Raw genomic sequence first — 230,686 nt, 5'->3', positions numbered from 1 at the left:
GAAGAGGAACTGCTGCGCGAGCACGGGATCGATCCCGAGGACCCGCGCCTGGACCACGAGATCCGCAGGCTTCGCGCCGGCGCGACCAAGTCCCAGCCCTACGGGGCCCCCGGCGACCCGATCCTCAAGCAGTCGGCGTTCCACACCGCGGTGCAGGCGGCACTCGGCGTCCTGATCGTGGGCGCGCTGGGCTGGACGGTGTTCCTGGTCCGCGATGTCGTGCTCATCCTCGTCGTGGCGCTCTTTCTCGCCATCGGGCTGTCGCCCGCGGTCGAGTACCTGCGTCATCACGGCTTCGGCCCGGTGCTCGCACCTGCGACGGTGATCATCGGCGTGCTGCTGCTCATCGCCACCACACTCATCGCGGGGCTCCCGCCGCTGGTGAACCAGGGCACCGCGCTGCGCGAACAGGTGCCGCAGTACCTGCGCGAAGGCGTCGAACGCAACGCCGTGCTCCGCGACATCGACGCGCGGGTCGGGTTGCTGGAGCGCGTCGAGGATGTCACGGACGAGACCAGCGGTGCCGCGGTGCTCGAGGAGCAGCCACCGGCGCGGGTCCTCGGGCTGGCGATGGGCGTCGCGAAGGCCGTCTTCGGCGTGGTCACGGCGCTGGTGCTGACCTTGTACTTCCTGGCCGCCTACCGGGGCATCAAGTCGGCTGCGTACCGCCTGGTGCCCAACTCGCGCCGGGCGCGGGTCACGCTGTTGACCGACGAGATCCTCGACCGCATCGGTCGATACGTCCTCGGCAACCTCGCGACGTCGGCGGTGGCGGGCGTCGCCGCGACCGTCGTGCTGTGGTGGCTGGATGTGCCCTACCCGATCGCGCTGGGACTGTTCGTCGCGCTCATGGACGTCGTGCCACTGGTCGGCGCGACCATCGGCGCCGTCGTGTCGTCGGCGATGGCCTTCACAGTGTCAGCCGGCGCGGGCGTCGCCGCGATCGCCTTCTTCATCATCTACCAGCAGTTCGAGAACTTCGTGCTGGTGCCCAAGGTCATGCGGCACGCCATCGACGTGTCGCCCGCCGCGACGATCGTGGCCATCCTGATCGGTGGAGCTCTGCTCGGCGTCGTCGGCGCGCTACTGGCCGTGCCCACGGCGGCGGCCATCCAGTTGGTGTTCACCGAAGTCGTCCTGCCACGGCAGCAGGCCGCCTGAGCGGCGGCGGTCGCTGCCGATCGGTCGGCGTGCTGGTAGGACTCGTGACGTCGACCATCCTCACCGGACGGAGCGGTTGTGTGTGGGATCGTGGTGACCCATGACGTGTCGGACCAGCAGGTGGAGGGCGCGCCGCCTTCCGCACACGCTGCCGAACCGGGTGGCGTCGGAGGCGGCGACGACGGCGAGGCGACGCGGATGCTCGAGCGCATCAGCCATCGCGGGCCGGACGGCAGCGGCAGCCGTCGCGTCGGACCCACGTGGCTGGGCCACCGGCGGCTCGCGATCATCGATGTCGAGGGCGGCACCCAGCCGCTGATCGACGAACGCGGCAACGTGCTGGTCGGCAACGGCGAGATCTACAACCACGCCGCGCTCCGGGCCGAGCTCGGTCCCGACCGGTTCGCCACGTCGTCGGACAACGAGACCGCGCTGCGGGCCGTCGTGGCGTGGGGTCCCCAGGCCATCGACCGCCTCCGCGGGATGTTCGCGTTCGCGGTTGCCGCCGAGGACGGCACCCTGCTGGCGGCGCGCGACCCGTTGGGCATCAAGCCGCTGTACTGGGCGCGCGAGGAGGGGCGCACGATCTTCGCATCGGAGCTGCGGGCCTTCCCCGAGGAGGTCCGGCCGCTGATCGAGGCGTTCCCGCCGGGGCACTGGTGGACGCGCAGCGACGGCCTGCACCCGTTCGCCGACCTGTCGGCGAGAGGGCGCCCGTTCGAGACGCGTGACGAGGCCCGCGACGCGATCCGCGATGTCGTCATCCGGGCGGTCGAGGACCGGATGATGGCCGACGTCGAGGTGGGCGTGCTGCTGTCGGGTGGCCTGGACTCATCGATCGTGGCGGCGGTCGCGGCGCGCGACGCCGCCCGGCGGGGCATGCGCCTCCAGTCGTTCGCCGTCGGCGTCGAGGGCAGCCCCGACCTTGAGGCCGCCCGCGTCGTGGCCGAGGCGCTCGATCTCGACCACCACGAGCGCATCTACACGGCCGAGGAGGCATACAACGTGCTCGACGACGCGGTCCGGGTCATCGAGCACTTCGACCCCGCCCTGGTGCGCAGCGCGGTACCCAACCACCTCGTGGCCGAGCTCGCCGCCCGGCACGTCAAGGTGGTGCTCACGGGGGAGGGCGCCGACGAGCTGTTCGCCGGCTACGACTACCTTCGGGACGTGCAGCCGGAGGACCTCGAAGCAGAACTGCTCCGCAGCGTCCGCGGTCTGCACAACCTCAACCTGCAGCGTGCCGACCGGACGTCGATGGCCCACGGGCTGGAGGCGCGCGTGCCGTTCCTGGATCTCGACGTGATCGCAGTCGCGGCCCGCGTCCCGGTCACCTGGAAGCTGCCCGGTGAACACGGTCAGGAGAAGCGCCTGCTCCGCGAGGCCTTCGCGGAGTGGTTGCCCGATGACATCCTCTGGCGCCGCAAGGCCCAGTTCGGCGATGGCAGCGGCGCCGCCGACGCGCTCGGCGCCGCCATCTCGGCACGCCTCGACGACGCCGACGCGGACGAGCAGGCGGCCCGACACGAGGGCCTGCCGACGCCGCGGTCAGCGGAGGAGGCCGTCTACCAGCGCATGTTCGCCCGCCACCTCGGTGGGATCCGCGCCGACAAGGTGCTCGGCATGTCACCCCACACCTGAGCCAGCGATCCGAATCGGACACAGGGGACACCGCCAGCGGTGTCCCCTGTGTCCGTTGCACGTCGCTCGGGGCGGTGCCCGCCCGCGGCCAGAACCAGCGCCCTACAGGCGGGGCGCGACCTGCGTCATGACCTCGTCGAGCATGTCGAGGTCATCGGGTGTCTGGTGCTGCAGCAGCACGCCCGTCACGCCGGCCGCCGCGAGCCGTCCGAGGTGGTCCGCGGCCTGCTCGGGCCCGCCGAGGATCCATGTCCCACGCAGCTCGTCGAGCCAGCTGTCGAGATCGCCCGAGCCGACGACGGCGTGCACACGGTCGGCGCGGGCGCGGAACGCATCGTGGTCGGCGCCCACGACACAGCCCGTCATCAACGTCAGGGGCAGCGTGTCCGGGTCGCGACCCTCGCGTTCGCAGGCCTCGTCCATCGCGACCCGCATCCCGCGGCAGTCGTCCGGGGACTGGTAGACGGTGTTGAGCTCGTCGGCGTAGCGTGCGGCGAGCGTGGGCGTCTTGCGTCGCCCGGTGCCGCCGACGATCACGCGGGGCCGCGGCTCGGGGACCGCGTGGAACCGTGCGCCGTCGATCGTGACGAACTCACCGTTGAAGCTGAACGGTTCGCGCGCGGGATCCCACAGGCCGCGCAGCACCTGCATGTGCTCGTCGAGCCGGCGGAACCGCGTGGCGATGTCCTCGAACGGGAAGCCGTGCTGGTGGTGTTCGGGTTCGTGCCAGCCGGTCCCCATGCCCACGTGGACGCGGGGCGCCCCGTCGAGCGTGCCGGCCATCTCAGCGACGGTGGCGACGACCTTCGCCAGGTTGCCGACCGGGCGGAACGTCGCCGGTGTGACCATCGTGCCGAGTGTGATCCGGGAGGTCTCGCGTGCCAGACCGGCCAGCGTCGCCCAGGCATCGGTCGTGGATGCGTCGGCCGGGGCACCGATCGGCGTGTAGTGGTCGCTGCGATACATGCCGGCCATCCCGACAGCGTCGGCGCGCTGTGCGACCGCCAGGATCTGGGCATAGGTCATGCCCTGCTGGGGCTCGATCATGACGGACAGGCGCATCGCTGTGCTCCTCGGGTGCCGATGGCGGGGCGGGTGGCGGGTGCCTCGTGTGGCGGATCGCGCGTCAGCCCTGGATGCGGGTGTCGCGCCCCTCCCATTCGCGCTCGCGCAGCTCGAACTTCTGCACCTTGCCGGTCGACGTGCGCGGGAGCTCGTCCACGAACGCGACCGCGTCCGGCGCCTTGTACCGCGCGATGCGCTGCCTGACGTGCTCGATCAGCTGCGCCTCGTCGACGTCTGCGCCGTCTGCCAGCACCACGAACGCCTTCGGGCGCTCCCCCCACTGGTCGTCGGGCACGCCGATCACGGCGACGTCGGCCACCGCGTCGTGGCTCTCCAGCGCCTGCTCCACCTCCACCGTCGAGATGTTCTCGCCTCCGGACACGACCACGTCCTTGGCCCGATCCTTCAGCTCGACATAGCCGTCGGAGTGCATGACCCCCAGGTCGCCCGAGTGGAACCACCCACCCCGGAACGCCTCGTCGGTGGCCTCCTCGTCGTCGAAGTAACCGGCCATGACGTTGTTGCCGGTCATCACGATCTCGCCCATGGTCTGACCGTCAGCCGGGGCGTCCTCCATGTCGTCGTTGACGACGCGCATCCGCTCGGCGGTGACCATGCCGACGCCCTGGCGTGCCAGCAACGTCGCGCGCTCGTCGACGTCGAGGTCGCCCCAGTCCGGCTGGTACTCACACACCGAGTAGGGGCCGTAGGTCTCGGTCAGGCCGTACACGTGGATGATCCGTGCGTTGATCTCCTCGAGCTTGGCGATGACGGTGGGACTCGGTGGGGCACCCGCGGTCGTCACGATCAGCTGCCGGTCCAGCGGGTGCGCCTGCTCCGTGTTGGCGATGGTGTTCAGCACGGTCGGCGCGCCGTTGAGGTGGGTGACGCCCTCGGCCTCCAGCAGGTCCCAGATCCGGTCGCCCCGGACAGCGCGCAGGCACACGTGCCGCCCGCCGATCGCTGTGACGCCCCACGTCGTGCACCACCCGTTGCAGTGGAACATCGGCAGCGTCCACAGGTAGACCGAGTCGGGCGAGTGCTCGGAGTGCAGCACCTCACCGAGCGCGTTGAGGTAGGCGCCACGATGGGTGTACATCACACCCTTGGGTCGGCCGGTGGTGCCGGAGGTGTAGTTGATGGAGATGGTCGCCAGCTCGTCGTCGACCGTCCACGGCAGCGGATCGTCGGCGCCCCGGTCCCGCAGCACGTCGTACGTCGGTCCGGCGACCTCGTCGGAGGGCACCGCGTCAGACTCCGGGTCGATGACCGTGACGATCTCGTCGACCGTCGCCAGATCGTCCGCGATCGGCGTGACGGCGTCGTGCAGTTCGGCGTCGACGACGAGAAGCTTCGCCCCCGAGTGGTCGCAGATGTAGCGGACCTCGTCGGCCGACAGACGCGTGTTGATCGCCACGAGCACGGCGCCGGCCAGCGGCACCGCGAAGTGGGCGATCAGCATCTCCGGTGTGTTCAGGCAGAGGTACGCGACCCGATCGCCGGGTGCGATGCCCGAGGCGCGCAGCGCATGTGCGACGCGCGTCGCCTCGTCCGCGAACGCCCCGTAGGTCGTGCGGCGGTCGCCATGGACGATGGCGACCTTGTCGCCGTGGACCTCCGCGGCGCGTTCGAGGAACCGCAGCGGGGTCAGCGGGGACGGTGCGACACGGGTCATGGCTCCTCCTGACGGGCCGCGCGGGTGCCCTCGACCTGCGGTGGCGGCCGCCCACGGCGATCCTCGCCAGTGACGGAGCGGCTGGCAAGGCGTGGTCGCCCGTCGACCATGGGCCCGGCCACGGTCGACGTCGAGGCCGTCCGTACCGGCCGCCGGCTCGCGGTCAGCGGGCCCGACCCGATGATCGGCAGCACCGATACGCGTCCTCAGCGGTGGTGGTCCGAGCCGAACGTCGATGGTTCGAGCCGGGCAGCCATGGTAGGAACGACCTCGCAGCGGCGGGTGTTCCCATGGCACGCCGCAGACGACCGGAGCACACATGGAGGTCCCGACCCGCAACCGCCAATGGCGCCTCGCGCACCGGCCCGACGGTCGCTTCGCCGACGACGACGTCGAGCTGTCCGACGGTGACGTGCCGAGCCCGGCCGAGGGCGAGGCGCTCGTGCGGGTGGACTACCTCTCGATGGATCCGACGATCCGCGGCTGGATGTCCCACGACACGTACCTGCCGAAGATCCCGGTGGGTGGGGTCGTGCGCGGACTCGGCGTCGGTACGGTCGTCGCGTCCCGTAGTGAGCGCTATCCCGAGGGCGCGATGGTCACCGGCATGACGGGCTGGCAGGAGCTCGCCATCGCCGACGGTGGACGCCGCAGCATGCAGGTGCTGCCCGACGGCACGGATCCGCTGGACGCCGTCGGGTTGTTCGGGCCGACCGGCCTGGCCGCCTACTTCGGACTGCTCGACGTCGGCCGCCCACAGCCGGGTGACACCGTGTTGGTCAGTGGCGCGGCCGGCGCCACCGGGTCCGTCGCCGGCCAGATCGCCAAGGTGCACGGCTGCCGGGTCGTCGGCACCGCGGGTGGGCCGGACAAGTGCCGGACCGTGGTGGACGACTACGGGTTCGACGCGTGCATCGACTATCGGGGTGACTCGCTGGGCGACCGCGTAGCCGAGGAGTGCCCCGACGGCATCGACGTGTTCTTCGACAACGTCGGCGGCGATGTACTCGAGGCGGCACTGCGCAACCTGGCGATCGGGGCGCGCATCGTCGTGTGCGGGGCGATCTCGCGGTACGACGGGGCACCGCCACGTGGTCCGCGCAACTACACGCAGCTGATCATGCGTAGGGCCCGCATGGAGGGCTTCCTCGTGTTCGATCACGCCGAGCGCTACCCCGAGGCGATGGCCGACCTCGGTCGCTGGGCCGCCGAGGGCGCGATCACCCACCACGTCGACGTCGTCGACGGCTTCGAGAACGTCCCGACAGCCTTCGCGCGTCTGTTCACGGGTGACAAGATCGGCAAGAACGCCGTGCGCCTGTAGATCCGTTGCCGATGTGGCGGTCGGGTCGTCAGCGCCCGAGCCGCGGGGTCAGCTTGGGGTCCGGCGGCTCGTCGTCACCGGGCTGATCGGCGCCGATCTTCGACCGCTCCTCGACGACGTGCTCGATCTGCGGCTCGAAGATCGCCTGCACGTGCTGCAGGGCGTTGGCCGCCGTACTGCGCTTCGGCTTGACGCGGCGCCAGTAGATCCAGCCGCGCGCCTCGGCGGCGAGCGCGACACGGTCGAGGACGACGGCGGCCGCGACCACGGCGATCGCCGTCAGCACCCACGTCATCGTGCCTCCCATCGCCGCAGCAGCGTGACCGCGGCGGCACGGCCATCGTGGCACGTCGTCGGCCGGCACGTCCACCCGGTCGCCGAAGACGGTCCGAACCTTCGATTCTCAGCTGGTTCACAGCTGGAACTCAGCGCCGTGCCATCCGCGACGCCGACAGTGGCCTCAACGTCGCCGACGACCGGTGGCGCGCCACTGCGGCACCGTGCCCGGTGGCTCGACGAAAGGATCTGCCATGGACACCCTCCGACGTTCGCGAGGCTGGCTGCTGATGCTCGGCGCTGTGGCGCTGGTGGCGGCCGTGCTGGCCGTGCCGGCACTCGCACAGGACGACGGGTCCCCCTCGTCGTCCGAGACCGCGACGGAAGCCGAGGACCCGATGGACTCCGAGCGCTTCGAGGCGCGGACCGTCTTCGCCGAGGCGCTGGCCGCCGAGCTCGACCTACCGGTCGACGACGTGTCCGCGGCGCTCGACGCGGCCCGCGAGCAGATGGCGCAGCAGCATGAGGAGCGCCACAGCGCGGCCCTGCAGGAGCGGTTGGACGATGCCGTGGCGGCGGGTGAGCTCACGCAGGACCAGGCGGATGCCATCGCGGACGCCGCGGAGGCGGGCGTGCTGCGCCGCGGTGGTCACGGACCGCGAGCGTTCGGGCACGGCCGGCCGGGCTGGTTCGGTGGCGACCGCACCCCGTCCGGTGACGGTGTGACCGACGACGCCACAGGGGCGCAGACCTAGGCACGGATGACGTCGGCCCGGCGTCCCATGGCAGGACCGCGGTATGTCGGCAGGGCACCACCGTGCCAGCCTGTCGGCAGTGCCGCGCGAGCAGTCGTGACGGCACAGGCACTGCCGATGATGTCGTCGACGACGGCCAGGATCGCTGACGCCGGAGGCTCCGGCGACCGGTGGTCAGACCTGCTGATCGTCCTCGAGCCGGCCGGTCAGCGCCGCGAACTCCGCCCACGCGCCACGGTCGAGCAACTGCGCCTGCTCGGGCCACCCGGCGGGATCGTGCATCCGGTAGCGCGGACCCGCCGCGTCGAGGATCTCCCGCAGTCTGTCGACGTCGGCCGCCGCGAGGTCGCCCCACGTCACGATCCCGCCCTCGTTGAGGACCTGTTCGATCTTGGGGCCGATGCCCTCGATGATCTTCAGGTCGTCCTCGGCGAGGGGCTCACCGACGATGGTCGACCCGTCGGCGAGTGCCGGGGGATCGGTCGCTGCAACGTCCTCGGAGGGGCGGTCGATGGTCGACGGCGTCTGCGTCGGCGGTGGCGTCGACGATGCGGCGGGCGGCTCCCATGGCACCGGGTGGTCGCCCCGCCGCGTCGAGCGGTACACGAGCCACCCCACCGCTGCGCCACCGAGGAGGACGAGCAGAGGCCACACGCGCCGCGACTCATCGTGCTGCTCGGCGTCCTCGAGCAGCGAGGCCCACATGGCGGTCAACCTGCGCCGCACGACCGCCCCCACCACGACGAACAGCACGCGGCGGACGGGACGTGATCGCAGCGCCCGCGACACCCAGGTCCACATCGAGGTCCCCCGATCGAGTCGGCGACGATGGCGATCCGGCGATCACCGTTCGCCGCACCATAGCCGATGCACGGGAGTGCGAATGCCGCCGCAGACGGTCGATCGTCCCGGTGCCACCATCGACGAGCTCGGCCCGCGTTCCGGCGGGTCGCGCTCGATCAGGCCACCTCCGGGGGTGTGACCCACGGGCCGACCGGTCGACGGCGATGTCCACCGAACGGTGGACGACACGCACGCGGCCAGCAGGGAACACTCGACCCACCACCGGAACGACTTGACCGCTGCCCGCGCTCGGCGTGTCGCCGTCCGGCCGGGGTGGTATGTTTACAGTGACAAGATTGGTGGAGACAGGAGACCCGATGGCTGCCGCGGACGGACACGTGCGCGCCTCGGATGCCGAGCGCGACCGGGTCATCGAGGTGCTGCACCGGCACGCGGCCGACGGCCGCCTGACGATGACCGAGTTCGAGGAACGGGTCGGCGAGGCGTACGCCGCCGTCACGCGTGCGGACCTCGAGCCGGTGCTGCGGGATCTACCGGCGCTGCCGACCCTTGCCAGCCCGCCGAGCGGTCCGCGCCGTCCCCGGCGACGCCTGTCGGACGCGGTCGATGGCCGGATGATCGGCGTCGCCGTCGTCATGGCGACGCTGGTCGTCCTGGCGGTCACGGACGCGTGGTGGATGTGGTGGATCGTCTTCCCGCTGATGGGGATCTTCGGCAAGCACCGCTCCGGCGGCGGCTGGTGCTCGGGCGGCCGACACACGCGCGACGACGCCGGACGGGCGCACGGGCGCACGGGCCACGACGCGGACCGCGAGACCATCACGGTCTGACCGTGACCGTGCCGACGGGTGGCGGTCGGTGCGTTGACGGCATGACCACGGTCGTGCCACGCTCGCCGGCATGACCGACGAACCACGGGGCGCACGCGCCCGGCAGCAGCAGATCTTCCTCGACGGTGTCCGCGGCACGCCGCCGGCCGTTCCGGTGTCGCCGGACCGTCTGGCCGCGGCCGCCCGGCGGACGATGTCCGACCGGGCGTGGGCGTACGTGTCCGGCGGCGCGGGGCTCGAGTCGACCATGGCGGCCAACCGTGCCGCATTCGATCGCTGGCGCATCGTGCCGCGGGTGCTCGTCGATACGACCGATCGGGATCTCGGGGTCACGTTGTTCGGCCGCCGGCTGCCGTCGCCGCTGCTCCTGTCGCCGATCGGCGTGCTCGAGATGGCCCATGCCGAGGCCGACGTCGCGGTCGCCCGGGCCGCGTCGACCACCGGCGTGCCGATGATCTTCTCGAGCCAGGCGTCCCGGTCGATGGAGGAGTGCGCCGCCGTGATGGGTCACGCGCCGCGTTGGTTCCAGCTGTACTGGAGTCAGTCGACCGAGCTCGCCCTGTCGTTCGTCCGACGCGCCGAGGCGATCGGTTGCGACGCGCTGGTCCTGACGCTCGACACGACGTCACTGGGCTGGCGCCCGCGCGATCTGGACCTGGGTTACCTGCCGTTCCTGCGCGGCAAGGGGCTGGCGCAGTACACCAGCGACCCGGTGTTCACGCGGCAGGTCGCCGACGACGTCGACACGTTCGAGCGCGACAGCGGCAGCGTGACGCCCGCGGCGATCGCCACCCTGGTCCAGATGGCGCGTGCTCACCCGGGACGCCTGCGCGACAACCTCACATCCAACGCCCCGGTGGCGGCGGTACGACGGTTCATCCGCACCTTCTCCAAGGCGTCGCTGAACTGGGACGACGTGGCGTTCCTGCGCGAGCACACCGATCTCCCGCTGCTGCTCAAGGGCATCGAGCATCCCGACGACGCGCGCCGCGCGCGCGACGCCGGCGCCGACGGGGTCGTCGTGTCCAACCACGGGGGGCGCCAGGTCGACGGCGCGGTCGGCGCCCTGGACGCGCTGCCCGGCGTCGCGGATGCGGTCGGCAACGACCTCACGATCCTGTTCGACAGCGGGATCCGCGGCGGCGCGGACGTGTTCAAGGCGCTCGCACTCGGTGCCGACGCGGTGTGCCTTGGTCGTCCCTACGTGTACGGGCTGGCCGTCGCCGGTGCCCGCGGCGTGGCGGAGGTCATCGCGAACGTCCTGTCCGACCTCGAGCTCACGATGTCACTGTCGGGCTGCGCGAGCGTCGACGACCTCACCGCCGACCGCCTCGTCGAGGCGCCGCGGATCGGCTGACGTCCGGACGTCGCCTCCGCGATGTCAGCGACGCTCCCGGCGCCCTGACGACATGGAGTGACGGGCCAGCACGCCCCGCTCAGCCGATGTGTGCGGGCACGTCGACCCACGCGCCGTCGATGCGGTGCGAGCGGACGACCGCGTCCACGAACTGGACGCCCCGGGCACCGTCGTCGACCGTCGGCAGGTCCGGCGCCGCGGCGCGGGGGTCCGATCCCGCACGACGGGCTGTGATGGCCGACCACGCGTCGTCGTAGACCGTGCCGAACGCCGCCGCGAACCCCTCGGGATGGCCCGCCCACATCCGCGACGCCCGTGCCGCGGAGGGCAGCATCTCGGGTGATCCGCGGGCAATCGTGCGGTGGGGACCTTCGAGCGGCCGTACGGTCAGCTCGTTCGGCCACTCCTGCGACCACTCCAGCCCTCCTCGCTCCGCGAAGACCCGCAGGCGCAGCCCGTGCAACTGTCCGGCGGCGGCCATGGTCACCCACAACAGCCCGGGGACCTCGCCGGGGAAGCGCAGCATGACGTGCGCGTTGTCGTCGGCCGTACGTCCCGGCACCAGTGTCGAGAGGTCCGCGGCGACGCGCTGCACACGCAGGCCTGTCACGAACTCGGCGAGGTGCTGCGCGTGCGTGCCGAGGTCGGCAACGACGCTGGACGCTCCGGCGCTGGCGGGATCGGTCCGCCACGACGCCTGCCGGTGGCCCTCGGCCTCCAGCAGGGTCGCGGCCCAGCCCGATGCGAACTCCACCTGCACCAGCCGCACCGCGCCGAGTTCTCCACTGGCCAGCAGGTCCCGGGCGTGGCGGACCATGACATAGCCCGTGTAGTTGTAGGTCACCGCGAACACCAGCCCGGTGTCGCGCTGCCGACGCACCAGGTCGAGTGCGTCATCCACCGACGTCGTCAACGGCTTATCGCAGAGGACGTCGATGCCCTGATCGAGGAACGCGGAGGCGACCGCGTGGTGGCTGTCGTTGGGCGTGCAGATCGTGACGGCCTCGATGCCGTCCTCGCGTTCCGCCTCGCGTTCGGCCATTTCCTCCCACGTCCCGTACTGGCGTTCTCTGGCGATGCCCAGTCCCGCCGCGAAGTCGCGGCTGCGACCCGGATCGGTCGCGAACACGCCAGCCACGAGGTCGAACCGGCCGTCGTACCTGCCCGCCCGGCGGTGTGAGTCGCCGATCGTCGATCCCTTGCCGCCGCCGACCATGCCCCAGCGCAGCCGGCGCGCGGACCGCTCGACCTCTTCCTCCGTCATGCGACCTCCTCGGCGTCCCTGCACGCGGCCGTCGGGGTCGACGCCCGAGGTGAAGAATGCCCGCGGGCGCTCGAGCGACACCCTGGGGCCACCAGATGGGCGCGGGCGCGAACTCCACGCACTCGTATCCTCACGCGGCCACCTTGTCGAGGAGCCGGTGTCGTGATGCTGCGTGGCGTGCCGCGTCTAGTCGGCGGTCGGCATGTCGTAGCTGGCGCCCGACGCGTGGTGGACGTGGGGCCAGCGGACAGTGACCTTCTTGCTCTGGGTGTAGAACGTCACGCCCTCGGGCCCATGGACCCCGCTGGCGCCGAACAGCGAGGCCTTCCAGCCGCCGAACGAGTGGTAGGCCATCGGCACCGGGACCGGCACGTTGATGCCGACCATTCCGACGTTGACTCCACGGTGGAATCGCCGGGCCGCCTCGCCGCTGTTGGTGAAGATGGCGGTGCCGTTGCCATAGGGGTTGGCGTTGATCAGCGCGATCGCGTCGTCGACGGTGTCGCTGCGCACGACCGACAGGACCGGCCCGAAGATCTCGTCGGTGTAGACCTCCATGTCGGTCGTGACGTGGTCCAGCACGGTCGGCCCGACCCAGAAGCCCTCCTCGTGGCCCTCGACCACCAGGCCGCGGCCGTCGAGCGTCACCTTCGCGCCGGCCTGCTCGCCCGATTCGATGTAGCCAAGGATCCGCTCCTGCGCCTGCTTGGTGACCACCGGCCCCATCTCGCTGGCCGGGTCACGGCCTGGGCCGACCTTCACCGCTGCGCCCTTGTTGTGTAGCATTTCGTTGAGCGCGTCGCCCGACGAACCGACGGCGACGGCCGCCGAGACCGCCATGCACCGCTCGCCCGCGGAGCCGAACGCCGCCGCGACGAGGTGGTCGCTCGCGAAGTCCAGGTCGGCGTCCGGCAGCACGATGGCGTGGTTCTTCGCGCCACCCAGCGCCTGGACCCGCTTGCCGTGCTCGTTGGCGCGACCGTGGATGTACCTGGCGGTCGGGGTCGATCCGACGAATGACACCGCCGCCACGTCCGAATGCTCGAGCAGGGCGTCGACGGCTTCGTTGTCGCCGTGGACGACATTGAAGACCCCGCCGGGCAGGCCGGCCTCGGCCCACAGCTCGGCCACGCGCTCTGACACCGACGGATCGCGTTCGCTGGGCTTGAGCACGAACGTGTTGCCGCACGCGATCGCGACGGGATGCATCCACATCGGGACCATCATCGGGAAGTTGAAGGGCGTGATGCCCGCACAGACCCCGAGCGGCTCGCGGTAGCTGAACGCGTCGACGTCGGCCGACACCTGATCGGAGTACTCGCCCTTGAGCAGCTGCGGGATGCCGCACGCAAACTCGACGACCTCGAGCCCGCGTTGCACCTCACCCTTGGCGTCCGACAGCACCTTGCCATGCTCGTCGGAGACGATCTCCGTCAGCTCGTCAGTGCGGTCGTTGATCAGCTCGCGGAAGTTGAACAGGATGCTGGTCCGCCGCGACAACGACGTGTGCGACCACTCCTCGAATGCCGCCGCGGCGGCCCCCACGGCGGCGTCGACGTCGGTGGTCGAGGCGAGCACGACCTCCGCCTGCTGCTGGCCCGTCGCGGGATTCCACACGGGCGCGGCTCGGGTCGAGTCGCCGATGGCCGGTTCCCCGTTGATCCAGTGCTTGATGGTCCTCACGTCGTCCGTCCTTGGTCGTCGGTGGAAGTGGCGCTGGGAGTCGTCGATGTCTTCGTCGTCATCGTCGATGATTCGCAGACAGGGGTGCCGCCGCTTGTGTTCCCGTTGCGCCGTGAACGCCTGCACCGGTGAGGCGGCGGTGTCGTGGTTGCACAGGCTGCCGGCCTCATGACCCCGGCGGCCGGAACGGCAGCTCCGAGACCGTCGCCGCCGTGACGCCGTCCGGCATCGTGACGGTCAGGTCCGTGCCTGGTCGCGCGTGCGTGCGGTCGAGCATCGCGATCGCGACGCCGCGCCGCCGGGCGGGTGAGACCGCCGCCGAGGTCACCTCACCGACGCGCTGGCCGCCGACCGTCACGGGCCACGGCATGACACACGGCGGGAGCGCGGTGGCATCCAGCTCCAGGCCCATGATCCTGCGCAGGGCGCCACGGGCGGCGACCTCCTCCAAGGCGGCGCGGGCGAGGAACGTGATGGGCCGGTCGACGTGGCAGTACCGCTCGAAGCGGCACTCGAACGGGTTGTGGGCGCGCGTCATGTCCGCGCCGTACGACAGCAGCCCGCCCTCGATCCGCTCGATCAGGTTGGGGCCGCCGGCGGCGACGTCCAGGTCCTGGCCGGCGTCCCACAGCGCGTCCCACAGCGGGAGCGCGAGGTCGACGCGGTCGACGTAGATCTCGAAGCCGCCCTGCCGGCTCCAGCCGGTGCGGGCCACCATCAGCGGATGACCGGCGAAGGCCACGTGGCTGAAGCGGAAGAAGCGGATGTCGCGGACGACGTCGCCGAGCACGCGGGCCACGAGGTCCTCCGCCTTGGGTCCCTGCACCGCGAGCGGCGCGACCGGCGGCGTGGTGACCGCGGCGTCCAGCCCGAGGCCGTGTGCGAGGCCGGCGACCCACAGGTCGACGTCGGCGTCCGCGATCGACAGCCAGAAGCGGTCGTCGTCCAGGACCGAGATGACCGGGTCGTTGACGACACCCCCGTCAGCGTCGACCAGCGGTGCGTACAGGCAGCGCCCGGGCCGCGCCGTGGACAGATCCCTGGGGGTCAGCAGCTGCACCAGCCGCGCGGCGTCGGGTCCCCGCACCTCGACCTGGCGCTGGCATGACACGTCCCACAGCTGGACGTGCTCGGTCAGGTGCCAGTAGTCCTCGTCCAACGATCGGAACGTCACCGGGAGCAGCGTGTGGTTGTACACGGTGTACGCGCGGACGCCCGCCGCCTCGACCCGCGGCGTGAACGGGGTGATCCGCACCCTCGTGCTCGGGCTCAGCGTCGGCCCCCCGTGCGCGCCTGCGGTCATCGTCGCTCCTGGCCGCCGCTGTCGACGGGGCGGAACGTAGCCGATCACACCGGACGTGACCAGTGCGCCACCGGTACCGGCGCTCCCGGGTCATGATCCCGGTTCGCGCTGCGACAGGTTCGCCAGCTTCGCCGGGTTGCGGAGCACGTCGATGCCCCTGATCCGCCCGTCCGCCGCGTGCAGGATCCACGCGCTGTCGATGGCCCCGTCCGCCCGGTGGACGCAGATGCCGGGCTCGCCGTTGAGCTCGCGCACCGAGAATGTCCAGTCCAACGGCCGCAGCCGCGCCAGCGACAGGATGACCTGGGCGACGCGCTCCGCTCCGTGCTGCGGATGCCGCGCGGCCGACACGACGCCACCTCCGTCGGCGACGAACGTCACGTCGGGAGCCAGCACCGCCATCAGCGCATCGAGGTCGGCGCCGGCCACCGCGTCGACGAATGCCCGCGCCACGTCGTCACGCCGCTGCGCGTCCCGCTCGTACCGGGGACGTCGCTCGGCCAGGTGCGCACGCGCGCGCGACGCGGCCTGCCGCACGGCCGCGGGTGAGCGGTCGAGCATGGAGGCGATCTCGTCGTGGCGGTAGCCGAACACGTCGTGCAGCAGGAACACGGCGCGCTCGACCGGCGACAACTGCTCGAGCACGACCAGGAACGCCAGGTTCAGGGTGTCGGCGGTACCCGCCAGGTCCGCCGGATCCGCGTCGTCGGTGGCCAACGGCTCGGGCAGCCACGGCCCCACGTACGTCTCCCGCCGGCGCTGGGCGGACTTCAGACGGTCCAGGCAGATCCGCGACATGACCGTCGTGAGCCATCCGGCGGGGTTGGCGATCTCCGCCTGATCGGCCCGGGTCCACCGCAGGAACGCCTCCTGCACGGCGTCCTCGGCCTCACCGACCTCGCCGAGCATGCGGTAGGCGATGCCGAACAGCCGTCCCTGGTTGGCAGACACGACGTCATCGGTGGTCATCGGTCTGCTCCGATCGCGGTGTGACGGCGCGGCGCTGCGTCAGATCGTGCCCGCGGGGCCGGCGACCACGCCAGCCAGGTGGGCACGATCACGCCGAGACCGAGCGTCACCACGTTCATGGCGGCATCGAGCGGTGCGAGTCCGTCGAGGTGCAGCGTGTGGTACAGCAGGTGCGGAGCGCCGACCACGAGCGCCGCTGCCGCCGCCAACCGCACGAGCGCGGGCTCGGCGCGGTACGCCGCCACGGCCGCGACCACCGCGAGTCCGAGGTTCAGCGCGCCGACGTCGCGGATCAGATGTTCGTTGAACGGTCCGTCGACGGCGACCCACGCACGTCCGAACGGGAAGTCGCTGTAGAAGGAGCCGGGCGCCAGCAGCGCCCACACACCGACCGTCGCGGCGACGGCCGCGAGCGCGCCCAGTGCGATCCGCCGGCTACGCATGGTCGGGCACCGTCGCGACGCGGTCGAGTACCTGCAGCCACCCCGCACGGCGGTCGAACGTCGGCCGCCACCGCGTGGCGCCGCGCAACCGTCGGTTCGACACGCGCTGCGAACGCATCACCAGCCGCAGTTGCGGGCCGACCGCCAGCCACCCGGGCAGGCCGTGCACCCGCCGGCCGAACACCTCGCGGAGCACGTCCAGGTGTGCCGCGCCGGTCAACGGGTCGTCCTCGACGACGTTGTAGACGCCGGCGGGTGCCTCGAGCGCGGCGACGACCGCCGCCGCGGCATCGTCGACGTGCACCCACGGCCGGTGACCGCCGGCCGGCTCCGGCAGGGCCAGCAGACCGCGGCGCAGCGTCCGGACCAGCAGCGCGATCTGCGCCGAGTCCGCGGCGTAGAACGCACCGAAGCGCAGTGCGATCCCCGTCCCGCCCCCCTCGCCAAATCGGGCGGCGTGGGCCTCGGCGACGGCGCTTGCCGCAGCGAACGACGGTGGATCCAGCGGTGCGCGCTCATCGATCCACTCGGTGCCGCGGTCCGGGTAGACGAAGGCGAGCGCCTCCTGGACGTACCGTGCCGCACCGGTGGCGAGCGCCCCGTCGACCAGGTTGCCGGCCGCCTCGGTCCGCAGCCGGTCGGTCGTGTGCCAGGCCGAGCGCCGAGCCATGCGCGACGGCGGGGGGATCGCCGTGGCGAGGTTCACGACCGCGTCGTGGCCCTCGACGGTGGTCGCGACCGCTGTCGCGTCGAACAGGTCGACCGCGATCGGCTCCGCGCCCTGCGCGCGCAACGATGCGGCGCGGGCCGGCCCGCGCGCGACGGCGGTGACGGTGTGGTGGCGCCCGACGAGTGCCGGAACGACCCGGCGGCCCAGGACGCCGGTCGCGCCGGCGATGAAGATGCGCATGGTGTGCTCCTCGATGTGGGTGTTGGCGTTGCCTGGTGTGACGAGATGCCCGTACAGGATGTGACATCCGGTGCCGGTGGACGGGCGGGCGGTGATGCGGAAGGATCCGGTCGCGTCGCGGGTTGCCCGCGCGCGGCCGGTTCTCCATGGCCGGTGGGACGAAGGGAGCACCATGACGGACACGGCACCGGACGCCTCCGTGGCGGAGACACCACCGACGGGCACGGTGGTGAGCGATCAGATCACCCGGGAGGAGTTGCAGCTCGCGACGCGCAACCACGGCATGCCGCTCGAGGCGATGCGCTACGACATCACGCCCATCGGGCTCCACTACCTGCTCACCCACTACGACATCCCTGTCACCGACGGCGACCGCTGGCGCCTGCGCATCGACGGCGCGGTGAAGCAACCGCTCATGCTGTCACTTGACGACCTGCGTCACCGTGAGACGGTCACGCGCCCGGTAACGATGGAGTGCGCAGGCAACGGGCGCGCGCGGCTGTCGCCCCGCGCGCTGAGCCAGCCGTGGTTGCTGGAGGCGATCGGCACCGGGGAGTGGACCGGCACGCCGTTGTGGCCACTGCTGGAGGAGGCGGGACTGTCGCCCGACGTCGTCGACGTGGTGTTCACCGGCGCGGACCGCGGGGTCGAGGGCGGTGACGAGCAGCACTACCAGCGCAGCCTGACCCCCGCCCAGGCACGCGACGAGGGTCCGCTGCTCGTCCACGGCCTCAACGGCGCACCGCTGCCGCCGCAGCACGGGTTCCCGGTGCGACTGCTGGTGCCCGGTTGGTACGGGATGACAAGCGTCAAATGGCTGTCGCGGATCACCGCGTCGACCGAACCGTTCGGCGGGTACCAGCAGGCCAGCGCGTACCGGTACAAGAGCGACCCGGACGAGGCGGGTGAGCCCGTGACCCGCATGGTCGTGCGGTCGTTGATGGTCCCGCCCGGCATCCCCGACTTCTTCACCCGCGCGCGGTACGTCGCACCCGGCGAGGTGACGCTCGCCGGACGCGCCTGGTCGGGCGCAGGGACGATCACACGGGTCGAGGTCAGCACCGACGACGGCGCGTCCTGGAACGACGCCGAGCTCCACGCCGCCGTCGTCGACCACGCCTGGCAGGCGTGGCGGTTCGCCTGGAACGCCACCGACGGCGACCACGTGCTCGCGTGCAGGGCCACCGACAGCGCGGGCGAGACCCAACCTGACGACCACCGGTGGAACCTCGGCGGCTACGCCGTCAACACCGTGCACCGCGTGCCGGTGACCGTCACCGCGCACCCGCCCGGCGACTGATCGCCCGGCCGCCGCGTGGCGGCCGCGTCCGGTGGGTACGCGGGTGGTCCACGCGGTCAACAGGAGGACTCCGGTGGCGCACCATGACGTGATCGTGCTCGGCGCCGGCTCGGCCGGGGAGAACATCGCTCACGCGCTCGCCGGCGACGGCCGCGAGGTCGCGGTCGTCGAGCGCGCGCTGGTCGGCGGCGAGTGCCCGTTCACGGCGTGCATGCCCAGCAAGGCGATGCTTCGCTCCGGGGAGGTGCGGACGCTGCTGGACCACGTCACCGAGCTCGGGGCGATGATGGACCCGATCACGCCGAGCCGTCCCGACAAGGGATTCGCGCACGCCGCGCAGCGACGTGATGAGCTCGTCGACCACCGAGACGACACGCAGCACGCCGCGGGCCTGCGCGACGCCGGCGTCACGCTGCTGCGCGGCGACGCCCGCGTGAACGGACCCGGCACCGTCACGGTCGACGGGCAGGAGCACACGTGGGACGACCTCGTCATCGCCACCGGCGCACGCGATGTGCGTCCACCGATCGACGGGCTCGACGACGTCGACGCGTGGACCAGCGACGACGCCTGGACCGCCGACGAGCGCCCCGCGTCGCTGCTGATCATCGGTGGTGGACCCGTCGGCTGCGAGATCGCCCAACTGTACGCCCGCTTCGACGTGCCGGTCACCGTGGTCGAGATGACCGACACGCTCGCCAACAGCGAGCCGCCCGAGATCGGCCGGTTCCTGGGCGAGCGACTGGCCGAGGAGGGTGTCACGGTGCGCGCCGGCGTCGAGGTGGAACGCGTGGAATGCCGCGACGGTGGCGTGCGTGCGCAGCTCGACGACGGGTCGACCGTGCACGCGGCGGTGCTGGTGCTGGCCACCGGGGTCGCGCCCCGCCTGGACGACCTCGGCCTCGAGACGCTCGGGCTCGACGTCTCCGACGGCATCCAGATCGATGAGCGGTGCAGGGTCATCGGCGCCGACCACGTGTGGGCGGCCGGCGACGTGACGATGGTCGCGCCGTTCACGCACGTCGCCAACTACCAGGCGCGCGTCGTCGCTGCGAACCTGACCGGTGGACACGCGCGGACCGACCACCGTGCCGTCCCCCGCACGATGTACACCGACCCGCCGGTGGCCGGTGTCGGCCTGACGCCGGCAGAGGCGTCGCAGCGGTTCGCGCACGTGGCGGTCGGCCGGTGCGACCTGGCGGATCTGCCGCGCACCAGCGTCGCGGGTACGCCCGGCGGACGGCTCGTGCTGGTGGCCGACGTCGACGCCCAGGTCCTCGTGGGCGCCAGCGCGATCGGTGACATGGCCGACGCCTGGATCCACGAGGCGGTCCTCGCGATCCGCGCAGGTGTGCCGTTGGCCGTCCTGCGTGACACCATCCACGCCTTCCCGACCTACGCTGAGGCGTACGATGTCGCTCTCGGGGAGCTCGTCGACGGATAGTGACGCAGTGTGAGGTGCGCCGGACCGGCCGGTGGGCCCGTGCGGTGAAAGGTACGTGGCATGTGGAGGTGCGCGCGGTGTGGTGCGCGCAACGATCGCGCGGCGGGGCACTGTGGCCGGTGTGGCATGGCCAGCCCGTTCTCCGACGACGACCGCACACACACGATCGACATCCCGGCCGTCGATCCCGAACCGTCGCGTCCCGCGTCGTCGTCGCTGCCGTGGGCCGTGGTGGCGGTGGCTGTGCTCGCGCTGCTGGCCCTGATCGTCATCGCGGTCGTGACGCTGGTCGCGTGAGGCATCCGCACGCCGGCGCGGGAGGTACGGAGCATGGAACGGGTCGCGATGCCGTGGAGCGCGGTGGTCGAGGCGGCGACGGCGAGCGGGTGGACCACCTACGTCGGGACCGCCGACGCCCATGGACGTCCCCATGTCGCCGTCGTCGCTCCGGGGTTCGCCGACGGCACCGTGTGGTTCGCCACGCGCGCGTCGTCGAAGAAGTGCCGCAACCTCCGCGAGAACTCGGCGGTCGCGTTCCACTGGCCGATCCAGGGATCCGAGGCCGACGGCGAGCTCGCGGCGTGGGGGACCGCGACGGTCCACGACGGTGACGCCGAGCGGCATCGCCTGTGGGACGCGCGTGTGCTGCCGTACGATCTCAGCGGCTTCTTCGGCAGCGCCGAGAACCCGGATCTCGTGTTCGTCGAGGTCACCCTGCACCGCGCCCGCCTGCAGACGCAGCGCGGGACGCGTGTCTGGAGCGCCCAACGCGTCGACATGCCCTGACGTCGGCGTGACGCCAGGCGGACCCGACGCTACGAGACGTCGTCGTCACACCGCCGCTCGGCGGAGATGACCGTCAGCAGCCCACCCAGCAGGCTGACGTTCTTCATGAAGTGGATCAACTGGTTGATCTTGGCGCCCTCGTCGCTCTCCTCCCAGAACTGGTGACCGCCCACCGTCGTCGGGATCAGGTTGCCGACCATCGCCCACGCCGCCAGCTTCGGCTTGATGTTGAACACCAGCATCAGGCCGCCGATCAGGTTGATGGCACCGTGCAACCGCACCATGTTGGCAGGCTCGGGCAGGCCGAGCGCCTCCGCCGGAGCCGTCATCTGCTCGGCGTTCTGGATGGCGTTCGTGCTGCTGAACAGGAAGATCGCCGCGAGCAGGGTCCGGCGGATGAAGCCAAGCATCGTCGATGTCCTTTCACAAGGGAGAGATGTCGCAGATCTTCTCCACCCACCGGCCAGCTACACGCCGTGCCGATGGCCCATCCGGCGTGGTGGACCGTCGCCGCCGGGGTCGGATCAACGGGATTCGCCACGCTGGCGCAGCCGCGCGATGACCTCGGCCTCGCTCATCACGTCGGCGTACTTGGCGTCGAGGTCGAACAGGTTCGCTTCGTGGGGACGTGCGTCGCGGTCTCCGACCGCGTCCCGTACGACCACCGGAGCGAACCCGTGCTGGATCGCGTCGACGGCCGATGCGCGCACACAGCCGCTGGTCGACAGGCCGACGATGACGACGGTGTCGATGCCCAACGCCGTCAACGTCGACGCGAGGGACGTCCCGAAGAATGCGCTGGCGTACTGCTTGGTGACGACGACCTCGCCGTCCCGCGGTCGGGGCGCGTTGGGGAAGTCGGCCAGAGGGGAGCCCGCGTCGAGCACCGCCAGCGCGGGCACCTTGCGGTAGAACATCCCGCCGTCGGTGCCGCCGCGGATGAACTCGACGCGCGTGAAGATCACCGGCACCGACGTGTCGCGTGCGGCGTCCACGACGCGGGCGGCAGAGGCCACCGCGTCCTCGACACCGGCGTAGAGCGGCGACGACGGGTCGAGGTAGGCGCGGATGATGTCCACGACGAGGACGACCGGTCGGCGGCCGAAGCCCAGCCGCCCGGAGAACCCGGCCTGCGCGTAGTCGGCGCCGAGGTCGTCGGGGCGCCCGCTCGCCTGCTCAGCCGTGTTCCGTCACCTCGCCGTCGGCGTCGACCAGTCGGACGGGGACATCCACGGCGCCGGCGAGCGTCGTGAGGGTGTTGCCCCGGACGCGGTCCAGCAGCGAGGGGTTCGACACGTGCGCCGGCAGGTATATGGCGTCGGGCGCATAGCGGTCGACCGCGTCGCGCAGCGCCTTCGCGCCGCGGTCGACGGCGAGACGTGCGGGTGACAGCTCCCACGACGGGCTCAACGCGGCCTCCTCACTCGACCACGGACCGCTGGGATACGGGTTGGTCAGGTAGCTCTCGGTCGTGCGGTCGTACAGGACGACGCCGGCGCCGCTGTCGCGGGCGGCCGCGAGCGCCGCGTCGCGGACGGCGGCGTACCGGGGATCGCTGCCGTCGTCGGTCGCCGCGAGCATCCAGGTGGTCGGGCGTCGGGACGCCAACGACCGGGCGTGCTCGAGGCGCTGGGTCAGGTGATCGATGAGCCCCTCGTCGTCGGTCGTGAAACCCTCCCATGTGCGGCCCTCGTTGTAGGACGGGCCACGACGGAAGTACTTCGGCGGGGACGTCTCGAACCCGACGAACGCCAGTCGCTCGGTGCCGTGCAGGACGAGGAACCACTGGTTGTGCAACGCGTGGCGGTCCCGCGGGACGGCCACCCACTCGACGCGATCGGGACCAGCCTTGGGCTGGCCGACGCCGTACGCGATGACGTCCGCCTGCTTCTGCAGCTCGCGGTACACGTCGGACTCGTCGTCGAGGCGCGCCGCGTCCTGGAAGCCGACGTACAGGACCGCGCCGTCGTCACGCGCCGCCGCCTCGATCTCGCGCGTCGCCAGCAGCATCTCGCGGGCGTCGTTGACGAAGTGGGTGCCGCGCAACGGCCGGTCACCCGCCGCGTCGTGCAGCAGTGCCTGCAGACCGGGGTCTGACGCCTGAGTCGGTCCCATGTTCCCGTCACCTCGTCCGGTGGCGCTCACGTCCATCCTGGCCGTGCCACCACCTCGTCGCTCACCATAGTGGTTCGTCGCCGGCGGCGACCGGGATGCACCAGCGGTGCGTGTCCGGCGTCGTCTAGGTACTCGCGTACGCGCGGTACCGCTCGATCAGCGCCGTCGTGGAGCCGTCATGGGTGGCGTCGGTCCCATCGATGAGCTCGTCGCCGATGACGTCGGCGAGGACCTTGCCCAGCTCGACCCCCCACTGGTCGAAGGAGTTGATCTGCCAGATCGTCCCCTGCGTGAACACCTTGTGCTCGTAGCAGGCGATCAGCTGTCCGAGGGTCGAAGGGGTGAGCTCGGGCAGCAGGATCGTGTTGGTGGGGCGGTTGCCCGCGAAGACGCGGTGCGGTCGCTGCGTGTCGTCCACGCCGTCGGCCGCGACCTCGTCGCCCGTCCTGCCGAACGCCAGGGCCTCGGTCTGCGCGAAGCAGTTGGCCATGAGCAGTTGGTGGTGGTCGCCGACCGCATGCGGCGGGCGCGCCACGCCGATGAAGTCGGCTGGCACAAGCGTCGTTCCCTGGTGGATGAGCTGGTAGAAGGCGTGCTGTCCGTTGGTGCCCGGCTGCCCCCACACGATCGGACCCGTGTCGTGGTCGACGCGGCGCCCCTGGAGATCGACCGACTTGCCGTTGGACTCCATGTCGAGCTGTTGCAGATATGCCGGCAGCAGCGCGAGGTGCTCGCTGTAGGGGAGCACCGCGTGGGTGCTGGCGCCGAGGAAGTTGCGGTACCAGACGCCGAGCAGGCCGAGCAGCGCCGGGACGTTGCGGTCCAGAGGTGCGCTGGCGAAGTGCTCGTCCACGGTGTGGTAGCCGGCGAGCAGCCCGCGGAACCGGTCCGGTCCGATCGCCATCATCAACGACAGGCCGATGGCCGACGGCAACGAGTAGCGCCCGCCTACCCAGTCCCAGAAGCCGAACATGTTGTCGGTGTCGATCCCGAACTCGGCGACCCGGTCCGCGTTGGTCGACACCGCCACGAAGTGGCTGCGCACCGCATCCTCGCTGAAGTGGTTGACCAGCCATGAGCGCGCCGTGGCAGCGTTCGTCAACGTCTCCAGCGTGCCGAACGACTTCGAGCACACGACGAACAGCACGGTCTCGGGATCCAGGCCGGCCAGCGTCTGCGCGATGTCGGCGCCGTCGATGTTGGACACGAAGCGCACGTCGGGCCCGTCCGCCACGTGCCGCAGTGCGGTGTGGGCCATCTTCGGCCCGAGATCCGAGCCGCCGATGCCGATGTTGACGACCGTCCCGACGGGGGCGCCCGTATGGCCGGTCCACCGACCGTCACGCACGGCGTCGCTGAACTCGGCCATCTGGTCGAGCACGGCGTGGACGTCGGCCACGACGTCCTGTCCGTCGACATGGAGCGGCGCGTCGCGTGGCAGACGGAGCGCGGCGTGCAGCACCGCGCGATCCTCGGTGATGTTGAGGTGCTCGCCTCCGCGCATCGCAGCGATGCGTGCCGACAGCCCGGCGCGCTCGCCCAGTGCGATCAGCAGGCGCATCGTCTCGTCGGTCACGAGGTTCTTCGAGTAGTCCACGTACAGGTCGCCGGCCTCGGCGGTCAACCGGGTGCCGCGCGCCGGATCGTCGGAGAACAGGTCGCGCAGGTCGAACTGCGTCGCGCCGGCGTGCGCGGACAGCGCCGCCCACTCGTCGGTCGTCGAAATCGGCTGCACGACAGTCACCTTTCGCCGGGGACGTCCCACCGCGTCCACGCAGATGGACCGTGCGACCGTACACCGCCGTGCCGGTCACCTGACACGTCAGGGTCCGGGGCCGCCGCCGGACGGCTCGCGGGTGTGCCGGCCAGCCAGCCGAGGTGGTCGCTGGGCGGGCCGATCTCGGCCAGTTCGCTGCCGCGGCTCGATCGCGGCAGTCCGGTCTACCGCGAGCCCATGTGGCCGAACTGTGGTGGCTCGGGCGCCGGCAGGCCGGTCTCGTCCCGGCTGCGTCGCCTGAGGTCGTCGACCGTGCCGCCGAAGTCGAAGACGTCGGTGTCGCCCCGCTCGGCGCGCATCTGCCCGCGCAGGTCGGCCGTCGCCGTTTCGTCGACCGCCGGACGACGTCCGCCCGCGGCGTCGTCGGTGAGCACCACGCCGTAGCGGCGCGCGCCCTCGACGGTGACCAGGCCCCGGTCGACCTCCGCGGCGACCAGTTCGGGGTCGCGTTCGAGCGGGTCGCCCCAGCCGCCCCCGCCCCAGGTGATGTAGTGCAGCGCGTCGCCCTCGGCGACCTGGATCCGGTCGCACTTGCTCGGCAGGACCTCGCGGGTGCCGTCGACACGCTCGAGGACCTTGCGCGACCGTCCGCCGGGCAACCCGCCGTTCACGCCCCACGGGTAGGTCAACCAGCGATCGTCGTGGATCGACACCTCGCCCGGCTCCAGGAAGCGGTAGACCATCTCGATGCCGTTGCCCCCGCGGTGCTTGCCCGGACCGCCGGAGTCGGCGACGGTCTCGTAGTGATCTATGCGCAGGGGGAAGTAGGCCTCGAGGAACTCGTTGGGCACGTTGGTGAACGAGGGCCACAGCGAGTGCCCGTCGGGTCCGTCGCCGAACGGCCGGCCGGGGATCCCGCCGAAGCCGATCTGGTACAGCTGGAACCACTCGCCGCGCTTGTCGTAGCCCGAGTACATCAGGTGCGGTGACGACGAGAACCCCGCCGCATTCAGGAACTCCGGCTGGCGCTGACCCAGCAGCGCGCCCAGGACGTCGAAGATCCGACCCAATGCGTGGGTCCGGCACGACAACGCGGCCGGGTACCTCGGCTTGAGCAGCGTGCCCTCGGGGATCCGCACGTCGACCAGCGGGTAGAAGCCGTCGTTCCACAGGATCTGCGGGTCGAAGACCATGATCATGTAGATGCCGAAGAACATCCTGAACATGTTCTCGTTCAGGTAGAAGTTGATCGACCCCTCGGCCTGCGGATCGGTGCCCTCGAAGTCGAGGACGACCTTCTCGCCCTCCCGCCACATCGTGCAGTGGATCTTGTACGGTCCGTAGCCGCGGCCGTCGTCGCACACGTAGTCGGTGAACGACAGCTTCTCGGTGCTGATCGTGGTCTGGATCAGCTGCGCCATCGCCGCCCGGTTGCGTTCGAGCAGCGCGTCCAGGGTCGACAGGTAGACCCCGGGGCCGAACCGCTCGCACAGCTCGACGACCCGACGCCCGGCCGTGCGACACGCGGCCACGATCGCGTTGAGGTCGGAGCGGTTCCACTCCTTCATGCGCACCTGACGCAGGATCAGCTCCAGCGCCTCCTCTGCCAGCTCACCCTGCCGGTACAGCTTCAACGGCGGGATGACGACGCCCTCCTCGAAGATCGAGGTGGCGTCCGTCGGCAGGCTGCCGGGCACCTTGCCGCCCACGTCGGTCATGTGACCGAACATCGCGCCCCAGCCGACCAGCGCGCCGTCGAGGTAGACGGGGATGAGCACGAGCCAGTCGTTGGCGTGGCTGATCGCCGCGTCGCACGAGTACGGGTCGGACAGCAGGAACACGTCGCCGTCCTCGACCGTGCCCTCGTACGTGTCGAGGAATCCGCCGATGAACGACCCGAACTGGCCGACGACCATCCGGCCCTCGCGGTCGGCGATGATCGGGAACTCGTCGTGCTGCTCGCGGATGCCGGGCGACATCGCCGTGCGGAACAGCACGGCGTCCATCTCATAGCGCGCGTTGCGAAGGGCGTTCTCGATGATGTCGATCGTGACGACGTCGACGTCGACGCGGTCGAACCCACGGGGGTTGGCTTCGATGATCTGCGCCATGGCCTAGGCCTCCCTCGTCGCGTCGTCGGCGTGCGTCGCTCCGCCGTCGCCGTCGTCGGGGCGGATCATGATGTTGCCGAAGCGGTCGACCTCGCCGGTGTGTCCCGGCAGGATCAGGGTCGTCGAGTCCATCTCGGTGACGATCGCCGGGCCGGCGATGCGGTTGCCGGCGCGCAAGGCGGTCCGTTCGTACAGGTTCGCCGTGGCGTCCGCGCCGTCGACGTAGACCGTCGTCGTACCTTGCTGCGCGTCCGAGGGGTCGGCGCCGCCCGGGTCGATGTGCTCGGCGTCCACCTTCGCCTCGCCGCTGAGCACCACCGCGCGCAGGTTGACGATCTCGTGGTCGGCATCGAGGGCGAAGGTGAACAGTTGCTCGTGCTCGGTGTCGAACTCCGCGCCGACGCGGTCAAGCGAGAACCCGTCGAGGTCGACCTCGATCGGTAGCTCGAAGCCCTGCCCGTGGTAGCGGACGTCGACCTGGAACCGCGTCGTGGTCCGCTCGTGGCCGTCGCCCTTGTCGTCCCCGCCCGCCGGCGTCGCTGGCGCGACACCTTCACCCAGCGCGGCGGCGGCCTCGGCCTCCAGCTCGCGCAGGATGCCGGTGACTTCGTCGTCGGACGTGTCCGAGAACCTGCGGATGAACGTGCGCGCCGCCTCGTTGCGCAGGCGTGTGGTCGCGTCGCCGTAGGCGCACAGCACCCCGGGCGACGGCGGGATGATCACCGGCCACGAGCCCATCAGGCGGCCCAGCGCGTTGGCGTGCAGCGGGCCCGCGCCACCGAACGCGACGAGTGCGAACTCGCGCGGGTCGTAACCCTGCTGGATCGACACCAGGCGCAGCGCCCCGAACATGTTTTCGTTCACGATGTCGACGACGCCGGCCGCGGCCTGCCGCACGTCGACGCCCAGCGCGTCGGCGACGGTCGACACGGCGGCGGTCGCGGCGTCGACATCGAGCGACATCTCGCCGCCGAGCAGGCTGGGCGGCAGGTAGCCGAGGACCACGTTGGCGTCGGTGACAGTCGGCTGCTCGCCGCCGCGCCCGTATGCCGCCGGTCCGGGGTCGGCGCCCGCCGATTCGGGGCCGACCCGCAGCGCGCCCGTCAGCTCGGGCACATGCGCGATCGACCCGCCGCCCGCACCGACCGTGCGGACGTCGATCGACGACGCGCGCACCTTGAGGTCACCCACCTCGGTCTCGCGTCCGATGCGGGGTCGGCCGTCCTCTACGAGCGCCACGTCCGTCGACGTGCCACCCATGTCGAGCGTCAGCAGGTTGGTGTGGCCCGCGTGCCGCGCGATCCACAGCGCCCCCGCGACACCGCCGGCCGGTCCGCTCATCAGCATGGTCACCGGGGCGCTCGTCGCCGCCTGCGTCGACATCAAACCGCCGTCGGAGCGTAGGATGTGCAACCGGGCGGTCACGCCGCGGTCGGTCAGCTCCTTCTCCAGGTTGCCGATGTAGTACGAGACCCGCGGCTGTACGTACGCATTCGCGACGGTGGTCAACGTGCGCTCGTACTCCCGGATCTCGGGGAGGATCTCGCTGGACAGCGAGATCGGGATGTCGCCCATCACCTCCCGCGCGATCTCGGCGGTGCGCCGCTCGTGGTCGGGGTTGGCGAAGGCGTTGATGAACGAGATCGTCAGGGACTCGATGCCCCGGTCCGCCAGCTCCGCGAGTGCCGCGCCGACGCTGACCTCGTCGAGCGGGGTGACCTCGTTGCCGCGGGCGTCGATGCGACCGTCGACCTCCCGGGTGTGCTCGAGCGCCGCGAGCGGTGCCGGCTTGTTCCAGATGATCCAGCCTGCAAGTCCACCTGGCACGAACGACCGGGCGATGTGCAGCACCTGCCGGTACCCGGTCGTGACCAGCAGGCCGACGGTCGCGCCCTTGCCCTCCAGGACCGCATTGGTCGCCACGGTCGTGCCGTGCATGACGTGCGCCAGGTCGCCGGGCGCCACGCCGAGGTCCGCTGTCAGCTTCTCGATCCCCGTCAGCACGCCCCTCGACGGGTCGTCCGGCGTCGACGGCGTCTTCGCACGGAACGTCGCGCCCGTGTCCTCGTCGATCAGCAACAGGTCGGTGAACGTCCCACCCACGTCCACGCCGAGTCGGTAGGTCACGGTGCGCCTTTCTGCCGGTCAGATGATCTCGTCGGATCGCAGGGCGGTCAGCGTCGCCTGGTCGAGGCCGAGGAGACCGCCGTAGATCTCCGGGTTGTGCTCACCCAGCTCGGGCCCGGCCCACCGCACCGCGCCGGGCGTGTCCGACAGCCTTGGCGCGACGTTCTGCATGCGCAGGTCGTCGAACCGCGGGTGGGGCACCGACACGATGGTGTCGCGGGCGGCGAAGTGCGGATCGTCGAGCATGTCGGCGGCGCGGAAGATGCGGCCCGCGGGCACCCCGTGCGCCTCGAGTTCGGCCAGGAGGCGATCGGCGTCGTGCTGGGCGGTCCACCCGGCGATGAGGCCGTCGAGCTCCTCCTGGTGCTCGCCGCGCGCCGAGTGCGTCGCGTAGCGGGGGTCATCCGCCAGTTCCGGCTGTGCCATCACCTGGGCGAGGCGCACGAAGACGGTGTCCTGGTTGGCGCCGATCAGGATCTGGTCGCCGCCGGCAGTGGGGTAGACGTTGCTCGGCGCGACGTTCGGCAGGATCGACCCGGTCCGCTCCCGCGTGTAGCCGGCGACCGTGTACTCGGGTACCAGTGACTCCATCATCGCCAGCACGGCCTCGTAGATCGCCGAGTCGACGACCTGACCGTGGCCCGTGCGCTCCCGGGCGTGGATGGCGGCCAGCGCGCCGTAGGCCGCGTAGGCGCCGGCCAGCGAGTCGCCGATGGAAATGCCCACGCGGCTGGGCGGGCGGTCGGGCGATCCCACGACGTACCGCAGCCCGCCCATCGCCTCACCGATCGAGCCGTAGCCGGCCCGCGGGGCGTACGGCCCAGTCTGGCCGTAGCCGGTGACGCGCACCATGACCAGGCGCGGGTTGATGGCCGACAGCGCGTCGTAGCCCAGGCCCCACCGCTCGAGGGTGCCGGGGCGGAAGTTCTCGACGAGGACGTCGGACTCGGCGACCAGGCGGCGCACCAGGTCCTGGCCGCGCTCGTCCCGAAGGTTCGCAGTGACCGACTTCTTGTTGCGGGCGAGCACGGGCCACCACAGCGACTGGCCATGGGGCTTCTCGCGGCCCCACTCGCGCATCGGGTCGCCGACGCCAGGTTGCTCGACCTTGATGACCTCGGCGCCGAAGTCGCCGAGCAGCTGTCCGCAGAACGGTCCGGCGAGCAGGACGCCCATCTCGATGACGCGGAGGTCGGCCAACGGTCCGCCCGTCACGGCGTCCGAACCGGTTCCACTCATCGGTGGGCAGGACCTCCCGTCAGCGGCGCGGCGCCGCACGGCACGTGGACCGCACGCTACGGGCCATCGCGATGCCGGACAACCCCCAACCCCACGCCGATGATGGCCGGAGCGGCCAAGCCGATGGCCGATGGCAGCCGGGTGGCGAGCGCCTCGTGGCCGCCGGTGCGGCGACGGCGCGTGTCGTGGTGAACAGCCCGGTGAGGTTGACGTCCAGACTGCGTCCCACCTGCCGATCGACGTTCACCACCGTCCCGACGCCGCGGATGCCGGCGCAGTTCGCGAGCCCGTCGACGCCGTTGGCGGCGCGCCGTCACGTTGATCGTCCTGCCGCTGAACTCGCCATGGCCGCGACCTCGCAGTCTCGGTCCGCCCGCTCTCACCGGTCATGGCACACGCATACGAGCGCCACCCGACGCGCAGGTTCCGCGCCGTCTCCTGCGGCGGCCCGACCGTGGGGCAGCCGGGGCACTCGCACGTTGCTCGACCAGGCGGTCGTGCTCTCTCAGTGCTCGATGTCACTGGGCCCGCAGCAGAAGCTGGCCGCCGTGGCGTTCCATCACCTGCTTGACGGACTCGGCGTGGCCGTGGCTGCACGCCGCCACGAGGACTTGGCCGGGTTCGAGTGGGATGTCGTCGAGTTCCTCACGTTCAGTGAACGACCGTTCCGCGACGGCGTCGCCCAGGAAGCCACCGAGCACCGCCCTCCCAGACCAGTGGGCATGCCGAGTGCGAGGATGCCGCCCAGCCCGACCACGCCGCCTGGACCAGTGCGACCGCGGCGATGGACAGTCCGGCGAGAAGACCAATCACGGCGCCTGCCGCCACGCCGATCTCTGTGTCGCGGATGACATCGGTCTCGGCGTCACGCTCGAATGCGCGGTCGGCTCCGGCTCGGATGGCCAGCCCCAGTCGGTCGCTGCCCAGGCCGAGCTGTCGTAGGTCGTCGACGGCAGCCTGGCTTCTTCGTCCGCGAGCAGTACCTGCACTGGCACCACTGTCACAGGCCGCTTGTTCGACATGGACCGCTCGGGTACCTGGTCCTCGTGGCGGACGGGATCCACAACCTCGGCGGCCTGGCCGTAGGGGCCGCCTTCCTGGTCGACACCCAGGTCGGGCTCGTCACGTGGCAGCTGCGGCGGCCCACGAAGTGCCACAGGAGCTGGGCGACTTCGGGATCCTGGTCCATGCCGGATGGAGCAGGTCGCGGGCGTTGCTGTTCAACTTCGCCTCGGCGCTGACGTTCCTCGTCGGCGGTCTCCTCGCCTATGCGCTGGCGGGCAGGGTCCAGGTCGTCTGGCTGCTGCCCTTCGCTGCAGGCAACTTCCTGTACATCAGCGCGGCGGATCTGATCCCTGAGCTGACCAAGCATCCGGGTGGAGCGCGAAAGGGGTCCTTGACGTTCACGTTCGTGCTCGGCCTCGCTGTGCTGCTGATCGTTGCGTTGATCGTCTAGAGCCACCGAAGGCGAGACTCAGCGGGGTGGGCAGCAGTCGGAGCCCGACGCACCGGCCCGTCGATGTATCAACGAAGTTCCTGGCAGCTCTTTCGATCAGCGCAACCACACGGTAGGGTTGCGCGACCGCCAACCAGGCGGCACCGGCGAGTCGATGTGACCGGGAGGAGGAACGTCATGGCAGCAATCGCTGACCTCTTTGCCGTGCAGGTGGCTGGAGTGCGCCCGCGTTCCGCCCCTGAGCCATCGGCCCGTCCCGACTGATCCCTTCGATCAGTCGATACCTGACAGGCGGTGGCTGCGGCCGCCGCCTACTTCGTCTCCACCGAGATCCCTCGGTACGTGGAGCTGCGTGTGTGCGACGGCCGTCATCGGCCCCTGCGGGCACCACCGACACGATCCGCCGCAACGAGGCGGCGGAGGGGAGACGCAGCATGCATCCCGACACGCACCTGACCCTGTACCGCATGGAGCACGCGGCGCGTGCCCGTGCACGAGACCGGCGTCCTGAACGGCGCCGGGAGCCTGGACCTCGACGATGGCGCCCGAACATGCGCTCCCGCATGCGTGCCCCTCGTCGCCGCGCTGCCGCGCTGTGAGCACGGTGCGCACCACCCAGCGACGCCGGCCGCCCACACCCGGATGGGCGACCGGCGTCGCCGTCGTCGGCGTGGTGCGCGACTCGGCGTACTCCCGGGACGCACATGCGTATGGTGGACGACCAGCGCGGCTGGAGAGTGGCGGCAATGAGGCAGATCGAGATCGTCGAGGTCGGTCCGCGGGACGGCCTGCAGAACACCGACACCATGCTCGACACGGCGACCAAGGTGTCACTGATCGAACGGATGCTCGACGCGGGTGCTCATCGCATCGAGGCGACGAGCTTCGTTCACCCGAAGCACGTCCCCCAGATGGCCGACGCCGAGGACGTGATGGCGGCCGTGCCCCGTGACCGCGGAGCCTCCTACATCGGACTCGTGCTGAACGACCGCGGCCTCGACCGCGCCCTGCAGGCGCAGGTCGACGAGGTCAACGTGGTCGTCGTGGCGACCGAGACGTTCAGCCGCCGCAACCAGGGTGTCGGCGTCGACGACATGCTGGCGTCGTGGGAACGCATCGCCGCGCGCGCCATCACGGCGGGGGTCCGGACCAGCGTCACGCTGTCCGCCTCGTTCGGGTGCCCGTTCGAGGGCGAGGTCGATCCCGGTCGCGTTGCTGCCATCGCGGCCCGTGTCGCCGACAGCGGTCCCGACGAGATCGCACTGGCCGACACCATCGGGGTGGCCGTGCCGCCGCAGGTCACCGACCTGATCGGACGGGTCACCGAGCGGGTGGGCGGGACCGATCTGCGCTGCCACTTCCACAACACGCGCAACACGGGGTTCGCCAACGTCGTGGCGGCGCTGGACGCGGGCGTCGGGGCGCTCGACGCGAGCGTCGGGGGCATCGGCGGGTGCCCGTTCGCGCCCGCGGCCACCGGCAACATCGCCACGGAGGATCTGATCTACCTGCTCGACCGCATGGGCGTGGTCCACGGTCTGCACCTGACCGACGTCAGCGCCGTCGCCGAGTGGGTCGGCGAACAGCTTGGAACCACGGTGCCCGGCCTGCTGTCCCGCGCGGGTCCGTTCCCCGACGCGGCGTGAGCGGCGGCGGCCCGTCCGCCGCTGTCAGCGGTGCACCGGCCACCGGGCCGCATGATGATGCGGGCGTGCCCGCATTCTGGCGTGCGCTGGGCCTGCCGGGCGCGATCGACCTGCACGTCCACTTCATGCCGGAGCGGGTGCTGCGCAAGGTCTGGGCGTTCTTCGACGGCGTCGACGTCCATGGCGCGCCGTGGGCGATCCGCTACCGGGGAGACGAGTCCGCGCGCGTCGCCAGGTTGCGCGCGCTCGGCGTCCGCCGCTTCGGGGCGCTGGCCTACGCGCACCGACCGGGCATGGCCGCGTGGCTCAACGGGTGGCTCGCCGATTTCGCCGCGAAGGTGCCCGACGCGGTGCACTGCGCGACGTTCCACGCCGAGCCGGACGTCGACGCGTACGTCGCTGACGCGCTCGAGGCCGGTGCCCGGCTGTGGAAGGTGCACCTGCAGGTCGGCGGCTTCGACCCGCGCGCGAAGGTGCTGCGACCCGTGTGGCGCCGACTGTCCGACGCGGGCGCACCCGTTGTCGTCCACGCCGGATCCGGTCCTCAGCCGGGTGCCCACACCGGCCCGTCCGTGTTCATCGAGGTGCTCGAGGCGCATCCGGACCTGACCGTCATCGTGGCGCACATGGGTCTGCCCGAGTACGACGCGTTCCTGGACCTGGCAGACCGGTTCGGCGGGGTCCACCTCGACACGACGATGGTGTTCACCAGGTTCATCGAGCGCGTGGCGCCGTTCCCCCCGCGGCTGGTGCCACGGTTGGCCGAGCACGCCGACCGCATCGTGCTCGGCAGCGACTTCCCGAACATCCCGTACAGCTATGCCCACCAGGTCGACGCCCTCGCACGGCTCGGACTCGGCGCGGACTGGCTGCGTGCGGTGTGCTGGCACAACCCGGCGCGGCTGATCGGCTGGTCGCCGTGACCGCGTCACGCCTCGGGCGTGGCGGTCCGACGGCGCGCCGTGCCGTGTCGGCGCACGACGACAAGGATGATCGCACCGGTCAGCAGGAACGGCAGCGCCACGGTCGCCACGACCAGTGCGCCACCCAGCACCGTCACCAGCGCTGCGCGTGCGGTCGCCCAGTACCGAGCGAAGCTCGGCGCAGGGGAGCCGCCCGGCTGGTACGCGCCGCCGGCCTCGAACACCTCGACGGTCAGACGGGAGAAGCTCGTCCGGTCCTCCAGGAACCGCAGCCGGCCCTCGATCCGCTCAATCGTCTGCTGGATGCCCTCGACGCGCTGCTGCACGGCGATGGCGTCCTCGACGTCGTCGGCGCGGTCGAGCAGTGACAGGTAGAAGCGTTCCTGTGCCCGGTTGTGCCGCAGTCGCGCCTCGAGGTCGATGAACTCGCCGGACACGTCCTCCGACGTGATCGATCGCTGCTCGATCTCGCCCACCTGTCCGACCGCGACGAGCAGCGCGTCGAAGTCTTCGGTCGGCACCTTGATCGTCACGGTTCCGGATGTCGAGCCGTCGTCCGCGGTCGTGGCGTCGCTGGCCAGCACCGTGCCACCGAACCGCCCGGCCAGTCCCACGAGTTCGTCGAAGGCGCCGTCGAACGCGCCGGCTCCGACACGCATCCGCAGCGTGCCGTCGCGCACGACCCGCTCCCCGACGGCCGCCAGCGTTGCCGCGGTCACGGCCCCGCCCTCGCCGGCCGCGGCGACGTCGTCGGCACCGTCGCCCTCCTCGGGTGCCGCCATGTCGGCCTCCCCGTCCGCCGCCGCCCGCTGGGGACCGGACTCGTCCGTCTGCGCGCGTTGCCCCCCACCGCCTGCAGCCTCCTCGGCGCCGCCACCGGCGCAGCCGGCGACCACGACCATCATCGCCAGCAGGACCATCACGCCTGTCCGCTTCATCACCACGCTCCTTCCGTCCGGTGTGCTACGACAGCTGTAGGACGTTGCGAGGGGCGGGAAGGTTCCGCGTGCGAACCCGTCTGCGTCAGCTCAGGCGGCCATCCGCCGATCGGCCGCGCTCGAACCACTCGACGGTGGCCCGCAGCTCGTCCGAGAAGTCGGGAACCCGCAGATCGGGGAACAGCCGCCGGAGCGCTGTCGTGTCGGCCTGTGAGTGGCGGACGTCCCCGGCGCGAGGAGGTCCGTGGCGGCGCTCGAGTGGCCGGCCGAGGATCTCCTCGAGCGCATCGGCGATCTCCAGCAGGCTGTGGCGAGTGCCGATGGCCAGGTTCACCGGTGCGCTGTGGGTCACCCGGCGCGCGATCGCGTCGGTCACCACAGCGGTCACGGCCCCGACCGGGACCATGTCACGGGTCTGCTCGCCATCACCGAAGAACTGCAGCGGCTCCCCCGCGACCGCGGCCGACACGAACGCCGGGACGACGGCGGCGTAGGCGTGGCCGACATCCTGCAACGGTCCGAACACGTTGAAGAACCGCAGCACCAGCACGGGCAGATCGAACGCGTTGCCGTACGCCAGCGCGTGGGCCTCGGCGGCCAGCTTGCTCGATGCGTACACGCTGTGCAGGTCGGGTGGCAACGACTCGGCCGCCGGCAACGGCGGGTTCTGGCCGTAGACCGCGGCCGACGACGCCACGATCACGTGCGCGCCGGACCCACGCGCGGCCTCCAGCACCCGGAGCGTGCCCGTGACGTTGACGTCGTGGTAGTCGCTCGGACGGTCCAGTGACTCGGGGACCGACGCGAGCGCAGCGAGGTGCACGACGGCGTCGCAGCCGTCGGCGGTGTCGCGCAACAGGCGGGTGTCCAGCACGGACCCCTTGCGAAGCTCCACGTCGGCGAACCGCTCGAGGCGGGCGGCGTCGCCGGTCGACAGGTCGTCCACGACGACGATCCGGTCGATCCCAGGGGTGCGGGTGAGGCGGGCGACGAGGTTGGCGCCGATGAAGCCGGCGCCACCGGTGACGAGGATCCTCATGCACACTCCTCCTGTCGTGAACGACGCAGACCGTACTCGCTGCCGGGTCCGTCGGACGCGTGCCCGGACCGTGGGGCGTGCCGGGCGTCGGCCCCGCCCGTTTCTCGCCGAACCCACGGGAAACCTGTATGCGGACCTGACGGCTCCCTCGCGCGGAGCTGCGGCAGGAGTCGGGTTTCCCAAGAATTGGCGATTCGGCCGCCGAGCCGGGCACCTAGGGTCCGCCGTGTGAGAGCAACATGGATGCAGGAGGAACGCCCGTGACGCCGACGAACGCCGCCGATGCGGACCGCACCGAAGTCCGTGCCCGTGGTGGAGTGGGCCGCTACGGCATCGACGACGCCCAGACGCGCGTCGAGGTCCGCCTGCGCTACGCCGGCATCCCGTTGACCCGCGTCGCCGGGCGGGTCGCGGGAACGATCGAGGTCCCGACCGACCTGATGTCGGTCAACATCTCGGTGCGCGTCGATGTCGGAGATCTCACCCAGGTCGCCGGCCACCACGCCGCGCGGCCCGGACACGAGATCGAACCCTCCACCGCGCCGGTCGCGACGTTCGAGGCCAGTCGGATGGAGCCGATCCTGGAGTCGTTCGTCACGCACGACGGCGACCGTCCCCTCTGGGCGCTCGTCGGCGACCTGACACTGGGTGGGGTCTCACGGCCGGCCCGCATCGCGGTCGGTGTCGTGCGGACCGTCGATGACGGCGACGCCGTCGTGTTCTCGGGTTCCGCGTCGCTGCGCTGCTCGGACTTCGGGATCCGCCGTCCGGGCCGACTGCTGAGCGACACGTTCCACCTGCGGATCATGGGCATCGCCTACCGCGAGGACGGCTGAGCGGCACGTCGTCCGTCGCCGCGACAGGAGGCTGAGCTGCCACGTCGGGCGCTGCGCGATGCACGGAGTGCGCATCTGACGTTCCTCGCGGTCGCCGACCGGGCAGACAGGCTGCATGGCCACCGACGCATCATCTGTCCGCCGCGTCGCCGGCCGCTACCGGCTGGACCGTCTTGTCGGCCGTGGCGGGTCCGGCGCGGTCTGGCGTGGGTACGACGAGCGTCTCGACCGTGCCGTTGCGGTCAAGGAGATCACCTTCCCCATCGACGCCGACGAGGCAGCGGTCGGGCGGTCGCGCGCACTGCGCGAGGCGCGTGCGGCCGCGCGGCTGGGCGGTGCCGGTGTCGTTGGCATCTACGACATCATCGAGGGCGATGGCACCGTCCACCTCATCATGGAACTGGTCGAGGCGCCGGACCTGGCGACGCTCGTCCGTCGTGCCGGTCCCCTGACGCCGCCGACGGCTGCGCGGCTGGGGCTGCAGGTGCTCGACACGCTGGAGGCGGCGCACCGCGAGGGGATCATCCACCGGGACATCAAGCCCAGCAACGTGCTGATCGACGGTGACCGGCCACGCCTGGCCGACTTCGGGATCGCTCGACTGGGCGACGAGTCGACGCTGACCGCGACGGGTGTGGTGATGGGCACGCCGGCCTACATCGCCCCCGAGCACGCGCGCGGCGACGAGGTCGGCCCGGCGGCCGACCTCTACGGCCTCGGCGCCACCCTGTACTACGCGGTCGAGGGCGTGCCTCCGTTCAGGTCCTCCGGATCGATGGCGACCGTCGTCGCCGCGCTCAACGAGGCACCGCGCGCGCCGGAGCGCGCCGGTGCCCTGGCCGACGTGCTGACCGATCTGCTCGTCAAGGATCCGACCGACCGGCCCGACGCGGCCGCGTTGCGGGGCCGACTGGAACGGGTGGCGGCGCTGGGTGGTGTCCTTCCCGACGAGGACGCAGCGGAACGCACGACTGAGGAGATCGCGTCGGCCCGGGCCGTGGCCGCCGGGGCCGCCGGCGCTGCGGTGGGACCCGGGGTCGACGCCGACACTGACCGCGGCGCCCCCGCGGCGGACGAGGAGGGTACCGCCGCCGGCCAGCGTGGCGCGGCGTCGGCGGGGGTGAGGGTGAGTGGCAGCGAGCCGGTCGATGGGGATCTGCCCGGGTCCACCCGTGACACGGCTGACGACGGTGACCCCGCCGCCCGGCGCGCCGCCGCGGGCGTCGCACGCGCGCCGGACTGGTCACGGGGCCCGGGCCGGTCTGCCCGCCGGTCCCGCTCGGGTCGCCGGCTGCTACCCGTGGCACTCGCGCTGATGCTCGCCGCTGTGATCGCCGCCGCGGGCTGGTGGCTCGTCGATGGCAACGAGCGACGGGACACACCGGCCGCCGCCGGCGTAGCCGCCACACCGAGCGAACGGTCGGAGAGCGCTGCGGCCCCAACCCGCGGTTCCACGGGCACGGGCGGGTCCACGGACGAGTCAGCCGGTGGACCCTCGCCGACACCTACACCTTCGCAGGCGGCTCCCGACCCGCCGCCGGATGCCGATCCGCCCTCGACACCCGCGCCGCAACCGCAGACCGACGGGGTCCTCCCCGCGCTCGATGACGTGCAGGTACCCCCCGACTGGGTGACGTTCGACGGTGGGCGTCAGCCCTACAGCGTCGCCCATCCGCCCGGCTGGCAGGTGATCGAGCGTTCCGCGACGATCACCGATCTGCGCGACCCTGCCACCGGGACCTATCTCCGGCTCGACTGGGTCTCCGAGCGGCGCGACCCAGTCGGGGCCTGGCGCACCGTGGAAGCCGGCCTGCGGTCACGGCAGGACGACTACCAACGGCTCCAGCTCACGCCGACGACCTTCCGGGGAGACCGCGCGGCGCTGTGGGAGTACCGCTACCGGGACGGCGGCACCGAGTTGCACGCGTACAACCTCGGCGTCAACCGGGGCGACTTCGGCTTCGCGCTCAACCTCCAGGCGCGCCAGGACAGGTTCGATCGGGTCGCACGGCAGCTGTGGCCGTACTTCCTCGCCTCCTACCGCTTCCAGGGCGGCTGAAGGCGCCCCGCGCTGCGTCGGTGCCTGTCCGGGCGCGCCGATCCACCCGTCGCGGTCAGTCGATGGTCGGCACGTCCTGGGGCGGCGGTGGCCCCACGTACCGGGCCGACGGGCGGATGATGCGGTTGTCCGCCGCTTGCTCCATCACGTGCGCGCACCACCCCACGGTGCGGCTTGCCGCGAACGTTGCCGTGAACAGCTCGGCCGGCAGGTCCGAGGAGTCCATCACGATCCCGGCGTAGTACTCGACGTTGGCGTACAGCTCGCGCCCCGGCTTCAGCTCGGCGAGGACATCGACCACGATGTCCTCGACGGACGTCGCCAGCTGCGCCTCGTCACCACCGACGCGCTCGGCGACCTCGCGCAGCAGGACCGACCGCGGGTCGCGGGTCTTGTAGACGCGGTGGCCGAACCCCATGATCCGCTCACCGGTCCGGACCTTGCGTCGGACGACCTCGTCGGCACGCTCCACCGAGCCGATCTCGTCCAGCAGGTCCAGCGCACGCGACGGTGCACCGCCGTGCAATGGTCCAGACAGCGCGCCGATCGCGCCCGTGATCGCGGCGCCGAGGTCAGCGCCCGTCGACGTGATGACGCGCGCCGTGAACGTCGAGGCGTTGAAGCCGTGGTCGATGGTCGACAGCAGGTACTGCTCGATCGCGCGCGCGTGGTCGGGCTCGGGCTCCCCCCCGTGCAGCATGTACAGATAGTTGGCCGCGTAGGGCAGATCGGGGTGCGGCGGGACCGGGTCGAGGCCCTTCGCGACGCGGTACAGCGTGGCGATGACGGTCGGGACGACGGCGGTGATGCGCAGCGCCTGTTCGCGCAGCTCCTCGGCGCTGACGTCCATGCTTGGCTGGAAGCCCTCCTCCGCGGCGACGATCGACACCCCGGTGCGCAGCCCGTCGAGCGGGCCGCTGCCGGCCTCGGCGATCGAGCGCAGCAGTGCCACCAACTGCTCCGAGAGCGTGCGCAGAGGGATGACGCGTTCGCGGAACGCCTCGCGCTCCTCGGGCGTTGCGGGCAGCGTACCGAGCAGCATCAGCTGCCACACGTCCTCGAAGGTCCGCTTGCGCGCCAGGTCAGTCGCCGCGTACTGGCGGTAGTGGAAGAAGCCCTCGCGGCCGCGTACGCCGCCCACCTCGGTTTCGGCGACCGTCACGCCGGCCAGGCCCTTGGGGGCGTCGAGCTCGCCCGGGTGGCGTACCTCCTCGACCTTCGCGACGGCCATCAGGTCACGCATCGAGACGACGCCGGCCAGGCTGCCGTCGTCACTGCAGACCGGCAGGTGGCGGAAGCGACCCCTGTTGAGGAGATCGAGCCCTTCGGTGGCCGCCGTGTCCGCCGCCGCGGTGACCGGGTCGGCGGTCATCCAGTCCGAGACGCGCTCCTTGGAGGCGTCCGATCCGGAGGCGGCCAGACGCAACAGATCGCGCTCGGTCAGGATGCCAACGACCTTGTCGTCGGCGACCACGACGATCGATCCGGCTCCGGCATCGTCCATCTGGGCGGCGGCGGTCTGCACCTGCGCCTCCGGTCCTACGGTGAGTGCTGGCTGCTTCATGAGGTCGCCGACGGTCTCTCGCGAGGTCACGGACTGCCTCCTTGTGCTTGACATCTCTAGCAACCGTACCCGCCGGCAGAGTGCCCCGACAGCGCCTTCTCTGGCAACTCTGGCAGAAGTTGCCATGCCACGTCCCCGCTGGCGCGATGGTGACCGCGGAGTTCTCACTCCTCCGGGTCGTGGCTCCAGTCACTGCGCTTGCGGCTGTACGTCGCGTCGAACGTCACAGTACCGTCCGTCGCGTCGATGTCGGTGATCTTCGGCACCGTGACCGCCACCGCCGGATCACCCGCGCGGCCGACGTGCGCCTCGAACCGGGCGGCGAACGTGTCCAGCGTCGACCGCACCAGCAGCGCGGCGCCGACGGGCAGGTAGCAGCGGTTCTGGTCGGTGACGGTGTCGGTCCGCCGGCGGATCTCGGCGATGTCCGCGGACGTGCCCTCACCACGCACCAGCGCATCGAGGCGCTCGAAGATCTCAGCGGTGCCCAACTTGCACGCCAGGCACTGTCCACACGACTCGATCGCGAGGAAGCGTGCCAGCGTCGCGCACACCTGCACGATGTCGCGGCGGGTGTCGTACACGGCGAAGCCACCGCTGCCCAGACCGGTGCCGGCCTCGGCGAACGAATCGAAGTCCAGCGGCAGATCCAGCACGTCGGGTGTGATCACGCTGTTCGAGGTGCCCGCATAGATCGCGAGGACGTCCCGCGCTCCCGCCAGGTCGACCACGAGCGTCCGTGCCGGCGTGCCGAGCGGGAGCTCGTAGACACCAGGACGGTCGACGTCGCCGACGACCGTGAACACCATCGTGCCCGGTGCCTCGGTCGTGCCGACCTCGCGGAACCAGTCGGCGCCGTGCTGCAGGATCGCCGCGACGTGAGACAGCGTCTCCGCGTTGTTGACGACCGTCGGGTTGGGCGCGGTCATCGTGGCGAACAGGCCCGTCTCGTACGGCGGCAGGATGCGCGGCAGCGGCAACTTGCCCTCGATGACCTCGAGCATCGCCGATTCTTCGCCGAACAGGTACTCGTCAGGGCCCGGCACGATCCGGATGCCCTCGGCGCCCGGCCAGTCGGCGTCCATCGCCGCGTCGCGCGCGCTGATCAGGCGCTCGATCTCGTCGGTGAACCGGCGCTTCACCCCGACGTAGGCACTCGTGATCCCGAGGGCGTGCATCGCGATGGCCAGGCCCTCGATGATCGCGAACGGGTTGCGCCGCATCAGCTCGCGGTCCTTGAAGGTCGCCGGTTCACCCTCCGCCGCGTTGCAGACGACGTGGCAGCCGCCGGCGTCGCGCGCCGCGTCCGCCACCGACCGCCACTTCGTCCCGGTCGGGAACCCGGCGCCACCACGCCCGCGCAGGCCGGACGCCCCGATGATCTCGATGACGTCGTCCGGTGGCAGGTCGTTCGCGGTGCGCAGGCCCTCGCCGCCCCCGTCCGCCACGTAGGCGTCCAGCGTGGGGTACGGCGCGTCCGGCAGGACGCGGTCGATCTGCACGTCGGCTCCGGTCACCGCAGGCGGCGCAGCACGTACTGGAGGATCCCGCCCTGCCGGTAGTAGGCGGCCTCCGCCGGTGTGTCGATGCGCACGACCGCGCGGAACTCGTGGTCCGCGGTGCGGACCGTCACCGTGTCGGGGATCTCGTCGCCGTCGGCGAGGCCGACGATGTCGAACACCTCTTCACCGGACAGTCCCAGCGACTCCGGCGTCTCGCCATCCGGGAACTGCAGAGGCAGGATGCCCATGCCGATCAGGTTCGACCGGTGGATGCGCTCGTAGCTGACCGCCATGACCGCCCGCACACCCAGCAGCGAGGGGCCCTTGGCGGCCCAGTCGCGCGACGATCCCGACCCGTACTCGGCACCGGCCAGCACGACCAGCGGCGTGCCCGCGTCGGCATAGCGTTGCGCCGCGGTGTGGATGTCGACCACCTCACCCGTCGGGAGGTGTCGGGTGTAACCGCCCTCGGTGCCGGGGGCCAGCAGGTTGCGCAGCCTGATGTTGGCGAACGTGCCACGCACCATCACCTCGTGGTTGCCCCGTCGGGAGCCGAAGGAGTTGAAGTCGCGGCGCTCGACGCCCTGCTCGCGCAGCCAGCGGCCGGCGGGCCCGTCCCACGCGATCGACCCGGCGGGGGAGATGTGGTCGGTGGTGACGCTGTCGCCCAGCAACGCCAGCGCCCGCGCGCCGGTGATGTCGCGCAGCGGTTCAGGCTCCGCCGGCATGCCATCGAAGAACGTCGGTCGGCGCACGTACGTCGACTCGTCGCTCCAGTCGAACCGGTCGCCGCCGGCCGTCGCCAGCGACCGCCACCGCTCGTCGCCGGCGAACACATCGGCGTAGCGCGATGTGAACATCTCGCGCTGCAGACTGTCGCGCAGCACCTGCGAGACCTCGTCCGCGGTCGGCCAGATGTCGCGCAGGTAGACCGGTTCGCCGTCCGCGCCGGTCCCCAGCGGCTCCTCCAGCAGATCGACCTCCAACGAGCCGGCCAGCGCGTAGGCCACCACCAGCGGTGGCGACGCGAGCCAGTTGAGCTTGCAGTCCGGGTTGATGCGCCCCTCGAAGTTGCGGTTGCCCGACAGCACCGAGCACACCGCCAGGTCGTGCTCGGCGATGGCTGCGGAGATCTCCGGTGCCAGCGGACCCGAGTTGCCGATGCAGGTCGTGCACCCGAAGCCGACGAGGTTGAAGCGCAGCTTCTCGAGGTAGGGCCGGAGCCCGGCGCGCTCGTAGTAGTCCATGACGACCTGCGACCCCGGCGCGAGCGAGGCCTTGACCCACGGCTGCGTGGTCAGCCCGCGCTCGACGGCGTTGCGTGCCAGCAGACCCGCCGCCAGCATCACCTCTGGGTTGCTCGTGTTCGTGCAACTGGTGATCGCCGCGATCACGACCGCTCCGTGATCGAGGGTGAAGGTGCCGTCGGCGGTCGTCACCTCGACGGCGTCGCTGGGCAGGCGACCCGCCGACGGGCGTGACGGCCGCGGCGGCGTCCGGTGGTTGGTGTCGATGGCGATCGGGTCGCTCGCGGGGAACGTCTCGGCGATGGCCTCGTCGGTGGATCCGTCGGCCACGTCGGCGGGCAGCTCCTGGCCGGCCGCGACGTCCGCGTGCGGCACGAAGCGCTGCAGGCTCGTCCGCAGCGCCGCCGGCACGTCGGCCAGCGCCACGCGGTCCTGGGGCCTGGACGGCCCCGCGAGGCTCGGCTGGACGGTCGACAGGTCCAGCTCGACCGTCTCGGAGTACGTCGGTTCGGGGGCGTCCGGCGTCCAGAACAGCCCCTGCGCGCGGGCGTACGCCTCGACCAGCGCGACCTGCTCCGGGTCGCGGCCGGTGAACTCGAGGTACCGGAGCGTCTCGTCGTCGATCGGGAAGATCGCGCACGTCGAGCCGTACTCGGGCGACATGTTGCCGATGGTCGCGCGGTTCGGCAGCGGGACGCGGGCGATGCCGGGACCGTAGAACTCGACGAACTTGCCAACGACACCGTGCTTGCGCAGGAGTTCGGTGACGGTCAGCACCAGATCGGTCGCCGTCGTGCCCTCGGGCAGCTCACCGGTCAGCTTGAACCCGACCACGCGCGGCACCAGCAGTGAGATCGGCAGGCCGAGCATCGCCGCCTCGGCCTCGATGCCGCCGACGCCCCACCCGAGCACGCCCAGGCCGTTGACCATCGGCGTGTGCGAGTCGGTGCCCACCAACGTGTCGGGATACGCGGTCCCGTCGTCGTCGGCGAAGACCACCGAGGCGAGGTACTCGAGGTTGACCTGGTGCACGATGCCCGTGTTCGGCGGCACGATCCGCAGTCGCTCGAAAGCCTGCTGTCCCCAACGCAGGAACTCGTAGCGTTCGCCGTTGCGCTCGAACTCGAGTTCCGCGTTGCGCCGGAACGCATCGGGCACGCCGGCGACCTCGGCGATGATCGAGTGGTCGATCACCAGGTCGGCGGGCAGCCGAGGGTCGACGGCCGCCGGATCGCCACCGAGCGCTTCCATCGCGTCACGCATGGCGGCGATGTCCACGACCGCTGGCACGCCCGTGAAGTCCTGCAGCAGGACGCGCGCCGGAGTGAACAGGATCTCACGGCTCGGCTCGGCCGTCGGGTCCCAGCCCACGAGCGCGGTGACGTCCTCGTCGGTGACGTTCTCGCCGTCGACGTGGCGGACCACGTTCTCGAGCAGGATCCGCATGACGTACGGCAGCTGAGCGACGCGGTCGGGGTCACAGACGGCGTCGAGGCGGTGGATGCGGTAGCTGCGGTCGCCGACCTGCAGCCGATCGGTCGTGTCGGCCATCGGATCATCCTCACTCGGTACCGGTGGACCTGCCATCCTCGCACTGTGCGCCGGTCTGCGTGGGGCCATACGTCCCGGCATGCGCGCCGTCGTGCGGCGACCGCTCCCCGCGCCGGGCCTCAACGGCGCCGCGGCTCGAAGTCGGGCGGGCGCCGCGATCCTGTCGAGCCTCGCGTGCCGCTGTGCGCCCCATCGTTCGTGGAGGGGAGACGCGGTCGCATGATGCGTACGCTGGTGGTGACGTCCCAGTGCGCAACGGCGATCGGACGACACGTGATCTCAGTGGAGCTCGCACGACAGCTGCGTGACGCAGGTCTGGGCTGGGAGCCGGCCAGCGGTGACCAGTTCGTCATCCCCGACCGCGACCTCGACGGTCGGGTGTTCTCGATCAGCGAGATGACCATCGACGTCCGCAACTCGCCGGTGGGACGCCTGATCGCGTTCAACGGCACCGTCGAGTGGGCGTTGGACTCGATCATGCAGCGTGAGGTCATCTGGCTGCCCGGCGAGGGACAGCTGCGTGCGCTGCTCGGTGACCGCTTCATCGCGCTCGAGCGGACGTCGACGGGCGTGAAGTGCGTCGTCGACCTCGACGGTCACCGCATGGAGTACACCGACGCGAACGCGGCCAACGCGTACGGACGTGCGCTGCTCCACGGCATCCTGCACGGCCTCCAGCTCGAGCTCGGCGCCTGAGCGGCGCCACCCGCGTCGCGTCGGCGCCCGGTCGCGCTCCGGCGTCGCTCGCCGGTCCCGCGCGCGAGCGTCGCCCGCGGAGCGGTCAGCGGTCGAGTACCTCGGCGCCCACGCGCGCCCGCAGCAGGTCGACGATCTCGCCGGGCTCGGCGTGGCGGCCGAGGGTCTTCTTGGAGAAGATCAGTTCACCGTCGAGGGTGACCTCGAAGCGTCCACCGCTCGCCGGGACGAGTCGCAGGTCGGCGATCAGCGGCGCCCACCCGTCCAACACCTCCGCCGCCAGACCGACGGCGCGTGCGGTGTAGTTTCAAGGGACGCAGTACTCGATCGCGATCGAGTGCGTGGGATCCAGCATGGCGCAAACCCTAGCTCGATAGGACGCCTGCGCGCGGCGCCTCGGTGCATGCTGTCATGGCGTCGGAGCGACCGCGCCCACCTCGTCCGCGCCGTACTCGCACTGCACGGGACGACACCATTCGGACAGCGATGACACGTGGGGCGGTGTGACTCGTGTCCGGATGGCGGCGTTCGGTCCAGCGACCGGCGCAGCGGCCGTCGGGATGCACGACGAAGTTACCGAGCGGTAGCATCGGATGCTGAACGCGTCACGCACGAGGGGAGCACCTTGGCCGCCACATCCACCTCACCCCGTCGCGTCGCCATCGTCGACGGCGTCCGTACGCCGTTCGCCAGGCGGTCCGGCGAGCTCGCCGAACTGAGCGCGATCGATCTCGGCCGCCATGTCGTGTCCGAGGTGGTCGACCGCAACGACGTCGACCCCGAGTCGGTCGACCAGGTCGTGTTCGGGCAGGTGATCCTCGACCCGAGCACGCCCAACATCGCGCGGGAGGTGGTGCTCGGCACGGGACTGCCGCCGACGGTCGAGGCGTACAGCGTCAGCAAGGCCTGCATCACCAGCTACCAGACCACCGTGAACGTCGCGCAGGCGATCGCGGCCGGCGTCATCGACTGCGGCGTGGCCGGCGGGGCGGAGTCGGCGAGCCACGTGCCGGTTCTGGTGTCACCGGCGCTGCAGGACGCGCTGCGCGCCGCGGCCGACGCACGGTCGCTGCGCGCCAGGGTCCGGGCGTTCGCCGATCTGCGGCCGGCGGACCTGGCGCCCCGCCCGCCGGATCTGACCGAGCCGTCGACGCAGGAGACGATGGGTGAGTCCGCCGAGCGCATGGCCAAGATCAATGGCATCGATCGCACCGGCCAGGATGACTTCGCGCACCGCAGCCACGTGCTGGCCGCGCGGGCCTGGGACGAGGGCAGACTGACCGACGAAGTCGTTCCGGTCGACGTGCCTCCCGCCTATGAGCGGACAGTCGACGTCGACACCACGGTCCGCTTCGACAGCGACCGACGTCGCTATGACGACCTGAAGCCGGTCTTCGACCGCAGGCACGGGTCGTTGACCGCCGGCAACAGCTCACCGCTGACCGACGGTGCCGCCGCGCTGCTGCTGATGAGCGAGGAGCGTGCCCAGGCGGAGGACCGGGAGCCACTCGGGTTCATCCGCAGCTACGCGTTCACCGCGCTCGATCCGTCCGACCAGCTGCTGCTCGGACCGGTCAGCGCCACACCGCTCGCGCTGCAGCGCGCGGGTGTCGCGTTCGACGATCTCGACCTGATCGACCTCCACGAGGCGTTCGCCGCACAGGTGCTGTCGGTCACACGCGCGTTTGCGTCCGCCGAGCTGTGCAAGCGCTACGCGGGGCTCGACGAGCCGATCGGCGAGGTCGACTGGAGCATCGTCAACCCTCTGGGTGGATCGATCGCGCTGGGACACCCGTTCGCCGCGACCGGTGCCCGGCAGATCTCCCAGACGTTGCGCGAGCTGCGTCGCCGCGGCGGCGGCGTCGCGCTGTGCAGCGCCTGTGCCGCGGGCGGCATGGGCGCCGCCATGATCCTGGAGGCGTGAGAGCCGTGACCCAGACCGCCAGCGACCTGGCCACCCTCGAGCGCCACGGCGACGTCGCCGTGCTGCTGCTCGACGTGCCCGGCGCATCCATGAACACGCTGCGCACCGAGTTCATCGCCGACATCGAACAACTGCTCGACGAGGTCGAGGCCGACCCGGACGTGCGTGGGCTGGTGATCGCCAGCGGGAAGCCGGACAGCTTCATCGCCGGCGCCGACCTCGAGATGCTGGCCGGCGCGGACTCGCACGGCGAGCAGCTCTCGCGTGAGGGCCAGCGGGTGTTCGACCGCATCGAGGGGTCGACGACGCCCGTGGTCGCGGCGGTGCACGGCGCCTGCCTGGGTGGTGGCAGCGAGCTCGCGATGGCCTGCCACGGGCGCATCGCCACAAACGACCCGTCCACCCGGTTCGGCCAGCCCGAGGTGCTGATCGGCCTCATCCCCGGTGCCGGCGGTACCCAGCGCCTGCCACGTCTGGTCGGCATCGAACACGCCCTTGACATCATCCTGACCGGCCGCGAGATGTCAGCGTCACGCGCCCGTCGTATCGGCCTGGTCGACGACGTCGTGCACCCGGCGATCCTCATCGACGTCGCGTGTGACCGCGCGCGTGAGCTGGCCGCCGACCGTGCCGCCGATGGGCGCCGGCGTGATCTGATCGCGCGCGTGCGGGGCGCGCTGCTCGAGGACAACCCGGCCGGTCGCGCAGTGCTGTTCCGTCAGGCCGAGGCCGGGGTCCGGGCACGCACGCACGGCAACCTGCCGGCCCCGTTGCGTGCCATCGAGGTGGTGCGCGTGGGCGTGGAGCAGGGGCCGCGTGCGGGGTACGCCGCCGAGGCGCAGGCATTCGGCGAACTGGTCGGCACCACGCAGGCGCACAACCTCATCCGCGTCGCCGACATGCGTCAGCAACTGCGTCGCGAGGCACGCGCTGCCGCCGGATCCGCGGGCGAGGTGGCCAAGGTCGCGATCGTCGGCGCCGGACTGATGGGTGCCGGCATCGCGGCGGTCACCGTCAGCCGTGCCCATCTCCCCGTGCGCCTGAAGGATCTCGACCGCGGCGCGTTGCGGCGTGGTCTGCGGTCGATCCACAGCTACCTGGACCAGCGCGTGGCGCGACGGCGCATCAGCGCGCACGAGCGGGACCGCCTCCTGTCGCTGCTGCACCCCACGACCGACCATCGCGGGTTCGGTCGCGTCGATCTGGTGATCGAGGCCGTCGTCGAGGACCTCGGCGTCAAGCACCGGGTGCTCAAGGAGCTCGCCGAGGTCACCCACCCTGACACCGTCATCGCCACCAACACGTCGTCGATCCCGATCGACCAGATCGCGGACGGGCATCCACGTCCTGAGCTGGTCGTGGGCATGCACTACTTCTCGCCCGTGCCGCGGGTGCCGCTGCTGGAGGTCGTCCAAGGCCCCCGGACCGCTGACTGGGTGACCGCGACCGCGGTCGATGTCGGTCGCCGGCAGGGCATGACGGTCGTCGTCGTCGGCGACGGCCCCGGCTTCTACACGTCACGGATCCTCGGCCCCTACGTCAACGAGGCGGCGCACCTGCTGGCCGACGGCGCGACCGTCGACGCGATCGACGGGGCGCTGGAACGTCAGGGCTTCCCGGTCGGCCCGTTCCGCCTGATCGACGAGGTCGGCATCGACGTCGCGACGAAGATCTCGGCCATCCTGACCGAGGGCCTCGGCGACCGCATGGCTCCCCCGCCGGCCATGGCCGCGGTCGTGGAGGACGATCGACAGGGACGCAAGAACGGGCGCGGCTTCTACACCTACACCGACGACGGCGACGGCGGCTGGGTCCGTGGCGAAGTCGACACCGGCATCTACCGGTTGATCATCCGGTCCACCCGTCCCGTCCCCGAAGCCGACGAGATCGCCGACCGCGCGCTGCTGGCGATGGTCAACGAGGCGCTGTGGACGCTCGGCGACGGGGTGCTGCGTTCGACCCGCGACGGCGACGCGGCCGCGATCTTCGGGCTGGGCTTCCCGCCTCACCTCGGTGGCCCGTTCCGCTACGTCGACGACCGGGGTCCCGCGGTCGTGCTCGAGCGGCTCCGCGCGTTGGCGGAGGCGCACGGCGAGCGGTTCGCGCCGGCGCCCGTGCTGGTCGACGTCGTCGACCGTGGTGCCACGTTCACGCGGGGTGATGGCGAGCGATGAGCGTCGGCGCCGCACGCTCCGGGCCGAGCGCACCATCGTTCGTCAAGCCGTTGTTCCTGGGTGAGATGCACGAGGGGCTCGTGGCGCCCTACCCCAGGATGGACGCCGAAGAGCAGTCACGCGTCGACGCGCTGGTGGCGGACCTGCACGCGTGGGCTGACGAGCACTACGACGCGCGGGCGGTCGAGGAGGCGCGCTGGATCGACGACGACGTACTGGGCGCGCTGGGCGAGATGGGCATGCTCGGCCTGTACGTCGACCGGGAGCTCGGTGGCCTCGGGCTCAGCCAGACGGCGTACTGCCGGATGTTCGAGGCGATCAGCGAGATCGACCCCACCTTGGGCATCGTGCTGGGCGTGCACCAGTCGATCGGCTACAAGGGCATCCACCTGTTCGGCTCCGACGAGCAGAAGCAGCGGTTCCTGCCCGAGCTGGCGAGTGGTCGCCGGCTCGCAGCCTTCGCGTTGACGGAACCGAACGCCGGCTCCGACGCCTACCACCTGGAGTGCACCGCCGAGTTGCAGGCCGACGGCTCGTACGTGTTGAACGGCGACAAGCGCTACATCGGCAACGGCTCGCGCGCCGACGTGCTGACGACGTTCGCCCGCACCCCGTCGGGCGCGCACGTCGCGCTGCTGGTCGAGAGCGACACCGACGGCTTCGAGGTCGGCGAGCGGTACGACACGATGGGACTGCGGGCCAACGACCTGCGTCGCCTGTCGTTCCGTGACGTGCGGGTCCCCAGGGCGAACGTGCTCGGCTCTGAGGGGCAGGGCTTCGCCATCGCGATGGAGATCCTCAACAACGGGCGCATGTCGCTGGGCACGGCGTCGGTGGCCGCGGCACGCAACCTCACCGACATGGCGATCGGCCACGTCACGCAGCGCGAGCAGTTCGGTCGACCACTCGCTGAGTTCGAGCTCGTGCAGGACAAGATCGGCTGGATGGTCGCCTACACCTACGGGCTGGAGGCGATGGCGTACCTGACCACCGGCATGGTCGACCGCGGCCTCGCCGACTACTCGCTCGAGTCGGCGATCGTCAAGGTCGCCGGCACCGACTTCATCTGGGAGGCCGCCAACCGGGCGTTCCAGCTGGCCGGCGGCAAGGCCTACCTGCGCACCGAGCCGTACGAGAAGGTGCTCCGCGACATCCGCATCTTCCCGATCTTCGAGGGCGCGAACGACGTGCTGCGCAGCTTCATCGCGCTCAACGGCATCGAACCGGTCGCGGCGCAGCTGTCGGGGCTGTCGCACCTGAACCTGCGTGACCCCGTCAACGCGGTGGGCGTCGTGGCGGACTACGTCGGCGACATGCTGCGACGGCGGGTCCAACCGCCACGGCTGACCGTCGCGCACGAACGGTTCGACGCGCACGCGCGGGCGGTCAGCGACCAGGTCGAACAGTTGCGGTCGGTGACCGAGAGGCTGCTGCGCCGGCACGGCGAGGCGATCAAGGTGCGGGGCGCCCAGCACAAGCGCCTGACCGCGGCCGTGACCGACATCTACGCGCAGATCGCGACGCTGGCACGGGTCACCGATGTGCTCGCCCGGCCCGAGCAGGGCATGGTCGGCGACGAGCCGTACATCGCGGAGACGTTCTGCGTGCGCGCCGCCGAGCGGGTGCGCCGCCAGTTCGAGCAGATCGAGCAGAACGACGACGAGCGCGCGTTTCGGATCGCCGAGGCGGCCTACGAGCGTGCCCGTTACCACCACAGCGTCTGACCGCGCATGTCCGCGGTGTCACAGCCGCACGGTTACCGCCAGTGGTGGATCAGTCCGTGCGGTGATCCGGCCGTCGGCGAGCGTCACGTCGAGCCGGTGGTCACCCAGGTGGATGCCGGTCAGGCGCAACGTCACGTCGTCGCGCAGCGCCGGGCCGATGGTCACCGTGCCGGCCGGGACGTCGGGATCCAGCCGCAGCATCGTGCGCAGCAGCGACAGCGGCGCCGCGGCGCTCCATGCCTGCGGATCGCACGTCGTGGGGTACGGCACCGGTGTCGGGACCTCATCGCTGTCGTAGCCGCCGAACAGCTCGGGCAGCCGCCAGTCGACGTGCTCGGGGGCGGTGAGCACACCGTCGGCCAGCCGCGCGGCCGCTCCGGTCGCGCCCGCGCGGGCGATGCCGTCGACGACGAGCGCTGTGTCGTGTGGCCAGACCGACCCGCGGTGGTACGACAGCGCGTCGTAGGCGGCCGCGTCCCGACTCACTGTCCGCATACCCCATCCGGCGTCCATGTCGCCGCGCGTCAGCCGGTCGGCCAGGGCACGTGCCATGCCAGCGTTGAGCAGGTCGACCACAGCGCGTGCCCGGCGTTGGACGACGCCACCTCCAGCGGCCGGCCCGAGCCGTCGCGGGCCATGGCGAGCACGCAGCCGGCGGCCGGTCCTGTCGACGACCAGCCAGTGGATCAGCTGCCGCTGGGCGCCTGGTGCGGCGGTGCGTAGCAGGTCGAGCCGGTGGACGGCCACGTCGACCCGCAGGTCGGACAGCAGGCGGCGATCGTGCCGGTGATCACAACCCTCGCCGCGCTGGACACGACCGTGGGCGCCGTCATCGTCAGCGCGACCGACGGCACGATCGCGGCCGACGGCGTGACCGGCCTTCCGGTTCCGTCCGCTCGGTGTTGGGGGTGGTCAAAGGCACGCAGATGGTCTATACCACGACGTGAGGGTTCATCGACGTCGAGGAGATTTGCGTGCCAGCTGTTCGAAATCGAGCGTGGGGCGTCGGGCGGGCAGGTTGCAGGCTCCTGACGCTGGTCGTGCTCGCACTGCTCGCGGCCGCGTGCAGCCTGCCGGCGCCGTCGTCGACCGGTGCGGGACCCGATGACCTGGTGTGGGCCGTCGGTGGCGCGTCCGCCGCACCGGGCGCCGTGAACGACAGGATCGCCAAGCTCTACACCGAGCAGGACCCGTCGCGTCCTGCCGTGCAGCTGGTCCCGCTGCCGGACGAAGCGGACCTGCAGCGCGAGCAGATGGCCTACGAGCTGCAGGCGCAGAGCCCCACGTTCGACGTCCTCGGCCTCGACGTGATCTGGACGGGCGAGTTCGCGGTCAACGGCTGGATCGAGAAGCTCGAGGACCGACGCAGCGACCTCGAGGGTGTGGTGCTCGACTCGGCGCTGGAGTCCGCCCTGCACGAGGAGGAGGTGTGGGCGGCACCGTTCAACACCAATGCCGGCTTCTTGTACTATCGCACCGACCTCGTCGACGAGCCACCCAAGACCTGGGACGAGCTGGCGACGATGGCCAAGGAGATCGGTCAGAAGGAGGGCATCGGCGGGTACGTCGGTCAGGGCTCCCAGTACGAGGGGCTTGTCGTCAACTACCTGGAGCTCGTGTGGGGCGCCGGCGGCGAGCTGGTGAACGAGGATGGCAGCCAGGCCGTGCTGGAGGAGAACGAGGCCGGGCAACGGGCGCTCGAGTTCATGCAGACCGCGCTGGAGGACGGCACCTATGCCCCCGGCTTCAACACCATGCTGGAGGAGGAGGGGCGCAACACCTTCCAGAGCGGCGACGCCGTGTTCATGCGCAACTGGCCGTACGCCTACGCGCTGATGCAGGGTGAGGACGAGGAGAACCCGAGCGCCGTGAAGGGCAAGTTCGACATCGCGCCGCTGCCCACCTTCACGGGGGATGGCACCGTGTCGGCGCTCGGTGGGTTCAACCTCGCGGTCAACGCCTACTCGGAGAAGATTGACCAGGCCAAGGACTTCGTCGTCTGGGCCGCGACCGACCCGGAGGCCCAGAAGATGCTCGCCGAGGACTCGCTGCCGCCGACCCGCGAGGACGTCTACGACGAGCTGTCCGACGACCCGGTGATGAGCCTGCTGGCGGAGATCCTTCCCCAGTCGAAGCCGCGTCCTCCGGTCCCCGCGTACAACTTCCTGAGCCAGGACATCCAGCAGTCGATCTTCCCGGCGTACAACGGCGACGCGCCAGTGGGGCCGACGATCAGTGGACTGAACGCCGAGCTGAACAGCCAGCTGGAGGGCTAGGTATGGCCGTCGACACCGAGGAGACCGCGAGCGCCGGACAGGAGTCCGAGCCGCCGAAGTCGCAGTCCCGGGGCATGTCCGAGCGCACGCTGGCACGTGCCTTCATGGCGCCGTCGGTCACCGCGATGGTGCTGGTCGCCGGCTTCCCCATCATCTGGGCCGTCTTCCTGAGCCTCTGGGCCTACCAGGGACGCGAGCGGACCGGCTTCGCGGGCTTGGGCAACTACGTCGAGGCGGCCACCGACCCACGGTTCTGGGACTCGGTGCTCGCGACATTCGTGTTCACCGTCGGGTCGGTGTTCTTCGAGTTCATCATCGGCATGGTCTTCGCGCTGATCATGAACCGGGCCTTCTTCGGTCGGGGCGTCACCCGGGCGGCCATCCTGATCCCGTGGGTCATCCCCACGGTCATCAGCGCCCAGATGTGGTTCTTCATGTTCAACATCACCCCCGGCTTCATCAACTCCGTGGTTCCGTTCGTCCCCGCCGACTTCAACTGGCTGGGCACCGACTACTGGGCGATGTTCGCGGTCATCTTCGCCGATGTCTGGAAGACGGCGCCGTTCGTGGCGTTGCTGCTGCTCGCCGGCCTGCAGACGATCCCCGGCGACCTGTACGAGGCGGGCCGCGTCGACGGCGCCACCGCGTGGCAGCAGTTCCGCAACATCACGCTGCCCCTGCTGCGCCCGGCCATCCTCGTCGCCCTGCTGTTCCGGACGGTCGACGCCCTGCGCATCTACGACCTGCCGGCCGTGATGACCAACGGCGCGTTCGGTACCGAGACCTTGTCGGTCCTGGTGCAGCAGTTCGTGGTGCAGACGCCCGATCCCGGCCTGGGGTCGGCGTTCTCAACGTTGACGTTCGCGATCGTGCTGGCGGTCGGCATCGTCTTCATCGCGGCACTCGGCAGGGATCTGGTCATCGGGGCGGAGGAGTAGGCAATGAGTCAGACGACCGAGGCCGAGGCCACCGAGACCAGGGCGCCGGCACCCAGGCGGAAGGCGGCAGCGTCGGGCGAGGACACGACCGCCAAGAAGGTCGGCAAGGCCCTGCTGCTGGCGACGATCTTCGTGTGGTGCCTGTTCCCGTTCGTGTGGCTGATCAGCACGAGCATGAAGCAGGGCAACAACGCGCTGAACGACCCCAACCTGTTTCAGGGCCCGTTCGGGTTCAACAACTACGTGACGGTGTTCGAGCAGAACTTCTTGTACAACCTGCGCAACACGTTCGTGGTGGCGATCTTCACGACCGTTATCTGCATCGTCATCGGCAGCTTCGCCGCCTACGCGCTGGCGCGCCTGCCGTTGAAGAAGAAGGTCCTGTGGATGTCGGGGGTGCTGGCCGCCAGCCTGTTCCCCCCGGTCGCGCTCGTGCCGCCGCTCTATGAAGCGTGGCGTACCCTCGGCCTGCTCAACACCTACCCGGGCCTGTACATCCCCTACATCGCGTTCACCCTGCCGTTGACGATTTTCATCCTGGTGACGTTCTTCTCGTCGATCCCCATGGAGCTGGCCGAGGCGGCCCGTGTCGACGGCGCGACGCCGTGGCAGACCTTCTACAAGGTGGTCCTGCCACTGGCGGCACCGGGGGTGTTCGCCGCGGCGATCATCGTCTTCGTCTTCGCCACCAACGAGTTCCTGATCGCGAGCACGTTCGCGCCCAGGGACCTCGAGGTGCAGACCGCGACCACGGCGATCGCGTTCTTCACGGGCGCGAGCCAGTTCGAGCGGCCCATCGGCACGATCACGGCCGCATGCGTGGTCATCTCGATCCCGCTCATCATCATGACGCTGATCTTCCAGCGCCGGATCGTCGCGGGCCTGACGGCGGGCAGCGTGAAGGGCTGACAGGTCCGGCGGTCGGGCCGGCTCGTGCAATCGGGGGTGGACGATGAACGGTGTCCCACGTCGGACGATGGGTCTGATCCTTGCCATCGTGCTGGTGGCCGCGGCGCTCGCGGGCCCTGCCAGCGCGGCACCGGGTGCTGGGGACAACCAGGTCGCGCACTCGCCCGAGCTGACCGAGACCACGCGGCTCGACGACCGGCGCGCCGTCGTCATCGGTGAGCGCTGGTACCAGACGTCGACGGCCGACGGGCTGTACCCGGCGATGGGGTTCCACACCCGGGGCGAGATGGGCGGCATGTGGTCGCCACCCATCAAGCTGCTCGACGGCATGTGGTTCAACGTCGGCGGCCGCTGGCTCGGCGACGCCGCCGAAGCCACCAGCTTCTCGAGCGGATGGGGGTACCACCGCATCGCCTACGCCGCGCGCGGTGGCCTGACCGTCGACCGCACCGACGTCGCGCCCGACGGCGTGCGGGCCGGGCTGATCGGCCTCACCCTGACGTCGAACTCGCCACGCCGGGTACGGCTGCTCGTCGACGCGCACTCGGAGCTGATGTCCACCTACCCGTGGGGCGAAACGGACCCCAGCCAGCTCGAGTACAACCTCGCCGACGACGGTTCCTTCGACGCGTCGCGCGGTCGACTGGTGTTCAGCGAACAGGGCACCCCACCGGTCGCCAATGCGCTCGCGCACGACTGGACCGCGGTGGTCGGCAGCACGCTGTCGCCGGAACACCACCGGCTCGGCCGGGACTTCCGCGGGCCGCAGGATCCCGCCGTCATCTGCCCGGCGTCCGGTCCCGACGCACCCGAGCAGCCGGAACGCTGCGATGACACCGAGTACGGGCGGGGCGCCGGCGGGAGGATGACGTACCGGGTCAAGCTTCGCGCCGGGGAGCCGACCACCGTGTGGTTCGCGGTCGGGGGGTCCGACGCCAGCGCTTCCGACGCGCACGCGGCCGTGGACGCGGTGCTCGCCGATCCGACCGGCCAGCTCGGGCGGACCGTCGCCGAGCGGGAGGCGGAGGGGTCCTACAGCGTCGTCGACCTGCCCGGCGACCGGCTGCTCGAGCGCAGCGTCGAGTGGAGCAAGCAGAACCTGCTGGCGTCGGATCAGATCGCGACCGACCTGCAGCTGCGCTCGACCAACGCCGGGCAGAACTTCCCCGCACCGGAGGGGACGGTCGAGCAGGCACGCTGGCTCGGCGCCGGCTGGCCCGACTACCCGTGGATCTTCGGTACCGACGGGGAGTACACGGCGTTCGCCAGCGTCGCGATGGGCCAGTTCGACGCCATCAAGGCGCATCTGCGCGCGCTGCGGGACGTCAGCGAGATCATCAACGACGGCAGCGGCAAGGTCGTCCACGAGGTCACGCCCGATGGCGCTGTCTACTTCGGTGCGAACGAGGATCCCGGCAACACCGACGAGACGGCCAAGTTCCCCAGCGCCGTCGCACTGATCTGGCGCTGGACCGGCGACGACGCGTTCCGCGACGACCTGTACGACTTCTCGGTCCGCGGGATGCGCTACATCGTCAGCGAGCTCGACGACGACGGCGACGGGTGGCCCGAGGGCCTCGGCAACGTCGAGCGGCCGGGCATGGGTGAGGAGAAGCTCGACAACGCCGTCTACACCATCCGCGGCCTGTACGACCTGGCCGACATGGCGCGGGCGAAGGGCGACGACGCGACCGCCGACTGGGCCGCCGGTGTGGGCGCCGACATGGCGTCCCGCTTCGAGGACGCCTGGTGGTACGGCGGTGACACCCGCAGCTACGCCGACTCCCTGACCAATCCGACAAACGAGCGGGTCTTCCAGCGGCACTGGATCGGCGTGACGCCGATGGACGCGCTGCTGCCTCGCCAGGACGGTCCGTCCGAGCCGCTCGCCTCCGAGGAGCACGGCAACGCGGCACTCGACGAGCGCGAGGAGAACTGCTACACCGACGAGCTCGGCCTGTGGCACACCGGGACCGGCCCGACCTCGGCCGAGGGCGGCAACCCCGGCCCCAGCTGTGACAGCGTGGTCTCGGAGGTCCCCAGCGAGCGCAACGCCTTCTCGTTGAACACCGGGATCATGGCGGTCGCCGAGGGCAACTTCGGCCGTCTCGGCACGGACCAGCAGCAGCACTACACGACCGCCAACGCGCGGATCCAGCTCGACCCGTCGATCTGGGAGCAGCCGGGTGCCATGCCCGAGATCGCGCCGGCAGGGGACTTCACACCCAACATCGACCGCCTCTTCACCGAGCGGTCGATGGTGCTGCAGGCGTGGGGCGCGTACGGGACGCTGTGGCCGGTCGTCCACCAGCAACTCGGCGTCGCACCGGATCTCGGTCGCGACACCGTGGCGGTCGCACCGAAGATCCCCGACGGTCAGCAGCACATCGCAGGGGACCGCATCCGTCTGGGTGACGGTCTGATCGCGGTGGAAGCCGACCGTCGACCTGACCGCCTGCAGACCGTCGTGGAGGGCGAGGTGGACGGGACGCTCGCGATCGGCCACGTGCTGCCCGACGGCGCGGACGTCGCCGCCGTGACGCTCGACGGCGCGACGGTGCCCTACGACGTGCTGGAGACGTACCGCGGACGTCAGGTCGTCGTCGACGCCGGCGCCGCGTCGGGCCGCCACGTGCTGGACGTCCAGATCCGCTGATCGCGCCCCGGGCCGTCCCGTACCGGTCAGCCGGCGGTCGCGGCCGACACGATCTTCTGCGCCTCGTCCAGGATGCGCTCGAGGTGGTCGTCGCCGGCGAAGCTCTCGGCGTAGATCTTGGTCTTGTCCTCCGTGCCGCTGGGACGGGCCGCGAACCAGCCGCGCTCGGTGACGACCTTGAGGCCGCCGATCGGCTGGTCGTTGCCGGGCGCACGGGTGAGCATGCGCTCGATCGCGTCGCCCGCGAGTTCGTCGGCGTGGACGTCCTCCGGCGACAGCTGCGTGAGCCGTGCCTTCTCGTCCGGTGTCGCCGGCGAGTCGATGCGCCGGTACACCGGCGACCCGTGCTGGCGCGTCAGGCGTTCGTAGTGCACGCCCGGGTCGTCGCCGGTGCGCGCGATGATCTCCGCGGCCAGCAGGCACAGGATCAACCCGTCCTTGTCGGTCGACCACACCGATCCGTCGATCTGCAGGAACGACGCGCCCGCGCTCTCCTCGCCGCCGAAGGCGATGCGGCCGTCGAGCAGCCCGTCGACGAACCACTTGAACCCGACGGGCACCTCGACCAGTGAACGGCCCGCCGCACCCACCACGGCGTCGATCATGCTGCTCGACACGAGGGTCTTGCCGATCCCCGCGGTGCGCGGCCAGTGCGCGCGGTGGTCCAGCAGGTACTCGATCGCCACCGCGAGGTAGTGGTTGGGGTTGCGCAGGCCGTCGGGGGTCACGATGCCGTGGCGGTCCGCGTCCGCGTCGTTGCCGAACGCCACGTCGTAGCGGTCGGCCAGGTCGATCAGGCTGCGCATCGCGTCCGGCGACGAGCAGTCCATGCGGATCTGACCGTCGCTGTCGAGTGTCATGAACCCGAACGTCGGATCCACGGTGTCGTTGACCAGCTCGAGATCGAGGCCGTGGCGCTCCGCGATCTCCCCCCAGTACGCCACGCTCGCGCCGCCGAGCGGGTGGACGCCGATGTGCACGCCGGCGTCGCGCACGGCGGCGAGGTCCACCACCTGCGGCAGTTCGTCGACGTACTTCCCCAGGAAGTCGTAGCCCGACACCCGCTCATGGGTGCGCGCGTCCGGGACCCGTGGCACGGCGTCCAGCCCGTCGCGCAACAGGGCGTTGGCGCGGTCCTCGATCCAACCGGTGACGTCGCCGCCGGCGGGGCCGCCGTTCGGCGGGTTGTACTTGAACCCTCCGTCGCGGGGCGGGTTGTGCGACGGCGTGATGACGACCCCGTCGGCGATGGCGTCGCCGGCGGCGTTGTGCCGCAGGATCGCGCGCGACAGCGCCGGTGTCGGGGTGTAGCCGTCCCGGTCGTCGACGCACACGTCGACGTCGTTGCCGGCGAACACCTCGAGGCTCGTGTCGAACGCCGGCGCCGACAGCGCGTGGGTGTCACGGGCGACGAACAGCGGACCCGTGATGTCGTGCCCGCGGCGGTACTCGCAGATCGCCTGGCTGATCGCGAGGATGTGCGCCTCGTTGAAACTGCCGTCGAACGCCGATCCGCGGTGGCCGGAGGTGCCGAACGCAACCAGCTGTGCCGGATCGTCGACCTCGGGCCGGCGGTCGTGGTACGCGCCGATCAGCGCGTCGACGTCGATCAGGTCGTCGCTTGTCGCCGGCTGCCCGGCACGCTCGTGTCGGCTCATCGCTGTGCACTCCCCAGGTCGCGGTGTACGTTGCGCTGCGGGTGGGTGGTGGCCCACCAGACACCATGCCCCGCCAACCGGCGGCGCTACCAGGGCGGGCCAACGATCGGCGGGTGCGCATGGACCTCGACGAGGCACTGGACCTGGCGCTGCGACGTTATGTGGACGCCCACCCACGTAGCCGCGCGCTCCACGAGCGGGCGCGGCGGGTGCTACCCGGTGGCAACACCCGCACGGTGCTGCACTTCGAACCGTTCGCGTTCCGGGTGGAGCGTGCCGACGGTGCGCACCTGGTCGACGTCGACGGCCACCGTCGCCTCGACGTGCTCGGCGACTACTCCGCAGGGCTGCTGGGTCATCAGCCTCAGGCCGTCGCCGACGCCGTCCGCGACCGGCTCGACACGGGCTGGGCGCTCGGCGGCATGACCGAGCCGGAGATCGCCTTCGCCGAGGCGGTCGTCGACCGGTTCGCGTCCATCGACCAGGTGCGCTTCACCAACTCGGGCACCGAGGCCAACCTGATGGCGATCATGACGGCCCGTCACGCGACCGGCCGCGACCGCGTCGTGGTGTTCGCGGGCGGTTACCACGGCGGGTTGCTGTACTACGGTCCCACCGGTGCGCCCCTGCGCGCACCGTTCGAGCACGGGGTGCTCGACTACAACGACGTCGACGCCCTCGAGCGCGAACTGACCGTCAACGGTGAGCGCATCGCGTGCGTGCTGGTCGAACCGATGCTGGGTGCCAGCGGCTGCATCCCCGCCACCGCCGGATTCCTCGACGCGCTGCGCAGCGGCACGCGCGACGTCGGCGCCGTCCTGATCTTCGACGAGGTCATGACCTCACGGCTGGCGCCGGGTGGCGCGCAGCAGTTGACCGGCGTCACGCCCGACATGACCACGCTGGGCAAGTACGTCGCGGGAGGCATGACGTTCGGCGCGTTCGGCGGCCGGCGCGACCTGATGACGGCGTTCGACCCGGAGGTCGGCGGACTGGCGCACGCCGGGACGTTCAACAACAACACGTTCACGATGGCGGCGGGTGTCGAGGTGCAGCGCATCGTGACCCGTGACGGATACCTCGAACGGCTGTCCGCCCGGGGTGACCGCCTGCGGCAACGGCTCGCCGACGTGTTCGACGCCTCGCCACTGGCGTTCCGCGTGACCGGCTGGGGATCGCTGGGAGCCATCCACCCGGTCGCAGGACCGGTGACCCACGTCGGCGACCTCGCCGACGCGGACGACCGCTGGCGCCGGTTGTTGTTCCACCACCTGCTCGACGCCGGGTACTACACCGCGCCGCGCGGCTACATGGCCCTCAGCGCGGCCCTGACGGGCGAGGACATCGATGGCTTCGTCGTCGCCGTCGAGGCGTTCTGCGACCGGTACGGCGCGCTCGGGTGACCGCAGGCGCCTGTCACTGCCGGTAGTGCTCGACGGTGTCGACGTCGCGGACCTCCGCCCCCTCGGGATCCTCGTCGAACTCGCGGCGTGCGCGCCGCTGGCGCAGCAGATCCCAGCACTGGTCCAACGCGATCTCGATGCGCTCGATGCGGGCGCGTTCGTCGTGGTCGAGCGCCTCCTCGGTGTGTCGACGCCGCAGGTGGTCCTCCTCCTCGACCAACGCCGTGATCCGCGACAGGATCTCCTGATCGTCCATCCCGAATGACTCCTCGCCGTTCGATGTCGCCGACCATACCGCCACGCGCGTCCGGTGCTGCGACGTCGCCGCGACCCGCCGTCGGGCGAGCTCGATCGGACACGACGGACACCGCCCACGGTGTCCCCGATGTCCGGATCAGATCGTTCGCGCCGCGGTCGACGCCAGACTGGGCGGCATGCCTCGTCACGCGGCGCGACGGATGACGCCCGGAGCCCCGGAGCCACGTATCAGCCGGTGTTCTGCAGTCCCGCGGAGACGCCGTTGACCGTCAGCTGCACCAGGCGTGACCATCGGTCGGCGTCGGCCCCCCCGGCACGCGCGCCGCGCAGCGCCCGCTGCTGCAGGAACGACAGCGCGTCGACGTAGGGGTTGCGCAGATCGACCGCGAGGCGCAGCACCGGTCGGTCCTCCAGCAGGCGGCGGTGCCCGAGCAGTTCGCGCACGAGCTCCTCGGTGCGCTCGTACTCGCGGACGATCCGGGTGGCCAGGTCCGCGCGATCGGACAGCTCCAGGTACGTCCGCGCGATCAGCATGTCGGCCTTGACGAGGCTCAACGCCGCGTTGTCGATCGCGGTGCGCAGGAACGGCCACCGCCCCATCAGCTCGCGCAGCGGCTGCATTCCACCGACGTGCGCCCGCCCGGCCGCCAGCCCGGCGCCGAGCCCGTACCACCCGGGCAGGTTGATGCGCGCCTGCGCCCAGGCGAAGCTCCACGGGATCGCGCGCAGCGATGCGAGATCCCGGCCCCCGCCGCCCCGGCGCGCCGGCCGGGAGCCCAACGGCAGCTCACCGAGCTCCTCGGCGGGGGTCACATCGGCGAAGAACTCGGCGAACCCGTCGACCTCGACGAGCTCGCGGTACACCACCTCGCTGGCACGTGCCATGGTGCGCACGAGGTCCCAGTCGAGGTCGACGACCGCACCCTCGTCGCGTGAGTGCATGGACGCGCGCACCGTCGCGTTGGTGACCTGCTCCAGATGACGCTGCGCGAGCGGCAGCGTGCGGTAGCGCGAGAACACCACCTCGCCCTGCTCCGTGATCTTGAACCGCCCGTCGACCGATCCGGGTGGCTGCCCCAGGATCGCGCGGTTCGCCGGGCCACCGCCCCGGCCGACGGCGCCGCCACGTCCATGGAACAGCGTCAGCGCGACGTCGTTGCGCCCGGCCCACTCGGCCAGGGCCGCCTGCGCCTCGAACAGTGCGATGTTCGCGGCGAGGAAGCCCGCGTCCTTGGTCGAGTCCGAGTAGCCGAGCATGACTTCGAAGCGCCGGTCGTTCGCGTCGAGGCGCTCCTGCTCGCTCGGCAGCGACAGCAGCAGGTCGAGCTCCTTCGGAGCGCGACGCAGGTCCTCGCGGCTCTCGAAGAGCGGGACGACGTCGATGGTCAGCGAGCCGTCCGGGACGGCCAGGCGCGCGAGCGCACGCACGGTCATCACGTCGACGGCCTCGCGGCTCCAGCTCACGGCGTAGCGGCGGCACGCCTCCACGCCGTGGACCCGTTGGAGCTCGGCCATCGTCCGCAGCGTGCCGATGACCTCAGCGGCCAGCTCGGACGTCGGCCCCACCCCGTCCGGCCAACCCTCGGTGGCCAGCTGGTCCAGTGCCAGGAGGTCCCGTTCGGCGTGCGGTGCCAGCTCCCGGATGACGGCGTCGTGGGTGCCGGAGTCCTGGCGGATCTCCAGCGACGCGAAGTGGAACCCGAACGTCTCCGCCTGCCAGCGCAGGTGCTGCAGCTCGCCGTACGCGAGGCGGCGCGCGCCGCCGCGGTGGAGGGATTCCTGCAGCACGGCGAGGTCGTCGATGAACTCCCGCGCCGAGCCGTACGCGTGCGTCCCGTGTTCCCGCGTCGCCTCGAGGCGGTCGGCGATCGCCAGCATCCGCAGGCGGTGCGGCTGATCGGTCGCGCGCTTGACCATCGACGCCCAGTGGTCCGGCCAGCGCCTGGCGTCCTCGTCGAGTGCGGCGCGCAACGCACGGCTGGGCGGTGTCGAGGTCGCCGTCGCGGTCAATGTCCGCCCGATCCGCCGGGTCGCCCGTTCGAGGCCGCGGAGCACGTGGTCGGTCTGGATGGCCAGCGTGCGCGCCGTGACGGTGGCCGTCACGAACGGGTTGCCGTCGCGGTCGCCGCCGACCCAGCTGCCCCAGCGCAGGAACGCGGGGAACGACGGGGCCCGGGCGCCGACGGTCTCGGGTCCGAGCGCGCGGTCGAGCTCGCGGTAGACACGGGGCACGACGCGGAACAGCGTGTCGTCGAACACGGCGAGGTTGCGCCGCACCTCGTCGAGCGGTGTGGGGCGGCGATCGCGGATCTGCGCTGTGCGCCACAGGATGGCGATCTCCTCGCGGAGGTGTCGGGCGATGTCGGCCCGTTGGGTGCGTGGGAGGTTGGACTGGTCGAACCGGTCGAGCTGCTCGCCGATCCGTCGCAGGGCCTCGGTCACCACACGTCGCCGTGCCTCGGTGGGGTGCGCCGTGAGCACCGGATGGATGCGCAGGCGCCCGAGCAGTCCCATCAGTGCCTCGCGTCCGTCCCGCGCCACCGCCTCGTTGACCGCGGCGGCCAGCGAGCCGCCGATGGCCTCGCGCGTCTCGCCCCGCTCCCGCAGGGCACGCATGCGCTGTCGTTCCTCCGCCAGGTTGATCAGCTGGAAGTAGCAGGTGAACGCCCGCGCGACCGCCTCCGCCCGGCCCAGATCCATCGCATCGATCTGCGCGCGGATGTCCGCCAGCCCTTCGGGCGTCTCGTCCCGTCGAAAGTCGATGGCGGCGTTGCGCAGCGTCTCCACCGTGCGGAACAGATCGGTGCCGCCGGCCTCGCCGATGATCTGGCCGAGCGCGTCTCCGAGGATGCGGACGTCACGCCGGAGGTCCGCGGGCATGCTGAACTGGCGTCCGTCTCGCATGGCACCACGCTACGCCGTCGATGTGTCCGGGGCGTTTCGCCGGCCACTGCAGGGCGGGTTGTCAACGTATGGAGGCGGATGTCGCCCCGTTGGCGGTGGCGTGTGGTCATGGGGTGTTGTCAACGTATGGGGGCGGATGTTGGCCCCGTCGTCGGTGTGGCGCGTGGTTGTGGGGCGAGTTGTCAACGCATGCCGGTCGATGTCGCCCCACTGGGTGGGGTCAGGCGTCGTCGAACGTCCGGCCCTCCATGGCGAGCTCACGCAGCAGTGGCGCGGGCTCCCAGCGCTCGCCGTGGCGCTCGTGGAACCGTTCGATGATGCCAAGCGTCTCGGTGAGCCCCACCAGCCCGGCATGGAACATCGGACCGCCCCTGTGGGCGGGGAACCCGTAGCCGTAGACGTAGATCACGTCGATGTCGCTGGCACGCTGGGCGATGCCCTCGGCGAGGATGCGGGCGCCCTCGTTGACCAGCTGACCCAGCAGCCGGTCGCGGATCTCCTGGTCGTCGATCTCCCGGCGGCGGATCTGGTGGTCCGCGCTGTGCGCGACGATCAGTTCCTCGACGTCGGGATCCGGCGTCGGGGTGCGGCCGTCCTCGTCGTAGCGGTAGAAGCCCGCGCCGGTCTTCTGCCCCAGCCGGTCACGCTCCACGAGCTTGTCGGCGACCGTGCGCTCGCGCTCGTCCGGATCGATGCCGCGCGCGGCGGCCTGCTGGTTGCGGATGCGGTATCCGACGTCGAGTCCGGCCAGGTCCTGCACCGCGAACGGGCCCATCTTGAACCCGAAGTCGGTGATCACCCGGTCGACCTGCGCGGGCAGCGCGCCCTCCTCCAGCAGCGTCGACGCCTCGTGCACGTAGACGTGGAACATCCGGTTGCCCACGAAGCCGTCACACACGCCGACGACGACCGGCACCTTGCGCATCCGCTTGCCCAGCGCGACCGCGGTCACCAGCGCACGGTCCGACGTCGCGTCGCCGCGGACGACCTCGAGCAGCTTCATCACGTTGGCGGGGCTGAAGAAGTGCATGCCGACCACGGCACCGGGGCGGCTGGTCGCCTTCGCGATCCGGTTCACGTCGAGCGTCGAGGTGTTGGTCGCCAGCACCGCGTGGTCGGCGGCCACGCCATCGAGCCGGCCGAAGACCTCCCGCTTGAGGTCCATGTCCTCGAACACAGCCTCGATCACGACGTCGGCGTCGGCCACCGCGTCGAAGTCGGTCGTGCCCGAGATGCGCTCCATCCGCCGCTGCTTCGCGTCCGCGTCGAGCCGTCCCTGGTCGACGGTCCGCTGGTAGTTGCGCTCGACCTTCGACAGCCCCTGCTCCAGGCGCTCGTTGTCGACCTCGACCACCGTCACCGGGATGCCCGCGTTGGCGAAGTTCATCGCGATGCCACCGCCCATCGTCCCTGCACCGATCACCGCACCCCGGGCGATGTCGACCGGTGCCACCTCATCGTCCACGTCGTCGATCTTGGCGGCCCGGCGCTCGGCGAAGAACACGTGGCGCAGGCTCCTGCTCTGCTCCGACGCCATCAGTTCGGCGAACAGCTCCCGTTCGCGGTTGATCCCCTCGTCGAACGGCAGCTCGAGCGCGGCCTCGATCGCGTCGATGCAGCGTCGGGGCGCGATCACGCCGGGCGCGCGCTTCTCGGCCTGGTCGCGCGCACCGTCGAGGATCTGTACGGCGTCGCCGTCGACCGTCACCTGCTGCTCGTGGGTGCGACGCAACGCGTCCCCGTCATCGGCCCGGGCGTCGGCGAAGGCGACGGCGGCCTCGACCACGCCGCCGTCCGCGAGCTCATCGACCAGACCGAGCTGGCGTCCGCGCTCGCCGTCGACCGGTGAGCCGGTCGCGATCATCCGTAGCGCGGCCTCCAGCCCCACCAGGCGCGGCAGGCGCTGCGTGCCACCGGCGCCGGGCAGCAGTCCGAGCTTGACCTCGGGCAGCCCGAGGTTGGCGTCGGGCGCCGCGACCCGCCAGTGGCAGGCCATGGCCATCTCGAGCCCGCCACCGAACGCGGTGCCGCGGATCGCGGCGACGACCGGCTTCGACGCCGACGCCAGGGTGTCGACCAGTCCACGCAGATCGGGCGCCTCGTCGCGCGGCATCCCGAAGGTCGTGATGTCCGCGCCAGCGCAGAAGTGCCGGCCGGCGCCTGTGACCACGATCGCACGCACGTCGTCATCGGCCTCGGCTTCGCTGACGCGCGCCGCGACGCCCTCCGGCACCCCCGGGCTGAACACGTTCAGCGGCGGGTTGTGGATGGTGATCACGGCGATGTCGCCGTGACGCTCAACGGTCACGAGATCAGTCATGGTCGGGATCCTGCCCGTGATCGGACGCTCGCAGACACGAGGTGCCGCCGTCGCCCCGACGACGTCGGCGCGGTGCCGGATAGGCGTCACACGGCGGGGGTCACACCACCCCGGTGATCGTCGTCAAGACGCCGATCACGGCACCGGCGAGCACCAGCCACGCCGAGTTGAGCGCGGTGCGCCACAGCGCCGCCGCGGTGGCCAGGGCGACCGCGACCGTCAGCGGGTCGACGAGCGCGTCGCCGGCCAGTTCGATCATCACGCCGGCCATCAGGCCGAACGCGGCGGCGTTGACCCCGTCGAGCAGCGCGGCCGACCAGGCCCGGCGGCGCAGCCGCTCCACGTGCGGTCCGACAGCGGCCACGAAGCAGAAGGCCGGCAGGAAGATGCCGACCGTGGCGACGATCGCGCCCGGCAGCCCGGCCAGCAGGTAGCCGATGAACGTGGCCGTCGTGAACAGCGGCCCGGGCGTGAACTGGCCGATCGCGACCGCGTCGAGCAGTTGCTGATCGGTCAGCACGTCCAACCGGGTGACGAGATCACTGCGGAGGAACGCCAGCAGCACGTAGCCACTGCCGTACAGCACGGCGCCGATCTTCGTGAACACGAACAGGATGCGGCCCAGGTCGAGCGAGGCGCCGGTCCCGGCCGCGAACAGCATGCCCGCCAGCGCGGCAGGTCCCTGCGTGGGTCGCGCCGTCCGCCACCCCAGCGCCGCGAGCGCCCCCGCGAGCAGGATCGCGATCTCGTTGCCGCCCGCCAGGTAGGCAACGAGGGCGGCGCCGCCAACGACCCACCCCAGCGCCCCTGCGCCGCCCAGTGCGGTCCGGCCCAGCTTGACCAGCGCCTGACCGATGATCGCGAGCACGACCGGCTTCACGCCGTACAGCAGCGCCTGTCCGCTCGGCGTCTGCCCGTACTCGACGTACGCGACCGCGAACGCGAGCACGATGGCCGCGGCGGGCACGATGAAGCTGGCGCCCGCGACGACCAGGCCGCGCCACCCCGCCCGCTCCCGACCGACGTGCATCGTCATCTCGGTCGAGTTCGGCCCGGGGATCAGGTTGGTGACGCCGATCAGGTCCACGAACTGCGCGTCGGTCAGCCAGCGGCGCCGGGTCACCACCTCGTCGTGCATCATCGCGATGTGGGCCGCCGGCCCGCCGAACGCGACGACGCCGAGGCGGCCGAACAGGCGGGCGAGCTGGCCCAGCTTCGTGCGTCGGTCGTCGCGCGACCCGGTCACGCGCGGCCGCCCCGCGATGCGTGGTCCGTCACAGGTGCGCCCGGTCGTTCCAGGTCGTCAGCACCCAGCCGGGCAGCGGGACGCCGTCCATCACGCGGTCGTCGACCCGCTCGAAGATCGAGATGCCGGTGTTCGCGTGCCCCATCTGATACAGCGGCAGCACATGGCGCGGGCCGAAGTCGTCGCCGAACAGGACGACGCCCAGGTAGAAGTGCAGGAACCCGTGATGGCTGACCGCGACCACACGGCGGTGGTCGGCGTCAGCGTGCAGGCGTCGCTGCACCTGCCTGACCCGCGCCGTGATGTCGTCGAACGACTCGGCGCCTGGTTCGGCGTACGACGGGTCCGCGGTCGGCATCCAGGACAGCGTGGCGTGGCGCCCCGCCCCGGCGGGGAGCGCCGCGTAGAACGCGTCGGACTGGCGCACCTCGTACAGATCCGGGTCGGTAAGCACCGCCAGGCCGAGGACCTCGGAGATGCCCGCGGCGGTCTCCTGCGCGCGACGCATCGGGCTGGCCACGATCGACTCGAGCGCCTCGCCGCGCAGCCGGCGACCCAGCTCGCGCGCCTGCTCCCACCCGCGGTCGCTGAGCCGGTCGCTGTCGTCCGGCTGTAGGCTCCCGTCGCGGTCGGCGACGTTGGCGACGGACTCACCGTGGCGGACGAAGTAGATCGCGGGACGGCGGTCGTGGTTCACGTGTGTCTGCGGAGCTCGAGCTTGGCGACGGTCTCCAGGTGCACCTCGTCGGGTCCGTCCGCGAGCCGCAGCGTGCGTGCGTTCGCGTAGGCCTCGGCGAGGAACGTGTCGCCGGACACGCCAGCGCCGCCGTGGACCTGGATCGCGCGGTCGATCACCCGCTGCGCCATCGCCGGCGCGACGACTTTGATCATCGCGATGTCCGCGCGCGCCTGCTTGTTGCCGACCTCGTCCATCCGCCGGGCCGCGTTGAGCACGAGCAGCCGTGCCTGGTCGATCTCCATGCGCGACCGCGCGATGTCGGCGCGCACGGTGCCCTGCTCGGCGATGGGACGCCCGAACGGCTCGCGCGCGAGCGCGCGCCGGCACATCGCCTCCAAGGCGCGTTCCGCCTGGCCGATCAGGCGCATGCAGTGGTGGATGCGGCCCGGCCCCAGCCGTCCCTGGGCGATCTCGAACCCGCGACCCTCGCCCAGCAGCATGTTCGCGACCGGCACGCGCACGTCGTCGAACGTGACCTCGGCGTGCCCGTGCGGGGCTTCGTCGTAGCCGAACACGGTCAGCGTCCGCTCGATGGTGACCCCGGGGATGGCCATCGGCACGAGGACCATCGACTGCTGGCGGTACGTCTGGGCGTCCGGATCGCTGCGACCCATCACGATCGCGACCTCGCAGCGTGGGCTCCCCGCGCCTGTCGTCCACCACTTGCGGCCGTTGACGACGTACTCGTCGCCGTCGCGCACGATGCTGGCGCGGATGTTCGTGGCGTCCGACGACGCGACGTCGGGCTCGGTCATCGCGAAGCATGAGCGGATCTGGCCGTCGAGCAACGGGCGGAGCCAGCGCTGCTGCTGCTCGGGCGTGCCGTACCGCTCAAGCACCTCCATGTTGCCCGTGTCCGGTGCCGAGCAGTTGAACACCTCCGGCGCCCACAGCACGCGACCCATGACCTCGCACAGCGGCGCGTACTCGAGGTTGCTCAGGCCGCCGCCGAGGTCGCTGTCGGGCAGGAACAGGTTCCACAGGCCGGCGCCGCGGGCCCGGTCCTTGAGCTCGTCGACGAGCTGCGACGGCTTCCAGCGGTCGCCAGAGGCGATCTCGTCGGCGTACGCCTGCTCGTTCGGGTACACGTGCGCGTCCATGAACGCCACGAGACGCTCGTGCAGGTCACGGGCGCGGTCGGACATCTCCAGCTGCATCGCGGACTCCGGTGTGCGTCGATGTGCCCGGGACTGCACTGCAGCATTCCGTCCGCGACCCCGTGGCACACGTGCGCCGCCCGGTTACCGGGGCCCGCCGGGGTCGTCGGGCACGCGACACGTTCACCGCGCGGTGACACCGCCGTCAACGGCGATCGTCTGGCCGGTGATGAACGCCGACGCGTCCGAGGCCAGCAGCACCGCGACGCCCTTGAGGTCCTCGGGACCACCGGTGCGCCCCAGGGGTGTGGCCTCTTCGATGAGCTCCCGCGCCTGCTCCAGGGTCCCGCGCGTCATCTTCGTCGGGAAGTACCCGGGCGCGATCGCGTTGACCGTGATGCCGTACCGGGCCCACTCGACAGCGAGCGCGCGCGTCATCGAGATCACACCGCCCTTCGATGTGCTGTAGGCGATGGTGCCCATCATCTTCGGGTTGTTGCCCCTCAACCCTGCGACCGACGCGACGTTGACGATGCGTCCGGACCGGCGCGGGATCATCGACGCGTTGGCGACGCGCTGGGTCAGCAGGAACAGGCCCGTGAGGTTGAGGTCCAGCACCTTGTTCCACGTCGCGAGCGGATGCTCCTCAGCGGGTGCCCCCCACGTGGTCCCCGCGTTGTTGATCAGGATGTCGATCGCGTCGTGCTCGTCGAGCACCTCGTCCACGAAGGAGCTCACCGCCTCGCGTTGCGACAGATCACGGGCGAACGCGGTCACCTGCGCGCCCTCGTCCCGCAGGTGACCCACTGCCTCATCGAGCTGCTCGGCCCTCCGGGCCGTCAGGACGACCCGGGCGCCCTGTTCGGCGAGCGCCTCGGCGATCTGCAGGCCGAGGCCACGTGACCCACCGGTGATGACCGCGGTCCGGCCCGACAGATCGAACAGCTCTCTGACGCCCACGGCACTTCACCTTGTTGAGAAGATCGCTGTGGTGGGACGCTACACGCAGCGCCGCACCGCGGTGACCACGCGAAGTGATCGGCTGTGCCCGCACCGTTGTCAACATCGCGCCGGTCGGTGACACTGCGGGAGTCCGCCCGCCGAAAGGTCAAGTCGTGATCCATCGCAGTCCATTTCCGGACGTCGTGGTGCCGGCCACGTCATTGCCGGCGCTCGTGCTGCGCGACGTCGAGGCGCACGCCGAGAAGCCCGCGCTGATCGACGGACCGTCCGGCCGCACGCTGACCTACGCCCAGCTCGCCGGTGCCGTCGCGCGCACCGCGTCCGGCCTGGCCGCCCGCGGGTTCTCCAAGGGCGACGTGCTGGCGCTGTCGAGCCCGAACCTGCCCGAGTTCGCCGTCGTGTTCCTGGCCGTCACGAGCCTCGGCGGCGTCGTCACGACCGCCAACCCGCTGTCGACGCCCGACGAGCTGCGGAGCCAGCTCGTCGACGCCGGCGCGCGGCTGCTGGTCACGGTTCCGCCGCTCGTGGACATGGCGCGCCGCGCCATCGAAGGCACGGTTGTGCGCGAGCTCATCGTGTTCGGTGAGGCCGCGCGCGCGACGCCCTTCGCGGCGCTGCTGGCGGACGGCGTCACAATCGATCCGGCAGCGATCGATCCGGCGGACGACCTCGCCGTCCTGCCGTACTCCAGCGGCACGACCGGTGTGTCCAAGGGCGTCATGCTGACGCACCGCAACCTGGTCGCCAACCTCGCGCAGCTCGACGCCATGGCGCCACACGCGGCCGTCCCGGTCCGCGGTGACGACGTGGTGCTCGGTCTGCTGCCGTTCTTCCACATCTACGGGATGGTCGTGATCATGGGCTACGCGCTGCTCAAGGGCGCCACCGTGGTCACCATGCCGCGGTTCGACCTCGAGGCGTTCCTGGAGCTGATCCAGTCCCACGGGATCACCTACGTCAACGTGGTCCCGCCGATCGTGCAGGCGATGGCCAAGCACCCCGCGGTGGACCGGTACGATCTCGGCTCGCTGCGGGCGCTGGCGTCCGGCGCCGCGCCGCTGGGCGCCGACGTGGCCGACATGGCGGCCGAGCGCGTCGGCTGCGCGGTGATGCAGGGCTACGGGATGACGGAGCTCAGCCCTGTGAGCCACACCAACCCCGATCCGCCCGACCGGATCGACCGCGGGTCGGTCGGCCCGCCCATCCCCGGTACCGAGTGCAGGATCGTCGACGTCGACACCGGCGCGGACGTGGAGGTCGGCGAGAAGGGCGAACTGCTCGTCAGAGGCCCCCAGGTGATGGCCGGCTACCTCAACGACGACGAGGCGACGGCCGCCACGATCGACGGGGAGGGCTGGCTGCGCACCGGCGACATCGCCACCGTCGACGAGCGCGGCTACTTCAGGATCGTCGACCGCGTCAAGGAGCTGATCAAGTACAAGGGGTTCCAGGTGGCGCCCGCCGAGCTGGAGGCCCTGCTGCTCACCCACGACGGGGTCGCCGACGCGGCGGTCGTCGCGAGTCCGGACGACGAGGCCGGTGAGGTGCCGAAGGCGTTCGTCGTGCCCGTGGGCGACCTCGATCCCGACGAGTTGATGGCGTTCGTCGCCGAACGTGTAGCGCCCCACAAGCGGATCCGCCGCGTCGAGTTCGTCGAACAGATCCCGAAGTCGGCGTCGGGCAAGATCCTGCGGCGCCAGCTCATCGACGCCGAGCGCGGCGCCGGGGTCTGACCGGCGCCGGGTCAGGCGATCTCAGGTCCGACGCAACTCCGCGTGCAGGTGGTGACCGTCTACGACGTCCCCGTAGCTCATCCACAGGTCGACGAGCAGCGTGTCGCCACGCAGCTCCCAGCGCCGCCGGACCGTGGCCACGGCCAGCGACGAGGCCGTCCGGCCGAGTGCGGTGACACCGAACGCGTAGACGCCGTCGACGCCGATCGCGTGGTGCACCTCCGCGAAGCCCGTCGGTTGGCAGATCACCAGCTCCGCGCGGTCGTCGTCGGTCCGCACGTACCCGCACTCGGCGTGCAGCGGCTCGTCGGTCCCCGCGCGCCACGTGCGTTGCCCATAGCTCAGGATCGGCTTGTCCGGCAGCCTGGTGAACGTCAGCTCCTCGCGGTAGGCGAAGGGCTCCATCGTGGGGTAGTGGCCGTCGCCTTCGCCCAGCCAGACGCCCGGCAGGCTCGTCAACAGATCACCGCCGTGGCGGGTCACAACGGCCAGGCCCCGCTCGGGATCGCCCAGATCACCACGAGCAGGCTGAGGATCACGGCGACGAGTCCGACCGTCGCGCTGTGCGCCCGCCGTGCGCGGGCCACGCCCGCCGACGCGACCGCGGTGGCCAGGAACATCAGCGCCGGGTGGATGAAGGACCGGTACACGTCGTCGCCGCTCCACCGTCCCTGGATCACCCACAGCACCACGCCGATCAGCAACTGGATGCCGATGGCCGCGGCGTACGCCGACCCGAGGCGCTCGGTCAGGCCGTCGAAGCCCGCACGGCCACGTGCGCGGGCGTATCCGACGATCGCACCGACAGCCGCCAGCAGCACGATCCAGCGCATCACGCTGTGCAGCAGCACCATGCCCGTCGATCCTTCCATCCGTGGACGTTGAAGCGGCCGCACCCGACGGCCGTGGGTGGCAGCGTACCGCCCCGCGCGTCAGCCGATCAGCTGCCTCAGGCCCGGCGGTCATCTCGGCCAGGAGCCCCGTAATGGGTCGTCGATGTCGGCGGTGTGCTGGCGTCGTCGAGCCGCTGGCCCTGGTCATCGGCGAGCGAGTCGGCGGTGCCCGGGTTGTCGCGCAGCTGGTCGAGCGTGCGGACGCCCAGGATCACCGAGGTCACCGGCGGTCGGTCCGCGACCCGGCGCAACGCCACCTGTGGCGCCGCGACGCCCGGCGCCGTGGACGCACGCCCGGCGATCCTGTCCCGCCGCCGGTCCGCCGTCACGCCCGGGCGTCGAGCGATGCGGATCGGACAGCAGTGACACGGCCGGCGGTGTGGCCGGTGTCCGGATCAGGTCGGTACGCGCCCAGGGGGCGTCAGGTCGCGTCCTGGCTGTGGGGGAGCTGGGCGATCGGGGTGATGCGTCCGGTCTCGGTGTTCTGGACGCCCACCTCGACCACGTCGGCCTCGATGGTCCGCAGGCGCTTGATCGCCCTCACCGCGGTGCAGACCTGCTCGTGCGACAGACCCTGGGACAGCGTGCAGTGGGGGACCCACACGTCCGGCAGGTAGTGGCGCCCCGACTCGACACCCACGGCCGCGAGGCGCGTGTGCACGATGTGGTGCAGGCGCAGCAGCCGCTGGGTGGGGGTGACGCCGAGGTAGACAACGCCGGCCCGGCCGGGGAAGACGGCGACCGATCCGAGCCGCAGGATCACGTCGGTCGCCTCCGTGAGCGGCTGCACCACGACGCGGGCCTGGTCGGGTGTCAGGTGCTCGGCGACCAGCAGCGAGACGTGCGGTCGGTGGTTGCAGTGGCTCGCCGTCGCCATGCTCGGCATCCCGCGGGCCTCGAGGTTCGCCCACAGCGCGCGCACGGCCGCCTCGGCGTGCGGATCGAAGAACAGCTCCAGTGCATAGGCCACGGCGGAACAGTATGCGACCCGTGGACGGTCAGCACGAGACCCGATCTGCGTGCGGTGGCGCAGGTCGGGCCCGGTCAGTGCATCGACGGACCCGTCGTCGTTGGCCGCTACTCGGCGAGCTGGCCGATGCGCTCGCTCAGCTGCTGGGGAGTCGTCTCACCGCTCCAGCGCAGCACGACCTGGCCATCGCCGTCGACGAGCACCCAGTACGGGTAGTTGGTCAGCCCGTAGGCCTGCGCCGCGGTGTTGTTGCCGTCGACCATCGTCTCGGCGGGCCACTCCTCACGCTCGAGCCAGTCCTGCGGCGGGAAGTTCGGCCGGTTGCGGTCGATGCCCGTCGTCACGCCGACCAGTTCGACGCCTTCGGGCAGCCCACCGTCCTCGACCCACTGCGTGACCGTCGGCACCTCGCGCTGGCAGTGCGGGCACCAGTGCGCGAGGAAGGCGATCGCCTTGGGGGTGCCGTCGCCCGGCTCGATGGTCATCGACTCGCCGTCGAGGGTCTGTCCCGTCAGCTCGGGTGCGTCGCTGCCGACCGCGGGGTCCGAGCCGCCCTGCGCCAGCGGTGGCAGCGCCTCACCGGACGCGGTGGCCTCGGTGATCTCGGCCGCCGGGCCGGTGGAGCGCGAGACGAACGCCAGCACACCGAACAGCACCACGAGGACGCCCAGGAACACCCACACCCACAGGTTGCTGCGGCGAGAGCGCCGGCCGCGTCCGCGCGACCTCGTCGACGAACGCCTTTTCTTCGAGCGGCTTGACGTCGTGGTCATCGTTGTGCCTATCGCTTCCTTCTCGTGGTCCGTGACCGGTGCTCACGCTACTTCAGATGTGGGATGAGATCCGCCGTCGTCACCCTTCGATGTCGGCCAGCGCGGCGTCGTGGTCGGTGTCGTGGTCGGATGCGGGCGTCGGGTCCCCGGCGACCATCAGGAGCACGATGATCGCGAGGAAGCCGCACAGCGCCATGAACGGGATCGACACGAAGCCGAACTCGCGGACGAAGACGGCCGTGCAGGGGTTGTCCACCGCGCACGACGTCGCGTCCAGGTCGGGAACCCACTGGATCACGTAGTGGTAGACCGAGATCACCGCGCCGCTGACCGCCAGCACCCACGCGTACGGCCGGATCGTGCGGTCGCCCCGCACGGCGGCGATGCCGAGGATCGGCGCCAGCGGGTACATCGCGATCCGCTGGTACCAGCACAGCGTGCATGGTGGGTAGCCGAGCACCTCAGAGAAGAACAGGCTGCCGAACATGGACGTGGCCGCCACGATCGCGGCCAGTGGCAGCGCGACCGGTCGGACGTCCGCCAGCAGCGCAGCCGCCGGTCCGTCGGGATCGCGGCGGGCCGCCATCGCCGCGACCGCCAACGCGATGGCGCCGGCCAGCGCCGTGAGTGCCAGCAGTGAGAAGAAGAATGCCGCCATGGTGTGCTCTCGTCGACCTCGCCGGGATCGCCGTTGATCGGATCGGTGACTGGTCCGCCGGCGCCCGTCGCGGCCGGTCGCCCCAAACGCTGCTCCGGTGGCCCCACAGCGTACGGGACGGTGGCTGCGTTCGCCGCGTTCGCGCCCGTGCACGGCACCGGGACGCCCCCGCGGGGCCGCGAGCCGGAGATCGACCCGCGCCAGCGGCTACACTCCTGCGACCACGACCACCCGCAGGATGAGCAGCATGAGGAACACCATGACCGCGCACCACGTCGACCGGTCGCCCGCGCGCGCAGCGCGCCGCGCGCTCGCGGTGGTGCTCGCGGTCCTCGCACTGCTGACGCTCGCGGCACCGGCGGCGCTGGCGACGGAGGAGCAGCCGACGGGCGCCGCGGAGGAGGAGCGCCTGACCTACGATGAGCTGCAGCAGAGCTCGTCGCAGCGGGCCCAGGAGTTCTTCCCCGAACCGTACGAGGAGCCGTCATTCTTCCCGTGGCTGTCGCTGCCCGTCCTCTTCGGCGGCCTCGTGATCGCCGGCGTCCTGCTGGCCGCCTACCTCTGGTGGCAGCCGAAGTTCGCCGCCGAACGCCGCGAGAAGCAGCGACGGTAGTGGTGCCCATGTCGCCGTCCACGCTCACCGCCCGGCGCCGTCCGGTGGCTGAGCGCGCGTGACCGACGCCATCGAACCGGCGGGTCCCGGCCCCGGCCCGCTGGCGGACTGGGAACTGGCCGAGCGGATCGCGAGGCTGGTCGCGCTGCGCGACCAGCCCAAGGTGAGCCGTGCGGAGGTCCGCCACCTGCGCGCCGAGCTCGACGACACGACCGCTCGCGCGGACGCCATTGTCCGCGAGGTCACCGGCCTGGGTGCGGGCCTGCCGCCCGCGGGGCTCAGGGTCGTGGGCCGCGGCGCCTGGCTCCGCGGCAACCTCGAGAGCATCGCGTGGCTGGTCGATCCGCTGGCCGAGCAGCTGATGGACCGCAGCGACGTCAACCGCGCGCTGGCGCGCAAGGGTCTTGCGATCCAGCTCGGGGTCGTCTTCGGCTACCTGGCGACCAAGGTGCTCGGCCAGTACGAGGTGCTGCTGCCCGACGACGCGGAACCCGGCCGGCTGACCCTCGTCGGTCCCAACCTCGTCGAGCTCGAGCGCGGGTTCCTGCCTGAGGTGGGCGTCACGCCGGCCGCCTTCCGGACGGGTGTCGTGCTGCACGAGCTCGCGCACCGCCTGCAGTTCGAGGCCGTCGGCTGGATGCGTCCCACGCTGCGGGGGATCGTGGCGTCGTACCTGTCCGAGACGCGTCTCGACGCCGATCGGCTGCGCGTGATCGTCGACCGCCTGGGTGACGTGCTGCGCTCCGCACGCGAGGGCGTCGGCCTGCGGCAACTGGTCGAGGCCGTCCTGACCCCCGCCCAGCGTGAGCTGATGGACCGGGCGCAGGGCATGATGTCGCTGCTGGAGGGCCACGGCAACGTCGTGATGGACTGGGGGGCGCAGCTGCTGGCGGAGCGTGACCCCGACGGCGTGCAGGTGGCGGGCGTGCGGCATGCGCTGAACGAACGCCGGCGTCGTGGTGCCGACAGCGTGCTGTTCCGGGTGCTGGGCCTGTCGATGAAAGCCAGGCAGTATTCGCAGGGCGAGCAGTTCATCCTCGACATAGAACGCCGGCATGGCCGTGAGATGTTCAACCGCGTGTGGGACGGCCCCGACAGGTTGCCGACACCCGACGAACTGGAACACCCGGACCGCTGGGTCACCCGCGTGCTGGAGTAGCCCATGAGCTCGGCGCCCGGATCGGACCGCGCCCCGCGGGCGAGCGCGGGCGGGCCGGACGGTGGGGGTGGCGGGAGGCGGGCGGTCGCGGTCAGGGCGCAGAGCCGGGATGGCGATGCAGCTGCGGGCGAGGGTGGGCCGCCGGCGGCGACGGGGCGGACGCATGCCCCATCGATCGGCGCGCTGCCGGCCGGTCTGTCGCGTGACGAGCTGGTGGCGGAGGTCCTTCGCACCAGCGCGCCCGTGCCGGTCGGCGCCGCCGTGGTCGTCGCCGTGTCGGGTGGCCCGGACTCCACGGCCATGGCGCACCTGCTGAGCATCGCCCGACCCGACCTGAGGCTCGATCTGGTCCACGTGCGACACGGGCTCCGCGACGATGCGGCCGACGCCGCGGCGGCCGCGGCGCACGCGGCGGCGCTCGAGGCGGTCCACCACGAGCACGATGTGGAGGTGCGGGTGGGCTCGCGCGGCCCGGAGGCGGCGGCGCGGGCCGCGCGCTACCGTGCGCTGCTCGATCACGCCGACGCCGTGGGTGCGCGCTGGATGACGATCGGCCACACCGCCGATGATCAGGCCGAGACGGTTCTGCTCAACCTCGTGCGCGGTTCTGGCCTGCGCGGCGTCGGTGCCATGCGGCCGCTGCGCAGCCGCCGGGGGATCGGCGTGCTGCGGCCATTGCTGCGCATCCGGCGCGCCGACGTGGCCGCCTTCATCGCCGGCGAGGGGTTGCTGGCGGTCGCCGACCCCACCAACCGCGATCCCGATCAGCGCCGCGCGCGCGCCCGCCACGACGTGCTGCCGACGCTCGAACGGCTGGCGGGCGGTCCCGGGGATGCTGTCGGAGCCCTGAACCGGGTCGCCGAGTTGGCGCGCATCGACACCGACGCGCTGGACGCGCTGGCCGAGCAGCACGCCAGGCAGCTGACCGTGGTCTGGGGCGTCACCCGCGCCGTGCGCCTCGATCTGCTGCGCCGCCTCCCGCGCGCACTCTCGACGCGCGTGCTGCGCACGGCGGCCGCGGCCGTCGGCGCGGGGGTGCTGTCCGCCGCGGCCGTGGACCGGATCATGGCACTGGAGCCTGGTGAGGCGCTGCACCTGCCGACGACGGCGCTGGTGTCGTGCGGTGGAGGGTGGCTCGGGTTCGCACCTGGCGACGCCGAGCCGCTGCGCAGCCAGGTGCTGACGGTCCCGGGAACGACGCAGCTGGACCAGCTGGGCCTGGACATCCACGTCGAGTGGCCCTGGCCCATGGCGCCGGCACCCGACCCCGCGCAGCTCGACCTCGGGCCACCACCGCCGGTCCATGTCGGAGAGGTCGACGACGAGGCGCCCCCCGCGCAGCTCGCGCCGTCGCCGCCGGGGTCGGGTCCGCGTGCGCGGATGTGGGCCGTGTTCGGTGACGACGTGACCGCGGCGCTGGCGCGTGGCGCCGATCTCACGGTCCGCACGCGCCATGACGGCGACCGCCTCCGGTGCCCCGCCGGCGTCCGCAAGCTGCAGGATCTGCTGGTCGACGCGCACGTGCCGCGGGCGTGCCGCGACCTCGTCCCGATCGTCGTCGACGAGCACGACGAGCCGCTCTGGATCCCCGGGGTCGCGCAACGCGCGTGTGACCGGCAGGTGGCTGCGGGCATGAGGATGTGGGTGGGGCCCACCGCGGTCCTCCAGCCCACCTGAAGGATGGCTCCTGTGGAAACGGGTCGTGTGCGATGACATCTGAGACGTCTGGCGAACTGGTCGGACCGGCGTTCGCCGGCGACATCGAGCAGGTCCTGATCTCGCGGGAACGGATCCAGGATCGTCTGCGGGAGCTCGCCGCGGAGATCACCCGCGACTACGCGGGCGAGCGCGTGCTGCTCGTCGGGGTGCTCAAGGGCGCGTTCATGGTCATGGCAGACCTTGCCCGCTACGTCGACCTGCCCGTCGAGGTCGACTTCATGGCGGTGTCCAGCTACGGCTCGGCGACCAAGACGTCCGGCGTCGTGCGGATCCTCAAGGACCTCGAGCGCGACATCGCCGACTACCACGTGCTGGTCGTCGAGGACATCGTCGATTCCGGCCTGACGCTGAAGTACCTGCTGCGCAACCTCGCGGCGCGCGGCCCGCGATCGCTGGAGGTGGTGGCGCTGCTGGCCAAGCCCGGGTCGCCGCCGGCCGAGCTACGGGTCCGCTACCAGGGGTTCGAGGTGCCCGACGTCTTCGTCGTCGGTTACGGGCTCGACTACGCCGAGCGCTACCGCAACCTCGACTGCATCGCCACGCTGGCGCCTACCGTCTACTCGTCGTGACGAGCGCCGATCCGCCGCGCCGATCTTCCGTGGGCCGATCGCCAGGCACCTTGCTACGATGAAGCGGTAGCCATGGTCACCCCGCTCGACGCGGCGGGGGTGCGAGCGCCACCGGTGCGGAACGCCGCCCGGGCTCGTGGGACGAGACCGGGGCGACGAGACCGGTGAAGGGCACGATGAAGTTGCAGAGGTTCGCGCGAGCGCCGTTCATCTGGATCCCGCTGCTGCTGATCGCTGCGTTCGCGCTGGTATCACTCCTCGGACAGCAGGGCGAGCCCGAGCCGTTGTCCTACGACGCGTTCCTCGAGCAGGCGGCGGCCGGCAACATCGCCAGCTACACGGACTTCGTCCGCGACGGGCGCCTCGAGGGCGACCTCGCCGACGGCGGAGAGTACACGACGACGTACAACCCTCAGCTGAACCGCGAGGAGCTCGCGGACGTGCTCGAGGACGTCCGCGGTCGCGAGAGCTTCGACCGCGCCGACGTCGACAACCAGAGCGGCAGCGTGCTGGTGTCGATCCTGGTCAACCTGCTGCCGCTGGTGCTGATCTTCGGGCTGTTCTTCTTCCTGATGAGCCAGATGCAGGGAGGCAGCCGCCTGACCAGCTTCGGCAAGTCCAAGGCGAAGCTCGTCAACAAGGACGCACCCAAGGTCACGTTCGACGACGTCGCGGGCGCGGGTGAGGCGGTCGAGGAGCTCCGCGAGATCAGGGACTTCCTGGAGGACCCCAGCAAGTTCCAGCAGATGGGCGCCCGCATCCCCAAGGGCGTGCTGCTGTTCGGTCCCCCCGGTACGGGCAAGACGCTGCTGGCGCGGGCGGTCGCCGGTGAGGCGGGCGTGCCGTTCTTCTCGATCTCGGGTTCGGACTTCGTCGAGATGTTCGTCGGCGTCGGCGCGAGCCGCGTCCGCGATCTGTTCGAGCAGGCCAAGTCCAACGCGCCGGCGATCATCTTCATGGACGAGATCGACGCCGTCGGCCGCCACCGTGGCGCCGGCATGGGCGGCGGTCACGACGAGCGTGAGCAGACGCTCAACCAGTTGCTCGTCGAGATGGACGGCTTCGACCTCAAGACGGGTGTCATCCTGATCGCGGCCACCAACCGGCCCGACATCCTCGATCCGGCCCTGCTGCGACCCGGACGCTTCGACCGCCAGATCGTCGTCGACCGGCCGGACCTCGTCGGCCGGCGCGCGATCCTCGAGGTGCACGCCCGCGGCAAGCCGTTGTCCGAGGACGCGGACCTCGAGATCATCGCGCGGCGCACGCCCGGCTTCACGGGCGCCGACCTGGCGAATCTCGTCAACGAGGCCGCGCTCATCTCGGCGCGCGGTGGCAGCCAGGAGATCTCGATGGCGTCGATGGAGGACGCCATCGACCGCGTGATCGGTGGCCCCGAGCGCAAGACCCGCCTCATGGGCGAGCAGGAGAAGCGCACGATCGCCTACCACGAGGGTGGGCACACGATCGTCGGCCACGCCCTGCCGCACGCCGACCCCGTCCACAAGGTGTCGATCATCCCGCGCGGTCAGGCGCTCGGCTGGACGCTGTCGCTGCCGACCGAGGACAAGTACCTCGTCAGCCGCGGCGAGCTGATCGACCAGCTCGCCATGATGCTGGGCGGTCGCGTCGCGGAGGAGCTGACGATCGGCGACTTCACGACCGGGGCCTCCAACGACATCGCCAAGGCCACCGCGACGGCCCGCGACATGGTCACCCAGTACGGCATGAGCCCGACGCTCGGGCCGATCAAGCTCGGCCAGAACGACGGCCAACCATTCCTCGGCCGCGACTTCGGCCACCAACCGGATTACTCCACCGAGATCGCCGTCGAGATCGACCGCGAGATCAGGGCATTGATCGACGAGGCGCACGACGAGGCGCTCGAGATCCTGGTGCACAACCGCGACGTCCTCGAGGAGCTCGCCGACGCGTTGATCGAGCAGGAGACCGTCGAGAAGGACGAGCTCGCGACGATCCTGGGCAAGGTCCGTGCGCGGCCGTCGCGGGCGATCAAGCCGCTGATGAACGGCGACTCCGCGAGCGTCGGGCAGTCGGCCGTCGTCACCCAACTGCGCCGGTTGGAGCGCTCGGCCGCATCCGAGGGCTCACCGGGGCGCGATTGACGAGACGACCGACGAATTGACGGACATCGACGTGTTCCGTGACGGCGAGGCGCCGGCGTCGTCCGTACGCCCGGCGGTCGACGGCACGTCGCCGCCGGCCGGCTTCGACCACGACAAGATCCGCGCTGGGGTCAAGCTCCTGTTGGAGGGCATCGGCATCGACCCCGACGACCCGCGGGTGGTCGACACGCCCGGCCGGGTCGCGCGCATGTACGACGAGATCTTCGCCGGTCTGATGGTCGAGCCGTCGACGGTGATCGACAAGGTCTTCGATGCCGGTCACGGTGAGCTGGTGCTCGTGCGCGACATCGCGTTGGCCAGCGTGTGCGAGCACCACCTCGTGCCATTCGTCGGTCGGGCACACGTCGGTTACATCCCGAACGAGGGCGGTCAGGTGACCGGCTTGTCGAAGCTGGCCCGTCTGGTCGACGTCGTGGCACGACGTCCCAACATGCAGGAGCGCATGACCAACCACATCGCCGAGGCGATCGTCGCGGCGCTCGAGCCCCGGGGCGTCGTGGTCGTCATCGAGGCCGAACACCTGTGCATGACGATGCGCGGTGTGCGCAAGCCCGGATCGGTGACCGTCACCAGCGCCGTGCGTGGCATCATCCGCGACAACCCGGCCACGCGCGCCGAGGCGATGGCGCTGGCGATGGGTGCCCGGTTCCGTCCGGCCTAGCCGTTCCCGGTCGTCCGCGCGGACGATCCGTGGTGCGGCGTGCGGCTGGGACGGTGGGGTACCGTGCGTCGGCGCGTGGCACGAGAGGGGAGATCCGTGACGCCGCTGGTGCGCATCGTCGACGCGTCGCTGGGCAGCGAGGCGCAGGTCCGGCTGGTCGTGTCCGGCATCGACGATCCGGATGGCCTGAGGACGACGTGGGCGTCGTCGGGGGCGACGGTCGAGCGCATCGGCGATCGGCTGCACGCGACCACTACCGTCGTCGCGCTGGTGCGGGCCGCTGGCCGCAGCATGGACCGCCCCAGCGCCGAGCGGCTGCGTGAGCACGCCCTCGAGGCGGTGAACGCGTGGCTGGATCCCAGCCCGCAGGTCGTCGCGGGATCGCGGGCCGTACCGCTGGGGCCGCGTTGCGCGATCATGGGCATCGTGAACGTGACGCCCGACTCGTTCTCGGACGGCGGGGCGCTGTATCCGGACGGCCATCCCGAGCGGGCGATCGCCGACGCCGAACGGCTGCACGACGAGGGCGCGAGCGTCATCGACATCGGCGGCGAGTCAAGCCGGCCCGGCGCGGCGCATGTAGCGGTGGACGACGAACTCGCGCGGGCACTTCCGGTCGTCACGGCGTGCGTCGAGCGAGGGATGACCGTCAGCATCGACACCGTCAAGGCCGAGGTCGCGGAGGAGGCGATCGCCGCAGGGGCACGCATCGTCAACGACGTGTCGGGTGCGCGCTACCCCGAACTGCTGGAGGTGGTCGCCGCGTCCGACGTCGCGTATGTGCTGATGCACACGCGCGCGACCCCGGCGGACATGCAGCGCCACACGGCGTACGACGACGTCGTGGCCGAGACCTACGAGTTCCTCGCGGCAGGCCTTGATCGGCTCGAGACGTTCGGCATCGCACGCGAACGGGTGATCGTTGATCCGGGGATCGGGTTCGCGAAGGATCTCGACCACAACCTGGCGCTGTTGCGAGAACTGCGGCAGTTCCGTGGCATGGCACGACCGGTGCTGGTCGGCGCGTCACGCAAGACCTTCATCGGCACCCTGACGGGCGCCACGCCCGACGATCGGCTGGAGGGCAGCCTGGCCTCCGCCGTGCTCGCCGCAGTCGCCGGTGCCAGCATCGTGCGCGTGCACGACGTGGCGCAGACGCGTCGCGCGCTCGAGGTGACCGCGGCCGTCATGGAGGCGTCGCCGGCGTGATGGGCCGCCGGGATGCAGCCTGTCCCCGATCGGCGGTAGGTTGCGCTTCACCGCGCCCGTCGCCGGCGGGTGCCAGATCTCCCACGAGGCATCGACCATGAGCGACATCGGACGGTCCGAGCGCCGCCTCGTCGATGACCGACGCATCGCCAAGCCGACCGACACGATCGAGATCCGCGGGCTGCGGGTCCATGGGCACCACGGGGTCCACGACCACGAGCAGCTCACCGGTCAGACCTTCGTGCTCGACGTCGCATTGGACGTCGACTCGCAGATCGCGGCGCGTACCGACAGCCTCGACGACACGATCGACTACGCGATGCTCGTCGAGCGGGTCGCGGACCTCGTGCGCTCCACGCGGTTCAACCTCAGCGAGGCGTTGGGAGCGCACATCGCCGATGACCTGCTGACCATGCGCCGTGTCGCGGCGGTGCGGGTGTGCATCACCAAGCCGGAGCTCGACTTCGGTGAGGAGCTCGACGCGGTCGCGGTCACCGTCGTCCGCGTCCGCCCGGTCCACATCCGGTGAGCGTGCACCGTGCCGGTCCCAGCCCGGATCCTCGACAGACCACGCGTGACCGCCGGCAGCCCGGCAGCGCCCGTCGTGGCTGAGGCGTGGGTACCGCCGGGGCAGGAGGTGTTCGCATTCCTCGGTCTCGGCAGCAACATGGGTGACCGCCTCAGCAACCTGCAGGGTGCCGTCGACCGGCTGCACGCCGCGCGTGGCCTGCGTGTCGACGAGGTGTCGGCGGTGTACGAGACCGCGCCGGTCGGCGGCCCGGCGCAGGACGACTTCCTGAACATGGCCGTGCGGGTTGCCACCACGCGGTCGGCCCGCGGCCTGCTGCGTGCGTGTCAACGCGTCGAACGGCAGGCCGGCCGCGTACGCGACGTCCGGTGGGGACCGCGGACGCTCGACGTCGACATCCTGCTCTACGACGACAGGGTCCTCGCGACGCGGCGCCTGACCGTCCCCCACCCGCGCCTGGTCGAGCGGCCGTTCGCGCTCGTGCCGCTGATCGAAGTCGCACCCGGCGCAGTGCTGCCGGACGGCCGGTCACTGGTCCGCCTGCTGGCCGGCCTCGCGCCGATCAACGACGTCACGATGGTCGGTCGGCAGGTGGTCACTCCGTGACGGCCGGGAGCCCACGACCGGACGTGTCGACCGGAGCGGCGGCGCCGGACGCGCCGGGCCGGGTGTCGGGGGCGACCGTCGGCGTCATCGGTCCCGGCCGGGTCGGTACCGCACTCGCGTTGGCGCTGGTCGACGCCGGGCACCGTGTCGTGGCGGTCGCCGGCCGGACGGGACGCGCTCCGCTGTCGGCGGGTCTGGAGCGGTTCGCCGCGGCGGTCCCGACGGCCCGCGTCGTGCCGGCGACGGAGGTTCCCGCGACGGCCGACATCGTGCTGGTCACCGTCGGCGACGACGCACTGGTGGATGTGCTGCGCGGACTGGCTGCCGCGGACGTGGTCCGGCCGGGCGGACGCTGGCTGCACACCTCGGGTCGGCACGGGCTGCGGGTGCTGCGCCCCGTCGCGCTCGCCGGGGCGCATGTCGCAGCCTGTCATCCCGCCCAGACCTTCCCCACGCCCGAGGCGGGACGCGCCGCGCTGCCGGGCACGGCCTGGGCTGTGACGGCCGCCGAGGCGGATCGTGGGTGGGCCCACGACCTGGTGGCGACCGTCGGCGGTGTGCCGGTCGACGTGCGCGACGTCGACCGCGTGCGCTACCACGCGGCGCTGGCTGTCGGCTCGAACGGGACCAGCGCGGTGGTCGCGCTCGCGCGGGACCTGCTGCTGTCGGTCGGGGTCACCGACCCCGAGCGCTTCCTGACACCGCTCGTGCGTGCCTCGGCCCTGAACGCCGCAGCCCACGGTGCCGCGGCGTTGACCGGACCGGTGCGCCGCGGCGACGGTGGCACGGTCGACGCGCACCTGGCCGATCTGCGCGCGACGATGCCGGAGGCCGTGCCGGCCTACCGTGCGCTGGCGCGGCTCGCGTTGTCCTACGCTCGACGGGCCGGGCTCGACGAGGCGCGCGCCCGTGTGATCACCGAGATCCTCGACCCGGAGTGAGCATGCTCGTCGCCAACACCATCGTCGACCTGCGCCGCTGGCGCGCGGCCGCCGACGGTCCGGTCGGGCTCGTGCCCACCATGGGTGCGTTGCACGCCGGTCATCTGTCACTGGTCTCGGCCGCCCGGACGCGGTGCCCGACGGTGGTCGTCAGCGTCTTCGTCAACCCACTCCAGTTCGGCGACGCGAAGGACCTGGCCACGTACCCACGTGACCTGACAGGCGACCTCGACGAGCTGCGGGCCGCGGGTGTCGACGCCGTGTTCGCTCCGGACGCGGAGGCGTTCACGGACGATCTCGCGACCTCCGTCAAGGTCACGGGCCTCACCGACCGGTACGAGGGTGCCTTCCGGCCGGGTCACTTCGCGGGGGTCACGACGGTCGTCGTCAAGCTGTTCAACGCGGTCGGCCCGCACCTGGCGTTCTTCGGTGAGAAGGACTACCAGCAGCTCGCCACCATCCGCCGGATGGTGGCCGATCTGAACGTGCCGGTGGACGTCGTCGGACTGCCGACCGTCCGCGACGGCGACGGTCTGGCGCTGTCGAGCCGCAACGTGCACCTGACGGCCGACGAGCGGACGCGTGCGCTCCGCCTCTCACAGGCCCTGCGGGGCGCGGCCGCGGCGTGGAGCGGCGATGCCGACGCCGCTCGTGCCGCACTGTGGGGGGCACTGCGCGACGGCGACGGCATCGCGGTGGACTACGCCGAGGTCGTCGACCCCGACACCCTCGAGCCGCTGTCGGGTCCCGGCCACGACGCCGCACGGGCGCTGGTCGCGGCGCGCGTCGGCGGGACGCGGCTGATCGACAACTTGCTCCTCGCGCCGGGAGAGGCGGTGGATGACCGTGGTGTGCATGCTGCATCCGTCGAGCACGTGGACGGCGGGTGTGGCGGCGCGACTCACAACGGCCCAGGGAATGTCTCCCGAGGGCGTTCGCGTGAAGGACGCCCGTCAGCCGGTGACCGTGCGACGCACGACGGCCCAATCGAGGGGGCGTAGATGCTGCTGGCGATGGACATCGGCAACTCGCAGACGGTGGTCGGTGTGTACGACCGCACCGAACTGCTGCGGCACTGGCGGGTGTCGACGCAGCGGCACCGCACGGCTGACGAGCTGGCGTTGCAGCTGCAGGGACTGCTGACGTTGATGGGCCTGTCGTTGACGCGCAGCGTCTCCGGTGTCGTGATCTCATCGGTCGTGCCGCCCCTGACCGAGGCGTTCCGCCAGATGGCGGACCGCTACCTCGACGTCACGACGCTCGTTGTCGGTCCCGGCATCAGGACCGGGGTCGCCATCCGCATGGACAACCCGCGCGAGGTCGGTGCCGATCGGCTGGTGAACGCGCTGGCGGCCTACGACAAGTACGGAGGTCCGGGCATCGTCGTCGACTTCGGGACAGCGACCAGCCTGGACGTCTACGACGACACCGGGGCGTTCGTCGGCGGCGCGATCGCGCCGGGCGTTCAGACGTCGATGGCGGCGCTGTCCGCCCGCGGTGCGCAGCTCGGCGCCATCGAACTGGTCAGGCCCGCGCGGGCGATCGGGCGCAGCACCGTCGAGGCGATGCAGTCGGGCGCGAGCTACGGCTTCGCCGGTCAGGTCGACCGGTTGATCGAGGCGATCGCCGCCGAGCTGCCGGCGCCGCCGGTCGTCGTGGCCACCGGTGGGATGGCCGGACCGATCACCGAGCTGTGCCGGCACATCGACCACCACGATCAGTGGTTGACCCTGCGCGGGTTGCGGCTGATCTGGGAGCGCAACAACTGACGCGCAGTCGACCGCGTCGTGCGGCCGGCGTGTCCGATGACACGGCATGCTGGTGCCCGACGCGCACCACGACGAGGAGCACCCATGCCACGGTCCGCCGTGATCGCCATCGCGGTGCTCGGTGTGGTGGCGTTGCTGGTCAGCACGACCTTCGCGCTCGTGCGCTCCGGCCAGCTGCTGAGCACGCGTGCCGAGCTCGCCGCCGCGCGCGGCGACCTCGCGGAGCTCCGGTCGGAACAGGCCGCCGACGGCGGCGCGGGCGCCGCCGAGGAGCCGGCCGAGCCGCTCGACGACCTGCTGAACGGAGAGGCGGGCGAGGCGCTGCGCAGCCTGTTCCCGGAGGACGCCGGCGGGCTGGAGGGCCTGCTGGATGACGACACCGCGCGGTTGGCGCGCTGCGTGCAGCAGGCCGGCGCGCCCGGCACACGGGACGTGCCCGACGGCCGGACGACGCAGCAGGTCGGGCTGATCGCCGACGCCGTGGAGGACCTGCGGTCACTGCAGTTCGACCGGGAGCCGTCGCCCACCCTGCTCGACGCCGACGCGATCGCCCGCCGCGTCGCCGACCGGGTCCGCGAGGAGTACGCCGCCGGTGATGCCGACGACGACGGGCGTCTGCTCGCCGCCCTCGGGGCGGTCGCGCCGGACACCGACCTCGTGGAGCTGCAGAGCGACCTGCTCGCCGGGCAGGTCGCGGGCTTCTACGACACCGAGACCGAGGAACTGGTCGTGCGTGCCGATCCGGCGCAGGACGGTCTCGATCCGACCGCCCAGACCGTCGTCGCGCACGAACTGCAGCACGCGCTGGCGGACCAGGCGTTCGAGCTGCCGGTCGACACCTTCGAGGACCTCACCGACGGCGATGCTGCGCTGGCGGCCCTGGCACTCACCGAAGGTGACGCGACGCTGGCCCAGCAGCAGTTCACGGTGGTCGGGCTCTCGATCGACGAGCAGCTCGGGCTGAGCGCCGACCCGGATGCGCGCGCGGCGCAGCGGCGACTCGCTGACGTGCCGCACTACGTCGCGCGGAGCCTGGACTTCCCCTACCTGGCGGGACTGCGCTTCGCCTGCGCCCGCTACCTCGAGGGTGGTTGGGAGGCGGTCGACGCCGCCTACGATCGGCTGCCGGAGACGAGCGCCGAGATCCTCGATCCGCAGCGCTACCCGACCGCCGCGGTCGACGTCAGGGATCCGGGTGATCCCGGCGGGGACTGGCAACGCCGACGCGCCACCACGTTCGGTGCCGCCGATCTGCTCTGGCTGTTCGAGGCGCCGGGTGACGACACGTCCCAGGCGATCGACGGTCCGCGCGAGCAGGCGCTGGCCTGGACCGGGGGCGAGTTGACGCTGTGGACCGACGAGGACGCGACGGCCGTTGGTCTCGCCCTCACCCAGACCGCGGACGGCCCGTTGTGCGACGCGCTGGTGACGTGGTACGAGCGCGCCTTCCCCGCCGCCACGGACGCCCCGACGCGCCGCGACGAGCGCATGATCCGCGCAGGCGACGATCAGACCGCCGTGATCACGTGCGTCGACGAGGACGTCCGCATGGGCATCGGACCCGATCTCGACACCGCGCGGGCCCTGGTGCGCTGAGACGCGGTGGTCGACGGCCGCGTGCCGACACGTTCCGGCGTCCAGGTGTCCGGCCGGGTCGACGTCAGATCCAGCCGAGCATCCAGCCGATCGACACGAAGACCAGCCACAACGTCATCGTGAGCAGCAGCTTGAGCCAAAACTGCTTCATCGCCGCTCAACCGCCGAACAGCGTGCCGAACTGGTCGACGACCGTGATGAAGGAGAAGTAGCCGAAGAACAGCACGGTGAGACCCATGACGACCAGTCGGTAGCTGCGCAGCTTGATCTCCCTCGGTAGCTTGCCCCAGTTGAGCTGGATCAGCAGCGCCGAGTAGATGAACATCACGACGCCGTTGATCGAGGACGAGATCACCAGCAGCACCAGCGGCGCGTCGACCACCGTCAGCAGCACGATGGCACCGAACACGATCTCGGCCCAGATCACGACGAAGTAGATGCGGCTCTCGGACCAGTTGTCGTTGTCGCGCAGGAAGTCGACCTTCAACACGTCGGCGGTGATGCGACCCATGTGGTCCAGCACGCCGAGGTTCGTCGACAGCAGCACGACGATGCCGGTGACCCAGAAGAACTGCCCGAACCACGGCGCGACGGCGTCCTGCAGCGCCTCACCCTCGAGCTTGATGAAGTCGAAGTTCTCCGCTTCGCTGCCGGTGCCGATGGTCGCGTACGTCAACGCCGACATCAGCAGGATCGACACCCCGCCGATCACCAGGAACATCCAGAACTGCTCGTGGTTGGCGACCTTCCACCAGCCGTTCCAGCGCCGCATGTTCTCCTCGTCGCGGTGGAAGAAGTAGCCGGTCGAGACCATCGCCTCCTCTTCGCCGGTGAAGGGCGACACGATCCTTGGGATGCGCGCTCCCATGCCGAGGCCCTTGTCGCGGATCCAGTTGGACTGCACGAGGTTGACGGTGCCGCCGGCGCCGGCGAAGGCCAGCGCGCCGAGCAGGGTCGCGGTCGGGATGTCGGCCGGGACCTGGCCGAAGCTGACGACACCCCGGGCGAGTTCGACGTAGGTGTCGCCGTCGATCGCGACGATCACCGCGACGACGAGGAACACCACGATGAGCGCGACGAGCACCATCTGGAACTTCTCGACCATCTGGTACACGACCGGCGAGACCGTCAGCGCGATGCCGATCGCGACGAGCGCGGCGATCGTGATGAACGGAACAGCGTCCGTGCCGGTGCCGAGCACGAACGTCAGCGCGGTCGACGCGCCGGTGGCCCAGCCGGGCCACCCCCACGAGATCAGGGCGAGCGCCGCCATGATGACGCCCCACGGCTTCCACAAGCGCGTGAACCCGGTCACGGCGGTCTCGCCGGTCGCCAAGGTGTAGCGCTCGATCTCCATGTTGATGAAGTACTGCATGGTGATGCCGACCATCGCCATCCACATGGCGACCAGGCCCACCTGCGAGGTGATGAACGGCCAGAGCACGTACTCGCCAGACCCGATCGAGGTCGCGAGCAGGATGACGCTCGGACCGACGATGTGACGGAACGTCCTGGGCTCGGGCAGATCCGCGTACGGGATGCCCGGCAGGTTGCGCGACGGGATCTCGGCAGCGAGCGCCTCACCGGATGGATGTGTCTGCGACGCCTCGGACATACGCCCCCCTCATGGCGGTCGTGTCACAGATGCTGGTCTGACTCTACATGGCGCATGCACGCAGCAGAAGGGGTGACATGCAGAACATGTAGCGAAAACCGACAGATGGAGGGGTGTAGGCCGTCGGTCGCGGCGGGACGCTCGCGGTGTCGGCAGCGCACTCCGCGTTCCGCCGCCCCAGAGACGACACGCAGTGTGGTGACCACATGAGCGACCAGCACATCGGCTTCATCGGCCTCGGGATCATGGGTCGGGGGATGAGCCGCAACCTGCTCGACGCCGGGTTCGGGCTGACCGTGTGGAACCGGACGGGGCAGCGCGCGGAGGCGATCGTGGACGCGGGTGCCACGTGGGCCGACGCGCCGGCCGCGGTCGCCGACGCCGCGGACATCGTGATCATCTGCGTCAGCGACACTCCCGACGTCGAGCAGGTGCTGACCGGCGACGACGGCGTGATCCACGGTGCGACCCCCGGCACGCTGGTCGTCGACTGCTCCACCATCAGCCCCGCCACGACCAGGGCCCTCGCGTCGACCCTGGCCGAGCGCGACATCGCGATGCTGGACGCGCCGATCAGCGGGGGCAGCGAGGGTGCCGCGCAGGGCACGCTGTCGATCATGGTCGGCGGTCCCGCCGAGCAGTTCGAGCGCGCACGTCCCGTGCTCGACGCGATGGGTCAGACGATCACCCACGTCGGCGAGGAGCACGGTGCCGGGCAGGCGGTGAAGCTGGTCAACCAGATCCTGGTCGTTCACAACATGCTCGGCGTCAGCGAGGCGATGCTGCTGGCGGAGGCCGAGGGCCTCGATCTGGAGCGCACGCTCGCGGCCGTCAGCGGCGGCGCCGCCGGCAGCTGGATGCTGTCCAACCGGGGCCCACAGGTCGCCGCGCGCGACTGGTCGCCCGGTTTCACGATCGATCTCCAGCAGAAGGACCTGAGGCTGGTCCTCGAGGCGTTCGAGCGGCTGCAGCTGCCCGCCGTCGGCACCGCACTGATCAGCCAGCTGTACGCGACGCTGCAGCGACGCGGCCTCGGTGGGGAAGGCAACCACGCTCTGGTCAGGGCGCTCGAGCATCTCGCCGGCGTGCGGGTCGGCGGCTGAACCCGGGTCGGTCAGGGTCGGCGCCGACGCGCGGCCAACCATCCCAGCGCCACCGCACCTGCCGAGGCGGTCAGGGCGGACCAACGCGCGCGACGACTCGCGGTGTCGCCGGCCGCAGGACCGCCGGGCGTGTCTGAGGTCCGCGGCGCACGTCCCACGAGCGCGTCGCGCAGCACCTCCGCGAGGTGGACCGGGGCGCGACCGGTTCCGTGCGCGATCTGTGTCCGGCAGCTGAACCCATCGGCGACGATCCTGGCGTCATCTTCGGCGTCCCGGACCTGGCCGAACAGCTGCTCGCCGATGCGCATGCTCACGTCGTAGTGGTCGGACACGAAGCCGAAGGATCCTGCCAGTCCACAGCAGCCGTTCGCCAGTTCCTCCGTGTCGATGCCGAGCGCCGTCAGCACCTCCACCTCCGCGACGGTGCCCCAGGCCGCCTTCTGGTGGCAGTGGGCCTGCAGCCGGGCCGCACCCGGACCTGGGCGGGCTGTGCCGGCGCGCTCCAGCGCCGCATCGAACCGGTCGCGGTGGAGCAGCACGAACTCCGACAGCGAGAACGTCTGGGTCGCCAGCCGGGCGGCGTCCGCGTCGTCGGGCAGCAGTTTGCCGAGCTCGTCACGGAACACCGCCAGACAGCTGGGCTCCACGCCGACCACCGGGGTGCCCGCGGCGATGTCGTCGCGCAGCGTGTCCAGCACCTGCAGCAGCAACCGTCGTGCGCGCGACAGCATGCCGAAGTCGTACAACGGGCGCCCGCAGCACAACGCGCGGTCGGGCAGCCGCACGCGGAAGCCGAGCGCGGTCAGCACCTGGACGGCGGCGCGGCCGGGCCCGGGCGTCAGGTGGTTGGTGAACGTGTCGGGCCAAAGGATCACGTCGGTCCCGACGGTGCGCGTCGGCGCGTGGGCACCGTCCGCGGCGGAGGACGCGTGCGCCTCCCGGAACCACGCGACCAGGGTCTGGGACGTGAACCGCGGGATCTCACGCTCCGTCGTGATGCCCGCCAGCCTGGCCACCAGCCGGCGCAGCGCCGGGGCGTGCGTGACGGCGTTGACCAGTCCGGGCGCGCGTGTGGCCAGCCGTGCGGCGAGGTCGATGTGACCCAGGGCGTAGGCGTGGCGGGGCCGCAGCCGGCCCGCGTAGTGGTGGGAAAGGAACTCGGCCTTGTACGTCGCCATGTCGACCCCGACGGGGCAGTCCCTGGCGCACGCCTTGCACGAGATGCACAGGTCCAGGGCGTCGGCGACGTCGTCGTTGCGCCACGTCGCCGCGGTCACGTCCCCGCGCAGCATCTCGAACAGCAGGCGGGCGCGCCCCCGGGTCGAGTGCACCTCCTCACGGGTCGCCTGGTAGGACGGGCACATGTCGCCGCTGCCGGGGCGGCGGCACTTGCCGACGCCCACGCACCGCATGCTGGCGTTGAGCAGGCTGCCACCGTCGTCGGGGAACGCGAACGTGGTCGGGCCCAGGTCGACGGGGCGGAAGTCCGTGCCGAGCCTGAGGTTGCTGTCCAGCGGGTAGGCGTCGATGACCTTGCCCGGGTTCATGCGGCCGGTCGGATCCCACAGCCGCTTGAAGGCGCGGAAGGCGTCGAGCATCTCCGGTGAGTACATCCGGTCGAGCAGTTCGCCGCGGCCCTGGCCGTCGCCGTGCTCGCCCGACAACGAGCCACCGAACGAGACGCACAGCTCGGCGGCATCCTCCATGAACCGCCGCCACGTCGCGATGCCGGCGGCGGTGGTCAGCTCGAAGTTGTTGCGCGTGTGCACGCAGCCGTCGCCGATGTGCCCGTACCACGATCCGCTGTAGCAGTAGGTGTCCCACAGCTGCGCCAGGCCACGCAGGTAGTCGCCGATGCGTGTCGGGTGGACCGCGGAGTCCTCCCACCCCTCCCACGTCGGCATCCGCCCCGGTACCCGCGCCGTGGCGCCGAGGGCGCTCTCGCGGACCTCCCAGATCCTGCGTTCGTCGTCGGGGTCGTCGAACAGCCGGCTCGTCGGCCCGTCGAGCGCGGCTGCCAGCGCCTCGGCGCGCGCGGTCGCCTCGCCGCGGTCGTCGGCCCCGAACTCGACCAGCATCCACGCGTCGCCGCCCGGCAGCATCGCGACCTTGTCGGGGTGGATGCCCATGGCCTGCATCTCGCTGATGAGGCGGCGGTCCATCACCTCGCAGCCGATCGGCGCGTGCTCGAGGATGTCTGGCACCGCGTCGCCGGCGGTGAAGATGTCCGGGAACCCGAGCACGAGCAGCCGCCTCGCGGCCGGGTTGGCGACCAGGTTGACGGTCGCGCGCAACGTGATCGCGCAGGTCGACTCGGTGCCGCACAGCGCACGGGCGACGTGGAAGCCGCGGTCGTCCAGCAGCTCGTCGAGGTTGTAGCCGGACACGCGTCGCGGGATGTCCGGGTACTCGGTGCGGATCTGCCTGTCGTAGCGATCCCGCAGGGCCCGCAGACCCCGGTGGATCTCCCCGCGTCGCCCACCCGCGGCGATGATCGCGTCGAGCCGGTCAGGTGCTGTGGCACCGACCGTCAGCCGCGTCCCGTCGTACGTCAGGACCTCCATGGCCTCGAGGTTGTCCACGGCCTTGCCGGCCATGAGCGCGTGCACGCCACAGGAGTTGTTGCCGATGATCCCGCCCATCGTGCACCAGGCGTGCGTGGCGGGATCGGGGCCGTACGTCAGCCCGTGCGGGGCGGCCGCGTCGCGCAGGGCGTCGAGCACGACGCCGGGTTCGACCGTGGCGGTCCGGGCGTCCGGATCGATGTCGATGATGCGGTTGACGTGCTTCGAGCAGTCGATCACCACGGCGGTGTTGCAGCACTGCCCGGCCAGGCTGGTGCCGGCGCCCCGACCGAGGATCGGCACGTCGTGCTCGCAGCACGCGGCGACGGTGGCCACGATGTCGTCCACGTCGCGGGGGACGACGACCCCGATGGGGACCTGACGGTAGTTCGACCCGTCGGTGGCGTACACCGCGCGGCTCTGCGTGTCGAACCGCACCTCCCCGCGCACGACCGCGCGCAGCGCGGCGATCAGCCCGCCGATCCGGTCGTCGGACAGGTCCGCCGTGACCGCGCGGGTCGGTCGCACGTCGGGGTCGGAAGCGGTCACGTCATCACCTCGTCGGTCGTCCGACCGCCGGGGCGGCCGCCGGCCGCGCTCCTGACGGGTCGGCGTGGCTGTCAGCGTGGATCGTCACGTGCCGAACAGCGTAGACAGCCGGCATCGACGATCCTGCGAACGGCGGTCGGCTCCGGCAGCCAGCTCTGTGCAGGCCCATTCGCGAACCGTTTCGGTCGAGACGGTCGCCCAGGTCTTGACACCGCATCGTCGGGTCCTATCGTCGCTAGGCGCAGGGGAGGCACCGCCACGACGACTCGTCGACGCCCCGGCGGCGAGATCGGAGCTCACGCGATGGGCATCGCGCAGATCCGCGACGAGATGCTGGGTCTGCTCGGGTCCGACGCCGTCATCTCAACCGGCGCACAGCTGCGGACCTACGAGTGTGACGGGCTCACGGGCTACCGGGTCCGCCCGGCGCTCGTCGTGCTGCCGACGACGACGCAGGAGGTCGCCGCCGTGGTGCGCGCCTGCCGGCGCGACGGCGTGCCCTACGTCGCCCGCGGATCGGGCACCGGGTTGTCGGGCGGGGCGCTGCCGCACGCGGACGGGGTCCTGGTCGTGCTGTCGCGCATGCGCTCGATCCTGCACGTCGACGTCGAGAACCGGTACCTCGTCGCCGAACCGGGGGTCACGAACGCCGCGATCTCGGCGGCGGTCGCCCGCCACGACCTCTACTACGCGCCCGACCCGTCCAGCCAGATCGTGTGCTCGATCGGTGGCAACGTCGCCGAGAACTCGGGTGGCGTGCACTGCCTGAAGTACGGCTTCACGACCAACCACGTGCTCGGGCTCGAGTTCGTCACGCCCGACGGGGACATCGTCGAGCTGGGCGGCGCGGTGCCGGACACGCCAGGCTACGATCTGCGCGGGGTCGTGATCGGGTCGGAGGGCACGCTGGGCATCGCGACCAGGGTGATCGTGCGCCTGCTGCGCCGACCCGAAGCGGTCGAAACGCTGCTGGCGGACTTCGACACGCCCCGCGAGGCCGGCGACGCGGTCACGGCGATCACCACCGCCGGCATCACGCCGGCCGGCATGGAGATGATGGACAACCTGGCGATCCAGGCGTGCGAGGAGGACGCGCAGGTCGGGCTCGACCTCGAGGCGGGCGCGGTCCTCGTCGTGGAGCTCGACGGCCCCGAGGCCGAGGTCTCCGCGCTGTTCGGCGAGGTTCAGCGTCACTGCGAGGAGGCCGGCGCCACCAACATCCGCGTCGCCGCCGACGCCGCGGAGCGGGCATTGATCTGGAGGGGTCGCAAGGCGGCGTTCGCGGCCATGGGACGGCTGTCGCGTGACTACTTCGTGCAGGACGGCGTCATCCCGCGCACCAGGCTCGGCGAGGTCCTCGAGCGCATCGGCGAGATGAGTGACGAGGCCGGCTACCGTGTCGCCAACGTGTTCCACGCGGGCGACGGCAACCTGCATCCGCTGGTGCTCTACGACGGCCGCAACGCGGGTGAGGCCGAGGAGGCCGAGCAGCTGTCGATCCGCATCGTCGAGCTGTGCGTCGAGGCGGGCGGGTCGATCACCGGCGAGCACGGCGTGGGCGCGGACAAGGCCTGCTCGATGCCCAAGATGTTCGGCGAGGAGGACCTGGCCGTGATGCAGCGCGTGCGGGCCGCCTTCGACCCGGGCGGGATCTGCAACCCGGGCAAGCTGTTTCCGACCCCGCGGCTGTGCGGCGAGCGTCCCGGCCCGTACCGCCCGCACGCGATCGAACAGGCCGGGCTGGCGGAGCGGCTGTGAGCACCGACACCTCGATGACCCACCGCCCATCGGATCTGGCGGGCGTGCGCGACGCGATGCTCGACACCGCCGGCCCGCTGCTGTTCACCGGGGGCGGCACCAAGCTCGACTGGGGGACGCCGCCGCCGGACAGCGCCGCCGTCATCTCGTCGGCGGCCATGACCGGGGTCCTGGCGTACAACCACGCCGACGGGACGGTGGCCGTGCAGGCGGGCATGCCCCTGTCGGCGCTGCAGTCCACCCTCGCCGAGCATGACCAGTGGCTCGCGATCGATCCCCCACACGTCGCTGACGGCGCGACGATCGGTGGGCTGCTCGCCAGTGGCGACGCCGGACCCCGACGTGTGGCCTACGGCACCATGCGGGACCTGGTCATCGGCGCCACGTACGTGCTGGCCGACGGTGCGGTCGGGCGCACCGGTGGCTTCGTCATCAAGAACGTCGCCGGCTACGACATGGCCAAGCTGTTGTGCGGCTCGCTGGGGACGCTGGCGTTCGTCGCGGAGGTCGTCCTGCGTGTGCATCCGCGACCGGAGGCATCGGCGACCCTGCGGGTGCCCTGTGACGCAGCAACGGCCACAGCGACCGCGGTCGCGCTGGGAGCCGCGCCGGTGGAGCCGGTCGCGGCCGAGTGGGACGACGGGCACCTGTGGATCCGCTACACCGGGCACACCGACGCCGTGGACGGCCAGTTGGAGCACACGGTCGGGCTGCTGGCCGACGGCAGCGGCGACCCCGCGCGGCTCGACGGCGACGAGGAGCGGCAGGCATGGGACGGCCTGACGGCGGGCCTCGCGGGCACACCCGGGCAGACGGTCGTCCGGGCCGCGTGCCTGCCGACGCGTGTGCCGGATGCCGCGCGGGCATGCGCCGACGCAGCCGAGCGCAGCGGTGTCGACGTCAGGCTGCAGACCACTGTGGTGCTCGGCGTGATGACCGCCCGGATCTTCGACGGCGACGGGGCAGCGCACGCGGCGTTCGTCGACGCCTGGCGTGGCGCGCTGGGCGGCATGGGAGGTCATGCCGTAGTCCGCCGCACGGCAGAGGGCGTCGCAGAGGTCGTGGACGTGTGGGGTCCGCCGCCGTCCGGCATCGATCTGATGCGACGGGTCAAGCAGCAGCTCGATCCTGACGGGCGTTGCGCCCCGGGCCGGTTCGTGGGAGGGATCTAGGAATGAGCGAAGCGGTAGGTCACGTGTGATGACCTCAAGTAGCGAAGCGGTAGGTCACGTGTAATGTCCGACGCCGCGGCGGTGCCCGACGAGCACGAGGCGGGCGGCCCGGTCGTGGGTGCGCCGGCCGGTGACGGCCACGGCGCGTTCGATCTGCTGCGCCCGCCGTCCGACGACCTGCTCGCCGACTGTGTCCACTGCGGCTTCTGCCTGCCGACCTGCCCGACCTACGCGCTGTGGGGCGAGGAGATGGACTCGCCGCGCGGGCGGATCTACCTCATGGAGCTCGCGTCCGCCGGCGAGATCGCGATCGACGACGTGTTCGTCACCCACATGGACCGCTGCCTGGGGTGCATGGCGTGCGTGACCGCCTGCCCCTCCGGCGTGCAGTACGACAAGCTGATCGAGGCGACCCGGCCACAGATCGAGCGCAACCATCCGCGGACGCTGGCGGACCGCGCGTTCCGGCGGCTCGTCTTCGCGCTGTTCCCGTACCCCCGGCGCCTGCGGATCGCCGCGCTGGCCGGCATCGTCTACCAGCGGCTGCGCATCGGCGGGCTGCTGCGACGCTCGGGCGTGTTCGCGCGGCTGCCCGCGCGGCTCCAGGCGCTGGAGGGCCTGCTGCCCGACATCACACTGCACGAGCTGCAGCGGCGGCTGCCGGCCCACGTCGCCCCACGTCGGGCGTCGCGTGAGCCCGCCCGCCCGCCTGTCCGACGGGTCGGCATGGTCGCCGGATGCGTGCAGTCGGTCTACTTCGGCGACGTCAACGCCGCGACCGCGCGGGTCCTGGCCATGGAGGGCTGCGAGGTCGTCGTCCCCACCGATCAGGGCTGCTGCGGTGCCCTGATGGAGCATTCCGGTGAGGAGGAGTCGGCGCTGCGCTTCGCGCGGCGGATGATCGCCACGATGGAGGATGCCGACGTCGACACCATCGTCATCAACGCGGCGGGGTGCGGTTCCACCCTCAAGGAGTACGGCCACCTGCTGCGGGACGATCCGGCATGGGCCGACCGGGCGCAGGCGTTCTCGGCGAAGGTGCGCGACGTCTCGGAGCTGCTCGACGAGCTCGAGCCCCGCGCCGCGCGCCATCCGATCCCGGCCCGCGTCGCCTACCACGACGCCTGCCACCTCTCACACGCACAGGGCGTGCGCAGCCAGCCACGGGCGGCGTTGCGCGCGATCCCCGACCTCGATCTCGTCGAGCTCAGCGAGCCCGACATCTGCTGCGGATCGGCCGGCATCTACAACCTGCTGCAGCCGGACGCCGCCTCCGACCTCGGAGCGCGCAAGGCGGCGACGGTGGCGGCGGCCGCACCCGACGCGCTGGTGACCTCGAACCCCGGGTGCCTGCTGCAGCTCAGGCGGCACCTCGACGCGGACCTGCCCATGCTGCACCCGATCCAGGTGGTGGACGCGTCGCTGCGCGGCGTGAATCCGTTAGCGTGACACCGACGCTCGGCCGTCCGCGCGGCGACGCTGAGGAGTAAGAGATGGTGGTGCAGCCGTTCGAGAGCGTCGGGCGGGTCGACCGGCGGGCCGTCAGGTTGCGGCGGTCGGTGCTGGTCGTGCCGGGGTCGGGTCCGAAGATGCTGGCACGTGCGGGTGAGCGGGGCGCCGACGAGATCGTGCTCGATCTCGAGGACGCCGTCGCCCCGGGCGAGAAGCAGCGCGCGCGTCGGACAGTGGTCGAGGCGCTGTGCGCCAACGACTACGGCGACGCGGTCGTGGCGGTGCGCATCAACGACGCGACGACACCGCACCAGTACCGCGACGTGGTGGAGCTCGTGCTGGGTGCGGGCGGTCGGTTCGACTGCCTGGTCGTGCCGAAGGTCGACCACCCCGGCCAGCTGTGGTTCCTCGAGCACCTGCTGGGTCAGCTGGAGCTCGAGGTCGGCCTGGACGTGCGCCACGGCGTGGAGGCGCAGATCGAGTCCGGCGCGGGCGCCGTCGCGATGGACGCCACCGCCCGGGTCACCGATCGCATCGAGAGCCTGACGTTCGGGCCCGGCGACTACGCCGCGAGCATCGGCGTGGCCCAGACCGGCATCGGGATGCCCGAGCCCGACTACCCGGGCTTCCAGTGGGCGGCGATCGTCGCGCGGATCGTCGATGCGGCCGCGGCGGTCGATGCGGACGCGATCGACGGGCCCTGCAGCGACATCGCGGACCGCGATGCGTTCGTCACGATGGCGACGCGGGCGAAGCTGTCCGGCATGGACGGCAAGTGGTGCATCCACCCCTCGCAGGTCGAGCTCGCCAACGAGGTCTTCACCCCGACGCCCGGGCAGTTCGCCGACGCGCTGGAGCTCCTCGACGTCCACCGCGGTCACACCGCCGAGGGCCGCGGCGCCGCGCGGCACCGCGGGCACATGATCGACGAGGCCAGTCGTCGGATGGCCGAGAAGCTGGTCACCCGCGGCCGCGCCGCGGGCCTCGGCTCCTGAGGCGGGATTCCGCCGCAGCGGCCGCTCGTGGGCCTTGACCGAGTGGTCAGGCAGTCTTACGGTCGACGTCACCGTGGTGATCCCGGTGCGGGACCGCCCGACGCAGTTGCGCCGTCTGCTCGCGCACCTGCCGGCGGGCGTGCCCGTGATCGTCGTCGATGACGGGTCGGCAGTCCGACGACGAGCGCGGCGGTGTGCCGCGCGGCCGGCGCCATGCGGTTGGCCCATCCCGAACCCCGCGGTCCGGCCGCGGCGCGCAACACCGGACTGGCGGCGGCGCTCACGCCGTTCGTCGCCTTCGTCGACTCCGACGTCGTACCCGATCCGGGTTGGCTGTCGGCCTGCGACGGCACTTCGATGATCCGGCCGTCGCGGTGGTGGCGCCGCGGGTGCTCGGCCTGGACCCGACCGGCACAGGGACGTGGGTCGGCCGGTACGAGGCGGTGCGCTCGTCGCTGGATCTCGGCTCGACGGCCGCCGGTGTCCGTCCCCACACCCGGGTCAGCTACGTGCCGGGTGCCTGCCTGATGGCGCGCACCGCTGCCGTCGGTCGTGGGTTCGACCCCCGGCTGCGGGTCGCCGAGGACGTCGATCTGGTCTGGCGTCTGACCGACCGTGGGTGGCGGGTGCGGTACGACCCCGCACTGGTGGTCCGGCACGATCACCGCATCACCTTGAGGTCGTGGCTCGCGCGCAAGGCGTTCTACGGCACGGGCGCCAGCCTGCTCGCGCAGCGGCACGGCGCGGCCGTGGCGCCGATGGTGGTGACGGCACCCACGGTCGCCGTGGTCGTCGTGCTCGCGTTGCAGCGGCGCTGGTCGGTGCCCGTCGCGGCCGCCATCCATGCAGCCCTCGTGGCGCGGATCCGGCGCCGGCTGTGGCACAGCGGCGCACCCACGGCCACCGTCGTGCACCTCGCCAACCTCGGGGTGAGCGCCGCGGCGCGTCAAACGGCATCCGCACTGATCCGGCAGTACTGGCCCGTCGCCGCCGTCATCGCTGTGCGCTCGCGGCGCATGCAGCGCGCGATGACGGTCGCCGCCATCCTCGACGCCGTCGTCGACCACCGGGCGACCGGCGCTCCGTTGGACCTGCTGCGGTACGGCATCGCCCGCCGGATGGATGATCTCGCATACGGCGCCGGCCTGTGGTTCGGCGCGCTGCGGGCACGGTCGCCGGCTGCGCTGCTGCCGGTGGTGCGCGGCCTGGGTCGGGCCCGGCGCGTGCGTGCGGGGCGGACCCGTCCGCCCTCATGGTGACCGGCCGGTCCGTGCTCGGTGGTGGCGCCACGTCGAAGTGGGCGGCGAGCACCCGTTCGACGACGCCCGGCCGGGTCCGCTCCACCGTGGACGAGTCGGCCCGGTCGCGTAGCGGCTCCTGTGGCGGGCCAGGTCGATCAGGACTTGTGCGCAGCCCCGGCACGGCGGGAGAATGCCGGTGCTGCGAGAGAGGCACGGTGATGTTCGAGCGGTTCACGGACGAGGCCCGTCGGGTCGTGGTGCTGGCGCAGGAAGAAGCGCGCACGTTGGACCACGACGAGATCGGTACCGAGCACCTGCTGCTCGGACTCGTCCACGAAGACGATGCCGAGGTCTGCAAGGTCCTCGGCGAGTTCGGCGTCGACATCCACGCGATGCGGCATGCCGTGCTCGCGGTCGTCGGCAGGGGAACCGAGCCGTCGCCGAGCCACCTGCCGTTTACCCGCCCAGCCAAGAAGGCGCTCGAGCTGTCACTGCGGGAGTCGCTGCAGCTGGGCCATCGTGAGATCCGTCCCACGCACATCCTGTTGGGCCTGCTCCGCACCGGTGACGGTGTCGCGGCCACGGTGCTCACCAGGCAGGGCCTCTCGCTTGACGACGTCCGTCAGATGGCCACCCGGGCGCCCGGTGACGAGCGCGCCCGTCCGGAACGGCGGCGGGGCATCCGACGGTTGTTCCGGTCCGATGATGACGACGAAGAGCCCACGTCCGCCACGCCGCTGCTGCTGGAGCGGTTCGACGATCAGGCGTGGGAGGCGTTGACGTACGCGCGTGCGTCGGCGCGGCGTCGCGCGACCGGCCGTGTCGATACGCAGGATCTGTTGATCGGGGTCGCATCCGTGCCGGGCCCGGCCGCCTCCGCGTTGGAGGCGATCGGCGCCGACGCGCAGGCGGTCGTCGCGGTCGACCTCGACACCGGGGCCAGCGGCGACGGCGGCGACACGGCACTCGGTCTGACCGGCTCCGCACGCCATGTGCTGCGATGGGCCGCCGAGGACGCGCAGCGGCGGGGCCAGCCGGCGGCGGGCACGGCGCACATCCTCCTCGCGCTGCTCGTCAACGCGGACGACCACATGCAGCAGGTGCTGGACGCGTTGGCGATCGTCCTGTCGGACCTCCACGCGGAGGTGGCACGCCGGATGGCGTGACGCGTGGGGGATCGCCGGCGTGCGGTACCCGCGCCGGCTCGATCCGGTGGCCTGCCCCACGCCGTCAATCGTCCAGGGAGATCTCCATCTCGGCACCCAGCTGCAGCGTGTTCGACACCGCACAGCCGTTGCGTGCGATGTCGATCAGCTTGCGCTTCGTGTCATCGTCGACCTCGGCGTCGAGCTCGACCGACATCCGCACCTTCTTGATGCGGTACGGCGTGTCGGCGGTCTCACCGGCGATGGTCAGCTCGAGGTCGCGGATGTCGATGCCCCGCGCCTCGGCCGCGGCGATCAGCGTGCTCTTGAAGCAGCCACCCCACCCGAGCAGCATCAGGTGGCCGCCGTTGAAGCCCAGCCCTGTACCGCCGGTCGCCTCCGGTCGGTCCAGCGGCAGCACCTGATCCTCCTCCTGACGACCGATCGACACGTGCCCGTCGAGTGAGCGCACCCATACGTTCATCGTTGTCACGTCCTGCTCCTCCTCGCTGTCGTCGATCGCGCCGTACCCTGCATCGTCCCGCGCGGTCGTGATGTCGGTCCTCGACTGTCGGAGAACCTCCAGTCGAGGCTGGGAGTGCCTGTCGGTGCTCGCTCGGAGCGACGTTTCGGGCGGGTGACCGCGCCGGCATGTCTACGCTGTGCCATCCCATGTGTTCCCTCGGATGATGTCGTGCATGCACAGACATCGAACAATGTCCACAGGCATGGGGATGCACTTGTGTTCCACATGAATGCGAATGTATGTTCGATTCATGCAGGTCGCACGCGCCAGCCCGCGCGGACGCGTACCCGCCACCAGCGGGGCGTGTCCGCGCGTACGGACACCCCGTGGGTCCGCGCGTCCGCCGCCCCCACTCCCAAACAGCGGCGCCTCGGCGCGTCCGCGCGTCCGGACACCCGTATCGGCGCGGCCCGACGAGCCCCCCGACAGTCGCGTCAGGCGGTCAGCGCGTCCGGCGTCAAGGTGTAGACATCGGTGCGCTCGCCGTCGAGCTCGGTGATCCCGGTGCGCACCGCGCCGAGCTTGATCGCCACCCGGATCGACGCGGCGTTGGCCGGACGGATCAGACTGATCAGGCGTTCACTGCCCAGCTCCGAGAAGGCGGCGGCTGCAACGGCGCGCGCCGCCTCCGTCGCGTACCCCCGGCCCCATGACGCGGACCCGATCAGCCATCCGATCTCGAGCTCCGGCCAGCCCTCCGGGTACCACAGGCCGACCCGGCCGAGGAACCCGCCGGTGCCACGGTCCTCGACCGCGTACTGGCCGTGCCCGCGCAGGGTCCAATGTCCCAGGAACATCGCGATCAGCCGCCACGACGTGGCGCGGTCGTTGGTCCGGCCATCTCCGATGTGACGTGCCGCGCCGGGGTCGGCCTGGATCGCGGCGAAGGCATCCAGGTCGCCCTCCCGGAACTGGCGCAGCAGGAGCCGATCGGTCGACAGCTGTCCGGGCATCGTCATCATGCCGTCATGCCTCCATGTTCACGCCGACACCGTGGCAGGATCCGGGGCCCAGCCGGCGGCAGGGTACGCCCTCGCGGGCGCACTAGGCTGTCCGCCGGCGGCGCGCGCAGTGCGGACCACGACGATAGTGCGCCCCGCCCGCGGTGGACGCTGCGGGTCGTGGGGCACGGGAGCGACGATGAGCAACGACCAGGATCACGGCAGCCGACTCGACTCCCTGATGGGGGAGCGGCGGGAGAAGCTGCGCGCGCTCCGTGAGCGGGGCGACGACCCGTACCCCGTCGACGTGCAGGTCGACCACGCGCTGGACGACGTGATCAGTCGCTGGCACGACCAACTCGAGCCGGGCGAGGGCTCGGACGAGCGGGTTGCGGTGGCTGGACGGCTGGTCGCACGTCGCGGTCACGGGCGGCTCGTCTTCCTGGTGCTGGCGGAGGGCGACGCCGACCTGCAGGTCATGTGCAATCTCAAGGCACTCGGCGACGACGGCATGGCACGCGTCGCCGATCTGGACATCGGCGACTGGATCACCGCACGCGGCGAAGTCGTGCGGTCGCGACGTGGTGAGCTGTCGGTGATGGCCGAGCAGGTCGGGCTGATCAGCAAGTCGCTGCGGCCGATGCCGGACAAGTGGCACGGCCTGCGCGACACCGAGACCCGTTTCCGTCAGCGCTACGTCGATCTGGCGGTCAACCCCGACGCCCGGCGGGTGTTCGACGTCCGCGGCCGGGCCATCGCCGCGCTGCGGACCGAGCTCATCGACCGCGGCTACGTCGAGGTCGAGACGCCACTGCTGCACACCCAGCCCGGTGGCGCGACGGCCAAGCCGTTCGTCACGCACCACAACGCCCTCGACATCGATCTGTACCTGCGCGTGGCCCCCGAGCTGTTCCTCAAGCGGCTGGTGGCCGGCGGCATGCCCCGCGTGTTCGAGATCGGTCGGGTGTTCCGCAATGAAGGGTTGTCGACACGGCACAACCCCGAGTTCACGATGCTCGAGAGCTACGAGGCCTACGCGGACTACCACGACATCATGGAGCTGACGCAGGAGCTTCTGCAGCGCGCCGCGCTCGATGCGGTGGGCACGACGGCGCTGACGTACGAAGGTCGCAAGCTCGATCTGGGCGGCGACTGGCCGCGTCGCACGGTGCTGGACCTCGTCCGCGAGGCCACGGACCGTCCCGACCTCGATTACGACGTGCCGATCGCCGAACTCCGGGCGATCGCGGACCAGCACGGCGTCACGACGGACGACCGCTGGGGACCGGGCAAGGTCATCGAGGAGCTGCGCGATCAGCTGGCCGAGCCGACGTTGTGGGAGCCGACGTTCGTGATCGACTATCCGGTCGAGGTGTCCCCGCTCGCGCGCCGCCACCGCGATGATCCACGGGTGACGGAGCGGTTCGAGCTGATCGTCGCCGGCCGCGAGATGGCCAACGCCTTCAGCGAGCTGGTGGACCCCGACGATCAGCGCCGCCGGTTCGAGGCGCAGGCCCGCGCACGCGCCGCGGGCGACGACGAGGCCATGCCGATCGACGAGGACTACCTGCGGGCCATGGAGTTTGGCATGCCGCCCATGGGCGGGCTCGGCATCGGCATCGACCGCATGGTCATGCTCCTGGCCGATGTCTCCACGATCCGCGACGTCATCCTGTTCCCGACGTTGCGGCCCGAGATCATCCGACCGATCGAACCCGCGCACGAGACAGAAGACGAGCTCTCCGTGGGCGTGGTCGCGGACGACCCGCGGGAGGCGTCACCGGACGAGGGCTGAGGCTGCCCTCAGGTCGCCGACGCCCGGGCCGCGACTGCACGGCGATGCTGCGGAACCTGCTGGTCAGGCGTGCCGTGAATCGGGCGGGCCGGCTGCAGCGATCGTGCGCAGCTGATGACGCTGGGGACACCGGCGGCTAGCGTTGACCTGCGTCGTCGACGCGCGACGAACCGTCGCGCACCCGACGGCGGCGCGCGTGCGACCCACGCCGACAGGAGTCAGCCCAGTGCCAGCCACACCCCGCACGACGGTGTCGGAGCAGCCGCCGACCCCCCGCGCGCTCGGAGGGCCGGTGCTACGATGCGCTCAGAGCACCCGGCCAGGGGGCAATCATGTTTGAACGGTTCACAGACCGGGCTCGCCGCGTGGTGGTCCTCGCCCAGGAAGAGGCGAGGATGCTCAACCACAACTACATCGGGACCGAGCACATCCTGCTCGGGCTGATCCACGAGGGTGAGGGTGTCGCCGCCAAGGCCCTCGAGTCCCTCGGCATCTCGCTCGAAGGTGTCCGCGACCAGGTCGAGGAGATCATCGGCCAGGGCCAGACCGCGCCCGCCGGCCACATCCCGTTCACGCCCCGTGCCAAGAAGGTGCTCGAGCTGTCGCTGCGCGAGGCGCTGCAGCTCGGCCACAACTACATCGGGACCGAGCACATCCTGCTCGGCCTCATCCGCGAGGGCGAGGGCGTCGCCGCCCAGGTCCTGCAGAAGCTCGGCGCCGATCTGAACCGCGTCCGCCAGCAGGTCATCCAGCTGCTCAGCGGCTACGCCGGTGGCGAGTCCGGGTCCGGCCAGACCAAGGCCGGCGTGTCCGGTGGCTCGGAGGAGTCCAAGGGCTCGGCCGTGCTCGACCAGTTCGGGCGCAACCTCACCCAGCTGGCGCGCGAGGGCAAGCTCGATCCGGTGATCGGCCGCACCCGCGAGATCGAGCGGGTCATGCAGGTGCTGTCGCGCCGCACCAAGAACAACCCTGTGCTCATCGGTGAGCCGGGCGTCGGCAAGACCGCCATCGTCGAGGGCCTGGCGCAGATGATCTGCGCGGGCAACATCCCCGAGACCCTGCGTGACAAGCAGCTGTACACCCTCGACCTGGGCGCCCTCGTCGCGGGCAGCCGCTACCGCGGTGACTTCGAGGAGCGCCTGAAGAAGGTGCTGAAGGAGATCACCACCCGCGGCGACATCATCCTGTTCATCGACGAGCTGCACACGCTGGTCGGGGCGGGTGCTGCCGAGGGCGCGATCGACGCCGCCAGCATCCTCAAGCCCATGCTGGCCCGTGGCGAGCTGCAGACCATCGGCGCGACGACGATCGAGGAGTACCGCAAGCACCTCGAGAAGGACGCCGCGCTGGAGCGGCGGTTCCAGCCCATCCGCGTCGAGGAGCCGTCGGTCGCCCACACGATCGAGATCCTCAAGGGGCTGCGCGACCGCTACGAGGCGCACCACCGCGTGACGATCACCGACGACGCGCTGGTGGCCGCCGGCAACCTCGCCGACCGCTACATCTCCGACCGCTTCCTGCCCGACAAGGCGATCGACCTGATCGACGAGGCGGGATCGCGCCTGCGCATCCGCCGACTGACCGCCCCGCCGGACCTCCAGGATCTCGAGGACGAGGCAGCAGGCGTCCGCAAGATGAAGGAATCGGCGATCGACGAGCAGGACTTCGAGAAGGCCGCGCAGCTGCGCGACCAGGAGAAGAAGCTGCTGGAGCGTCGAGCCGCGCGGGAGCGCGAGTGGAAGTCCGACGGGATGGACACCGTACTCACCCTCGACGAGGAGGACATCGCCGAGGTCCTCAGCAACTGGACGGGCATCCCGGTCTTCAAGCTGACCGAGGAGGAGACCCAGAAGCTGCTGCGGATGGAGAAGGAGCTGCACAAGCGGGTCATCGGTCAGGACGAGGCGATCGCTGCCGTGTCCAAGTCGATCCGCCGGACGCGGTCGGGTCTGAAGGACCCCAAGCGCCCGAGTGGCTCGTTCATCTTCCTGGGACCCTCGGGTGTCGGCAAGACCGAGCTGGCCAAGACGCTGGCGGAGTTCCTGTTCGGTGACGAGGACGCACTGATCCACCTCGACATGTCCGAGTACATGGAGAAGCACACGGTTTCGCGGCTGATCGGTTCGCCTCCGGGCTACGTCGGCTACGAGGAGGGTGGTCAGCTGACCGAGGCGGTCCGCCGGCGGCCCTTCAGCGTGGTGCTGTTCGACGAGGTCGAGAAGGCCCACCCGGACGTGTTCAACGCGCTGCTCCAGATCCTCGAGGACGGCCGGCTGACCGACGCGCAGGGCAAGACGGTGGACTTCAAGAACACCGTGCTGATCATGACGTCGAACCTGGGCACCAAGAACCTCGGGCAGCAGGCGCTGGGCTTCTCGGCGTCGGCCGACGAGGAGAGCGTCTACGAGCGCATGAAGGCGCAGGTCGACGACGAGCTCAAGCGCCACTTCCGCCCCGAGTTCCTCAACCGCATCGATGAAACGATCGTGTTCCACCAGCTGACGAAGGCCGAGGTCAAGTCGATCGTCGATCTGATGCTCAAGCGGGTCCAGGGCCAGCTGAAGGCCAAGGACCTCGACATCGAGCTGACCGAGGACGCCAAGACCTGGTTGGCCGACAAGGGCTACGACCCCGAGCTGGGTGCGCGGCCGTTGCGCCGGACGATCCAGCGGCAGATCGAGGACGCACTGTCGGAGCGGCTGCTGTTCAACGACTTCAGTGCCGGACAGCTGATCGTGGTCGACATCGAGGACGACGGGGTCGTGTTCCGCGCGGTCGACGCGCCCGACACGCCCGAGGTCGAACTGGCGGGCTCGGGACCGGGCGACGTTCCGGCGGCGAGCGACGGCTGATCGGCGGCGCGGCCGCCGGGGTGTCACCCGGCGCTGCGCCGGTGATGACGTTGCGGTAGGGTGGCACGTCCCCTTTCGAGGCACGTGCCACCTGCAGCGGGATGCGACACCGTCCGGCACATCCTCGAGGCGCAACGTTCAGGTCCGCGGTACCTGGCGGTGACGACGACATGCGATGCTTCGCGTGCCGTCGGCATGGCCGACGGGGACACCGCACGAATGTCGGGCACGATCGGAACTGGCGGGTGACGCCAAGAGTCACCGCCACACGATGTTCCGTCCAGTTGCCCGGGTGCGGGCCCGGCACGGCAAGAGTGCCGGGCCCTTCGCATGTCCGGCGGTGGGGTCGGCTGACTAGGCGTCGGGACGGTCCAGCACCCGGCCGAAGGGGCTGGGCCGGTCGGCGCCGTGCGGCGCGCAGCCGTTAGCCTGGCACGCCATGATGTCGGCCGACGCGGCGGACCCCACCGCATGAGACTGGTGGTCGCGCGCTGCACCGTGGACTACGCAGGGCGCCTCGAGGCGCACCTGCCCGAAGCCGTCCGCCTGTTGATGGTCAAGGCGGACGGCTGTGTCGCCGTGCACGCGGACGGCGGTGCCTACAAGCCGCTGAACTGGATGAACGCGCCCAACGTCCTGGACGACGGTCCGGAGCGCTGGGTCGTGACCAACGGCAGGGGTGAGCGGCTCGAGATCACCCTGCTGGAGATGATCTCGGACACGAGCTTCGTGTTCGGTGACGATCCGGGCCTGACGAAGGACGGCGTCGAGGCGCACCTGCAGGAGCTGCTGGCCGACCACCCGGACACGCTGGCCGACGGCCTGCAGCTCGTCCGGCGCGAGTATCCGACCGACATCGGACCGGTCGATCTGCTCTGTCGGGACGAGCGCGGAGCGTACGTCGCCGTCGAGATCAAGCGCCGAGGTGAGATCGACGGGGTCGAGCAGTTACGTCGCTACGTCGAACGACTGAACCGTGACCCGCTGCTGCGTCCCGTCAGCGGTATCTTTGCTGCCCAGCGGGTCAAACCCCAGGCCCGCGTGCTGGCCACTGAGCGCGGGATCACCTGGGTCGAGGTCGACTACGACCTTCTGCGCGGCCGGCAGTCCGACGAGTTGCGGCTGTTCTGACGGCCGCTGACACGATGATTATGACCGTTGATGCATGGTTGACGCTCGCGGTGGTCGCCGTGAGCCTCGCGCTGCTGGTGCGCGACAAGCTCTCGCCCGCCGTGGTGCTGCTCGGTGGTGCGTTCTCACTCGTCCTCACCGGCGTGCTCGACGCCGAGACCGCGTTCGCCGGGTTCGCCAACCCCGCCCCCTTGACGGTCGCGGCCCTGTACGTGTTGGCCGGCGCGGTCGACATCACCGGCGCGCTGGATCCCGTCCTGTCCCGGTTGCTGGGGTCGGGCGAGTCGGAACGCTCGACGCGTTCGGTGCTCACCCGGCTGCTGGTGCCGGTCGCCGGCGCGTCGGCGTTCCTCAACAACACGCCGATCGTCGCGATGACGGCGCCCCAGGTCGCCGCGTGGGCCGAGCAACGGGGACGATCGGCGTCGCCCCTGCTGATGCCGCTGTCGTTCGCCGCGATCCTCGGCGGTGTCGTGACGTCGATCGGCACGTCGACCAACCTGGTCGTCTCGGGCCTGCTCGTCCAGCGGGGCCTGGCACCGCTCGGGCTGTTCGAGATCACCCCCGTCGGGCTGCCCGTCGCCCTCGGCGGCCTCGCGCTGATGATCCTGACCGCGCCCTGGTTGCTGCGGACGCGCGACGCGCAGCGCGTCGACCTCAAGGAGCAGGTGCGCGAGTTCAGTGTCGACATGCAGGTGTCCGACGACGGTCCCCTCGTCGGGCTGTCAGTCGAGGAGGCCGGGCTGCGCGCCCTGCAGGGCGTGTTCCTCGTCCGCATCGAGCGGACCGGACACGTCATCGCCCCCGTGGGACCGGGTGAGGTGCTCCAGGCGGGCGACGTGCTGAGCTTCGCGGGCAACGTCGACCTGGTCGTCGACCTGCAGCGCATCCGCGGCCTGTCCTCGACCGAGCAGCACCACTTGTACGGCATCGACGAGACCCGCCAGGCGTTCTTCGAAGTGGTGCTCGGACCCGAGTCGCTGCTAGCCGGCTCGACGCTGAAGGAGGTCGGGTTCCGCAGTCGCTACGACGCGGCCGTGCTGGCCGTGCACCGCGCCGGCCAACGCGTCGACGCCAAGCTCGGTGACCTCCAGTTGCGGGCAGGCGACACGCTGCTCCTGCTGGCCGACACGGAGTTCCGTCAGAAGTGGCGGGAGTCGGGAGATTTCCTCGTGGTCGCCCGCCTCGGCGGCACCGCACCCACACGGACCCGCAACGGTCCGCGTGTGTTGGCGATCACCGCGCTGCTCGTCGTGGTCGCCGGGTCCGGCGTCGTCGACATCCTCAACGCCGCGCTGCTGGCGGTGCTGGCGCTCGTGGCCCCCTGGCCACGGCCGCTCGGCGACGGCCGTCCGATCATGACGCTGCGCGAGGCGCGCGAGGCGGTCGATCTGAACGTGATCCTGGTCATCGGGGCCGCGTTCGGGCTCGGTGCGGCGATGGAGAGCACCGGTCTGGCCCAGACGGCCGCCGATCTGCTGTTGTCGGCGTTCGCGCCGTTCGGTGCCGTCGGTGCGCTGCTCGGGATCGTCATCGCCACGGTGGTCCTGACCGAGATGATCACGAACAACGCGGCCGCGGTGCTGATGTTCCCCATCGCGGTCACCACGGCGGGCGCCGTCGGTGCCGACGTGCGGGCGTTCGCGATCGCGGTCGCGGTGGCGGCCAGCGCATCGTTCCTCACACCGATCGGCTACCAGACCAACACGATCGTCTACGGCCTCGGCGGCTACCGCTTCGGCGACTACCCGCGCCTGGGATTTCCGTTGACGATCCTGGTGCTGGCCACGACGGTCGGCCTCGTCCAGATGATGGCGTGAACCCGCGCCGGATCAGTCCTCGGCCAGGCCCTGCATCGGGGGGATGCGCGCACCACGCAGCAGGTCGCTGACGTCCTCGACCGACCACCCCCGGTCGAGCAGCGCCCGCGCGATCCTCGCCGGTCCCAGGTGCGTGCCGCACAGCGGGCAGAACACCAGGTGCTCGGATTGCTCGGGGAGTTGGGCGCCGCAGAACGGGCATCCACCGGTGGCGGTCTTCTGTGTCGGCAGCGCGGGCATCCCGCCATCGGCCAGTCCGTCGAGGTAGCCCTGTGCGTACTCCCAGTTCACGTACTCGTCCGGCTTGGGATCGAAGGCGGGCTCATGGACCGGCGTCTCCCCCGACTTGAGCAGTTCCTCGAGGTTGTGCTCGAGCATCTGCCACTCGTAGTAGTGCTCCTCGGCGCAGTCGACGCAGAACAGGCTCACGCCCTTGAACCCCTCGGGCTCGAACGTGTGACGGAACGCGGCCAGATCGTCCAGGTCGCGCCTGATGAGCGCGGCCTCCTGACGTCCCAGTCGGGGTTGCGGCACGTCTTCGTAGTCGTCGTACTCGTCGCTCATCGCGAGGCCGTTTCCTTCGTCGCCGGCGTGAGAGGTGGCGGTCATCCAGACGCTACACTCCACCGTACGTTCCCCCGCCACCGGTGGTACCGCCGTACTTGTGGTTGTGGACACCTGCACCGCCAACGTCACGAAGGAACTGCGCGTGGCCGAGATCGAGATCGGCATCGGCAAGAGCGGGCGGCAGGCCTACGGCTTCGATGACATCGCCATCGTGCCGTCGCGCCGTACCCGCGACCCGCACGATGTGGACGTCAGCTGGCAGATCGACGCCTACGAGTTCGCCCTCCCGCTGCTCGGCGCTGCGATGGACGGGGTGTCCTCGCCGCGCAGCGTCATCGAACTGGGGCGCATCGGCGGCCTGGGCGTCCTCAACCTCGAGGGTCTGTGGACCCGGTACGCCGATCCCGAGCCGTTGCTCGCGGAGATCGCCGAGCTCGACACGACGGTCGCGACGGCGCGGATGCAGGAGATCTACAAGCAGCCGATCGATGCCGACCTGATCGGTCAGCGGGTCGGTGAGCTCAAGGGAGGCGGGATCGTCGCGGCGGCGTCCCTGACGCCGCAGCGTGTGGAGCAGTACCACGACATCGCGCTGGCGGCGGGGCTGGACATCCTGGTCATCCAGGGCACGGTCGTGTCGGCCGAGCACGTGTCGAGCCGCGAGGAGCCGCTGAACCTCAAGGAGTTCATCGCGCGGTACGACATCCCGGTGATCGTGGGCGGGTGCGCGTCGTATGCGAGCGCGTTGCATCTGGCACGCACCGGTGCCGCGGGCATCCTCGTCGGCGTCGGTCCCGGCAACGCGTGCACGACGCGCGGTGTGCTCGGCGTCGGCGTGCCGCAGGCGACGGCGATCGCCGACGCCGCCGGCGCGCGGGTCCGGCACCTCGAGGAGACCGGCCGCTACGTCCAGATCATCGCGGACGGCGGCATGCGCACCGGCGGTGACGTGGCGAAGGCGGTTGCGTGCGGCGCCGACGCCGTGATGCTGGGTTCGCCGCTGGCGCGTGCGACGGAGGCGCCCGGGCGCGGCTTCCACTGGGGCATGGCGACGTTCCACCCCGACCTGCCGCGTGGCGCGCGGGTCGCGGTGGGGGCGATCGGGTCGCTCCGCGAGATCCTGGAGGGACCGGCGGTGCAGAACGACGGCACGCTCAACCTGTTCGGCGCCCTGCGGACGTCGATGGCGACGTGCGGGTATGCCAGCATCAAGGAGTTCCAGCGTGCCGAGGTGCTGGTCGCGCCGTCGTTGCAGACCGAGGGCAAGCACTACCAGCGCCAGCAGGGCGTCGGCATGGGGCGCCGCTGAGCGGGTAGCGTGACCGCGCAGCCGCGGCCGGCTGCGCTCCTGACGGCCGGGAGCCCTTCGCTGCATGGTCAGTGGTGAGATGACCGACAGATCTCCGACACCCGATCTGCCGCGCCTCCACTTCGCACTCGTCGCGGTGCCGTTGAGCCGCCCGGACGTCAGCGGGTTCATCCGCGACTGGCGGGTGCCCGCCCGGGGCGCACCGATCGCAGTGATCGAGCAGCGTCCGCCGGCCGCGGTGCGCGCCGGATGGCTGGCCGAGCTCATGGCGCTCGACGACGAGCCTGACGTGGCGGTGCGGACCGTGCTCGCGACCGACGACGCCATGGCGCACGTCGGCTTCAGTCGGACCGACCGGCTGGTGCCGCGCGACTTCCTCGATGACGACGATCGGTTCCTCGAACGGAACCTGGGCGGCTGGGCCCCGCTGTGGTTCGACGCGATGGGCATCGCCGGCGACGGGCATGACGACGATCCCGTCCTGCGTGCCGGCGAGACGCTGGTCGACTACGGCGACACGATCGCTTCCGCGCTCGTCGATCCCGTCCTGGTCTCCGGCCGGCTGGCGCAGGAGCTGCCCGACGGCGTGGCGACGCTGCGCGCGTCGGCAGGGGCGCTCCGCGCTGCCAGGGCGGACGGGCGCGACAGCCTGATCGACGATCTCGTGGCCGCGGTGCGCGGTGACGGACCCCTCGGCGGATCGCTGCACCCCATGCTCGCCCACGACGAACTGATCGAACAGCTGTATCGCCTGGAGCTGTCGCGCCGGTCCGCCGCCGCGGAGGACCGCGTGGCCGACGAGCGCGCGGCACGCGACCTGCAGCGTCGTCACGCCGACGAGCTCGGCGTCGAGCTGTTGCTCAAGGGCGAGTACATCATGGGTCGGCACCGCCGCAGCACGATCCTGCTCGCCGAGGGCCTGGGCGTCGTCGTCAAGCAGCCCGCACCGGAACCCGAGCACGAGATCGACCTGGGCGTCCGCACCCACGAGGGCTCGCCGGAGAACTGGCCGCGCGCGACGGGCGAGGGCCGCATGGTGACGGCGCGGGCGGACATCGCGCAGGTGGTCGGATCGACTGCGGTCGAACGCCTCAATGCCGCATTCGGACGCGACGTGCGCTTCTCGACGGCGCTCGGGCTCACCGTCGAGCCGTTCGAGCAGGGGCCGACGCTGGCGGAGCTGGCGGTCGAGCGTCCGGCGGAGCTGACGGCCGACCGCTACGACCAGATGCTCGTGCACCACCTGGCGTGCGAGGAGCTGGGGATCGACAACCCGGACTGGCACGCGGCCAACTTCGTGGTGACCGGCGAGGGCCTGGTGCACGTCGACTGGGGCGCGGCGCGCCCCATCCGCGCCGATGAGAGGACGCCCGCTGCGGCACGCGAGCGCCTGGATCAGGTGCGCGAGCTCGCGTGGTCGTTCCAGGACGCCGACCTGGCGGAGCGGACGTCGAGGCTGCACGAGCGCGCGACATCGGACGATGGGCACCTCGACCGCCTGCGCGCCCGCGCCCGCGACCTCGTCGGCTGACGACCGGCCTGCGCGCCCCGCCCGCGACCTCGTCGGCTGACGACCGCCGCGCCGTACGGCACGAGTCGCCCACGCGTCAGCTCAGCACGCGGCGGCACCACTGCCTGAGGGGCTGGTCGTCAGGTTCGCCGGCCCACATGGTGGCGGCCCAGCGCCGTGCGGCGACCACGGCACGGTCGAGGCCGACGTCAGCGACCCACGCCCGCGCGGTCGCGCGGTCGGCGTCGACCGCGGTCGGTGTGATCTCGGGCGCCAGGTAGGCGACTGCGAGCAGCGGGTCGAGATCGGCGATGGCTCCGGCGGTCAGGCCGCCGAAGTCCAGCACGGCACTGATCCGATCGCCGTCGGCGAGCATGTTGCCGAGGAACGCGTCGAGGTGGGCCACGACCGGGCGGTCCGCGGGCGGCAGGACGGCGAGCAGGTCGTCGGTCACGGCCACCGGATCGATCCCGGCGAACGCCGGCCCGCCCCGCGCCAGTCGGGCGCCCAGGCGCGCGACCGACCACGCGCGGAACGTCTCCGCCGTCGGCGCGTCGCCGATGATCGGCCCGAACCGGCGCAGGGGGCACGGCAGTGTGGCGATGCGGCGGGCCACCTCCAGGTGGTCGCGCACCAGCGCGGCCCGGTCGGTGCCGTCCGCATCGAGCACGTCCAGGGCGTCGCGACCCGGCAGGCGCCGTTCCACGCTGACGCCGCGGCCCGCGATGACGTGCTGCTCGAGGACCCTGGGGAGCGCGACGCCGATGTCGCCGCCGGCGAGGTCGTCGAGCAGGCGTCGCCGCTGGCGGAGCATGGCGAGATCGGTCCCCGGGTGTGACAGGCGCACCACCCGCTCGTCGTCGAGCCCGTACACCCGTGCCTCTCCACCGCGCCCGAGCAGCGCCGACTCGTCGACGCCGAAGTGGGCGAGCACCACCCGGTCCTCGCGACGGACCGCAACGTCCGCGAGGCGTGTGAGGAACCGGCGCGGGCCCTCGACCGCAGCGCCGCAGGCCTCCACGCGTGCCCGCAGCCGTCGGTCCGCAGTCACGACCACCATGGCGGTGGGATCGGTCGCGGCGGCCACGGTCGTGGCGATCTCGTCGTCAGCCGCGTCGGGTCGGCTGGTGTGGGTGAGCCGGACCTTCACGCCGTACCACATGCCCTCGCGGACCCGTCCCGAGGGGTGGCCGTCGACGACGACCAGCACGTCGTCGTTGATCGTCGCGCGCCACCGGACGATCTCGTCGACGATCCGGGCAACCGCACCGGACCGGTCCCGCCACCAGCCGTCCGGTCGCGTCCCGACCACGTTCAAGGCGTCGATCACCCACGTACGCGTCCGCCCGTCGTCTGCGTCGGCGGATCCGCCGGTGTCCATCGGTCAGTCGCCCGCCGCCAGGACCACCGCTTCGCACGGGCCCAGCCAAAGCTCGCCGCCGACGCTGCCGGTCCGGTCGGCGTCGGTCGAGCGCAGCACGTCGTGCTGGCCGCCGAGCGTCAGCGTGCGGGGCGCGTCGGCGAACGACATGGCGACCACGGTGTGCTCGTCACCGTCGCGCCGCACGTAGGCGAACACGGTGTCGTCGACGTGGAGCCGCTCGTACGCGCCCGTGCGCAACGACGATCGCGCACGCCGCAGCGACAGCAGGTCGCGCACCAGGTGCAGCTCGGACGCGGGGTCGTCGCACTGCGCGTCCACGTTGCGCGTCATCGCGTCGTCGGTCAGCGGCAGCCACGGCGTGACGTCCGGCGGGCAGAACCCGGCGTTGGGCGAGCCATCCCACGGCATGGGCGTGCGCTCGGGATCGCGGCTCTCGTCGGGTACGTGGCGGCCCCACGGATCCTGCATGCGGTCCGGCGGCACGTCGGCGTCGCCCATCGCGAGCTCGTCGCCGTAGTACAGCACCGCCGTGCCGCGCGCCGTCAGCAGGAACACGAGCGCCTGGCGCGCGAAGCGCCGACCGGTCCTGGTCGGGAACCGGGACTTGTCGTGGTTCGACAGGATCCACGACGGCCAGGCGAACGCCGGAGTGGTGTCCTCGACGTCGTCGACCAGCCCGGCCAGGTCGGTGGCGGTCCACGACAGATCGACGATGGTGTGGAAGTTCAGCGGCAGGTGCAGCTCGTCGTCGTCGCCGTAGTAGGCGACGAGCTCGGGCGGGTCCAGGTTGACCTCACCCGCGAGCAGCCGTGGCGGATCGTCGAACTCCTCGACCGTGCGCCGCAGCAGCCGGTGGATCTCGTGGACCTCGTGCCAGTTGCGCGAGTAGTGCTCGGTGACGCGGCGGTACCCGGGCATGCCGTCGCGGTGGTCGGGGTCCGGCGGGTTGTCGCGCAGCCGCTCGTCCTTGACGATGCGGTGCGCGACGTCGACGCGGAACCCGTCGACGCCGCGGCGCATCCAGAAGCGCAGGACGTCGCACATCGCCCGGCGCACCTCGGGGTTCCGCCAGTTCAGGTCCGGCTGCTCCGGCAGGAACGTGTGCAGGTACCACTGTCCGGTCGGCTCGTCGAACGTCCAGGCGGGACCGCCACCGAACCGGCTCATCCAGTTGTTCGGCGGCCCTCCGTCCGGCGCCGGGTCACGCCAGACGTACCAGTCGCGGCGCGGGTCGTCCCGGGACGATCGCGACGCCCGGAACCACGCGTGCCCATCCGACGTGTGGTTCGGTACGAAGTCGAGGATGACCCGCAGGTCGCGCTCGTGTGCGGCGGCGACCAGCGCGTCGAGGTCGGCCAGCGTGCCGAAGTCGGGGTGGACGTCGGTGTGGTCGGCGACGTCGTAGCCGAAGTCGGCCATCGGCGACGGGTAGATCGGCGACAGCCACAGCCCGTCGACGCCGAGCCAGGCCAGGTGGTCGAGCCGCGCGGTGATGCCGGGCAGGTCACCAATGCCGTCACCATTGCCGTCCGCCCAGCTGCGTGGGTAGATCTGGTACAGCACGGCATCGCGCCACCACTGCGGCCCGCTCACGGCACGGTCCTCTCGTCGGTGGATGAGCTCCCGCTGCCAGCGTTGACCGGCGGGCCAGGTCCGAACCGTCCGACCCGACGCGCGGCCGGGCGGCGATCCGCCGCCAGTTCGCTAGGATCGTTGCGATCACGACTCTTTTGTAGATCTCTACCTTTTTGCGGGAGCCTTTCATCGTGACTGCCCTGAACCCGCCGCACGGCGGCACGCTCGTGAACCTGCTCGTCGACGACGCACGAGCGCTCGAACTGCGCCAGCAGGCCAAGGACTGGCCGTCCTGGGATCTGACCCCACGTCAGCTGTGTGACCTCGAGCTGCTGCTCGACGGCGGGTTCTCACCGCTGCGCGGGTTCATGACCGAGCGCGAGCACGCCAGCGTGTGCACCGACATGCGCCTGCCCGACGGCACCCTGTGGCCGATGCCGATCACGCTCGACGTCGATGCCGAGACTGCCGAGGCGCTGTCGGAGGGCTCGGCGCTGGCGCTGCGCGACGCCGAGGGCGTCATGCTCGCCGTGCTGCACGTCGCCGACGTGTACCAGGCGGACCGCGCGGCCGAGGCCGAGGCGGTCTTCGGGACCTCCAACACCGAGCACCCGGGCGTCGATCACCTGCTGCGCCGCTCGCACCCGTGGTACGTCGGTGGGACGATCGAGAGTGTGCAGCGCCCGCTGCACTACGACTTCACGGACCGGCGGATGACGCCGGCGCAGCTGCGCGAGCGCTTCGCGGACCGTGGATGGGACCGTGTCGTCGCGTTCCAGACCCGCAACCCGATGCACCGCGCGCACCAGGAGCTGACCCTGCGCGCGGCGAAGGACGCCGACGCCGCGCTGTTGATCCACCCCGTGGTCGGCATGACCAAGCCCGGTGACGTCGACCACTACACCCGTGTGCGGTGCTACGAGGCGCTGCTCGAGACCTACCCCGAGCACATGGCGGACCTCTCGCTGCTGCCGCTGGCAATGCGCATGGGCGGCCCCCGCGAGGCGCTGTGGCACGCGATCATCCGCAAGAACTTCGGCTGCACCCACCTGATCGTGGGTCGCGACCACGCGGGTCCCGGCAGTGACTCGAGCGGCACGCCGTTCTACGGGCCCTACGACGCCCAGGAACTGCTGCGAGCGTACACCGAGGAGCTGGGCATCGAGATGGTGCCGTTCCGGCTGATGGTGTACCTGCCCGGTGAGCAGCGGTACGCGCCGATCGACGAGGTGCCCGAGGGCACTGAGACCGCGTCGATCTCGGGCACGCAGCTGCGCGAGATGCTGCAGACCGGCGAGGCGATCCCCGAGTGGTTCACGTTCCCCGGCGTCGCCGAGGAGCTGCGCCGGACGCACCCGCCGCGGGACAAGCAGGGCTTCACCGTCTTCTTCACAGGGCTGTCGGGGTCGGGCAAGTCGACGATCGCCAACGTGCTGCAGAGCAAGCTGCTGGAGATCGGTGGCCGCTCGATCACGTTCCTCGATGGCGACCTGGTGCGCAAGCACCTGTCGTCCGAGCTCGGCTTCTCCAAGGACCACCGCAACCTGAACATCCGCCGCATCGGCTACGTGGCGTCCGAGGCCACCAAGCACGGCGGCGTCGCGGTGTGCGCCCCGATCGCGCCCTACGCCCAGACGCGCCAGGACGTCCGTGACATGGTCGAGGCCGGTGGCGGCTTCATCCTCGTGTACGTCGCGACCCCGCTCGAGGTCTGCGAGCAGCGCGACCGCAAGGGCCTGTACGCGAAGGCGCGCGAGGGGATCATCAAGGAGTTCACCGGCATCTCCGACCCGTACGAGGAGCCGACGGACGCCGAACTGGTCATCGACACCACGACCTGTTCGGCCGAGGAGGCCGCGGCCGAGATCATCGGGTACCTGCGGGCCGAGGGTTACCTGGTCGGAGGCTGACCGGATCCCGTACCGGGTGTGGGCGCCGTGGGTCGTGATCGACCAGCGGCGCCGCTGCTCGGGGCGACGACCGTCAGTCGTCCTGCTGGCCGGCGCGCCGGCGGTCTCAGGAAAGCTGCTGCACGGCGTCCGCGAACTGACCGGCGGTCGCGTCGTCGAAGCCGACGAGGACGACATCGCGGACGCAGCGCGTGCCCTCGGCCAGCCAGGTGGCGCACGCGTTGGCGATCACCGCGGTCGCCTCGGCCGGTGGATAGCCGAAGATCCCGGCCGAGATCGCTGGCAGCGCGACGCTGGTCGCGCCGTGACCGTCGGCGGCGTCGAGGGCCGCGCGCACCGCTGCGGTGAGCAGTCCCGCGTTGTCCTGGTCGGGCCGGTGACGCGGACCGACGACGTGCACGAGCGAACCCGCCCGCAGCTGCCCGGCCGTCGTGAGCGCCGCCGTGCCCGGCTCCAGAGGACCGTGCCGGCGCACCCATGCGTCCGACTCCTGCTGGACCTGCGGCCCGCCCGCGCGCGACAGCGCCGCCGCGACGCCACCACCGTGCGCCAGGTGTTCGTTGGCGGCGTTGACGACGGCGTCCACTGGCAGCGACGTGATGTCGCCACGGACCACGCGCAGCACGCCCTCCCCGATCTCCCGCCGCTCGCGCTCGTCGTCCGTCACCATCGACCACCTCGCCGTGTCATGCTCGCCGGAGCGTCACACCGACCGCGCCGTCTGCCCGGATCGGCCCGTCGCATGTCTACCCTGTCAGTCAGCGGCAATGCTGGATCGCGGGAAGGGCCCCCCGTAGTGGCGACCACCGGACACGACACCGTCCTCGTCATCGACCTCGGCGCGCAGTACGCCAACGTCATCGCGCGCCGCGTGCGGGAGCGGCACGTCTACTCCGAGATCGTGCCGCACGACATCTCCGCGGCGGAGCTCACCGCCCGCGCGCCATCGGGCGTCATCCTGTCCGGGGGGCCCGCGTCGGTCTACGCCGACAACGCGCTGCGCGTGGATCCGGGCCTGTTCACCGCGGGCATCCCCGTCCTGGGCATCTGCTACGGCCACCAGTTGCTCGCGCAGGCGCTCGGCGGCGAGGTGACGCGCACGGGTCGCGGGGAGTACGGGCGGACGGCGCTGCGCGCCGACCCCGACAGCGTCCTGCTGGCCGGTCAGCCCGCTGCGCAGACGGTCTGGATGAGCCACGGTGACGCCGTCACCCGCGCGCCCGACGGGTTCCGCGTGATCGCGCACACCGACGACACACCGGTCGCGGCGATCGAGGATCCGCACCGCGGCCTGTACGGCGTGCAGTACCACCCCGAGGTGAGCCACACGCCGTTGGGCGGCGTGGTGCTCGACACGTTCCTCGCGCGCACCGGCGCACGCCGCACGTGGACCGCGCACTCGGTGATCGCCGAGCAGGTCGAGGCCATCCGTGCGCAGGTCGGCGGCGCCAGGCTCGTGTGCGGGCTGTCGGGCGGTGTCGACTCGGCGGTGGCGGCGGCGATCGTCGCCGACGCGGTGGGCGATCAGCTGACATGCGTGTTCGTCGATCACGGGTTGCTGCGCCACGACGAGCGCCGCCTGGTCGAGGAGGCGTTCGGCGCCTACAGCGACAGCCGGCTGGTGGTCGTCAAGGCGGCGGACCGGTTCCTCGAGCGGCTCGCCGGCGTGACCGACCCGGAGGCAAAGCGCAAGCGGATCGGCGCCGAGTTCGTCCGCGTGTTCGAGGAGGCCGCCCGCGACCACGCCGGCGACGCCCGGTTCCTGGTCCAGGGAACGCTCTACCCGGACGTCATCGAGTCCGGCGCCGGCTCGGCTGCCACGATCAAGAGCCACCACAACGTCGGTGGGCTCCCCGACGACATGGCGTTCGAGCTGGTCGAGCCGCTGCGCTGGCTGTTCAAGGACGAGGTGCGCCGCGTCGGCGGGGAGTTGGGTCTGCCACCGGAGATCGTGTGGCGGCAACCGTTCCCCGGGCCCGGACTGGCGGTGCGCATCATCGGGGAGGTCACGGCGGAGCGACTCGCGATCGTACGCGCCGCGGACCATGTGGTGCTCGACGAACTGCGCCGGGCCGGACTCGACCGGGCCGCCACCGGCCGGGCGGGTGACCATTCCGACACCGATGCGCCGGACCACGTGTGGCAGTCGTTCGCGGTCCTGCCCGACGTCCGGGCCGTCGGCGTGCAGGGCGACGAGCGCACGTACGGCTACCCGATCATCGTCCGGGCGGTCACCAGCGAGGACGCCATGACGGCCGACTTCGCGCGGCTCGACTGGGACGTGCTCGAGCGGATCGCGAACCGCATCGTGGGCGAGGTCGATGGCGTCAACCGTGTGGCATACGACATCACCTCCAAGCCACCTGGCACAATTGAATGGGAATGACAGTGTGAGCACGCGGCGGTTGGCAAGGATGCGCTCGGCGCGGGATCGTGCGATCACCCCGGACCCGGTGTTCGTGTCGCCGCAGTACGGCAAAGCCGGAGCGTGGCGCGGACGATCCCGCGTCATGCTGCTGGTGGCGGCCGTCTGCCTGCTCGCGGGCGTGGTCCTCGGCGCCGCTCCCGCGGCGGACGCGCAGAGCCGGTCACAGACCTACGACGAGGTCGACATCGACGCGCAGCTGCGCTCGGATGGGTCGCTGCGCGTCGTGGAGCGCCGCACGATCGACTACCGCGGGTCGTGGAACGGCGAGCTGTACCAGCTGCCCCTGCGCGACGGGCAGCAGGTCACGCTCAACGCGATCCGCGACGACCGTGGCACCACGTACCGGGCCGGCTCGTGCTCGCCGGACGGGGCCCGTGAGCCCGGAGCCTACGAGCTGCTCGGCGACGAGGATCAGTTCGAGGTCGCGTGGTGCTGGCAGCCGCCACCGGTCGACGAGGTCCGCACCGTCACGCTCGACTACACGGTCACGAATGCGGGCGAGCGGCACGCCGACTCGTCCGAGCTGTTCTGGAAGTGGGTCGGAGAGGGCTGGGATGCGCCGACGGCGCGCCTCGTCGCCGACGTCGAGCTGCCCACGTCGCAGGACCTGCAGTTCTGGGCCCACGGACCACTGACCGGCACGGTCGAGGAGACCGAGCCCGGGGTCGTGCGCACCGCCGTCGAGCAGTTGCCGGCCAACACCTTCGTCGAGCTGCGGGTGCTGATGCCGCAGGACGCGCTGGCCGACGCGCCCAACGACGGCCGTGCGGTGCGCGAGGAGATCCTCGCCGAGGAGGGCTGTCTCGCACGACAGGCCAACGCCGAGCGGGCACGCGCGCGTGGCGAGGAGCCGACCGACGACTGCGATCCCGACGCCGGGTTGAAGCTGGCCCTGACCGGGGCCGTCGGGCTGCTGCTCGTCGGTGGTGGTGCCGGATGGTGGCAGCTGTTCCGCACCCACGGGCGCGAGTACGCGCTGCCGCCTGAGCTCGCCGACCTCGAGTACGAGCACGACCTCCCGAGCGACCACACGCCGGCGCACGTCGACTACCTGCTGCGCTGGGGCTCGGTCGGCGAGACGGCACTGACCGCCACGGTGCTGGACCTGGCCCGTCGCGGGCACGTCCGGCTGCGGCGCGAGATGGTCACGACCAGCCGCACGCTGCGGCCCGACGTCGAGGAGTCCGTGACCTACTTCGAGCGCCGCTCGGAGCCCGAGCGCTCATGGGAGCAGGAGGTCATGGAGCTGCTGTTCGACCGCGCCGCGCGCGGCGGGCGGACGGTCAGCGACACGCAGCTCAAGTCGTGGGTCAACGACCACCGGCAGGACGCCTACTCCTGGTGGCAACGGTGGACGTCGATGGTCGCGGCAGACACAGCCGGGCAGCGTTGGATCGAGTCGCACGGGTGGGTCGGCGCATCGATCGCGCTGGGGCTGGCCATGATCGCGGCGGGGATCGCAGCGGCGCTGTACGGCGCGAACCTCGTGGTGGTCGGCCTGACGGTCGCCTCCGGGATCGGCGCGGTCGCGGCGAGCCCGTTGATGCGCCGGCGCACACCCGAGGGGCGGGTCCTCGAGCACCGGTGGCGGCGGTTCGGCGCCTACCTCACGGACTACAGCCTGATCCCCGAGCGCGGACCGGAGTACCTGGCGCTGTGGGGGCACTGGCTCGTCTATGCGGTGCCGTTGGGCGTCGCCGAGACCGTCGCCCGCAACCTCGAGACCAAGCTGTCGGAGGCGGAGCTCGAACAGGTCGGTGGCGGCTGGTACCCGATGATGTACTACCACGGCCACCTGTACGGCGGGTTCGACAGCGGGCTGTCCTCGGTCGCCGCGGCGATCCCGACCAGCGCGATCGCCTCGTCGCCGCAGTCGTCGTCGGCGGGCGGCGGTGGTGGGTTCTCCGGTGGGGGCGGCGGAGGTGGTGGAGGCTCCGGTGGCGGCGGGTTCTGACCGGGGATGTGCCACGCGGTCGGCGCGCGTGTCAAGGCGCGTCACCGGGGATACCGTCGCCGGTCGTCACGATCACCCCGGAGGTCCGAGGTCCGCCTGCGTCGCGTTGACCCATCCGTCCCCGGCATCACCCGCCGGGGACGCGGTCGTGGCTTCGAGTACTTCTGGCCGTCCGGCGAGAAGGTCACCGATCCGGACGTGATCGACCGGCTGCGGGACCTGGCGATCCCGCCGGCGTGGCGCGACGTGTGGATCTGTCCCCACGCCAACGGTCACCTGCAGGCGGTCGGCGTCGACGACGCCGGGCGGCGTCAGTACCTGTACCACCCCCGATGGCGTCAGCAGCGCGACCGCATCAAGTACGACCACATGCTCGACTTCGCGCGTCGCCTGCCGGATCTGCGCGGGTACTGCGTCGAGGTGCTCGACGGTCGGGACGGTCTCGATCGCGAGCGCATCCTCGCATGCGCGGTGCGCCTGCTCGACCACGGGTTCTTCCGCATCGGCACCGAACGCGCCGTCGACGAGGACGACGCGGTCGGACTGACGACGATGCACAAGGATCACGTCGCGATCCGCGGGGGCGACACGGTCGAGTTCGACTACCCGGCGAAGGGCAGCAAGCGCCGCGTGACGTCGCTGGCCGACCCGTCGGTCGTCGAGGTCGTGGGCCGCCTGCGTCGCCGACGGTCCGGCGGGTCCGAACTGCTCGCCTACCGCGACGGCGACCGCTGGATCGACGTCACCGCGGCCGACGTGAACGAGTTGATCAAGCAGCACTGCGGCGAGGGGGCGTCCGCCAAGGACTTCCGGACGTGGAACGCGACGGTCATGGCCGCCGTCGCCCTGGCGGTCAGTGGCCCGGTCGAGGCGGCGACGCGCAGGAAGCGTGCGACGGCGCGTGCTGTCCGCGAGGTCGCGCACTACCTGGGCAACACGCCCGCCGTGGCACGTGCCTCCTACATCGACCCCCGCCTGTTCGACCGCTTCGACAGCGGCTGGGTGATCGACGTCGCGCACATCGCCGAGGACCACGCCGGGTTCGGCATGCCCGCCTACCAGGGCGAACTGGAGCGCGCGGTGCTCGACCTGCTCGACGACCGGACCGACGCCGCGGGCGTCGTCCGGGACGTCGCGCTCATCACCGGGCTGGCCGGCGAGGAGCGCGACGCGAGCTAGTCGGTGCTGCCGTTCGCGGCGTCCGCGTTGAGGCGCCGCAGCCAGTTGCGCTCGTCGTTGGACAGGACGCCCGCGTAGGCCTCCTCGACGGCGAGCGCAGACACGACGTTGCTCGGCAGCACGGCCCAGCCGGCCAGTGCCGCCTCGGTGCGCCGCAGCACCTGCTCGGCGGTGGCATCCCAGGGCGCCGCGACCGACGCGCCGGCGCGCAGCGTCTGCCGGTACGACTCGATGTCGCTGCGGATGATCAACGCGATGATCGCGACCTGTTCGTGCTGGGCGCGGATCTTGCTCAGGGTCTCGAGATCCTGCGGCGAGCGCACGGTCAGGACGACAGCCTCCAGCCCACTGGGCGGATCGCTGTCGATCTGCTCATCGGGGTGCTCCCATTCCTCGACATCGTGACCCGCCTCGCGCAGCACCAGCGCGAGGCCGCGACGGTAGATCGGGACCGGATCGGCAACGGCGATCATCTAGCTACCTCCCGCGGGATCACCGCGCTCGACGCGGTGCGTACGTGAACCGTGCGTCAACAGTGTCGACGTACGCACACCGCAACGCAGCCTGATCTTTCGGACACGTTGAGTACACATTGAGGCTGTGAAGCGCCGTGCCTGACCTGCGCCATCCGGCGTCCGTGGGCAGTGCGCCCCGCTGTGGACCGTCGCACGGTGGATCATGGGCGCGCCCTACACTCGCTGGAGCCCATGACTTCCACGCCACCTCTGTATGTCGACCCGTCCGCCGAGTTCGTCGAGGGGTTGAACCCGGCACAGCGTGACGCCGTCCTGCACGCCGGTGGACCCCTGCTGGTGATCGCCGGTGCCGGATCGGGCAAGACCCGCGTGCTCACGCACCGGATCGCGCACCTCATCCGCGACCGTGGCGTCAACCCGTACGGGATCCTGGCGATCACGTTCACCAACAAGGCCGCGTCGGAGATGCAGCAGCGGGTGGCCGGGCTGGTCGGTGACCGCGTCGTCGGCATCACGCGCGACGCGGACGGCAAGGTCCGTCGCCGACGGTGGGGTGGCATGTGGGTGTCCACGTTCCACGCCGCATGTGCCCGCCTGCTCCGCACCGAGATCCCGCGGCTGGGCTACGAATCGTCGTTCACGATCTACGACACCGACGACTCCCGGCGCCTGCTCGCCCAGTGCATCGACGAGCTCGGGCTCGACCCCAAGCGGGTCACGCCGCGCGCGGCGGGCGCCATGATCTCGAAGGCCAAGAACGAGCTCATCGACTTCGAGACCTACGCGCAGCAGGCGCAGGACTGGTACGCGCAGCAGGTGGCGCAGGTCTACCGGCTCTACCAGGACCGCCTGCAGCGGGCCAGCGCGCTGGACTTCGACGACCTGCTGACCAAGACCGTCGAGCTGCTACAGCTGTTCGACGATGTGCTCGCCCGCTACCAGGCGCAGTTCCCCCACGTCCTGGTCGACGAGTGGCAGGACACCAACCACGCGCAGTACGTGCTGGTGCAGATGCTGGCGTCCGAGCACCGCAACCTGGCGGTCGTTGGCGACGCGGATCAGTCGATCTACCGCTTTCGCGGCGCGGACATCCGCAACATCCTCGACTTCGAGCGCGACTTCCCCGACGCGACGCGCATCACCCTGGAGCGCAACTACCGCTCGACGCAGACCATCCTGGACGCCGCGAACGCGGTGATCGCCCACAACACGCAGCGGCTGGACAAGAAGCTGTGGACCGACGTGGGCCAGGGCGAGCAGGTCGTCCGCTACACCGCGGAGAACGCCCACGACGAGGCGGCGTTCGTCGCTGAGGAGGTCGACCGCCTGGTCGACGGGCACGGCTACGAGCCGGGCGACTGCGCGGTGTTCTACCGGACCAACGCGCAGTCGCGTGTGCTCGAGGAGGTGCTGATCCGCACCGGCACGCCGTACCAGGTGATCGGCGGCACACGGTTCTACGAGCGCCGCGAGATCAAGGACATGCTCGCGTACCTGCAGCTGCTCGTGAACCCCGCCGACGACGTCGCGGCGCGCCGCGTCGTGAACGTGCCGCGCCGCGCGATCGGGGCGAAGACCGAACAGGTGCTGTCCGACGTCGCGCTGCGTGAGCGCATCACGTTCGTCGACGCGTGCCGCCGCGCCGTCGAGCACCCGCAGCTCGGGCCCCGGGCGGTGAAGGCGGTCGGCGAGTTCGTCGCCGTGCTCGACACCCTCGGGACCGCGGTCGACCAGCAGCCGCTGCCCGAGCTCGTCGAGCTGGCGTGGACCGCCACCGGGTACGTGTCGGAGCTGGAGGCCCAGCGCACGATCGAGGCGCAGGGTCGCATCGAGAACGTCAAGGAGCTGCGCAGCGTCGCGGAGGACTTCGTGTCGCTGCAGCCCGACGCGACGCTCGCCGAGTTCCTCGAGCGCATCGCGTTGGTCACCGAGGCCGACGCGCTCGACGACGGCGAGGAGCAGTCCCGGCTGGTGCTGATGACGATGCACAACGCCAAGGGCCTCGAGTACCCCGTGGTGTTCGTCATCGGCATGGAGGACTCGGTGTTCCCGCACCACCGGGCGCTGTCGGATCCCGACGAGCTCGAGGAGGAGCGCCGGCTGTGCTACGTGGCGTTCACCAGGGCCCGTGAGCGGCTGTACACGACCAGCGCGTGGAGCCGCACGCTGTTCGGGGCCACCAACGCCAACCCACCGTCGCGCTTCCTCAAAGAGCTCCCGTCCGACCTCGTCGACATCCGGCGTGACCAGGGCGGGCCGAGCCGCCGGGTCGTGCAGCGGGAGCAGGACGAGGACGACGGCGACGAGTTCGCCGTCGGCATGCGGGTGATGCACCCGCGCTTCGGCGAGGGCCGCATCCTGGAGCTGTCGGGGATGCCGGGCAGCCAGGAGGCGATGATCGCCTTCGACGAGTCGGGCACCAAGCGCCTGGTGCTGACCTACGCCCCGCTCATCCGCGTCTGACTAGGACGGGGCGGCTGCGCGGGCTCGCCGCCGATGCTCTGTACGCGGCCGTGTTCCATGGGCCGTTCCTGACGCCGACGGTGGTGCGGGCGGTGGCGACGGGCGGCCGCGTCCGCGAGAATCAGACGGCGGTCGGCTCCTCGAGCCGCGCGAGCAGATCGCCCAGCACCGAGCGCGACAGCAGCAGCGACAGGTGCCCGATGTCGCGGATCCGCACGTTCGTCGCGTCGAGCCCGGGGGTCGTCAGCTTGGCGCTGACCGCCGGGGTCACCATGAAGTCCAGATCGCTGTAGTACGAGATCCAGCGTGCGAGTCCCGGCCGCGCCGAGCGTTCCAGCGCCGTGAGGTACGCCGAGCCCGGTCGGCACTGCTCGACCGCCCGGCCGAACCCGAGCCACGCGTTGTAGGTCCCACGGTGCGGCGTGCCCATCGTGACGACGGTGTCGACGAACCGGTGACCGCCGAGTTCCTGCACGTACTGCCGTGCCACCAGACCACCCATCGAATGGCCGACCAGTACACACGTGCCGGCGCTGGCGTGGTCCACCGCACCCTCGACGACGGCAGCGAGGTGCCGCGCGACCTGGTTGAGGTCGCTGCTCACCGACGGGTACTCGAACGTGTGGACCGGACCCAGCCCGGCTCGGCGCAGGGCACGCTGCATCAACAGGAACGCGCTGCGGTTGTGCACCCAGCCGTGGACCAGGATGACCGGGCGGCGGGGGACCGACGCCTCCGGCACGTCGTGACGGAACGGTAGCGGCGGCACGAGACCGAGCGGGTACGTCGTGGCGTGCACCGACGTGAGCAGCATCTCGCGCATGAGGCCCATGTACGACCGGGGGCGGACCAAGCTGCGCAACGCGGCGCTCGCCTGTCGCTGCAGCGCTGTCGCGAGGGACGTGCTGATGGGGGCGGCTGGTCCGGGCGGTCCGGACGCGGGTGTGTCCTCGGTTGTCTCAGGCTCGCTCGTCACCGGCGCCTCGCAGCTGGTGTGCGCCCCCCTCGTTGCTCAATGGTCGCACGCCGGACCGTTTCCGCCAATGGTGGGTGACGCCTTTGCCGAGGTGGTTGTCATTTCACCGCAATCTTCGCGTGGTTCGGCAACCACCTCGTGCTTCGCCCGCCCACCTCGTGCTCGTCCGCCCACCTCGTGCTCCATCCGCCTACCCCGTGCTACGCCCACTCACCTCGTGATGCGTGTCGGCAGGTGGTTGTCCTTCGGCGGGGTGGTTGTCCTTCGTCGGGGTGGTGGGCGTCAGAGCGCGGGCAGGCCGGTGCCGGCGTCAGAGCGCAGGCAGACCGTGACGGCGTCAGAGTGCGGGACAGGTGAGCGGCTCGTCCCTGGGGGTCGGGGCGAGGCGCGTCCCGTCCGCCTCGGCGTCGACGTAGAGGACGCCGTCGTGGACGCGGGCGGGCAGCCGCGCCAGCGAGTCGCCGGTGCCGGCGATCAGCCGGCCGTCGGGCAGCCAGACTCTCTCGCCGTCGACCATGACGCGCTTCCGCGTCGCACACCACGTCGCGTCGGCGGCCGGTGCGGCGAACACGCGGACATCGCCGGCGGCGCGGAGCACGAGCACGTCGCGCCCGTCGTCCAGCGACAGCTCACCGGCTCCGCGCGCGTCGATGTCCGACAACGCCCCTACCGCCTCGAACGGGGCGCCCGGTGGCCCCGACCGTGACAGGAGCAGCAGGACGCCCGCGAGCAGGACCAGGACCCCGGCGACGACCGCGGCGACGGCCCACTGCAGGCCCATCGGCTCGCGCAGGATGATCTTGCGCGCACGTTTGGCGGCCCGCGGTGGCAGGTGGCCACGCGGGCCGTACTCGGGTTGCTCGCCGGTCACGGCGCGGTCATCCGGGGGCATGCAACGCCCAGGCTATGCCGGTCGCGTGGCCGTTTGGCCCCCGCGGGCGCCGGCTATCCTCCACGTCGGCCGGCCGTACCGGGCGCGTCGGCCGATGTCGGTCGGAAAGGACGTCGCGTGGCGGTCCGGGTGCTGGTCGCCAAACCAGGCCTCGACGGTCACGACCGCGGGGCCAAGGTGGTCGCGCGTGCACTGCGCGACGGTGGGTTCGAGGTCGTGTACACCGGCCTGCACCAGACACCGGAGCAGATCGTCGAGGCCGCGCTGCAGGAGGACGTGCAGATCATCGGCCTGTCCATCCACTCCGGTGCCCACATGACACTGTTCCCGCGCGTGGTCGAACTGCTCGAGCAACGCGATGCCGGCGACATCGTGGTGTTCGGCGGTGGCATCATCCCCGCGGACGACATCGCCGAGCTCAAGCGGCGCGGTGTCGCCGAGATCTTCACACCAGGCTCACGCACCGACGAGATCATCGCGTGGGTCCGCGAGCACGTCGACGACCCCGCCGACGTCAGGTGACACCGCTGCACGGTTCGCGCGGCGTCAGCCTGCGCATGATGGCGACGGGTGGGTGCCGCCACGGGCGCGACCGGTCACGCAACGCCAAAGGACATCACTGTGAACCTGATGGAGTACCAGGGCAAGGAGCTGTTCCGCTCGCTCGGCATCCCGACGACGCCCCGGGGCGAGCTGGCGCGCACGCCGGAGGAGGCGCGCGGACACGCTGAGCGCTTCGGCGTCCCGGTCATGGTCAAGGCGCAGGTGCTCACGGGCGGGCGCGGCAAGGCGGGTGGTGTCAAGTACTGCGCGGACGCCGACGAGGCGCAGGAGCAGGCCGAGCAGATCCTGGGCCTCGACATCTCCGGCCACACTGTCGAGAAGGTGCTGATCGAGCCCGCCAGCGACATCGCCGAGGAGTACTACCTCTCGCTGCTCCACGACCGGTCCAGCAAGGGGTACAAGGTCATCGCCAGCGTCGAGGGCGGCGTCGAGATCGAAGAGGTCAACCGCACCCGGCCCGAGAAGGTCCTCAAGGAGGACATCGACCCGACGGTCGGCATCGACCGCGAACGGGCGATCGGCATCCTGACGCAGGCGGGATTTCCCGACGACGTCATCGCACCCGCCGCCGACCTGCTCGTTGCGCTGTACGAGGGGTTCGTGGCGTCGGATGCGACGCTGTTCGAGGTCAACCCACTGGTGAAGACGGCCGACGGCCGCGTCATCGCGCTGGACTCCAAGGTGTCGATCGATGGCAACGCCCTGTTCCGCCACGAGGGCCTCGCAGTGCAGTCGGAAGACACCACGGACGACCCGCTGGAGGCCAGGGCCAAGGAACAGGACCTGCAGTACGTGAAGCTCGATGGGGACGTGGGCGTGCTCGGCAACGGCGCGGGACTGGTGATGGCCACCCTCGACGTGGTCAACCAGGCCGGCGGTCAGCCCGCCAACTTCCTCGACGTGGGGGGTGGTGCCGACGCCGAGAAGATGACCCAGTCGCTGTCGCTGGTGCTGTCGGACGAGCAGGTGCGCAGCGTGCTGGTCAACATCTTCGGGGGGATCACGCGGTGCGACGAGGTCGCGAACGGCATCCTCGCCGCGCTCGACAGCCTCGGCGACGTGCCCCAGAAGCTCGTCGTACGTCTCGACGGCACGAACGCCGAGGAGGGACGCGCCATCCTCGACGACGCCGACCACCCCGGCATCGTGACGGCCGACACCATGGTCGCCGGTGCCGAGAAGGCCGTCCAGCTCGCCGCGCAGACGTGACGCCCGACCCGGCCCCGGGCAGCGCGAGCGGCTGGACACCAGAAGGAGCAACCAGGTGAGCATCCTGATCGACGAGAACACACGGGTGCTGGTGCAGGGCATCGGCAACCAGGGCACCTTCCATGCGCGGCGCAACGCCGAGTACGGCACGAAGATCGTGGCGGGCGTGCACCCCAAGCGTGGCGGCGAGACCTGGGAGGAACTGGACCGCCCCATCTACGGCAGCGCGACCGAGGCCGTCGAGCACGAGGACATCAACACGTCGATGATCCTGGTGCCGGCCCCGTTCGCGAAAGACGCGATCATGGAGGCCTACGAGGCGGGCATCGAGCTGATCGTGTGCCTGACCGAGGGGATCCCGGTCCACGACATGGCGCGGGTCTACAACACGTTCTACCCGCGCGCGGCGGACGGCTCGTTCGCCAAGGAGGGCCGCCCCGTCCTCATCGGTCCGAACTGTCCGGGCCTGATCTCCCCGGGCAAGGCCAACGTCGGGTTCATCCCGGAGTCGAGCACGCGTCCCGGCAAGGTGGGCCTGGTCAGCCGCTCGGGCACCTTGACCTACCAGCTCATGCACGAGCTCAACGCCGCCGGCATCGGGATCTCGACGTGTGTGGGCATCGGCGGCGACCCGATCATCGGGTCGGACTTCATGGACATCATCCCCCGGTTCGCAGACGACCCCGACACCGAGGCGATCGTGTTCGTCGGCGAGATCGGCGGCACCGAGGAGCAGCGCGTCGGCCGCTGGATCCACGAGCACATCCCCGACACGCCGGTCGCGGCCTATGTCGCGGGGTTCACCGCACCGCCCGGCAAGCAGATGGGGCACGCGGGGGCCATCGTCAAGGAGGGCGGTGACGGCGGTGAGACGGCCGCCGACAAGAAGGAGGCGCTGACCGACCTCGGCATCGACGTCGGGATGAACCCCAGCGAGACCGCCCAGCTGATGATCGCCCGCCTCCGGTAACGGCAACGCGGGCACCACCGGCCCGGGCTGTCGTGGTCGATCGACCCGATCGCAGAGAATCTGGTTGTAACAGGCCCATGTTCTGCGATGATGGTTGCGGTCGGGAGCCAGTGCTGCGGAATGTCCCGTTACCGCTGCTCCAACAGCGCCTAGAGGACACGCGGGATGTCGCATCCGGAGTCGACCGCTGACCGCTGGCACGAGCGGCCTGGTCTGGCACGTGCGTACCGGACGTATGCCGTGGTGGGCCCTCTTGTCGCCCTCCTCGGCGTCACGGTCCTGGCGGCGCTGGTCGTCCCGGAGGTGGACGGTCCGCTGGCGGCGGCCGGACGGTGGGTGCTGATCGCGGGGCTCGCGCTCGGAGGCGCTCTGCTGACGGAGCGCGCGCTGCGTCGACTGCTGTCCGTCGCCGCGCTGCTCGACCTGGACCTCGGGTTCCCCCGGGCGACACCGACGCGCATGCGCATCGCCTCGCTGGCGTCGTTGCGGGGTGGCGAGGACGAACTGCGGATGTTGCTGCCCGGCCTGGCCAAGGGCGATCTCGACGCGGCCGCCGAGCACGCGATGATCGCGTACGCCGCACAGATGCGTCAGGGTGGACCTGGCAGGTCACACGTCGGCCGCGTACGAGCGGTCGCTACGCTGCTGGCGCATCAGATGCACCTGTCGGAAGCGGCGCGTGACCGCCTGCAGTGGGCGCTGATCCTGCGCGAGGTGGGGACGCCACCCGATGACCGCTCGCATCCGCAGCAGCCGCTCGTCGCTTGGCTCGGCGAGTGGCGCGCGCTGCTGCGCGGTCCGTTCGTCGGCGCGGCGACGTCGGCCAGCAACCCGTCCGTCGCGATCGGCGCCCAGGCCGCGGCCGTCGCCGACGCCTACGTCGTCGTGACGGCGGCACATCCGTACGAGCGCTCGCTCGCAGGCGGCAGCCGGCTGCCGTTCGAGGCGCTCGCAGCCCACCAGTTGTCGCCGGCGGTCACGCACGCCCTCGAGCGGTTGTCGGTGTCCGACCGCCGCCGGGCGGCCGGACACATCTCGGGCCTGCCGTCGCGGTTCGCGCAGCATGCGCCGACACCGCAGCCGGTCTTCGCGCTGGCGGCGGTGCTCGCCGTGCTGGCGCTGACGATCGGCGGGATCGACGCCGCTCCGACGACCGGCTTGCCCGCACCGGCGCTGGCCACGCTGGCCGAGGTCGGAGCGGCTGCGGACGGGTCCTCAGTGGTGCGGTCCATGCTCGCGTTCCCGCTGGACACCCCGGCGGCCGAGGCCATCGCCGAGATCCTGCCGGACGAAGGAGCCGACGACGAGGACAGCCGCATGCGCCCCGCCGGGAACGGGGATCCGCGCACGGGCAACACCGACCGCCGCCTCGACGCCATGGCCATCGCCATGGTCCAGACGCCTCGACAGGCGGCCGCCTACGATCCCGGCGAGCGCATGAACGGGCCGGTGTACACGGGCTTCACCGGTGTGCCGGCCACCGCCGTGGCCGTGTCGGGCGGGTCGACGACCTCGACCGGGTCGGGATCCGGGACGACGTCGGGATCGAAGTCGACCTCGGGATCGAAGACGACGTCATCGGGTTCCGGCACGACGTCCGGTACGAAGTCCGGCGGCACGACGTCCAGTCCGTCGCCGTCGTCGACACCGACCTCGTCGAGTCCGTCGCCGTCGTCGACACCGACCGCGTCGAGCCCGGAGCCGGAACCAGCCCCGGAGCCCGAACCCGAACCGGAGCCGGAACCTGCGCCGGAGCCGGAACCTGCGCCGGAGCCGGAGCCGGAGCCTGCGCCGGAGCCTGACCCGCCGGCAGCCGAGCCCGGCCCGACGCCGTAGGATCCGACGCGCCAACCGTTCCTCGATCCAGGAGCCAGTGCCGGCGTGCGCGCCACGCGACTTGTCGTCCTCGCCAGCGGTTCCGGCACGAACCTGCAGGCACTGCTCGACGCCGACGACCTCGGCCACGCCATCGTCGGGGTGGTGTCGGACCGGCCGACGGCGACCGCCCTGGAGCGTGCGCGGCGGCATGGTGTGGTGGTCCACGCCGTGCCGATGCGTGCTGACCGGACCGCCTGGGAGCAGGACCTGATCACCCGCGTCGACGGCCTGTCACCCGACCTCGTCGTGCTGGCGGGGTTCATGCGCGTGCTCTCCGGTGACTTCGTCCACCGCTGGCCGACGATCAACGTCCACCCGTCGCTGCTGCCGGCGTTCCCGGGCGCGCACGCGGTCGACGACGCGCTGGCGTGGGGCGTGAAGATCTCGGGCGTCACGGTCCACTTCGTCGACGAACTGGTCGACCACGGGCCGATCATCGCCCAGGAGGCAGTACCTGTGGAACCGGACGACACCGCTGACACGCTGCACGCCCGCATGCAGCGTGTCGAGCACCGCCTGCTGCCCGAGGTGGTGCGGGCATGGTGCGCGGGACGCATCCACCGTGACGGCAGACATGTCAGGATCCGCCAATGACCACGACCGGAACGCTCCGCCCTTCGCGAGCCCTCATCAGCGTCTATGACAAGACGGGACTCGTCGACCTGGCACGCGCGCTGGACGCCGCGGGCGTCGAACTCGTGTCGACCGGGTCCACCGCCGCGGCCATCGCCGGAGCGGAGGTGCCTGTGACGCCCGTCAGCGAACTGACCGGGTTCCCGGAGATCCTCGGTGGACGTGTCAAGACCCTGCACCCCGCGGTGCACGGCGGGATCCTCGCCGACCGCGGCGAGGCGGAGCACGTGGCGACCCTGGACGAGCACGGGATCGCGCCGATCGACCTGGTCGTGTCGAACCTGTACCCGTTCGAGCGGACGGTCGCCGATCCGGCCGTGACCGAGGCGGCCGCGGTCGAGATGATCGACATCGGCGGACCGACGATGGTGCGTGCGGCGGCCAAGAACCACACCCACGTGGCGATCGTCGTCGACCCGTCCGACTACGTCGCGCTCGCCGAGCAGGTCGCCGGCGATGGGATCGATGCCGCGACCCGACGGCGGCTCGCCGCCAAGGCCTTCACGCACACCGCGACCTACGACGCGGCCATCGTGTCCTGGTTCGCGGGGGACGATCCCATGCCGACGACGCGGATCGACGTGTGGCACAAGGTCGGCGATCTCCGTTACGGCGAGAACCCGCACCAACCTGCGGCGTTCTACCGGCCGTCCACACCGCGTGGCCTGTCCGCCGCGCCGCCGCTGCAGGGCAAGGCGCTCAGCTACACGAACCTGTTGGACGCCGACGCGGCGTGGCGCATGGCCACGGCGTTCGACGAACCCTGCGTGGCGATCATCAAGCACACCAATCCCACGGGCATCGCCGTGGCAGACAGCCTGGCGGCCGCCTATCCGCCGGCTCTCGCAGGTGATCCGACGAGCGCGTTCGGCGGGATCGTCGGCTGCAACCGCGAGGTCGACGCCGACACGGCCCGCCAGATCGTCGACGTCTTCACCGAGGTCGTCGTGGCGCCCGGATACGCCCCAGCGGCACGTGAGATCTTCGCGCAGCGCCGCAACCTGCGTCTGCTCGAGGTCACGGCTTCGGATGTGGACGTGGTCCAGGCGCAGACGGTCGTCGGTGGCCTGCTCGTCCAGCGGCCCGACGTGGGGGACGACGAGACCGCCGGGTGGAAGGTCGTCACACGTGCGACCCCGACCGACGAGCAGCGTGCGGCGCTGGCGTTCGCGTGGCAGGCCTGCCGGCACGTCAAGTCCAACGCGATCGTGCTCGCAGCGCAGCGTGCGATCGTCGGTGTCGGGGCGGGTCAGATGTCGCGAGTCGACAGCGTCGAGTTGGCCGTCCGCAAGGCGGGCGATCGCGCGACGGGTGCCGTGATGGCCAGCGACGCGTTCTTCCCGTTCCGCGACGGTCCCGACGCCGCGATCGCCGCCGGTGTCGCCGCGATCGTCCAGCCGGGCGGCTCGAAGCGGGACGCGGACACCATCGTTGCGTGTGACGAGGCTGGCATCCCGATGCTCGTGACCGGCCAGCGCCACTTCCGCCACTGACAGTCGAGCACGGACGGCAGATGGGCACCGGAGCGATCATCATCACAGGTGCGGCGTCGGGGATCGGGCGTCGTGCGGCGGTGCGGCTCGCCGCGTCGGGACGCCACGCGGTCGTCGTGACGCGCTCGGACGCGCGGGCGGAGGCCGTCGTGGCCGCCGGCACCGCTGCGGCTCGTGATGGCGGGCGCGTCACGAGCGTGTCGGCAGACCTCGCGGACCTCTCGGCCGTGCGCGGGGCGGTGGCGCGGATCGTGGACACCGTTGCCATCGATGCGGTGATCAGCAACGCGGCGGTGCTCGCGGTGGCCCGTCGGCAACGCCGGCTGACCGTGGACGGCATCGAGGAGATGTTCGCCGTCAACCACGTGGCGTCGTTCGTGCTGACGACCGGGCTGCTCGAGCACATGGGCGACGGCGCGCGTGTCGTCGTGGCCGGCTCGAAGGGGCTGCTGGCGATGCCGTGGCTGCGGCTGGATCCCGATGACCTCGACAGCCGCCGACGGTGGTCGTCGACCCGTGCGTACTACCGGTCGAAGCTCGCACAGCTGCTGTTCGTCGCCGAGCTACGGCGTCGCGGCGTCGCGGCGGTCGCGCTGCGCATCCCCAGCGTGCGCCTCGACGACGAGCGGCTCGCGGGCTACCCGCGGGCGATGCAGATCGCGTACCGGCCGAAGCAGCGGATGGCCGCCGATCCCGCCAGCGTGGCCGCGTGCTACGTGGAGCTGGCCACGGGTCCCGCACCGGCGGAGGGTCACGTCGACGAACGAGGTCGCGGCGTCGGCTGGCCGAATGGTGCCGACGACGCTGACGTGGCGGGCGGCCTGTGGGGCCGGACCGAGCGGATCGCGCAGCGGGTGGGATGAGCCGACCCGCTCAGCGGTCGGCACGCGCGGCAGCGTCCGCGCGACGACGGTCGGCCGTGTCTCCCGCGGTGGCGACCGCGATCCCGACGAGCACGAGGCCCACCCCACCGAGTTGGACGAGCGACGGCGCCTCGTCGAGCAGCACGATGCCCAGCAGCACGGCGCTGACCGGCTGCAGCAGCAGGAGCACTGACGTGACGATGGCGGGCAGTCGCGGCAGCGCGTACGAGATCAGCAGCCACCCGACCACCTGTGAGTTCAGCGCCAACAGAAGCAACCATCCGTGTTCGGGCCAACTCGGCACGAGGTCGAGGCCGCCCAGCGCGAGACCGGCCACGGCGGCGCCCAGCCCACCTGTCAGCGTCGCGTCGAACAGCACCCCCGCACGATGCCGGCGGTCGTTGTTGCCAGCCCGCAGCAGCAACAGGAAGGCCGCGTAGGCCGAGGCCGCCAGCAGGCCGAGCGCGCCGCCGAGTGCGGGGTCGTCGCCGTACGCGTCCGCGCCGACCACGCCCGAGATCAGCACGACGCCGAGCAGCATCACCGGGACCGCACCGATCGTCGCGCGCGACGGGCGCTCCCCGAGCACGAGCCAGGCGACGAGGCCGACGATCACGACCTGCACGTTGGCGAGCACGGTCGCCAGGCCGGCGCCGACGACGTCGATCGCGTAGTGCCATGCCACGAGGTCGACCGCGAACGCCGTCCCGGCGGCCAGCGACAACCGGCGCTGGGCGGCCGTCCGGGGTCCGGCAGCATGGGTCTCGCGACGTGCGAGCAGTGCCAGCACCGGCAGCGCGTAGACGCAGCGGAAGACCGCGGACGTCGACGGCGCGACCGTGGACAGCCGCACGAAGATCCCCGAGAACGCGATTGCGAACGCACCCAGGGCGCCCAACGCGATCGTCAGCCGCAGCGACCGGCCCGTGACGGGTCGCGGGTCGGGCCGCGGTTGGGGCGCATCGGCGGCGGACCGCTGTGACGACGGAGCGGGTCCGGCGCCGGCCGATGCCTGCCGCGCGCGGCGTGGGGTCACAGTGGATCCTCTCCAAACGGACGGGGGCACGATACGGTCACGGGGTGACCGTCGACCGCTCCATCGACCGCACCATGATCGCGCGCGAGGCTCCCGCCGCACGTCGTCTGCCGACGGTGCTCGGCATGCAGCTTCGACACCGCGTCGGCGTTGGCGGTGAGGGCGAGGTCTGGGCGGCGACAGCGCCCGACACCAGTCTCCGCGCCGTCAAGCTCATCAGGCCCGACGTCGTCGCCGAGCCCGTCGCGTTCACGCGGCGGGCACAGGCGCTCGCCCGCATCGACGACGCCGCGCTGGTGCGCGTTCTCAACGCGCGGGTGCTGGGTACCGGCGAGTGGGCCGGCTGGGGTGCGATGGTGATGGAGTTCATCGACGGCGAGCCGCTCGACGACGCCCACCTCGGCGCGGCCGCCTTCGCCGACCTCGAGCCTCTCGCGCTGGCGCTCGACCGACTGCACGACGGCGAGTGGTCGGACGGGGACGCCCTCGTGCACCGTGACGTCAAGCCGTCGAACCTCATCCGGGCCGGTGACGGCCGCATCGTGCTGGTCGACCCGTCGACGCTGCGCACGGTCGGGGGTGACATGACCTACGTCGGCACGCCGCTGTTCGTCGCGCCGGAGGTCCTGACCGGTCGGTTCGGGCCGCCTGCCGACGTGTACTCGTTCGCGGCGACCCTGCTGGCACTGCACTCGGGTGCGCGCGGCGACGCCCTCGCCGCGATGCTGGTCCAACCCGACGCGCTGGACGTGCCCGAACCGATGGTCGACGCGCTGTCGTCGGACCCCGGCGACCGGCCGTTGCGCTGTACGGACCTCGTGGACTCCACCCGCACGATCGTGGTGCGCGCCACGGCCGAGGCGACCCGCCCGGTGACGCGTGCCGCTGCACAGACGAGCCGCACGTGGTGGCGGCTGGGTCTGCTGAGTGCCGCCGTGCTGCCGATCGTCACCGGTCTCGTCCTGCCATCGCCGACGGTGGTCGTCGCAGGCATCGTGGCGTTGGCGGGGCTGCTGCTGGTCGACCCCGTGCTACGTGACCCGTCCACCGCGTGGCTGCCGCTGGCCGTGGCCCGCTGGCTCGTGCGTACGCTCGAGACGGACGACGGAGAGCGGGAGCGGGTGCAGGCGATCGTCCACGCGGCGTTGCTGCTCCCGCTCGTCCCACCGGCGGCGGTGATGCTGGGGTACGGGCCACGCATGGTCGTGCTCGGCACCGGCGGCCAGCTGAGCGGGGTCGCGATGATCTGCGCGCTGGCACTGACATGGGGCGCCGTGACGACCGCCACCGACGGGGGCGATCGGGTCACCGCGGTCCGGGCCGTGCTCGCACCGTTCTGGGTCGTCGGCATGGTCGCCCAGGCGATCGCGCGCGTGGTCCAGGCGATCAGCGACGCGTTGCGCGCCCACGAGGCAGCCGCTGCGCAGCCGCTCGACGCCGCGGCGGGAGAGCGGGCGCCCGACGGTCCGAGCCGGTAGCGTGTGCCGTCGATCAACGGCCACCGCGAGGGCAGGAGACACCCGCCATGACCGCACTGCTGATCGACGGCAAGGCGACGGCTGCGGCGGAACGCGAGCGGATCGCCTCCGAGACCGCGACGCTCGCGGCCTACGGCGTCGTTCCGGGGCTCGCGGCGATCCTCGTCGGCGACGATCCCGCGAGCCACGTCTACGTCGGCCAGAAGGAACGCATGTGCGAGCGGGTCGGTATGACGTCGCACGGTGTGCGCCTGCCTGCCGACACGACGCAGGACGCGCTGCACGCCGAGATCGACCGGCTGAACGCCGACCCCGCGGTCCACGGGATCATCGTTCAGATGCCATTGCCCGCCCCGCTCGACGCCATCGTCGCTCAGGAACGGGTCGATCCGGCCAAGGACGTCGATGGGCTGCATCCGGACAACGCCGGGCGCCTGCTCCGGGGTGACCCCCGGTTCGTCCCCGCCACGCCGCTGGGTTGCCAGGTGCTGCTGCGGACTGCCGGCGTCGAGACCAACGGTGCCAACGTCGTCATCATCGGCCGGTCCCAGCTGGTGGGCCGCCCACTGGCGATGCTGCTGACCATGCGGGGGGACGGCGCGAACGCGACGGTGACGATGTGCCACACGGGCACGCGGGACCTCGCCACCCACACCCGGGGCGCCGACATCGTCGTCGTTGCGACGGGCGTGCCGCGGACGCTGACGGCCGAGATGGTGCGGCCCGGCGTCGCCGTCATCGATGTCGGGATAAACCGGCGCGACGACGGGAGGTTGATCGGCGACGTCGACTTCGACGGCGTGGTCGAGATCGCCGGGGCGATCACGCCGGTGCCCGGCGGGGTCGGGCCCATGACGGTGACCATGCTGCTGCACAACACCCTGCTCGCGGCGCGCCTGCAGGCCGGGGCGGTCGCACAGGTGTAGCCGCCGGTCGCGATCGGGTACGTTCGCCCGCGCACCCATTCGATCCAGCAGTTCTCAACGTGCACGCAGGGAGGCGCACCGTGAAGGTAACCGTGGTCGGCGCGGGGAAGTACGGGTCGACGACCGTGCAGCGCATCGCCCAGGCGGACTTCGCCGACGAGGTCGTCATGGTCGACATCATCGAGGGCCTGCCGCAGGGCCTGGCGCTCGACATGAACCAGTCCCGTCCCATCGAGGGCTACGAGACGAAGGTCATCGGCACCAACGGGTACGAGAACACCGACGGTTCCGACATCGTGGTGGTCACCGCCGGCAAGCCTCGGTCACCGGGCATGAGCCGCATGGATCTGCTGGAGGGCAATGCGAAGATCGTCGGCGGCGTGGCGCAGGAGATCGCCGAGACGTCGCCGGACGCGGTGGTGATCGTGGTGTCCAACCCGCTCGACGAGATGACGGCACTGTTCCAACAGGTCTCCGGGTTCCCCCACGCACGGGTGATGGGCCAGGCCGGCATGCTCGACACGGCGCGCTTTGCGGACAAGATCGCGACGGCGCTCGGCATCTCGCCGCTGTCGGTCGACGCGATCACGCTCGGCTCGCACGGCGACACGATGGTGCCCGTACCGTCACAGGTGACCGTAGAGGGCAGACCCCTGCGTGAGGTGATGGACGACGCGACGATCGAACAACTGGTGAGCGCCACGCGCAGCGGCGGCGCCGAGATCGTCGGCCTGCTCAAGTCCGGGTCCGCGTACTATGCCCCATCCTCGGCGGCCGCTCGGATGGTCCGCGCGATCGCGCAGGACGAGGGCGCGCTGCTGCCGGTCTGCGCGTGGCTCACCGGCCAGTACGACATCTCGGACGTCTACCTCGGCGTACCCGCTCGCCTCGGCCGCAGCGGCGTGACCGAGATCGTCGAGCTCGACCTGACCGACGACGAGCGCGCTGCGCTGCACGAGGCCGCCGACGCCGTTCGCGCCAAGCAGGCGGACGTCGCCTCACTGGTCTGAGCACAACCACCGACGCCACAGATCGACGAACGCAGGGCGACCCTGGCGACGACGACGAAGCGAGGCTGTAACCCATGACCCGTCGACGATCAAACGCACCCCCGACCGGCGGCGCCAGGCGCACGCGCGCCGGCGCGCCGTCCGACGCGGAGACCGGCGGCCGGACACGTCCGCGCGAGCCGGCGGCCCACGCCGACCTCTCGGACGAGGAGCTGCGGGCACTGTTGGACGACAACGTCGACCCGGACGAGCTCGAGCGCGTCTCGCGTGACGCGGTGGACGACGAGCAGGAGGCCAGCGACCACGACCGCGACACGCCGCGCGACCGGCTCGAGGGCCTGCTGTTCGAGCAGGACGACGACGCCTGAGCTGGGCCGTCAGACGCCGAGGGCGCGCCGCAGCGCGGCCGCCTGGCGGCGCGACACCTCCACCCTGCTTCGTTGCCGGTCGTCGATGACCAGGACCAGTCCGCCCTGGTAGTCCGACACCAGTTCCCGCACGTGTGACAGGTTGACCAGATGCGACCGGTGGCAGCGGAAGAACCCCGTCAGCCTCCGCTCGAGATCTGCCAGCGTGTAGGTGGTGAGCACCCGGTCGTCGGCCAGCTTGATGTAGCTGTACCCGCGGGACGCGGTGGCGTAGTAGATGTCGTCGGACTCGACGAGCACCGTGCGCCCGCCGTGCTGGATGGGGACCCGCGTCGCGAGGGCGGGGGGCAGGTCGTCGCCGTCGTGGCGGCGCGGGGGTGGGTCGTCCTCGTCAGATCCGGCCGAGCCCAGAGCCCGCCGCAGCGCCCGGCCCAGGCGCTCGGCGTCGAAGGGCTTGACCAGGTAGTCGGCGGCGGCGAGGTCGAAGGCCTCCACGGCATGATCGGGATACGCCGTCGTGAACACCACGGCCGCCTGGTGGTTCTGCTCACGCAGCCGCGTCGCCAGCTCGAGACCGGTGCCACCCGGCATGCGGATGTCGAGCAGGACGACGTCGTAGTCCACCGAGTCGAGCAGCACGGCCGCCTCCTCGGCGTTCGTCGCCTCGCCGACCACCTGGACGTCCGGGAACGATTGCAGCAGGTAGCGCAGCTCCTCGCGCGCAGGCGCCTCGTCGTCGACGATCAGACAGCGCGCGCGCCTGCGGGACCGGTCGTCCGGCGTCACGATCCGCGACCCTCCATCTCGTCACCAGGCGCGGTCATCGCAGCGGCAGCCGCAGGTCGACGGTCGTGCCCTTGTCGTCACCGGACCGCACGTGCATCGAGTACCGCTCCCCGAACAGGTTCTCCAGACGTTGGTTGATGTTGCGCAGCCCGATGCCGCCACTGGGTGCAGCTCCGGACAGGACCTTGTTCAGCAGTTCGTCGTCCATGCCGACGCCATCGTCACGCACCTGTATCAGCGTCGTCCGGCTCAGCGGATCGACCCTGGCCTTCAAGTGGACGGTGCCCCCGCCGACCTTCTCCGCGAGTCCGTGCTTGACCGCGTTCTCGACCAGCGGCTGGATGGTCAGGACCGGAACCTGGGCGCTGAGCACCTGCGGGTCGACGTCGTAGCGGACGTCGAGGCTGTCGCCGTACCGCGCCTGCTCGAGGGCGACGTAGGTCCGTACGAAGAAGTACTCCTGCGCGAAGTCCGCGAACTGCCCGTCCTGGCGGATGGAGTAGCGGAAGAAGTCGCTCAGGCGCAGCAGCAGCCGGCGGGCGTCCTCGGGATCCGTCCGTGCCTTCGATGCGATCGTGTTCAGGGTGTTGAACAGGAAGTGGGGGTTGATCTGGGCGCGCAGCGCGTTCAGCCGCGCATCCGCCGCGAGCTGGCGTTCGCGGTCGGCCTCCGCGAGCTCGAGGTGCAGCGAGAGGATGCTGGCCAGGTCCTGCACCGGCTGTCGCGCAGGAGGCGTCTCGTCGACGCGGTAGACCTTGAGCGTCCCGACGACGCGGTCGCCCACGCGTAGCGGGGCGACCACCGCGGTGTGCAGCGGACACTCCGGCTCGGAGCAGCCGAGATCGGCGCGCGTCCGCAGGACCTTGGTCCTGCCACTGGACAGCACGGTGTACGTCGCCGCCGTCGTCACCCGGTGGCCTGACCGGTGGTGCCCGCTGCCCGGCCCCACGAACGCCAGCACTGACTCGGTGTCGGTGATCGCCACCGAGTCGCCGGCCAGCACGGGGCGCAGGAGCCGGACCGTCCGCTCCGCCGCCTCACTGGTGAGGCCGGACCGCAGGGGCAGCTCGCGGCCGAACACCGCAACGGACGTCGAACGCTCGTCCGGTCCTGCCCGCGACATCCGCAGCAGCCGGCCGCGCCGCGGAGGGGCGAGTGGCTCGCGCGGGCCGCGCAGCGTTGAGGGGAACCCCAGGATCAATGCGGTCGTCGCCGCCACGCCGGTGATCACCAGCACCTCGGTCCGCAGAGGTGGGGACAGCGCGATCTGCGTGGCGACGTACAGCACCGCCCAGAGGGCTGCGACCACGGCGGCCAGCAGCCATGCGGACCGGCTCATGGCGCGGCTCCGGGCGGGCTGCCGACCGGGGTCACGCCGCATCCTCCGCCTGGACACCACGAAGCGTCAGCCGCGCGATGCGCTCGGCGTGGCGGTCGGCCGCCGTGCCGTGCAGGCGTGCCCACAACTGCGTCACGCGGCCGGGTGGCGCGGTCCGGCGCGACACCCTCACCGCAGCCACGACGGCGCACGGCGCCGCGACCGGGGTCGGCGTCAACAGCAGGCCCGCGAGCGTCCAGTCCGGCTCCAGCAGCGCCACGAGGAATGCGACGATCGCAATGACGCCGCCGACGGCCATTCCGGCGACTGCACCCGCGGCGGTCATGCCACGCCACCAGATCGTCAGCACGATGACGGGCGTCAACGCGGAGCCGGCGACCGCGAACGCCCACGTCACCATCGTCGCGACCGCCGAGGGGAACAACGCCGACAGGGAGGTCGGGTCGAGCCGGAGCGCGACCGCTGCCGCGACGGCGGCGGTGCCCACGACCGCGAGCCGCCCGGCCAGCACGACCTGGTGCTGGGTGGCGCGGCGGTTGACGACGAACGCGTACACGTCGTGGCCCCACGATGCGGCGGCGGCGAGCAGCAGTCCCGCCATCGTCGAGATCACCGCGACCAGTGCTGCGACCGCGATGATGGTCAGTCCGGCGTCGCCGGCGATGATCCGGCCCAGCGCCAGGAGCGCGTGCTCGGGGATGCGCAGGACGCCCTCGACCGTGAGCGCTGTGAGCCACGACGGCGTGGCCGGCAGCGCGGCGATCATGCTCCGCGCGGCGGTGCCCAGCATCACCGCCAATGTGTAGAAGATGCCCGCCGCGGCGAGCACCCAGACCGTCGTGCGCCGTGCCTCGCGGCCGGTCGGGCTCGTGAAGTAGCGGTTCATGACATGGGGCAGGCCGGCGGTGCCGAGCATCAGGGTGATCAGCAGGGTGATCTGGCCGGTGAGCGAGTAGCGGGCGCCAGGCTGGTCGAACCGCGCCGGCGTTCCGGGCCGCAGCGCGCTGTCCTGCGTCTCCAACCGCACGTCACCGTCGACGGCGACCGGGTTGCGCAGCGGCTCCTGGCTGAGATCGGCCACAGCTCTGGTGTAGTCGAAGCCGTCCGACAGCACCGCCGCCGCGAGCCACACCAGCACCGCCATCAGAAACACGAACTGGACCGCCTGCGCCCACGTCGTGCCGCGCATGCCGCCGAAGGCGACGAGGCCGGCGATCGTCGTCGTGGCCAGGACGACGCCCGTCGCGTACGCGTCGAGGCCGAGCACGCCCGAGCCGACCATCAGGCGCCACGTGATCCCGCTCGCGACCGCCTGGGGGACCAGGTAGCTGAGCGTGATGACCTGGACGACGCAGACCGCCGCGAGGCGGACGCGTTCGGACTCCAGGCGCCGACCCAGGAAGTCCGGCAGCGAGAACTGCCCGAACCTGCGCAGTGGCGCGGCAACGAACAGCAGCACCGGAACGAAGCCGGCGGCGAACCCTGCCGCATACCAGACCCCGTCGAGGCCCGACACGTACACGGCCGCGGCCACGCCAAGGAACGACGCCGCCGAGAAGTAGTCACCGCAGATCGCCAGTGCGTTGGTCACGACCCCGATGCGCTGACCAGCGAGGTAGAAGTCGATGCTGGACGCCCGTCGCGGTCCGACAGCCAGGAGCAGCGCAACGATCGTCAGCGTCGCCAGGACGACGATCAGCGCCGCGGCCGCGACGTTCATCGGACCGGGTCGTCGGCGTCATCGGTCGGCGTGCCGAGCATGCGCTGCTCGACGCCGTTGGCCAGGGACGCCGCACCCAGACCGAGGACGAAGAAGAACACGTACAGACCGGCACCGGCGACGACGAACCCCGTCGCCCAGTCCGACAGGCGACCCTCCCACCACTCGGACGCGAGCGTGGCGAGGGGGATCAGCAGCATCCCGCCGACGAACACGACGAAGTAGCCGATCGCGATGCGACGCTGCGTGCGGAAGACGGCGTCCACCTCCGCTGGACTGTCGAACTCGTCCCGCCCCGCCTGGTCATCCACATCGGGGCCGACGCGCCCGGTCGGACGCGGTGTCGGCCATCGGTCGGGGTCGCTGCGGGGCATCCTTGTCACACGCGCAATCTAGCGAGCCGGCCGCGTCGTCCGTCAGGAACGTGGCAGCGGCGCTCGCTGCCACAGGCTCACGGCAGCGTAGGCGGCCACGCATCCAGAGATGAGCACGAGCACCATGCCGGGCCCCGGTAGCCAGGCCTCGCCAAGTCCGGGCAGTCGCCCCATCGCCCAGGTGAAGCGCCAGAGTGGCACCACGATCCCGGGGACCGCGAGGATCAGCGCGTGGGCAACGACGACGCCGCGGCGTCGCCAGAGCGCACCGGGCACGGCGAAGACGGCCGCGTAGAACGTGACGGATCCCCCAACGACCGCCCCGCTTGCGCTGCCGAACGGTGTCTCGAGCCACGGGAGGAAGCTGGCGATCGTAGCGACCAGCCCCGCGATCAGCAGCAGCACCTGCGGCGTCCCCTGGTACGGCCATCTGGGTCGGGTGGCCGCGGACGCACCCGATGGCGTGCTGTCAGCCATGCCGCCACGCTACCGCACGATGCCGCCGCGATGCGGGGGCGTGACCGCCGAGCGGCGGATCGCGGACGTTGAACGGTCGGTTGTGCCTGCCGAGCGGTCGTGCTCCACCTCGTCGATCCGCCCGCGGCCCACGCACGTCCGTTGACGAACTGGTTGCCACCGTCCATCGGTGACCGCTTGAACGGGGCCAGCGTGGTGCGGTTCGATCCGGCCTGTGGGCGTACGCGCTGCGCCGGTACCGAGCGAGGGAGTGCACCTGTCCATGGATGAATCACAACGCCAGCAGTACTGGCGGTCCAACCTGACACTGATGTCCGCGCTGCTCGTCTGTTGGTTCCTGGTGAGCTACGTCTGCGGGATCCTGCTCGTCGAGCCGTTGAACAACATCGTCATCAACGGATTCCCCATGGGGTTCTGGTTCGCCCAGCAGGGCGCGATCGTCACGTTCGTGGTCCTGATCGGCGTCTACGTGTGGCGCATGGACCGGCTCGACGACGAGTACGGCGTGGGACGCGACAACGCGAACGGTGACGCGGGCGCCCGGGACGAGCGGAAGGGGTAGGCGCGATGACCAGCATTCAGCTGTGGACCCTCATCTGGGTCGTCCTGACGTTCGGACTCTATGTCTTGATCGCCTGGCGGAGCCGCGTCGCGGACACCGAGGGCTTCTACGTCGCCGGCCACGGCATTCCATCGGTGGCCAACGGTGCGGCGGTCGCCGCCGACTGGATGAGCGCGGCGTCGTTCATCTCGATGGCAGGGCTGATCGCGTTCCAGGGGTACGGCGGCTCGGTCTATCTCATGGGGTGGACCGGTGGGTACGTGCTGCTGGCACTGCTGCTCGCTCCGTACCTGCGCAAGTTCGGCAAGTACACGGTCCCCGACTTCGTCGGTGACCGCTACTCCGAGACAGCGCGTGCCGTCGCAGCGGTTGCGGCGATCTTCGTCTCCATGACCTACGTGGCCGGACAGATGCGTGGCGTCGGCATCGTGTTCAGCCGGTACGTCGGCATCGAGATCTTCGGCGATCCCGTGATCGGCGGTGTGTTGATCGGCATGGCGATCGTGTTCTTCTACGCGGTCCTGGGTGGCATGAAGGGCATCACGTGGACGCAGGTCGCGCAGTACTCGGTGCTGATCGTCGCGTACCTGATCCCGGCCATCGCGATCGCGTACACGCTCACGGGCAATCCGATCCCGCAGCTGTCCTTCGGCAGCCTCGCCACGGATCTCAACGGCCTGCAGCAGGAGCTCGGCTTCAGTGGGTACACGGACCCGTTCACGGCCGAGAACCGCAACATGCTGAACATGCTCCTGATCACCGGTGCACTCATGATCGGGACGGCCGGGCTGCCCCACGTGATCGTGCGCTTCTACACGACCAAGACGGTCCGTGATGCGCGGGCGAGCGCGTTCTGGGCCCTGCTGTTCATCGCCATCCTGTACACGACCGCGCCGGCGGTCGGTGTCTTCGCCAAGACCAACTTCATCGACACGGTCGAAGGTGCGTCGGTCAACAACCTGCCCCAGTGGGTGGTCGACTGGCAGGACGCCGACCTGATCACCATCGACGACAAGAACGAGGACGGCACGATCCAGTTCGCGCCCGGCGAAGTCGCCGATCCTGAGAGCACGAACGAGATCGAGCCGGACCTCGACATCATGGTGCTCGCCAACCCGCAGATCGCGGGACTGCCGGCCATCGTCGTGGGTCTCGTGGCCGCCGGTGGTCTCGCCGCGGCCCTTTCGACGGCGTCGGGTCTGCTGCTGGTGATCTCGTCCTCGGTGGCGCACGACTTCTACTACAAGCGGTTCCGCCCGAACGCGTCGGAAGCGCAGCAGCTCATGGCCGGTCGGATCGCCATGGCGTGCGCGATCGTCGTCGCGGGATGGTTCGGCATCAACCCGCCCGCGTTCGTGGGTCAGGTTGTGGCCTTCGCCTTCGGTCTCGCGGCCGCGAGCTTCTTCCCGATCATCGTGCTCGGGATCTTCTGGAAGCGGGCCAACGCGCAGGGCGCCGTGGCCGGCATGCTCACCGGCCTCATCTTCACGGCCGCCTACATCATGGCCACCGTCCCGGATGAGGCAGGCGCGATCTTCTTCGGGCTCGATCCGCTGTTCGGCATCAGCCCCGAGGGCATCGGGACGATCGGTGCACTGCTCAACCTGATCGTGACGGTCGTCGTGTCACGTGCGACCGCGCCACCACCGCAGAAGATGATGGACCTGATCGAGGACATCCGGTATCCGGGTGCCGCGCCCGCGACCAGGCCCCACTGATCGTCTGTCACGATCCACGACATCCGCCAACGGCCGTGACCGCATGAGTCACGGCCGTTCCGGTCAACATGACTGAGAGGTTGCACACGCACCACGCACGATGAAGGAGCCGAACCACAATGAGCGATGACGCGGACGCTGGACGCACGTTTGCTCCACCGCAGGACTTCGTCAAACAGGCCAACGTCAGTGACGCGGGCGTCTACGACGAGGCCGAACAGGACGTGGAAGCGTGGTGGGATTCACACGCCCGGAAGCTGCGCTGGATGCGCGACTGGGACACCACGCTCGAGTGGAACGCGCCGTATGCGAAGTGGTTCGTCGGCGGGACGCTGAACGTCAGCGACAACTGCCTCGACCGCCACGTCGAGGACGGGTACGGCGACGGGGTCGCCTTCTACTGGGAGGGCGAACCCGGCGACACCCGTGAGATCACCTACTCGGAGCTACTGAACGAGGTCAAGCACTTCGCCAACGCCCTGAAGGGCCTCGGGGTCGGCAAGGGCGATCCGGTCACGATCTACCTGCCGATGATCCCGGAGTTGCCGGTTGCGATGCTCGCGTGCGCGCGGATCGGCGCGCCGCATTCGGTCGTGTTCGCGGGCTTCTCCGCCCAGTCGGTCGTAGACCGTGTCGAGGACGCGGACTCCAAGGTGCTGATCACCGCCGACGGCTCGTACCGCAAGGGCAGCGTCGTCCCGCTGAAGCAGTCGGCGGACAAGGCGATGGACAACACCGACAAGATCGAGCACTGCGTCGTCGTCAAGCGGACCGGCGAGGACGTCGCGTTCACCGAGGGGCGCGACGTCTGGTACCACGACCTCATCGAACAGGCCGACGACGACTGCCCGCCCGAGGAGATGGACGCCGAGGACATCCTGTTCCTGCTGTACTCCTCGGGGACGACCGGCAAGCCGAAGGGCATCCAGCACACGACTGGCGGCTATCTCACGCAGGTGACGGCCACGCACCGGCTGGTGTTCGACCTCAAGCCCGAGACGGACGTGTACTGGTGTGCCGCCGACATCGGCTGGGTCACGGGCCACAGTTACATCGTGTACGGCCCGCTGGCCAACCGTGCGACCTCGATCATGTACGAGGGCGCGCCGGACACGCCCGACAAGGACCGGCTGTGGGCGATCGCGGAGAAGTACGGCGCGACGATCCTGTACACGGCACCGACGGCGATCCGCGCCTTCATGAAGTGGGGCAGCGAGTACGTCGAGCGCCACGATCTGTCAAAGCTGCGCCTGCTGGGCTCGGTGGGCGAACCGATCAATCCCGAGGCGTGGCTGTGGTACCACGAGCACATCGGCGGCGGGAACACACCCGTGGTCGACACGTGGTGGCAGACCGAGACCGGCGGCATCATGATCACGCCGCTGCCGGGCATCACCGAGACCAAGCCGGGCGCCGCGATGCGCCCGTTCCCCGGCATCAAGCCCGTGGTCGTCGACGACCACGGCAGCCCGGTCCAGCTGGGCGAGAGCGGCTACCTGACGCTGCAGCGTCCATGGCCGGGCATGCTGCGTACGTTGTGGGGCGACGACGAGCGGTACCGCGAGACCTACTGGTCGCGCTTCGGCACCGACGTCTACTTCGCGGGCGACGGAGCGCGGCTCGACGAGGACGGCGACATCTGGCTGCTCGGGCGTGTGGACGACGTGATGAACGTCTCCGGTCACCGGCTGTCGACCGCCGAGATCGAGAGCGCGCTCGTGGCGCACGAGGCCGTGGCCGAGGCGGCCGTGGTCGGGCGCACGGACGCGGACACCGGTCAGGCCGTGTCGGCGTTCGTGACCCTCGTCGGCGGCGCTGAGAGCAGCGACGAGCTGCGTGCGGAGCTACGCGAGCACGTCGCCGACCGCATCGGCAAGCTGGCCCGGCCGGCGGAGCTGGTGTTCACCGACGACCTGCCCAAGACGCGATCCGGCAAGATCATGCGCCGGCTGCTCAAGGACATCGCCGAGGGCAACGAGGTCGGTGATGTGACGACGCTGGCCAACCCGAACATCGTCGAGGACCTCCAGGACCAGGCGAAGGTCGCGTCCAGGAAGTAGCGACGCCTGTCGCGGCGGAGCGGCCGGCGCCGGCCGCTCCGCCGCGACGTCGGGGTGACCCCGCGTTCGGCAGCGTCCGCGCGCGGCCGGTCGCCACTGCCCTCCAGCCCGATAGCATCGCGTGGCGATGAACCTGGTCAGTGTCGAGCACGCCCGTGTCCGGTACGCCGACGCCCTCGTGCTCGACGATGTCAGCCTCGGCATCGACGACGGCGATCGCATCGGCGTCATCGGTCGCAACGGCAGCGGCAAGTCGTCGCTGTTGCGGGTGCTGTCCGGCGTACAGCCCCCCGACGAGGGCTCGGTCACGCACGCGCGACGGTTGACCGTCCAGTACGTGCCGCAGGAGCCCGCACTCGCACCCGACACTGCCGCGTTGGCCGCCGTGCTGGACGCGGACTCCGAGCCCGGCCACATCTTCCGTGAGCATCGCGCCCGCCCGAACCATGCCGATGTGACCGCCCTCATGGACGCGCACGGGCTGTGGGATCTCGAGCATGTCGCGCGCGGCATGCTCGACCGGTTCGACATCGCCCCGGATCGCGTCGTGGGCGAGTTGAGCGGTGGCCAGCGGATGCGGGTGGCGCTCGCCCGCGCACTCGTCCACAGTGATGTCGCGGCGCGCACCGGCGACACGGTGCCGCTGCTCGTGCTCGACGAGCCCACCAATCACCTCGACGTTGACGTGATCGAGTGGTTGGAGGGCCGCATCACCTCGCAACGTGGGGCCGTCGTGCTCGTGACGCACGACCGCTACCTGCTCGACCGCGTCGTGACGCGCATCGTCGAGGTGGTGGACGGCGCACTGCACACTGAGCACGGCTCGTACGCCGATTACCTCGCCAACCGTGCGGAACGCGCCGCGCAGGCGGCGGCGCGCGAGCACCGCCGTCGTCAACGTGTACGGGCCGAGCTCGAGTGGCTCCAGCGCAGCCCGCCCGCGCGGACCAGCAAGTCGCGGGCGCGCATCGAACGCGCGCGTCAGCTCATGGATGACGCACCCGCGACCACCGATCGCGGCGTGCGCATCGACCTGCCGGCCAGGCGGCTCGGCAGCAAGGTCGCCACGTTGCACAACGCCGGCAAGCGCTACGGCGACCGGGTGGTGCTGCGGGACGTGACCGCGTCGCTGCAGCCCGGCGCCCGGATCGGGGTCGTGGGCCCCAACGGCAGTGGCAAGACGACACTCCTGCGGTTGCTGGCCGGTCACGTGCCGCCGGACGGCGGCAGTGTGCGGATCGGGGCGACCGTGCACCTCGGGTGGTACGACCAGCACACGGTGGCACCACCGGCCGGCCAGCGGGTCATCGACGCGGTCGACGAGGTCGCGCGGGAGACCTGTACCATCGACGGCATCACGTTGTCGGCGAGCGGCCTGCTCGAGCGGTTCGGCTTCGACGCCGGTGCGCAACGGGCGCTGGTCTCGGAGCTGTCCGGCGGGGAGCGGCGACGTCTCGAGCTGCTCCGCGTGCTGGCGACGGCACCGAACCTGCTGCTGCTGGACGAGCCGACGAACGACCTGGACCTCGACACCCTCGCGGTGCTGGAGGATTTCCTCGACGGCTGGCCCGGCACGCTGGTCGCCGCCAGCCACGACCGCTTCTTCCTCGACCGCGTGTGCGGGCAGCTGTGGTCCATCGAACTTGACGGCGAGGTCCGCGAGCACCCCGGTGGGTGGAGCGCGTACCGGGTGCACGACGCCGCGCAGGCGGCGGCGGGCCCCGGAGGTGGACGCGACCGATCGGACGGTGTGGCCAAGCGGTCGGGCGGCGTGCGGCCGGGCAGGCTGACCTACAACGAACAGCGCGAGCTGCGCACGCTGGAGCGGGATCTTCCCGCACTGGAGCAGCGCCGCGACGCACTGCACGCCGAGCTGGTAGCGGCCGCCGACGACCATGTCCGCGCTGGTGGCCTGGCCCGGGACCTCGATGCGGTGATGGCCGAGATCGACCGGTCCGAGACCCGGTGGCTCGAGCTGCAGGTGCGGCCCGATGCCACGAGCTGAGAGGGTCCAATGAGCATCGCCCAGCCACTGGTGTGGATCGACCTCGAGATGACCGGCCTCGACCCGGACACCGACGTGATCGTCGAGATCGCCACGATCGTGACCGACGGCAGCCTCGAACGGGTCGAGCAGGGTCCTGACCTGGTCATCGCCGCACCCGAGGCAGCGCTCGACGGCATGGCGGACGTCGTCCGACGCATGCACACCGAATCCGGCCTGATCGACGAGATCCGCGCGGCTGACCGCGACGTGGTGGCCGCCGAACGCGAGACCCTGGAGTTCGTCCGCACGCACGTGCCGGATTCGTCGAACGCACCGCTGGCAGGCAACAGCGTCCACGCCGACCGGATGTTCCTGCGCCGGCACATGCCCACGCTCGAGGCGTACCTGCACTACCGCAACGTGGATGTGTCGACGGTCAAGGAGCTCGTGCGCCGATGGCGGCCGCAGCTGCTCGACGAGGCGCCGGCCAAGTCGGAGCGCCACCGCGCGCTCGGCGACATCGCCGAGTCGATCACTGAGCTGCGGTACTACCGCGATGCGCTGTTCGGGTAGGTGGTCATCCCGATCCGCGGGGGGCGGTCCTGCGCGATCAGCGGTCGACGACCAGCGTCCCCGCCATCTGGTCATGGAACCCGCGGCCGGTCGGCGCGTCCTGGATCACTGTCACCAGCATGGCCAGTGGAGCCGCGAACGCCAGTAATGGCCCGAGCATCGGCACCACCAGCCCACCCACGAAGACCACCCTGCGGAGCAGTGCCGCCCGCAGCGTGACCGGACCCCCGTCGGCCGCGATGACCGCGCACCGCAGCAGGCGCTTGCCGAGCGTGCGGCCGAACACCGCCTCCGCCGTCGCGAAGTAGATGAGCAGCACGATCGCCGAGGTCACGGCGGCGGCGTACGCGGCACCCTGCCCCAACCCTTCCGCGCTGACCGGCAGCACGCCCGACAGTGCACCGGCGATCGCCAGCGGCAGCGTCACGGAGAGGCAGTCGATGATGTACGCCCCGACGCGGGCGCCGGGCGTCGCCGGCCGCAGCACCGGCTGTGGCTCGACGGAGGCGTCCGGCTCAGCGGTGGTCGGCAGCGGGCGCGGAGGCCCGTCGGGGACAGGCGTCAGGTGCGGTCGCGGGGGCGCGTCGGTCTCGGCCGGCCGGATCAGATGCTCGTCGAACATTGCGCCTGAGCCTGTCGTCGCGTGGACGCGCGATTATGCCAAGCGCCGGTTCGGCTCGCAGCGCCGGAGGGTGGCCACATGGTGAAGACTTGCGGTCGCTGTCGGAGCGGCCGGGCGCGGTCGGTCCCGTGCCCGGCCGTCCGGCCGGTGAACAGACCGTCAGCAGCGATCAGACGTACCCGCGCAGGTGTGCGGCCTCGGCGACCTTGCTGATGCCGATCGCGAACGCGGCCCGCCGCATCGTCGTCTCCAGATCCTCAGCGCGTTCCCGCACCTTGCGGTACGCGGCCCGCATGTACCGGCTGAGCTCCTCGTTGACCTGCTGCTCGCTCCACTTGAACTCCTGGATGTTCTGCGTCCACTCGAAGTAGGACACGGTGACGCCACCGGCGTTGGCGAGCACGTCGGGGACGACGATGACGCCGCGTTCGGCCAGTTCCGCATCAGCCACCGGCGTCACCGGATGGTTGGCCGCCTCGACGATCATCCGGGCCTGGATCCGGTCGGCGTTCGTGTGGTTGACGACCTCGCCGAGCGCCGCGGGTATGAGCACGTCGACGTCGAGCTCGAGCAGCGCGTCACCGTCGATCGCATCTGCGCCGTCGAAGCCGGCCACGGTGTCCGCCTCGCCGACGTGCTTGTCGAGCAGCTCCAGGGACAGCCCGTCCGGCGCGTGGATCGCGCCGTCGACGTCGGAGACCGCGACGATCCGGTATCCCCGCTCGGCTGCAAGGCGCGCCGTCCACGAGCCGACGTTGCCGTAGCCCTGGATGGCGACGGTGGTCTCGGACGGCTCCCACTCGTGCTGCCGGACCGCCTCGTCGAGCACCATCACCACCCCGCGACCGGTCGCCGCCTCACGCCCGTGGGAGCCGCCGAGCTCCAGCGGCTTGCCCGTTACGATGGCCGGTTCGTGTCCGCGGGACCGTCCCCAGGCGTCCATCATCCACGCCATCGTCTGGGCGTTGGTGTTCATGTCCGGCGCCATGATGTCGCGCTTGACACCGACGATGTAGCTGACCTGTGACATGTAGCGGCGGGTCAGGCGCTCGTGCTCCGACGTCGAGAGCGTCTTGGGGTCGACCTGCACACCGCCCTTCGCCCCACCGAACGGCACATCGACGACCGCGGTCTTCCACGTCATCAGCGACGCCAGCGCCCGCACCTCATCGAGATCCGCGGTCGGATGGAACCGCACGCCACCCTTGTAGGGACCGCGCGCGCCGTTGTGCTGCACCCGGTAGCCGTAGAACGTCTCGACCGATCCATCGTCCCGGCGCACGGGGAGCTGCACCCGGATCTCGCGGTACGTGCCGTTGAGCACCGATCGTGTCGGATCGTCGATGCCGAGCTGGTCGGCGACGTCGTGGAAGAAGTACTGCACCGACTCGTACGGACTCAGGTCATCCCTCAGATCGACCACGGCACTCCTCGCTGCGTCTTGGTCCGGTGTGCAGGTATGGCCGCGCTGTCCGGCCGGGCACGCAGTGCCCCGCGACGCCTGCGGCGGGTCCGGCTCGGAGTACCCACGGCGCGGCGACGGCACACCGCATGATCCATGCTCGCACGGGTGGGCACAAGACCCCGTGACACCGTCGCAATTGCGCCCATGGGGTTACAAGCTTGGCAAGCGGCGCAGAACGCGCTAGAACTGAACACCCGACAACGGCTCAGGGGGCCTGTTGGCATGTGGAAGTGGCTGCGCTGGCTGCTCGTCGCACTGCTCGTCTACTACATCATCGTGTTTCCCCAGGACGCGGCAGAGTTGACGCGGACGATCGTCAACGGTGCCATCGAACTGTTCACCGGTGCCGCACAGTCCGTCGCAGCGTTCCTGAGGGCCATCGTCTGACCACTCCACCCCACGACCCACGACCCGGCGCTGAATGACGTACACCGTGCCCGTCGGTCTTCCTGATCCGACGCCGTATCTGCTGCCCGAAGAGAAGTTGCGCTTCGTCGTGCGCAGGCACCACCCCATCGTGCTGGTCCCCGCCGCCGCCATCGCGGTCGTCGTGCTGATCATCGCGTTGCTGATGCTGACGAACGCGGTGCTGTCACCGGCCACGGTGGGCGTCGCTCTGCTCGTCATCGCCGGCGGCGTTCTCTACTTCGCCTACCGCTGGATGCACTGGCGCAACACCGTGCTCGTCGTCACGAACCGGCGGCTGTTCGAGCTGGTGGCGCTGGGGATCAAGCGGGTCACGGTGATGCCGATCATGCGGCAGTCTGTCGTCTTCCGTCAGGGGCCGCTGGGCCGTGCGCTGGGGTTCGCGACCGTTCAGGTGCAGTCGGCCACGGGAGCGGTGCTGTACAACTTCAACCTCCTGGCCGACCCGATCGAGTTCCGCGACCAGATCACCAACGTCGCCGCCTGACCGCCGGTCGCAGCGACCCGCGTCGGCGCACAAGATCGTGCAGGGCTGCGTCTCACGGCGGCGCCGGGCACTCGGCACCGAGCCATCAGGACGCATCCGTCCAGGTATCAGCTGGTGGTCGCCTGTGAGCAGCTCGACACATGCCGGTTCGAGCGGCAGGTCCGCCGGAGGTGAGCAGCTGCTGACGCTGACGAGGCCGACCGGGGCGGCCCACATGCTCGGCGAGGCGCTGGCGTTGTGGAGAGGGCCTCCGGCGAGGTCGACCGGCGCATGCCGCTGCCCAGCCACCCGTTCGCGCTCAGCCCGGACGGCACCGTGATCGCCGCGGCTGCGGATCGAGCGTTCGGTCGCATTCGCCTGCGACGTCGCCGGCCGCGGAGCCGGAGCGGGAGTGCCCGACCGATCTCGCGGCGACTCGAGAACTCTGTGGGGGCCTGGTTCCACAGACGGCTGGCGGACGCCTACCGGCGGCTCTGAAACTTCGCCCTCAGGTAGTCGCGGTTCATCATGGCGATGAAGTCGATCGAGATGCCCTTCGGGCATGCGGCCTCGCACTCGGCCATGTTGGTGCAGGAGCCGAAGAACTGCTCCATCGTGTCGACCATGTCAGCGACGCGCTCGAGCCGCTCGGGCGCGCCCTGCGGCAGCATGTTCAGGTGCGAGACCTTGGCCGCCGTGAACAGCTGCGCGGCGCCGTTGGGACACGCCGCGACGCACGCGCCGCACCCGATGCACGTCGCCGCGTCCATCGCCCGCTCGGCGGTCTCCTTGGCCACCGGGATCAGGTTCGCGTCTGGCGCCGATCCCGTCGGGACCGACACATAGCCGCCGGCTTCGATGATCCGGTCGAATGCGCTGCGGTCGACCACCAGGTCCTTGATGACGGGAAAGCCCGCCGACCGCCACGGCTCGATGGTGATCTCGTCGCCGTCGCTGTAGTGACGCATGTGCAGCTGGCACGCGGCAGTACCACGTTGTGGTCCGTGGGCCTGCCCGTTGATCATCATGCCGCACGAGCCGCAGATGCCCTCGCGACAGTCGTGCTCGAACTGGATCGGCTCGGTGCCCTCGGAGATCAGCCGCTCGTTGAGCACGTCGAGCATCTCGAGGAACGACATGTCCTCGCTGACGTCGTCGATCTCGTAGGTCTCGAACCGCCCTTTGTCGCCCGGGCCGGGCTGCCTCCACACGTGCAACGTGAGCTTCATGCGGTGCTCGTCACCCTTTCTCGCTGCCTGACGGTCGTGTCGTGTCCGCGGGACGGTGACCCGCCGGACCTGACGGCGCCCCGGCGCCTGTCATTTGTAGCTGCGCTGCACGAGCTCCACATGCTCGTACTCCAACTGCTCCTTGTGGAGCGTCGGAGCGTTGCCGACGCCGTTGGACTCCCACGCGGCGACGTAGCGGTACTCCTCGTCGTCGCGCCTGGCCTCTCCGTCCTCGGTCTGGTACTCCTCGCGGAAGTGCGCGCCACACGACTCGTTGCGGTCGAGCGCGTCGACGCACATCAGCTCGGCCAGTTCGAAGAAGTCGGACACGCGCCCAGCCTTCTCGAGCGACTCGTTGAGGCTGGCGTCGTCGCCGAGCACGCGCACGTCGCTGTGGAACTCCTCGCGCAGCGCGGGGATCTCCGACAGCGCCTTCTTGAGGCTCTCCTCACTGCGCGACATCCCGCAGTAGTCCCACAGGATCTTGCCGAGCTCGCGGTGGAACCAGTCGACGCTGCGCGTCCCGCCGACCGACAGCAGGTGGTCGATGCGGCCCCGGACATCCTTGGTGACCTGCGTGAACGCGTCGTGGTCGGTGTCGACCAGTGGCTCGCCGAGCAGCGGGGCCAGGTAGTTGCCGATCGTGTACGGCAGCACGAAGTAGCCGTCGGCCAGGCCCTGCATGAGGGCGCTGGCGCCAAGGCGGTTGGCGCCGTGGTCGCTGAAGTTGGCTTCGCCGATGACGAACAGCCCGGGCACGTTGCTCATCAGGTGATAGTCCACCCACAGCCCGCCCATCGTGTAGTGCGGGGCCGGGTAGATGCGCATCGGAACCTTGTACGGGTCCTCGCCCGTGATGCGCTCGTACATCTCGAACAGGTTGCCGTACTTCTCGGTGATGGCGTCGGTGCCCAGCCGCTCGATCGCGTCGGCGAAGTCGAGGTACACGCCGTTCTCGCGCGGTCCGACCCCGTAGCCCGCGTCGACGCGTTCCTTCGCGTTGCGGCTGGCGACGTCGCGCGGCACGAGGTTGCCGAACGCCGGGTAGCGCTCCTCGAGGTAGTAGTAGCGCTCGTCCGAGGGGATGTCGCGGGGCGCGCGGCCGTCGTCAGCCTCGCGCGGCACCCAGATGCGCCCGTCGTTGCGCAAGGACTCGCTCATCAGCGTGAGCTTGGACTGGAACTCCTCACTCGGCGGGATGGCGGTCGGGTGGATCTGGGTGAAGCACGGGTTGGCGAAGTACGCCCCGCGCCGGTGTGCGCGCCAGATCGCCGTCGCGTTGCACTTCATCGCGTTCGTCGACAGGTAGAACGCGTTGGAGTACCCACCCGTCGCCAGCACGACGGCGTGGGCGCTGTGCGAGGTGATCTCGCCGGTCAACAGGTCGCGCACGACGACGCCGACGGCACGGCCGTCGACGACCACGATGTCGAGCAACTCGGTGCGGTTGTGCAGCGTGACCTTGCCGGCGTCGATCTGGCGTGCCAGCGCCTGGTAGGCGCCGAGCAGGAGCTGCTGGCCGGTCTGGCCGCGGGCATAGAACGTCCGCGACACCTGGGCACCGCCGAACGACCGGTTCGCCAGCAGGCCGCCGTACTCTCGGGCGAAGGGCACGCCCTGGGCGACCGCCTGGTCGATGATCTCGAGGCTGACCTCGGCCAGGCGGTACACGTTCGCCTCGCGCGAGCAGTAGTCGCCGCCCTTCACGGTGTCGTAGAACAGCCGGTAGATGCTGTCGCCGTCGTTCTGGTAGTTCTTCGCCGCGTTGATGCCGCCCTGCGCGGCGATCGAGTGCGCGCGCCGCGGGGAATCGTGGAAGGTGAAGACGGTGACGTTGTAGCCGAGCTCACCCATGGTCGCGGCGGCGGAGGCACCCGCCAGGCCGGTGCCGATCACGATGACCTCGAACTTGCGCTTGTTGTTGGGGTTCACCAGCTTCATGTCGAACTGGTGGTCGGTCCACAGCGAGGCGAGGTCGCCCTGCGGCACCTTGCCGTCGAGCGCGCCACCGGTCGTCAGGTTGCTCGTGTCGATTGCCACTGGTGGCTCCTCCTACCCGACGACGCCGAGCTGCACGGCGATGGGGAACGACAGGTTGGCGCCGACGGTAACGACCGCGAACGCGATCGCGAAGAACCGCCGCCAGGGGTTGAATCGCGGGCTGCTGATGCCGAGGCTCTGGAACAGGCTCCACGCGCCGTGGTACAGGTGCACGCCGAGTGCGGCGTTGGCCGCCAGGTAGAACAACGCGACGAACGGGTTGGACAGGCTCGCGACGAGGTTGTTGTAGACGTCCCCACGGACGAAGTCCGGGTTTGCCCATCCCCACGTGAGGTCGGCCAGGTGGTAGATGATGAACAGCAGCACGATGATGCCCGTCCACCGCATGGTGCGTGCCGCGAAGTCGGCGGCGATGTAGTCGCGCGGTGTCTGATAGCGCGTCGGCCGGGCCTTCTGGTTCATCCGGGTGAGGGCGTACGCGGCGTGCAGGTGCAGGGCGAGCGCGACGATCAGGCCGATCCGCAGGATCCACAACATGACGTGGTGCGGCAGGATCGGGTACAGCAGTCCCTCGCGCAGCCACTCGCCGTACGAGTTGAGGGCCTCCGGACCCAGGTACATCTTGAGGTTGCCGACCATGTGGGCGAACACGTAGCCCATCCAGACGATCCCGGTGATCGCCATGATGTACTTCTTGCCGAGCGCGGACCGATAGAACTCCAGCGCCCACGCGCTGTAGCGCACCGCCACCGGTCGTTTCGCTGTCACCTGCTGCTCTGCAGTTGCCCGACTGTCGGCCCGTGGCGGCTGCTTCGTCGTGGACATCTGTGCGCTTCCCGATCGGCTCACGTGTGGGGCTGGTCGACCCGGGCCAGTCTAGGCGACGGGGGAGCCGCACGCCTGTCATTCGATTGATGAACATATCATCTGCTTGATGTCTCAAGCGGAAGTGGGTGGCCGATGAGCAGCGAGCACGAGACCGCGTCCGGGATCCCCACGCGGGCCGTCTACCGACCCGCCGACGTGGCGGATCTCGGCTACGACGAGCTGGGCGATCCGGGCACCTACCCCTATGCCCGCGGCGTCCACGAGACGATGTACCGGGGCCGGCACTGGACCATGCGTCAGTACGCCGGGTTCGCAACCGCGGCGGCGTCAAACGCCCGCTACCGGTACCTGCTCGATCAGGGTCAGACCGGCCTGTCCGTCGCGTTCGACCTTCCGACGCAGATGGGCTATGACTCGGACCACGCGTTGGCGGCGGGCGAGGTCGGCAAGGTGGGCGTGGCCATCGACTCGCTGGCCGACATGCGGGCGCTGTTCGACGGCATCCCACTGGACGAGGTCTCGACCTCGATGACGATCAACGCGCCCGCGTCGATCCTCTTGCTGCTGTACCAGCTGGTCGGGGAGGAGCAGGGCGTCGACCCCGCCAAGCTGCGCGGTACGATCCAGAACGACGTGCTCAAGGAGTACATCGCGCGGGGCACCTACATCTTCCCGCCCGCGCCCAGCCTGCGGATCGTCACCGACACGTTCGCCTACTGCAGCCAGGTGCTGCCTGCGTTCAACACCATCTCGATCTCGGGCTACCACATGGCCGAGGCCGGGGCGACGGCGGTGCAGGAGATCGGCTTCACGCTGGCCAACGCGATCGCCTACGTCGAAGCGGCCGTCGCCGCCGGACTCGACGTCGACCAGTTCGCGCCGCGGCTGTCGTTCTTCTTCGTGGCGCGCTCGTCGTTGCTCGAGGAGGTCGCCAAGTTCCGCGCCGCCCGCCGGCTGTGGGCGCGGATCATGAGAGACCGGTTCGGCGCGACGTCGCCGAAGGCCCAGATGCTGCGCTTCCACACGCAGACGGCCGGGGTGCAGCTGACCGCTCAGCAGGCGGAGGTGAACCTGATCCGTGTCGCCATCCAGGCGCTGGCCGCGACGCTGGGTGGCACCCAGTCGCTGCACGCCAACGCGTTCGATGAGGCTCTGGCCCTGCCCAGCGAGACGGCGGCCCGTCTGGCGCTGCGCACGCAGCAGGTCGTCGCGCACGAGACCGATGTGCCACTGGTCGCCGACCCGCTGGGTGGCAGCTGGTTCATCGAGTCGCTGACCGACGAGATCGAGCGGAGGGCCGAGGCGTTGATCGCCCGCGTGGACGACCTCGGCGGTGCGGTCCCGGCGATCGACGACGGCTTCCAGAAGCAGCAGATCGAGCTGAGTGCCTACGAGCACCAGCGCCGGGTCGAGCGCGGCGAGCGCATCGTCGTCGGCGTCAACGCCTTCACCCTCGACGAGGATGTCCAACCCGAGCTGCAGCGCGTCGACGATGCGGTGCGCACAGCCCAGGCCGAGCGCCTCGTGCGGGTCCGCGCCGCACGTGACGCGACCGTCGTCGCCGACCGCCTCGACGAGGTGCGGCGGGTGGCGGCATCGTCGGACAACCTGCTCGAGCCGATGCGCGAGGCACTGCGCGCGATGGCGACCGTCGGCGAGGTCTGCGACGTGCTGCGCGGTGTGTTCGGCCGGTACCAGCCCCCGTCCGGCGTGTGATGGCGCCGCGCGAGAGACCGTGCACGGACGAGATGGAGGTGCCCCACCCCATGGCGAAGCTGTTCGGTGCCGTGCTGTGTGCGGCGCTTCTGGCGACCGTGCTGGTCACCCCCGCCGCGGCGCAGCGTCGCGCACCCGTGCGCACGACCACCGAGGGGTTCGCGTACGTGGCCGACAACGGGGATCGCGCCGGCAGCGGTCGGTTGCGGACCTATCGCATCGAGGTCGAGCCGGCCGCCGATGTGAACCTGCGGTGGGTGACGATGCACGCCGAGCGGGCGCTCGGCGACCGACGTGGCTGGACAGGCGCGGCCGACTGGGCGCTGCGGCGCGTCCGCCGGCGACCTGACATCCGGGTGCTCATCGCGACGCCGCGCACGGTCGACCGGTTGTGCGCCCGCGCCGGGCTGCGGACGATGGGACGGCTGTCCTGCTGGAACGGTCAGTTCGCCGCCATCAACGTCAACCGCTGGAGGCGCGGCTCGGCAGGGTTCACCGGCCCGCTGAGGACGTACCGGCGGTACGTCCTCAACCACGAGGTCGGTCACGGGCTGGGCTACGACCACCGTTCGTGCCCCCGGCCGGGTGCGCGAGCCCCCGTGATGCAGCAGCAGACCATCGTCACCCGGCCGTGTCGCGCGAACGGCTGGCCCGCGCTCGATCCGTGACCCCGGTCGCGCGCCGTCGGCCGTGGTCGACGTGGCGCGCGCCCGGCCATCCCGGTGTCGCGCGGTGCTGGGTCGACGCGACGGGGTACTAGGCTGCGCGTCCGGACGAGCGACCACCGGGGGTCCACATGCACATCGTGATCATCGGCGGCGGGCCAGCGGGCTACGAGGCCGCGCTGGTGGCAGCCGAACACGGCACGCGGGTCACCGTGGTGTCCAACGAAGGGCTCGGTGGCAACAGCGTGCTGTGGGACTGCGTGCCCTCGAAGGCGTTGATCGTGTCGGCCGACGCCATGGGCTGGATGCAGTCCGCGGACCGGCTGGGGGTACGGCTGGCCGACGGCACCGAGGTGCACGCGAGCTCCGTGGTCGACATGGCGTCGGTCATCGAACGCGTCGCCACGCTCGCGCGCAACCAGTCCGACGACATCGCCGACAAGCTCGACCGGGCCGGCGTCGAGGTCGTGCGGGGACGCGGCCGGTTGACCGGTCCGTGCAACGTGGCGGTCACGCCCGACGACGGCGACAACTACGAGATCAGCAGCGACATGGTGCTGATCTCGACGGGGTCCAACCCCCGGATCCTTCCGTTCTTCCAACCCGACGGTGAGCGCGTGTTCACCGCCCGCGAGCTGTTCCGGTTGCGGGAGCTGCCGGAGCGTCTGATCGTCGTTGGATCGGGCGCCACCGGAGCCGAGTACGCGCATGCGTTCTCACGGTTCGGCGCCGAGGTCCACCTCGTGTCCAGCCGCGAGCAGGTGCTGCCGAGCGAGGATCCCGATGCTGCGAACGTCATCGAGGACAGCTTCGAGCGGTGGGGGATGACCATCCACCGCCAGCGGCGGGCGGTCGACGTCGACGTGACCGGGGACGGTGTCCGCGTGCGCGCGGAACTGTCGAAGGACGGCGAGGTCGTCGAGGGCCGCGGCGAGTGGCTCGAGGGCAGCCACGTGCTGTTCTGCGTCGGCCAGGTGCCGGCCTCGGACGATCTCGGCCTCGACGCCGTCGGCGTCGACGTCGAGGAGCGGGGGGCGATCCCCGTCGACGGGGTGGGCCGCACGAACGTGCTCACGATCTACGCGGCCGGCGATGTCACGGGCGGGATGATGCTCGCCAGCACGGCCGCCATGCAGGGTCGCAACGCCATCTGGCATTTCATCGGCAAGAGCGTGCAGCCGCTGCGGTCGGACGTGATCGCGCGGTGCGTGTTCACCAACCCGGAGGTCGCCTCCGTCGGCATCCCGGCGGAGCGGGTCGCCGAGCACGGATCCAACGCGATCGAGACGGTCCGGCTCGACTTCTTCAGCAACCCGCGGGCCAAGATGACCGAGCACACCGAGGGCTTCGTCAAGCTGCATGCCCGGCGCGGTTCGGGCACCGTGCTGGGCGGTGTCGTGGTGGCCGACAGCGCCAGCGACCTGGTGACGCCGCTCAGCGTCGCGGTGCGCAACCGCCTGACCGTCGAGCAGATCGCGCACGCGTTCACGATCTACCCGTCGATGGCGGGGTCGCTGCAGGAGACCGCCCGTCAGGTGCTCGCCAGGCAGCCCGACGAAGCGGTGTACTGATATGGTCTAGACCCGTGGCCACGCCGTGCACGGACGCCACCACGCGGCGCTGAGCTTGACGGGGTGCAGGGCCTCGCGCACCCCTGCCCCCAGCTCATCGATGAGCAGCCGCGACAGCCCGGGCCCTCGCGCAGCGGTCGCGGGCCCGGCGTCGTGGCCCGGTCGCACCTCCACTCCACCAGACGCGCATCGACTGCCGATGAGGTCGCGGTCAGGACGGCGGGCGCTCGCGGTGACTGCGCAGGTCGTGGCGCTCCAGATCGCGCTCGAAGCGCGCCCAGCTGACCGACTGCACCGCGTCGGGCTGCTCCTGTGCGGCCCACCGGAAGAACAGGACGGTCATCGCCGTCCACAGCAGGATCCCGCCGCCGACCTTCAGGCTCAGGCCGGCGATCTGCTGATCCAGCACCGCGTCGATCGGATCGAACACGCGCGGTGCCAGCTCGTACAGCCGGTACAGCGGGAACCGCGAGAACGTCAGGAACGACGCGGGCACCGTGGGCAGCACCGAGAGGCCGAACAGGTACAGCAGACGCATCGGGTCGCCCAACCCACCGAGCTCGGGGACCGGTCGGACGATCGGCACCCACACGATGATCGATGCGGCCAGCCAGGCGATGTCCAGCCCGAACGACCCGAGCTGGGTGATCTTCATGGTGTCGACGACCGGCGGCAGTTGCGTGACGATCAACGTGACGTTGAACAGCAGGAACGCGACCCACGGGAAGGTCAGCACCTGCGCGAGGCGCAGCCGCCGTCGCGGTCGGTCACCTGAGCCGCCGTCGACGCCGAGCAGCGCGCGCAGCATCCACGGGGGCGTGCCGACCAGCAGCAGTGGCGCGACCCCGAAGGTCAGCAGCAGCATCCGCAACGCGGCGATGCTGGCGAGGTACCCGGCACCCAGGGGTCCCAGCGGCCACTCCGACGACACGACCAGCAGCACGAGCGCGGCGGTGAACCGCACCGCGTAGTGGCCCGACGACGGCGACCGCGGTGCGGTCGACGTGTGATGGTGCCACATCGCGAACGCGTACGCACCACCGAGCGCGGCAGCGAGCAGCCAGACGCCGAGCAGCGGCCGGTACTCCCAGGTCCATGGTTGGCCCAGCGTCCCGGAGCACCACCAACTGATCTGGTCCACGTCATCCACCCGTCCGGTCAGGCGCCTCGCTCGGTCGCGGCCTCATGACCACTCCCGCACCAGCTTCGGCAGGTCCTCCACCCATTGTGACTGTCGTGTGCCGAACGGGTAGGCGAGCCGCGCACGTCCCGTGGTGTCGAAGGCGAACACCTGCGAGGGATGACCGACCGTGTAGCCGTGGCCGTCCCGGCCCTGCCCGTCGTCGTCCTCCTCGATCGTCGACGGCGGCAGCCCCAGACCATGCAGCACCGCGTCGACCTCCTCGCGCGGCGCCCACAGGCCGATGAACGAGCGGTCGAAGGTCTCGAGGAACTCGCCGAGCACCTCGGGCGTGTCCCGCTCCGGGTCGGCGGTGACGAGCACGACGTTCACCTGGGCCGGGTCCACGGTGGTCTCGTCCAGCGCCGCAGCGATGTTGGCCATGTGGACCGGGCACATGTCCGGGCAGTTCGTGTACCCGAAGTAGACCAGCGTCGGGCGCTCGCGCATCGCTGCGGCGAGGTCGAACGGCCGGCCGTCGGCGGCGGTGAATGACTGCGCGGGCATCCGCGGCGCGCCGTCGACCGCCACGCCGTTCCACCCCGGTGCCGTCACGGCCGCGTCGTCTGCGGCCGCCAGCGTCGCCGTCGTCGTCGTGGGAGTGCATCCGGCGATCGCAGCCAGCGCTGTGAGCGCGGCCAGCAGCCGGAGCACACCCCTGACGCGCAGGTGGTTCGTCATCACGGTGACTGTACGGGTCTGGCAAGTGGTCCGCCGCGCCGCGCGGATCGTCGACGGTCAGCCCAGCGCCGCGGCGACGACAGGGTGTGTGATCTCGCCGTCGCGCACGTTGAGGGCACCCTCGAGCTTCGTGGATCCGGGATCGGACGCCAGCGCGAGCAGGCGCGGCGCCACAGCGGCGGACAGCGCGCGGCTGGCGGTCCGCGGGTACTGGCCGGGCACGTTGGTCACGCAGTAATGGACGACGTCGTGGGCCGTGTACACCGGTTCGGACAACGTGGTCGGTCGCGCGGTCGCGATGCAGCCGCCCTGGTCGATCGCCAGATCGACGATCACCGAACCCGGGCGCATCGACGCGACGTGCTCCTCGGTCACCACCACGGGTGCGCGCGCTCCGGGCACCAACGCGGCGCCGATGACCAGATCGGCGTCGCGCACGACCTCGCCGACCGCCCGCTCGTTCGACGCGACCGTGGTCGTGACGTCCCCGTCGTGGGCGGCCTCACCAAGGCGGGCGAGGTCCACGTCGACACCGACCACGACCGCGTCGAGTCCCTTGGCACCGCGCGCCGCCAGCCCGCCCGCGACCCCGAGCCCGACCACCACCACCCGGGCCTGCGGAACGCCCGCCGCCCCGCCGATCAGGACACCCGACCCGCCGCGGTGGGCGGCGAGGTAGCTGGCGCCGGCGATCGGCGCGACGCGTCCTGCGATCTCGCTCATCGGCGCCAGCAGCGGCAACTTGCCTTTCTCGGTCAGGGTCTCGTACGCGAACGCGGTGACCCCGCTGTCGATCAGCGCGTCCGCCAGGCGCGGTTCGGCGGCCAGGTGCAGGTACGTGAACAGCGTCAGGTCGTCGCGGAAGTGGTCGTACTCCTCCGGTTGCGGCTCCTTGACCTTGACCACCAGGTCGGCCGCCCACGCCTCGGCGGCCGTATCCACGATCTCGGCGCCGACCTTCGCGTACTCGGCGTCGTCGAATCCGGCGCCCGCTCCCGCGCCCGCCTGCACGACCACGTCATGGTCGTCGCGCACGGCCGCCGAGACGGCGTTCGGGTCCAGCGCGACCCGCTGCTCGCGGTCCTTGATCTCGGTCGGTAGGCCGATGCGCATGTGTGCTCCTCCTGGATCGGTGGTTGTCGTCGCGTCTCAGGGCGCGCTGGTGCCCGGCCCGCCCGCTGACCGGTCGGGCTCGGGTGCCCCGAGGCGCGGGTGGAGCCGCAGGACCGCCTCGCCCAGCACGATGTCGAGCGTGTCGACGAGCTCGCCGAGCACCGCACGATCCGCGACGAGCGGTGGCGAGATCTGGATCACCGGTTCGTCGCGGTCGTCGGCACGGCAGATGAGCCCGAGCTCCAACAGGCGACGCGACAGGAAGCCCCGCAGCAGCTCCTCGGACTCCCGGTCGTCGAACCCGATCCTGCGGTCGCGATCCTTGACCAGCTCCAGCGCCCAGAAGTACCCCGTGCCGCGCACGTCGCCGACGATCTCGTGACGTCGATACAGCTCGCGGAGCTGTTCGCCGAACCAGGCCTCGTTGCGTTGCACGTTGCCGAGCACGTCGTCGGACTCGAACACGCCGATGTTGGCGCTCGCGACGGCGCACGCCACCGGATGCCCGCCCCACGTTGATCCGTGGAGGAACATGTCGGTCGGTTCCTTGTTGAGCGCGCGCGCGAGCTCGCTGCGGAACACCATGCCGCCCAGCGGCGCATAAGCGGACGTGACGCCCTTGGCAAACGTGATGATGTCGGGCAGGTAGTCGTACCTCTCGGCACCGGTCCACGTGCCGAGCCGCCCGAACGCGCAGATCACCTCGTCGGACACCAGCAACACGCCGTGCCGGTCGCAGATGTCGCGGACCCGCTGGAAGTACCCCTCGGGGGGCAGGAAGCAGCCGCCGGCGTTCTGCACGGGCTCCAGGAAGACAGCCGACACGGTCTCGGGGCCAGCCTGCTCGATCGCCTCCTCGATCGCCCCTGCCGGGTCGTCGGTCTGCGGCCGGTAGCTGTTGGTGTTCGCGACGTGGATGTGGCCGGGTGCCAACGGCTCGAACGGCTCCGTCAGCGACTGCAGACCGGTGACGCCCAGAGCGCCCAGCGTGGTGCCGTGGTACGCGTAGTGGCGGCTGATGATCTTGTGCCGCTGCGGGTCGCCGCGTGCGGCGTGGTACTGGCGCGCGAGCTTGAGTGCCGACTCGACGGCCTCGGATCCGGAGTTGACGAAGAACGCGTGGTTCAGGTCGGCGGGGAAGCGCTCGGCGAGCTGCGCGGCAAGGTCGATCGCCGGCTGGTGCGCCGTCGCCCAGTTGGTCGCGAACGGCAGCTTGCGCATCTGCCGCGCGGCCGCCTCGACCATCTCGGGACGTCCGTAACCGACCTGCACGCAGAACAGGGCCGACAGGCCGTCGAGGTAGCGGTGGCCCTCCACGTCCCAGACGTAGCACCCCTCGCCCCGGTCGAGCACCGGGATCGATGGTTCGGGGCCCATCCAGTCGTTCGTGCGCGTGAAGTGCAGCCACAGGTGTCCGTCTGCCAGCGTGTGGGCGCTATTCGACTGGTCGTGACCTACCGCTTCGCTGCTTGAGGTCATTCGCTCATCCTTCGATGTTGCTCATGACGTGCTTGATCCGCGTGTACTCCTCGAACCCGTACATCGACAGGTCCTTGCCGTGGCCGGTGTGCTTGAAGCCACCGTGGGGCATCTCCGCAACGACCGGGATGTGCGTGTTGATCCACACGGTGCCGAAGTCCAGGCCGGCCGCCATGCGCATCGCGCGGCCGTGGTCACGGGTCCACACGCTGGCCGCCAGGCCGTACTCGACGTCGTTGCCCCAGGCCAGTGCCTTCTGCTCGTCGTCGAAGCGCTGGACGGTGATGACCGGACCGAAGATCTCCGTCTGGATCATCTCATCATCCTGGTGCAGGTCGGCCACGACGGTCGGCGCCCAGAAGAACCCGCCATCACCCGTCCGCGCCCCGCCGGTGACGACCTGCGCGTGGTCCGGTCGGCGCTCGAAGAAGCCGGCCACGCGTGCGAGCTGCTCGGAGTTGTTGAGCGGTCCGTAGTCGACACCGTCCTCGTACGGGCCACCCGTCCTCGTCGACCGCGCCTGGTCGGCCAGTGCGGTGACGACGTCGTCGTGGATGCCGGGTGCGGCCAGCACCCGGGTGGCCGCCGTGCAGTCCTGGCCGGCGTTGTAGTAGGCCGCGCCGGCGATGATCTCGGCCGCAGCGTCGAGGTCGGCGTCGTCGAACACGATGACGGGCGCCTTGCCGCCCAGCTCGAGGTGGACGCGTTTGAGGTCGGCGGCGGCGGCCTCTGCGACCTGCATGCCCGCACGCACGCTCCCGGTGACCGACACCATGTCGGGGATGTCGTGGGCCACCAGGGCCCGCCCCGTGTCCCGGTCCCCGCACACGACGTTGAACACGCCGGGTGGCAGGAACTCGGCCATGATCTCCGCCATCATCACCGTGCTGACCGGCGTCGTGTCCGAGGGCTTGAGCACGACCGTGTTGCCCGCGGCGATGGCGGGAGCGAACTTCCACACCGCCATCATCAGCGGGTAGTTCCACGGCGTGACCTGTGCGCACACGCCCACCGGCTCGCGGCGGATCATCGAGGTGTGTCCCGCCATGTACTCGCCGGCGGCTCGACCCTCGAGCACGCGGGCGGCGCCGGCGAAGAACCGGATCTGGTCGCACGCGTCAGGAAGCTCGCCCTCGAGCGTCATCTGGTACGGCTTGCCCGTGTTGTCGCACTCCGCGCGGATCAGCGCCTCGGCGTGCTCCTCGAACGCGTCGGCGATGCGCAGCAGCGCCCGGCTGCGCTCCGCTGGTGGCACCCGACGCCATGTGTCGAACGCACGCGCCGCCGCCCGACAGGCGGCGTCGACGTCAGCGGTGCCCGAGACCGGCGCGCGGGCGAGCTCGAGACCGGTCGACGGATCGATGAGCGGCGCAGTGGGTCCGTCTTCAGCGGGCTGCAGCCGCCCGTCGATGAAGTTCTCAACGCGGTGAAGCCGCTCCTGCCCGTGTCGCGTGGAACCAGGATCCACGGAGGTCTGCATGGGTCGTTCGGCCATGGCCGTCGCCTCCTCATGATCGCACGGTACGACAGGCGCACGTGTGCGATCAGATCCGCGGGACGTGCGTCGCCGGCCCGAGCGTAGGTTCATACCCACAGTGGGGGCTGAACGATACGTCGTGCCCATGTCGGTGTTCCATGTGGCGGCGCCGCGCGGTACCGTCCCACGCGGACAACTCCACGGCCTGTTCCACTCCTGCGGCGGGAGATCGGTGCACAGAGTGCGCAGTCAACGTGCAGTCGGCTCGGCCCTCGCGGCGACCGTCACGATGGTGCTCGTGATGACTGCGGCTCCCGCCGGCGCCGCGGCGCCGCTCCGCGACGTCGTCGACGAGGACGGGCCGTCGGGCCCCGTCGTCGAGGGGGCGGAGGATGGCGCGGCACTGACACGTGCGATGGACGTGACCGGCGATCCGCGTGCGCACATCGATGGCGTCTGGACGGATCCCGTGCAGTGGCCGTTGAGCGCCATCCACGGCATCGTCCTGCCCGACGGCACGGTCATGACGTACGGCACCGACGAGAACGGACGCAACTCCAAGGGCTTCACGTACGACGTGTGGGACCCGACGAAGGGCATGGGCGCGTCGAGCCACACGACGCTGCCGGTCGGGACGAGCACCAACCTGTTCTGCAGCGCGCAGACCGTGCTGCCGTGGAATGGCCAGGTGCTGCTGACCGGGGGCGAGGAGTACGGGTTCCCGGGCGGCACGGAGAACGACGCTGTCGACGACGTCAACCTGTTCGACCCCGCCAGCCGCACCGTCACGCGTCTCGCGGACTCGATGTCCCGCGCCCGTTGGTATCCGACGGTCACGACGATGCCCAACGGCGAGGTCCTCGTCCACGGCGGTCGCGACGACAAGCCGGACGCCACCCCGGCGACCATGCCCGAGGCCTACCACCCGACGAACGGCTGGCGGCGGTTGACCGGCGCAACGTCGTCGGACGTGTACGGCAGCGGTCGGTGGTTCTACCCGCGCAGCTGGGTGGCACCGAACGGTCGGGTGTTCATCGTGACCAAGGGTGACCGGGGCATGTGGTCGTTGAACCCGTCCGGCAGTGGGTCAATGACGAGGCTGGGGACCTACCCGGGGTCGACGACGAACAACACCACGCCGGCCGCGATGTTCGACATCGGCAGGATCCTGCTCACGAAGGCGGGGGGCCAGGCGTCGGTGATCGACATCAACGGGGCGAGCCCGCGCGTGACGCCGACCGCGTCGCTGGGGTCCTACCGCTCGTGGGCGGACGCGACCGTCCTGCCCGACGGGCAGGTGCTCGTGACCGGCGGTGCGAGCCAGACCCAGCGGCTCGCCTACGCCGTCCGCGCGGCCGAGCTGTGGGATCCGGCCACCGGCACGTGGCACCGGGGCGCGGCGGCCGCGCGGGCGCGGCTGTACCACTCCAGCGCCGTCCTCCTGCCCGACGCCACCGTGCTGACCGCCGGCGGCGGTCCGCCCGGACCGGTCGTCAACCTCAACGCGGAGATCTACCACCCGCCGTACCTGTTCGCCCGTGACGGGTCCGGTCAGCTCGCGAGCCGCCCGGTGATCACCAGCCACACCCCGGTCCGCTACGGCGGCAGCTTCGCCGTCGACCTCGGCGGCTCCCGCACGATCTCCCAGGTCGTCCTCGTCCGCTCGGGATCGACCACCCACAGCTTCGACATGGACCAGCGACGGGTGCCACTCGACTTCACGCAGAGCGGCGACACCCTGACGGTCTCCGGGCCGCCCAACGCGCGGATCGCGCCGCCCGGCCAGTACATGCTGTTCGCGATCGACAGCAACGGTGTGCCGTCCGAGGCGTCGATCCTGCGGTTGAACACCGTCAGCGCACCCAGCACCACTGCGGTCCAGGCCGGCGACCTGACGCTCGCCAACAGCGACCTGGGCGGACGCTGGATCACCGCGACGTTCAAGCGCCCGTTCGCGCGCCGACCCGTCGTGGTGGTCGGCGACGCCTCGTTCAACGGCAGTGCGCCCGTGCACACGCGCATCCGCAACGTCACGACGACTGGCTTCCAGCTCAGGCTGGAGGAGTGGCCCTACCAGGACGGCAGCCACACGTTCGAGACCATCGGCTACGTGGCGGCGGAGCCGGGCAGGCACAGGCTCGGCAACATGACCATCGAGGCGGGTGCCATGACCGGTGCGGACGGCCGTCGGCGCAGGCGCTTCTCGACGCCGTTCGACCGCGCCCCCGTCGTGCTCGCCACGGTGGCGAGCACGTTCAGCGGCCGCCCGGTCACGACGCGTATCAGCGACGTGCGCCGCGGGGACTTCAGCGTCCGCCTGCAGGGTCAGGAGTCCGATGTCACGTCGGGGCGGTTGCACGGGTCCGAGACGGTGCACCACATCGCCTTCAGCCTGGGCTCGGGGTGGCTTGCGGGCCAGCGGCTGCGCGCGGGCAGGACGAGTGCGCAGGTCACCCACCAATGGCGGACGATCTGGTTCGGTGCCAGCCGGCCGGACGGCGTGCTGTTGTCGGCGATGCAGTCCTTCAAGGGCTCGGACACCGCCACGTTGCGGTACCGCGACCTGCGTGACCGCCGCGCGCAGGTACGGGTCCACGAGGACATGTCGCGCGACCGTGAGCTGCGCCATGGGCCCGAGAAGGCGGGCTGGGTCGTGATCGGCGCACGGTGAGGCCGGGACCGGCCGGGTCGCTCAGGTGTCGACCGTGTCGACGGTGAACAGCGGGTCGCCCTGCTGGACCACGGCACCCGGTTCGACGAACACCGTGCCGATCACGCCGTCGCGGTGCGCGAGCACGTGGTTCTCCATCTTCATCGCCTCGAGGACCAGGACCAGCTCGCCGGCCTCGACCGCGTCGCCGACGGCGGCCGCCAGCTTGACCACGGTGCCCTGCATGGGCGCCGTCACGCGGGCGTCGTCACTGCCGCCGACCGAGGATGCCCTCCGCCGGCGCCGCCGCGGTGTGCCGTTCCGGTCGGCATCGTCGTCGGCGAACACCGCGACCTGCAGCGCGCGACCATCGATCTCGACCGTGTAGGTCCGTGACGGCGCCTCCGGGCCGTCGGCGGGTACCGCGTCCGTGTCCGGTGGCAGCACGCTCAGATCCCACTCCTGCTCCACGCTGATCGTCGACACCGTGCCGGCGACCATGTCGGGGTGCGCGAGCGCGAGGCGGTGGAACGGCAGGGTCGTGGGAACGCCTTCGACCACGAACTCGTCCACCGCGCGTGCCAGCGTGCGCCGCGCATGATCACGGTCGGCTCCGTAGGCGATCAACTTGGCGAGCAGCGAGTCGTACATCGACGGCACGTCCCAGCCGGCGACAACGCCGGCATCGACGCGGACACCGGGACCGGCGGGCTGTTCCCAGCGGGTGATCCGGCCAGCCGCCGGGGCGAAGCCCGCAGCCGGCCGCTCGGCATTGATGCGCACCTCGATGGCGTGCCCCCTGGGCACGAGGTCGTCGGCGGTCCACGGCAGTGCCTGGCCGGCCGCGACCCTCAGCTGCCAGTGCACCAGATCGATGCCGGTCACCAGTTCGGTGACGGGGTGCTCGACCTGGAGGCGCGTGTTCATCTCGAGGAAGTAGAACCGTCCGTCCTCGACGAGGAACTCCACGGTGCCGGCGCCGGTGTAGCCGACCTCGCGGCTCACCGCGACGGCGGCCGCCCCGAGGTCGCGCCGCAGCGCCTCGTCGAGGCCCGGCGCCGGCGCCTCCTCGATCAGCTTCTGGTGGCGCCGCTGCGTCGAGCAGTCGCGCTCGCCCAGGAACAGGCACGTGCCGTGCTCATCGGCGAGGACCTGGGCTTCGACGTGGCGGGGACGGCGCAGGTACCGCTCGACGTACACCTCGCCCCGGCCGAACGACGCGACCGCCTCACGTCTCGCCGCCTCGAGCGCCTCGTCGAGCTGCTCGGGTGCGTCGACGACGCGCAGGCCGCGGCCGCCTCCGCCGAACGCGGCCTTGACGGCGACGGGATAGCCGTGCTCCGCGGCGAAGTCGCGCACGACGTCCGCGTCCTCGGTCGGTTCGTGCGTGCCGGGCACCACCGGCACACCGGCGGCCCGGGCGTTGGCCCGCGCCGACAGCTTGTCCCCCATCGCGGTGATGGCGTCCGGACGCGGACCGACCCACACGAGGCCGGCGTCGGTCACGGCGCGCGCCGCATCAGCGCTCTCGGACAGGAAGCCGTAGCCGGGGTGGACAGCGGTCGCGCCGGACCGCTCGGCCACGGCCAGCACACGCTCCAGGTGCAGGTAGCTCTCCGCGGGTGGCGCCGGACCCAGCAGGAACGCGTCGTCGACGCCGGTCAGCCACGGGGCGCCCCGGTCGACCTCCGAGTAGACGCCGATGGTCCGGATGTCCAGCTCGCGGCACGCGCGGAAGATGCGCCAGGCGATCTCGCCACGGTTGGCGACCAGGACCGAGGCCAGCGGCGGCGTGGGTGCGGGCACGACGGAGGCAACCTTCACGTGGACACGGGTGGGCAGACGCATGCTACTTGGCCGGGCTCCGCCGGCGTCGTCGACGGGCGGTGGGCTGTCCAACGCGGTCGCGTGCGAACCGGCGCTACAATGCCGCCGTCTTCCGCCGATGCTGTGGTGATCGTCGTCGGCGGGATCCCAGCCGCGATCAATGAGGACTGCACCCGATGGGGCGACCGCTGCGCATCATCCTGACCGTCGTGACCGGTCTGCTGCTGGCGGGCTGCCTGAGCTCCGAGCCGAAGATCGCCGAGGTCGAGCAGGTCGCCGCCGTGCAGCGGGAGGCGATGCAGGCGACCGAGTCCGCCGAGGGCGGTGACGAAGGCGGCGGTGGCGAGGGCGGCGGTAGTCCGGCCACCTGGGTCGCCATCGACATCGAGTACGCGGACGCGCCACAGGAGGTGCCCGCGGGCCCGGTCGAGGTCGAGTTCGACAACCAGGGCGCCATCGAGCACAACGTCGTGATCGAGGAGCTCGGTGACGAGAAGATCCTCGAAGCGCCGGGCGGCGGCACCGACAGCGCCACCGTCGAGTTCGAGGCCGGCGAGTACACGTACTACTGCGACGTACCCGGCCACCGGGCGACCATGGAGGGCGCGCTGACGGTCAGCGGCTGAGCTCGGACGGGCTCTCGATCGGTGGGTGGCCGCGCGACTCGAGGCGCGCGGCGCGGACCCAGCGCGACGGACGCCGGGGCGACGGCTGCTTCGTGGCGACGCTGTCCCGTCGCCGCGCGTCGAGCGCTGCCGTCACGGCCGCGATCTCCAGATCGGTGGCGTCGCCGTCGAGGATGACGATGCGTGGGCCGGTCATGGTTCGCAAGTCTCGCACGGTCCGGCCCGCACGACGCCTGTTCCAACCTGTGCGACAGGTCGTGCATGACGGCCCGGTCCGCTAGGGTGAGTCGGCATCATGCGGCGAGGGGCGACGTTCACCAGTCGGAGGCTCGGATCCGTGCTGCTCGTCAGCGCGCTGGCGGCGTGCGCGCCGAGCGGGGCCGATCCCGCGATGGAATGGACGGCGTTCGACGAGACCGCGTGCCCGGAGAGCTCGGACGCCGCGAACTGCTTCGTGCTGCGCGCCGAGAGCCAGGGCACCCGTGACGGCAAGGGGCTGTGCGAGGTGCACGCGATCGGTGAGGACGGCGCGCACCTGTCCACGGCGGCGTCGTTCGGGCCGGTGGCGCTGTCGCCCGGCATGACGTTCGAGTGGCTGGTCGAGCTGCCGGCCGTGGACGAGCCGTCCTTTGACGGCTGGCTGCCCGAGTGCGTCGCCTCGGCCGCCGGCTGAGCGCGTCCGCGGACACCTCGGCGCGTCGGCGATCACGGTCCCCAAGGGTTGCGCCGGATCCGGCCTCGGTGCCGGTCACAGCGGGATGTTGCCGTGCTTGCGCGGGGGGCGCTGCACCCGCTTGGTGCTGGCCAGGTGCAGCGCCTTGACCAGCTTGGGTCGGGTTTCGGAGGGCTCGATCACCGCGTCGAGGTAGCCGCGCTCGGCCGCGCGCCACGGGTTCGCCAGCTCGGCCTGGTACTGCGCGACGAAGGCGGCGCGTGCCGCGTCGACATCCTGCACCGCCGCGAGCTCCCGGCGGTGCAGGATGTTGACGGCGCCCTGCGCGCCCATGACCGCGATCTCGGCGGTCGGCCACGCGTAGTTCATGTCGGCGCCCGCGTGCGTGGAGCCCATCACGTCGTACGCCCCGCCGTAGGCCTTCCGCAGGATGACCGTCAGCTTGGGCACGGTGGCCTCGCAGTAGGCGTACAGCAGCTTGGCGCCGTGGCGGATGATGCCGCCCCACTCCTGGTCCGTGCCGGGCATGAACCCCGGGACGTCGACGAAGGTCACGATCGGGATGTTGAAGGCGTCGCACGTGCGCACGAACCGTGCCCCCTTCTGCGACGACTCGGTGTCGAGCACGCCGGCCAGGTGCATCGGCTGATTCGCCACGATGCCGACCGACGTGCCGTCCAGGCGCGCGAAGCCGACCACGATGTTGGGCGCCCAGTGCGGGTGCACCTCGAAGAACTCGCCGTCGTCGACGACGCGAGCGACGATCTCGCGCACGTCGTAGGGGACGTTGGCCGAGTCCGGCATGAAGCCGTCCAGGCCGGGGTCCAGCCGTTCCGGGTCATCGGTGGCCGGCAGGCGCGGTGGATCCTCCAGGTTGTTCTGCGGCAGGTAGCCGAGCAGGAACCGGATGTCGTCGAGGCAGGTCTGTTCGTCGTCTGCCGCGACGTGGGCCACGCCGGACCGTGTGCTGTGCGCCATGGCGCCGCCCAGCTCCTCGAACGACACGTCCTCGCCCGTGACGGTCTTGATCACCTCCGGACCGGTGATGAACATGTGCGACGTCTCGCGGACCATCAGGACGAAGTCCGTCATGGCCGGGGAGTAGACCGCACCCCCCGCGCACGGACCCATGACCGCCGAGATCTGCGGGATGACGCCGGACGCCTGGACGTTGCGGAAGAAGATCTCGCCGTAGCCACCCAGCGCCACGACGCCCTCCTGGATGCGGGCGCCACCGGAGTCGTTGATGCCGATCATGGGCACGCCCATGCGCACGCACATGTCCATGACCTTGCAGATCTTCTCGGCGAACACCTCGCCCAGCGAGCCGCCGAACACGGTGAAGTCCTGGCTGAACACGCCGACCTGCCGACCGTCGACCGTTCCGTACCCGGTGACCACGCCGTCACCGTAGATCCTGCGGTCCTCGACGCCGAACCCCCGGGCACGGTGCACGGCGAGGCTGTCGAGCTCGACGAACGATCCGGGATCGAGCAGCAGGTCGAGGCGCTCGCGGGCGGTGAGCTTGCCCTTCTCGTGCTGTTTGGCGATGGCGCGCTCGCTGCCCGCATGCTCCGCCTCGTGGATGCGGCGGCGCAGCTCGGCGAGCTTCTCGGCGGTCGTGTCCGTCAACGCATCGCCTTTCGCCGATGACTGCCCCGCAGCACGTGGTCACGTCCAGCTACGGCTGCACATTGTGTCCGCACCGGCCACGACCGGGCGCCACGTCATGCTCGCACGGCACACGGGTCACCACGACCGCGGCGGCGTCGGGCAAGGTAGCGTCTGGTGTGTCGAGCGTGTGGAGGGGGTCGTGAGCCAACCGCCGGGCAGTGTGCTGCAGCACCTCGTGACCGGACCGACGCTGATCTCGCACGTGCTGTGGTTCGACAGCATCGGATCGACGAACGCGGAGGTGGCGCGCCGGGCGGCCGGCGGTGCCGAGGCCGGGTTGCTGGTGCTGGCCGATGAGCAGACCACGGGCCGGGGACGGCAGGGTCGCCGGTGGACGGCGCCGCCGGGAACGTCGCTGATGGGTTCGCTGCTGCTGCGTCCGGAGCGGCCGCTCACCCAGGTCGCGCTGCTGCCACTGCTGATCGGGCTGGCACTGGCCGAGGCGTGCGAGCAGAACGTGTCGGGTGCGCAGCTGAGCCTGAAGTGGCCGAACGACCTGTTGGCCGATGCACGCAAGTGCGCGGGGATCCTCGTCGAGGTGCCATCCGCCGACATGGTCGTCGCCGGGATCGGGGTCAACGTCGACTGGCGGGACGTCGAGCGCCCCGCCGAACTTGTGGACGCGACGTCGCTGTCCGAGGTCGGGTGGGGCGCGGTGGACCGCTGGCGCCTGCTCCCGTCGCTGATCGAACGACTGGACGTGCGCTACGACGCGTGGCTGGCGGACCCGACGGGCTTCCTGCCGGCCTACCGTGAACGCTGCGCGACGCTGGGGGCGACGGTGCGCGTCGAGCAGGTCGACGGCGCGGCGATCGATGGCACGGCTGCGGGCGTCGGCGCCGACGGCGGGCTGGTGGTCGACACCGGCCGTGCCGTCGTGGTCGTGCACGCCGGCGATGTGCACCACGTGCGGTACCGCTGACCGGCGTCGCGCAGTGCCGGCTGGGTCAGTCCCGACCGATGGATCGCGCCGGAGTCAGGCGCCGAAGGCATCCTCGGTGACTGCCGGTCGCGGATCGCCGGTGAGCTCCCGCAGCAGTTCCACGCCCTCCTCCGGACCGGTCGCCAGCAGACGGTCGCCCATCTCGAGCGCCCGGTAGCCGCGGGGCCGGTAGATCCACCGTCCTCCGCGGTGGATCGCCAGCACGTACATCCCGGTCTCGGTCTCGATGGTCAGCTCGCGCAGGCTGCGCCCCTCCGCGGTCGATCCCTCGTTGACGATCGCATCGCTGACGATCTCGTCCGCCTCGGCCAGCGCGGCGGCGATGACCGGGTGCGGGTCGTCGTCGGATTCCGCGACACGTGTCATCTCCTGCGCCGCGTCGGCGATGCGCTCGCTGGACTGCCCGATCTGCATCAGTCCGCGCAACTCATCGATGTCGTCGTCGTCCAGATCCCTCGCCGCCCGCAGCACCCAGCGCTGCAGGTCGTGGTACAGGTCGTCACACCGGTCCTCGAGCCGGCCCACCTCGGAGGCCAGACCCGCGTCGCGGAACAGGATCGCCGAGTAGGCCATGCCGACCGCGACCTCGGCGATGTTCTTGAGCTCGACGAGCAGGTCGACCGCGCGGTCGAGGTTCGACAGCCGGGCCTGCTCGGCGGGAGGGCGTAGGCCGAACGCGTCGCCGCCGGCGAGCTCGCGGACCAGGTCGACACCGTCGCGTGGTCCCTGGAGGATCAGGACGTCGCCGTCGGCCAGCACGAAGTCGCCGTCCGGGCCGTAGACGAAATCGACGTCGCGGCGCAGGGCGATGATCCACATGCCCGTCTCGCTGGGCAGCATGGCGTCAGCCAGCGTGCGGTTGGCCAGCTCGTTGCCGTCCCGCAGCTTGACCCGCGCCATCACCTCCTCGGCGTGGCGCAGGTCGTCGCGCAGCTCGCTGGGCACGCCGAGGTCTTTGAGCACGACCCTGGCGATGTCCTCGGCGGCGTCGGCGATCTCCTCCATGGAGTTGGCCATGCCGAGGATGGCGGCCATGTCCTCGGCGTCGTCCGGCGAACGGCTCGCGAGCATGCACACGATGCGCATCTCGCGGACGGCCTGGTCCATTCGCTCCTCGAGGTGGATCACCTCACGCGCCAGGTCGTCGTCGTCGAAGAAGACCGCGGCGTAGGCCAGGTCCACCATCAGTTCCGACGCGTCCTTGGCGTCGGTCAGCAGCTCCTTGAGGTTGCGCACTACACGTGACCCACTGCTGCGCTACGTGACGTCAGGTCGTGACCTGCCGCTTCGCTACTTGAGGTCATGAGTATCAGAGTCCTACCACTGCGATGCCGATCACAAGACAGAGGATGCCGAGAAAGTCGATGCTCGATGTGACGATCGGGATGCTCGACGTGTCGGGGTCGAGCCCGAACCGGTACGACGCGGTGGCGGCGTAGTACGCGACCACGAACACCACTGCGATCGACAGCAGGCCACCGATGTCCACGGCACCCACCAGCGCCGCCGTGGAGGGCGAGCTGATGCGGAACACCGCGGCGCCCACCCGCGTCGCGAGCCCCACGACCGTGAAGCCGATCAGCCCCAGCAGGACGGTCATGCTGCCCTCCAGCATCGCCCTCCCGCTCGGCGCGCGGTCCGGCTGCAGCAGACCGGTGTGCAGCTGCGAGGACAGGCGGGCCGAGAGGATGCCACCGAGCGCGCCCGACGAGGCGATGAACGGCGGGATCGCGACGAGCAGGGCGGGATCGGCGATCAGCGTGTCCAACCGCGTCTCCAGCACGGTTCCCGCCAGCACACCCATCACCGCCGCGTAGCACAGCACGGGCGTGCTCTCGCGCACGATCGTGCGTGCGAGCGGGCTGGGATGGCGCACGCCGTAGACGGCGGCGACGACCGCCGCCACGATCAGCGCTCCACCGAGGACCACGTGGACGATCGGTGAACCGAGCAGCAGCACGCCGAGCAGCAGCGCCGGCAGCGTCGAGATGTCGGCGGTCGCGCTGATCACCGGCGTTCCGATGGCGTCCATGTCCCAGCTGCGCGCCTGCGCGGTGCGGGCCAGCGCGAGCGTGACCGCGAGAACGACCGCGCTCGACAGCACCGCGCCGACCGCCGAGACGATCACCAGTTGGAACACGTCGACGGCCTGGAGCCCGAACAGGGCGGACGAGCCGGCCGCCAGCGCACCGGTCAGCGCGGCGGTCGACAGCGACACCAGCAGCGCCGCCTCGATGTTGTCGGCGAGGAAGCTGCCGCGTCGCAGATCCGTCGTGAACTGGCCCATCAACATGCCGGTTCCCAGTCGGGCGCCCAGCGCGCCGAAGATCGCTCCGCGCATGCCGATGGCCGACGGCACCAGCACGAGCAGCCCCGGCGTGTCGGCCAGCGTGCCCTCCATCCCACCGAGGATGATGCCGGCGAACAGCGTGACGGTGATGCAGATCGTCAACGCCGTCACGCCCTGCCGCAATGTGGCACGCTCCGCCGACCAGTGCGACAGCATCCGTCGCACGGCGTGTCTGAACGGCTGCAGACGGCGCACGGCGACCGGAGTCTAGGTGGTGGCGCCGCGCTGGCGCGTGGTCGCGGCGTCACCGACGGACATGAGCGGCACGGCGAGCGTCCCGATGGCGTCCGGCCCGCGGCGCCCGGAGCGCGGGTCCCGACGGTAGCCTGCGGTCAGAACGGGCGAAGGTTGGAGGTGCCATGGCCGACGGCTTCGTACTGACCGAGGAGCATTTGGCGTTCCGCGACGTGGTCCGCGAGATCTGTGCTGACCGGATCGCCCCGCGGGCGGCGGAGATCGACCGGAGCGGTGAGTTCCCGAGCGACGTCGCCAAGACGCTGGCCGACAACGGGTTGCTGGGCCTGCACGTCCCCACCGAGTACGGCGGGTCGGGCGCGGACACGCTCACGTTCTGCCTGCTGGTCGAGGAGGTCGCGCGGGTCTGCGCGTCGTCATCGGTGATCCCGCTCGTGCAGAAGCTGGGCAGCATGCCGCTGCTCATGGCCGCCAGCCACGAGCAGAAGCAGCGCTGGTTCCCGGCCATCGCCTCCGGCGAGGACCTGATCAGCTACTGCATCTCGGAGGCCGAGGCGGGCTCGGATCCCGCATCGATGCGCACGACCGCCGTGCGTGACGGGGACGACTGGGTGCTCAACGGCACCAAGACGTGGATCTCGATGGCGTCGGCGTCGCAGGCGTTCACCGTGCTGGCGAAGACCGATCCCGACGCGGGTGCACGCGGGGTCAGCGCATTCTACGTCCGTCACGACGACCCGGGATTCTCGGTCGGCAGGGCCGAGGACAAGCTGGGCATCAAGGGATCGCCGACCTGCCAGGTGCACTTCGACGACTGCCGCATCCCCGGCGACCGCCTCCTCGGCGAGCAGGACCGGGGCTTTTTCTACGCGATGCAGGCGTTCGACCACACCCGGCTGGTCGTCGGCGCGCAGGCGGTCGGCATCGCCCAGGGCGCCATTGACGCGGCGAGCGCCTACGTCGCCCAGCGGAGGCAGTTCGGCCGGCCGGTCGGCGCGTTCCAGGGCGTGCAGTTCAAGCTCGCCGACATGGTCACCGAGACGGCCGCCGCGCGCCAGTTGGTCTACACGGCCGCCGCGAAGGCCGACCGCGGCGACGACGACCTGACGCTGTACAGCTCGATGGCCAAGCTCAAGGCGGGCGATGTCGCGATGGCCGTGACCACCGACGCCGTGCAGCTCCACGGCGGCTACGGCTACACGAAGGACTACCCGGTCGAGCGCTTCATGCGGGACGCCAAGATCACCCAGATCTACGAGGGCACCCAGGAGATCCAGCGCGTGGTCATCGCACGTCAGGTGCTGGGGCGCCTCTCGTGACCGCCGGTACCCCACGCGCCAGCGAGGTCGTCTTCGCCCGACCCATGGAGATCACCGACTCCAACGCGCTGGGCAAGGTCCACGGCGGTGTGGTCATGCGGGCCGTGGACTCCGCCGCGGGCACCGCGGCCGCACGGCACTGCGGGACGGTCTGCGTCACGGCGGCGATCGACGGCCTGTCGTTCCTCGAGCCGGTCGACGTCGGTGACATCCTGATCGTCCAGGCGCGCGTCAACGATGTCGGCCGGACCTCGTTGGAGGTCGGCGTCAAGGTCGAGGCCGAGCCGTGGCACGGAGGGCAGCGCCGGCACACGACCAGCGCCTACCTGCTGATGGTGTCGTTGGATGCCGATGGTCGACCGACCAAGGTCCCGCCGCTGCATCCCGAGACGGCCGACGACCGGCGGCGGCAGGAGCAGGCCCGGATCCGGCGTGAGCTGCGCAACGAGCGGCTGCGCCGTCTCAACGCGTACGGCAACGACGACACCCCGGCCGACGACAACTGGCGCGGTGATGACGGTCGACACGACGAGGCCGCGGCGGACGCGTCGCGACGCGCGGGGTGACGACCGCCGACGGCACCGGCCGGCCGCGTGGCTGTTACGGGTCGAGCTCGACCGTGTCGATCCCTGCCGGGGCGTCCGACAGCGCGTCGGGTGCCACCACAGCGGCGGTGACCCGCTCGGTCACCCAGCGCCGCCATGGCGGCGCGGCGTCGTCGGACCGTGCGCCGACCAGGCTCCCGCCCGCCAGCACCACGCCGGCCAGGACCTCGATGCCCGCAGCGCTGTCGAGCGGCGCGGCCAGACCTACCCGGGCGCTCTCGCCGAGCCGTCCCCGCCACCGGCCCGCTCCCGCGAGGACGTCGGCCTGGTCACGGCGATCTGCCGTGGTCACCAGAGCCGGTGACGCGGGATGCACCGCCTGGTCGTCGTACTCGTCGGCATAGGCGTGCACGTCCTCGCCGAGCACCACCAGACCGTCCCGCGGCTGTAGTGGCTCCACCGGTTCGGCGCGCAACCCGTCGCCCACGACCACGACGGGCCCGCGGGGATGTCGGTCGAGCCGGGACGTGTGGCAGCACACCGCCGTCGCGTCGGTCCGTGGTGTGCCGGCGATCTCGGGCATGACGGCGGCACCCAGCTTCCAGCAGGCGAGGGTGAGCACCGCTGCCGTCCAGTGGCCGTCGACGTCCAGCAGCACCGTGTCGCCCGGCCGCACGTCGACGTCCTCCGCGAGCAGGTGGGCGGTCTTGGCGGCCCAGTTGTCCGCGGTCGCGTACGACAACTCCGTGCGGGCACCTGTCCGGTCGTCGTAGACCGTCAGCAGCGGCCGGTCCCGCAACGTGCGCGTGCGTTCCTCCACGACGCGCGCGAGGGTCACTGCGCTGGCTGATCGGTCCATGCTGTCTCCTTCGTCCACGGTCGTGCGACGTGCTAGCGTCATCCGATGACACGCCGGTCGATCCGGCTATCACGTGGCGGTATATCCAGCCGGTTCTCCAGCACGGAAGGTCGTTGCGCTGTCGGACTTCTTCGACATGCGAAAGGACAGTGGGTGGCTTCCTTCAGCCGGCCCACCACCTCGTCGTCGCCGCGTCGCGACGGTGCTGCGGCGCAGCCTACTCGTGGCCGTCTGCTTCGCTCTCGGCGTCGCCCTGGCGCTCGGAGCGCTGGTCTGGCAGGGCCGTCACGAGCTGATCGGCACCCAGATCTCGCTGGACACGCTGGGACAGCCTCCCGTGTCGGAGGGCCCCTCGGAGCCGCAGGGCCTCAGCGGGGCGCGGACCGTGCTGCTGGTGGGCGACGACTCGGGCGAGGATCTCAGCCAGGGCTTCCGCAACCTGGGTGCCGGTGAGCGGGAGGGTCACCGCACCGACACGATCATGGTGCTGCGCATCGATCCACAGGGCGGGAAGGTCACCGGCATCAACTTCCCGCGCGACCTGCTGGTCACGCTCTGCGACGGCTCGCGCCAGCGGATCAACGCCGCCTGGTACGTGGGTGGACCGGACTGCCTGGTCGAGACGGTACGTGACTTCGCCGGCCTGCAGATCGACCACTACGTCCAGGTCAACTTCGAGGGGTTCGTCAAGATCGTCGATGCGGTCGGGGGCGTGGAGATGTACCTCGAGGAGCCGATGCAGGACAGCAAGGCGCACGTCGACCTGCCGCGCGGCTGCGTCTCGCTCGACGGCCGCGATGCACTGGGCTTCGTGCGCAGCCGCATGGACAACGACTTCGGACGCATCGCGCGTCAGCAGCGGTTCCTGAAGGAGCTCGCCGACCGGGCCACGAGCGTCAGCGTGCTGGCCAACCCCGTGCGGCTGTTCCAGCTCGTCGACAGCGTGGGCGAGCTGCTGACGGTCGACGAGGGCCTGGGCATCGGGACCATGCGGGAGTTTGCGCTCACGCTGCGCGATGTCGGCGCCGGCGACATCAGCATGGGCACGATTCCGACGGTGACCGACAGCAGCACGGGTGCCTACTACGAGATCCCGGTCGAGAGCGGAACCCGTGAGCTCCTGCAGGCGTTCGAGCGGGACGAGCTGGCGCAGTATCTCGGCGACGCGCCGGTCGACGAGCCCCAGCCGTCGGAGTCGGCCGCGCCCGAGCCGAAGATCCCCGTCGACGATCTCTCGCCGGTGACCGTGCTCAACGCATCGAACATCACAGGACTGGCGGCCAGCACGGCCGAGGTGCTCGCCGAGGCAGGGATGACCGTCGCCATGGTCGGCGACGCCGACCGCCCGGAGCCGGCCGGCGTCGTGATCACCTACCCGCCGGGCAAGTTGAGCGAGGCGCAGTCGCTGCGCATGGCCGCGTTCCCCGACGCGACGCTCGAGCTGGGCGACGAGTCGGAGACGCTCACGGTGATCGTCGACAGCGATCTCGACCCAGACCTCATCGACGTCGTCGGGGCAGAAGAGGACGAGAAGTCACCACAGGAGCGTCAGACCGCGCCGCCCCGCCCCGAGTACATCAACGCCGACGTTGACACCGTCGACCGCTGCTGACTGACCGATGGCGACACGATGCCGGTCACAGGCGATCCGGTGACCCAGCGGTCCGAGGGCGTCCCGGCGTCCTTCGTCGACGACGGTGGGGATGGCACGGCGGGCGCCGACTGGCCACACGTCTCGGTGGTCATGGCGGTGCGCAACGAAGCGCGGCACCTGCGCGACGCAGTCACCTCGGTGCTGGCGCAGGGCTACCCCGGTCCGCTCGACGTGACCATCGCCGTCGGCCCGTCCGATGATGCGACGGAGGACGTACTGGCCGACCTCGCGCGGGACGAGCGGGTGTTGGCGGTCGGCAATCCCGCGGGTTTGACGTCCGCCGGCCTCAATGCCGCGATCGCCGCCTCGACCGGGCCGGTGGTGGCGCGCGTCGACGGGCACGCCGTCATCCCGCCGGGCTACCTGCGTCGGGCCGTGGAGCTGCTGCGCGAGACCGGTGCCGACAACGTCGGCGGCGTGATGGCGGCCGAAGGCGTCACCCGCTTCGAACAGGCTGTGGCCGCCGCCATGTCGTCACGGTTCGGTACGGGCGATGCGCGGTTCCACTACGGGGGCGCCGCCGGCCCGGCGGACACCGTCTATCTGGGGGTCTTCCGGCGATCGGCGCTCGAGCGGGTCGGTGGGTTCGACGAGACGCTCGTGCGCACGCAGGACAGCGAGCTCAACCTGCGGATCCGCCGGACGGGCGGCATGGTGTGGTTCTCACCCGAGCTGCGCGTGCGCTACCGCCCGCGCGGCTCGCTGCGGGCGTTGAGCCGCCAGTACTTCGAGTACGGACGGTGGCGACGGGTCGTCGCCCGTCGACACCAGGGATCGCTGCGCTGGCGGCAGATGGTGGCACCCGGCACGGTCGTGGCCTGTGCAGGCGGTGCGATCGTCGGTGTCACGGGTCGGTGGTGGGGCTGGTTGCCCCTCGTCGGCTACGGTGCCGGCATCGCGACTGCCACGACGGTGGTTGGACGCCGGGTCCCGCCAGGGGTGATGGCGCGGCTGCCCGGGGTGTTCACCGCGATGCACGTGGCGTGGGGCATCGGCTTCCTCACGAGCCCACGCCAGCTCGGCGGGCCGCCGGCGCCGGATGGGCGGCCGCACGGTGACACCGCCCGGTGAACGTCCGAAGCGCCGCGCATCGTACGGGTGGACCAGCGTCGGTCGTCCATCCCGGGCCGCATCCCGTGCACGGGTCGCGGGCTAGAGTGAGGACGCGCGATAATCGGCCGTGGAGTTGGCGCGCCGCCGACGCGTCGACACGCCCGGTGCAGATCGGAACGCCCGTCGCTCATCGCGCAGGACGCGAGGACGGCCACACGAGGGGCCCCGGACCGGCCCTGGACGGACATCGATGGCAGCCACACAGTACGACGATCTGATCCCCCTGGGGCGCGCGATGCCCCTGCGGGTGTACCTGCGCACGCTCTGGGAGCGCCGCCAGTTCGCGATCAGCGTCCCGCTGGGCGAGTTGCGTGCCCAGAACATGAACACCGTGCTGGGCAACGTGTGGCTGCTGCTGAGCCCGACCCTGCTGGTCTGCGTCTACTTCGTCATCTTCGGCGTGCTCGCCGGCAGCCTGAACCGTGGGGTCGACAATTTCATCGGCTTCCTGACCGTCGGCGTGTTCACGTACCAGTACCTGCAGCGCGCGGTCGTGCAGTGCGCGCAGTCCATCTCCAGCAACGAAGGGCTGATCCGTTCGCTGGCGTTCCCGCGGGCCCTGCTGCCGATCGCCACGGTCGTGCGTGAGTCGCTGGCGTTCTACTCGTCGATGATCCTGATGGTGATCGTCGTCCTCGCGACGGGCGAACGTGTGACCGTCGACTGGACGAAGGTGTTGCTGCTCGTGCCGATGATGGCGGTCTTCGCGCTGGGTCTCGGCTTCGTGCTCGCGCGGCTGACCGACACGGTCCAGGACGTGCGCAACCTGCTGCCGTTCATGTTCCGGCTGCTCTTCTACCTGTCGGGCATCATCTTCGCGATCGACACACGGCTGCTGCGGCAGGCACCCGAGCTCGCGCCGTTCGCATCGCTCAACCCGTTCTTCGTCTTCCCCACACTGATGCGTGAAGCACTGATGACCACCTATCAGGTCGACCCGGCGATCGGCCGATGGCTGTGGCCGTCGGCCGTGGCCTTCACGGTCGTGTTGCTGTTCGGCGGGTTCATGTTCTTCCGAGCGGCCGAACAACGGTACGGCCGTGGCTGACGCGGACGTGGCGCAGGCGGTCACCGACGCCGACGCGGCGGTCGAGCAGTGGACCGAGGCCGAGATCGCGCGGCGACACCGGCTCGTCGCCGACCAGGCGATCACGTTCGGGCCACCGACACCGAGCCGGGCGCAGCTGCGGACGTGGAAGCGTCAACTGCAGAGCGTCGAGGAGCGGCTGACCGTCGTCGTCGACGACGTCCACATCACGTACAGGGTCTATGAGGACCGTCGTCGGCCGAAGGCCCGCGACCGATTCGCCGGCAGGGGGTCGCGCGAGTTCCGCGAGATCCACGCCGTGCGCGGCGTGTCGTTCGAGGCCCGCGCCGGCGAGTCGGTCGGCATCATCGGCCGCAACGGCTCCGGCAAGAGCACCCTGCTCATGGGCATGGCCGGTCTGCTGCCCGTCGACGGCGGGCGCATCCTCGCGCACAGCCAGCCGTCCCTGCTCGGCGTCGGCGCCGTGCTGCAGCCGTGGCTGTCCGGACGGCGGAACATCGTCATCGGCACGCTGGCGCTCGGCATGTCCAAGCAGGAGGCCGAGGCGGCGGTCGACGAGATCACCGAGTTCGCCGGCCTCGAGGAAGCCATCGACCTGCCGATGCGCACCTACTCGTCGGGGATGAAGGCCCGGCTGCAGTTCTCGATCGCGACGTCGGTCAAGCCCGAGATCCTGCTCATCGACGAGGCGCTGTCGGTCGGCGACGAGGTCTTCAAGCGCCGCAGCGACGAGCGGATCCGAGAGCTGCAGGACGCTGCGGGGACGATCTTCGTCGTCAGCCACGGGCTCGAGGGACTCGTCGACACCTGCACGCGGGTGATCTGGCTCGAGAAGGGCCAGTTGGTCGCGGACGGCGATCCGCGGACGGTCGTCGACCGCTACCGCACCGAGATGGCCAGCGAGATCCGTCGTGACAAGAAGCGGCGCGGCAAGGGTCGTGGTGCCCGCGGCAACGGTGGTGGCGGACGCGGCCAGGGGCGCAACGGCCGCGGCGGGGGCCAGCGAGGCAACCGGCGGGGTGGCGGCCAGGGGAGCAACGACCAGAACGGCGCGCAGGCCGGCGCTCGGCAGGACACCGGTGGCCGGGCGGGGGACGAGCAGGGAGGCGATGTCGCCCAGCCCGCCGTCGACGGCGCGGCCGGCGGCGCCCCGGAGGGTGGCCGCGGCGCCTGAGGGCGTCGCACCGCCCCAGACCACGCACGACCGCCCGGCATCGGGCCGGCATCCGTGTCCCCGTGGTCGCCTGTGGAACACTGCGCGGCAGACACGCGACGCGGCGGCGGTGACGACGGGAAGGAGGGCCGCGTGGGCCGCGCTGATCTCGACGACGCCCGCGTGGCGGTGGCGTGACGACGCTGCTCGAGCCCCTGCGGCTGCATCGACCCTCGACCGACGAACCGGCGGAGCGGGGCGCCGGGTACGACTGGCTGGTGGTCCTCGCGCTCGTCGGGTGCTACGCGGCCCTGCAGAGCGCCTTTGTCCGGCCACCGCAGATCACCGATCAGCTGCACTACCTGGTCGACGGCGCCAACCTGCCGCTCGTCAGCTGGCCCGAGCATCAGGGGCTGCGCATCGGCCTGACCATCCCCGTGTGGCTGCTCACCCGCGTGTTCGGGTACAGCGAGGTGGCCTACTACGGCGTGCCCTACCTGACGGGCGCCGCGCTGGTGAGCACCACCTACTGGCTCGGGCGGCTCGTGGACTCGCGCGCGGCCGGCGTGCTGGCTGCGCTGCTGATGATCGCCAACCCGCTGGTGCTGGACAACGGCAGCCAGCTGCTACCGGACCTGCCTGCGGCCACCATGGTGCTGGGCGCGGTGACGATCCTGGTATGGCACTGGCGCCGGTCGGGAGTCTCCGGGCCGCCCACGACCTCCGATCGGGCTGTGTTCGTCGGCGTGGGCCTGCTGCTCGGGTGGGCCTACCTGGTCCGCGAGTTCATCGTCTTCTGGTTCCCGATCGTCGTGCTGGTCGTGATCGTGTTGCGGCTGCCGTGGTCACGGGCCCGATTGATCGTCGCCGGTGTCGCCGGCGTGTGCGCCTTCGAGCTCGCGTGGGGGGCGGTGTTCTTCGGCGACCCGTTCACGCGCATCCTCGCAGCGCTCAACCAGCCGGCCTCCGCGCCCTGGCGGGTCGCGCAACGCACCGAACTGGTCGCCGGTGGCGCGATACCCGACACCCATCTCGAGATGCTGGTCGCGCTGCCGCGCTCCTTGGTCGATCTCCGCGCGGGTTGGGTGCTCGCGGTCCTGTTCGTCGTGCTGGTCGTCGCCGCGGTGATGGTGGACTCGCCGGCGCTGAGGCTGCTCGCGCTGTGGACGGTCGTGCCCCTCGTCCTGCTGATGTCGGCCGTGCAGCTCGCGTGGCTGTTCGGCGACCGGATCCTGCGCGTCGAGAAGCTGCGCTACTGGCTGCCGCTCCTGCCGCCGCTGGTCGTGGGGTCGGTGGTGGGGATCCTGGCGCTCGGACGTCAGCTCGCAGGTGACCGTGGCCGCCGCGCGGCGGTGGCGCTCGTGGGTGTCGTGGCCGCGGCGAGCCTCGGACTGACGGGCGCGGACCTCGACGACATGGGTACGTTCACGAGGCTGGGTCGCAACCAGATGCTCGAGCTGCGGGAGTGGGCGTCGACCAGCGGTCAGACGTGCACGACGATCTGGGTCGACACGGACCAGTGGCGGGCGAGCTCCCGTTGGGTGCCGATGTACCTGCGGACCTTCTGGGGCCGTCCGATCTGGCACGGTGAGCTGCGTCATCTCAACTCGGGCGACGACTTCGTGGACGTCTCTCAGCTCGAGACCGGCGCGCTGATCCGCTCGCGGGTCGCGATCCAGCGGCGGCAGCTCGAAGGGCTCCCCGTGCCCGACTACCTGCAGAGGCCACCCAGCGCGTGGCGGGTGCTGCTGGCGACCAACAGCGACCGCATCAGGGTGCTCGGGGTCGGCGACAGCACGTGCGCGCGCCCCTGACGGCGCAGCGCGGTCCGGCGCTCCTTTCCGCCCTGCGACGGGCGATGTCGACCCCCGCTGTGCCGCCGACACGGAGTGCTCGGACGCCGGTCGCGTTGTGCGCCACCGCTGGGTACGTCACCCCTTGAAGCGAACCCGGTCGTGTGCGCACAATGCGCGCCGTCGGCGCGCACGTCGACGTGCGCGGACTTGGCGGAAGGACCAACAGGGTGCGCAGGCTCGTCGTTCTGGTCGCGGTCCTGACGCTGCTGCTGCCGGCGGCGGCCACAGCCGCGCCGCGGGGGAATGGCAACGGCGAGGCCAAGGGTCTCGACCTGTACGAGGTGACGGCCGATCCGGGCACCGAGGCCCAGCTGCGCGGCGAGGGCTACAACGTCGCGTCCGCCGAGCCCGTGCGGAACGGGCGCAAGGTCAGGATCGAGCTGGTCCTCACCGAGGGTCAGGCCCATGCACTGCGCCAGGGCAACGGCCGCAGGCGCGGCCTCGAGGTCCGGCTCAAGCGCAGCGACGATGGGCTGACGACAGCCCAGGCGGCCACGCTCGAGGCCGACAACGGCTTCGAGGTGTGGCGAAGCTTCAGCGAGCCCGGCGGCATCGCCGACGAGTTGGAGCTGCTGGCCTCGCAGTACGACGGCCTGACCGAGCTCATCACCATCGGCGAGAGCGTCCAGGGTCAGCCGATCTATGCCATGCGCGTCACCGCCGACGCCGACCGGGTGCAGGAGGGCCAGCGTCCGGCCGTGCTGTACGTCTCGACCCAGCACGCCCGCGAGTGGATCAGCACGGAGGTCAACCGCCGGCTGCTGCGCCACTTCCTCGAGAGCTACGGCACCGATGCGCAGGTGACCAGGCTGGTCGACAGCCGCGAGCTGTGGTTCGTGCTGGTCGCCAACCCCGACGGGTACGACTGGACCTTCACCGACGGCCAGCGCCTCTGGCGCAAGAACCTCCGCGACAACGACGGGGATGGAGCGATCACCACCGGTGACGGCGTCGACCTCAACCGCAACTTCCCGACCAACTGGGGCTACGACAACGAAGGATCGTCCGAGGATCCGTCCAGCGAGACCTACCGCGGGACGGGTCCGGCGTCCGAGCCCGAGACGCAGGCGTTGGACGGGCTGGTGTCGTCGGTCGACTTCTCGTTCCTGGTGAACTACCACTCCGCCGCAGAGCTGATCCTGTACGGCGTCGGCTGGCAGGTCGACACGCCGACGCCGGACGACGCCGTGAACATCGCGCTCGCAGGCACCGACGCCAATCCGGCGATCGAGGGCTACGACCCCGATCTGTCGGCCGAGCTCTACATCACCAACGGCGACACGACGGACCACGCCCACACCGCCTACGGGGTCCTGGCATACACGCCGGAGCTCGCGACGTGCCAGACGGCGACCACCTACTTCACCGATGACGAGTTCGGTCCGGACTACTGCACCGACGAGGGACGGTCCGTCTTCGAGTTCCCCGACTCCGAGCCGCTGGTGGAGTTCGAGTTCGCCAAGAACCTCGATTTCGCGCTCGCCATGGCCGAGTCCGCTGACGACCCGGCCGACCCCGAGTCACCGGTCGGCACACCGGCGCCCGACTTCGTGGTCGACGACTTCTCCGTCAGCTACGGCGCGCCGCAGACGGTTGCGATGTGGACCAAGCGCGAGCACACCCGGCTCAGGATGCACCACTCGGTCAACGGTGGTCGCACGCGGGTGACCGACGTCTCCGAGTGGCAGGGCGGCGAGCGCTACGGCGTCGAGAACAACGTCTGGTACGCCGAGTACCGCGGTCAGATCACCGACATCGCGGCCGGCGACGAGGTCGAGGTCTGGTTCACAGCCAGGGATCTGCCCGAGCGCAGAGAGACCAGCGCAGGTCCGCGCGGTGGCGCAGAGACGGTCGAGAGTGACCACTTCACGTTCACGGTCGAGAGCACCAGTGGTGACGAGGTACTGATCGTCGCGGACAACAGCCCCGGCACCGACCTCGGTGGCACGACGCCGCTGGCGTACCTCGACTACTACACCAAGGCGCTCGACGCGGCCGGGTACGGCTGGGACGTGTACGACGTGGGCATCGACGGCCCCGCACCGCACCCGCTGGGCGTGCTGGCCCACTACGACGCGGTGGTCTGGTACACGGGCGACAAGCTCGTCACCAACTACCAGGGAGGGCTGAACACCACGCTGGTCGCGCACGAGGTCAACATGGCCATGCGCGACTACCTCAACGAGGGCGGCAAGATCCTCGCGACGGGCAAGAACCACGGCTTCGAGGAGTTCTTCCCGCTCTCCTACGGCGAGAACGCCGACCCGACCGAGGTCTGCACGAGCAACAACTGCCTGACGCTGTCGAACGACACCTACCAGTACTACTTCGGAGGTTACGTACGGATACGTCGCGGTGGGCTCGACGACGACGGCATCGCGTTCGACATCGCCGGTGTGGACACGCCGTACGCCGACCTCGAGTGGGGCCTCGACGGCGACGAGAGCGCGGACAACCAGGGCGCGCCGGGCGCCGCCAGCACGGGCACGGCGTCCTGGGCTGCGACCAGCGGTGTGCTGCCGGTCGACGAGTTCCCACAGTTCGAGTCGTGGCGGTCGGCCAGATGGCTCACCGGCGAGCCGGCGCCGTTCGAGCCGTCCGATGGCGAGTGGCAGGTTGCGGCCCAGCACAACGACCGGTCCTACAAGCGCCTGGCCCGGGCGATCGACCTGACGGGCGCCGGCACCAGCGCGACGCTCGAGTTCTCGACGACCTACCAGACCGAGGCCGACTGGGACTACTTCTTCGTCGAGGTGCACACCGTCGGCGAGGACAACTGGACGACGCTGCCTGACAGCAACGGGCACACATCGGTCGACACGGGCTCGTCGTGCACCAGTGGATGGGCGGAGCAGATCCACCCGCAGCTCGAGCACTACCAGACGGTGACCACCGACGAGGACGGCCAGGCCACGTGCTCGGGAACCGGCACCACGGGCGAGTGGCACGCGACATCGGGTCCGTCGGACGGCATCGAGGACTGGTCCATCGACCTGTCGGCGTACGTCGGTCAGCAGATCGAGGTCTCGCTGACCTACGCCACTGACTGGGCGACCGGTGACCTCGGGGTGTTCGTGGACGAGCCGGTCATCACCGCGGACGGCGCCACGCTGGCCGAGACATCGTTCGAGCAGGACCTCGGTGGCTGGGAGGTCATCGGTGCTCCGGAGGGTAGCGGGACGAACCCGACCGACTGGCAACGCATCGGCGCGATCTACCAGTTCGGGGCCGCGATCACGACCGAGGACACGGTGCTGCACGGCTTCGGGTTCGAGGGCATCGCCACCGAAGCGGAGCGCAACGAGGTGATGCAGCGCTCGATGGACTACCTGCTCGGCTCACCGTAGCTCGAGCCGCGTCCGATCGTGCGCGCGGGATCGGGAAGGCAGTCACGCGGTACTGCGATGCGTCCCGCCATGAGCTCGCCCGCGCCCACCGGGTCGCATGACGGGGCGCGTCTCGTCACTCGCGGGCTCAGCCGATGAACGTCTGCGCGGTGAGTGACGCGAGCTCGGCTTCGAACAGGTCGCCGGCGTCGTCGCCGAACGCGAACGCGAACTGGTTGAACACCTCGAGGGTGACGATGCCGTGCAGACGCGCCCACGTCGCCAGGAGGAACGGCGGCAGCGCCGCGGGGACGGGCATGCCCGCCAGATCGGCGATGTCGGCACGCAGCAGCGCGGTCGCGTCCCCGAGGTCGTCGGCGGCGAAGCTCTCGGGGATGCGGAGCGCATCGACGACGTGCGCCTCCACCAGGGGACGGAGCAGCGCGATCGACATCCGTCGCACGGCGTCGACGGTCGGGCCACCCGTGGGCGCCGCGTACCCGGGGATCGGAGTGCCGTACAGCAGGGCGAACTCGTTGGGATGGGTTCGTGACCAGTGCCGGTACGCCCGCGCCGACGCACCGAAGCGCTGCGCCGGTGGCGCGTTGACCGGTACGCGCTCCGGCACCATCGGCGCAGGCCGATCACCGTCCGACAGCGGCTGGTCGCTCCCGATGACCGCGAAGATGACGTGATCGGCCAGGTCCTCGTAACCCTCGGTGATGAGTGCCGTCAGCAGCGCGTCACGACTGTCGAAGTAGCGGTACATGCCCGGTGCGCTCAGCCCGACATCGCGTGCGACTGCCCGCAGTGACAGTCCATCGGCCCCGTGGGTCTGCAGACGCTCGAGTGCAGCGGCCTTGATCTGGCCCGTCAGCTCGGCGCGTAGGCGCTCTCGTCGTGTCGGCATGCCGGCACTCTAACAGAAGTTGCAGTGCGAACACCGTTCGCGCACCTGCTCGACGCCGCCCTCGGGTTCGCGACGCCAAAGTCGGGGCCCTGGTCGCGCCGTCGATGTGCTGCACATGTCGCGCTGCCGCCGCCGTGCCGCGGTGGGGGCGACGCGCGTGGTTATGCTGCCACCTCGACGGTGCCTGCGACGCCCAGGTCCAGAGCATGGCGCGGAGGGGATCCGGCGGGTGCGAGGCAAGGACGCCATCCACATCTTCGTGGGCACGAAGGCCCAGTACATCAAGACCGCGCCGCTGCTGCGCCTGCTGACGGCACGCGGCATCGATCACCGGCTGATCGACTCGGGCCAGCACGCGCGCCTGTCCGCCACGATGCGTGCCGATCTCGGGGTCCGGCAGCCGGACGTCGTGCTCGGCGGTGCCGACGACATCACCTCGATCGCCGGTGCCGTCGCCTGGGCCGGCGGCATCGCCGGACGATTGTGGTCGTCGCGCGCCGTCCGTCGCGAGATCTTCGGCGACCGTGGCGGCGTGTGCGTCGTCCACGGTGACACGCCATCCACGCTGCTGTCAGCGCTGCTGGCCAGGCGTGCCGGGCTGGCGGTCGCCCACCTCGAGGCGGGCCTGCGCTCGCACAGCCTGCGCCAGCCGTTTCCCGAGGAGGCGATCAGGGTCCTCGTGATGCGCCTGGCCACCAGGTTGTTCGCGCCCGATGCCGCCGCGATGGACAACCTGCGCGCTATGGGACTCGATCGTCGGTCGGTGGCGCTCGACGGCAACACGGTGATCGACGCGTTGCGCGACGCGCTCGGGCGGGCACGGCCATCGGGCGGCGGGGCGGTGGTGACGATGCACCGGGTCGAGAACCTGACCAGCCGACGACGGGTCGAGCGCCTCGTCGCGACCGTGGAGCGGCTGGCCACGACCATGCGGGTGCTGTTCGTGGTCCACGCGCCGACCGTGCGCGCTCTGCACCGGATGGGCCTGCACGGGCGTGTGATCGACGCCGGGATCGAGGTGTCGCCGGTGATCTCCCATCGGGCGTTCGTGCACGCCATCGCCGGCGCGCGGCTGGTCATCACCGACGGCGGCAGTGTGCAGGAGGAGTGCGCGCTGCTGGGGGTGCCGACGCTGTTGTGGCGGGCGAGGACGGAGCGGTCCGACGGACTCGGCGCCAACGTGGTGCTGTCCGGCTACCGCCCGCAGACCGTCGCCGAGGTCATCGCCGATCCCGACCGCTACCGCCGTGGACGGGCGGACCTCGACCGGCGCCCGTCCGAGCGGATCCTGGCCGACCTGCTCGCACTCACGCGCGACCCGCCCCCGCCGGTCGGCCGTGTGGCGCATGGCTGAACCCCCGGTGCGATGTGCCCGCCCCGGAGCCGGTCGGGGTTGACACCGGTAGGCGGTCGCCGGTGGCGATGCCGCCGTCAGCGGCGGGCCTCGGCGAGCGTGAGGAGATCGTCGAGCACGGTGTCGTTGCCGCGCTCACGTGCGCGCAGGTCGCTGAGCACGGCGGGCAGGTCGTGGTCGCGACCCGCGACGGCGAGCACCGCGTCGGCCAGACCGTCCAGCGCCTCGGGCGTCCACCCGACCATGCGTGCCGCGGGGCCCATCTCGGCCCCGATCGCCGCCACCTTCGGCGCGTAGCCGATCAGCGCCGCAGGGCGCCCGGCGAGTATGGCGGCGACGGCCGCGTGGTAGCGCATCGCCACCACCACACGGGTGGCCGCGATCTCGGCGACGACCCGCTCCGGTGGAGGACTCAGCAGTGTCACGGGCGCGCGCAGTCGCCGTGCGACGCGGGCGTGGAGCAGATCGTCCCACCCGCGCTGCATCGCGACCAGTCGCACGGGCAGCCCGAGCGCCCCCGCAGCGGCATCGAGGCCCCGCGCGAGACGGTCGACCATCGCCTCCGGTGTGACGTCGCGGGCGGCTCGCGTGGCGACGGGCAGGCAGTTGCGTCCCCCGCGCCAGGGACGAAGGCACGCGGTGATGGCGTCCGCCGGCGCGACCTGGGGTGACGGCAGGGACACGGCCAGGTCGGCGGTCACCCGTACGCCGCGCACGCCTGCGCGCCGCAGGGTCCGTGCGGATGGGCGATCCCGGACGGTCACGGCCGTCGCACCCCGCAGCGCGCGGCGCACCTGGCCCCGTCCGATGCGTGTCTGCAGCGGACCCGCTCCGACGCCGACGACCGCGTGCGGTGTCCGCGTCAGCCCCGCGATCCACAGCCGTGACAGGTGCAACGGCAGGTTGAACGACGACGTCTGGTCCTGGAGCAGTCCGCCACCGCCGAACACCAGCGCATCGCCGCCCGCGACCGCCCGCCACACGGCGGCGGCGTCGAGGTGGCCCACCGCCGGGACGCCACCGTCGGCGTCGCGGGCGTGCGCGGTGATCGCCGTCACGCGCGCACCGCGCGCGACGAGCTTCGCGCGCAGCGCGGCGAAGATCAGCTCGTCACCCGCGTTGGCCGAGCCGATCCAGGCGGCGACGGTCACGCGCACGCGCTGCCACCTCCCGTGCTCACCGACCGTGGATGGCGTGCCCACCACGGGCGTCGAGGCGTTACCGTTGCCTGATGGACGCATCGACCACGCCGAGCGCGCCGTGACCCGGGGTCTCCAGGACGACCCGGGTGGCACGGCGTCGCTGTTCGGCGCCGAGCCGCCCGACGTGGACGTACCGCCGACGACGTCATCGGCCGGCGTCCCGCTCGCGGCGCGGGTGCGCCCGGCGCGGCTCGAGGAGCTGATCGGTCAGGAGCAGCTGACCGGTCCCGACTCGCCACTGCGGCGTGCGATCGAGACCGACGCGCTGCGCAGCATCGTGTTGTGGGGACCACCGGGCACCGGCAAGACGACCCTGGCACGTGTGATCGCGGCGACCACCAGCGCCGCGTTCGTGGAGCTGTCGGCGGTGACCGCCGGCGTACGCGAGGTCCGCGAGCAGATCGAGCGCGCGCGGACGCGCCGCGATGCCGCCGACCGCGCCACGGTGCTGTTCATCGACGAGATCCACCGCTTCAACCGGGCGCAGCAGGATGCACTCCTGCCGGCGGTGGAGGACGGCTCGGTGACGCTGATCGGTGCCACGACCGAGAACCCCAGCTTCGAGGTCAACGCACCACTGCTGTCGCGCAGCCTGCTGTATCGGCTGCGTCCGTTGGACGACGACGCGATCGGCCGGGTCATCGATCGGGCGTTGGACCGCGCTGACGGCCTTCCAGGTGTGCAGCTGGCTCGCGACGCGCGGACCGCGTTGATCGCGGCCGCCGACGGCGACGCCCGGGTGGCGTTGACCGGACTCGAGGCGGCGGCCGCGACCGCCGCGGGCCGTGAAGTGACCGGTGATGACGTGCGGGTCGCGCTGGGCAGCCCTCACATGCGTTACGACAAGTCCGGTGACGCCCACTACGACCAGGTCAGCGCGTTCATCAAGTCGCTGCGGGGCTCGGATCCTGATGCGGCCGTCTACTGGCTGGTACGGATGCTCACCGAGGGCGAGGACCCCAGGTTCCTGGCACGCAGGATGATCATCCTGGCCAGCGAGGACGTCGGGCTCGCCGATCCGGACGCGCTGTCGGTGGCGACATCGGCGTGGCACGCGCTGGAGTCGGTCGGACTTCCCGAGGCACGCTTCGCGCTGGCGCAGGCCGCCCTGTACCTCGCGCTGGCACCCAAGTCGAACAGCGTCACGAACGCGCTGGTCAATGCCGACCGTGCCGTCGAACGGCTGGGCAACGCCGCCGTGCCGGCGCACCTGCGTGACGCGCACTACAAGGGCGCGAAACGGCTGGGCCACGGCGCGGGATACCGCTATCCCCATGACGACCCCCGCGGCTGGGTGGCACAGCAGTACGGACCGGACGGGCTCGTGTCCGGTCAGCTGTACCGGCCGGGAACCCACGGACGTGAGCCGGACATGCACACGTGGCTCCGTAAGAACGACGCAGAGTAGTCTTCTCACTACACAACACGCGCCAATATCGCGAAAACACCCGGATCCCGGGTTGACGATGCGCGTGGGCGCGAGCATAGTTACACAGGTGGAGTTCCAAACGTGTGAGGAACCGCAGCGCGGCACCTGCAGGGCCGCGGAACGGGACGCCCGCACGTCGGCGGATGCACTCGCGTGACAGGGGAAGACGTGTTCATCGAACCGGTACCGTGGGCCGACGAGGCGAAGTGCCTCAACGCCGACCCTGACGTCTTCTTCCCCGAGAAGGGCGGCTCGACCCGGGAGGCCAAGCGCATCTGCTCGGAGTGCACGGTGCGGGTCGAGTGCCTCGAGTACGCCGTGGAGCACGACGAGCGGTTCGGCATCTGGGGCGGGATGAGCGAGCGCGAGCGTCGCAAGCTCAAGCGGTTGGCCTCTTAGGCAGGTGCACCCCCGTGGGCGAGTGAAGCCGACGGGCTACGATGCGTAGGGTTACGGCCCGGTGAAGCGGGCGGAATCTCTTCTCGAGCGCCAGTCCTTCCTCCATGTCGTTCACAGATTCGGTAGCTCGCCCACGTCTCGGCGTTGTCCTTGTCGTCCACAACGGCCTGCGATGGCTGCCGGTGATCCTGGGCACGATCGCAGACTGGCGCATCGCCGCCCTGGAACTGATCGTCGTCGACAACGCCTCGACCGACGGGTCGTCGGACCTGCTCACATCGCGGGTGACCGCCGACCGGCTCGTCCGGCTCGACGAGCCGCGCACATTCGCCGAGGCGTTCGAGATCGGCCGGAGACACCCGGCGCTGGCCGGCGCGCCGCTGGTCCTCATGCTCCACGACGACCTCGTGATGACCGTCGACACCGTCGCCACGCTGCTGGCGACGATGGAGGCCGACCCCGAGGTCGCGGTGGCCGGACCCAAGCTGCGCGAGTGGTCCCAGGAGCCGTTGGTCCAGCAGGTCGGCCAGACGATCGATCCGTTCGGCCGGTGGTCACGACAGCTGGACCCCGGCGAGATCGACCAGGGTCAGCACGACGAGGAGACCGACACGCTGTTCGTGTCGACCGCCGGCATGATCGTGCGGTCCGACGCGTACGAGGGGCTCGGTGGGTTCGACACCCGCATGTCGTTCGCGCGCGAGGACCTGGACCTGTGCTGGCGCGCATGGATCGCGGGCTACCGCGTGCGGGTCGTACCGCACGCGGTCGGCTACCACGTCAGTGCGGGCGAGCGTGGCGGACGTCCCCTCGGTGAGGACCGCTCCCACGAGGTCGAGTACCTGACAGAGCGCCACACGCTCGCGGCGATGCTCAAGAACTACAGCCTGGCGCGGCTGGCGCTGCTGATCCCGGTCGGCACGGTGCTGTTCCTGTTCCGGGCGCTGGGGCTGCTGTTGACCCGCCGCGTGGGTGCGGGCACGGCCGGCCTGAAGGCCGTCGGCTGGAACGTGCTCAGGCTCCCGCGCACGCTGCTGCTGCGACGCGGGGTGCAGCAGCTGCGACGACGGACCGACAGTGACCTTCGTCCGCTGTTCGCCAGTCCGTGGGCGCGGCTGCGCGACTACGGCGAGGCCATCGGTACCTGGCTGTCGGGTTCGCGGACGCCACGCCTGCTCGAGGATCCGACGACCGCGACCCTGCGCACGTCCCAGTCGCGGACGCTGGGCGCGTTCCTGCGACGCCACCCCAGCCTGATCGTCGGGCCGATCCTGCTGGCGCTCTATCTCGTGGGCGCCATCCCGCTGCTCGGCGGCGGGCAGATCATCGGTGGCCAGGTGCTGCCGTGGCCCGACGAGGCCACGGACTTCATCCGCGCGTACACCCACCCGTGGCACGGCGACCCGCTGGGATCCTGGTCGTTCCTGCCACCCGTCCAACCGGTGCTCGGTCTGCTCAGCTACCTGGGTCTCGGCTCGATGTGGTTGGCCCAGCGCCTGGTCGTCCTCGGCATGCTGCCGTTGGCGTTCATCCTGACGATCCGCGCCGGGCGGCTGCTGTCGACCCGCATGTGGCCACGTCTGCTCGGCGCCACCGTGTACACGCTGAGCCCCGCGGTCCTCGGCGCGCTGGCCGAGGGACGGTTCAGCGAACTGCTGGTCGCCGCGCTGCTGCCCGGCCTGGTGGTGCTCGCCGTCTGGAGCGCCGACCACCGCCGGACACCGGCTGAGGGCTGGCGCGCGTCGGCGGTCATGGCCCTGGTGCTCGCGATCCTGTGGTCGGCCGCACCGGGGGCGTGGATGGTGCCGGCGGGCATCTGGTTGACCGCCGTGGTCGCGGCGGGCGTGGGGTCGCGTCGCGGGGCGCTTCTGCGCACGTTCAGCGCCGCCCCGCTCGCGCTCATCGTGCTGGCCCCCTGGCTGGCCGACGTGGTCCGGAGCGGTGGGCAGGTCATCGACGCCGCCCCGTTCGAGCCGGTGACCGCCTGGCAGGCGTTCCTGCTGGCCCCCGACATCCTTCCCGGGCTCGAACCGATCGGCGTGTACGTCGCGGCGCTGGTCACGGCCGGCGTCGTGGGCGCCGCCCTGTTGCTGACGGGCCGCGGGCGTGCGACCGCTGTGGTCGTCCTGCTCGGCGTCATCACCATCTGGGGCATGATCGCCTGGGGGATCGGCTTCCTGGGTCTGGAGACCACGTGGATCCCGGCGCTGCTGCTGCCCGGCGCCCTGGCGCTGGCGGGGCTGGCGACACTCGCCGCCCGCAGCATCAGCGATCATCTCCGCACCTACAACTTCGGGCTCCGCCAGGTGCTGGCGGCCGGATGCGCGCTCGTGCTGGTCGCCGGGCTCGCCGGCGGGCTGTACCGGGTGGTCACCGATCCGTGGTCGGAGCTGCGCATCGCCCGCGACCTGGTCCCGGCGTTCGTGGCCGCCGACGTCGAGCGCATCGGCAACTACCGGATCCTGCTGCTGTCCGGCGGTGAGGACACGCTCGACTGGGACGTCACCGACGCCGACGGCCCCACGATGCTGCAGTTCGGCACGTCGCCGAGCGAGCCGCTCTCCGGCGACTTCGCACGGTCGGTGGCATCGATCGGCCTGGGCGATCCGCGTGCCGCGCTCGAGCTCGGTCTCCTCAACGTGCGCTACGTCGTGATCCACGATCGCGACAACCGCTCGGAGATCGCCGGCCTGCTGTCCGCCCAACCCGATCTGGAGCCGCTCCCATCCGGCGCCGGGCAGATCTTCGAGGTGTCGACGTGGCTGCCACGTGCCGCGGTCGTGCCCGCTGACACCGCGCAGTCCGCCGCCGATGCCGTGCGGCAGGTCGACACCGGCGCCCTCGAGGACGACGGCCTCCGTGAGACCGCGCCCGGGTCGTACACCGGCGACGTGGTGCCGGGCTGGCTCCTGCTGTCGGAGGCCCGGTCGTCACGCTGGAACGTCGAGCTCGACGGCCAACGGCTGCAAGCCGTGCCGGGTGTGTACGCCAACGTCTACGAGATCACCGAGCCGGGCCGGCTGGAGATCACCCCAGGCGGCGAGACACGGCACCTCTGGGTGGTCGCAGCGCAGCTGCTGGCCGTGTTCGCCGTGATCTCGCTGGCGCTGCGGCCGCCGCGCAGCGGCGTCGACCGTCGCGACATCGACGACGTCCACGTCGGGCCGTACCCGGCCCCCATGCCCGGGCCCGCCGCGCGTGCCGCGGCGGCCGCCACGATCACCGGCGACCTGCGGTAGGTCGGGGAGTTCACGATGAGCCGGCAGATCGCATTCGTCCTGACCGTTCTCGCGTTGCTGGTTGGCGCAACGGTGGCCGCCGACCGCGTCGTCGCGGCACCCGAGCCGCCGTCCGCGACGTTCGCCGAGCAGATCGACGTCAACAGCGGCGCGTGGTACTGCGTCCCGATCGCGCGCAACGGCGAGACGGCCACGCTGACCGTCGCGGCCGCGGGTGAGGACACGTCACGGGTGACCGTCGCCAGCGTGGGTGGCGGTCAGGTCGAGGATCTGGGTGAGCCCCGCCAGCTCGAACCGGGCGACACCGAGGAGATCGAGATCGACGGCGGCAGGCGTCCGCCCGCCGTGGAGATCCGCTGGCGGGGCGGGCCCGCGACCGCCTCGTGGAACGTGGAGGGGCGTGGAGGCGACCGCCTGGGCGACTCGTGCACCCCCAGTCCCGCGCCCCGCTGGCTGCTGAGCGGTGCCTCGACCGTCATCGGATCAAGCACGCGCGTCTACCTGTTCAACCCGTTTGACTCCGACGCCGTCGCGCGTGTCGCCTTCGCCACACCCGAGGGGCGGGTCAACCTGGTGTCCAGCGAGAACCTGTCGGTGCCCGCCCGTGACGTCATCGCGGTGGATGTGAGCGATCTACAACCCGAGCAACCCGACCTCGGCGTGATCGTCGAGGTCGACGCGGGCCGGGTCATCGCCACCGGTGTGCAGCAGTTCGGTCAACCGGATCTGCCGGACATCGAGCTCGACGGAGCCGGGGTGTCCAGCGACACCGGTGCGCCGGCGGGACGGACCGTGCTGCAGGCGCAACCGTCCGACGCGACCTCCGCCGGGTTCGCATACGCGGCCGCCGACGAGCGCAACGCGTCGTGGATCACCGTCCTGAACCCGAACACCCGCTCCGCCGAGCTCGAGGTGAGCGCCAGCGACGAGGTCGCCGCGGAGGCCGTGGCGCAGGAGGTGGTCGTCGGGCCCGAGAGCGTCGAGCGGATCGAGCTCGAAGGACTGTCGTCGAAGTCGACCTTCGGTGTGACGGTGACGTCGACCAACGACGTCGGCTTCGTCGCGACCAGCTTCGTCGCCAGGAGCGGTGACGACGCCGCCGTGACCTCGCTGGCCGGGATCCCTGAGGCCGATCAGACCAGCGTCGCGGCGACAGCGCCCGGTGGCACGGGTCCTGCACTCGCGCTGTACAACGCCGGCTCCACACCGGTCACGGCCACCGCCAGCGCCTCGGGCGTCGCGCCCGAGGGGTGGGACGCCCTCGAGATCGCAGCGGGCGAGATGCGCCTCCTGCCGTTCGCGCAGGCGGGGGTCACCGACGGCGGCGCGCCCGTCACCGTGTCCGCCGATCAGCCGCTGTACGCCACCCTGCGCCTCGCCGGCAGCAAGCGGGTGAGCTGCCTGCTGACCCTGCCGCTCGTCCCCGCGAACACCTGGGAGGGCTCGCAGGACGCGCCGATCCCACGTCGGGACGAGACCCTGGGGACCCGGCCGGTCGACTTCCCGGCGCAGCAGGACCGGTAGAGTGCGTGCCCGACCGCTCTCCGCCGCTGATGGTGGCGGTTCGCCCGAATCGACCGGTGGGTCGTCTACTGTTGCCCCGCGATGAGTGATCACGACATCCGCGGGGCCCTGTTGCACGCGACACGTCGAGGAACGGCTCCGCTGGCCAAGGACCACCCGGGCGGCGCCTGGTTCCATGGAGCTCAGGGCGGGGCAGTCGCTCCCGCAGCCCAACGGATGTGCCAGCGAGCGGGATGTCAGCAGGCGGCGACGGTGACGCTGTCGTTCCGGTACGACGCGCGCCAGGCGTCGCTCGTCGACCTGTCCGAGGACAAGGACCCCGCGTTCTACGACCTGTGTGCGGCGCACGCCGACGTCCTGATCGTGCCGCGCGGATGGGAACGCCTCGACCGGCGGACGCGGTCACCCGAACCCGACCCCCAGGTGCCGCCGGACCCGCCGTCGTCGAACCCCGGTCCCGATCGCTATGCGGCCCTGACGGCCGCGCTGCCGCGTCTGGCCGAGGCGTGGGGTGTCGGCGCGGCCGCGGAGGAGCCACCCGGGCCCGAGCAGTCCTCCCCGTCGGTCGACAACCTGGCGCCGACGGCGGCCGGCGGTCCGTCGGCTGAGGATGCACGGGCGGTCGAGCGCCGAACCGGGCACCCCTACGAGCCGGTCACGCGCACGCTGCTCGACGACGAGGCCTTCGAGCTGCAGGGCCAGCTGCAGATGCCGATCGAGCCGGAATCCCGCGGCGTTGTGGTCGCGTTGACACGCAGCCGGCCTACGTGATGCCCGGCGGTCGGTGTCCGTGACCAATGCTGACCCGTCGGTGAGGCTCGATCGGGTCGTCAAGGCCTACGACGTCCGGGGCCTCGTTCCGTCCGAGCTCGACACGGACCTCGCACACCTGATCGGCCGGGCCGCCGCGGTCGAGTTGGCGGCGTCGGGCATGCTCGTGGGTCGGGACATGCGCCCCAGCTCACCGGTGCTCGCGGACGCGGTGATGCGTGGCGCCCGCGCCCAGGGAGTGGACACCATCGACCTGGGGCTGGCGTCGACCGACATGCTGTACTACGCGTCCGGCCACCTGGATCTGCCGGGCGTCATGGTGACGGCCAGCCACAACCCCGCCGGCTACAACGGGTTGAAGTTGTGCCGTGCCGGCGCCGAGCCCGTCGCCTTCGACACCGGCCTCCGACGCATCCGTGACCGCGCCGCCGCCGGCCGGTTCGCTGCGGCGCCGCGGGAGGGCGGCCATCGCGAGATCGACGTGCTCGACGACTTCGCCGCCCACGTGCGCAGCTTCGTCGACACGACGGTCCTGCGGCCGCTGCGTGTCGCCGTCGACGCGGGTAACGGCATGGCCGGCCACGTCGTGCCCGCGGTGTTCGGCCCGCTGCCGTTCGAGCTGGTGCCGTTGTACTTCGAGCTCGACGGGACGTTCCCCAACCACCCGGCCAGTCCCATCGAGCCGGAGAACCTCGCCGACCTGACGGCGCTGGTGCGCGCCGACGCATGTGACATCGGCCTGGCCTTCGACGGCGACGCCGACCGCATGTTCTGCGTCGACGGCGCAGGCCGGCCGGTGTCACCGTCACTGGTCACCGCGGTCGCGGCCGAGCGCATGCTCGCGCGCGATCCGGGTGCGCCGGTGCTGTACAACCTGATCTGCTCGCGCATCGTGCCGGAGACCATCCGACGCGCCGGTGGACGCCCGGTGCGCACGCGGGTCGGCCACTCCTACATCAAGTCGGTGATGGCGGAGACGGGCGCGATCTTCGGGGGCGAGCACTCCGGCCACTACTACTTCCGGGACAACTTCCGTGCGGACTCCGGCCTCATCGCCGCGCTGATCCTCCTCGAGGCGCTCAGCGCCCACGGTGGTTCACTCGCCGAGATGGTCGCCCCGTACGACGTGTACGTGCAGTCGGGCGAGATCAACAGCCGGGTCGCCGACGCCGACGCCGCGGTCATCACCGTCGCTGACGCGTTCGCCGACCGTGGCGACGCGGACTACGCTGACGGCCTGACCGTCTCGTCGGGTGTCTGGTGGTTCAACGTCCGCCCGTCGAACACCGAACCGATGCTGCGCCTCAACGTCGAAGCCACCGACGCCGAGACGATGGCCGCCATCCGCGACGAGGTGCTCGCGCTGGTCCGTTCCTAGTCGCACGTCAACCGCCTGTCGGAGGCGGCCGGAGCAACCCAAGGAGAAGTCCATGGCTGTCGACCAGTCCCTGATCGACCTGCTGATCTGTCCCGCCTGCCATGGTGAGATCGTCTACAAGGATCGGCGCAAGGTCATCATCTGCACGCAGTGTGAGCTGCACTACCCGGTGCGCGAGAACATCCCCGTGATGCTGGTCGAAGAGGCGTCGCCGCCGCGCCGGCCGAGCCGCAGCAGCTCCTGACCGCAGCGAGCGCAGATGACCGACCTCGACGGTGGCGTCGATCTCGACGAGCCCGACCACTACGGCCGCGTCGACCTCAGCGACGCGCTCGCCGATGTCGAAGGCGCGCCGTGGCAGTGGGACGACGCACGACGCGTCGGGCTGAACGTCGACCTGACCCTCGCCGAGCAGGTCTGTGTCGTCGGCATGGGCGGCTCGGGGATCGTGGGGCACCTGCTGGCGGCGCTGCTGCTCGACGAGCTGGAGGTGCCGCTGGTCGTTCACCAGGGCTACGGCCTGCCGTGCTTCGTCGGTCCGTCGACGCAGGTCATCGCGGTCTCCCACTCCGGCAACACCGCCGAGACCCTCGACGCCGTCACCCAGGCCGAGCTCCGCGGTGCCCCGATCGCCGTCGTGACCAGCGGTGGGCGGCTGGGGGCGCGTGCCCACGAGCAGGGCTGGCCCGTCGCAGTCGTGCCGGCGGGTGCCCCGCCCCGCCACAGTCTGGGCTGGTTGCTGGTGCCGCTGCTGGGGGTCTTCGGGCTGGGCGGTCAGCTCGACGACGCGATCGCGGGTCAGCGCCGCGCGGTCGCCGCCTGCGGTCGGCACATCCCGCGGCGTGACAACCCGGCCAAGCGCCTCGCGGAGCAGCTGGCGCAGGTCGACCTGGCGGTGGCGTGGGGCACGCAGGGGTTGGCATCGGTCGTGGCGCACCGCCTCGTCACGCAGCTCAACGAGAACGCCAAGCTGCCCGCCTACGCCGCGACGCTGCCTGAGGCCGACCACAACGCCATCGTCGGTCACTGGCTGGAGCACCTGACCCCCCGTAGCGCGCTGCTCATGGTGCGTGACCCCGACGGCGAGCACGGCGAGGTCAAGCGGCGGGTGGCGCCGTCGGTGGACATCACCGACAGGCACTTCGCGTGGACAGCCGAGGTGGCGTCGACCGGCGGCCCACCGCTGGCCCGCCTGGCGGAGCTGCTGCTGCACGTCGACCTGATCAGCGTGTACACGGCGCTCGCGCGTGGTGTGGATCCCACGCCGATCGAGGCGGTCGACCGGCTCAAGGCCGTCCTGGCCTGAACACCGGCAACCCGCGCGCGCCCCTGCTGCGCTCCGCGTCCGTCTGCCGCGGCACATAGGCTGGCCGCCGCCGATGCGCGTCCCACCGGGAGTGACGAACCGATGTTCCTGCACGATCTCGAGGCGGTGCTGCGGACCCGGCGGGTCGACGCACCCGCCGAGTCGTACTCCGTCACGCTGGTCACCGATCCCGAACGTGCCTCCCGCAAGATCATGGAGGAGGCCTATGAGACGTGCGTGGAGCTCGTGCGCGACGACGTCGACCGCGCCCGCGTCACCGAGGAGGCCGCGGACCTCGTGTTCCACCTGCTGGCGGGGCTGGTGGCGGTCGACGTGCGGCTCGACGACGTGCTCACCGAGCTCGCCTCGCGTCACGCCGGCGTAGGCACCGAGGCGGGAGGAAGACGATGACAGCGCCATGGGTGGCCGTTCCGTCACGCGGACGGCTGCGCACCAGGACGCTCGAGCTGCTCGGTGCGGCCGGGTACGCCACGTCGCGCTTGCACGGCAACCAGTCGATCGCCCCCGTCGATGGCTTGTCGTTCATCGAGATGCGCTCACGCGACGCGGCCCGCGCGCTGGCCGCGGGCCAGGTCGACGCGGCGTTCATCGCGACGGATCTTGTCGAGGAGCACGAGCTCGACGACCTCGACGCGTTGCCGCTGGGCTTCGCGCGCTCGGACCTAGTGGTCGCCAGCCGCGACGACGACGGCCGCATCACCGCTGACGACCTGGCCGGGTGCACCGTGGCCACGCACCTGCCGCACCTCACGCGAACGTTCTTCGCCCGCCGGGGCGTCGACGTGGCGGTGCTCGAGCTGGGTGGCTCCCTGGAGGGTGTGTGCGCTGCCGGCATCGCTGACGCGATCGTCGACCTCCGCGAGACCGGCGCCAGCCTGGCGCGCAACCGGCTGCGCGTGCTCGAGGTCATGACCCCGTGCCAGGCGTTGTTCGTTCGACGCGCCGACCACACGGTGCTCGACGACATGGCGCTGCGTCTGGGCGCGGCGCTGGCGGCGGGGCGCCATCGGTACGTGATGCTCCACGTGCAGCCGGCACAGGTCGACAAGCTGCGGTACCTGTTTCCTGGCCTCGCGTCGCCGACCGTGCTGCCGCTCGCCGGCACGACCGACCTGGTGGCGGTCCACTTCGTCGTCGGCGCCGATGAGCTCTGGGAACGTCTCGGCGATCTGCGGGCACTCGGCGCGACGGGCATCGTGGCCGTCACGCCCCAGGCGATCCTCTAGCCGGCCTCTGCGGCGCGGCGCCGACCGATGCCGCCGATGGCCGGGCAACCAGGGCGCGCGACCACGTCATCCACACCGCTGGACGGTGGGCGTCGCGTCCGGCGACCGGAGCGTGTGATCGTGGCCACATGGTGCACCGCCTGCTCGATGTCGTCCTCCCGCTCCGCTGTGCCGCCTGTGGCCGGCGCGGTGCGGGGCTGTGCCCGGCGTGTCGCGACGCCTCGTCGGCCCTGCGCCTGCGCGGAGGCGCACCGGTCCGGCTCGCGCATGCGGTGATCGCGGTGGCGGCGTTCCGCTACGAGGGCGTCGTGGCGGAGGCGATCCGGGACGTCAAGACACCGGGACGACACGCCGCGGCAGCGGATCTGGCGCGCCTGCTCTGGAGCCAGCTGGACGTCCGGGTGCCGCCGTGGCCGCGGACGTGGGTGCCCTCGACCCGTGCGCGCCGACGTCGGCGTGGCGCAGACATCCCCCGCACGCTGGCCGGGCCCGGCGCCGTGGCGCTGCTGCGCCGGGTACGGCAGGACAGTGACCAGACGACGTTGACCGCGGCGCAGCGTCGGATCGCCCGGCGGGACGACTTCCAGAGCGCACCATGCGTGCCATCTCGCATAGTCCTGGTTGACGACGTCCGGACAACCGGAGGAACCGCCTCGGCGGCCGCATCCGTGCTCCTGGCGGCCGGAGCGAGGCGGATCATGGTCGTCACCCTGGCCGCCGTCGATGCGACATCCGCCGAGAACGGATCGCATGTCTACCAGGCGTGAGAATGACGGCAAAGCCGGGGAGGCATTGCTACTGTTGGTAGTCGTGACGGGTGCGAAGCTAACTGGTCCACATGCATCAGTGCGGCTGTGGCAGTCTAGTCACTACCGGATCGCACAATTGGCACCGCAACCGAGGTGGTAGTCCGCATGGCCGAGCCGGAGACGAGCGGGAACATCCGCGTGCTGGTCGCCGACGACCATGCGGTGTTCCGTCGAGGGCTCGAGATGGTGCTGGCCAGCGAGGACGACATCACCGTCATCGCCGAGGCGGACAACGGTCGCGCGGCCGTCGATCTCGCCGTCGAGCTGTCACCCGATCTGATCCTCATGGACGTGCGGATGCCGCAGGTGTCGGGGATCGAAGCGACGCGGTCGATCAAGGAACACCTGCCCGACGCCAAGATCGTCATGCTGACGATCAGCGACGAGGAGGACGACCTCTACGAGGCGATCAAGGCGGGCGCCAACGGCTACCTGCTCAAGGAGATCTCCATCGACGAGGTCGCCGATGCGGTCCGCAGCGTGCACGCCGGTCAGTCGATGCTCTCACCCCCCATGGCGACCAAGCTGTTGGCGGAGTTCGCCGCGATGGCACGCAAGGACACCGAGGAGCAGGAGCGGTCCGCTCCGCGGCTGACCAAGCGCGAGATGGAGGTCCTGACGTACGTCGCCAAAGGCATGAACAACCGCGACATCGCTCGTGAGCTGTTCATCTCCGAGAACACCGTCAAGAACCACGTGCGCAACATCCTCGAGAAGCTGCACCTGCACTCGCGCATGGAGGCGGTCGTCTACGCCGTCCGCGAGAAGCTGCTCGAGATCACCTGATCCGGCGCTGTCCGTCGCAGTGGGCCGGGGGTCCACCGCCCGTCCGCGCATGGCCCGCCCGTCCGGCACGCCGCGGTCCTACACTGGTTTCTTTCCCTGCGAAGGTACCAACGCGATGTTCAACAAGCTGCTGCGCATGGGCGAGGGCCGCCGACTCAAGGACCTGTGGAAGCAGGTGCACGAGGTCGAGGCGCTCGAGGAGCGGTTCGTGCCGGCCGCCATGTCGGACGCCGATCTGCGCGAGCAGACCGACATCTTCCGTGCACGCTTGGCCGACGGCGAGGATCTCGACGACATCACCTACGAGGCGTTCGCTGTGGTGCGCGAGGCCGCACGGCGGGTGCTGGGCCAGTTCCCGTACCCGGTCCAGGTGCTCGGTGGGCTGGTGCTGCACGACGGTGACATCGCCGAGATGCGCACGGGTGAGGGCAAGACGCTCACGTCGACGATGCCGGTGTACCTCAACGCGTTGGGCGGCGAGGGCGTGCACGTCGTCACCGTCAACCCGTACCTCGCCGCACGTGACCGCGAATGGATGGGCCGCATCTACGAGTTCCTGGGACTCGAGGCCGGCCTCGTCTACTCAGGTCAGTCGCGCGCGGACAAGCGTGTCGCATACGCCGCCGATGTGACGTACGGGACCAACAGCGAGTTCGGGTTCGACTTCCTGCGCGACCACATGGTGCTGCGTCCCGAGGACCTGATGCAGCGGGGTCACGCCTACGCCATCGTCGACGAGGTCGACTCGATCCTGGTCGACGAGGCCCGGACGCCGTTGATCATCTCCGGTCCCGCCGAGCAGGCGACCGCCGACTACGAGCTGTTCGCCCGCCAGATCATGCCGCGACTGCGCCGTGATGAGCACTACGAGGTCGACGAGGCCAAGCGCACGGTCGCCGTCACCGAGGAGGGCACCGAGAAGGTCGAGCAACTGCTCCAGCAGCTGCGGGGGGTCGAGAACCTCTACGAGTCGGTCAACACCCCGTACATCCACCACCTGCAGCAGGCGATCCGCGCCAAGGAGCTGTACCGGCGCGACACCGAGTACATGGTGACCGACGGCGAGGTCAAGATCGTCGACGAGTTCACCGGCCGTGTGCTCGACGGCCGCCGCTACTCCGAGGGGCTCCACCAGGCGATCGAGGCGAAGGAAGGCGTCGCGATCAAGGAGGAGAACCAGACGCTGGCGACGATCACGCTGCAGAACTTCTTCCGCCTGTACACCAAGCTCGCCGGCATGACGGGGACGGCCAAGACCGAAGAGGGCGAGTTCGCCCACATCTACGACATGGGTGTGGTCGAGGTCCCGACCAACGAGCCGATCGCCCGCGCCGACCACGTCGACGTCATCTACAAGACGGAGGAGGCCAAGTACACGGCTGCCGCCGACGACATCGCCGAACGCCACGAGGCGGGCCAGCCGGTCCTGGTGGGCACGGTGTCGATCGAGAAGAGCGAGAGGCTGGCTGGACTCCTGACCCGCCGGGGCATCCCGCACGAGGTGCTGAACGCGAAGAACCACTTCCGCGAGGCGGCGATCATCGCGCAGGCCGGACGTGTCGGCGCCGTCACCGTGGCCACCAACATGGCCGGTCGCGGCGTGGACATCATGCTCGGCGGCAACCCGGAGCAGCTCGCGCTCGACGAGGCGCGCAAGAAGTTCAACGGGCTGCCGGGCCAGGAGCGCGAGGACGCCGAGCCGATCGACGCCGACGCCTTCCGCGCCTACCGGGACGAGCAGCTCGAACGCTTCACGGCGGAGACCAGGGCCGAGGGCGATCGGATCCGCGAGCTCGGGGGCCTGTACGTGCTCGGGACCGAACGTCACGAGTCACGCCGCATCGACAACCAGCTGCGCGGTCGTTCGGGTCGCCAGGGTGACTCAGGAGCGTCGCGGTTCTACCTGTCGCTCGAGGACGACCTGATGCGGTTGTTCAACGCCAGCGCCGTCGAGTCGATCATGAACCGGTTGTCGATGCCCGACGACGTGCCGATCGAGCACAAGATGGTGACGCGCGCGGTCGCGCGGGCGCAGACGCAGGTGGAGTCGCGCAACTTCGAGCTGCGCAAGAACGTGCTCAAGTACGACGACGTCATGAACGAGCAGCGCAAGGTCGTCTACGCGCAGCGCACCCGCGTGCTGACGGGCGACGACGAGGGCGTCGCAGAGGTCGCGCACGACTTCCTGACCGAGGCGGTCACGCAGGTCGTCGCCGAGTTCGCGCTGGAGGGACAGTTCAGCGAGGACTGGGACCTGTCGGGACTCCAGAACGCGTACGCCGAGCTCGTCGTCGACGCGAACGCCGACGAGGACGTCCGCAACGACGCCCGCGCGCGGATCGCGGCACTGTTCGACGACCTCGATCTCGAGGTCCTCACGGTGCACGGCCTGACCGAGGACGCCCTGGAGCTCGCGCGCACGCTGTACGCGGAGCGCACCGAGCGCGTGGGCGCCGACCTGCAGCGGCAGGTCGAGCGCCGGGCCATCCTCGGCGTGGTCGACCGCATCTGGCGCGAGCACCTCTACGAGATGGACCACCTGCGCGAGGGCATCGGCCTGCGCGCGGTCGGCCAGCGCGATCCGCTCGTCGAGTACCAGCGCGAGGCGTACGAGGCGTTCAGCGTGCTGATGGCGCGCGTCCGCGACGAGGCGGTCCGGTTCTTCTTCAGCATGGTGGCACGCACCGCCGAGCCCCAGCAGCGCGTCGACCGCATCAGCGACGCGCGGGTCAGGCTCACATCCGCGACGTCCCCGCAGGTCCCGCCCGCCGCCGCGGCCGCCGCCGCACCGGCGGGCGGCAAGGCGTCGGCGGCGGCCGCCGCCCGCCAGGCCACCCACGGCACCGTGGTCAAGGGTGAGCAGGTGGGACGCAACGATCCGTGTCCGTGCGGCTCAGGGCGCAAGTACAAGAAGTGCCACGGCGGCTGATGCGTCGTTCCGTGTCCGCGGGGCGGCACGCTCGTCGCCGGGCTCCGGCAGGGACCCCGCCCTCGCCAGCGGCTCGGGGCGGCGGCGTGGCCTTGGTCAGGTCGGCACGATGAGGTCGGTGAGGAAGGCGGCCGAAGCCGACGAGGTCCGGCGCGATGACGCGGATGCCGGTGTCGACGAGCGGCGGGATCATCCGACGGTACACGAACGACCAGGTCGGCTGTCCGTGGACCAGGACGACCACCGGTCCATCCGGCGGGCCTTCGTCGACGCAGCTCATCCGCACCTGCTCGGGCGCCCCTCGTCGGGAGCTGACACCGTCACGTCGAGCGGTTCGTAGGCGAACCCGATGATGTCGGCGAAGCGGTGCGCGTCGGTTTGGAGCAGGTCCATGGCGTCGGATCCGGCCATCGCAGGCAGCGTCATCTCCGTCGGTACCCGCGTCGCCGGTCGCCGACGCAGCGCACGACGGGGGCGTGTTGACACGGTGTACTAATATCATTAGTATAGAAACTATGGTACATAGTCCAGCACGGGAGCGACCATGCGCAGCACGTCACGCGATGCCCGACTCGGCCATGACGACCTCGGGTCCGGCACGCTGCTGGTGCTGCTGCCCGGGGCCGGCGACCTGCGCAGCGAGTACCGGTTCGTCGTGGACCGGCTCGTCGACAGCGGACACCGTGTGGTGGCTGCCGACCTGCCGGGGCACGGGCAGTCGCCGATCGCAGGCGCCTACGGCGTCCGACCGACGGCGGACGCGCTGCTCGACCTGGTCAGCAGCCTCGATGCGGGCCCGGCGGTCGTGGTCGGTACGTCGTTCGCGCCGGCCGCGGCGGTCTGGGCGGCGACCGACCGCCCCGAACTGATCCGGGGCGTCGTCGCCATCAGCCCGCACCTCGATGCCGACACCAGCCCGAGGGGACGCCTGCTGGCGCTCGCGACGGGCATGCTGCTACGCGGACCGTGGGCCGGCGCGCTCTGGGCGAGCATGTACGCCGGCTGGTACAAGGCGTCGCCACCCGCCGACCTGCCCAATGAGCTCGAGCGACTGCGGGCGATGCTCGGCGACCCCGCGCGCCGTCGGGCGGTCCGGCGGACGCTGACCGCCGATCGGGACGGCGTTGCCGAGCGGATCGCACGCCTGGCGGCACCGACGTTGACGGTCTTCGGCGACGCCGACGACCACTTCGACGATCCCACGACGGAGGCCGCACGGGTGGCGGCGGAGCTCGGAGGCGGCCGTCTCATCGTCCCGGGCGCGGGGCACTACCCGCACGTCGAGCAGCCCGACGTGGTCGCCGACGCCATCATCGACTTCGTCGGACGACTGTGATGCCGCGTGTCGGACTGTCCACGGACGCGGTCGTGGCGGCCGGTACCGAGCTGGTCGATCGCGACGGGCCCGGAGCGCTGTCATTGTCCCGCGTGGCTGCTGAGCTCGGCGTCCGCCCGCCGTCGCTGTACAACCATGTCGACGGGCTCGACGGGCTCGAACGTCTGATCGCGATCGATGGTGTGACCCGCCTCGCCGAGGCGTGCAGGACCGCCATCATGGGTCGCACCGGCACCGACGCGTTGCGCGCCATGGCACAGGCATATCGGTCGTTTGCGCAGGCCAACCCGGGTGTGTACGTGCTCACTCAGGTGGCGCGGCCGGGTGACGCCCGCTACGAAGCTGTGGCGGCGCGGCTGGTCGAGGCCGTCGTGGCTCTGCTCGCCACCTTCGGGTACCGCGACTACACGCTGCTGCACGCCACCCGCGCGTTGCGCAGCGCGCTCCACGGGTTCGTGATGCTCGAGGCGCAGTCCGGCTTCGGGCTCGACCTTCCGGTGGACGACAGCTTCGCCTGGTTGGTCGACGTGCTCGAGCGTGGCATCACTGGACCCAGGTGAAGCCAGGCTGATCCAGGCATGTCCGGACCTTGTAGGCGACCTGCGGTGCGAGCAGCGCCAGCGCCTCGTCGATCGCCAGCCACCGCACCGCGCTGATCTCATGGGGATGCAGCGGCTGGGGGCGCTCCGTGACCGTGACGGCGGACGCCTCGAACACGAAGACCAGCCGGTCGGGCCAACGGGACGCGAACACCCCCAGCAGTGCGCCGGTCACGACCTTGGTGCCGGCCTCCTCCCACGCCTCGCGCTGTGCGGCGGCCGCCGGGTCCTCGTCGGCGTCCACGACACCCCCCGGGATCGTCCACATGTGCTTGAAGCTGTCGTGGACGATCAGCAGCCGGCCGGCTGTATCGCGGCACAGCACCGCCGCCGCGGCGATCTTGCGCGGCCTGCTGTCGAAGAACGTGCGACCGCGTTCCCCTGCTGACCGTGGCGCCCGGGCCGCGACCAGCAGCCGTGCGGCGGCGTCGAGCAGTCCCGGCTGCCGGTCGACGTCGAGGTCGACGCCGCCACCGCCCCGCAGGCCTGCCCCGGCGCCGGGAGCGCACAGCAGTTCGACGCGGAACCCGCGGGTGGCCAGCAACGTGACCGCCTCGTCGGCGGAGTAGCCGCGCACGCCGTCCAGGACGTCACGGACGGCCGCGGCGTGGATGCGGTTGCGCAACGTCGCGACCAGCACGCCCCCGGGCTCCAGGACGTCGCCGGCCGCGTCGACCAAGGCCTCCGCGTGATCGCCCACGGTCGACAGCTCGTCGTCGACCAGGACCGCGGCGGCGCAGCTCGACGGGGTGATGGCGGTCAGATCAGTGGGGTCTCGGCGTTCGGCGGCCACCGGAAGGTCGACGTCACGGCGGACGGCGACGCGGCCCTCAGCGGGCAGGTATGCCGCGACGATGGCACGTAGCTCGGGCTCCATGGATCCATGGTGACCGCACCGACGGCGACGCACACGCGGACGGCCACCGCATGGGCGGGGCGTCGCTGCGGTCAGCCGCAGGCTGCGTACGCGTACGGGTACGGGTTGACGTTGCCGCCACCGCCGGGGCGGACCTCCCAGTGCAGGTGGGGGATGCCCGCAGCGTTGCCACTGTCGCCGTTGAACGCGATGTGCTGGCCTGCGCTGACCCGCTGGCCGGCTGACAGACCGGACACGTAGCCCGACAGATGGGTGTAGTAGTACTCGTTGCCGCTGTCGCCCCGCAGGTACAGCGAGATCCCGCCGAGCGAGTTGGAGTGCATCCGGGCGAGGACGCCGCTCTCGTACGCGCGCAGCGCCGTGCCATAGGGCGCCAGGATGTCCACACCCATGTGCGATCGTCCGCCGGACCGTGGTGCGCCCCACGTGTCGGTGTAGCTGCGGGGCTGGTCGACCGGGCACGCCAGGCCGCCGGACACCGATCCCGCGGGCAGCGGGCACCCGCTGCCGTTGGCGGCACGCTGCAGTGCGACCTTGGCCGACAGCCGTGATTCCTGTTCCTTCGCCTGCACCAGGAACTGCTCGGCGCGGGCCTTGACGTCGTCGTAGTCGCGTTCCATCTGTGCGAGCGCACGGCCGACATCCTCAGCCTGCTGGGTCGCGGCCTCGTTGCGTCGCGCGGCGCTCGTCGCGCGCTCGATGTGCTCCTGGCTGCCTTGTGCGAGCAGGCCCATCACGCGGCTCTGCTCCACCACGCTGGACGCATCGGTCGCCGAGAGGACGGCGAGCACCGGATCGGTGTTGTTGAACATGTAGGACCGCCGGACGCGCTCGGCGAGCTCGGAGTGGGCCGCACCGGCCTGCCGGTCGATCTGGCGCTGACGCTTCACGAGCGCCTCGTGCTCCCTGCGGGTCTCCTGGATGCTCGCCTTGAGCACCTCGCCGTCGTTGAGCACCTTCTGAAGATCCTTCTGGACCGCCTGGCGCTCCGCGGTCGCCTTCTCGAGCCGCCGCTCGTCCTCGGGATCGCCCCCACCCGTGTCACACGACTGGGGAGCGGCGTGCGCGGGCGACATGCTCGACGGCACCGCGAACGCCGCGAACCACACCGCAATGGTGAGGATCGCGAGGGCCGCAGCGCGGACCCGGTCAATGCGCATCGATCCGTGCATCGGCAAGATCCTAGTCATCGCGATCCGCGGCGGACGCTGGACCACCCGGCGGGTCGGACAAGGGCGCGGCCGTGGGTTCGCTCGGCGCGTCGGGCCGCGCCAGATCCGTCACCATCCAGCCGTGCCCGGCATCGACCAGGCGCAGGCTGACGGCGGCGAACCGGTCGCCGTGGAGGTTGACGGCAACGACCTCGTAGGCGCCGTCCACGGCGGCGGAGATCATGAGGCGGTGCACGCCGGGCACCGGGCCGGGCTGTGGACGCGTGCGACGGATGCGTTCGCGCAGATGCACCGCGAACAGCGGGCAGATCACCCGGGCAGGCCGCGCACCGGCCACGACCTCGTTCAGCATGGCCACGATGACCCGTGCCGCCGCGAGTGCATGGGCTCTGCGGGCGCCGGGCGCCGCGGGCCGGCGGTCGATCGGACGTCGCCCGTGTGTGGTCACGACGTCACCTGCGGCTCCGCGCCGAGCACGCCCGGGCGCGGCGTGGAGCGCACCCACACCCATCCGTGGTCGGTCCGCACCCGCAGGATCGCGTCCAGCGTGGGATGGCGCCGCACGTCGACGCGGGCCGCGTCGAAGCCCGCGCGACGTAGCGCCGTTCGCACGGCCGCGGTGTCGACCGTGGTCCGGCGCCATGCCGTGGTGGCGGTGCGCGTGGGGGCCGCCGACACGCGCCACGGTTGCTCGAGGCCGACCAGGTCGCCGCCACGGCGACCGACCGGCACGGCCCAGATCTCGTGGTCGGCGGAGCGCCATCGCGTCCGGTCGCCGCGGAGCACGACCGCGTGGACCCGCACGAGCCACACGCCCGCCGCCAGCCGCGTCGGACGCTCCACCGCCGCGGTGTCGAGCGCGGACGTCTGCGCGCCGGTGCGCGTTACCGCGTCGCGCACCAGTCGCAGCGCCGTCGGACCGATCCCAGCCGGCGCCGGACGCCCACCGTCACCCGCCGTCGTAGGCCCGTCGTCGCCGGCCGATTCGTCATCCACCGCGTCGGTCGGCTCCCGGGCCGGGTCGCCCGTCGCCGGTGCACCGGCCGTCGGCATCGACCGTCCGCCACCGTCCGGGGTCTCGTGCCGGTCTGCGGTACCGGCCGGGTTCATCCCGGCACGCGGTGCACCGGTGCTCGACGTCGTGTCCCCGGACACGACCGCCAGCGCGAGCGCGGCCCACGGCAGCAGCACCAGGGCAGCGATGCCCACGCGCCGCGGCATGCGACCACCGCGCTGGCCCGTCTCGTCGGCGCCAGCGGTTACGGTGGACGCGTCCTCGCCGAGCCAGCGGCGCAGGGCGTCTTCCGGGGTCGTCCCAGCATCATCGTTCATCGCCACATGATAGAAAAAGGCATGAAAGGGAAGACGGTGCCTGTGGATCGCGCTGTCATGTGGACGTGACGGACGGGTCGGACCCGACGAGGGGATCAACGCATGACCGGTGAGCAGCCCGGCATCGTCCGTGGCGGGCTCAGCGACGCTGAGCGACGCGAGGTGTTCGTACGTGACGCGGTGCCCTACCTCGACCAGCTCTACTCGGCCGCCTTGCGCTACACGCGCAACCCCGCCGACGCCGAGGATCTGGTGCAGGAGACCTACGCCAAGGCGTTCGACAAGTTCCACCAGTACAGGCAGGGCACCAATCTCAAGGCGTGGCTGTACCGGATCCTGACCAACAGCTACATCAACCGGTACCGGCGGCAGCAGCGGCGCCCCGATGAGGTGAGCGCCGACGCCGATCCCGAGTTCTCGCTGTACGACCGCATCAGCGAGACGACCGAGCGGGCGGCGGAGCAGGAGGTCCTCGAGGCGCTGACCGACGACGAGGTCAAGCGCGCGATGAACGACCTTCCCGAGCAGTACCGTATCGCCGTGTACCTCGCCGACGTCGAGGGCTTCAGGTACGCGGAGATCGCCGAGATCATGGACACGCCGATCGGTACCGTCATGAGTCGCCTGCATCGGGGAAGAACCAGGCTCCAGCAGGCGTTGTACGACTATGCCGTCCAGCGCGGCCTGGTGTCCGATGACGAGGAAGGTGGAGGATGACGATGGCCGACAGCTGTCGTGAGGTCCTCGACGACCTCGAGCGCTACCTCGACGGAGAGTGCTCGAGCCGGTTGGAGGCGGTCATCAGCCGACATTTGGCAGACTGCTCCCCATGCCTGTCACGATCCGACTTCGAACGCGCCCTCCGCGAGATGGTCGCGCGCCACTGCCAGGGTGCCGCCCCGGCCGGTCTGGTGGACCGTGTGATGGAGCGGTTGAGCTGAGCACCGTCGACGCGGAGGTCCGCTCGTGACGTCGGTCCTGGTCACGGGCGGCGCGGGGTTCATCGGATCGCACCTGGTCGACCGGCTCGTGCTGGCCGGGCACGACGTGCTGGTGCTCGACGACCTGTCGACCGGCCGCATGGAGAACCTCGACCAGGCACGGCGGTCGCCGGAGCGGCGGCTCCGGTTCCAGCGCTGCGATCTGGTGGACCCGTCGACGGCGCCCCTGATCGTCCACGCCCGCCCCGAGGTGGTCTTCCACCTGGCGGCACAGCTAGACGTGCGCCACAGCGTGGACGATCCGGCGCACGACGCGACGATCAACATCCTGGGCACCATCCGGCTGCTCGAGGCATGTCGCGCCGCGGGCACGCGCAAGATCGTGTTCGCCTCGTCCGGCGGCACGATCTACGGAGATCCGCCCGCCGACGTGCTGCCGGTCCACGAGGATCACATCGGCCATCCGGGCTCGCCCTACGGCGCGTCGAAGCGCGCGGTCGAGGAGTACCTGCACGTGTACGACGCCCTGTACGGGCTGGACTGGACGTCGCTGGCGCTGGCGAACGTCTATGGCCCGCGCCAGGACCCTCGCGGCGAGGCCGGGGTCGTCTCGATCTTCGGTGCCCGCATGCTCGCCGGTCATGGCGTGACCATCTACGGCGACGGCTCGCAGACGCGCGACTTCGTCTACGTCGACGACGTCGTCCAGGCGATGGTGCAGACCATGCAGCGCGGCTCGCGCCTGCGCTGCAACGTGGGGACGGCACGGCAGGTCAGCGTCAACGGCCTGTTCGCGCAGATGGCGGAGCTGACCGGGTACGACCAGGAGCCCTACCACGCCCCGCAACGGCCTGGCGAGCTCATGCACATCGCGCTCGACGTCCGCCGCGCGGCGCGTGCGCTCGAGTGGCGCCCCTGGACCCGCCTCGACGAGGGACTCGCAGCGACGCTGGACTGGCTGAAGTTCAACCCGGGCCGCTGAGGTCGACACGGCCGCCGTCACGTAGCGAAGCGGTAGGGCATATGCGGGGAGGGCGCGTACCATGGCAGCACCATGGCCAACTCCTCCCGAGCCCCCCGTGGGCACGCCAACCAGGGCTCCGACGACGCGCTGCGGGCTCTGCGCAGCAAGCTGAACGGCGTGCTGTCGCGCCTGCCCGACATCGAGCGCAAGGTCGTCGAGCACCGCATGGGACTGGTGGACGGATCGCCGGCCAAGCCGGGCGAGACGGCCGAACGGCTCGGGCTGACGATCCCCGAGGTCAAGCGCATCGAGGAGCGGGCGTTCGCCCGCATCCGCGAGGTCGTGCCGATCAAGCAGCTCCAGCGCTTCCTCTGATGCGCGGCGCTGGCGGCCGCGGTACCGGAGGCTGGCACGCCGAGGGGCGTAGGGGCGGTGGGACTCGAACCCACACTTGACCCGGTTTTAAGCCGAGCGCCTCTGCCAGTTGGGCTACGCCCCCACGGTCGCGTGTCGGGCACGCGGCCGACTGATCGCAGATCCTAGTTCCATCGCGCCCGCGCCGCCCACCCCGGGATGACGCCGCCGCGGCTTGGAGGACGCAGTAGGGAGGTCACGGTCGGACGTGCGATGTGGGGGTGGGGACCCGCCCGGGTTGTACGCTCGTAGCTGCCGCGCGCGGCGTTGCTGCGCCGCGCCCCCACCGACCGCGCCCAATCCACCGTGGCGCGTGCCCTACCTCCGGCGAGGAGAACGTGTGACGACGGACGAAGAACGCATTGCCCTGCTGATCGACTACGAGAACCTGGCGATCGGCGCGCGCGAGGACCTGCGCACCACGTTCGATCTCGGACCCGTCTCCGACGCGCTGGCCGAACGGGGCCGGGTGGTGGTGCGCAAGGCGTACGCCGACTGGTCCTACTTCGACGACGACCGTCGGATGCTGACCCGCCACCACGTCGAGCTCATAGAGATCCCACAGCGGATGGACGCGATCCGCAAGAACGCGGCCGACATCAAGATGGCCGTCGACGCCATCGAGCTGTGCTTCGAGCGCGACTACATCACCACCTTCGTGATCTGCACCGGAGACAGCGACTTCACGCCGCTGGTCGGTAAGTTGCGCGAGCTCAACCGCCGGGTGATCGGTGTCGGGCTCGAGGCGTCGACGTCGAAGCTCCTGCCGGCGGCGTGCGACGAGTTCCTGTTCTACGAGTCGCTGGAGGGCGTGACGCCAGGGAAGGGCCGCAAGCCACGCTCCAGCCGACGGGGCTCGTCGCAGGGTTCGACACGGGGCGGACGCGCGGCGTCGGCGTCCACGACGCCGGACACGACGGACAACGGTGGCGATGACGGCGACGACGCGCGGCAGCGGGGAGACGTCGAGGCGTTGGCGCGCCAGATCACCCAGACGCTGGCGGGGCTGAACCGCTCGGCGACCGGTCCCGTGCTGGCGTCGACGCTGAAGCGCGCGATGCTCCGCAAGGATCCGACCTTCAGCGAGGCGGACTTCGGCTTCCGCGGGTTCGGTGAGCTGCTGCGTCACCTCGAGTCGCGCAAGGTGATCGAGACCTCGCCGGGGCCGGCCGCCGGTGATCCGGAGGTGGGGTTCCCGGCCGCGGGCAGCCACGAGGAGCAGGCGTTCGACCTGCTCGTCTCGGTCGTCGGCGATCTCAGCCATGGCGGGTCGGGCCCGCCGTTGTCCGGGTTGAAGGATCAGCTGCGCAAGCGTCAGCCGGACTTCAGCGAGAAGGCGTTCGGGTTCAGCGGATTCCTGCAGTTCTGCAAGGCCGCCAAGGCCAGGGGACTGGTGACGATGGAATGGGACGAGCAGGCCGATGACTACGTGCTCGAGGTGGCCGACGCCCAGCCTGCGAACGCTGCGGCCGGTGGTGGTGGACGAAAGGGTCGACGGTGATGGTCATCGACGTTGAGGCTGCGGGCACGGACCGGGCGGGGGACGCGCTCGGAGCAGAGGCGTCCGGTGTGTTGCCGACCGGGCACGCGGATGCCGCGCCGGCCGCGTCGGCCCCGGGGGACGTGGTGCGCGTCGTGCTGGTCGACGACCACGCGCTCGTGCGTCAGGGGCTGCGCAGTGTGCTCGGGCAGTTCGCCGACATCTCGATCGTGGCCGAGGCCGACAACGCGGAGGCCGCGGTCAAGGCGGTCCTCGCCCACGAACCGGACGTCGTCGTGCTCGACCTCCAGCTGCGGGACAGCGACGGCGTGGAGGTCATGACCGCGCTCGTGACGCAGGGACTGGATCCGGCGGTGCTCGTGCTGAGCATGCAGGACGACCCCGACCGCGTCCGGGACGTGCTGCGTGCCGGGGCGCGTGGCTACCTGCTGAAGACCGTGGAACCCGACGAGCTCGCTGACGGCATCCGCCGCGTCGCCGACCGGCGGTGGGTCATCGGCGAGCACCTGATCGACATGCTGGTCGACGCGTTCATCGGCGTGATCCCCCTGGGCGTGCCGTCGGTGACGCCCCGCGAGCACCAGGTGCTGCGCCTGTTGGCGGAGGGCCTGCCCAACCGCGCGGTCGCCGAACGGCTGGGCATCTCCACGCGGACGGCGCAGAAGCACGTCGAGAACCTGTTCAAGAAGTTCAACGTGCACGTCCGTCGCGACCTGGTGGTCGTGGCCGGCCGGTCCGGGCTGCTGGGGTGATGCGGCCACGTACGTCCGCCGCGAGCGCAGAAGTTACGGTGGCGAAACATTCGAATGATGGCCGGGAAACGTGCGCGGACGATGCTGGGGACGTCCCCGCGCCGACAGCGGCGTCCGACAGGAAGGACCGTGCATGAAACTGGTCGTCGCGATCGTCAAGCCGTTCAAGGTGGAGGACGTCAAGGACGCCCTGCGCGAGGTCGGCATCGCCGGCCTGACGGTGACCGAGGCGCGCGGCTTCGGACGCCAGCGCGGTCACACCGAGGTCTACCGCGGGGCCGAGTACCAGGTCGACTTCGTGCCGAAGAGCCGCATCGAGGTCATGGTCGACGATCCGCAGGTCGACGGTGTGATCGACGCGATCGTCAAGTCGGCCCGCACGGGCAAGATCGGCGACGGCAAGGTCGCGGTCCTGCCGCTCGACGACGTCGTGCGCATCCGCACGGGCGAACGCGGTCCCGAGGCGATCTGATCCGGCTGCGCGTCTGAGCCCGGCCACCGCACCACGCAGCGCACCGGACCCCGCCGCCGTCGACGCGGAGCCGGGTCTGCAGTGGTGCCGTGACTGGTCCGACCTGCTCGACGGCGCACTGCGGTCGTGGGTGTCGGACGAGACCCCGCGACCCGGGGGCCTGACGCTGGTGGCACTGGGGAGCTACGCCCGGCGCGAGGTGTGCCCCCTGTCGGACATCGATCTCCTGCTGTTGCACGGCGGCTGGTCAGACGACGAGCTCGAGGCGGTCGTCCGGTCGTTGTGCTATCCGCTGTGGGACGCCGGGCTGCAGGTCGGCTACGCGGTCCACACGCCGCGATCGGCTGTCGGGGCAGCCGGTGACCGGATCGACACCGCGACCGCGCTGCTCGACCGGCGGCTGCTGTGGGGTGACCCGGGGCTGCTCGACCGGGTCGCGAGCGCATACGCGCGGTGGTTGCGGTGGCGCAGTGGCAGGGTGCTGTCCCAACTCGCGGCCGCCGACGACGACCGCCACGAGCGGGCGGGCACCCAGCCGGGCATGCTCGAACCCGAGCTGAAGGCCGGCGCCGGCGGGTTGCGCGACCTGCACAGCCTGCGCTGGGCGGCAGGTGTCGTGCTCGGTGAGGTCGGGCTGGGCCCACTCGTCGGCGCCCGGTACCTGGGCGCGACCGACCACCGCGCGCTGCAGCGTGCGAACGCCGACCTGCTCGCCGTGCGCTGCGCGCTGCACCTGTTGGCGTCGACGGCCACGCCCAGCGACGTGCTGCGCCTCGAGCAGCAGGACGAGGTCGCCAAGCTGACCGGGGCCGCGGGGCGCGATGAGGCCTTGTCCAGCGTCAACCTGGCGATGCGGACGATCGCGCACGTCCACGGCCGGACGTGGCCGTTGCTGCTCGCCGACGCGCGGTCGGGCCGCCGGCGCCGACCGGCGGACCAGGAGCGGCTCGACGACGACGTCACGCTGCGCGACGGTCTGATCGAGATCGACGACGGAGCCACCCTCCGCAACGACCCGGCGCTGGGCATGCGCACACTGGTGGCGGCCGCGCGTCGGGGCAGCCACCTCGGACGCGCGACCGTGACGCGGCTGCAGGCCGACCTTCAACGCGTCGAGCGCCTGCCGTGGGATCAACGGGTGCGTGCCGCGTTCCTGGCGGCGCTGCGGCGCGGCTCCGACGCGTTGCCGGTGCTCGCCGACGCCGACCACATCGGACTGCTGGCAGCGCACCTGCCGGAGTGGGAGCGTGTGCGCGGCCACCCCCAGCGCAACCCGTACCACCGCTATGACCTCGACACCCATCTGGTCCAGACGGTCTCGTGGGTGCAACGGATCGCGGACGGCGAGCTGGGCCAGCGCCTCGCCGTCGTCCACGAACGGCTCAACGAACCCGACGTGCTGCTCCTCGGCGCGCTGTTCCACGACATCGGCAAGGCATGGAGCGGCGACCACGCGATCGTCGGTGCCAAGGTGGCGGCGCGGTGGATCGACGCGATGGGCTTCGACCAGCGACGGGCGCAGCGGGTCGCGCGCCTCGTCAGGCTGCACCTGCTGCTGCCCGACGTCGCGCAGCACCGCGATCTGGACGACCCGCAGGAGATCCAGGCCGTCGCCGACCGGGTGGTCGACACCGAGACCCTCGACGCGCTGCTCGTGCTGTCGCTCGCCGACGCCCGCGCCACCGGGCCGAGCGCACACTCACCGTGGAAGGACGGGCTCCTGGCGGAGCTGCACGCACGGGCCCGACGGGCGTTGACCGGCAGCTCCGGCACGGCGATCGCGGATCCGGAGACCAAGATCGCCGCGGCCCGGAGACGCGGCGACGAGGTGCCCCCGGGTGCGATGGACCGGTTGCTGGCCGCACCACCCGCCCGGTACCTCCTGGCCGCCGACGTCGACCAGATCGTCGAGCACGCACGCCTGCTCGCCGACCTCGAGCCGGCGGACGAGGTCGCGGTCTCGGTCCGCGAGAACACCGAGCACACGGTCGTGATCAGCCTCGTCGGCTGGGACCGGCGAGGGCTGCTCGCCGAGGTGGTCGGTGCGCTGGCGGGACTGGGCCTGGACGTCCTGGAGGCCCGCGTCTTCACGCGCCACGACTCGGTGGTGCTCGACTGGTTCGTCGTGCGGCGGCGGGCGAGCGCCCCCGCGCCACGGCTGGCTGACCTGATCGCGCAGGTCGAGGCCGCCGGGCGCGGCGCGGCGGACGTCGAGCACCTGGTGTCACGCCAGGAACGACGGTGGGACGAGCGACCCGGCACCGCGGCGCAGCTGATCGCGCCGGTGGTCGTCGTCGACCGGGGGTCGACCACCACGCGCATCGAGGTCGGGGGCCGAGATGCGCCGGGTGTGCTGTTCCGGTTGCTGCGGGTGCTGGCCGACGCGGGCCTGGACGTGGCTGCGGCGCGGGTGGCGACGTTGGGCCCTCAGGTCCGGGACGTGTTCTTCGTGGCGAGCGACGACGATGTCGACTGGGACGGGCTGGCCACCCGACTGCGTGCCGTCGTCAACGCGGACGCGGCGTGATCAGGCGCCGAGCACGCCGCCCTCGGTCATCCGCTTGATGTCCAGCTGGCGGTCCAGCTCCTCGTCGCTGAGCACATCGGCCTCCGCGACGACCTCGCGCAGCGGCCGGTCCTCCTCCAGCGCCTGCTTGGCGAGCTTGGCCGACATGTCGTAGCCGATCGCCGGCACCAGCGCGGTCACGATCGCCAGGTCCTTTTCGACCAGTGCGCGGGCGCGGTCCGCGTCGGCCGTGATGCCCGCGACGCACTTGTCCACGAAGTTGTGGCACGTCGCGGCAAGCAGCCGCAGCGACTCCAGGACGTTGCGCGCCATGAGCGGGATGTACACGTTCAGCTCGAAGTTGCCCGACATGCCCCCGATCGTCACGGCGGCGTCGTTGCCGATGACCTGCGCCGCGACCTGCGTGACCGACTCGGCGATGACCGGGTTCACCTTGCCCGGCATGATCGAGCTGCCGGGCTGGACCTCGGGGAGTCGGATCTCGCCGATGCCGGTGCGCGGGCCGGACCCCAGCCAGCGCAGGTCGTTGGCGATCTTGGTCAGCGAGACCGCGATCACCTTGCAGGCCCCCGACAGCTCGACGAGCGCGTCGCGCGCGCCCTGCGCCTCGAAGTGGTTGGTCGCCTCGCGCAGCGCGTCCAGCCCCGTGTGCTCGCGCAGCCCGGCGACGATGGCTGCGGCCTGCTCGGGCGGCGCGTTCAGTCCGGTGCCCACGGCCGTCCCGCCCAGCGGCAGCTCCGCCACACGCTCGAGCGCGGCAGCGACCCGCTCGCCACCGAGCTCGACCTGCCTGGCGTACCCGGAGAACTCCTGACCGAGCGTGACGGGTGTCGCGTCCATCAGGTGCGTGCGCCCGGGCTTGACGACGTCGGCGAACTCGTCGGCCTTGTCGGCCAGCGCCGCGCGCAGCCGGTCGAGCGCCGGCAGCAGCCGGTTGGCCGCGCTGTCGTAGGCCGCGATGTGCACCGCTGTCGGGAACACGTCGTTCGAGCTCTGGCCGGCATTGACGTGGTCGTTCGGGTGGACGGGATCCTTGCTGCCCACGGTGCCGCCGAGCAGTTCGATCGCCCGGTTGGCGATGACCTCGTTGGCGTTCATGTTGGAGCTGGTGCCGGATCCGGTCTGGTACACGTCGACCGGGAAGTGGTCCGACAGGCTGCCGTCGGCCACCTCGCCGGCCGCCTGCGCGATCGCCCGGTGACGCTCGTCGTCGAGCACGCCCTGGCGGTGATTGACCGTCGCGGCGGCCAGCTTGATCGCGCCGAGCGCCCGCACGACCTCGTCGGGGATGCCGTCCCCGGAGATCGGGAAGTTCTCCACGGCCCGCTGTGTCTGCGCGCCGTAGTACGCCGACGCGGGGACCTGCATCTCGCCCATCGAGTCACGTTCGGTCCGGTGCGCGCCGGCGTCGTCTCCGGGCTCCGGCGGCTGACGGTCGGTCCCTGCTTCGCTCACGCGGTACACCCCGTTCCGTGTCTACCCTGCGCTCCGTGCCCTACCCTGGACGGAACGATCCTAGTAGGCGCCGACACCCACCGGGTGGTTACCTTGGGGGCCGATCGTGTGTGACCCGTGGGGCATGTCGGCACATCGCGTCTGAGGTGAGACCAACCATGAACGATCCAACAACCGACGGCGATGCCGGGGATGCGCTGAGCAACGGCTCGGGCGACGACACCAGTCGTGCGCCGTCGAATCTCCCGTCCGCCGGACGGAGCAACATGGCGACACGCTCCGTGTCGGCCGATGGCTCCGGGACGGCATCCGGGCCTGGCGCGGCTGCCGCCGATCCCGCCGACACGACGCCCACGGCGGGTGAGCCCACCGCAGCGTCTGGAGACGACGCCGCAGCGCAGCGCCGCTCCAGCGGTGGCGGAGGCGGCGACGATGCTGACGGCGCCGCGTCCTCGGAGTCCGATGACGCCACCGGCGGCTCGGCGTGGGACGCGCTGCGACCGCTCGGCGACGACGACCTCGCGGCGCTCGACCCGTCCGCGCTCGAGGACGACCTCGACGCGGTCGACGTCGCCGACGATCCGGCGACCGACGAACCGCCTCCGCCGGCGCCGCCGGCAGGGCCGGCCTCGAGCCGGACCGCCGCCGAGCTGACCGCGGCGACCGTCCTGCGCACCCCGGCGCGCCCGCCGCGTTCGGGGTGGCGCCGCATGATCCACAGGATGACCGGTGGCGCGGTGTCGCCCGGGGCCTCACGCAGCGACCGTGAGCGCGAGGACCAGTTGCGCGCGATCCGCACGCTGGTCACCCACCCGCGCCGGATCACCGTGCTGTCGCGCAAGGGCGGTGTCGGCAAGACCACGACGACCCTGATGCTGGGTCAGACGCTGGCCAGCGAGCGCGGAGACCGCATCATCGCGGTCGACGGCAACCCCGACGCGGGCAACCTCGGCTACCGCATCGACCCGTCGGGACCCGACACCTCGGTCACCGACCTGCTCAACGGCCTCGAGAACGTCCACCGGTACGCCGACATGCGCCGGTTCACGACCCAGACGACCGTCGGGCTCGAGGTGCTGCGCAGCGACGACGATCCCCAGATCTCGACCGCGCTCGGCGACCAGGAGTACGGGGCGATCCTGTCGCTGCTCGACCGCTTCTACAACCTGGTGCTCATCGACACCGGCACCGGCATCCTCGACAGCGCGGTCCAGGGCATCCTCGACGGCACCGACCAGATCGTGCTGGTCGTGTCGCCGAGCCTGGACGCCGCGCGGTCCGCCAGCCAGACCCTGGACTGGCTCACCGAGCACGGGTTCGTCGGTCTGGTCGAGAACGCCGTCGCCGTGATCAACCAGTCGCGGCGGTCGACCATGGTCGACGTCGCCCGCATCGAGGACCACTTCTGGGACCGCTGTGGCGCGACCGTGCGCATCCCGTGGGACGGCTTCCTGGAGGCCGGCGCGGAGACGGAGCTGGCCGATCTGCGCCCCGCGACCCGCGAGGCCTACCGTCACCTGGCCGCCGCGGTCGCC

At 71.0% G+C, this 230,686-nt stretch carries 194 protein-coding genes and 1 tRNA gene (1 of these 195 cut by a window edge); 114 read left to right on the top strand and 81 right to left on the bottom strand.

The features are described 5' to 3' along the window. Both VFZ70_03765 and VFZ70_03760 read left to right on the top strand, forming a co-directional pair. A protein-coding gene (locus tag VFZ70_03765; GenBank protein ID HEX6254909.1) for an AI-2E family transporter crosses the window boundary here: on the top strand, positions 1–1,161 show its 3' portion. The gene continues 54 nt to the left of window position 1, outside the view; the window shows 1,161 of its 1,215 coding nt (coding positions 55–1,215); the start codon falls outside the window, past its left edge; it ends in the stop codon at positions 1,159–1,161. Between the two features lie 93 nt (positions 1,162–1,254). Beyond that, positions 1,255–2,802, top strand: a complete 1,548-nt coding sequence (locus VFZ70_03760) for an asparagine synthase-related protein (protein HEX6254908.1) — start codon at positions 1,255–1,257, stop codon at positions 2,800–2,802. 102 nt (positions 2,803–2,904) lie between these two features. Here VFZ70_03760 and VFZ70_03755 read toward each other — a convergent pair whose 3' ends face one another. Then, positions 2,905–3,864: an LLM class flavin-dependent oxidoreductase gene (locus tag VFZ70_03755; protein HEX6254907.1), complete on the bottom strand. Its 960-nt coding sequence runs from the start codon at positions 3,862–3,864 to the stop codon at positions 2,905–2,907. A gap of 64 nt (positions 3,865–3,928) precedes the next feature. Next, complete coding sequence (locus VFZ70_03750; GenBank protein HEX6254906.1) at positions 3,929–5,542, bottom strand: long-chain-fatty-acid--CoA ligase; 1,614 nt, start codon at positions 5,540–5,542, stop codon at positions 3,929–3,931. 319 nt (positions 5,543–5,861) lie between these two features. Between VFZ70_03750 and VFZ70_03745 the strand changes: the two genes are divergently transcribed. Further along, positions 5,862–6,866, top strand: coding sequence for an NADP-dependent oxidoreductase (locus VFZ70_03745; protein ID HEX6254905.1), 1,005 nt, complete (start codon positions 5,862–5,864; stop codon positions 6,864–6,866). A 28-nt stretch (positions 6,867–6,894) separates the two neighbouring features. Here the strand turns inward: VFZ70_03745 and VFZ70_03740 are convergent, their stop codons facing one another. Further along, complete coding sequence (locus tag VFZ70_03740) at positions 6,895–7,161, bottom strand: hypothetical protein (protein ID HEX6254904.1); 267 nt, start codon at positions 7,159–7,161, stop codon at positions 6,895–6,897. A 235-nt stretch (positions 7,162–7,396) separates the two neighbouring features. On the opposite strand from VFZ70_03740, the gene VFZ70_03735 reads away from it, so the two are divergent. Continuing rightward, positions 7,397–7,897 carry a hypothetical protein gene (locus VFZ70_03735; GenBank protein HEX6254903.1) on the top strand — a complete coding sequence of 167 codons (501 nt, stop codon included), beginning with the start codon at positions 7,397–7,399 and terminating at the stop codon, positions 7,895–7,897. 174 nt (positions 7,898–8,071) lie between these two features. Here VFZ70_03735 and VFZ70_03730 read toward each other — a convergent pair whose 3' ends face one another. Further along, entirely contained in the window at positions 8,072–8,698 is a 627-nt protein-coding gene (locus tag VFZ70_03730) for a helix-hairpin-helix domain-containing protein (protein ID HEX6254902.1), read from the bottom strand. A 359-nt stretch (positions 8,699–9,057) separates the two neighbouring features. Between VFZ70_03730 and VFZ70_03725 the strand changes: the two genes are divergently transcribed. Both VFZ70_03725 and VFZ70_03720 read left to right on the top strand, forming a co-directional pair. Then, the gene (locus VFZ70_03725) at positions 9,058–9,531 is read left to right on the top strand and encodes a DUF1707 domain-containing protein (GenBank protein HEX6254901.1); all 474 of its coding nucleotides are present in this window, start codon (positions 9,058–9,060) and stop codon (positions 9,529–9,531) included. 70 nt (positions 9,532–9,601) lie between these two features. Then, the gene (locus tag VFZ70_03720; protein ID HEX6254900.1) at positions 9,602–10,888 is read left to right on the top strand and encodes a lactate 2-monooxygenase; all 1,287 of its coding nucleotides are present in this window, start codon (positions 9,602–9,604) and stop codon (positions 10,886–10,888) included. Positions 10,889–10,967: 79 nt separating this feature from the next. Here VFZ70_03720 and VFZ70_03715 read toward each other — a convergent pair whose 3' ends face one another. The 6 genes from VFZ70_03715 to VFZ70_03690 all read right to left on the bottom strand — a co-directional run bounded on the left by VFZ70_03715 (position 10,968) and on the right by VFZ70_03690 (position 17,460). Further along, entirely contained in the window at positions 10,968–12,152 is a 1,185-nt protein-coding gene (locus VFZ70_03715; GenBank protein ID HEX6254899.1) for a Gfo/Idh/MocA family oxidoreductase, read from the bottom strand. A 186-nt stretch (positions 12,153–12,338) separates the two neighbouring features. Beyond that, positions 12,339–13,835 (bottom strand): CoA-acylating methylmalonate-semialdehyde dehydrogenase, encoded by a 1,497-nt coding sequence (locus tag VFZ70_03710; protein HEX6254898.1) that lies wholly within the window; start codon positions 13,833–13,835, stop codon positions 12,339–12,341. 166 nt (positions 13,836–14,001) lie between these two features. Then, positions 14,002–15,138: a dimethylsulfoniopropionate demethylase gene (locus VFZ70_03705; GenBank protein ID HEX6254897.1), complete on the bottom strand. Its 1,137-nt coding sequence runs from the start codon at positions 15,136–15,138 to the stop codon at positions 14,002–14,004. Between the two features lie 90 nt (positions 15,139–15,228). Continuing rightward, positions 15,229–16,107, bottom strand: coding sequence for an RNA polymerase sigma-70 factor (locus VFZ70_03700; GenBank protein HEX6254896.1), 879 nt, complete (start codon positions 16,105–16,107; stop codon positions 15,229–15,231). Next, on the bottom strand, positions 16,104–16,550 hold the full coding sequence (locus VFZ70_03695; protein HEX6254895.1) for a hypothetical protein: 447 nt from the start codon (positions 16,548–16,550) through the stop codon (positions 16,104–16,106). The genes VFZ70_03700 and VFZ70_03695 overlap by 4 nt, the downstream gene beginning before the upstream one ends. Next, the gene (locus VFZ70_03690) at positions 16,543–17,460 is read right to left on the bottom strand and encodes an NAD(P)-dependent oxidoreductase (protein HEX6254894.1); all 918 of its coding nucleotides are present in this window, start codon (positions 17,458–17,460) and stop codon (positions 16,543–16,545) included. The genes VFZ70_03695 and VFZ70_03690 overlap by 8 nt, the downstream gene beginning before the upstream one ends. Before the next feature lie 172 nt (positions 17,461–17,632). On the opposite strand from VFZ70_03690, the gene VFZ70_03685 reads away from it, so the two are divergent. The 4 genes from VFZ70_03685 to VFZ70_03670 all read left to right on the top strand — a co-directional run bounded on the left by VFZ70_03685 (position 17,633) and on the right by VFZ70_03670 (position 20,990). After that, positions 17,633–18,760 (top strand): sulfite oxidase, encoded by a 1,128-nt coding sequence (locus VFZ70_03685; GenBank protein HEX6254893.1) that lies wholly within the window; start codon positions 17,633–17,635, stop codon positions 18,758–18,760. A 73-nt stretch (positions 18,761–18,833) separates the two neighbouring features. Next, a complete protein-coding gene (locus tag VFZ70_03680; GenBank protein HEX6254892.1) occupies positions 18,834–20,204 on the top strand; it encodes an NAD(P)/FAD-dependent oxidoreductase in 1,371 nt (456 codons plus the stop codon). Positions 20,205–20,330: 126 nt separating this feature from the next. Next, positions 20,331–20,501: a hypothetical protein gene (locus tag VFZ70_03675; GenBank protein ID HEX6254891.1), complete on the top strand. Its 171-nt coding sequence runs from the start codon at positions 20,331–20,333 to the stop codon at positions 20,499–20,501. Between the two features lie 33 nt (positions 20,502–20,534). After that, positions 20,535–20,990: a pyridoxamine 5'-phosphate oxidase family protein gene (locus VFZ70_03670; protein HEX6254890.1), complete on the top strand. Its 456-nt coding sequence runs from the start codon at positions 20,535–20,537 to the stop codon at positions 20,988–20,990. A gap of 29 nt (positions 20,991–21,019) precedes the next feature. Here the strand turns inward: VFZ70_03670 and VFZ70_03665 are convergent, their stop codons facing one another. The 8 genes from VFZ70_03665 to VFZ70_03630 form a co-directional block, all read right to left on the bottom strand. Next, on the bottom strand, positions 21,020–21,400 hold the full coding sequence (locus VFZ70_03665; GenBank protein ID HEX6254889.1) for a DoxX family protein: 381 nt from the start codon (positions 21,398–21,400) through the stop codon (positions 21,020–21,022). Between the two features lie 114 nt (positions 21,401–21,514). After that, entirely contained in the window at positions 21,515–22,069 is a 555-nt protein-coding gene (locus tag VFZ70_03660; GenBank protein ID HEX6254888.1) for an isochorismatase family protein, read from the bottom strand. A gap of 97 nt (positions 22,070–22,166) precedes the next feature. After that, positions 22,167–23,105: a DICT sensory domain-containing protein gene (locus tag VFZ70_03655; GenBank protein HEX6254887.1), complete on the bottom strand. Its 939-nt coding sequence runs from the start codon at positions 23,103–23,105 to the stop codon at positions 22,167–22,169. Between the two features lie 124 nt (positions 23,106–23,229). Further along, on the bottom strand, positions 23,230–24,840 hold the full coding sequence (gene pgi / locus VFZ70_03650) for a glucose-6-phosphate isomerase (protein HEX6254886.1): 1,611 nt from the start codon (positions 24,838–24,840) through the stop codon (positions 23,230–23,232). A 206-nt stretch (positions 24,841–25,046) separates the two neighbouring features. Further along, complete coding sequence (locus VFZ70_03645; GenBank protein HEX6254885.1) at positions 25,047–26,933, bottom strand: hydantoinase B/oxoprolinase family protein; 1,887 nt, start codon at positions 26,931–26,933, stop codon at positions 25,047–25,049. A 3-nt stretch (positions 26,934–26,936) separates the two neighbouring features. Beyond that, a complete protein-coding gene (locus tag VFZ70_03640) occupies positions 26,937–29,060 on the bottom strand; it encodes a hydantoinase/oxoprolinase family protein (protein ID HEX6254884.1) in 2,124 nt (707 codons plus the stop codon). Between the two features lie 18 nt (positions 29,061–29,078). Beyond that, positions 29,079–30,299 carry a CoA transferase gene (locus tag VFZ70_03635; GenBank protein HEX6254883.1) on the bottom strand — a complete coding sequence of 407 codons (1,221 nt, stop codon included), beginning with the start codon at positions 30,297–30,299 and terminating at the stop codon, positions 29,079–29,081. A 518-nt stretch (positions 30,300–30,817) separates the two neighbouring features. Beyond that, positions 30,818–31,000, bottom strand: coding sequence for a hypothetical protein (locus VFZ70_03630; protein ID HEX6254882.1), 183 nt, complete (start codon positions 30,998–31,000; stop codon positions 30,818–30,820). Positions 31,001–31,425: 425 nt separating this feature from the next. Here VFZ70_03630 and VFZ70_03625 point away from each other — a divergent pair, with 425 nt between their 5' ends. From VFZ70_03625 to VFZ70_03615, 3 genes are all read left to right on the top strand, one after another. After that, positions 31,426–31,755 (top strand): ZIP family metal transporter, encoded by a 330-nt coding sequence (locus tag VFZ70_03625; GenBank protein HEX6254881.1) that lies wholly within the window; start codon positions 31,426–31,428, stop codon positions 31,753–31,755. Positions 31,756–32,501: 746 nt separating this feature from the next. Then, positions 32,502–33,401 (top strand): hydroxymethylglutaryl-CoA lyase, encoded by a 900-nt coding sequence (locus VFZ70_03620; protein ID HEX6254880.1) that lies wholly within the window; start codon positions 32,502–32,504, stop codon positions 33,399–33,401. Positions 33,402–33,466: 65 nt separating this feature from the next. Next, on the top strand, positions 33,467–34,324 hold the full coding sequence (locus VFZ70_03615; GenBank protein HEX6254879.1) for an amidohydrolase family protein: 858 nt from the start codon (positions 33,467–33,469) through the stop codon (positions 34,322–34,324). A 5-nt stretch (positions 34,325–34,329) separates the two neighbouring features. Here the strand turns inward: VFZ70_03615 and VFZ70_03610 are convergent, their stop codons facing one another. Together VFZ70_03610 and VFZ70_03605 are read right to left on the bottom strand one after the other, a co-directional pair. Then, a complete protein-coding gene (locus VFZ70_03610) occupies positions 34,330–35,262 on the bottom strand; it encodes a DUF4349 domain-containing protein (protein ID HEX6254878.1) in 933 nt (310 codons plus the stop codon). 85 nt (positions 35,263–35,347) lie between these two features. Continuing rightward, positions 35,348–36,301 (bottom strand): NAD-dependent epimerase/dehydratase family protein, encoded by a 954-nt coding sequence (locus tag VFZ70_03605; GenBank protein HEX6254877.1) that lies wholly within the window; start codon positions 36,299–36,301, stop codon positions 35,348–35,350. A 260-nt stretch (positions 36,302–36,561) separates the two neighbouring features. Here VFZ70_03605 and VFZ70_03600 point away from each other — a divergent pair, with 260 nt between their 5' ends. Both VFZ70_03600 and VFZ70_03595 read left to right on the top strand, forming a co-directional pair. Further along, positions 36,562–37,137: a YceI family protein gene (locus VFZ70_03600; GenBank protein HEX6254876.1), complete on the top strand. Its 576-nt coding sequence runs from the start codon at positions 36,562–36,564 to the stop codon at positions 37,135–37,137. 115 nt (positions 37,138–37,252) lie between these two features. After that, a complete protein-coding gene (locus tag VFZ70_03595; protein HEX6254875.1) occupies positions 37,253–39,196 on the top strand; it encodes a serine/threonine-protein kinase in 1,944 nt (647 codons plus the stop codon). 55 nt (positions 39,197–39,251) lie between these two features. Here the strand turns inward: VFZ70_03595 and VFZ70_03590 are convergent, their stop codons facing one another. The 3 genes from VFZ70_03590 to VFZ70_03580 form a co-directional block, all read right to left on the bottom strand. Then, positions 39,252–40,790, bottom strand: coding sequence for a citrate synthase (locus VFZ70_03590; GenBank protein HEX6254874.1), 1,539 nt, complete (start codon positions 40,788–40,790; stop codon positions 39,252–39,254). Between the two features lie 134 nt (positions 40,791–40,924). Then, positions 40,925–42,262: an NADH-ubiquinone oxidoreductase-F iron-sulfur binding region domain-containing protein gene (locus tag VFZ70_03585; protein ID HEX6254873.1), complete on the bottom strand. Its 1,338-nt coding sequence runs from the start codon at positions 42,260–42,262 to the stop codon at positions 40,925–40,927. A gap of 11 nt (positions 42,263–42,273) precedes the next feature. Then, positions 42,274–45,060 carry an aconitate hydratase gene (locus VFZ70_03580; protein ID HEX6254872.1) on the bottom strand — a complete coding sequence of 929 codons (2,787 nt, stop codon included), beginning with the start codon at positions 45,058–45,060 and terminating at the stop codon, positions 42,274–42,276. A 273-nt stretch (positions 45,061–45,333) separates the two neighbouring features. Here VFZ70_03580 and VFZ70_03575 point away from each other — a divergent pair, with 273 nt between their 5' ends. Next, complete coding sequence (locus VFZ70_03575) at positions 45,334–45,756, top strand: hypothetical protein (protein HEX6254871.1); 423 nt, start codon at positions 45,334–45,336, stop codon at positions 45,754–45,756. An 85-nt stretch (positions 45,757–45,841) separates the two neighbouring features. Here VFZ70_03575 and VFZ70_03570 read toward each other — a convergent pair whose 3' ends face one another. Then, positions 45,842–46,111, bottom strand: a complete 270-nt coding sequence (locus tag VFZ70_03570) for an Rdx family protein (GenBank protein ID HEX6254870.1) — start codon at positions 46,109–46,111, stop codon at positions 45,842–45,844. A 270-nt stretch (positions 46,112–46,381) separates the two neighbouring features. On the opposite strand from VFZ70_03570, the gene fadI reads away from it, so the two are divergent. Genes fadI through VFZ70_03555 form a run of 3 tightly spaced genes read left to right on the top strand, consistent with a single transcriptional unit; the run spans position 46,382 to position 51,578 of the window. Beyond that, the gene (fadI, locus tag VFZ70_03565) at positions 46,382–47,680 is read left to right on the top strand and encodes an acetyl-CoA C-acyltransferase FadI (GenBank protein ID HEX6254869.1); all 1,299 of its coding nucleotides are present in this window, start codon (positions 46,382–46,384) and stop codon (positions 47,678–47,680) included. A 5-nt stretch (positions 47,681–47,685) separates the two neighbouring features. Continuing rightward, the gene (locus tag VFZ70_03560) at positions 47,686–49,854 is read left to right on the top strand and encodes a 3-hydroxyacyl-CoA dehydrogenase NAD-binding domain-containing protein (protein HEX6254868.1); all 2,169 of its coding nucleotides are present in this window, start codon (positions 47,686–47,688) and stop codon (positions 49,852–49,854) included. Next, complete coding sequence (locus VFZ70_03555) at positions 49,851–51,578, top strand: acyl-CoA dehydrogenase family protein (GenBank protein HEX6254867.1); 1,728 nt, start codon at positions 49,851–49,853, stop codon at positions 51,576–51,578. Before VFZ70_03560 ends, VFZ70_03555 begins: the two co-directional genes overlap by 4 nt. Before the next feature lie 18 nt (positions 51,579–51,596). On the opposite strand, the gene VFZ70_03550 is transcribed toward VFZ70_03555, so the two are convergent. Next, entirely contained in the window at positions 51,597–52,325 is a 729-nt protein-coding gene (locus VFZ70_03550) for a hypothetical protein (protein HEX6254866.1), read from the bottom strand. A gap of 227 nt (positions 52,326–52,552) precedes the next feature. On the opposite strand from VFZ70_03550, the gene VFZ70_03545 reads away from it, so the two are divergent. From VFZ70_03545 to VFZ70_03530, 4 genes are all read left to right on the top strand, one after another. Beyond that, the gene (locus tag VFZ70_03545; protein ID HEX6254865.1) at positions 52,553–53,854 is read left to right on the top strand and encodes an ABC transporter substrate-binding protein; all 1,302 of its coding nucleotides are present in this window, start codon (positions 52,553–52,555) and stop codon (positions 53,852–53,854) included. A gap of 2 nt (positions 53,855–53,856) precedes the next feature. Continuing rightward, complete coding sequence (locus VFZ70_03540) at positions 53,857–54,792, top strand: sugar ABC transporter permease (GenBank protein ID HEX6254864.1); 936 nt, start codon at positions 53,857–53,859, stop codon at positions 54,790–54,792. Positions 54,793–54,795: 3 nt separating this feature from the next. Beyond that, a complete protein-coding gene (locus VFZ70_03535) occupies positions 54,796–55,701 on the top strand; it encodes a carbohydrate ABC transporter permease (protein HEX6254863.1) in 906 nt (301 codons plus the stop codon). A 67-nt stretch (positions 55,702–55,768) separates the two neighbouring features. Further along, a complete protein-coding gene (locus tag VFZ70_03530; protein HEX6254862.1) occupies positions 55,769–58,357 on the top strand; it encodes a hypothetical protein in 2,589 nt (862 codons plus the stop codon). 26 nt (positions 58,358–58,383) lie between these two features. On the opposite strand, the gene pgm is transcribed toward VFZ70_03530, so the two are convergent. Then, positions 58,384–60,015: a phosphoglucomutase (alpha-D-glucose-1,6-bisphosphate-dependent) gene (gene pgm, locus VFZ70_03525; GenBank protein ID HEX6254861.1), complete on the bottom strand. Its 1,632-nt coding sequence runs from the start codon at positions 60,013–60,015 to the stop codon at positions 58,384–58,386. A gap of 119 nt (positions 60,016–60,134) precedes the next feature. Here pgm and VFZ70_03520 point away from each other — a divergent pair, with 119 nt between their 5' ends. Further along, positions 60,135–61,418, top strand: a complete 1,284-nt coding sequence (locus VFZ70_03520) for an aminotransferase class III-fold pyridoxal phosphate-dependent enzyme (protein HEX6254860.1) — start codon at positions 60,135–60,137, stop codon at positions 61,416–61,418. 13 nt (positions 61,419–61,431) lie between these two features. On the opposite strand, the gene VFZ70_03515 is transcribed toward VFZ70_03520, so the two are convergent. The 7 genes from VFZ70_03515 to VFZ70_03485 form a co-directional block, all read right to left on the bottom strand. Further along, positions 61,432–61,674, bottom strand: a complete 243-nt coding sequence (locus VFZ70_03515) for a DUF2630 family protein (GenBank protein HEX6254859.1) — start codon at positions 61,672–61,674, stop codon at positions 61,432–61,434. A 230-nt stretch (positions 61,675–61,904) separates the two neighbouring features. Then, positions 61,905–64,580: a phosphoenolpyruvate carboxylase gene (locus tag VFZ70_03510; protein HEX6254858.1), complete on the bottom strand. Its 2,676-nt coding sequence runs from the start codon at positions 64,578–64,580 to the stop codon at positions 61,905–61,907. 220 nt (positions 64,581–64,800) lie between these two features. Further along, complete coding sequence (locus tag VFZ70_03505) at positions 64,801–66,900, bottom strand: 3-hydroxyacyl-CoA dehydrogenase NAD-binding domain-containing protein (GenBank protein HEX6254857.1); 2,100 nt, start codon at positions 66,898–66,900, stop codon at positions 64,801–64,803. 100 nt (positions 66,901–67,000) lie between these two features. Then, on the bottom strand, positions 67,001–68,146 hold the full coding sequence (chrA, locus tag VFZ70_03500) for a chromate efflux transporter (protein ID HEX6254856.1): 1,146 nt from the start codon (positions 68,144–68,146) through the stop codon (positions 67,001–67,003). A 28-nt stretch (positions 68,147–68,174) separates the two neighbouring features. Next, complete coding sequence (locus VFZ70_03495) at positions 68,175–68,843, bottom strand: histidine phosphatase family protein (GenBank protein ID HEX6254855.1); 669 nt, start codon at positions 68,841–68,843, stop codon at positions 68,175–68,177. Then, on the bottom strand, positions 68,840–70,042 hold the full coding sequence (locus VFZ70_03490; protein HEX6254854.1) for an acyl-CoA dehydrogenase family protein: 1,203 nt from the start codon (positions 70,040–70,042) through the stop codon (positions 68,840–68,842). Before VFZ70_03490 ends, VFZ70_03495 begins: the two co-directional genes overlap by 4 nt. A 123-nt stretch (positions 70,043–70,165) precedes the next feature. Beyond that, positions 70,166–70,942, bottom strand: coding sequence for an SDR family oxidoreductase (locus tag VFZ70_03485; GenBank protein ID HEX6254853.1), 777 nt, complete (start codon positions 70,940–70,942; stop codon positions 70,166–70,168). Positions 70,943–71,097: 155 nt separating this feature from the next. Between VFZ70_03485 and VFZ70_03480 the strand changes: the two genes are divergently transcribed. Then, the gene (locus VFZ70_03480) at positions 71,098–72,678 is read left to right on the top strand and encodes an AMP-binding protein (protein HEX6254852.1); all 1,581 of its coding nucleotides are present in this window, start codon (positions 71,098–71,100) and stop codon (positions 72,676–72,678) included. Positions 72,679–72,699: 21 nt separating this feature from the next. Here VFZ70_03480 and VFZ70_03475 read toward each other — a convergent pair whose 3' ends face one another. The 6 genes from VFZ70_03475 to VFZ70_03450 form a co-directional block, all read right to left on the bottom strand. Continuing rightward, positions 72,700–73,137, bottom strand: coding sequence for an FABP family protein (locus VFZ70_03475; protein ID HEX6254851.1), 438 nt, complete (start codon positions 73,135–73,137; stop codon positions 72,700–72,702). Positions 73,138–73,157: 20 nt separating this feature from the next. Next, positions 73,158–73,532 (bottom strand): hypothetical protein, encoded by a 375-nt coding sequence (locus VFZ70_03470; protein HEX6254850.1) that lies wholly within the window; start codon positions 73,530–73,532, stop codon positions 73,158–73,160. A gap of 95 nt (positions 73,533–73,627) precedes the next feature. Further along, positions 73,628–73,900, bottom strand: a complete 273-nt coding sequence (locus VFZ70_03465) for a hypothetical protein (GenBank protein ID HEX6254849.1) — start codon at positions 73,898–73,900, stop codon at positions 73,628–73,630. 92 nt (positions 73,901–73,992) lie between these two features. Then, positions 73,993–74,541 carry a 2'-5' RNA ligase family protein gene (locus VFZ70_03460; GenBank protein HEX6254848.1) on the bottom strand — a complete coding sequence of 183 codons (549 nt, stop codon included), beginning with the start codon at positions 74,539–74,541 and terminating at the stop codon, positions 73,993–73,995. Positions 74,542–74,648: 107 nt separating this feature from the next. Next, positions 74,649–75,224 carry a TlpA disulfide reductase family protein gene (locus VFZ70_03455; GenBank protein ID HEX6254847.1) on the bottom strand — a complete coding sequence of 192 codons (576 nt, stop codon included), beginning with the start codon at positions 75,222–75,224 and terminating at the stop codon, positions 74,649–74,651. Positions 75,225–75,393: 169 nt separating this feature from the next. Continuing rightward, positions 75,394–75,972: a disulfide oxidoreductase gene (locus VFZ70_03450; protein HEX6254846.1), complete on the bottom strand. Its 579-nt coding sequence runs from the start codon at positions 75,970–75,972 to the stop codon at positions 75,394–75,396. A gap of 247 nt (positions 75,973–76,219) precedes the next feature. On the opposite strand from VFZ70_03450, the gene VFZ70_03445 reads away from it, so the two are divergent. From VFZ70_03445 to VFZ70_03385, 13 genes are all read left to right on the top strand, one after another. Continuing rightward, positions 76,220–76,585, top strand: a complete 366-nt coding sequence (locus VFZ70_03445) for a hypothetical protein (protein ID HEX6254845.1) — start codon at positions 76,220–76,222, stop codon at positions 76,583–76,585. 58 nt (positions 76,586–76,643) lie between these two features. Then, a complete protein-coding gene (locus VFZ70_03440) occupies positions 76,644–77,744 on the top strand; it encodes a zinc-dependent metalloprotease (GenBank protein HEX6254844.1) in 1,101 nt (366 codons plus the stop codon). 3 nt (positions 77,745–77,747) lie between these two features. Next, positions 77,748–79,421, top strand: a complete 1,674-nt coding sequence (gene tilS / locus VFZ70_03435; protein ID HEX6254843.1) for a tRNA lysidine(34) synthetase TilS — start codon at positions 77,748–77,750, stop codon at positions 79,419–79,421. A 32-nt stretch (positions 79,422–79,453) separates the two neighbouring features. Then, positions 79,454–80,032: a hypoxanthine phosphoribosyltransferase gene (hpt, locus tag VFZ70_03430; GenBank protein ID HEX6254842.1), complete on the top strand. Its 579-nt coding sequence runs from the start codon at positions 79,454–79,456 to the stop codon at positions 80,030–80,032. 176 nt (positions 80,033–80,208) lie between these two features. Then, a complete protein-coding gene (gene ftsH, locus VFZ70_03425; GenBank protein ID HEX6254841.1) occupies positions 80,209–82,158 on the top strand; it encodes an ATP-dependent zinc metalloprotease FtsH in 1,950 nt (649 codons plus the stop codon). 16 nt (positions 82,159–82,174) lie between these two features. After that, positions 82,175–82,840, top strand: a complete 666-nt coding sequence (gene folE, locus VFZ70_03420) for a GTP cyclohydrolase I FolE (protein ID HEX6254840.1) — start codon at positions 82,175–82,177, stop codon at positions 82,838–82,840. 96 nt (positions 82,841–82,936) lie between these two features. Further along, complete coding sequence (gene folP / locus VFZ70_03415) at positions 82,937–84,049, top strand: dihydropteroate synthase (GenBank protein HEX6254839.1); 1,113 nt, start codon at positions 82,937–82,939, stop codon at positions 84,047–84,049. A 97-nt stretch (positions 84,050–84,146) separates the two neighbouring features. Continuing rightward, entirely contained in the window at positions 84,147–84,578 is a 432-nt protein-coding gene (gene folB / locus VFZ70_03410) for a dihydroneopterin aldolase (protein HEX6254838.1), read from the top strand. 45 nt (positions 84,579–84,623) lie between these two features. Next, positions 84,624–85,184, top strand: coding sequence for a 2-amino-4-hydroxy-6-hydroxymethyldihydropteridine diphosphokinase (gene folK / locus VFZ70_03405; protein ID HEX6254837.1), 561 nt, complete (start codon positions 84,624–84,626; stop codon positions 85,182–85,184). Between the two features lie 23 nt (positions 85,185–85,207). After that, positions 85,208–86,125, top strand: a complete 918-nt coding sequence (locus VFZ70_03400; protein ID HEX6254836.1) for a DUF2520 domain-containing protein — start codon at positions 85,208–85,210, stop codon at positions 86,123–86,125. A 2-nt stretch (positions 86,126–86,127) separates the two neighbouring features. Then, positions 86,128–87,126, top strand: a complete 999-nt coding sequence (gene panC / locus VFZ70_03395; protein HEX6254835.1) for a pantoate--beta-alanine ligase — start codon at positions 86,128–86,130, stop codon at positions 87,124–87,126. Continuing rightward, positions 87,127–87,894, top strand: coding sequence for a type III pantothenate kinase (locus VFZ70_03390; GenBank protein HEX6254834.1), 768 nt, complete (start codon positions 87,127–87,129; stop codon positions 87,892–87,894). Positions 87,895–87,978: 84 nt separating this feature from the next. After that, positions 87,979–89,490: a hypothetical protein gene (locus VFZ70_03385; protein HEX6254833.1), complete on the top strand. Its 1,512-nt coding sequence runs from the start codon at positions 87,979–87,981 to the stop codon at positions 89,488–89,490. 157 nt (positions 89,491–89,647) lie between these two features. Here the strand turns inward: VFZ70_03385 and VFZ70_03380 are convergent, their stop codons facing one another. Then, positions 89,648–91,105, bottom strand: a complete 1,458-nt coding sequence (locus tag VFZ70_03380; GenBank protein ID HEX6254832.1) for an Nramp family divalent metal transporter — start codon at positions 91,103–91,105, stop codon at positions 89,648–89,650. A gap of 146 nt (positions 91,106–91,251) precedes the next feature. On the opposite strand from VFZ70_03380, the gene VFZ70_03375 reads away from it, so the two are divergent. Beyond that, on the top strand, positions 91,252–92,208 hold the full coding sequence (locus VFZ70_03375; protein ID HEX6254831.1) for an NAD(P)-dependent oxidoreductase: 957 nt from the start codon (positions 91,252–91,254) through the stop codon (positions 92,206–92,208). Between the two features lie 11 nt (positions 92,209–92,219). Here the strand turns inward: VFZ70_03375 and VFZ70_03370 are convergent, their stop codons facing one another. Then, positions 92,220–95,321 (bottom strand): FAD-linked oxidase C-terminal domain-containing protein, encoded by a 3,102-nt coding sequence (locus VFZ70_03370; GenBank protein ID HEX6254830.1) that lies wholly within the window; start codon positions 95,319–95,321, stop codon positions 92,220–92,222. 303 nt (positions 95,322–95,624) lie between these two features. On the opposite strand from VFZ70_03370, the gene VFZ70_03365 reads away from it, so the two are divergent. From VFZ70_03365 to VFZ70_03340, 6 genes are all read left to right on the top strand, one after another. After that, entirely contained in the window at positions 95,625–97,079 is a 1,455-nt protein-coding gene (locus VFZ70_03365) for an FAD-linked oxidase C-terminal domain-containing protein (protein ID HEX6254829.1), read from the top strand. After that, the gene (locus tag VFZ70_03360; protein HEX6254828.1) at positions 97,076–98,251 is read left to right on the top strand and encodes an FAD-binding protein; all 1,176 of its coding nucleotides are present in this window, start codon (positions 97,076–97,078) and stop codon (positions 98,249–98,251) included. Before VFZ70_03365 ends, VFZ70_03360 begins: the two co-directional genes overlap by 4 nt. A 63-nt stretch (positions 98,252–98,314) precedes the next feature. Next, on the top strand, positions 98,315–99,700 hold the full coding sequence (locus VFZ70_03355; GenBank protein HEX6254827.1) for a heterodisulfide reductase-related iron-sulfur binding cluster: 1,386 nt from the start codon (positions 98,315–98,317) through the stop codon (positions 99,698–99,700). A gap of 44 nt (positions 99,701–99,744) precedes the next feature. Next, positions 99,745–100,698, top strand: coding sequence for a CoA ester lyase (locus VFZ70_03350; protein ID HEX6254826.1), 954 nt, complete (start codon positions 99,745–99,747; stop codon positions 100,696–100,698). A 329-nt stretch (positions 100,699–101,027) separates the two neighbouring features. Further along, complete coding sequence (gene mftF / locus VFZ70_03345) at positions 101,028–101,957, top strand: mycofactocin biosynthesis glycosyltransferase MftF (GenBank protein ID HEX6254825.1); 930 nt, start codon at positions 101,028–101,030, stop codon at positions 101,955–101,957. Between the two features lie 200 nt (positions 101,958–102,157). Next, a complete protein-coding gene (locus VFZ70_03340; protein ID HEX6254824.1) occupies positions 102,158–103,105 on the top strand; it encodes a Clp protease N-terminal domain-containing protein in 948 nt (315 codons plus the stop codon). 64 nt (positions 103,106–103,169) lie between these two features. On the opposite strand, the gene VFZ70_03335 is transcribed toward VFZ70_03340, so the two are convergent. Continuing rightward, positions 103,170–103,568, bottom strand: coding sequence for an OsmC family protein (locus tag VFZ70_03335; GenBank protein HEX6254823.1), 399 nt, complete (start codon positions 103,566–103,568; stop codon positions 103,170–103,172). A 476-nt stretch (positions 103,569–104,044) separates the two neighbouring features. After that, on the bottom strand, positions 104,045–104,572 hold the full coding sequence (locus VFZ70_03330) for a GNAT family N-acetyltransferase (GenBank protein ID HEX6254822.1): 528 nt from the start codon (positions 104,570–104,572) through the stop codon (positions 104,045–104,047). 178 nt (positions 104,573–104,750) lie between these two features. On the opposite strand from VFZ70_03330, the gene lysS reads away from it, so the two are divergent. The 4 genes from lysS to VFZ70_03310 all read left to right on the top strand — a co-directional run bounded on the left by lysS (position 104,751) and on the right by VFZ70_03310 (position 112,149). Next, positions 104,751–106,346, top strand: coding sequence for a lysine--tRNA ligase (gene lysS, locus VFZ70_03325; GenBank protein HEX6254821.1), 1,596 nt, complete (start codon positions 104,751–104,753; stop codon positions 106,344–106,346). 332 nt (positions 106,347–106,678) lie between these two features. Beyond that, the gene (locus tag VFZ70_03320) at positions 106,679–109,198 is read left to right on the top strand and encodes an ATP-dependent Clp protease ATP-binding subunit (protein ID HEX6254820.1); all 2,520 of its coding nucleotides are present in this window, start codon (positions 106,679–106,681) and stop codon (positions 109,196–109,198) included. 471 nt (positions 109,199–109,669) lie between these two features. Then, positions 109,670–110,329 (top strand): endonuclease NucS, encoded by a 660-nt coding sequence (gene nucS / locus VFZ70_03315; protein HEX6254819.1) that lies wholly within the window; start codon positions 109,670–109,672, stop codon positions 110,327–110,329. A gap of 20 nt (positions 110,330–110,349) precedes the next feature. Next, complete coding sequence (locus VFZ70_03310) at positions 110,350–112,149, top strand: SLC13 family permease (protein ID HEX6254818.1); 1,800 nt, start codon at positions 110,350–110,352, stop codon at positions 112,147–112,149. Between the two features lie 12 nt (positions 112,150–112,161). Here the strand turns inward: VFZ70_03310 and VFZ70_03305 are convergent, their stop codons facing one another. Beyond that, positions 112,162–112,758, bottom strand: a complete 597-nt coding sequence (locus VFZ70_03305; GenBank protein ID HEX6254817.1) for a DUF5319 family protein — start codon at positions 112,756–112,758, stop codon at positions 112,162–112,164. Positions 112,759–112,858: 100 nt separating this feature from the next. On the opposite strand from VFZ70_03305, the gene VFZ70_03300 reads away from it, so the two are divergent. Then, entirely contained in the window at positions 112,859–114,025 is a 1,167-nt protein-coding gene (locus tag VFZ70_03300) for a GuaB3 family IMP dehydrogenase-related protein (protein HEX6254816.1), read from the top strand. Between the two features lie 79 nt (positions 114,026–114,104). Further along, positions 114,105–115,556, top strand: a complete 1,452-nt coding sequence (locus VFZ70_03295; protein HEX6254815.1) for a hypothetical protein — start codon at positions 114,105–114,107, stop codon at positions 115,554–115,556. 76 nt (positions 115,557–115,632) lie between these two features. On the opposite strand, the gene VFZ70_03290 is transcribed toward VFZ70_03295, so the two are convergent. Both VFZ70_03290 and VFZ70_03285 read right to left on the bottom strand, forming a co-directional pair. Then, positions 115,633–116,916 carry an NYN domain-containing protein gene (locus tag VFZ70_03290; GenBank protein HEX6254814.1) on the bottom strand — a complete coding sequence of 428 codons (1,284 nt, stop codon included), beginning with the start codon at positions 116,914–116,916 and terminating at the stop codon, positions 115,633–115,635. Positions 116,917–116,919: 3 nt separating this feature from the next. After that, entirely contained in the window at positions 116,920–118,512 is a 1,593-nt protein-coding gene (locus VFZ70_03285; GenBank protein HEX6254813.1) for an alpha-amylase family glycosyl hydrolase, read from the bottom strand. Between the two features lie 173 nt (positions 118,513–118,685). Between VFZ70_03285 and VFZ70_03280 the strand changes: the two genes are divergently transcribed. Next, entirely contained in the window at positions 118,686–120,404 is a 1,719-nt protein-coding gene (locus tag VFZ70_03280; GenBank protein ID HEX6254812.1) for a bifunctional sulfate adenylyltransferase/adenylylsulfate kinase, read from the top strand. Positions 120,405–120,510: 106 nt separating this feature from the next. Here the strand turns inward: VFZ70_03280 and VFZ70_03275 are convergent, their stop codons facing one another. Next, positions 120,511–121,074: a macro domain-containing protein gene (locus VFZ70_03275; GenBank protein ID HEX6254811.1), complete on the bottom strand. Its 564-nt coding sequence runs from the start codon at positions 121,072–121,074 to the stop codon at positions 120,511–120,513. 126 nt (positions 121,075–121,200) lie between these two features. Between VFZ70_03275 and guaA the strand changes: the two genes are divergently transcribed. The 3 genes from guaA to VFZ70_03260 all read left to right on the top strand — a co-directional run bounded on the left by guaA (position 121,201) and on the right by VFZ70_03260 (position 125,965). After that, on the top strand, positions 121,201–122,790 hold the full coding sequence (gene guaA / locus VFZ70_03270) for a glutamine-hydrolyzing GMP synthase (protein ID HEX6254810.1): 1,590 nt from the start codon (positions 121,201–121,203) through the stop codon (positions 122,788–122,790). Positions 122,791–122,914: 124 nt separating this feature from the next. Then, entirely contained in the window at positions 122,915–124,786 is a 1,872-nt protein-coding gene (locus VFZ70_03265) for a DUF2207 domain-containing protein (GenBank protein ID HEX6254809.1), read from the top strand. A gap of 6 nt (positions 124,787–124,792) precedes the next feature. After that, entirely contained in the window at positions 124,793–125,965 is a 1,173-nt protein-coding gene (locus tag VFZ70_03260) for a hypothetical protein (protein HEX6254808.1), read from the top strand. On the opposite strand, the gene VFZ70_03255 is transcribed toward VFZ70_03260, so the two are convergent. Then, complete coding sequence (locus VFZ70_03255) at positions 125,962–126,438, bottom strand: hypothetical protein (GenBank protein ID HEX6254807.1); 477 nt, start codon at positions 126,436–126,438, stop codon at positions 125,962–125,964. The two genes, VFZ70_03260 and VFZ70_03255, sit on opposite strands and share 4 nt — an antisense overlap. 234 nt (positions 126,439–126,672) lie before the next feature. Here VFZ70_03255 and VFZ70_03250 point away from each other — a divergent pair, with 234 nt between their 5' ends. Further along, on the top strand, positions 126,673–128,904 hold the full coding sequence (locus VFZ70_03250) for a UvrD-helicase domain-containing protein (protein HEX6254806.1): 2,232 nt from the start codon (positions 126,673–126,675) through the stop codon (positions 128,902–128,904). Positions 128,905–129,025: 121 nt separating this feature from the next. Here the strand turns inward: VFZ70_03250 and VFZ70_03245 are convergent, their stop codons facing one another. Both VFZ70_03245 and VFZ70_03240 read right to left on the bottom strand, forming a co-directional pair. Beyond that, positions 129,026–129,766 carry an alpha/beta fold hydrolase gene (locus VFZ70_03245; protein ID HEX6254805.1) on the bottom strand — a complete coding sequence of 247 codons (741 nt, stop codon included), beginning with the start codon at positions 129,764–129,766 and terminating at the stop codon, positions 129,026–129,028. 451 nt (positions 129,767–130,217) lie between these two features. After that, positions 130,218–130,751 carry a hypothetical protein gene (locus VFZ70_03240; GenBank protein ID HEX6254804.1) on the bottom strand — a complete coding sequence of 178 codons (534 nt, stop codon included), beginning with the start codon at positions 130,749–130,751 and terminating at the stop codon, positions 130,218–130,220. A 138-nt stretch (positions 130,752–130,889) separates the two neighbouring features. Between VFZ70_03240 and VFZ70_03235 the strand changes: the two genes are divergently transcribed. The 7 genes from VFZ70_03235 to VFZ70_03205 all read left to right on the top strand — a co-directional run bounded on the left by VFZ70_03235 (position 130,890) and on the right by VFZ70_03205 (position 138,382). Then, positions 130,890–131,294: a cobalamin B12-binding domain-containing protein gene (locus tag VFZ70_03235; GenBank protein ID HEX6254803.1), complete on the top strand. Its 405-nt coding sequence runs from the start codon at positions 130,890–130,892 to the stop codon at positions 131,292–131,294. Between the two features lie 108 nt (positions 131,295–131,402). Further along, positions 131,403–132,545, top strand: a complete 1,143-nt coding sequence (gene sucC / locus VFZ70_03230) for an ADP-forming succinate--CoA ligase subunit beta (protein ID HEX6254802.1) — start codon at positions 131,403–131,405, stop codon at positions 132,543–132,545. Between the two features lie 55 nt (positions 132,546–132,600). After that, entirely contained in the window at positions 132,601–133,515 is a 915-nt protein-coding gene (sucD, locus tag VFZ70_03225) for a succinate--CoA ligase subunit alpha (GenBank protein ID HEX6254801.1), read from the top strand. A gap of 165 nt (positions 133,516–133,680) precedes the next feature. Further along, positions 133,681–135,351: a hypothetical protein gene (locus tag VFZ70_03220; protein ID HEX6254800.1), complete on the top strand. Its 1,671-nt coding sequence runs from the start codon at positions 133,681–133,683 to the stop codon at positions 135,349–135,351. 45 nt (positions 135,352–135,396) lie between these two features. Beyond that, on the top strand, positions 135,397–135,987 hold the full coding sequence (purN, locus tag VFZ70_03215) for a phosphoribosylglycinamide formyltransferase (protein HEX6254799.1): 591 nt from the start codon (positions 135,397–135,399) through the stop codon (positions 135,985–135,987). Continuing rightward, positions 135,984–137,519, top strand: coding sequence for a bifunctional phosphoribosylaminoimidazolecarboxamide formyltransferase/IMP cyclohydrolase (purH, locus tag VFZ70_03210; GenBank protein HEX6254798.1), 1,536 nt, complete (start codon positions 135,984–135,986; stop codon positions 137,517–137,519). Before purN ends, purH begins: the two co-directional genes overlap by 4 nt. Before the next feature lie 20 nt (positions 137,520–137,539). After that, positions 137,540–138,382: an SDR family NAD(P)-dependent oxidoreductase gene (locus VFZ70_03205; protein ID HEX6254797.1), complete on the top strand. Its 843-nt coding sequence runs from the start codon at positions 137,540–137,542 to the stop codon at positions 138,380–138,382. A 10-nt stretch (positions 138,383–138,392) separates the two neighbouring features. On the opposite strand, the gene VFZ70_03200 is transcribed toward VFZ70_03205, so the two are convergent. Continuing rightward, a complete protein-coding gene (locus tag VFZ70_03200; GenBank protein HEX6254796.1) occupies positions 138,393–139,418 on the bottom strand; it encodes a DMT family transporter in 1,026 nt (341 codons plus the stop codon). A gap of 44 nt (positions 139,419–139,462) precedes the next feature. On the opposite strand from VFZ70_03200, the gene VFZ70_03195 reads away from it, so the two are divergent. From VFZ70_03195 to VFZ70_03180, 4 genes are all read left to right on the top strand, one after another. Then, positions 139,463–140,896: a hypothetical protein gene (locus tag VFZ70_03195; GenBank protein ID HEX6254795.1), complete on the top strand. Its 1,434-nt coding sequence runs from the start codon at positions 139,463–139,465 to the stop codon at positions 140,894–140,896. Between the two features lie 47 nt (positions 140,897–140,943). Continuing rightward, a complete protein-coding gene (locus VFZ70_03190; protein ID HEX6254794.1) occupies positions 140,944–141,822 on the top strand; it encodes a bifunctional 5,10-methylenetetrahydrofolate dehydrogenase/5,10-methenyltetrahydrofolate cyclohydrolase in 879 nt (292 codons plus the stop codon). Between the two features lie 80 nt (positions 141,823–141,902). Next, positions 141,903–142,832: a malate dehydrogenase gene (mdh, locus tag VFZ70_03185; protein ID HEX6254793.1), complete on the top strand. Its 930-nt coding sequence runs from the start codon at positions 141,903–141,905 to the stop codon at positions 142,830–142,832. A gap of 74 nt (positions 142,833–142,906) precedes the next feature. After that, positions 142,907–143,200 carry a hypothetical protein gene (locus VFZ70_03180; GenBank protein HEX6254792.1) on the top strand — a complete coding sequence of 98 codons (294 nt, stop codon included), beginning with the start codon at positions 142,907–142,909 and terminating at the stop codon, positions 143,198–143,200. Between the two features lie 9 nt (positions 143,201–143,209). Here the strand turns inward: VFZ70_03180 and VFZ70_03175 are convergent, their stop codons facing one another. From VFZ70_03175 to VFZ70_03155, 5 genes are all read right to left on the bottom strand, one after another. Next, complete coding sequence (locus VFZ70_03175; GenBank protein ID HEX6254791.1) at positions 143,210–143,986, bottom strand: LytTR family DNA-binding domain-containing protein; 777 nt, start codon at positions 143,984–143,986, stop codon at positions 143,210–143,212. 34 nt (positions 143,987–144,020) lie between these two features. Further along, entirely contained in the window at positions 144,021–145,325 is a 1,305-nt protein-coding gene (locus VFZ70_03170; GenBank protein ID HEX6254790.1) for a histidine kinase, read from the bottom strand. Positions 145,326–145,356: 31 nt separating this feature from the next. Beyond that, positions 145,357–147,045, bottom strand: coding sequence for a cation acetate symporter (locus VFZ70_03165; protein ID HEX6254789.1), 1,689 nt, complete (start codon positions 147,043–147,045; stop codon positions 145,357–145,359). Next, positions 147,042–147,356 (bottom strand): hypothetical protein, encoded by a 315-nt coding sequence (locus VFZ70_03160; GenBank protein HEX6254788.1) that lies wholly within the window; start codon positions 147,354–147,356, stop codon positions 147,042–147,044. The genes VFZ70_03165 and VFZ70_03160 overlap by 4 nt, the downstream gene beginning before the upstream one ends. A 105-nt stretch (positions 147,357–147,461) precedes the next feature. Beyond that, complete coding sequence (locus tag VFZ70_03155) at positions 147,462–147,896, bottom strand: hypothetical protein (protein ID HEX6254787.1); 435 nt, start codon at positions 147,894–147,896, stop codon at positions 147,462–147,464. Between the two features lie 262 nt (positions 147,897–148,158). Between VFZ70_03155 and VFZ70_03150 the strand changes: the two genes are divergently transcribed. The 5 genes from VFZ70_03150 (at position 148,159) to orn (ending at position 154,796) form a co-directional block, all read left to right on the top strand. Continuing rightward, entirely contained in the window at positions 148,159–148,458 is a 300-nt protein-coding gene (locus VFZ70_03150) for a DUF4212 domain-containing protein (protein ID HEX6254786.1), read from the top strand. Between the two features lie 5 nt (positions 148,459–148,463). Next, complete coding sequence (locus VFZ70_03145) at positions 148,464–150,176, top strand: sodium:solute symporter family protein (GenBank protein ID HEX6254785.1); 1,713 nt, start codon at positions 148,464–148,466, stop codon at positions 150,174–150,176. Positions 150,177–150,295: 119 nt separating this feature from the next. Then, on the top strand, positions 150,296–152,236 hold the full coding sequence (gene acs / locus VFZ70_03140; GenBank protein HEX6254784.1) for an acetate--CoA ligase: 1,941 nt from the start codon (positions 150,296–150,298) through the stop codon (positions 152,234–152,236). Between the two features lie 127 nt (positions 152,237–152,363). After that, positions 152,364–154,241, top strand: a complete 1,878-nt coding sequence (locus VFZ70_03135) for an ABC-F family ATP-binding cassette domain-containing protein (protein ID HEX6254783.1) — start codon at positions 152,364–152,366, stop codon at positions 154,239–154,241. A gap of 9 nt (positions 154,242–154,250) precedes the next feature. After that, positions 154,251–154,796 carry an oligoribonuclease gene (gene orn, locus VFZ70_03130; GenBank protein ID HEX6254782.1) on the top strand — a complete coding sequence of 182 codons (546 nt, stop codon included), beginning with the start codon at positions 154,251–154,253 and terminating at the stop codon, positions 154,794–154,796. A 37-nt stretch (positions 154,797–154,833) separates the two neighbouring features. On the opposite strand, the gene VFZ70_03125 is transcribed toward orn, so the two are convergent. Next, complete coding sequence (locus VFZ70_03125) at positions 154,834–155,418, bottom strand: RDD family protein (GenBank protein ID HEX6254781.1); 585 nt, start codon at positions 155,416–155,418, stop codon at positions 154,834–154,836. A 169-nt stretch (positions 155,419–155,587) separates the two neighbouring features. Next, positions 155,588–156,841: a Glu/Leu/Phe/Val dehydrogenase dimerization domain-containing protein gene (locus VFZ70_03120; GenBank protein ID HEX6254780.1), complete on the bottom strand. Its 1,254-nt coding sequence runs from the start codon at positions 156,839–156,841 to the stop codon at positions 155,588–155,590. Between the two features lie 264 nt (positions 156,842–157,105). Between VFZ70_03120 and VFZ70_03115 the strand changes: the two genes are divergently transcribed. After that, complete coding sequence (locus VFZ70_03115; protein ID HEX6254779.1) at positions 157,106–157,270, top strand: hypothetical protein; 165 nt, start codon at positions 157,106–157,108, stop codon at positions 157,268–157,270. Between the two features lie 34 nt (positions 157,271–157,304). Continuing rightward, entirely contained in the window at positions 157,305–157,796 is a 492-nt protein-coding gene (locus VFZ70_03110; protein HEX6254778.1) for a PH domain-containing protein, read from the top strand. A 461-nt stretch (positions 157,797–158,257) separates the two neighbouring features. On the opposite strand, the gene VFZ70_03105 is transcribed toward VFZ70_03110, so the two are convergent. The 3 genes from VFZ70_03105 to VFZ70_03095 all read right to left on the bottom strand — a co-directional run bounded on the left by VFZ70_03105 (position 158,258) and on the right by VFZ70_03095 (position 161,749). Continuing rightward, complete coding sequence (locus tag VFZ70_03105; protein HEX6254777.1) at positions 158,258–159,004, bottom strand: succinate dehydrogenase/fumarate reductase iron-sulfur subunit; 747 nt, start codon at positions 159,002–159,004, stop codon at positions 158,258–158,260. A 90-nt stretch (positions 159,005–159,094) separates the two neighbouring features. Beyond that, positions 159,095–161,044, bottom strand: a complete 1,950-nt coding sequence (locus tag VFZ70_03100) for a fumarate reductase/succinate dehydrogenase flavoprotein subunit (protein ID HEX6254776.1) — start codon at positions 161,042–161,044, stop codon at positions 159,095–159,097. 12 nt (positions 161,045–161,056) lie between these two features. Next, entirely contained in the window at positions 161,057–161,749 is a 693-nt protein-coding gene (locus VFZ70_03095) for a succinate dehydrogenase cytochrome b subunit (GenBank protein HEX6254775.1), read from the bottom strand. Between the two features lie 216 nt (positions 161,750–161,965). On the opposite strand from VFZ70_03095, the gene VFZ70_03090 reads away from it, so the two are divergent. The 3 genes from VFZ70_03090 to VFZ70_03080 all read left to right on the top strand — a co-directional run bounded on the left by VFZ70_03090 (position 161,966) and on the right by VFZ70_03080 (position 165,785). Then, positions 161,966–163,549 (top strand): methylmalonyl-CoA mutase family protein, encoded by a 1,584-nt coding sequence (locus tag VFZ70_03090; protein ID HEX6254774.1) that lies wholly within the window; start codon positions 161,966–161,968, stop codon positions 163,547–163,549. Between the two features lie 50 nt (positions 163,550–163,599). Beyond that, positions 163,600–164,217, top strand: coding sequence for a DUF3152 domain-containing protein (locus tag VFZ70_03085; GenBank protein ID HEX6254773.1), 618 nt, complete (start codon positions 163,600–163,602; stop codon positions 164,215–164,217). Between the two features lie 128 nt (positions 164,218–164,345). Next, a complete protein-coding gene (locus VFZ70_03080) occupies positions 164,346–165,785 on the top strand; it encodes an NAD(P)H-quinone dehydrogenase (protein HEX6254772.1) in 1,440 nt (479 codons plus the stop codon). A 211-nt stretch (positions 165,786–165,996) separates the two neighbouring features. Here VFZ70_03080 and VFZ70_03075 read toward each other — a convergent pair whose 3' ends face one another. From VFZ70_03075 to VFZ70_03055, 5 genes are read right to left on the bottom strand one after another with little or no spacing between them, the layout of a single operon-like run. Next, the gene (locus VFZ70_03075; protein ID HEX6254771.1) at positions 165,997–166,926 is read right to left on the bottom strand and encodes a cytochrome c oxidase assembly protein; all 930 of its coding nucleotides are present in this window, start codon (positions 166,924–166,926) and stop codon (positions 165,997–165,999) included. Between the two features lie 42 nt (positions 166,927–166,968). Continuing rightward, positions 166,969–167,646: an SCO family protein gene (locus VFZ70_03070; protein ID HEX6254770.1), complete on the bottom strand. Its 678-nt coding sequence runs from the start codon at positions 167,644–167,646 to the stop codon at positions 166,969–166,971. 57 nt (positions 167,647–167,703) lie between these two features. Further along, positions 167,704–168,759, bottom strand: a complete 1,056-nt coding sequence (ald, locus tag VFZ70_03065) for an alanine dehydrogenase (protein ID HEX6254769.1) — start codon at positions 168,757–168,759, stop codon at positions 167,704–167,706. 36 nt (positions 168,760–168,795) lie between these two features. Next, complete coding sequence (locus VFZ70_03060) at positions 168,796–170,238, bottom strand: aspartate aminotransferase family protein (protein ID HEX6254768.1); 1,443 nt, start codon at positions 170,236–170,238, stop codon at positions 168,796–168,798. A gap of 4 nt (positions 170,239–170,242) precedes the next feature. Then, a complete protein-coding gene (locus tag VFZ70_03055) occupies positions 170,243–171,733 on the bottom strand; it encodes an aminobutyraldehyde dehydrogenase (GenBank protein HEX6254767.1) in 1,491 nt (496 codons plus the stop codon). A gap of 283 nt (positions 171,734–172,016) precedes the next feature. Here VFZ70_03055 and VFZ70_03050 point away from each other — a divergent pair, with 283 nt between their 5' ends. Then, positions 172,017–174,386: a galactose oxidase-like domain-containing protein gene (locus VFZ70_03050; GenBank protein HEX6254766.1), complete on the top strand. Its 2,370-nt coding sequence runs from the start codon at positions 172,017–172,019 to the stop codon at positions 174,384–174,386. A gap of 21 nt (positions 174,387–174,407) precedes the next feature. Here VFZ70_03050 and VFZ70_03045 read toward each other — a convergent pair whose 3' ends face one another. Then, on the bottom strand, positions 174,408–176,171 hold the full coding sequence (locus tag VFZ70_03045) for a biotin carboxylase N-terminal domain-containing protein (GenBank protein HEX6254765.1): 1,764 nt from the start codon (positions 176,169–176,171) through the stop codon (positions 174,408–174,410). 197 nt (positions 176,172–176,368) lie between these two features. On the opposite strand from VFZ70_03045, the gene VFZ70_03040 reads away from it, so the two are divergent. After that, entirely contained in the window at positions 176,369–176,818 is a 450-nt protein-coding gene (locus tag VFZ70_03040; protein HEX6254764.1) for a plastocyanin/azurin family copper-binding protein, read from the top strand. Here the strand turns inward: VFZ70_03040 and VFZ70_03035 are convergent. Continuing rightward, positions 176,808–177,014 (bottom strand): acyl-CoA carboxylase epsilon subunit, encoded by a 207-nt coding sequence (locus tag VFZ70_03035; GenBank protein ID HEX6254763.1) that lies wholly within the window; start codon positions 177,012–177,014, stop codon positions 176,808–176,810. The genes VFZ70_03040 and VFZ70_03035 overlap by 11 nt on opposite strands. A 141-nt stretch (positions 177,015–177,155) precedes the next feature. Between VFZ70_03035 and VFZ70_03030 the strand changes: the two genes are divergently transcribed. Next, complete coding sequence (locus VFZ70_03030; protein ID HEX6254762.1) at positions 177,156–177,491, top strand: hypothetical protein; 336 nt, start codon at positions 177,156–177,158, stop codon at positions 177,489–177,491. Between the two features lie 75 nt (positions 177,492–177,566). On the opposite strand, the gene VFZ70_03025 is transcribed toward VFZ70_03030, so the two are convergent. Then, on the bottom strand, positions 177,567–179,123 hold the full coding sequence (locus VFZ70_03025) for an acyl-CoA carboxylase subunit beta (GenBank protein ID HEX6254761.1): 1,557 nt from the start codon (positions 179,121–179,123) through the stop codon (positions 177,567–177,569). Between the two features lie 181 nt (positions 179,124–179,304). On the opposite strand from VFZ70_03025, the gene VFZ70_03020 reads away from it, so the two are divergent. Continuing rightward, positions 179,305–180,087 carry a biotin--[acetyl-CoA-carboxylase] ligase gene (locus VFZ70_03020; protein ID HEX6254760.1) on the top strand — a complete coding sequence of 261 codons (783 nt, stop codon included), beginning with the start codon at positions 179,305–179,307 and terminating at the stop codon, positions 180,085–180,087. 54 nt (positions 180,088–180,141) lie between these two features. Here VFZ70_03020 and VFZ70_03015 read toward each other — a convergent pair whose 3' ends face one another. Together VFZ70_03015 and VFZ70_03010 are read right to left on the bottom strand one after the other, a co-directional pair. Beyond that, positions 180,142–181,344, bottom strand: a complete 1,203-nt coding sequence (locus VFZ70_03015) for a TrkA C-terminal domain-containing protein (GenBank protein HEX6254759.1) — start codon at positions 181,342–181,344, stop codon at positions 180,142–180,144. 73 nt (positions 181,345–181,417) lie between these two features. Beyond that, the gene (locus tag VFZ70_03010; protein ID HEX6254758.1) at positions 181,418–182,614 is read right to left on the bottom strand and encodes a magnesium transporter; all 1,197 of its coding nucleotides are present in this window, start codon (positions 182,612–182,614) and stop codon (positions 181,418–181,420) included. Positions 182,615–182,817: 203 nt separating this feature from the next. On the opposite strand from VFZ70_03010, the gene VFZ70_03005 reads away from it, so the two are divergent. Next, the gene (locus VFZ70_03005) at positions 182,818–183,972 is read left to right on the top strand and encodes an acyl-CoA dehydrogenase family protein (protein HEX6254757.1); all 1,155 of its coding nucleotides are present in this window, start codon (positions 182,818–182,820) and stop codon (positions 183,970–183,972) included. Continuing rightward, positions 183,969–184,538, top strand: a complete 570-nt coding sequence (locus VFZ70_03000) for an acyl-CoA thioesterase (protein ID HEX6254756.1) — start codon at positions 183,969–183,971, stop codon at positions 184,536–184,538. Before VFZ70_03005 ends, VFZ70_03000 begins: the two co-directional genes overlap by 4 nt. Before the next feature lie 34 nt (positions 184,539–184,572). Here the strand turns inward: VFZ70_03000 and VFZ70_02995 are convergent, their stop codons facing one another. Continuing rightward, a complete protein-coding gene (locus VFZ70_02995) occupies positions 184,573–185,376 on the bottom strand; it encodes a TIGR03089 family protein (protein ID HEX6254755.1) in 804 nt (267 codons plus the stop codon). A gap of 136 nt (positions 185,377–185,512) precedes the next feature. On the opposite strand from VFZ70_02995, the gene VFZ70_02990 reads away from it, so the two are divergent. The 6 genes from VFZ70_02990 to VFZ70_02965 all read left to right on the top strand — a co-directional run bounded on the left by VFZ70_02990 (position 185,513) and on the right by VFZ70_02965 (position 195,547). Further along, on the top strand, positions 185,513–186,988 hold the full coding sequence (locus VFZ70_02990; protein ID HEX6254754.1) for an LCP family protein: 1,476 nt from the start codon (positions 185,513–185,515) through the stop codon (positions 186,986–186,988). Between the two features lie 18 nt (positions 186,989–187,006). Continuing rightward, positions 187,007–188,101: a glycosyltransferase family 2 protein gene (locus tag VFZ70_02985; GenBank protein HEX6254753.1), complete on the top strand. Its 1,095-nt coding sequence runs from the start codon at positions 187,007–187,009 to the stop codon at positions 188,099–188,101. A gap of 232 nt (positions 188,102–188,333) precedes the next feature. Then, positions 188,334–189,191: a hypothetical protein gene (locus VFZ70_02980; protein ID HEX6254752.1), complete on the top strand. Its 858-nt coding sequence runs from the start codon at positions 188,334–188,336 to the stop codon at positions 189,189–189,191. Then, the gene (locus tag VFZ70_02975; GenBank protein ID HEX6254751.1) at positions 189,184–190,365 is read left to right on the top strand and encodes an ABC transporter ATP-binding protein; all 1,182 of its coding nucleotides are present in this window, start codon (positions 189,184–189,186) and stop codon (positions 190,363–190,365) included. Before VFZ70_02980 ends, VFZ70_02975 begins: the two co-directional genes overlap by 8 nt. Positions 190,366–190,538: 173 nt before the next feature. Then, the gene (locus VFZ70_02970; protein ID HEX6254750.1) at positions 190,539–192,158 is read left to right on the top strand and encodes a hypothetical protein; all 1,620 of its coding nucleotides are present in this window, start codon (positions 190,539–190,541) and stop codon (positions 192,156–192,158) included. A 209-nt stretch (positions 192,159–192,367) separates the two neighbouring features. Next, complete coding sequence (locus tag VFZ70_02965) at positions 192,368–195,547, top strand: M14 family zinc carboxypeptidase (protein HEX6254749.1); 3,180 nt, start codon at positions 192,368–192,370, stop codon at positions 195,545–195,547. Positions 195,548–195,674: 127 nt separating this feature from the next. On the opposite strand, the gene VFZ70_02960 is transcribed toward VFZ70_02965, so the two are convergent. Then, positions 195,675–196,436, bottom strand: a complete 762-nt coding sequence (locus VFZ70_02960) for a TetR/AcrR family transcriptional regulator (protein HEX6254748.1) — start codon at positions 196,434–196,436, stop codon at positions 195,675–195,677. A gap of 229 nt (positions 196,437–196,665) precedes the next feature. Between VFZ70_02960 and VFZ70_02955 the strand changes: the two genes are divergently transcribed. Then, positions 196,666–197,790: a UDP-N-acetylglucosamine 2-epimerase gene (locus VFZ70_02955; protein ID HEX6254747.1), complete on the top strand. Its 1,125-nt coding sequence runs from the start codon at positions 196,666–196,668 to the stop codon at positions 197,788–197,790. A 77-nt stretch (positions 197,791–197,867) separates the two neighbouring features. Here the strand turns inward: VFZ70_02955 and VFZ70_02950 are convergent, their stop codons facing one another. Then, the gene (locus VFZ70_02950) at positions 197,868–198,947 is read right to left on the bottom strand and encodes a polysaccharide pyruvyl transferase family protein (GenBank protein ID HEX6254746.1); all 1,080 of its coding nucleotides are present in this window, start codon (positions 198,945–198,947) and stop codon (positions 197,868–197,870) included. Between the two features lie 67 nt (positions 198,948–199,014). Between VFZ70_02950 and VFZ70_02945 the strand changes: the two genes are divergently transcribed. From VFZ70_02945 to secA, 13 genes are all read left to right on the top strand, one after another. Further along, a complete protein-coding gene (locus VFZ70_02945) occupies positions 199,015–200,400 on the top strand; it encodes a replication-associated recombination protein A (GenBank protein ID HEX6254745.1) in 1,386 nt (461 codons plus the stop codon). A 174-nt stretch (positions 200,401–200,574) separates the two neighbouring features. Further along, positions 200,575–200,820, top strand: a complete 246-nt coding sequence (locus VFZ70_02940) for a WhiB family transcriptional regulator (GenBank protein HEX6254744.1) — start codon at positions 200,575–200,577, stop codon at positions 200,818–200,820. A 104-nt stretch (positions 200,821–200,924) separates the two neighbouring features. Continuing rightward, complete coding sequence (locus tag VFZ70_02935; GenBank protein ID HEX6254743.1) at positions 200,925–204,059, top strand: glycosyltransferase family 2 protein; 3,135 nt, start codon at positions 200,925–200,927, stop codon at positions 204,057–204,059. A 15-nt stretch (positions 204,060–204,074) separates the two neighbouring features. Further along, complete coding sequence (locus VFZ70_02930; GenBank protein HEX6254742.1) at positions 204,075–205,583, top strand: DUF5719 family protein; 1,509 nt, start codon at positions 204,075–204,077, stop codon at positions 205,581–205,583. Between the two features lie 81 nt (positions 205,584–205,664). Next, on the top strand, positions 205,665–206,354 hold the full coding sequence (locus tag VFZ70_02925) for a DUF3499 family protein (protein HEX6254741.1): 690 nt from the start codon (positions 205,665–205,667) through the stop codon (positions 206,352–206,354). A 40-nt stretch (positions 206,355–206,394) separates the two neighbouring features. Continuing rightward, positions 206,395–207,732: a phosphomannomutase/phosphoglucomutase gene (locus tag VFZ70_02920; GenBank protein ID HEX6254740.1), complete on the top strand. Its 1,338-nt coding sequence runs from the start codon at positions 206,395–206,397 to the stop codon at positions 207,730–207,732. 52 nt (positions 207,733–207,784) lie between these two features. Further along, entirely contained in the window at positions 207,785–207,976 is a 192-nt protein-coding gene (locus tag VFZ70_02915) for a Trm112 family protein (GenBank protein HEX6254739.1), read from the top strand. Between the two features lie 15 nt (positions 207,977–207,991). Continuing rightward, the gene (locus VFZ70_02910; GenBank protein HEX6254738.1) at positions 207,992–209,038 is read left to right on the top strand and encodes a bifunctional phosphoglucose/phosphomannose isomerase; all 1,047 of its coding nucleotides are present in this window, start codon (positions 207,992–207,994) and stop codon (positions 209,036–209,038) included. A gap of 102 nt (positions 209,039–209,140) precedes the next feature. Continuing rightward, positions 209,141–209,449, top strand: coding sequence for a phosphoribosyl-ATP diphosphatase (hisE, locus tag VFZ70_02905; protein ID HEX6254737.1), 309 nt, complete (start codon positions 209,141–209,143; stop codon positions 209,447–209,449). Next, entirely contained in the window at positions 209,446–210,285 is an 840-nt protein-coding gene (gene hisG / locus VFZ70_02900; protein HEX6254736.1) for an ATP phosphoribosyltransferase, read from the top strand. Before hisE ends, hisG begins: the two co-directional genes overlap by 4 nt. 128 nt (positions 210,286–210,413) lie before the next feature. Further along, positions 210,414–211,052: a hypothetical protein gene (locus VFZ70_02895; protein HEX6254735.1), complete on the top strand. Its 639-nt coding sequence runs from the start codon at positions 210,414–210,416 to the stop codon at positions 211,050–211,052. A gap of 147 nt (positions 211,053–211,199) precedes the next feature. Next, positions 211,200–211,880, top strand: a complete 681-nt coding sequence (locus VFZ70_02890) for a response regulator transcription factor (GenBank protein HEX6254734.1) — start codon at positions 211,200–211,202, stop codon at positions 211,878–211,880. Positions 211,881–211,995: 115 nt separating this feature from the next. Next, on the top strand, positions 211,996–214,809 hold the full coding sequence (secA, locus tag VFZ70_02885; protein HEX6254733.1) for a preprotein translocase subunit SecA: 2,814 nt from the start codon (positions 211,996–211,998) through the stop codon (positions 214,807–214,809). A gap of 276 nt (positions 214,810–215,085) precedes the next feature. On the opposite strand, the gene VFZ70_02880 is transcribed toward secA, so the two are convergent. Then, a complete protein-coding gene (locus tag VFZ70_02880; GenBank protein HEX6254732.1) occupies positions 215,086–215,220 on the bottom strand; it encodes a hypothetical protein in 135 nt (44 codons plus the stop codon). A gap of 133 nt (positions 215,221–215,353) precedes the next feature. On the opposite strand from VFZ70_02880, the gene VFZ70_02875 reads away from it, so the two are divergent. Then, the gene (locus VFZ70_02875) at positions 215,354–216,145 is read left to right on the top strand and encodes an alpha/beta hydrolase (GenBank protein ID HEX6254731.1); all 792 of its coding nucleotides are present in this window, start codon (positions 215,354–215,356) and stop codon (positions 216,143–216,145) included. Then, complete coding sequence (locus VFZ70_02870) at positions 216,145–216,705, top strand: TetR-like C-terminal domain-containing protein (protein ID HEX6254730.1); 561 nt, start codon at positions 216,145–216,147, stop codon at positions 216,703–216,705. The genes VFZ70_02875 and VFZ70_02870 overlap by 1 nt, the downstream gene beginning before the upstream one ends. Here VFZ70_02870 and VFZ70_02865 read toward each other — a convergent pair. The 4 genes from VFZ70_02865 to VFZ70_02850 all read right to left on the bottom strand — a co-directional run bounded on the left by VFZ70_02865 (position 216,689) and on the right by VFZ70_02850 (position 220,125). Then, positions 216,689–217,621, bottom strand: coding sequence for an NUDIX hydrolase (locus tag VFZ70_02865; GenBank protein HEX6254729.1), 933 nt, complete (start codon positions 217,619–217,621; stop codon positions 216,689–216,691). The genes VFZ70_02870 and VFZ70_02865 overlap by 17 nt on opposite strands. 71 nt (positions 217,622–217,692) lie before the next feature. Beyond that, positions 217,693–218,793, bottom strand: coding sequence for a peptidoglycan DD-metalloendopeptidase family protein (locus tag VFZ70_02860; GenBank protein ID HEX6254728.1), 1,101 nt, complete (start codon positions 218,791–218,793; stop codon positions 217,693–217,695). 10 nt (positions 218,794–218,803) lie between these two features. Beyond that, positions 218,804–219,241 (bottom strand): Rv3235 family protein, encoded by a 438-nt coding sequence (locus tag VFZ70_02855; protein HEX6254727.1) that lies wholly within the window; start codon positions 219,239–219,241, stop codon positions 218,804–218,806. After that, the gene (locus VFZ70_02850; protein HEX6254726.1) at positions 219,238–220,125 is read right to left on the bottom strand and encodes a hypothetical protein; all 888 of its coding nucleotides are present in this window, start codon (positions 220,123–220,125) and stop codon (positions 219,238–219,240) included. The genes VFZ70_02855 and VFZ70_02850 overlap by 4 nt, the downstream gene beginning before the upstream one ends. Before the next feature lie 102 nt (positions 220,126–220,227). Between VFZ70_02850 and VFZ70_02845 the strand changes: the two genes are divergently transcribed. The 4 genes from VFZ70_02845 (at position 220,228) to VFZ70_02830 (ending at position 222,405) form a co-directional block, all read left to right on the top strand. Next, positions 220,228–220,842 (top strand): sigma-70 family RNA polymerase sigma factor, encoded by a 615-nt coding sequence (locus VFZ70_02845; GenBank protein ID HEX6254725.1) that lies wholly within the window; start codon positions 220,228–220,230, stop codon positions 220,840–220,842. A gap of 2 nt (positions 220,843–220,844) precedes the next feature. Next, a complete protein-coding gene (gene rsrA, locus VFZ70_02840; protein ID HEX6254724.1) occupies positions 220,845–221,066 on the top strand; it encodes a mycothiol system anti-sigma-R factor in 222 nt (73 codons plus the stop codon). 25 nt (positions 221,067–221,091) lie between these two features. Beyond that, on the top strand, positions 221,092–222,048 hold the full coding sequence (locus VFZ70_02835; protein HEX6254723.1) for an NAD-dependent epimerase/dehydratase family protein: 957 nt from the start codon (positions 221,092–221,094) through the stop codon (positions 222,046–222,048). A 72-nt stretch (positions 222,049–222,120) separates the two neighbouring features. Further along, the gene (locus tag VFZ70_02830) at positions 222,121–222,405 is read left to right on the top strand and encodes a sigma factor-like helix-turn-helix DNA-binding protein (protein HEX6254722.1); all 285 of its coding nucleotides are present in this window, start codon (positions 222,121–222,123) and stop codon (positions 222,403–222,405) included. Positions 222,406–222,454: 49 nt separating this feature from the next. Here VFZ70_02830 and VFZ70_02825 read toward each other — a convergent pair. After that, positions 222,455–222,529, bottom strand: a tRNA-Leu gene (locus tag VFZ70_02825). 255 nt (positions 222,530–222,784) lie between these two features. On the opposite strand from VFZ70_02825, the gene VFZ70_02820 reads away from it, so the two are divergent. The 4 genes from VFZ70_02820 to glnD all read left to right on the top strand — a co-directional run bounded on the left by VFZ70_02820 (position 222,785) and on the right by glnD (position 227,696). Beyond that, entirely contained in the window at positions 222,785–223,945 is a 1,161-nt protein-coding gene (locus VFZ70_02820) for an NYN domain-containing protein (protein ID HEX6254721.1), read from the top strand. Further along, positions 223,945–224,697 carry a response regulator transcription factor gene (locus VFZ70_02815; protein HEX6254720.1) on the top strand — a complete coding sequence of 251 codons (753 nt, stop codon included), beginning with the start codon at positions 223,945–223,947 and terminating at the stop codon, positions 224,695–224,697. Before VFZ70_02820 ends, VFZ70_02815 begins: the two co-directional genes overlap by 1 nt. Positions 224,698–224,830: 133 nt before the next feature. Then, positions 224,831–225,169 carry a P-II family nitrogen regulator gene (locus VFZ70_02810; GenBank protein ID HEX6254719.1) on the top strand — a complete coding sequence of 113 codons (339 nt, stop codon included), beginning with the start codon at positions 224,831–224,833 and terminating at the stop codon, positions 225,167–225,169. A gap of 13 nt (positions 225,170–225,182) precedes the next feature. Continuing rightward, positions 225,183–227,696: a [protein-PII] uridylyltransferase gene (gene glnD / locus VFZ70_02805; GenBank protein ID HEX6254718.1), complete on the top strand. Its 2,514-nt coding sequence runs from the start codon at positions 225,183–225,185 to the stop codon at positions 227,694–227,696. On the opposite strand, the gene VFZ70_02800 is transcribed toward glnD, so the two are convergent. After that, a complete protein-coding gene (locus tag VFZ70_02800; GenBank protein ID HEX6254717.1) occupies positions 227,697–229,151 on the bottom strand; it encodes a class II fumarate hydratase in 1,455 nt (484 codons plus the stop codon). A gap of 158 nt (positions 229,152–229,309) precedes the next feature. On the opposite strand from VFZ70_02800, the gene VFZ70_02795 reads away from it, so the two are divergent. After that, the coding region (locus VFZ70_02795; GenBank protein ID HEX6254716.1) for a MinD/ParA family protein at positions 229,310–230,686 on the top strand (1,377 nt) is incomplete at its 3' end.

This window comes from Euzebyales bacterium (assembly GCA_036374135.1).
GTDB lineage: Bacteria > Actinomycetota > Nitriliruptoria > Euzebyales > JAHELV01 > JAHELV01.
Note: the sequence above shows the minus strand (reverse complement) of the source record. Positions and strands in the feature narration are given on the sequence as shown.

Bases quoted from the DNA above. Each gene is read 5' to 3' on its own strand.
- VFZ70_02860 (HEX6254728.1), bottom strand. From the start codon at position 218,793: ATGCACGGATCGATGCGCATTGACCGGGTCCGCGCTGCGGCCCTCGCG.
- VFZ70_02995 (HEX6254755.1), bottom strand. From the start codon at position 185,376: ATGGACCGATCAGCCAGCGCAGTGACCCTCGCGCGCGTCGTGGAGGAA.
- VFZ70_03670 (HEX6254890.1), top strand. From the start codon at position 20,535: ATGGAACGGGTCGCGATGCCGTGGAGCGCGGTGGTCGAGGCGGCGACG.
- VFZ70_03110 (HEX6254778.1), top strand. From the start codon at position 157,305: ATGACGTACACCGTGCCCGTCGGTCTTCCTGATCCGACGCCGTATCTG.
- VFZ70_03180 (HEX6254792.1), top strand. From the start codon at position 142,907: ATGACCCGTCGACGATCAAACGCACCCCCGACCGGCGGCGCCAGGCGC.
- VFZ70_03040 (HEX6254764.1), top strand. From the start codon at position 176,369: ATGGGGCGACCGCTGCGCATCATCCTGACCGTCGTGACCGGTCTGCTG.
- VFZ70_03125 (HEX6254781.1), bottom strand. From the start codon at position 155,418: ATGTTCGACGAGCATCTGATCCGGCCGGCCGAGACCGACGCGCCCCCG.
- VFZ70_03260 (HEX6254808.1), top strand. From the start codon at position 124,793: ATGTGCCACGCGGTCGGCGCGCGTGTCAAGGCGCGTCACCGGGGATAC.
- VFZ70_03695 (HEX6254895.1), bottom strand. From the start codon at position 16,550: ATGCGTAGCCGGCGGATCGCACTGGGCGCGCTCGCGGCCGTCGCCGCG.
- VFZ70_02980 (HEX6254752.1), top strand. From the start codon at position 188,334: ATGGCAGCCACACAGTACGACGATCTGATCCCCCTGGGGCGCGCGATG.
- hisE (HEX6254737.1), top strand. From the start codon at position 209,141: ATGTTCCTGCACGATCTCGAGGCGGTGCTGCGGACCCGGCGGGTCGAC.
- VFZ70_03060 (HEX6254768.1), bottom strand. From the start codon at position 170,238: ATGACCTCAAGCAGCGAAGCGGTAGGTCACGACCAGTCGAATAGCGCC.
- VFZ70_03155 (HEX6254787.1), bottom strand. From the start codon at position 147,896: ATGGCTGACAGCACGCCATCGGGTGCGTCCGCGGCCACCCGACCCAGA.
- VFZ70_03535 (HEX6254863.1), top strand. From the start codon at position 54,796: ATGAGTCAGACGACCGAGGCCGAGGCCACCGAGACCAGGGCGCCGGCA.
- VFZ70_03355 (HEX6254827.1), top strand. From the start codon at position 98,315: ATGTCCGACGCCGCGGCGGTGCCCGACGAGCACGAGGCGGGCGGCCCG.
- VFZ70_03090 (HEX6254774.1), top strand. From the start codon at position 161,966: ATGAGCAGCGAGCACGAGACCGCGTCCGGGATCCCCACGCGGGCCGTC.
- VFZ70_02870 (HEX6254730.1), top strand. From the start codon at position 216,145: ATGCCGCGTGTCGGACTGTCCACGGACGCGGTCGTGGCGGCCGGTACC.
- VFZ70_03380 (HEX6254832.1), bottom strand. From the start codon at position 91,105: ATGTCCGAGGCGTCGCAGACACATCCATCCGGTGAGGCGCTCGCTGCC.
- VFZ70_03310 (HEX6254818.1), top strand. From the start codon at position 110,350: ATGACCGTTGATGCATGGTTGACGCTCGCGGTGGTCGCCGTGAGCCTC.
- VFZ70_03685 (HEX6254893.1), top strand. From the start codon at position 17,633: ATGACGGACACGGCACCGGACGCCTCCGTGGCGGAGACACCACCGACG.
- VFZ70_03580 (HEX6254872.1), bottom strand. From the start codon at position 45,060: ATGGCCGACACGACCGATCGGCTGCAGGTCGGCGACCGCAGCTACCGC.
- VFZ70_03715 (HEX6254899.1), bottom strand. From the start codon at position 12,152: ATGACGGAGGAAGAGGTCGAGCGGTCCGCGCGCCGGCTGCGCTGGGGC.
- VFZ70_03035 (HEX6254763.1), bottom strand. From the start codon at position 177,014: ATGACCGGCCCACGCATCGTCATCCTCGACGGCGACGCCACCGATCTG.
- VFZ70_03390 (HEX6254834.1), top strand. From the start codon at position 87,127: ATGCTGCTGGCGATGGACATCGGCAACTCGCAGACGGTGGTCGGTGTG.
- VFZ70_03700 (HEX6254896.1), bottom strand. From the start codon at position 16,107: ATGACCACCGATGACGTCGTGTCTGCCAACCAGGGACGGCTGTTCGGC.
- panC (HEX6254835.1), top strand. From the start codon at position 86,128: ATGCTCGTCGCCAACACCATCGTCGACCTGCGCCGCTGGCGCGCGGCC.
- VFZ70_02830 (HEX6254722.1), top strand. From the start codon at position 222,121: ATGGCCAACTCCTCCCGAGCCCCCCGTGGGCACGCCAACCAGGGCTCC.
- VFZ70_03255 (HEX6254807.1), bottom strand. From the start codon at position 126,438: ATGATCGCCGTTGCCGATCCGGTCCCGATCTACCGTCGCGGCCTCGCG.
- VFZ70_03250 (HEX6254806.1), top strand. From the start codon at position 126,673: ATGACTTCCACGCCACCTCTGTATGTCGACCCGTCCGCCGAGTTCGTC.
- VFZ70_03290 (HEX6254814.1), bottom strand. From the start codon at position 116,916: ATGGACACCGGCGGATCCGCCGACGCAGACGACGGGCGGACGCGTACG.
- VFZ70_02815 (HEX6254720.1), top strand. From the start codon at position 223,945: ATGGTCATCGACGTTGAGGCTGCGGGCACGGACCGGGCGGGGGACGCG.
- VFZ70_03165 (HEX6254789.1), bottom strand. From the start codon at position 147,045: ATGAACGTCGCGGCCGCGGCGCTGATCGTCGTCCTGGCGACGCTGACG.
- VFZ70_03050 (HEX6254766.1), top strand. From the start codon at position 172,017: ATGACTGCGGCTCCCGCCGGCGCCGCGGCGCCGCTCCGCGACGTCGTC.
- VFZ70_02930 (HEX6254742.1), top strand. From the start codon at position 204,075: ATGAGCCGGCAGATCGCATTCGTCCTGACCGTTCTCGCGTTGCTGGTT.
- VFZ70_03105 (HEX6254777.1), bottom strand. From the start codon at position 159,004: ATGAAGCTCACGTTGCACGTGTGGAGGCAGCCCGGCCCGGGCGACAAA.
- VFZ70_03605 (HEX6254877.1), bottom strand. From the start codon at position 36,301: ATGAGGATCCTCGTCACCGGTGGCGCCGGCTTCATCGGCGCCAACCTC.
- VFZ70_02990 (HEX6254754.1), top strand. From the start codon at position 185,513: ATGCGAAAGGACAGTGGGTGGCTTCCTTCAGCCGGCCCACCACCTCGT.
- pgm (HEX6254861.1), bottom strand. From the start codon at position 60,015: ATGAGCCGACACGAGCGTGCCGGGCAGCCGGCGACAAGCGACGACCTG.
- VFZ70_02985 (HEX6254753.1), top strand. From the start codon at position 187,007: ATGCCGGTCACAGGCGATCCGGTGACCCAGCGGTCCGAGGGCGTCCCG.
- VFZ70_03055 (HEX6254767.1), bottom strand. From the start codon at position 171,733: ATGGCCGAACGACCCATGCAGACCTCCGTGGATCCTGGTTCCACGCGA.
- VFZ70_03445 (HEX6254845.1), top strand. From the start codon at position 76,220: ATGAGGAACACCATGACCGCGCACCACGTCGACCGGTCGCCCGCGCGC.
- VFZ70_03645 (HEX6254885.1), bottom strand. From the start codon at position 26,933: ATGGCGCAGATCATCGAAGCCAACCCCCGTGGGTTCGACCGCGTCGAC.
- VFZ70_03555 (HEX6254867.1), top strand. From the start codon at position 49,851: ATGAGCGTCGGCGCCGCACGCTCCGGGCCGAGCGCACCATCGTTCGTC.
- VFZ70_02935 (HEX6254743.1), top strand. From the start codon at position 200,925: ATGTCGTTCACAGATTCGGTAGCTCGCCCACGTCTCGGCGTTGTCCTT.
- VFZ70_03010 (HEX6254758.1), bottom strand. From the start codon at position 182,614: ATGCTGTCGCACTGGTCGGCGGAGCGTGCCACATTGCGGCAGGGCGTG.
- purH (HEX6254798.1), top strand. From the start codon at position 135,984: ATGACCACGACCGGAACGCTCCGCCCTTCGCGAGCCCTCATCAGCGTC.
- VFZ70_02875 (HEX6254731.1), top strand. From the start codon at position 215,354: ATGCGCAGCACGTCACGCGATGCCCGACTCGGCCATGACGACCTCGGG.
- VFZ70_03350 (HEX6254826.1), top strand. From the start codon at position 99,745: ATGGTGGTGCAGCCGTTCGAGAGCGTCGGGCGGGTCGACCGGCGGGCC.
- VFZ70_03295 (HEX6254815.1), top strand. From the start codon at position 114,105: ATGACCGACAGATCTCCGACACCCGATCTGCCGCGCCTCCACTTCGCA.
- VFZ70_03755 (HEX6254907.1), bottom strand. From the start codon at position 3,864: ATGCGCCTGTCCGTCATGATCGAGCCCCAGCAGGGCATGACCTATGCC.
- orn (HEX6254782.1), top strand. From the start codon at position 154,251: ATGAGCATCGCCCAGCCACTGGTGTGGATCGACCTCGAGATGACCGGC.
- VFZ70_03115 (HEX6254779.1), top strand. From the start codon at position 157,106: ATGTGGAAGTGGCTGCGCTGGCTGCTCGTCGCACTGCTCGTCTACTAC.
- VFZ70_03205 (HEX6254797.1), top strand. From the start codon at position 137,540: ATGGGCACCGGAGCGATCATCATCACAGGTGCGGCGTCGGGGATCGGG.
- VFZ70_03265 (HEX6254809.1), top strand. From the start codon at position 122,915: ATGCTGCTGGTGGCGGCCGTCTGCCTGCTCGCGGGCGTGGTCCTCGGC.
- VFZ70_03725 (HEX6254901.1), top strand. From the start codon at position 9,058: ATGGCTGCCGCGGACGGACACGTGCGCGCCTCGGATGCCGAGCGCGAC.
- sucC (HEX6254802.1), top strand. From the start codon at position 131,403: ATGGAGTACCAGGGCAAGGAGCTGTTCCGCTCGCTCGGCATCCCGACG.
- VFZ70_02890 (HEX6254734.1), top strand. From the start codon at position 211,200: ATGGCCGAGCCGGAGACGAGCGGGAACATCCGCGTGCTGGTCGCCGAC.
- VFZ70_03365 (HEX6254829.1), top strand. From the start codon at position 95,625: ATGGGCATCGCGCAGATCCGCGACGAGATGCTGGGTCTGCTCGGGTCC.
- VFZ70_03610 (HEX6254878.1), bottom strand. From the start codon at position 35,262: ATGAAGCGGACAGGCGTGATGGTCCTGCTGGCGATGATGGTCGTGGTC.
- VFZ70_03305 (HEX6254817.1), bottom strand. From the start codon at position 112,758: ATGACCGCCACCTCTCACGCCGGCGACGAAGGAAACGGCCTCGCGATG.
- VFZ70_02895 (HEX6254735.1), top strand. From the start codon at position 210,414: ATGGTGCACCGCCTGCTCGATGTCGTCCTCCCGCTCCGCTGTGCCGCC.
- VFZ70_03520 (HEX6254860.1), top strand. From the start codon at position 60,135: ATGGACCTCGACGAGGCACTGGACCTGGCGCTGCGACGTTATGTGGAC.
- VFZ70_02810 (HEX6254719.1), top strand. From the start codon at position 224,831: ATGAAACTGGTCGTCGCGATCGTCAAGCCGTTCAAGGTGGAGGACGTC.
- VFZ70_03750 (HEX6254906.1), bottom strand. From the start codon at position 5,542: ATGACCCGTGTCGCACCGTCCCCGCTGACCCCGCTGCGGTTCCTCGAA.
- VFZ70_02910 (HEX6254738.1), top strand. From the start codon at position 207,992: ATGACCGACCTCGACGGTGGCGTCGATCTCGACGAGCCCGACCACTAC.
- VFZ70_02865 (HEX6254729.1), bottom strand. From the start codon at position 217,621: ATGGAGCCCGAGCTACGTGCCATCGTCGCGGCATACCTGCCCGCTGAG.
- VFZ70_03070 (HEX6254770.1), bottom strand. From the start codon at position 167,646: ATGACGAACCACCTGCGCGTCAGGGGTGTGCTCCGGCTGCTGGCCGCG.
- VFZ70_03150 (HEX6254786.1), top strand. From the start codon at position 148,159: ATGGATGAATCACAACGCCAGCAGTACTGGCGGTCCAACCTGACACTG.
- VFZ70_03320 (HEX6254820.1), top strand. From the start codon at position 106,679: ATGTTTGAACGGTTCACAGACCGGGCTCGCCGCGTGGTGGTCCTCGCC.
- VFZ70_03220 (HEX6254800.1), top strand. From the start codon at position 133,681: ATGTCGCATCCGGAGTCGACCGCTGACCGCTGGCACGAGCGGCCTGGT.
- VFZ70_03730 (HEX6254902.1), bottom strand. From the start codon at position 8,698: ATGTGGACCTGGGTGTCGCGGGCGCTGCGATCACGTCCCGTCCGCCGC.
- VFZ70_03470 (HEX6254850.1), bottom strand. From the start codon at position 73,532: ATGGTGCTGCTGCACAGCGTGATGCGCTGGATCGTGCTGCTGGCGGCT.
- VFZ70_03515 (HEX6254859.1), bottom strand. From the start codon at position 61,674: ATGGACGATCAGGAGATCCTGTCGCGGATCACGGCGTTGGTCGAGGAG.
- VFZ70_02880 (HEX6254732.1), bottom strand. From the start codon at position 215,220: ATGGCCGGATCCGACGCCATGGACCTGCTCCAAACCGACGCGCACCGC.
- hisG (HEX6254736.1), top strand. From the start codon at position 209,446: ATGACAGCGCCATGGGTGGCCGTTCCGTCACGCGGACGGCTGCGCACC.
- VFZ70_02960 (HEX6254748.1), bottom strand. From the start codon at position 196,436: ATGCCGACACGACGAGAGCGCCTACGCGCCGAGCTGACGGGCCAGATC.
- VFZ70_02925 (HEX6254741.1), top strand. From the start codon at position 205,665: ATGAGTGATCACGACATCCGCGGGGCCCTGTTGCACGCGACACGTCGA.
- ald (HEX6254769.1), bottom strand. From the start codon at position 168,759: ATGCGCATCGGCCTACCGACCGAGATCAAGGACCGCGAGCAGCGGGTC.
- VFZ70_02850 (HEX6254726.1), bottom strand. From the start codon at position 220,125: ATGAACGATGATGCTGGGACGACCCCGGAAGACGCCCTGCGCCGCTGG.
- VFZ70_03450 (HEX6254846.1), bottom strand. From the start codon at position 75,972: ATGGCGGCATTCTTCTTCTCACTGCTGGCACTCACGGCGCTGGCCGGC.
- VFZ70_03085 (HEX6254773.1), top strand. From the start codon at position 163,600: ATGGCGAAGCTGTTCGGTGCCGTGCTGTGTGCGGCGCTTCTGGCGACC.
- VFZ70_03005 (HEX6254757.1), top strand. From the start codon at position 182,818: ATGGCCGACGGCTTCGTACTGACCGAGGAGCATTTGGCGTTCCGCGAC.
- VFZ70_03665 (HEX6254889.1), bottom strand. From the start codon at position 21,400: ATGCTTGGCTTCATCCGCCGGACCCTGCTCGCGGCGATCTTCCTGTTC.
- VFZ70_03740 (HEX6254904.1), bottom strand. From the start codon at position 7,161: ATGACGTGGGTGCTGACGGCGATCGCCGTGGTCGCGGCCGCCGTCGTC.
- VFZ70_03705 (HEX6254897.1), bottom strand. From the start codon at position 15,138: ATGACCGCAGGCGCGCACGGGGGGCCGACGCTGAGCCCGAGCACGAGG.
- VFZ70_03490 (HEX6254854.1), bottom strand. From the start codon at position 70,042: ATGCAGCTGGAGATGTCCGACCGCGCCCGTGACCTGCACGAGCGTCTC.
- VFZ70_03720 (HEX6254900.1), top strand. From the start codon at position 9,602: ATGACCGACGAACCACGGGGCGCACGCGCCCGGCAGCAGCAGATCTTC.
- acs (HEX6254784.1), top strand. From the start codon at position 150,296: ATGAGCGATGACGCGGACGCTGGACGCACGTTTGCTCCACCGCAGGAC.
- VFZ70_03510 (HEX6254858.1), bottom strand. From the start codon at position 64,580: ATGCGAGACGGACGCCAGTTCAGCATGCCCGCGGACCTCCGGCGTGAC.
- VFZ70_03275 (HEX6254811.1), bottom strand. From the start codon at position 121,074: ATGGTGACGGACGACGAGCGCGAGCGGCGGGAGATCGGGGAGGGCGTG.
- VFZ70_03080 (HEX6254772.1), top strand. From the start codon at position 164,346: ATGCACATCGTGATCATCGGCGGCGGGCCAGCGGGCTACGAGGCCGCG.
- secA (HEX6254733.1), top strand. From the start codon at position 211,996: ATGTTCAACAAGCTGCTGCGCATGGGCGAGGGCCGCCGACTCAAGGAC.
- VFZ70_03170 (HEX6254790.1), bottom strand. From the start codon at position 145,325: ATGAGCCGGTCCGCATGGCTGCTGGCCGCCGTGGTCGCAGCCCTCTGG.
- VFZ70_03675 (HEX6254891.1), top strand. From the start codon at position 20,331: ATGGCCAGCCCGTTCTCCGACGACGACCGCACACACACGATCGACATC.
- VFZ70_03190 (HEX6254794.1), top strand. From the start codon at position 140,944: ATGACCGCACTGCTGATCGACGGCAAGGCGACGGCTGCGGCGGAACGC.
- VFZ70_03340 (HEX6254824.1), top strand. From the start codon at position 102,158: ATGTTCGAGCGGTTCACGGACGAGGCCCGTCGGGTCGTGGTGCTGGCG.
- VFZ70_03330 (HEX6254822.1), bottom strand. From the start codon at position 104,572: ATGATGACGATGCCCGGACAGCTGTCGACCGATCGGCTCCTGCTGCGC.
- VFZ70_03635 (HEX6254883.1), bottom strand. From the start codon at position 30,299: ATGAGTGGAACCGGTTCGGACGCCGTGACGGGCGGACCGTTGGCCGAC.
- VFZ70_02915 (HEX6254739.1), top strand. From the start codon at position 207,785: ATGGCTGTCGACCAGTCCCTGATCGACCTGCTGATCTGTCCCGCCTGC.
- VFZ70_03620 (HEX6254880.1), top strand. From the start codon at position 32,502: ATGAGGCAGATCGAGATCGTCGAGGTCGGTCCGCGGGACGGCCTGCAG.
- VFZ70_03595 (HEX6254875.1), top strand. From the start codon at position 37,253: ATGGCCACCGACGCATCATCTGTCCGCCGCGTCGCCGGCCGCTACCGG.
- rsrA (HEX6254724.1), top strand. From the start codon at position 220,845: ATGGCCGACAGCTGTCGTGAGGTCCTCGACGACCTCGAGCGCTACCTC.
- hpt (HEX6254842.1), top strand. From the start codon at position 79,454: ATGACATCTGAGACGTCTGGCGAACTGGTCGGACCGGCGTTCGCCGGC.
- VFZ70_03745 (HEX6254905.1), top strand. From the start codon at position 5,862: ATGGAGGTCCCGACCCGCAACCGCCAATGGCGCCTCGCGCACCGGCCC.
- VFZ70_03335 (HEX6254823.1), bottom strand. From the start codon at position 103,568: ATGAACGTATGGGTGCGCTCACTCGACGGGCACGTGTCGATCGGTCGT.
- tilS (HEX6254843.1), top strand. From the start codon at position 77,748: ATGAGCTCGGCGCCCGGATCGGACCGCGCCCCGCGGGCGAGCGCGGGC.
- nucS (HEX6254819.1), top strand. From the start codon at position 109,670: ATGAGACTGGTGGTCGCGCGCTGCACCGTGGACTACGCAGGGCGCCTC.
- VFZ70_03530 (HEX6254862.1), top strand. From the start codon at position 55,769: ATGGGTCTGATCCTTGCCATCGTGCTGGTGGCCGCGGCGCTCGCGGGC.
- VFZ70_03655 (HEX6254887.1), bottom strand. From the start codon at position 23,105: ATGGGACCGACTCAGGCGTCAGACCCCGGTCTGCAGGCACTGCTGCAC.
- VFZ70_03385 (HEX6254833.1), top strand. From the start codon at position 87,979: ATGCCACGGTCCGCCGTGATCGCCATCGCGGTGCTCGGTGTGGTGGCG.
- VFZ70_03690 (HEX6254894.1), bottom strand. From the start codon at position 17,460: ATGCGCATCTTCATCGCCGGCGCGACCGGCGTCCTGGGCCGCCGGGTC.
- VFZ70_03135 (HEX6254783.1), top strand. From the start codon at position 152,364: ATGAACCTGGTCAGTGTCGAGCACGCCCGTGTCCGGTACGCCGACGCC.
- VFZ70_03505 (HEX6254857.1), bottom strand. From the start codon at position 66,900: ATGACTGATCTCGTGACCGTTGAGCGTCACGGCGACATCGCCGTGATC.
- ftsH (HEX6254841.1), top strand. From the start codon at position 80,209: ATGAAGTTGCAGAGGTTCGCGCGAGCGCCGTTCATCTGGATCCCGCTG.
- folB (HEX6254838.1), top strand. From the start codon at position 84,147: ATGAGCGACATCGGACGGTCCGAGCGCCGCCTCGTCGATGACCGACGC.
- VFZ70_02845 (HEX6254725.1), top strand. From the start codon at position 220,228: ATGACCGGTGAGCAGCCCGGCATCGTCCGTGGCGGGCTCAGCGACGCT.
- lysS (HEX6254821.1), top strand. From the start codon at position 104,751: ATGAGCAACGACCAGGATCACGGCAGCCGACTCGACTCCCTGATGGGG.
- VFZ70_03540 (HEX6254864.1), top strand. From the start codon at position 53,857: ATGGCCGTCGACACCGAGGAGACCGCGAGCGCCGGACAGGAGTCCGAG.
- VFZ70_03145 (HEX6254785.1), top strand. From the start codon at position 148,464: ATGACCAGCATTCAGCTGTGGACCCTCATCTGGGTCGTCCTGACGTTC.
- VFZ70_03735 (HEX6254903.1), top strand. From the start codon at position 7,397: ATGGACACCCTCCGACGTTCGCGAGGCTGGCTGCTGATGCTCGGCGCT.